This is a genomic window from Aquimarina sp. MMG016 (genome assembly GCF_018100805.1).
Lineage (GTDB): Bacteria > Bacteroidota > Bacteroidia > Flavobacteriales > Flavobacteriaceae > Aquimarina.
This window is the reverse complement of the sequence record NZ_JAGJEA010000003.1, coordinates 229147-459832: the sequence shown is the minus strand read 5'-3', so window position 1 is coordinate 459832 and position 230686 is coordinate 229147. Positions and strand designations below refer to the sequence as shown.

Annotated in this window: 180 protein-coding genes, 2 tRNA genes and 2 pseudogenes (2 of these 184 running past the window's edge); 86 read left to right on the top strand and 98 right to left on the bottom strand. The window is 33.9% G+C overall.

What is annotated here, in order from left to right:
• On the bottom strand, positions 1 to 2904 hold the 5' portion of the coding sequence (locus tag J8M14_RS08220) for a DUF4175 family protein (protein WP_211074111.1). 465 nt of this gene lie to the left of the window's left edge; the window shows 2904 of its 3369 coding nt (coding positions 1-2904); it begins with the start codon at positions 2902 to 2904; the stop codon falls past the left edge of the window.
• A gap of 101 nt (positions 2905 to 3005) precedes the next feature.
• Here J8M14_RS08220 and J8M14_RS08215 point away from each other — a divergent pair, with 101 nt between their 5' ends.
• The 5 genes from J8M14_RS08215 (at position 3006) to J8M14_RS08195 (ending at position 7760) form a co-directional block, all read left to right on the top strand.
• Positions 3006 to 4058 carry an alkane 1-monooxygenase gene (locus J8M14_RS08215; RefSeq protein ID WP_211074110.1) on the top strand — a complete coding sequence of 351 codons (1053 nt, stop codon included), beginning with the start codon at positions 3006 to 3008 and terminating at the stop codon, positions 4056 to 4058.
• 91 nt (positions 4059 to 4149) lie between these two features.
• On the top strand, positions 4150 to 5661 hold the full coding sequence (gene gltX, locus J8M14_RS08210) for a glutamate--tRNA ligase (RefSeq protein ID WP_211074109.1): 1512 nt from the start codon (positions 4150 to 4152) through the stop codon (positions 5659 to 5661).
• Between the two features lie 131 nt (positions 5662 to 5792).
• On the top strand, positions 5793 to 5960 hold the full coding sequence (locus J8M14_RS08205) for a DUF4177 domain-containing protein (RefSeq protein ID WP_211074108.1): 168 nt from the start codon (positions 5793 to 5795) through the stop codon (positions 5958 to 5960).
• A 63-nt stretch (positions 5961 to 6023) separates the two neighbouring features.
• Positions 6024 to 6974, top strand: a complete 951-nt coding sequence (locus J8M14_RS08200) for an SPFH domain-containing protein (protein WP_211074107.1) — start codon at positions 6024 to 6026, stop codon at positions 6972 to 6974.
• Positions 6975 to 7250: 276 nt separating this feature from the next.
• Complete coding sequence (locus tag J8M14_RS08195) at positions 7251 to 7760, top strand: NTF2-like N-terminal transpeptidase domain-containing protein (RefSeq protein WP_211074106.1); 510 nt, start codon at positions 7251 to 7253, stop codon at positions 7758 to 7760.
• 61 nt (positions 7761 to 7821) lie between these two features.
• Here J8M14_RS08195 and J8M14_RS08190 read toward each other — a convergent pair whose 3' ends face one another.
• The gene (locus J8M14_RS08190; RefSeq protein ID WP_211074105.1) at positions 7822 to 9864 is read right to left on the bottom strand and encodes a glutamine--tRNA ligase/YqeY domain fusion protein; all 2043 of its coding nucleotides are present in this window, start codon (positions 9862 to 9864) and stop codon (positions 7822 to 7824) included.
• 262 nt (positions 9865 to 10126) lie between these two features.
• Between J8M14_RS08190 and folB the strand changes: the two genes are divergently transcribed.
• Both folB and J8M14_RS08180 read left to right on the top strand, forming a co-directional pair.
• Positions 10127 to 10483, top strand: a complete 357-nt coding sequence (gene folB / locus J8M14_RS08185; protein ID WP_211074104.1) for a dihydroneopterin aldolase — start codon at positions 10127 to 10129, stop codon at positions 10481 to 10483.
• A gap of 47 nt (positions 10484 to 10530) precedes the next feature.
• A tRNA-Cys gene (locus tag J8M14_RS08180) sits at positions 10531 to 10601 on the top strand.
• A gap of 32 nt (positions 10602 to 10633) precedes the next feature.
• On the opposite strand, the gene J8M14_RS08175 is transcribed toward J8M14_RS08180, so the two are convergent.
• The 3 genes from J8M14_RS08175 to rnr form a co-directional block, all read right to left on the bottom strand.
• Positions 10634 to 11335 carry a LysE family transporter gene (locus J8M14_RS08175; RefSeq protein WP_211074103.1) on the bottom strand — a complete coding sequence of 234 codons (702 nt, stop codon included), beginning with the start codon at positions 11333 to 11335 and terminating at the stop codon, positions 10634 to 10636.
• Between the two features lie 40 nt (positions 11336 to 11375).
• Complete coding sequence (locus J8M14_RS08170) at positions 11376 to 12050, bottom strand: head GIN domain-containing protein (protein ID WP_211074102.1); 675 nt, start codon at positions 12048 to 12050, stop codon at positions 11376 to 11378.
• A 61-nt stretch (positions 12051 to 12111) separates the two neighbouring features.
• Complete coding sequence (gene rnr, locus J8M14_RS08165; RefSeq protein WP_211074101.1) at positions 12112 to 14310, bottom strand: ribonuclease R; 2199 nt, start codon at positions 14308 to 14310, stop codon at positions 12112 to 12114.
• Between the two features lie 474 nt (positions 14311 to 14784).
• Between rnr and J8M14_RS08160 the strand changes: the two genes are divergently transcribed.
• The 4 genes from J8M14_RS08160 (at position 14785) to J8M14_RS08145 (ending at position 17397) form a co-directional block, all read left to right on the top strand.
• Positions 14785 to 15024, top strand: coding sequence for a DUF2007 domain-containing protein (locus J8M14_RS08160; protein WP_211074100.1), 240 nt, complete (start codon positions 14785 to 14787; stop codon positions 15022 to 15024).
• Positions 15025 to 15592: 568 nt separating this feature from the next.
• Positions 15593 to 16027 (top strand): ribose 5-phosphate isomerase B, encoded by a 435-nt coding sequence (rpiB, locus tag J8M14_RS08155; protein ID WP_211074099.1) that lies wholly within the window; start codon positions 15593 to 15595, stop codon positions 16025 to 16027.
• 3 nt (positions 16028 to 16030) lie between these two features.
• Positions 16031 to 16948 (top strand): cation diffusion facilitator family transporter, encoded by a 918-nt coding sequence (locus J8M14_RS08150; protein WP_211074098.1) that lies wholly within the window; start codon positions 16031 to 16033, stop codon positions 16946 to 16948.
• A gap of 2 nt (positions 16949 to 16950) precedes the next feature.
• Complete coding sequence (locus tag J8M14_RS08145; RefSeq protein ID WP_211074097.1) at positions 16951 to 17397, top strand: GNAT family N-acetyltransferase; 447 nt, start codon at positions 16951 to 16953, stop codon at positions 17395 to 17397.
• Positions 17398 to 17443: 46 nt separating this feature from the next.
• On the opposite strand, the gene J8M14_RS08140 is transcribed toward J8M14_RS08145, so the two are convergent.
• From J8M14_RS08140 to J8M14_RS08115, 6 genes are all read right to left on the bottom strand, one after another.
• Positions 17444 to 19066, bottom strand: coding sequence for a S41 family peptidase (locus J8M14_RS08140; RefSeq protein WP_211074096.1), 1623 nt, complete (start codon positions 19064 to 19066; stop codon positions 17444 to 17446).
• A gap of 34 nt (positions 19067 to 19100) precedes the next feature.
• A complete protein-coding gene (gene rnpA, locus J8M14_RS08135; RefSeq protein WP_211074095.1) occupies positions 19101 to 19487 on the bottom strand; it encodes a ribonuclease P protein component in 387 nt (128 codons plus the stop codon).
• A gap of 105 nt (positions 19488 to 19592) precedes the next feature.
• Positions 19593 to 22340, bottom strand: a complete 2748-nt coding sequence (locus J8M14_RS08130; RefSeq protein WP_211074094.1) for a T9SS type A sorting domain-containing protein — start codon at positions 22338 to 22340, stop codon at positions 19593 to 19595.
• Positions 22341 to 22699: 359 nt separating this feature from the next.
• Positions 22700 to 24529, bottom strand: a complete 1830-nt coding sequence (locus J8M14_RS08125; RefSeq protein ID WP_211074093.1) for a M1 family metallopeptidase — start codon at positions 24527 to 24529, stop codon at positions 22700 to 22702.
• Positions 24530 to 24540: 11 nt separating this feature from the next.
• The gene (locus J8M14_RS08120; RefSeq protein WP_211074092.1) at positions 24541 to 26217 is read right to left on the bottom strand and encodes a S8 family serine peptidase; all 1677 of its coding nucleotides are present in this window, start codon (positions 26215 to 26217) and stop codon (positions 24541 to 24543) included.
• A gap of 13 nt (positions 26218 to 26230) precedes the next feature.
• Entirely contained in the window at positions 26231 to 27091 is an 861-nt protein-coding gene (locus tag J8M14_RS08115) for an MBL fold metallo-hydrolase (protein WP_211074091.1), read from the bottom strand.
• Between the two features lie 189 nt (positions 27092 to 27280).
• On the opposite strand from J8M14_RS08115, the gene J8M14_RS08110 reads away from it, so the two are divergent.
• Positions 27281 to 29116 carry a sodium:proton antiporter gene (locus J8M14_RS08110; RefSeq protein ID WP_211074277.1) on the top strand — a complete coding sequence of 612 codons (1836 nt, stop codon included), beginning with the start codon at positions 27281 to 27283 and terminating at the stop codon, positions 29114 to 29116.
• 117 nt (positions 29117 to 29233) lie between these two features.
• Positions 29234 to 29512, top strand: coding sequence for a hypothetical protein (locus tag J8M14_RS08105; protein ID WP_211074090.1), 279 nt, complete (start codon positions 29234 to 29236; stop codon positions 29510 to 29512).
• A gap of 57 nt (positions 29513 to 29569) precedes the next feature.
• Here the strand turns inward: J8M14_RS08105 and J8M14_RS08100 are convergent.
• Positions 29570 to 29986 (bottom strand): annotated as a pseudogene (locus J8M14_RS08100) (endonuclease/exonuclease/phosphatase family protein); the annotation flags it as partial.
• A 73-nt stretch (positions 29987 to 30059) separates the two neighbouring features.
• Positions 30060 to 34673, bottom strand: coding sequence for a T9SS type A sorting domain-containing protein (locus J8M14_RS08095; protein ID WP_211074088.1), 4614 nt, complete (start codon positions 34671 to 34673; stop codon positions 30060 to 30062).
• 675 nt (positions 34674 to 35348) lie between these two features.
• Here J8M14_RS08095 and J8M14_RS08090 point away from each other — a divergent pair.
• Positions 35349 to 36080 carry a DUF6261 family protein gene (locus tag J8M14_RS08090; RefSeq protein WP_211074087.1) on the top strand — a complete coding sequence of 244 codons (732 nt, stop codon included), beginning with the start codon at positions 35349 to 35351 and terminating at the stop codon, positions 36078 to 36080.
• A gap of 385 nt (positions 36081 to 36465) precedes the next feature.
• On the opposite strand, the gene J8M14_RS08085 is transcribed toward J8M14_RS08090, so the two are convergent.
• The 3 genes from J8M14_RS08085 to J8M14_RS08075 are packed head-to-tail and all read right to left on the bottom strand — an operon-like array spanning position 36466 to position 45450.
• Positions 36466 to 36708, bottom strand: a complete 243-nt coding sequence (locus J8M14_RS08085) for a hypothetical protein (RefSeq protein ID WP_211074086.1) — start codon at positions 36706 to 36708, stop codon at positions 36466 to 36468.
• A gap of 2 nt (positions 36709 to 36710) precedes the next feature.
• Positions 36711 to 42248, bottom strand: coding sequence for a DUF6443 domain-containing protein (locus tag J8M14_RS08080; protein WP_211074085.1), 5538 nt, complete (start codon positions 42246 to 42248; stop codon positions 36711 to 36713).
• A 10-nt stretch (positions 42249 to 42258) separates the two neighbouring features.
• On the bottom strand, positions 42259 to 45450 hold the full coding sequence (locus tag J8M14_RS08075; protein WP_211074084.1) for a hypothetical protein: 3192 nt from the start codon (positions 45448 to 45450) through the stop codon (positions 42259 to 42261).
• A gap of 503 nt (positions 45451 to 45953) precedes the next feature.
• Here J8M14_RS08075 and J8M14_RS08070 point away from each other — a divergent pair.
• Complete coding sequence (locus J8M14_RS08070) at positions 45954 to 46205, top strand: hypothetical protein (RefSeq protein ID WP_211074083.1); 252 nt, start codon at positions 45954 to 45956, stop codon at positions 46203 to 46205.
• A 44-nt stretch (positions 46206 to 46249) separates the two neighbouring features.
• Here J8M14_RS08070 and J8M14_RS08065 read toward each other — a convergent pair whose 3' ends face one another.
• A complete protein-coding gene (locus J8M14_RS08065) occupies positions 46250 to 47263 on the bottom strand; it encodes an endonuclease (protein WP_348772829.1) in 1014 nt (337 codons plus the stop codon).
• A gap of 49 nt (positions 47264 to 47312) precedes the next feature.
• Here J8M14_RS08065 and hflX point away from each other — a divergent pair, with 49 nt between their 5' ends.
• Positions 47313 to 48521, top strand: coding sequence for a GTPase HflX (gene hflX, locus J8M14_RS08060; RefSeq protein WP_211074082.1), 1209 nt, complete (start codon positions 47313 to 47315; stop codon positions 48519 to 48521).
• A gap of 96 nt (positions 48522 to 48617) precedes the next feature.
• Positions 48618 to 50012 carry a TlpA disulfide reductase family protein gene (locus J8M14_RS08055; protein WP_211074081.1) on the top strand — a complete coding sequence of 465 codons (1395 nt, stop codon included), beginning with the start codon at positions 48618 to 48620 and terminating at the stop codon, positions 50010 to 50012.
• 17 nt (positions 50013 to 50029) lie between these two features.
• On the opposite strand, the gene J8M14_RS08050 is transcribed toward J8M14_RS08055, so the two are convergent.
• The 10 genes from J8M14_RS08050 to J8M14_RS08005 form a co-directional block, all read right to left on the bottom strand.
• Entirely contained in the window at positions 50030 to 51049 is a 1020-nt protein-coding gene (locus J8M14_RS08050; protein WP_211074080.1) for a DUF3078 domain-containing protein, read from the bottom strand.
• 350 nt (positions 51050 to 51399) lie between these two features.
• On the bottom strand, positions 51400 to 52341 hold the full coding sequence (locus tag J8M14_RS08045) for a DUF3078 domain-containing protein (RefSeq protein WP_211074079.1): 942 nt from the start codon (positions 52339 to 52341) through the stop codon (positions 51400 to 51402).
• Positions 52342 to 52516: 175 nt separating this feature from the next.
• Entirely contained in the window at positions 52517 to 53026 is a 510-nt protein-coding gene (locus tag J8M14_RS08040) for a DUF2480 family protein (RefSeq protein WP_211074078.1), read from the bottom strand.
• Positions 53026 to 53463 carry a PaaI family thioesterase gene (locus J8M14_RS08035; RefSeq protein WP_211074077.1) on the bottom strand — a complete coding sequence of 146 codons (438 nt, stop codon included), beginning with the start codon at positions 53461 to 53463 and terminating at the stop codon, positions 53026 to 53028. Before J8M14_RS08035 ends, J8M14_RS08040 begins: the two co-directional genes overlap by 1 nt.
• 34 nt (positions 53464 to 53497) lie before the next feature.
• Complete coding sequence (locus tag J8M14_RS08030; RefSeq protein WP_211074076.1) at positions 53498 to 53824, bottom strand: SUF system Fe-S cluster assembly protein; 327 nt, start codon at positions 53822 to 53824, stop codon at positions 53498 to 53500.
• Between the two features lie 5 nt (positions 53825 to 53829).
• Positions 53830 to 54252, bottom strand: coding sequence for a SufE family protein (locus J8M14_RS08025; protein ID WP_211074075.1), 423 nt, complete (start codon positions 54250 to 54252; stop codon positions 53830 to 53832).
• Positions 54253 to 54292: 40 nt separating this feature from the next.
• Positions 54293 to 54991 (bottom strand): DUF4377 domain-containing protein, encoded by a 699-nt coding sequence (locus J8M14_RS08020; RefSeq protein ID WP_211074074.1) that lies wholly within the window; start codon positions 54989 to 54991, stop codon positions 54293 to 54295.
• Positions 54992 to 55139: 148 nt separating this feature from the next.
• Positions 55140 to 56288: an alpha/beta hydrolase gene (locus J8M14_RS08015; RefSeq protein ID WP_211074073.1), complete on the bottom strand. Its 1149-nt coding sequence runs from the start codon at positions 56286 to 56288 to the stop codon at positions 55140 to 55142.
• A 461-nt stretch (positions 56289 to 56749) separates the two neighbouring features.
• A complete protein-coding gene (locus J8M14_RS08010; protein ID WP_211074072.1) occupies positions 56750 to 57763 on the bottom strand; it encodes a zinc metalloprotease in 1014 nt (337 codons plus the stop codon).
• A 105-nt stretch (positions 57764 to 57868) separates the two neighbouring features.
• The gene (locus J8M14_RS08005) at positions 57869 to 59083 is read right to left on the bottom strand and encodes a cysteine desulfurase (protein WP_211074275.1); all 1215 of its coding nucleotides are present in this window, start codon (positions 59081 to 59083) and stop codon (positions 57869 to 57871) included.
• Between the two features lie 79 nt (positions 59084 to 59162).
• Between J8M14_RS08005 and J8M14_RS08000 the strand changes: the two genes are divergently transcribed.
• The gene (locus J8M14_RS08000; protein WP_211074071.1) at positions 59163 to 60515 is read left to right on the top strand and encodes a serine hydrolase; all 1353 of its coding nucleotides are present in this window, start codon (positions 59163 to 59165) and stop codon (positions 60513 to 60515) included.
• 57 nt (positions 60516 to 60572) lie between these two features.
• Here J8M14_RS08000 and sufD read toward each other — a convergent pair whose 3' ends face one another.
• From sufD to atpD, 7 genes are all read right to left on the bottom strand, one after another.
• Positions 60573 to 61886, bottom strand: a complete 1314-nt coding sequence (sufD, locus tag J8M14_RS07995) for a Fe-S cluster assembly protein SufD (protein WP_211074070.1) — start codon at positions 61884 to 61886, stop codon at positions 60573 to 60575.
• 2 nt (positions 61887 to 61888) lie between these two features.
• Positions 61889 to 62641, bottom strand: a complete 753-nt coding sequence (gene sufC, locus J8M14_RS07990) for a Fe-S cluster assembly ATPase SufC (RefSeq protein ID WP_211074069.1) — start codon at positions 62639 to 62641, stop codon at positions 61889 to 61891.
• Between the two features lie 53 nt (positions 62642 to 62694).
• Positions 62695 to 63108: a hypothetical protein gene (locus J8M14_RS07985; RefSeq protein WP_211074068.1), complete on the bottom strand. Its 414-nt coding sequence runs from the start codon at positions 63106 to 63108 to the stop codon at positions 62695 to 62697.
• Between the two features lie 25 nt (positions 63109 to 63133).
• The gene (gene sufB / locus J8M14_RS07980) at positions 63134 to 64579 is read right to left on the bottom strand and encodes a Fe-S cluster assembly protein SufB (protein ID WP_211074067.1); all 1446 of its coding nucleotides are present in this window, start codon (positions 64577 to 64579) and stop codon (positions 63134 to 63136) included.
• Between the two features lie 43 nt (positions 64580 to 64622).
• The gene (locus J8M14_RS07975; protein WP_211074066.1) at positions 64623 to 64952 is read right to left on the bottom strand and encodes an iron-sulfur cluster assembly accessory protein; all 330 of its coding nucleotides are present in this window, start codon (positions 64950 to 64952) and stop codon (positions 64623 to 64625) included.
• A 177-nt stretch (positions 64953 to 65129) separates the two neighbouring features.
• Positions 65130 to 65405: a F0F1 ATP synthase subunit epsilon gene (locus J8M14_RS07970; protein WP_211074065.1), complete on the bottom strand. Its 276-nt coding sequence runs from the start codon at positions 65403 to 65405 to the stop codon at positions 65130 to 65132.
• An 86-nt stretch (positions 65406 to 65491) separates the two neighbouring features.
• Positions 65492 to 67000, bottom strand: a complete 1509-nt coding sequence (gene atpD, locus J8M14_RS07965; RefSeq protein WP_211074064.1) for a F0F1 ATP synthase subunit beta — start codon at positions 66998 to 67000, stop codon at positions 65492 to 65494.
• A gap of 268 nt (positions 67001 to 67268) precedes the next feature.
• Here atpD and J8M14_RS07960 point away from each other — a divergent pair, with 268 nt between their 5' ends.
• On the top strand, positions 67269 to 68546 hold the full coding sequence (locus J8M14_RS07960) for a sterol desaturase family protein (RefSeq protein WP_211074063.1): 1278 nt from the start codon (positions 67269 to 67271) through the stop codon (positions 68544 to 68546).
• A 54-nt stretch (positions 68547 to 68600) separates the two neighbouring features.
• On the opposite strand, the gene J8M14_RS07955 is transcribed toward J8M14_RS07960, so the two are convergent.
• The 6 genes from J8M14_RS07955 to J8M14_RS07930 form a co-directional block, all read right to left on the bottom strand.
• Positions 68601 to 70124: a G-D-S-L family lipolytic protein gene (locus tag J8M14_RS07955; RefSeq protein ID WP_211074062.1), complete on the bottom strand. Its 1524-nt coding sequence runs from the start codon at positions 70122 to 70124 to the stop codon at positions 68601 to 68603.
• Between the two features lie 20 nt (positions 70125 to 70144).
• On the bottom strand, positions 70145 to 72901 hold the full coding sequence (locus J8M14_RS07950) for a TonB-dependent receptor (protein ID WP_211074061.1): 2757 nt from the start codon (positions 72899 to 72901) through the stop codon (positions 70145 to 70147).
• A 271-nt stretch (positions 72902 to 73172) separates the two neighbouring features.
• The gene (locus J8M14_RS07945) at positions 73173 to 75944 is read right to left on the bottom strand and encodes a TonB-dependent receptor (protein ID WP_211074060.1); all 2772 of its coding nucleotides are present in this window, start codon (positions 75942 to 75944) and stop codon (positions 73173 to 73175) included.
• Positions 75945 to 76147: 203 nt separating this feature from the next.
• The gene (gene glmS / locus J8M14_RS07940; RefSeq protein WP_211074059.1) at positions 76148 to 77995 is read right to left on the bottom strand and encodes a glutamine--fructose-6-phosphate transaminase (isomerizing); all 1848 of its coding nucleotides are present in this window, start codon (positions 77993 to 77995) and stop codon (positions 76148 to 76150) included.
• A 19-nt stretch (positions 77996 to 78014) separates the two neighbouring features.
• Positions 78015 to 79724 (bottom strand): DUF4270 domain-containing protein, encoded by a 1710-nt coding sequence (locus tag J8M14_RS07935; RefSeq protein ID WP_211074058.1) that lies wholly within the window; start codon positions 79722 to 79724, stop codon positions 78015 to 78017.
• 19 nt (positions 79725 to 79743) lie between these two features.
• Positions 79744 to 80553 carry a glycogen/starch synthase gene (locus J8M14_RS07930; protein ID WP_211074057.1) on the bottom strand — a complete coding sequence of 270 codons (810 nt, stop codon included), beginning with the start codon at positions 80551 to 80553 and terminating at the stop codon, positions 79744 to 79746.
• Positions 80554 to 80664: 111 nt separating this feature from the next.
• Between J8M14_RS07930 and panC the strand changes: the two genes are divergently transcribed.
• From panC to radA, 5 genes are all read left to right on the top strand, one after another.
• Positions 80665 to 81513 (top strand): pantoate--beta-alanine ligase, encoded by an 849-nt coding sequence (gene panC, locus J8M14_RS07925; protein ID WP_211074274.1) that lies wholly within the window; start codon positions 80665 to 80667, stop codon positions 81511 to 81513.
• A gap of 19 nt (positions 81514 to 81532) precedes the next feature.
• Positions 81533 to 81883: an aspartate 1-decarboxylase gene (gene panD / locus J8M14_RS07920; RefSeq protein WP_211074056.1), complete on the top strand. Its 351-nt coding sequence runs from the start codon at positions 81533 to 81535 to the stop codon at positions 81881 to 81883.
• Positions 81884 to 81888: 5 nt separating this feature from the next.
• Positions 81889 to 82854, top strand: coding sequence for a lysylphosphatidylglycerol synthase transmembrane domain-containing protein (locus J8M14_RS07915; protein ID WP_211074055.1), 966 nt, complete (start codon positions 81889 to 81891; stop codon positions 82852 to 82854).
• 48 nt (positions 82855 to 82902) lie between these two features.
• Positions 82903 to 84048 carry an alpha/beta hydrolase-fold protein gene (locus tag J8M14_RS07910; protein WP_211074054.1) on the top strand — a complete coding sequence of 382 codons (1146 nt, stop codon included), beginning with the start codon at positions 82903 to 82905 and terminating at the stop codon, positions 84046 to 84048.
• 230 nt (positions 84049 to 84278) lie between these two features.
• Positions 84279 to 85646, top strand: a complete 1368-nt coding sequence (gene radA / locus J8M14_RS07905) for a DNA repair protein RadA (protein ID WP_211074053.1) — start codon at positions 84279 to 84281, stop codon at positions 85644 to 85646.
• Between the two features lie 42 nt (positions 85647 to 85688).
• Here the strand turns inward: radA and J8M14_RS07900 are convergent, their stop codons facing one another.
• The 3 genes from J8M14_RS07900 to J8M14_RS07890 all read right to left on the bottom strand — a co-directional run bounded on the left by J8M14_RS07900 (position 85689) and on the right by J8M14_RS07890 (position 88243).
• Complete coding sequence (locus J8M14_RS07900; RefSeq protein WP_211074052.1) at positions 85689 to 86720, bottom strand: aldo/keto reductase; 1032 nt, start codon at positions 86718 to 86720, stop codon at positions 85689 to 85691.
• Positions 86721 to 86988: 268 nt separating this feature from the next.
• Positions 86989 to 87699 carry a DUF434 domain-containing protein gene (locus J8M14_RS07895; RefSeq protein WP_211074051.1) on the bottom strand — a complete coding sequence of 237 codons (711 nt, stop codon included), beginning with the start codon at positions 87697 to 87699 and terminating at the stop codon, positions 86989 to 86991.
• Positions 87700 to 87730: 31 nt separating this feature from the next.
• Complete coding sequence (locus tag J8M14_RS07890; RefSeq protein WP_211074050.1) at positions 87731 to 88243, bottom strand: hypothetical protein; 513 nt, start codon at positions 88241 to 88243, stop codon at positions 87731 to 87733.
• 282 nt (positions 88244 to 88525) lie between these two features.
• Between J8M14_RS07890 and J8M14_RS07885 the strand changes: the two genes are divergently transcribed.
• Positions 88526 to 88930, top strand: coding sequence for a hypothetical protein (locus J8M14_RS07885; protein WP_211074049.1), 405 nt, complete (start codon positions 88526 to 88528; stop codon positions 88928 to 88930).
• A 59-nt stretch (positions 88931 to 88989) separates the two neighbouring features.
• On the opposite strand, the gene J8M14_RS07880 is transcribed toward J8M14_RS07885, so the two are convergent.
• The 4 genes from J8M14_RS07880 to J8M14_RS07865 form a co-directional block, all read right to left on the bottom strand.
• Positions 88990 to 89937, bottom strand: a complete 948-nt coding sequence (locus J8M14_RS07880) for an OmpA family protein (protein ID WP_211074048.1) — start codon at positions 89935 to 89937, stop codon at positions 88990 to 88992.
• A gap of 90 nt (positions 89938 to 90027) precedes the next feature.
• Positions 90028 to 90792, bottom strand: coding sequence for an exodeoxyribonuclease III (locus tag J8M14_RS07875; protein ID WP_211074047.1), 765 nt, complete (start codon positions 90790 to 90792; stop codon positions 90028 to 90030).
• A gap of 363 nt (positions 90793 to 91155) precedes the next feature.
• A complete protein-coding gene (locus J8M14_RS07870; RefSeq protein ID WP_211074046.1) occupies positions 91156 to 94413 on the bottom strand; it encodes a tetratricopeptide repeat protein in 3258 nt (1085 codons plus the stop codon).
• 203 nt (positions 94414 to 94616) lie between these two features.
• Positions 94617 to 95279 (bottom strand): ATP-binding cassette domain-containing protein, encoded by a 663-nt coding sequence (locus tag J8M14_RS07865; RefSeq protein ID WP_211074045.1) that lies wholly within the window; start codon positions 95277 to 95279, stop codon positions 94617 to 94619.
• A gap of 603 nt (positions 95280 to 95882) precedes the next feature.
• On the opposite strand from J8M14_RS07865, the gene J8M14_RS07860 reads away from it, so the two are divergent.
• Both J8M14_RS07860 and J8M14_RS07855 read left to right on the top strand, forming a co-directional pair.
• Positions 95883 to 99302, top strand: a complete 3420-nt coding sequence (locus J8M14_RS07860; RefSeq protein WP_211074044.1) for a hypothetical protein — start codon at positions 95883 to 95885, stop codon at positions 99300 to 99302.
• Positions 99303 to 99340: 38 nt separating this feature from the next.
• Complete coding sequence (locus tag J8M14_RS07855; RefSeq protein ID WP_211074043.1) at positions 99341 to 99709, top strand: hypothetical protein; 369 nt, start codon at positions 99341 to 99343, stop codon at positions 99707 to 99709.
• 2 nt (positions 99710 to 99711) lie between these two features.
• On the opposite strand, the gene J8M14_RS07850 is transcribed toward J8M14_RS07855, so the two are convergent.
• Entirely contained in the window at positions 99712 to 102708 is a 2997-nt protein-coding gene (locus J8M14_RS07850; RefSeq protein WP_211074042.1) for a T9SS type A sorting domain-containing protein, read from the bottom strand.
• A 339-nt stretch (positions 102709 to 103047) separates the two neighbouring features.
• On the opposite strand from J8M14_RS07850, the gene J8M14_RS07845 reads away from it, so the two are divergent.
• Entirely contained in the window at positions 103048 to 106293 is a 3246-nt protein-coding gene (locus J8M14_RS07845) for a reprolysin-like metallopeptidase (RefSeq protein ID WP_211074041.1), read from the top strand.
• 231 nt (positions 106294 to 106524) lie between these two features.
• On the opposite strand, the gene J8M14_RS07840 is transcribed toward J8M14_RS07845, so the two are convergent.
• Both J8M14_RS07840 and J8M14_RS07835 read right to left on the bottom strand, forming a co-directional pair.
• A complete protein-coding gene (locus tag J8M14_RS07840; RefSeq protein ID WP_211074040.1) occupies positions 106525 to 108060 on the bottom strand; it encodes a glycine--tRNA ligase in 1536 nt (511 codons plus the stop codon).
• Between the two features lie 149 nt (positions 108061 to 108209).
• Positions 108210 to 109091, bottom strand: a complete 882-nt coding sequence (locus J8M14_RS07835) for a hypothetical protein (protein ID WP_211074039.1) — start codon at positions 109089 to 109091, stop codon at positions 108210 to 108212.
• 92 nt (positions 109092 to 109183) lie between these two features.
• On the opposite strand from J8M14_RS07835, the gene J8M14_RS07830 reads away from it, so the two are divergent.
• Positions 109184 to 109864: a ComF family protein gene (locus J8M14_RS07830; RefSeq protein ID WP_211074038.1), complete on the top strand. Its 681-nt coding sequence runs from the start codon at positions 109184 to 109186 to the stop codon at positions 109862 to 109864.
• A 71-nt stretch (positions 109865 to 109935) separates the two neighbouring features.
• Positions 109936 to 111549 carry an Ig-like domain-containing protein gene (locus tag J8M14_RS07825; protein WP_211074037.1) on the top strand — a complete coding sequence of 538 codons (1614 nt, stop codon included), beginning with the start codon at positions 109936 to 109938 and terminating at the stop codon, positions 111547 to 111549.
• Here J8M14_RS07825 and J8M14_RS07820 read toward each other — a convergent pair.
• On the bottom strand, positions 111541 to 112323 hold the full coding sequence (locus J8M14_RS07820; RefSeq protein ID WP_211074036.1) for an amidohydrolase: 783 nt from the start codon (positions 112321 to 112323) through the stop codon (positions 111541 to 111543). The genes J8M14_RS07825 and J8M14_RS07820 overlap by 9 nt on opposite strands.
• Before the next feature lie 45 nt (positions 112324 to 112368).
• Positions 112369 to 113004 (bottom strand): MarR family transcriptional regulator, encoded by a 636-nt coding sequence (locus J8M14_RS07815; protein WP_211074035.1) that lies wholly within the window; start codon positions 113002 to 113004, stop codon positions 112369 to 112371.
• A gap of 130 nt (positions 113005 to 113134) precedes the next feature.
• On the opposite strand from J8M14_RS07815, the gene J8M14_RS07810 reads away from it, so the two are divergent.
• The 9 genes from J8M14_RS07810 (at position 113135) to J8M14_RS07770 (ending at position 123893) form a co-directional block, all read left to right on the top strand.
• The gene (locus J8M14_RS07810; RefSeq protein ID WP_211074034.1) at positions 113135 to 115492 is read left to right on the top strand and encodes a TonB-dependent receptor; all 2358 of its coding nucleotides are present in this window, start codon (positions 113135 to 113137) and stop codon (positions 115490 to 115492) included.
• Positions 115493 to 115657: 165 nt separating this feature from the next.
• Positions 115658 to 119062 (top strand): isoleucine--tRNA ligase, encoded by a 3405-nt coding sequence (ileS, locus tag J8M14_RS07805; RefSeq protein WP_211074033.1) that lies wholly within the window; start codon positions 115658 to 115660, stop codon positions 119060 to 119062.
• Positions 119063 to 119066: 4 nt separating this feature from the next.
• Positions 119067 to 119450, top strand: a complete 384-nt coding sequence (locus J8M14_RS07800) for a TraR/DksA C4-type zinc finger protein (protein ID WP_211074032.1) — start codon at positions 119067 to 119069, stop codon at positions 119448 to 119450.
• A 274-nt stretch (positions 119451 to 119724) separates the two neighbouring features.
• Positions 119725 to 120258, top strand: coding sequence for an RNA polymerase sigma factor (locus J8M14_RS07795; protein WP_211074031.1), 534 nt, complete (start codon positions 119725 to 119727; stop codon positions 120256 to 120258).
• A 3-nt stretch (positions 120259 to 120261) separates the two neighbouring features.
• Positions 120262 to 121053 carry a zf-HC2 domain-containing protein gene (locus tag J8M14_RS07790; RefSeq protein ID WP_211074273.1) on the top strand — a complete coding sequence of 264 codons (792 nt, stop codon included), beginning with the start codon at positions 120262 to 120264 and terminating at the stop codon, positions 121051 to 121053.
• 24 nt (positions 121054 to 121077) lie between these two features.
• Positions 121078 to 121836, top strand: a complete 759-nt coding sequence (locus tag J8M14_RS07785; protein ID WP_211074030.1) for a DUF4097 family beta strand repeat-containing protein — start codon at positions 121078 to 121080, stop codon at positions 121834 to 121836.
• A gap of 34 nt (positions 121837 to 121870) precedes the next feature.
• On the top strand, positions 121871 to 122587 hold the full coding sequence (locus tag J8M14_RS07780; protein ID WP_211074029.1) for a DUF4097 family beta strand repeat-containing protein: 717 nt from the start codon (positions 121871 to 121873) through the stop codon (positions 122585 to 122587).
• A gap of 43 nt (positions 122588 to 122630) precedes the next feature.
• On the top strand, positions 122631 to 123239 hold the full coding sequence (locus J8M14_RS07775; protein ID WP_211074028.1) for a hypothetical protein: 609 nt from the start codon (positions 122631 to 122633) through the stop codon (positions 123237 to 123239).
• Positions 123240 to 123287: 48 nt separating this feature from the next.
• A complete protein-coding gene (locus J8M14_RS07770; RefSeq protein WP_211074027.1) occupies positions 123288 to 123893 on the top strand; it encodes a lipoprotein signal peptidase in 606 nt (201 codons plus the stop codon).
• A gap of 4 nt (positions 123894 to 123897) precedes the next feature.
• Here the strand turns inward: J8M14_RS07770 and J8M14_RS07765 are convergent, their stop codons facing one another.
• The 5 genes from J8M14_RS07765 to J8M14_RS07745 form a co-directional block, all read right to left on the bottom strand.
• The gene (locus J8M14_RS07765) at positions 123898 to 124299 is read right to left on the bottom strand and encodes a response regulator (RefSeq protein WP_211074026.1); all 402 of its coding nucleotides are present in this window, start codon (positions 124297 to 124299) and stop codon (positions 123898 to 123900) included.
• Between the two features lie 67 nt (positions 124300 to 124366).
• The gene (locus tag J8M14_RS07760; RefSeq protein WP_211074025.1) at positions 124367 to 124936 is read right to left on the bottom strand and encodes a 5-formyltetrahydrofolate cyclo-ligase; all 570 of its coding nucleotides are present in this window, start codon (positions 124934 to 124936) and stop codon (positions 124367 to 124369) included.
• A complete protein-coding gene (locus J8M14_RS07755) occupies positions 124929 to 125915 on the bottom strand; it encodes a succinylglutamate desuccinylase/aspartoacylase family protein (protein ID WP_211074024.1) in 987 nt (328 codons plus the stop codon). The genes J8M14_RS07760 and J8M14_RS07755 overlap by 8 nt, the downstream gene beginning before the upstream one ends.
• A gap of 5 nt (positions 125916 to 125920) precedes the next feature.
• The gene (gene rimK / locus J8M14_RS07750; RefSeq protein WP_211074023.1) at positions 125921 to 126793 is read right to left on the bottom strand and encodes a 30S ribosomal protein S6--L-glutamate ligase; all 873 of its coding nucleotides are present in this window, start codon (positions 126791 to 126793) and stop codon (positions 125921 to 125923) included.
• A gap of 6 nt (positions 126794 to 126799) precedes the next feature.
• A complete protein-coding gene (locus tag J8M14_RS07745) occupies positions 126800 to 127222 on the bottom strand; it encodes a RimK/LysX family protein (RefSeq protein WP_247672581.1) in 423 nt (140 codons plus the stop codon).
• A 167-nt stretch (positions 127223 to 127389) separates the two neighbouring features.
• On the opposite strand from J8M14_RS07745, the gene uvrC reads away from it, so the two are divergent.
• The 10 genes from uvrC (at position 127390) to J8M14_RS07695 (ending at position 142776) form a co-directional block, all read left to right on the top strand.
• Positions 127390 to 129189 (top strand): excinuclease ABC subunit UvrC, encoded by a 1800-nt coding sequence (gene uvrC / locus J8M14_RS07740; protein WP_211074021.1) that lies wholly within the window; start codon positions 127390 to 127392, stop codon positions 129187 to 129189.
• A complete protein-coding gene (locus J8M14_RS07735; RefSeq protein ID WP_211074020.1) occupies positions 129189 to 131480 on the top strand; it encodes a patatin-like phospholipase family protein in 2292 nt (763 codons plus the stop codon). Before uvrC ends, J8M14_RS07735 begins: the two co-directional genes overlap by 1 nt.
• Before the next feature lie 172 nt (positions 131481 to 131652).
• The gene (locus tag J8M14_RS07730) at positions 131653 to 132810 is read left to right on the top strand and encodes a homogentisate 1,2-dioxygenase (RefSeq protein ID WP_211074019.1); all 1158 of its coding nucleotides are present in this window, start codon (positions 131653 to 131655) and stop codon (positions 132808 to 132810) included.
• Positions 132811 to 132956: 146 nt separating this feature from the next.
• Positions 132957 to 134096: a 4-hydroxyphenylpyruvate dioxygenase gene (gene hppD, locus J8M14_RS07725; protein ID WP_211074018.1), complete on the top strand. Its 1140-nt coding sequence runs from the start codon at positions 132957 to 132959 to the stop codon at positions 134094 to 134096.
• 392 nt (positions 134097 to 134488) lie between these two features.
• Positions 134489 to 135265 (top strand): DUF3108 domain-containing protein, encoded by a 777-nt coding sequence (locus J8M14_RS07720; protein WP_211074017.1) that lies wholly within the window; start codon positions 134489 to 134491, stop codon positions 135263 to 135265.
• A gap of 134 nt (positions 135266 to 135399) precedes the next feature.
• Positions 135400 to 136365 (top strand): tryptophan 2,3-dioxygenase family protein, encoded by a 966-nt coding sequence (locus J8M14_RS07715; RefSeq protein ID WP_211074016.1) that lies wholly within the window; start codon positions 135400 to 135402, stop codon positions 136363 to 136365.
• 9 nt (positions 136366 to 136374) lie between these two features.
• The gene (locus tag J8M14_RS07710) at positions 136375 to 137631 is read left to right on the top strand and encodes a peptidoglycan DD-metalloendopeptidase family protein (RefSeq protein WP_247672580.1); all 1257 of its coding nucleotides are present in this window, start codon (positions 136375 to 136377) and stop codon (positions 137629 to 137631) included.
• 3 nt (positions 137632 to 137634) lie between these two features.
• Positions 137635 to 139272, top strand: coding sequence for a glucose-6-phosphate isomerase (pgi, locus tag J8M14_RS07705; protein ID WP_211074015.1), 1638 nt, complete (start codon positions 137635 to 137637; stop codon positions 139270 to 139272).
• A 323-nt stretch (positions 139273 to 139595) separates the two neighbouring features.
• Complete coding sequence (locus J8M14_RS07700) at positions 139596 to 142238, top strand: carboxypeptidase-like regulatory domain-containing protein (protein WP_211074014.1); 2643 nt, start codon at positions 139596 to 139598, stop codon at positions 142236 to 142238.
• A 97-nt stretch (positions 142239 to 142335) separates the two neighbouring features.
• Positions 142336 to 142776, top strand: a complete 441-nt coding sequence (locus J8M14_RS07695) for a hypothetical protein (RefSeq protein ID WP_211074013.1) — start codon at positions 142336 to 142338, stop codon at positions 142774 to 142776.
• Positions 142777 to 142780: 4 nt separating this feature from the next.
• On the opposite strand, the gene J8M14_RS07690 is transcribed toward J8M14_RS07695, so the two are convergent.
• Positions 142781 to 143203 carry a secondary thiamine-phosphate synthase enzyme YjbQ gene (locus J8M14_RS07690; protein WP_211074012.1) on the bottom strand — a complete coding sequence of 141 codons (423 nt, stop codon included), beginning with the start codon at positions 143201 to 143203 and terminating at the stop codon, positions 142781 to 142783.
• Between the two features lie 153 nt (positions 143204 to 143356).
• Here J8M14_RS07690 and J8M14_RS07685 point away from each other — a divergent pair, with 153 nt between their 5' ends.
• A complete protein-coding gene (locus J8M14_RS07685) occupies positions 143357 to 144184 on the top strand; it encodes an HAD family hydrolase (protein ID WP_211074011.1) in 828 nt (275 codons plus the stop codon).
• On the opposite strand, the gene J8M14_RS07680 is transcribed toward J8M14_RS07685, so the two are convergent.
• Positions 144181 to 145545 (bottom strand): carboxypeptidase-like regulatory domain-containing protein, encoded by a 1365-nt coding sequence (locus J8M14_RS07680; RefSeq protein WP_211074010.1) that lies wholly within the window; start codon positions 145543 to 145545, stop codon positions 144181 to 144183. The genes J8M14_RS07685 and J8M14_RS07680 overlap by 4 nt on opposite strands.
• A 96-nt stretch (positions 145546 to 145641) precedes the next feature.
• Entirely contained in the window at positions 145642 to 147438 is a 1797-nt protein-coding gene (lepA, locus tag J8M14_RS07675; RefSeq protein WP_211074009.1) for a translation elongation factor 4, read from the bottom strand.
• A gap of 286 nt (positions 147439 to 147724) precedes the next feature.
• Here lepA and dusB point away from each other — a divergent pair, with 286 nt between their 5' ends.
• Positions 147725 to 148717 carry a tRNA dihydrouridine synthase DusB gene (gene dusB / locus J8M14_RS07670; RefSeq protein WP_211074008.1) on the top strand — a complete coding sequence of 331 codons (993 nt, stop codon included), beginning with the start codon at positions 147725 to 147727 and terminating at the stop codon, positions 148715 to 148717.
• Between the two features lie 137 nt (positions 148718 to 148854).
• Here the strand turns inward: dusB and J8M14_RS07665 are convergent, their stop codons facing one another.
• Both J8M14_RS07665 and rbfA read right to left on the bottom strand, forming a co-directional pair.
• A complete protein-coding gene (locus J8M14_RS07665; RefSeq protein ID WP_211074007.1) occupies positions 148855 to 150057 on the bottom strand; it encodes an ABC transporter permease in 1203 nt (400 codons plus the stop codon).
• 76 nt (positions 150058 to 150133) lie between these two features.
• Positions 150134 to 150526 (bottom strand): 30S ribosome-binding factor RbfA, encoded by a 393-nt coding sequence (gene rbfA, locus J8M14_RS07660; RefSeq protein WP_211074271.1) that lies wholly within the window; start codon positions 150524 to 150526, stop codon positions 150134 to 150136.
• A 114-nt stretch (positions 150527 to 150640) separates the two neighbouring features.
• Here rbfA and mce point away from each other — a divergent pair, with 114 nt between their 5' ends.
• Together mce and J8M14_RS07650 are read left to right on the top strand one after the other, a co-directional pair.
• The gene (mce, locus tag J8M14_RS07655) at positions 150641 to 151042 is read left to right on the top strand and encodes a methylmalonyl-CoA epimerase (protein ID WP_211074270.1); all 402 of its coding nucleotides are present in this window, start codon (positions 150641 to 150643) and stop codon (positions 151040 to 151042) included.
• A 57-nt stretch (positions 151043 to 151099) separates the two neighbouring features.
• Positions 151100 to 151173, top strand: a tRNA-Ile gene (locus tag J8M14_RS07650).
• 38 nt (positions 151174 to 151211) lie between these two features.
• Here the strand turns inward: J8M14_RS07650 and J8M14_RS07645 are convergent.
• The 10 genes and pseudogenes from J8M14_RS07645 to J8M14_RS07600 form a co-directional block, all read right to left on the bottom strand.
• Positions 151212 to 152321 carry a hypothetical protein gene (locus tag J8M14_RS07645; RefSeq protein WP_211074006.1) on the bottom strand — a complete coding sequence of 370 codons (1110 nt, stop codon included), beginning with the start codon at positions 152319 to 152321 and terminating at the stop codon, positions 151212 to 151214.
• A 1263-nt stretch (positions 152322 to 153584) separates the two neighbouring features.
• Complete coding sequence (locus J8M14_RS07640) at positions 153585 to 154379, bottom strand: hypothetical protein (RefSeq protein WP_211074005.1); 795 nt, start codon at positions 154377 to 154379, stop codon at positions 153585 to 153587.
• 98 nt (positions 154380 to 154477) lie between these two features.
• Complete coding sequence (locus J8M14_RS07635; protein ID WP_211074004.1) at positions 154478 to 154960, bottom strand: hypothetical protein; 483 nt, start codon at positions 154958 to 154960, stop codon at positions 154478 to 154480.
• Complete coding sequence (locus J8M14_RS07630; protein WP_211074003.1) at positions 154944 to 155285, bottom strand: hypothetical protein; 342 nt, start codon at positions 155283 to 155285, stop codon at positions 154944 to 154946. The genes J8M14_RS07635 and J8M14_RS07630 overlap by 17 nt, the downstream gene beginning before the upstream one ends.
• 207 nt (positions 155286 to 155492) lie before the next feature.
• Positions 155493 to 155969, bottom strand: coding sequence for a hypothetical protein (locus J8M14_RS07625; RefSeq protein ID WP_211074002.1), 477 nt, complete (start codon positions 155967 to 155969; stop codon positions 155493 to 155495).
• Positions 155953 to 156534 (bottom strand): TIGR02594 family protein, encoded by a 582-nt coding sequence (locus tag J8M14_RS07620; RefSeq protein WP_348772837.1) that lies wholly within the window; start codon positions 156532 to 156534, stop codon positions 155953 to 155955. The genes J8M14_RS07625 and J8M14_RS07620 overlap by 17 nt, the downstream gene beginning before the upstream one ends.
• Positions 156535 to 156713: 179 nt before the next feature.
• Entirely contained in the window at positions 156714 to 157187 is a 474-nt protein-coding gene (locus J8M14_RS07615; RefSeq protein ID WP_211074000.1) for a hypothetical protein, read from the bottom strand.
• Entirely contained in the window at positions 157171 to 160527 is a 3357-nt protein-coding gene (locus J8M14_RS07610; protein ID WP_211073999.1) for a TIGR02594 family protein, read from the bottom strand. The genes J8M14_RS07615 and J8M14_RS07610 overlap by 17 nt, the downstream gene beginning before the upstream one ends.
• Positions 160528 to 160735: 208 nt before the next feature.
• Positions 160736 to 161032, bottom strand: a pseudogene (locus J8M14_RS23040) (PAAR domain-containing protein); the annotation flags it as partial.
• Between the two features lie 7 nt (positions 161033 to 161039).
• Entirely contained in the window at positions 161040 to 162854 is a 1815-nt protein-coding gene (locus tag J8M14_RS07600) for a phage baseplate assembly protein V (RefSeq protein WP_211073997.1), read from the bottom strand.
• A gap of 566 nt (positions 162855 to 163420) precedes the next feature.
• Here J8M14_RS07600 and J8M14_RS07595 point away from each other — a divergent pair.
• The 4 genes from J8M14_RS07595 to J8M14_RS07580 all read left to right on the top strand — a co-directional run bounded on the left by J8M14_RS07595 (position 163421) and on the right by J8M14_RS07580 (position 168610).
• Complete coding sequence (locus J8M14_RS07595; protein ID WP_211073996.1) at positions 163421 to 164278, top strand: RsiV family protein; 858 nt, start codon at positions 163421 to 163423, stop codon at positions 164276 to 164278.
• A gap of 248 nt (positions 164279 to 164526) precedes the next feature.
• Positions 164527 to 164973 (top strand): hypothetical protein, encoded by a 447-nt coding sequence (locus J8M14_RS07590; protein ID WP_211073995.1) that lies wholly within the window; start codon positions 164527 to 164529, stop codon positions 164971 to 164973.
• 432 nt (positions 164974 to 165405) lie between these two features.
• Entirely contained in the window at positions 165406 to 167304 is a 1899-nt protein-coding gene (locus J8M14_RS07585; protein WP_211073994.1) for a hypothetical protein, read from the top strand.
• A 157-nt stretch (positions 167305 to 167461) separates the two neighbouring features.
• Positions 167462 to 168610 (top strand): DUF664 domain-containing protein, encoded by a 1149-nt coding sequence (locus tag J8M14_RS07580; protein WP_211073993.1) that lies wholly within the window; start codon positions 167462 to 167464, stop codon positions 168608 to 168610.
• A 34-nt stretch (positions 168611 to 168644) separates the two neighbouring features.
• On the opposite strand, the gene J8M14_RS07575 is transcribed toward J8M14_RS07580, so the two are convergent.
• On the bottom strand, positions 168645 to 168974 hold the full coding sequence (locus J8M14_RS07575; protein ID WP_211073992.1) for a hypothetical protein: 330 nt from the start codon (positions 168972 to 168974) through the stop codon (positions 168645 to 168647).
• A gap of 513 nt (positions 168975 to 169487) precedes the next feature.
• Here J8M14_RS07575 and J8M14_RS07570 point away from each other — a divergent pair.
• Complete coding sequence (locus J8M14_RS07570; RefSeq protein ID WP_211073991.1) at positions 169488 to 169643, top strand: hypothetical protein; 156 nt, start codon at positions 169488 to 169490, stop codon at positions 169641 to 169643.
• 29 nt (positions 169644 to 169672) lie between these two features.
• Here J8M14_RS07570 and J8M14_RS07565 read toward each other — a convergent pair whose 3' ends face one another.
• Positions 169673 to 170263 (bottom strand): riboflavin synthase, encoded by a 591-nt coding sequence (locus J8M14_RS07565; protein WP_211073990.1) that lies wholly within the window; start codon positions 170261 to 170263, stop codon positions 169673 to 169675.
• A gap of 78 nt (positions 170264 to 170341) precedes the next feature.
• Here J8M14_RS07565 and pdxA point away from each other — a divergent pair, with 78 nt between their 5' ends.
• From pdxA to accC, 6 genes are all read left to right on the top strand, one after another.
• Positions 170342 to 171397, top strand: coding sequence for a 4-hydroxythreonine-4-phosphate dehydrogenase PdxA (gene pdxA / locus J8M14_RS07560; RefSeq protein WP_211073989.1), 1056 nt, complete (start codon positions 170342 to 170344; stop codon positions 171395 to 171397).
• A 340-nt stretch (positions 171398 to 171737) separates the two neighbouring features.
• Positions 171738 to 172277: a DUF177 domain-containing protein gene (locus J8M14_RS07555; protein ID WP_211073988.1), complete on the top strand. Its 540-nt coding sequence runs from the start codon at positions 171738 to 171740 to the stop codon at positions 172275 to 172277.
• Positions 172278 to 172286: 9 nt separating this feature from the next.
• Positions 172287 to 172484 carry a 50S ribosomal protein L32 gene (gene rpmF, locus J8M14_RS07550; RefSeq protein ID WP_024768393.1) on the top strand — a complete coding sequence of 66 codons (198 nt, stop codon included), beginning with the start codon at positions 172287 to 172289 and terminating at the stop codon, positions 172482 to 172484.
• A gap of 294 nt (positions 172485 to 172778) precedes the next feature.
• Complete coding sequence (locus J8M14_RS07545; protein ID WP_211073987.1) at positions 172779 to 173774, top strand: beta-ketoacyl-ACP synthase III; 996 nt, start codon at positions 172779 to 172781, stop codon at positions 173772 to 173774.
• A 30-nt stretch (positions 173775 to 173804) separates the two neighbouring features.
• The gene (gene accB, locus J8M14_RS07540; protein ID WP_211073986.1) at positions 173805 to 174302 is read left to right on the top strand and encodes an acetyl-CoA carboxylase biotin carboxyl carrier protein; all 498 of its coding nucleotides are present in this window, start codon (positions 173805 to 173807) and stop codon (positions 174300 to 174302) included.
• 91 nt (positions 174303 to 174393) lie between these two features.
• A complete protein-coding gene (accC, locus tag J8M14_RS07535; protein ID WP_211073985.1) occupies positions 174394 to 175740 on the top strand; it encodes an acetyl-CoA carboxylase biotin carboxylase subunit in 1347 nt (448 codons plus the stop codon).
• A 60-nt stretch (positions 175741 to 175800) separates the two neighbouring features.
• On the opposite strand, the gene J8M14_RS07530 is transcribed toward accC, so the two are convergent.
• Positions 175801 to 176499, bottom strand: a complete 699-nt coding sequence (locus J8M14_RS07530; RefSeq protein ID WP_211073984.1) for a response regulator transcription factor — start codon at positions 176497 to 176499, stop codon at positions 175801 to 175803.
• Positions 176496 to 177791, bottom strand: a complete 1296-nt coding sequence (locus tag J8M14_RS07525) for a HAMP domain-containing sensor histidine kinase (RefSeq protein ID WP_211073983.1) — start codon at positions 177789 to 177791, stop codon at positions 176496 to 176498. Before J8M14_RS07525 ends, J8M14_RS07530 begins: the two co-directional genes overlap by 4 nt.
• Before the next feature lie 163 nt (positions 177792 to 177954).
• Between J8M14_RS07525 and J8M14_RS07520 the strand changes: the two genes are divergently transcribed.
• The 5 genes from J8M14_RS07520 (at position 177955) to J8M14_RS07500 (ending at position 181881) form a co-directional block, all read left to right on the top strand.
• Positions 177955 to 178371, top strand: coding sequence for a hypothetical protein (locus tag J8M14_RS07520; protein WP_211073982.1), 417 nt, complete (start codon positions 177955 to 177957; stop codon positions 178369 to 178371).
• A gap of 204 nt (positions 178372 to 178575) precedes the next feature.
• The gene (locus J8M14_RS07515) at positions 178576 to 179688 is read left to right on the top strand and encodes an FAD-dependent oxidoreductase (RefSeq protein ID WP_211073981.1); all 1113 of its coding nucleotides are present in this window, start codon (positions 178576 to 178578) and stop codon (positions 179686 to 179688) included.
• Between the two features lie 14 nt (positions 179689 to 179702).
• Positions 179703 to 180383, top strand: coding sequence for a monofunctional biosynthetic peptidoglycan transglycosylase (mtgA, locus tag J8M14_RS07510; RefSeq protein WP_211073980.1), 681 nt, complete (start codon positions 179703 to 179705; stop codon positions 180381 to 180383).
• Between the two features lie 8 nt (positions 180384 to 180391).
• Entirely contained in the window at positions 180392 to 180850 is a 459-nt protein-coding gene (locus J8M14_RS07505; RefSeq protein WP_211073979.1) for a 3-oxoacyl-ACP synthase, read from the top strand.
• A gap of 98 nt (positions 180851 to 180948) precedes the next feature.
• Complete coding sequence (locus tag J8M14_RS07500; RefSeq protein ID WP_211073978.1) at positions 180949 to 181881, top strand: alpha/beta hydrolase; 933 nt, start codon at positions 180949 to 180951, stop codon at positions 181879 to 181881.
• Between the two features lie 105 nt (positions 181882 to 181986).
• Here the strand turns inward: J8M14_RS07500 and J8M14_RS07495 are convergent, their stop codons facing one another.
• Both J8M14_RS07495 and recJ read right to left on the bottom strand, forming a co-directional pair.
• On the bottom strand, positions 181987 to 182340 hold the full coding sequence (locus J8M14_RS07495) for a hypothetical protein (protein WP_211073977.1): 354 nt from the start codon (positions 182338 to 182340) through the stop codon (positions 181987 to 181989).
• Positions 182341 to 182400: 60 nt separating this feature from the next.
• A complete protein-coding gene (gene recJ, locus J8M14_RS07490; RefSeq protein WP_211073976.1) occupies positions 182401 to 184086 on the bottom strand; it encodes a single-stranded-DNA-specific exonuclease RecJ in 1686 nt (561 codons plus the stop codon).
• Between the two features lie 143 nt (positions 184087 to 184229).
• Here recJ and J8M14_RS07485 point away from each other — a divergent pair, with 143 nt between their 5' ends.
• Positions 184230 to 184820 (top strand): carboxymuconolactone decarboxylase family protein, encoded by a 591-nt coding sequence (locus J8M14_RS07485; protein WP_211073975.1) that lies wholly within the window; start codon positions 184230 to 184232, stop codon positions 184818 to 184820.
• 74 nt (positions 184821 to 184894) lie between these two features.
• Here the strand turns inward: J8M14_RS07485 and J8M14_RS07480 are convergent, their stop codons facing one another.
• From J8M14_RS07480 to J8M14_RS07420, 13 genes are all read right to left on the bottom strand, one after another.
• A complete protein-coding gene (locus J8M14_RS07480; protein WP_211073974.1) occupies positions 184895 to 185548 on the bottom strand; it encodes a response regulator transcription factor in 654 nt (217 codons plus the stop codon).
• A gap of 20 nt (positions 185549 to 185568) precedes the next feature.
• Positions 185569 to 186348 (bottom strand): sensor histidine kinase, encoded by a 780-nt coding sequence (locus J8M14_RS07475; RefSeq protein ID WP_211073973.1) that lies wholly within the window; start codon positions 186346 to 186348, stop codon positions 185569 to 185571.
• Entirely contained in the window at positions 186324 to 186596 is a 273-nt protein-coding gene (locus J8M14_RS07470; protein ID WP_211073972.1) for a hypothetical protein, read from the bottom strand. The genes J8M14_RS07475 and J8M14_RS07470 overlap by 25 nt, the downstream gene beginning before the upstream one ends.
• A gap of 24 nt (positions 186597 to 186620) precedes the next feature.
• Entirely contained in the window at positions 186621 to 187343 is a 723-nt protein-coding gene (locus tag J8M14_RS07465; RefSeq protein ID WP_211073971.1) for a hypothetical protein, read from the bottom strand.
• Between the two features lie 228 nt (positions 187344 to 187571).
• Positions 187572 to 188036, bottom strand: a complete 465-nt coding sequence (locus J8M14_RS07460) for a hypothetical protein (RefSeq protein ID WP_211073970.1) — start codon at positions 188034 to 188036, stop codon at positions 187572 to 187574.
• Positions 188037 to 188250: 214 nt separating this feature from the next.
• Positions 188251 to 189036: a hypothetical protein gene (locus J8M14_RS07455; RefSeq protein WP_211073969.1), complete on the bottom strand. Its 786-nt coding sequence runs from the start codon at positions 189034 to 189036 to the stop codon at positions 188251 to 188253.
• Between the two features lie 412 nt (positions 189037 to 189448).
• Complete coding sequence (locus tag J8M14_RS07450) at positions 189449 to 190147, bottom strand: M50 family metallopeptidase (RefSeq protein ID WP_211073968.1); 699 nt, start codon at positions 190145 to 190147, stop codon at positions 189449 to 189451.
• Between the two features lie 63 nt (positions 190148 to 190210).
• Entirely contained in the window at positions 190211 to 190555 is a 345-nt protein-coding gene (locus J8M14_RS07445) for a HopJ type III effector protein (RefSeq protein WP_211073967.1), read from the bottom strand.
• Positions 190556 to 190579: 24 nt separating this feature from the next.
• Complete coding sequence (locus J8M14_RS07440) at positions 190580 to 191152, bottom strand: uracil-DNA glycosylase family protein (RefSeq protein ID WP_211073966.1); 573 nt, start codon at positions 191150 to 191152, stop codon at positions 190580 to 190582.
• Positions 191153 to 191154: 2 nt separating this feature from the next.
• Positions 191155 to 191826, bottom strand: a complete 672-nt coding sequence (rsmI, locus tag J8M14_RS07435) for a 16S rRNA (cytidine(1402)-2'-O)-methyltransferase (RefSeq protein WP_211073965.1) — start codon at positions 191824 to 191826, stop codon at positions 191155 to 191157.
• Positions 191826 to 192170, bottom strand: a complete 345-nt coding sequence (locus J8M14_RS07430) for a DoxX family protein (RefSeq protein WP_211073964.1) — start codon at positions 192168 to 192170, stop codon at positions 191826 to 191828. Before J8M14_RS07430 ends, rsmI begins: the two co-directional genes overlap by 1 nt.
• Positions 192171 to 192194: 24 nt before the next feature.
• Positions 192195 to 192542: a DoxX family protein gene (locus J8M14_RS07425; RefSeq protein WP_211073963.1), complete on the bottom strand. Its 348-nt coding sequence runs from the start codon at positions 192540 to 192542 to the stop codon at positions 192195 to 192197.
• A gap of 16 nt (positions 192543 to 192558) precedes the next feature.
• On the bottom strand, positions 192559 to 193329 hold the full coding sequence (locus J8M14_RS07420; RefSeq protein ID WP_211073962.1) for a hypothetical protein: 771 nt from the start codon (positions 193327 to 193329) through the stop codon (positions 192559 to 192561).
• A gap of 105 nt (positions 193330 to 193434) precedes the next feature.
• Here J8M14_RS07420 and J8M14_RS07415 point away from each other — a divergent pair, with 105 nt between their 5' ends.
• From J8M14_RS07415 to J8M14_RS07385, 7 genes are all read left to right on the top strand, one after another.
• Entirely contained in the window at positions 193435 to 194082 is a 648-nt protein-coding gene (locus J8M14_RS07415) for a thymidine kinase (protein ID WP_211073961.1), read from the top strand.
• Positions 194075 to 195187 (top strand): alanine racemase, encoded by a 1113-nt coding sequence (alr, locus tag J8M14_RS07410; RefSeq protein WP_211073960.1) that lies wholly within the window; start codon positions 194075 to 194077, stop codon positions 195185 to 195187. The genes J8M14_RS07415 and alr overlap by 8 nt, the downstream gene beginning before the upstream one ends.
• A gap of 100 nt (positions 195188 to 195287) precedes the next feature.
• Positions 195288 to 195707, top strand: coding sequence for a large conductance mechanosensitive channel protein MscL (gene mscL, locus J8M14_RS07405; RefSeq protein WP_211073959.1), 420 nt, complete (start codon positions 195288 to 195290; stop codon positions 195705 to 195707).
• Positions 195708 to 195935: 228 nt separating this feature from the next.
• Complete coding sequence (locus J8M14_RS07400) at positions 195936 to 196928, top strand: aspartate-semialdehyde dehydrogenase (protein ID WP_211073958.1); 993 nt, start codon at positions 195936 to 195938, stop codon at positions 196926 to 196928.
• A gap of 149 nt (positions 196929 to 197077) precedes the next feature.
• On the top strand, positions 197078 to 197446 hold the full coding sequence (locus J8M14_RS07395; RefSeq protein ID WP_211073957.1) for a DoxX family protein: 369 nt from the start codon (positions 197078 to 197080) through the stop codon (positions 197444 to 197446).
• 201 nt (positions 197447 to 197647) lie between these two features.
• The gene (locus J8M14_RS07390; RefSeq protein WP_211073956.1) at positions 197648 to 199816 is read left to right on the top strand and encodes a prolyl oligopeptidase family serine peptidase; all 2169 of its coding nucleotides are present in this window, start codon (positions 197648 to 197650) and stop codon (positions 199814 to 199816) included.
• An 83-nt stretch (positions 199817 to 199899) separates the two neighbouring features.
• The gene (locus tag J8M14_RS07385) at positions 199900 to 200868 is read left to right on the top strand and encodes an ABC transporter ATP-binding protein (RefSeq protein WP_211073955.1); all 969 of its coding nucleotides are present in this window, start codon (positions 199900 to 199902) and stop codon (positions 200866 to 200868) included.
• On the opposite strand, the gene J8M14_RS07380 is transcribed toward J8M14_RS07385, so the two are convergent.
• From J8M14_RS07380 to J8M14_RS07355, 6 genes are all read right to left on the bottom strand, one after another.
• Positions 200865 to 201623: a UDP-2,3-diacylglucosamine diphosphatase gene (locus J8M14_RS07380; RefSeq protein WP_211073954.1), complete on the bottom strand. Its 759-nt coding sequence runs from the start codon at positions 201621 to 201623 to the stop codon at positions 200865 to 200867. The two genes, J8M14_RS07385 and J8M14_RS07380, sit on opposite strands and share 4 nt — an antisense overlap.
• Positions 201624 to 201660: 37 nt before the next feature.
• A complete protein-coding gene (locus J8M14_RS07375) occupies positions 201661 to 202113 on the bottom strand; it encodes a 6-carboxytetrahydropterin synthase (RefSeq protein WP_211073953.1) in 453 nt (150 codons plus the stop codon).
• Between the two features lie 117 nt (positions 202114 to 202230).
• Positions 202231 to 203400: a serine hydrolase domain-containing protein gene (locus J8M14_RS07370; protein WP_211073952.1), complete on the bottom strand. Its 1170-nt coding sequence runs from the start codon at positions 203398 to 203400 to the stop codon at positions 202231 to 202233.
• Between the two features lie 20 nt (positions 203401 to 203420).
• Positions 203421 to 204020: a hypothetical protein gene (locus J8M14_RS07365; RefSeq protein ID WP_211073951.1), complete on the bottom strand. Its 600-nt coding sequence runs from the start codon at positions 204018 to 204020 to the stop codon at positions 203421 to 203423.
• Positions 204021 to 204125: 105 nt separating this feature from the next.
• Positions 204126 to 204950, bottom strand: a complete 825-nt coding sequence (locus J8M14_RS07360) for a LytTR family DNA-binding domain-containing protein (protein WP_211073950.1) — start codon at positions 204948 to 204950, stop codon at positions 204126 to 204128.
• A 106-nt stretch (positions 204951 to 205056) separates the two neighbouring features.
• Complete coding sequence (locus J8M14_RS07355; protein WP_211073949.1) at positions 205057 to 205824, bottom strand: enoyl-CoA hydratase/isomerase family protein; 768 nt, start codon at positions 205822 to 205824, stop codon at positions 205057 to 205059.
• Between the two features lie 144 nt (positions 205825 to 205968).
• On the opposite strand from J8M14_RS07355, the gene J8M14_RS07350 reads away from it, so the two are divergent.
• From J8M14_RS07350 to J8M14_RS07340, 3 genes are read left to right on the top strand one after another with little or no spacing between them, the layout of a single operon-like run.
• Positions 205969 to 208965, top strand: a complete 2997-nt coding sequence (locus J8M14_RS07350; protein ID WP_211073948.1) for a histidine kinase — start codon at positions 205969 to 205971, stop codon at positions 208963 to 208965.
• A gap of 9 nt (positions 208966 to 208974) precedes the next feature.
• The gene (locus J8M14_RS07345; protein ID WP_211073947.1) at positions 208975 to 209730 is read left to right on the top strand and encodes a LytTR family DNA-binding domain-containing protein; all 756 of its coding nucleotides are present in this window, start codon (positions 208975 to 208977) and stop codon (positions 209728 to 209730) included.
• 18 nt (positions 209731 to 209748) lie between these two features.
• Entirely contained in the window at positions 209749 to 210372 is a 624-nt protein-coding gene (locus tag J8M14_RS07340; RefSeq protein WP_211073946.1) for a DUF1295 domain-containing protein, read from the top strand.
• 13 nt (positions 210373 to 210385) lie between these two features.
• On the opposite strand, the gene J8M14_RS07335 is transcribed toward J8M14_RS07340, so the two are convergent.
• Positions 210386 to 211312: a helix-turn-helix transcriptional regulator gene (locus J8M14_RS07335; RefSeq protein ID WP_211073945.1), complete on the bottom strand. Its 927-nt coding sequence runs from the start codon at positions 211310 to 211312 to the stop codon at positions 210386 to 210388.
• 283 nt (positions 211313 to 211595) lie between these two features.
• Between J8M14_RS07335 and J8M14_RS07330 the strand changes: the two genes are divergently transcribed.
• The 6 genes from J8M14_RS07330 to J8M14_RS07305 all read left to right on the top strand — a co-directional run.
• A complete protein-coding gene (locus J8M14_RS07330; protein ID WP_247672578.1) occupies positions 211596 to 212396 on the top strand; it encodes a LytTR family DNA-binding domain-containing protein in 801 nt (266 codons plus the stop codon).
• Between the two features lie 128 nt (positions 212397 to 212524).
• Positions 212525 to 213076, top strand: coding sequence for a hypothetical protein (locus J8M14_RS07325; protein WP_211073944.1), 552 nt, complete (start codon positions 212525 to 212527; stop codon positions 213074 to 213076).
• Between the two features lie 214 nt (positions 213077 to 213290).
• The gene (locus tag J8M14_RS07320; protein WP_211073943.1) at positions 213291 to 214436 is read left to right on the top strand and encodes a T9SS type A sorting domain-containing protein; all 1146 of its coding nucleotides are present in this window, start codon (positions 213291 to 213293) and stop codon (positions 214434 to 214436) included.
• A 297-nt stretch (positions 214437 to 214733) separates the two neighbouring features.
• Positions 214734 to 221015, top strand: a complete 6282-nt coding sequence (locus tag J8M14_RS07315) for a thrombospondin type 3 repeat-containing protein (RefSeq protein ID WP_211073942.1) — start codon at positions 214734 to 214736, stop codon at positions 221013 to 221015.
• 27 nt (positions 221016 to 221042) lie between these two features.
• Entirely contained in the window at positions 221043 to 225383 is a 4341-nt protein-coding gene (locus J8M14_RS07310; RefSeq protein ID WP_211073941.1) for a hypothetical protein, read from the top strand.
• A gap of 40 nt (positions 225384 to 225423) precedes the next feature.
• Positions 225424 to 230686, top strand: the 5' portion of a protein-coding gene (locus tag J8M14_RS07305; protein WP_211073940.1) for an RHS repeat-associated core domain-containing protein. Its footprint extends 4298 nt past the window's final position; only the first 5263 of its 9561 coding nucleotides appear in the window; its start codon is at positions 225424 to 225426; its stop codon lies off the right edge, out of view.

Below are 230686 nucleotides of genomic sequence, written 5' to 3'. Positions count from 1 at the left end.
ACCCTGTTTATTACTCTTTCCTTCTCCTTTCTTATTTCCTTCTTTACCTTCCTTTTCTCCTTTCTGTCCTTGACTCTCGCCTCCTTCTTTTTCGCTTTTCTTCTTACCTTTTTCGCTACCTTCCTTCATCTTCTCATTTAACTCCCCTTGCTTTTTAATAATATCGGGTAATTGAAATTCATTCTTGCCTGACTTCCCTTTTCCCGACGAAGACATGCTGTTTTGCATTTGATTTAAAACACTACTCAACAAATACGCTAAATCATTTGACCCAGTTATAGTGTACTGCTGATTAGCTGAACCCTGCACCACTTGATTCTCTGCTAATCTATCTAACGACTTATCAATATTAAATTCTATATCTGTTAGTTTCTGAGTTACCGTCTCCGTTATCTGAGGAGTTCTTAAGGCTAAAGCATAAAGACTATCATCTATATGAATAAAATTTTCCCTTAACACACTTTGCCTTTTAAGCTTGGCAGAATAGATTGGGTTATCAATATTCATTCCTTTAAAATCTTTCATCAACCCTTCTTGCTCCAAAGAGAAATCCACCAAATTATCCAGAACTTGTCTAAGCATTTCCATGTCTTCCATCTGCTGCTCCTGACCAGACGCTTGCATTTGCATTTGCATCTTATTGCTCATTTGCTTCATTTTCTTAGCAGCACTCTTTTGGTTTTTTTTCGCCTCAGATTTATTTTCTTGTTCTAGCTCTTCTGATGCTTTTTGTTGTTCTTTTTTAATATCACTTTCATCTTCCTTCTTCTGATCAAGATTCATTGGTTTTTTTAGATCTTCATTTTGCTTTCTCAACTCATTCATTTCTTTTTGAAAATCCTCAAACTCTTTGTTTAACTCATCTTGCTTTTCTTTGGTGTTTTCTTCGTCATTTTTCTCAGATAGTTCTTCCTGCTTTTCAGCCATGTCATTTAGCTTTTCGGCCAGTTTTTCATGTTTTTCTATTACATAAAACCTCTTCGTTAATTCTAAAAGTTGGTCTAAATTTTTCTTTAAGTTTTTATTTTCCTTGGCTAATTCTTCTAGTTTTTCGGTTAATTCATCTTTCCTAATTTTATCAGCTAGTTTCTCTATTTCTTCTAAAAGCTTTTCATTTTTCTTTAGCTTTTCTTCATTTCTTTCCAGCCTTTCTTTTAACGCATCCTTAAAAGGTTCTTCCTCTTCCTTATTTTCTAATTGATCCAAATTGTCTTTTAGTTTCTTAGAGAAATCCTGCATCATTTTTTCCTGTTGCTTTTGACGTTTTAAATAATCGTCCAACTTCTTCTTATCATTAAAATCCAATCTTTTTTTCTCCTTCTGTAACTTACTAAGACTGTTTAATTCTTTTTCTTGCTCCTTAAATTTATCTAAAGATTTATTCAACCCAGATATTGCCTCATTTTGCTGTTGTAACCTTTTATCCTCTCTTTCATCGTTTGTTAATTTTCTAAAATTAAAAACCTGACTCTTTGTGCTTTTATAGTTATGAATAACATCATTGTCTTTTACCTCAAAATAAAACTCATAATTTACTCCATCAACCAAGTCTAAACCAGAAGGAAAAGCAAACACAAACTCATCAAACTCAACTTTGTTTAAGGGTAAATTTTTAAACTTAATATCAGAAGGGTTTTCTGAATTATAATAAACCAACCTCAATTTTGTCAAACCATAATCATCGCTAACTCGTCCTAAAAAATAGATGGTTTGATTATCCAAACTGTCTTTCTCTGACCTTAAATTCATCTCTGGATATTGGTCTTTAATTACGTTAAGATTAAAAGAAAGGTTGTCATAATGTTTAACATTTTTATTAGAAGTAGACAGTTCATAATCCATATTGGCATACACTATCTTGTCATAAGTAAAACTTTCCGAATCCTTAGATAAGGAAACAATCGAATCTTTTATTTTAATATCCACTCTATCGGTATTCCTTGTATTAACGAGCCAGCTAACTTTTGTTCCCTCAGGAATAGTTGCATTACCAGAACTGATTAAAGTCTCATCTTTTTTTCTAGTGTAACTAGGATAATCCAACTTCATTTCAAAATTGAGTAATGCAGGAATTGGAACTACAGAAAGTTTATAAGGTGTAGAAGAAACATCATTGGAACTAATAACAAAATCCAATGACTCCTTTGGCTGAATAAATGTATATTCGAATTCTCCCGCACCCAGCATTTTTAAAAAATAAACTTCATCATTAAAGGTAATTGTAGCATTGTCAGGTATAACATCCCCTGTTGTTCTCACCTTAAGTATAAAATCCTTGTTTTCATACGCATTAAGATCTTTATTAACTATAAAAAACTGAAATGGTGCTGGCGGTTCATAAGCAACGCCATAATTAACCACTCTTGTATAACTATCTGATATCCAGCTTGTTTTATTAAAAACAAACAAAACCATCAAAATTCCCAGAGGTATGGCTACATACTTAAGGTATTTTACATTTTTAGTAAAATTTATAGCCAACTTAAAAGGAATGGGTTTTAGTTGAGTGGACTTTTGTTCGATACTGGCAAGTAGTAAATCAGAAGAAGAGCTATTGTCACTTAATTGTAATAAGTTAAGTAATTTATCATTAACCTCAGGAAAATGATTACCAATTATAGTTGATGCATCAGCGTAATCAATACCTTTTGTTAGTTTAAACAACTTAGCAATTGGAAAAACTATAAACCGAAAAAACAAACCTACTTCAACCAACACAAAAGACCAAAATAGTATTGTTCTACCGGTACTATTTAACCAAAGAAAATTCTCTATTAACAATGTCAGTAAAAAATATAATAACCCTATAGCTAAAAAAAGAATTGCCCCTTTTATTAGTTCATTAACATAAAACTTTCTTATAAACTGTTCTAGCTTACTCTTTATGAATTGAAAATTTTCCATAATAATAACCCTACATTTTCATTAACCAATAAATCTACAATTTTATTTCTTACAGATTTGTTATATTTATGATAATTCAAATCCCTATATTCTAAGTTGTTATGAAAGATCTAAAATATTTTTGTGCTTACACTATACCGATAACTGCTATTTTAGGTATTTGGTTGCAAGGAACTTATACCTATTTAACTCCTCTATATTCATTTGGAATTATACCTATTATAGAACTTTTTACAGAATCCAAAACCAACAACCTAAGCGAAGAACACAAAGAGTCCAAAAACAAAAAAAAGATTTTTAATTGGATGTTGTACCTTAATTTACCATTAGTATATGGAGTGCTTTTTTACACCTTATACACTGTCACAAACTATAGTTTAGCTACTTATGAAATTATAGGGATTATATTCTCTACAGGCCTCGTGTTTGGAACTAATGGAATCAATGTAGGTCATGAATTAGGTCATAGACAAACATTTGAGCGGTTTATGGGAAAAGCATTACTACTACCTTCTCTTTACATGCATTTCTACGTGGAACATAACTATGGTCATCATCTAAAAGTAGCTACTAAAGAAGATCCCGCTACAGCAAAATATAATCAACCTATCTATATATTCTGGTTTACATCTACAATAGGACAATACCTAAGTGCCTGGAAAATACAACGTCAACTTCTAAAACAGCATAAATCATCTTTTATTTCCATAAAAAATGATATGTTGTGGTATCACGTTATAACATTTTTATATCTCGCAATGATTACCTATTTCTTCGGCATACTAGGATTACAAGTTGCTGTTTTTAGTGGGATTATTGGTTTTCTACTTCTAGAAACTATAAATTACATAGAACATTATGGTTTAGCCAGAGCAAAAACATCTTCTGGGCGGTATGAAAGGGTAAGAGAAATTCATTCCTGGAACTCTAATCATGCCATTGGTAGAATTATGTTATATGAACTAACAAGACATAGTGATCACCATCACCGAGCATCAAAAAAATATCAAATACTAGATCATCATGATCAAAGCCCTCAATTGCCATTTGGGTATCCTACCTCCATGGTTATCTCCCTTGTTCCTCCATTATGGTTTAAAATCATGAACAAAAGAGTTCCGGACCAAATGAAAAAAATAGCAAAATCTTTATAATCATCCTATACAAATCATTTCTATAGCACATTTCTAGATTGTATCTTTGCCACGATTTATAAAACTTATCTAGAGTTTAAAAAACACAATCATGACTAAAGATATCAGGGTTCGGTTTGCTCCTAGTCCAACCGGTCCGTTACACATTGGTGGAGTTAGAACAGCTTTGTTTAATTACCTTTTTGCAAAAAAAAATAACGGTAAATTTATATTAAGAATCGAGGATACTGATCAAAACAGATATGTTTCCGGGGCTGAAGATTATATCAAAGAAACTTTAGATTGGTTTCATATTCCTTATGATGAAGGTCCTGAAAAAGATGGCGGTTTTGGACCTTATCGACAAAGTGAAAGAAAACACCTTTATAAACAATATGCAGATCAGTTAATCAAAGATGGTCATGCATATTATGCTTTTGATACTCCAGAGTCTTTAGATAACCACAGAAAAGATCACGAAGCCAAAGGAAAAACCTTTATATATAATTGGCATAACAGAGAAAAACTATCCAACTCCCTAACACTTTCTCAGAAAGAAATTAATGTAAAAATTAACTCAGGAGAACCTTATGTGATACGTTTTAAATCTCCACAAGATGAAACGCTTCATCTAAAAGATGAAATTAGAGGTGATATAAAAATCGACACTAATATTCTAGATGATAAAATTTTATTTAAAAGTGATGGTATGCCAACATATCACTTAGCTAATATTGTGGATGATCATTTAATGAAAATCACCCATGTAATTCGTGGTGAAGAATGGCTACCTTCACTTGCATTACATGTATTATTATATAAATCACTTGGATGGGAAACACCAAGCTTTGCACATTTACCATTGATTCTAAAGCCGGTTGGCAAAGGAAAATTAAGTAAACGTGATGGTGATAAAGGTGGTTTTCCAATATTTCCATTACTATGGACAGATCCTAAATCTCAAGACGTGTCTCCCGGATATCGAGAAGACGGATACCTACCAGAAGCTGTAATTAATATGCTTGCTTTTTTAGGTTGGAACCCGGGAACCGAACAGGAAATATTTTCTCTTGAGGAATTAATAAAGGAGTTTGATCTTAAAAGAGTAAATAAAGCTGGGGCTAAATTTGATCCTGAAAAAACCAAATGGTTTCAACAGCAACATTTGCAAACTACAGATAGTAAAGTTTTAGTTAAGGATTTTGAAAAAATATTAGTTAACCAAAATATATCAACAACTTTAAACATTGAAAACATTATAAATACCGTAAAAGAAAGAGCTGTTTTCACTAAAGATCTTTGGGACCTGAGTCATTTTTATTTCATAGCACCAACAGAATATAATGAAAAGGCTATCAAAAAAGCATGGAAAGAAGACACCGCTAATCTAATGCATGAATTAACCAAAATATTATTTGATATTAGCGACTTTTCCGCAGATAATGTTTCTAAAACTGTGAAAGGATGGATCACCGGAAAAGAAATTGGTTTTGGTAAAATTATGATGCCTCTACGTGTAGCTTTAGTTGGCTCCCTTCAAGGACCTGATTTATTTGAAATTGCATCGACAATTGGTAAAGAAGAAACCATACGGAGGATTGAATACGCTATTGAAATTAACTAAATACTATTCAATATTATAAATAGAAAAACCATTATTAAAGTTCAATAATGGTTTTTCTATTTTACATAATAATGTAACGTTTTCAAAAAATCATATACTCATATTGTAACCACATTTCAAAAACTACAACTATGGGAAAGCAATTTAAAGTAATACGAGTCAGTAACCATTGGTCAACAGAAAAACTCAGAAAAGATATTGAAGAAACATTAAACAAAGCTTCTAAACAAGGTTGGGAATTAGTAGATATTTCTTTTCTAGCAAACACAATGGTGGCCATGATAACTATTTCAAAATAACATCAATCATTTATAATTAATCATTAAATTCATTCTATTATTAACTTATAATCTAAAAAAACTATGGGCTTCTATCTTATTCCATTAATAATCTTCGGTTTTATAATTCTAATATCTGGCATATTTACAGTAAAACAACAAACATCAGCTGTCGTTGAACGATTTGGTAAATTCTTGAGTTTTCGTAACTCTGGTTTACATTTTAAAATTCCAGTTTTTGATCGTATAGCCGGTCGTATTAATTTAAAAATTCAACAGCTGGATGTACTGGTTGAAACTAAAACAAAAGATGATGTGTTTGTTCGCCTAAAGATCTCTGTTCAATTCCAGGTAATAAAAGAAAAAGTCTATGACGCCTTCTATAAGCTCGAAAATCCACACGACCAGATTACTTCTTACGTATTTGATGTAGTGCGTGCAGAGGTTCCTAAAATGAAACTAGATGATGTTTTCGAAAGAAAAGACGATATTGCAATTGCCGTAAAACAAGAATTAAACGAAGCTATGGTAAATTATGGATATGATATTATCAAAACCTTAGTAACTGATATAGATCCGGATTTACAAGTAAAAGAAGCTATGAACCGTATTAATGCAGCCGAACGTGAAAAGGTAGCAGCTGAATACGAAGCTGAAGCTGAAAGAATAAAAATAGTTGCCAAAGCTCGTGCCGAAGCAGAAAGTAAACGTTTACAGGGTCAAGGTATTGCAGATCAACGAAGAGAAATTGCCAGAGGTCTGGAAGAAAGTGTTGATGTATTAAACAATGTGGGTATCAATTCTCAGGAAGCTTCTGCCTTGATTGTTGTAACACAACATTATGATACACTACAATCTATTGGTGAAGAAACAAATAGTAATTTAATTCTATTACCGAATTCTCCACAGGCAGGAAGTGATATGTTAAATAATATGATTGCATCTTTTACAGCTTCCAACCAAATTGGTGAAGAAATGAAGAAACAAAATGCAAAAAAAGGTTTAGGTAGAAAAAAACCAGATACTGAAGAATAATTTTTTATATTCTACGTTAGTAACCCGATCAAAATATGGTCGGGTTTTTGTTTTGTAATACTTTACCTTATAACTTTGTAAGTTTTTACTGAAAACTGTTTTTAAGGCTTTTTAAGAAACTTTTATAAATGAATTAAATAAATTATACTAACTTAGTTTTTAAAGCTTTTAGAACCAACTACAAAAAGCAGTTTTTAATAGTAAAATCTTATACTAATTTAAAAACCATAATTATTTTCAATAACAAAAATTATTACATTTTTACAAGTACTAGTCATGAAAAATTACCTACTTATTTTACTTCTAGTTTCCGGAAGTATATTTTCTCAAAATGTTAAAGAATTAAAAAAATCTGCTTTAAGAGATGCAAAAGCAATTTCTAATGCATCCATAAAAGAAGATTATGAAACTTTAATAAAACATACACATCCTAATATCATAAAAGAATATGGTGATAGACAACTAAAGGCAGCTATTGAAGACCTTTATCGTGGTTGGAAAGCTCAAAAAATAAAAATTGTTAGCTCAAAAGTTGATGAAATTGCTGATATTAAAAAAGAAAAAAGAGAGTATAGGTGTTTAGTAAAAAACACTGTTAGAATGAACTTTAATGGAAGAAAAGTAACCTTAAAAAGTTCTCTTTTTGGCTTCTATGATAAGAAGAAAGAACTATGGTATTTTGTGGAATCAGATAAGCTTCTTAATGATGACGAAACCCAGAAGATTTTTAAAAACTTCAAAACCGAAATTCAAATCCCAGAAGATGAGCATATTCCTGAAAATTGATCTTTAAACAACAAACTTTTAAAACCTACCAAGTTTTCAACACATGGTAGGTTTTCTGTTTTTAGATGTTATACTTTTTAACTAAAGCTGATGCTTCTGCAACTAATAATTCATTAGTATCTTCTTTTCCTTTAAGAATAAAATCCTTTGCCGCAGTATCCGGTAGAAGGTTTTTCTTTTCTAAAACAATTCTCAATGCTATCATAGTGGCTACGCGAGTTCCAGCTTTTTTTACCGCTGTTCCATATAAAGGCACTAAATCTTCAATAGAAACATTTTTTGCAGCTTCTTGAATCTTCTTTTTAAGCACTTCTCTTTTATCATCAGGTACATTAGTATACTTCTTCCCTGCTCTTTTGATTTCATCTATTGGAGCAACTGTATGTTGTTGCTTTTGTTGTGGTTTCTGAGTGTTTTGTTTTACTGAAGCGGGTTTTACTTTAGCCCAAGTATCGCGTAATCCCACCGTCTTATTAAACACCAAAGCCTCTGATTTACTGTCCAGATCCACATTAAAATATCCTAATCTCTGAAACTGAAACTGTTCTAATGGTTTTACATTCTTAAGACTTGGCTCTATATAACCTGTAATTATCTTTAGGGAATCCGGATTAATAAATTCCATAAAATCTTTATCCTTATGTCCATCAGGCGCTTCATCATTAAATAAACGATCATAAATTCGTACTTCCGCAGGAATAGCATGTTTAACAGAAACCCAATGCAAAGTTCCTTTTACATTACGTTTTGACTCCTCTGTACCACTACCCGATCTACTTTTTGGGTCATAGGTACAATGAATTTCTGTTATATTACCTTCAGTATCTTTAACTACACTTTCTCCTTTGATGATATAAGCGTTTTTAAGGCGTACTTCTTTACCTAGAGTAAGTCTAAAGAACTTACTCCCCGCTTCTTCTTTAAAATCTTCTCTTTCGATGTATAATTCTTTAGAAAAAGGTACTTTTCTACTTCCAGCGGCATCATCCTCAGGGTTATTCTCTGCTTCTAACCACTCTTCTTCTCCTTCAGGATAATTAGTAATTACCAATTTCACTGGATTCAAAACAGCCATGACTCTTGGAGCTGTTTTATTTAAATCTTCACGAACACAAAATTCTAATAATGATACATCTATTACATTTTCTCGTTTAGCTACACCAACAGTTTCTACAAATTTTCTAATAGAAGCAGGTGTATATCCACGCCTTCTTAAACCAGAGATAGTTGGCATTCTAGGGTCATCCCACCCGGAGACAATATTTTCTTCTACAAGCTTGAGTAACTTACGTTTACTCATTATAGTATAACTAAGATTCAACCTTGCAAACTCCCTTTGTTTAGGTCTAATATCTTTACTATATACTTGATCCAAAAACCAATCATAAAGCTTTCTATGTGGTTTGAATTCTAGAGAACACAATGAATGCGAAATGTTTTCGATATAATCACTTTCACCATGTGTCCAATCATACATGGGATAAATACACCAATCATCTCCTGTTCTATGATGTGATTTCTTAAGAATTCTATACATCAATGGATCACGCATCAACATATTAGGATCTGACATATCAATTTTGGCTCTAACAACGTGTGATCCTTCATCAAATTCACCACTTTTCATTCTTTCGAATAAATCTAAATTCTCCTCAACTGATCTATCTCGATAAGGACTATTGGTACCAGATTCTGTAGTCGTTCCTTTCTGTTCTGCAATTTCTTCAGCAGATTGAGAATCTACATATGCTTTACCATCTTTAATCAACTGCACTGTCCAATCATACAATTGCTGAAAATAATCAGAAGAATAACACTCCTGATCCCATTGATAACCTAACCATGCAATATCTTTCTTGATAGCATCTACATACTCCTGTTCTTCTTTAGCCGGATTAGTATCATCAAAACGTAAATTTACCGGAGCATTATAAGAAAGTCCCAGTCCAAAACTAATTCCAATAGCTTTAGTATGACCAATATGTAGATAACCGTTAGGTTCTGGTGGAAAACGAAAACGTAAATCTTTTGGATTCATTCCGTTTTTAAGATCTTCTTCTATAATATGCTCAATAAAATTGAGTGGTTTTTTATCTTCTGTCATCTTTTAACAACTACTATATTTTCTACAACAATCTATAATTATTGCTTGTATTAATAAAACCCCTCTTTACAGCGGGATTAATTCAACTAATAACTTTGAACTATCTATAAAAACAGATATTCAAAGTAAAGTTTTATTAAAACACAAAACTACTAAAATTCTAACCTTGGATTACATTCTTTTTTAACTGAAATACATAAAAATGGGTTCTTTTCCTTTGTAGAGATACAAAAGAATCTTATTACCTTTGCTAAAAAGTTCTGTGGGTTTAGTTAAACTAAAGAATATCAAGGTTTATGCTTATCATGGCTGCCTGGTAGAGGAAAAGAAAATAGGATCTGATTATCGTGTAGATTTAAAGGTTAAAGCGGATCTCACCACATCTGCTGAAACAGATAAACTAGCTGATACTGTGGATTATGTTCATCTTAATTTTATTGTAAAAGAAGAAATGGCAATTCGTTCTAAATTATTAGAACATGTGGCAGAAAGAATATTAGTTCGTATATTGAAAGAAATACCTATGGTAGAAAAGGCTACTATTGATGTTTCTAAAATAAATCCTCCTATTGGAGGAAATGTTGAATTAGTAACTATCACAAGAACTAAAAAAAGATAGTTGGTTTTATAAAAAATTTTTTACATTTGCCAACCAACCAAAAATTGGGTGTCGTGGCCGAGTGGCTAGGCAGTGGTCTGCAACACCATCTACAGCGGTTCGAATCCGCTCGACACCTCAAGAAAAGAGATACTGAAAAGTGTCTCTTTTTTATTTTAAAGCTTGTCTTTTATTGTTGATTGGATTTATCTTTTCCAGTTTTTCTTTATTCTTTTCATAAGTTTCTGGAAACAAACCTTGAGCTAAGAGTAGAATACCAAAACCTAAAATAATAAGCGCTACTATCTTTTTGGTTTTAAAAATACGTTTTGGTGTAAGTTTGTTTCGTAAACGTTTAGCTGCTAGTATTTTAAAAACATCTGTAATAAAATAACTAACTAGCATCGTAGAAATAAAAATAATAACACCATTTTTTGAGGTTGTTATTGAATTACCAATAACAATAAAACCTAACCATCCTATTAAAACACCAATGTTTATAAAGTTAAGTAAAAAGCCTTTTACAAATAGTCTCCAATAGTTTTTTTGTATTTCTACTTTTTGATATTCTCTTACAATTAAACGAAAGGAGTTTGAAGTTTTTATAAAAGAAATTATACCATAAACCACTAAAAGCACGCCACCAAAAATGAGAAAATTTGGGTCATCCTTTACTTTTTCTAACAAGTTGTTAGTACTATAATAAGCAAGAAGTATAAAAACAACATCAGCTAAAATAACACCAATATCAAATATTAAAGCACTACGAAAACCTTTTGTTGCACTCGTTTCTAGTAGTACAAAAAAAACTGGTCCAATGGTAAATGCCAGGATAATACCAAATGGGATAGCCGCTAAAATATCATCTAACATGTTTATGATTACGGTTTCTTACAAAGTTAGAAAATAGAACTTAGTTTACCTCTATAATCTTGCCACCAAAAACCTTTTTTCCGTCCACTTCTTTTGGATTACCATATATCCTTATCGTTCCACCAGCTGCAGTGTTCGCTTTTACGTAGTCACTAGCATATACATTTGCTTTACCTCCTGCACTTATTTTTACCTTAGTGTTTTTGGTTTTTAAATCTTCTGAAATATATTGTCCTCCAGCTTTAACGGTAACTTCTTGTTCCTTTGCAATTCCTTCTAGATATAATCCTCCACCACTAACCGCTCTTGCAAGTAATTTATCGGTTTTAACTTCTGCATATATATCACCTCCTTCTTGTGCTCGTAAATCTAATTCGGTAGCTGTTATTATACCTTTTACATTAATTTTAGCTCCTTCATTCACGTCTAATTTTGAAACATTTGTATAATATACCGTTACATTAGTATCGTTATCATCCCAGGTATTACTCAAAGACATTTTAATTTTTAACACATTATCTTTAAGAACTACATCTACTTCTTTTCTACTAATACCAGAAATTTCTACTTTATTTTCTGATCCTTTAAGAAGTTTCACTTCTATTTTATCAAAGACTTTAAGTTCATCAAAATCCCCAACATTTTTTGTTATAACATCTTGTGCTTTCAGCATAGATACAACAAATAAAAACGAAAGAAATACTACTTTTTTCATTCCCTAAAAATTTAAATATTAATTATGATTTGTATGTAAAATTAACGTTGTGTTACTAGAATTATTCTACTTCTTCTCTACTCCCTATTAATGTAAAATCCAGATGTCTTTTTACTAAATCTGCGTTCTTTACTTTTACATAGACTTCGTCTCCTAATTGGTATGTTTTCTTAGAATTTTGGCCAATTACTGCATATTCATCCTGATCAAAAACATAATGATCATCACTCATATCTTTTAAGCGTATCATTCCTTCACACTTATTACTTATGATTTCAACATAAACTCCCCATTCTGTTACCCCTGAAATTACACCAAGAAATTGTTCTTCTTCATGGTCTTTCATGAATTTAATCTGCATATATTTAATCGAATCTCTTTCTGCACTTGCAGCTAGATTCTCCATACTGCTACTATGGTTACATTTTTCTTCAAATTCTTCTTCTGCAACAGATTTTCCTTTATCTAAATAATGTTGTAGCAAACGATGTGCCATAACATCTGGATATCTTCTGATTGGAGAAGTAAAATGTGAGTAATAATCAAAAGCTAATCCATAATGTCCAATATTATGGGTAGTATATTCTGCTTTACTCATACTACGTATCGCTAACGTATCTACTAAATTTTGTTCTTTTCTACCCTGAACATCTTTTAGTAATCCATTAAGTGATTGGGTAGTTGTTTTACGATCTCTTAGATCCAATTTATATCCAAATCGACCAATAATATTCTGTAAAGCTGCTAATTTTTCATCATTAGGTTCATCGTGTACACGATATACAAATGTTTTCTTTGGATTTTGCTTTCCGATGAATTCTGCGACCTTTTTATTAGCTAACAGCATAAACTCTTCAATAAGTTTATTAGCGTCTTTAGAAGTCTTAAAAAACACTCCTGTCGGATTACTATCTTGATCTAAAGAAAATTTTACTTCTACTTTATCAAAAGAAATAGCACCCTCTCCCATTCTTTTCCTTCGCATGATCTTTGCTAACTCGTCTAGCTTAAGAGTGGCTTCTGCAATTTTTTGATCTGCTTTATAACTTTTTCCGGTAAGGGAGATCTCTTTAGGAATATCATTTTCACCTGTTTCAATAATATGTTGTGCTTCTTCATATGCAAAACGAGCATCAGAATATGTGACTGTTCTACCAAACCACTGATTCTTTATTTCAGCTTTATTATTGAGTTCAAAAACTGCAGAAAATGTATACTTTTCTTCGTTAGGTCTTAATGAACATGCATTATTAGATAATACTTCTGGAAGCATCGGTACCACTCTATCTACCAAATACACGGATGTTGCCCGTTCATAGGCTTCATCATCTAAAATGGTTCCGGGTTTTACATAATGCGATACATCTGCAATATGAATTCCTACTTCATAATTGCCATTTTCTAATACCTGAAATGATAATGCATCATCAAAATCTTTAGCATCTTTTGGATCAATTGTAAATGTTAAGATATTTCTCATATCTCTACGATTTTTGATCTCTGATTCATGTATACTAGTATCTAATTGATTTGCATACTCTTCTACTTCGGTAGGAAATTCATAAGGTAACCCATACTGTGCAAGAATTGCGTGAATTTCGGTATTATGTTCTCCGGGTTTACCAAGAACTTTAACAACTTTACCAAAAGGAGAATCTGCTTTCTCAGGCCAATCTTCTAGTTTTACTAAAACCTTATCACCATCCTCTGCATCTTTTATTTTATTCTTTGGAATAAAAATATCAGTATACATCTTGATATCAGATATACTTACAAAAGCATAATTCTTCTGAATTTCAATAACTCCTACATATTCATTTCGTTTACGTGTAATAATCCTGGAGATTTCTCCTTCACTTTTTCCTCTTCGTTTTCTGCGATACACATAAACCTCTACTTCATCTCCGTGTAATGCTTTATTCAAATTGTTATTTGGTATAAAAATATCGTCGTCTAAATCTTCTACAATTACATAGCCGGTACCTTTAGAAGTAATTTCTAAAACACCAGTATAAGTATGGCTGCTTAATATGATTTTGAATTTTCCCCTTTCTACTTGCTCAATTTGTTTTTTTGCAGCAAGCTGTGATAGTTTTTTAACAATTTGATTACGACTGCTTGGATCATCCACTCCAAACTTAGAAGCTATCTGTTTATAATTGAAAGTTTTATTAGGTTCTTCTTTAAGTATTTTGAGTATTCCCTGGGTAATATTTTCTATTTTAGGAGACTTCTTTCTTCTTCTACTCTTTCTTTTCATTAATGTCATTTATATAATATGTGATAAAAGTACAGTTTATCTTTTAACATATATAACTTTAGGTTTAAACTTTTAATATTGATTATTAATTATTCATGTTTAATATCAAAAAATTACAGTATCTGTAAATCAGTATATTACATTTCAAAAAAATAAACAAATTAAGTTATTTATCTTAAAATTTACTTAATTTTAATACACTACATATAGTTTTTATTCGTTAGCTAGTGCATTGATATGATAAAGATTAAAAAGATACATAAGATAATTCTTCTCTTTATACTAATATTTTTATTTGGTGTATACTCTTTTACGCTTTATATAAATAATACAATTGATCAGAAAAAAGAAGCTAAAGAACAACTAGAAATTAAAGGTTCAACAACTCTAGAAAGACAAGTTACAGAATTTGATTAATTCTTATTTTTATAATTTGTATATTTAAGTAAACTACAAGTTAGGGAATTATCACATATGAAGAACTTTATTACTGTAGCTACATATACGTATCCACACGAGTATACTATTCTAAAACTTCTTTTAGAACAGGAGAATATTTCATATTTCTTCGAAAATGAAACTATGATTGGAGTCTTCCCTTTTTACTCCAACGCTTTAGGAGGTATTAACCTCAAGGTTCACAAAAAGGACAAAGAAAGAGTTCAGCAAATTATAAATAATCTAAACACTAATTCACACTTAAGAATAGTCTAAAATAATATTCTTTATCCTTTCTATAATTTAAAAACAGTTTTCAACATATATAATATATATCTTTTTTCTTTTTCTAAATTTTAAAATAAATAATGATGATTATAATGTAGTGTGGATAGCGGTATATCTTTTTTGAATTTTATTTGTTTTTTTACTTAAATCAAATTTTCAGAAACATATAAACAGGATATTAATATCGTAAATGATTGAAAATGTATTAAAAATGAAATTTAATTAACAGTTGTTAATAGCTAATAAACACATTAAAGTTTTAATATTTTTACGGGAAAACCATAGTTCATAACATTAATTTAATGTTTGAAAACTCATCCAAAAAAAACGACTTATAAATTTTGATTTGTAACAGTAAGCCATGTATTCTAATAAAATTTGATAATACAAAATAAACTTGCTGAATTTTAAGAACTAATTATTCACAATGTATGTTAACACACGGTAAGGAGTTATTAACATTGAGGTGACAACAGGTTAAATTATTGATTTTTTGAGGTTTACTTTTTTTGGATTAAAGTATCTTTGCTTGTACAACAAAAACATCATATATATAATGAAAATAGCTATTGGAAACGACCATGCAGGAACTGAATATAAGTTCGCAACTGTATCATATTTAGAATCAGAAGGAATAGAAGTTACTAATTACGGAACAAACGAAAATAATAGTGTGGATTACCCTGATTTTGTACATCCTGTAGCAAATGATGTTGATAAAGAAAAGGTAGATTTTGGTATATTAATATGTGGAAGTGGAAATGGAGTAGCAATGACTGCTAATAAATATAAAAATGTACGTGCTGGATTATGTTGGACCAAAGAAATTACTGAATTAACAAGACAGCATAATAATGCTAATATTATTTGTATTCCTGCAAGATTTACATCTCTTCATCAAGCTATTGATATGGTAAAAACATTTTTAGCAACAGAATTCGAAGGAGGAAGACATTTAAATAGAGTTAATAAAATACCAATGTGTGTGTAATATATGGTAGAAAATCACGCTCATAATCACAGTCATTCTCATAAGAAACTCACTGGGCGTAATTTATTATTTTCCATATTACTGAACATCTTAATTACAGCATCTCAGGTTATTGGAGGGCTAATATCGGGTAGTCTTTCTTTGCTTTCTGATGCTTTGCATAATTTTAGTGATGTACTTTCCCTGGTTGTAAGTTATTTTGCTAATAGATTAGCAAAAAGAAAAGCGTCTATAAAAAGAACTTTTGGTTTTAAAAGAGCAGAAATTATGGCAGCTTTTGTTAATGCTGCTACACTAATTATAGTTGCAATTCTTCTAATTATAGAAGCTGTGGAGCGTTTTCTAAATCCACAAGAAATAGAAAGTAATATTGTTATTATTCTTTCATCAATAGCTATTCTTGGTAATGGATTCAGTGTTTTATTATTAAAAAAAGACAGTAAGGTAAATATGAATATGCGTTCAGCATATTTACATCTTATTACAGATATGATGGCTTCTGTGGCAGTTTTAATTGGCGGACTATTAATGAAATTTTATCAGATTTTCTGGGTGGATAGTGTGCTTACTTTTGCAATTGCTATATATCTTATTGTGGTAGGTTATGATTTATTAAAATCATCTTTTAAAATATTGATGTTATTTACACCAGATAATATAGCTATAAAAGAAATTGTGAGAACGGTGAATAGTTTAGCCGAAGTAAAAAATATACACCATATTCACGTTTGGCAATTAAACGAGGAAGAAACACATTTAGAAGCTCACATCGATTTTAGTGATAATATTAGTGTCTCTGAATTTGGAGAAACCCTGCATAAGATAGAAGATATGTTGAATGAAAAATTCGGAATTAATCATATTACACTGCAGCCGGAATTTGGAAGAGAAGGAAATAAAAATATTATAGTGCAAGATTAAATATGGCATTGCAATTTAAAGTAAAACGCTTTAGCGAAATAGATACTATAGAGCTCTATAAAATTTTGCGCTTACGCGCAGAAGTGTTTGTAGTGGAACAAGACTGTGTATATCAAGATGTTGATAATAAAGACCAAAATGCCTTACATGTGATTGGCACAAAAAATAATGAGGTTATCGCTTATACACGAATTTTTAAAGCTGGTGATTATTTTGAAAACGCAAGCATTGGACGAGTAGTTGTATCAGAAAGTGAACGCAAGTATGGTTATGGTCATGTATTAATTAAGGAAAGTATAGACGCTATTCAAAAACACTTCAATACAGTTAAAATCAAAATTTCTGCACAAACCTACCTAAAGAAATTCTATGAAAAACATGGTTTTACTCAAGTAGGAGAGGAGTATCTGGAGGATGGAATTCCTCATATCGCAATGATTAGAAAATAAAAAAACCTGCTATATAGCAGGTTTTAATATAGAACAACTTTGTTTATTACTTCAAAATCTTTTCATACTTGTTTTTAGCTCCTAAAATTTCCTTGCTTTTAGCAACTTCAGGATTATGTTCCACATAGTAATTGTATAAACCTTCTCTATAGAAATAACGCTTTATGATTTCATCAGTAAGTAATGTTACGATTTCTGCTTTATGAGCATCAAGAGCCTTTTCTTTAGATGTTTTTATAGTCGCCAATAACGCATTATAATTATTGGCTATATCTTGATCAAGATTTTCTTTACTAGCAGTTTCAATTGCTTTTTCTAAAGCTTTTTCAGTTTCTGTCTCAAAATTAAAACCTGTCTGTTTTATAAATTTTTTGAAATCTACATAGTCACTATCAGTAAATTTAAAATCCTTAGGGTCCTTTAATTGATGAGAATAATAATATTTAGTTCCATAATTAAATATAGCATCAGATCTTAATAAAGCAGTGGTAATTTTACTGTACTTAGAGGTCTCTAGCTCAATATCTGGTTGAATTCCTCCACCATCATATACAGTACGCCCATTTTTAGTTTTAAAAGCCTTAAAATCTTCCTCATTGATTCGTACTGCATTATTGTTTTTGTCACGGTTCCAGTAATCTAAAGCCTGGATACATCTTCCGCTTGGAGTATAATATCTGGAGATTGTGATTTTTAGCTGAGTACCATAAGTAAGTTTTTTAGGTCTTTGTACTAATCCTTTCCCAAAGCTTCTGGCACCTATCACCACACCACGATCTAAATCCTGAATGCTTCCCGCTACAATTTCACTAGCAGAAGCACTTCTTCCGTTTACTAAAACAACTAATGGAATTTCTGTATCGACAGGGGATTTTTTTGTACGATACTCTTTATTATATTTTTTAACAATAGACTTAGTAGTTGTGATCAACTCTCCTTTAGGAACAAAAATATTGGTAACATTGATTGCTTCACTTAATAAACCTCCGGGGTTACTTCTTAAATCAAGAATAACCTTGTCAGCACCTTTAGCCTTAAGATCTTCTAGAGCCTCTATAGTTTCAGAAGAAGCTTTGTTGTTAAACTTTGAGAGTACAATATATCCACTATTATCGTCTAGCAAAGTATAAAACGGCACAGCTTTTACTTCAATCTCCTTACGAGTAAGTACTGTCGTTTTGGTTTCTCCTTGTCTTTTATAGGTGATATTTACTTTGGTATCACTTGCTCCTTTAAGAAGCTCTCCTGCGTCTTCTTCGAAATCAGCCACCTTAACGTCTCCTATCTGAATAATCTCGTCTCCGGCCTTAAGACCGGCTTTATCGGCCGGATAATCTTTATAAGGTTCTACGATGATGATTTTATCTTTTATTGTCTTTACTGATGCACCAATACCGGTATATTCTCCAGAATTACGAATTTTTGAGGCTTCGACATCTTGTTCATTCCAATATTTGGTATATGGATCCAGATCATCAAGCATTGCTTTGATAGCCGTATCCATAAGTTCTGCGGGATTGGTCTCATCTACATAATTCATGTTCAGTTCCTTGAACATTGTAGTAAAAATCTCAATCTGCTTAGCAATTTCAAAAAAATCTGATTTAAAACTCACTGTTGACAACAATATCACAACAGCAATAACAGGGTAGAGGATTCTCTTTTTCATTAGATTGTATTTTTTAAATAAAACATTCACTCAGTTATTGATCTGAATTAAGTTCAAGTTTTTTAAACTTTTGTAATATTCCTTTTATTTTAGACGCTATCAAATCATACTCAGGAAGCTTTTTTCCTGTGTACAAAAACATAAAAGTGAACTGATGAGTAGTGTTACTGGTTACAATATACTTATTTTTTCTATAACCTTCGCGCAATAAACGTTTTATACGGTTACGATCTACTGCTTTTTTAAAATTACGTTTACTAACCGATACCGCGGTCTTGACGCTAACATCGTCATCTAATTCAGCCTTTCTGTAAATTAAACGTATTGGAAATTGAGCAATAGATTTCCCTTCAGAGAATAATAACTCTATTTCCTTTTTACTTTTAAGTCTTTCTTTTTTACCTAAAGTTTCTTTGATCATTGGGCTAAAAGTAAGGATAAGATTTAAATGAGATTACTTTTTCAAAACAAAAATTCCAGGCCTGAAAGCTTCAAACCTGGAATTTCAAAATATATTTAAAATATATTACTTTTTAACGAAAGTAATAGCTTTAGATTTATTACTAGAGTTTAATTGTAGTACATAAATACCATTGGTTAATTCCTGAACTCCAATTTGTTTTTCAGAGTTTAGTTCACCACTTTTAATGATTTTACCGCTAATATCTATAATAGAATAATCAAGGTCTCCAGGTACAAATGTATCTTCTATATCAATGTTGATTACATCGTTAGCAGGAATAGGGTATGCAACAAATGGAGTATCATTAGTTTCAAACTCTTCTACAGAAAGTGGTGTAATTTGTGCTTCAAACATTCCATTTCCGTGTGTACCTATTAAAAGCTTATCGGCAGAGGGTTTATATGCTAATGAGCTTACCAAGGCAAAACCAATTTGATCAGGAGATTCAATCACCCAGTCTGAAGTAGTGGGGTCAGTACTAGAATACAACCCTCTTGCTGTACCCACAAAATAAGTAGCTTGATTATCTATTTCAGTAATAGCTGCTGATCGAATAGAGAAAGGAGCTAGATTTCTTTCTACAATTGTCCATGTAGGATTAGCAGCAGTAGCGTTGGTGGTTAAAAATATATTAACAATACTATAGTTAGAATAAGTAACCAAAGCAATATCAGGATTCGAAGGATGAATAGCAATACCACTTACTACATTAGGATAATTTCTACCTACACCCGGAGGGGTGATGTCAACAGCAGCAGCTATGTTTGCAGCATTTTGAGGATTATCTAGCCTTAATAAACTACCAGAATCTCCACCAATCATTAGGTAACTGGAAGCTGCATTATATGTTCCCCAGTTCGCAGCATATTGTGATATCCATTCATTAGTAGTACCACTAGATGAAGCAGTTTCGATTGATCCCATATCAGTCCAATTATCCGTAGTGGCAGCACTAGATTGTGTATTTCTGTACATGTTTGTTCTACCCGCATAATACAATGCATTATTATTGCTAGGATCTAAATAAAAATAAGTAACAAATTGACTATTAGATCCTGTAGGCGTTATATCTGTAAATTCAACAGGACAATCTCTAAAAATGTCACCATTTTGAAAGCCTAAAAAGAAAGGAACACAATCATTATCTCTGGAAACCGCCACGGCAACACCATCTCCACCTGCCACAGAAGACATAGTTGTCAGATTGGGGCTACTATTAAACCCACCCGCTGTGGTTCCATTATCTTGTGCTCCACCAATAACAATATTAGAACTTGCGTTAGGATCTGTAGCAACGTGGTAATATTGATATGTTTGGTAGTTATTGTTTAAATTATTCCATGCTACTGTGGTTGCGGTTATATTGTCAGACCTATGTATTCCACCATCAGTACCGGAAAATAAAATATTGGCATTATTAGGATCAAAAACAAGAGCGTGGATATCGGGATGGTGTGTGTCACCTCCACCTAAGTTATACAAAGAGTAACCAGTATTATCTCTGTACCCTCCAATTCTGGTAAATGTAGGATCCGTAGTAATATTAGCAATTTTATAAGCATTAGTTCCTCCGATTATCACAAAATTTTCATTATCTGGTTTTACACTTACTACAGCATCATAACCACCTTGTAATGAAATAGGATCATTTCCTGGACTATCTCCTCCAGGTTCATCCGGCATTTTAGAAGTGTAGTTGGTCCAAACATTAGAACTGTCATTAAACTGAAATAAACCGGCAGGAATTGTGCTAGCAGAAAGATAAAGAGCATATACAATGTTTTCATTAGAAGGGGCAATCCCTAAAACAACTCTTCCAGAGGAAGCCCATCCAGAAGGTGTTCCATTGCCCGCAATTCTTGACCAATTTCCACCATTCGGTAATTGCCAAACTCCTTCATTTGCACCACCACTATTACCTGCAATACTAGCATAAACGGTACCCGTAGAAGTGACGACAACATCTGTAAAAAAATTTCCATTAGCATTTAATTCTACAGTCCATGCAGCACCATCAAATTTACGAATTGCACCACGAGTTGCTGCATATAAATCACCAGTAAGTGGATGAACTACTATTTTATGGATGATATCAAAAGGAGAGTCATCAGCTTCCTGAGCTGAAGATGTTGAAGGGATTTGAGCCCAGTTTTGACCTCCATCTGTGGATTGCCAAATACCTTGTCCCAGGAATATAGAAGCTCCGCCACCATTGATACCACTTGCACTATTTCCAGCGAACTCTCCAGTTCCATAATACCAAACATTCTCAGACCCAGACCTTGGATCCTGAACTATTGTAGTAGCATTATGAATTTGGTTATTAGGAGATACTTTAGTCCAACTTGTACCACCATTAGTGGTTCTAAAAACACCACTACTTACACCACCAGCTATGATAGTATTACTTGAAGCATCAGATCGATCAATAACTAAGGATCTTGTTCTACCTCCTAAATTAGAAGGCCCCCTGGAAATGTAATTTGCAGTAGAGAATTTACCTAAGTTTTTTGAAGTAATAGTTTTCTGCATTATATTTTTAGAAACACCTATTTCCAGTATTTTCTGATCTAAAGGAATTTTTCCTGTTTTAGAATTGATCTGAAATTTTTCTTCATGTTTGATTCGCTCTTCTGCAAATCTGCGACGTTGCTCCATCGTCTTTTCCTTCTTTTTCCCTTTCTTTTTTAAAGGAATAAGCTCTTTTTTAGCCTGAACAGTATTGTCTCCTTTTTCTACAAAATAAGCAGCGGAAAAAAACAAAAACAATAGAATGACAGAAAAGGAAATAAGTAATTTTACCTTTTTCATATAGAAATATTTAATGATATAACAATTTTGTTTACAAAAATAAATAATATTTATGATCTTGTTAATAAAACTTTAAAAAAACACAATTTTTATAGGGTAGAAATGAATTTTCTGTAATTATTTTAAAAATCATAAAGATTTATTCACTCAAACCTTCTTTACAGGTTGTTTTATTAGTGAAACTCGGTTTTGAGAATCTGCCTCTGGTAGAGTGCTCAAAATTGTAAGTTGAACCTGCCTACCTTGTGAATGGCAGGCAGGCTAATCCCGCTTTTTCAGCGGGATCTTGATTCAATACCACGACCCTTGGGTCGATTCCTTTTATCGGGTTCAGGGCTTGCCCTGAGGTTTAATACCTTTTATTGATTATAAGAATTATTTTCAGCATTTACATCAGCCATTTGTTGAGTGATATCAATCTTAATAGATTTTATTTCTGCTTTTGGTTTAGGAATATCCAAAGTATATGTTGGATTTGTCCAAGGCCAATCTGAAAGCACTTTTCTTTTTAAAGAAGCGTCAGAATGTGGTTTTTCACCTCTCATAATTCTGATCGGGATATAGAACAATTCTTTAGAACCATCGGCATATTCTACATAAAGATCAATAGGCATTGGCATTAGTCCAATTCTTTCTAAAGTAACAGAGGTTTTCTTGCCGTTTTCTACAACATCTTTGACACCATAATCCACAGTATTTGTAGTTTGAGTCCAATCTGTTAAATACCAATCTAATTGAAGTCCTGAAACTTTTTCAGCTACTCTTTTAAAATCGTTAGGTGTTGGATGTTTAAATTTCCAGTCATTATAATACCTTTTGATTGTTTTTGCCAAATTTTCATCTCCAATTACATACCCAAGTTGTGACATAAACACAGCTCCTTTGGCATACGCCGAAGCTCCGTAAGCCGCATTATGAGTATAACGGTCTGCCTGGGTTGTTTGTGGTTGTTCTATACCAGAAGTTGCCAACTGAAAGTATCCTTGATACATTCCTACCATTGGGTTCTGATTATCTTGTTTCATTACATCATTCATAGCTAATGTAGAAATATAAGATGTAAACCCTTCATCCATCCATTCGTGTTTAGACTCATTGGTGGCTAAAATATGCTGAAACCAAGCATGAGCCATTTCGTGAGCTGTTACACCTACTAGACTACCAAAATTTCTTTCGCCAGTAATCAATGTACACATGGCATATTCCATTCCTCCATCACCACCTTGTATAATAGAGTATTGATCATATGGATATTTACCAATTCTAGAGCTAAAATACTTCATTAACTCTACAGACTTAGGCTGAAGGTTTTTCCAATTTTCTTTAATCTTAGCGTTATCTTTATATAAAAAATGAAGCGTTGGTCCATCAGGTATTTTAACCATATCATGAATATATTCTGGATCAGCTGCCCAAGTAAAGTCATGTACATTAGGGGCTTTAAAGTGCCAAGAAAGTTTTTTGCCTTTAGTTTTTACTTTGGTTCCAGCATCTTCATATCCGTGCCCTATTTCTTGAGGGTTCTGTAAATATCCAGAACCACCTAAAACATAATTTTTGTCAATATTGATGGTAACATCATAATTTCCCCATACCCCATGAAACTCTCGAGCGATATATGGATGTGCGTGCCAACCCTCAAAGTCATATTCTGCCATTTTTGGATACCACTGAGTCATTGATAAAGCTACACCTTCGCTATTATTTCTTCCAGAACGACGAATTTGCTTAGGTACTTGACCATTAAATTTCATAGAGAAAGTAGCCTTCTCTCCTGGAAGAATAGGTTTTTCTAGCTGAACCTCTAGCACTGTTCCAGCGGTTTCATGTTTTAATTGTGTACCGTTTTGAGTTAAAGAAGAAACTTTTAAATACCCTATCTCGTCCGGAGTAAGTTTGCTAATACGATCCATTACTCTAGCATCAGGGTCAGGAAGATTAAGTGACCTGGTATCCATCTCGCTCCCTGGTTGAAAAGCATTGAAATATAAATGATAAAATACTTGGTTCAAAGTATCTGGAGAGTTATTGGTATATACAAGCTCTTGTGTTCCTTCGTATTTGAAGTTTTGCACATTCATATCGATGTTCATAGTATAATCAACGTGTTGCTGCCAATATGAAGTGTTGTTTTGAGCAGTTATGCTGAAAACTGCAAAAAAGAAACTTAAAGAAATGATTTTAGACATAAGAATTTTTATTATTTAGACATTTTATCCGCAAGGATAAGTGCGTTATACAAGTTAACCATTTTACCGGATTTGGATAGCTCAGAAAACTTTCCGGTATCGGTAGGTTTTCCTGCTATAACTACAGTTGCTTTGGTGCTTAAACCACTATCCATTAGTATTTGTTTTACTTGTGAGGCTTTTAAACCAGGATAATAAGAACGGATCATTGCAGCAACGCCTGAAACTGCAGGAGCAGCCATAGAGGTTCCTTGAAGATATTCATAAGAGTTGTTAGGCGTTGTAGACCAAATTTTAACCCCTGGAGCAAAGGCATCTACATTACTTTTTCCATAATTAGAAAAATCTGCTATCAACTCCGAACCATATGAATAATTTAAAGCTCCAATAGTAATAAAATTATTTGCTATTTCAGAGGTATTATTTGTTTGATCATTAGGGTATACAGGTTTTTGATCTAAGTTGGTACCTTCATTACCAGCAGCATTAACAATTAAGACATCTTTTTTGGCCGCATACTTAATTGCATCCCAAACCCATTCTGGATGAGTAGAATAATATTTTCCGAAACTGGTATTGATGACTTTAGCTCCGTTATCTACTGCATAGCGAATCGCTAAGGCGATATCTTTATCATATTCATCACCATCAGGAACAGCTCGGATAGACATAATTTTTACATTCTTTGCAACACCATTCATTCCTTTTCCATTGTTTCTTTCTGCAGCAATGATACCAGCAACATGAGTTCCGTGCTTGATACCTTCTTTTTTAGGGTCAGGCCCCATCACTTTGTTGTTACCATAATTGGTGTCCTTAATATCATCTACGTTATCTCCAACAACAGTTCTTCCATCAAACTCAGGGTTGAGGTTATAATTTAGTTGATTAGTAAAATGATCAACCCCTTCTTTAAGATTTTTCATGAAATCAGGAATTTTTTCACCTTCATCCATAAATCCAAACATTTGAGAAAGAAAAGCCACATGTTGCTGCATTTCTTGAGTTTCTGCCTTAGCTTTTAGCAGCTCTTGCTGAGAATAATCTTCTTTCCCTATAACTTCGGAAACCGTTTTATGAGAAATTTTGATTTGTTGTAAAATCTGCTCATACTGAGTTTTGTTTCCGATAGCTTCCTGGTATTTTTCTTCGAACTCGGCTTTAGCCTGAATATATTTTTGATATTCTTCTTTGTCGTTTTCTGAAACAGAAGCTAAGTTTTTACCTGTGTATTTTTGTTTTAATTTCTTAATTATTCTTACAAACTCTAGGTTTTCATCTTCAGAGTCACCAAGAAAATTCCATCCATAAATGTCATCAACATAACCGTTTCCATCATCGTCTTTTCCGTTTCCTTTGATTTCTTTAGTGTTTATCCAAAGCACGCCATCAAGGTCCTCATGCTCGATATCTACACCGCTATCTATAACACCCACGATTACGGTCTGACCTTTTCGGGTTTTGATAATTTCATTATACGCTTTATCAACACTCATTCCGGGTATTGTGTCGGTGATTAAATCCAGAGAATTCCAACCTTTTAATTGAGACTCTGTTAGATCTATGTTTTTTAAAGGAATTGTATCAATATTTTCAATAGGAGTTGAAACAATAACCGGCGCTCCACCACAACCTACTATCATCACTGATGAAGCTACCACAAAAGTTTTCTTTAAAGAGGCAATCATTTTATTTTTTATTTTAATTAAATATTTCTTTACAAGTAAAGGTTTCTTTTAGCCGCACACCTTTTTCAGTATGTTGTACGGTAATAATTTCATTATGTGCATCATGTTCTAAAAATAAATACCATTCATTATCCGCGGCATTCTCTAAGAACAATTTTTTTTCAGGCAATGTCAATAACGGCCTTGTATCATACCCCATAACATAAGGCAGAGGAATATGACCAGCTGTAGGCAAGAGGTCTGCCATAAAGACTATTGTTTTTCCTTTGTAATCAATATGCGGAATCATTTGTTTTTCAGTATGACCATCTGCAAAGAGTACGCCAAATCCCAATTCTGTGTTTTTTTGAAATGCATCTCCTGATCTTTTGATATAGTTAAGATGTCCACTTTCTTGAATCGGAAGTATGTTTTCCTTAAGAAAAGAAGCTTTTTCCCGAGCGTTAGGTTCTACGGCCCATTTCCAGTGGTTTTCATTACTCCAGACCTTAGCATTCCTAAATGCCAATTCATAACCGGTTTTGTCATTGTTCCATTTAACGACACCACCACAATGATCAAAATGAAGATGAGTTATAAAAACATCTGTAATATCATCAGGATGAAATCCAGCTTTTTTTAAGGATTTATCCAAGCTATCATCTCCCCAAAGGGAGTAGTAGCCAAAAAACTTTTCGGATTGTTTGTTTCCCATTCCAGAATCAATTAGGGTCAATCGATCTCCGTCTTCAATGAGTAAACATCTGGCTGCAATATCGATCAAATTGTTAGCGTCGGCAGGATTGGTTTTGTTCCACAATACTTTTGGTACTACTCCAAACATAGCACCACCGTCTAACTTAAAATTTCCCGCTTTTATGGGGTATAATTGCATAGTCTAGTGATAAATTTTTGCAAAATAGAAAAAATGGTGGGTTCGGAGATTTAATTTTTAGACTTTTTAACAACAAGATAGAGAATATTATATATGATTTTGTGATTTTGATTCGAAAATGTGTTTTTAAAAAGGTTGTTTTCAAAAAAAGTGCGATATTTTAGCAATCAAAGAAAAGAACAAACGTATATGGTAGAATTAGCAGGGATTGTTATTTTGGGAATTTTAGCACAGTGGGTCGCTTGGAAATTTAAAATACCAGCTATTCTTCCTTTAATTCTGATAGGACTATTGGTAGGACCAATTGCCACGTTGTTTACAGAAGATGGCACAAAACTTATTGAACCCATATGGGATGGTAGTAAAGGTTTATTTCCTGGCGAAAGTCTGTTTTATTTTGTTTCTCTGGCAATAGGAATCATTCTTTTTGAAGGTGGATTGACTCTAAGACGAAGCGAAATACTAAATGTAGGGCCGGTAATTGTAAAATTAATTACTGTAGGAGCAGTGGTTACTTTTTTTGGAGCCGGATTTGCAGCGCACTTTGTTTTTGGACTCAGTTGGCCGATATCTTTTTTATTTTCTTCTTTGATAATTGTTACAGGGCCTACGGTGATTACACCTATTCTTAGAAACATACCTCTAAAAAAAGATGTATCGGCGATATTAAAATGGGAAGGTATTCTGATTGATCCTATTGGAGCCTTGGTGGCGGTTTTAGTTTTTGAATTTATAAGCGTAGGAGAAGGAAAGGCCTTTACATTTACCGCATTGTTAGAGTTTGGAAAGGTGGTGCTGTTTGGGTTTACCTTCGGGTTCACTTTTGCCCATGCATTGGCTTTTGCTATAAAAAGAAAAGTAATTCCTCATTATCTATTAAACGTATTTACACTAGCTGCAGTTTTAGCGGTATTCGTACTGTCTGATATTTTTGCACATGAATCTGGTTTACTTTCTGTAGTGATTATGGGGATGGTACTAGGAAACATCAATCTACCTAATATTGAAGAGTTATTATATTTTAAAGAATCACTCAGTGTATTACTGATATCAATATTATTTATTCTTTTGGCAGCTAATATTAATATAGAGGATCTGGAGTTGGTGTTTAATTGGAATGAGGTGGCATTATTTGCTACAGTAGTTTTCATTATAAGACCATTAGGGGTTTTCCTAAGTTCTATAAATTCGGGACTCAAGTTCAATGAAAAATTGTTTATCAGCTGGGTAGGACCAAGAGGGATTGTAGCTGCTGGTATTGCATCTCTTTTTGGGTTAAAACTTGCCAGACAAGGAGAGCCTGGTGCAGAATATATTACCCCTTTAGTATTTATGATAGTATTGGGCACTGTTTTGCTTAATGCCACTACTGCACGACTATTTGCAAAGATGGTGGGAGTTTTTTTAAATAAGTCAGAAGGCATTCTAATCATAGGCGCATCAAAAGTATCAAGGCTGATTGCCTCTTATTTAAAAGAGAATAACAGACACGTTGTGCTTTTAGATAGTAATAGAGAAAACATCAAAATAGCTAAAGGCTTAGGATTAGAGGCAATAGATGGAAACATCTATAATGACAAACTAGAAAACAACATAGAATTAAGTGATATAGGTTTTTTGATGGCATTAACCGGCAATAGCGATATCAATAAATTTGCTATTAACAAATTTAGAAATCAATTCGGAGAGCATGGTTCATATCGACTAATTACTTCTGAGGAAATGAATGATCCTGACAACAACCCTGTAGAAGGGCTGTTTTCTCATACAGATGATTATTATAGATTAATAGATCTTGCAGAAAAATATCCAGGGATTTTAGAAATAAAGATAGAGAATAAGGATCATTATGAAACGATCATAAAAATCACCAAAGAAGATACAGAAATTATTCCTTTATTTATTAAAGACCCATACAACCACATAAAAATAATCTCATCTTATAGTGAAACTATTAAAGAAATAGAAGAAGATAGTTATTTGGCATATATAGGAAAGCCAATAGATGTTGAGGTGATTGAATAAAATCGACGAAAACACAAGTTTTACCGTCAAAAAACACAATTTTAACGTTAATTTTTGTTAAAACGGCATAAATCAGCTATATTCACGGTCTCAAATTTCAAATTTAAAACCAAAATTATGAAAAAACTTATGTATGTGGCTGTATGTGCCTTAGCCCTTGGATTTACGTCTTGTGGAGCAGATGATGTTGTGGACTTAGCTTGTGATAGTGCTAGAGATGCATTAAAAGCTTCTGTGCAAGTAACAATTAATGCTTATGATGCAGAACCTAATGCTGAAACTTGTAATGCTGCGAAAACGGCAATTGAAGAGTATAAAGCTAATCCTTGTGGAGATAATTCTTTTGACGCTGTATTAACAGGTCTTGGAGCATGTGAGTTTGCACAAGAAGTATAGTTATCTTAATAATTTATTTGAAAAGGTGCTTATTTAGGCACCTTTTTTTGTTTTCAACTACTTTTCCTTTATCAAATATAGATATACCGGGAAGTGATCACTATATCCTCCTGTATACGCCCCATTAGCGAAACTACGATAAGGATACCCCTTATATCTTCCTCTTGGATTAGATAAATAGTTTTTGTTATACACTCCGGATTTATAATATTTATAACTAGAATAATCCTTGTCCAAAAATGCTTTAGAGATAATAATTTGATCAAAAAGATTCCAACTATCTCTATATGCCAGAGACCCAATACCTTTTTTAGCCATATTAGCCATTGGATTATATAAGCCTTTTAGTTTTACTGCTTCTCTTTTAGATTTGGCAGCTAGTATTTTCTTAACACTAGAGTTATCGGGATCATCATTAAGATCACCCATGGTAATGATTTTAGCGTAAGGATTTATTGCAAACAGCGAATCTATTTAGAGTTAAGATTAGTTATTGTAAATAGAAACTGCCTAAAAAGTAATCTTTAGGCAGTTTTTTAATCATTGTTTATTGTTTGATTATTTTTTGTACTGTGCCAAAACTGCCCTGAGTATCTTTTGCATTTACTACATAGAATCCTTTTGGCAAACGATTCATATCTACAGTCAATTTAGATTGACCTTCATTAAGACGTATAGTTTGGGCAAATACTGTTTGTCCCGTTACATTAGTAATAGTAATATCGATGTCGCTTTTTACGAATGTATTAAACTCAACAAATAACTGGTCCACAACCGGGTTTGGTGTTACTGCGATTTGTATTTCTTCAAGTCCAAATCCTTTAGTAAGTAATTCGCTTTCTAGTTCGGTTGGATTTTCAGCCAAAAGAATATTTTGTTTATTCGCAATACGCTCACCACTTTCTAAACAAACTATAGCATCAAGATCATATCCATCGGCAAACCAAGGGAAGATGTTCTTATCACTGATATCTACTACTTTGATATATTTAGCAGAACGTAAGTTTCCTGCAGACAAATCAAACTCACCATCCTGGCAAGTAGTCCCTAGCGAAACAAACTCTACACCATCCAGAGATGCAAATACCTCTGCCGATTCTGGGTAGTATTGACAAGGAATATTATCAAAGAACCCAGTAGACTCAAATACAGCAAATTCATTAGCATCCTTATTATCAAAAATCTCATTATTCAGTTCTATGGTAATTGAACCACCAAAGCCTAAACTTACAAAGTTAAAGAACCTTCTTTCTTTAGGGTTTCCTAGAGCTCTTGCAGGATTACTTCTGTATCTTGAAATTCTTCTTCCATCTCTTCTAGGACCTTGATCAAAAGATGTAACCGACGCACCTACACATTCGTTGTCTACAAATTCAGGCTCTAACAAGAATCTTGCCGAAACAGGGAAGTGATCTGAAGTCGTAAATGCATAATCCGAATCATATACTTCATAGTGTACCGTTACCGAATTTTTGATATACGCTTCGTCTAATTCATTAGTGATAGCGATATGGTCAATCATATTTTCCCTAAATACAAAAGAACGTAATCCTGCTTCACTTAGATCCGAAGACACAATTGTATAATTAGCTGTATCATCTACATATTCCTGGAAACTAGATGTCGTTGAAGGTATATCTGCAACAGTTTCATCAACATCATCATTATAGTCCCCTAGAAGAATCAATTTGTTATTAGCAAAATTAGCGTCTAGAGAATCTTTCAGTACTTCAACATCATATTTACGCATATCATAACGCCCTTGAGCATCGTTACCACTATTCGCTCTTGCGTGTAATGCAATAAGATCGATCCGCTCTGTAACTCCATTAATAGTTACATCAGCAGTCATTAAGAAAGGAAGTCTACCACTAGCAAAGAAACGCGAAGTTTCGTTTGGATAGTCTGTAATGGCAGAATCATCACCACCATTGTATAATGGGTGAATAGTGGTAAACATAGCACGTGTATTTACTACAGAAACTGTTTCGGTATTATAGATAAATCCAACTTTCTGGAAAGGAGGATTTCCTCCTGGATTAGAAGTAGCGTCTGAAAGAATATAATCATACCCAGGTAATTGTGCTACCAATTCAGCAAATAAAGTATCATCTGCAATTTCTTCTACAGCGAATACATCTGCATTTAATCGTTTAAGTACTGTAGCTGTGCTATCTCTTTGAATTGTGTCAGACATTGGATTTTGACCTACAGGAGAGTTGTTCTCATCTCCAAACCACTCAATGTTCCAAGCAACTACATCAAAAGTATCTTCTTTAGGGAATCCAACAGTATCTCCAGGTGGTATAAATTCTACAGAGCAAGGAATATCTGATTCTTGTCTAGGTAATAATTGAAAAAATTCTCTAAAGCGGCCTACTACACCAGTAACCTCAGGGCAAGTAATGGGCTGTACTTTACCTACAATTGATTCTACATCGTTGTCGATTCTTAATTCACCGGTTCCACTAGCGTCGGTTAAGGTGAAATTTGAATTTCCGAATAAAAGATCTCCTGGGTTAGGAAAAGAAGTGTTTGCTACACGCACTAGCTCTCCCGGGTGATTAGCAAGCTGAGCTAAAGTAATCTCTAAAGGAATAATAGGATTTTGCGGAAGTCCATTATTCACCACTTCAATTACACCACTTATTTGTACCTGGTCATTGAATGCAGCTCTAACACCAGTTAGGGTAATAGAATCTCCAACTTTTAAAGCAGCATTAGCCTGTACTTGTTCGTCAAAAACAGCAATACCACCAGTAGCATCCTGAAGGAATGCAGGACCATTAAAACTATCGGTAACTGTAAGCACGCCGGCAATTGTTACTGGAGTTCCTTCGACCACTGCTCTTGCTTCAGCAATAGAGATTGGCTCTCCGGGGACAACAATTACACCGTCGTTATCGGTTCCTGGAGTAGGAGTTTTTACAATATAAGTATCCGTGTTACGAGCACCTCCCTGTCCGTTTGGAGCTCTTTGAAGAGACTCAACATCTTTATTACCATTAGCATCTTCATTAATTTGAGGTTGACCAGCGTTTAATAAAACTAACAGTTCTGCATCGTCTGCATCATTAGTGTCATATACAACAGCATCAATAATATTTTCGGTAACTATAGCTGTTCCGTTAGGGAAACTAGTAGCATCACCAAAATAAAGAACGACTGCATCCGCACCGTTTTGGAAAGAATCTGCTGGTACCACAAGATTTACATTGGCGACATTGGTATTACCAATTACAAAATACCCTTCAGGATTGGTTGAAAAACCATCTAGATCGAAAGCATTATAAGAAGTATTGTTTTTACCATTGTAATTCACTAAAACATAACCGTCTAATGAAGTATTTCCTATTCCTCCATCATAAATTTCAACAAATTCTAAAACATCAGAACCTTGTGTGTCGGCATCTATTTCATTAATAATTAGATTTACAACTTCTGTTGCATTGGTGTTAGAAGCACCTGGGGTTGCAATAGCCTGTGTATAGGTAGATGTATTTCTCAACCCACCTGATCCGTTAGGGAAACGTTGTAATGAGTGGAAGTTCTTGTCTCCTTTCTCATCTTCATTTACCTGGGGCTCTCCCTCGTTTAATAGTACTAATAACTCTGCATCATCACTATCATTAGTATCATATATAATAGCGTCGACAAGATTATCAGTTGTTACTAATGCTCCATTTGGAAAACTTGAAGCACCTGCTTTATATAAAGCAACAGCATCTGGTCCGTTTTGCAAAAAGTTTCCTGAGAAAGTAATAGATACTCCCGGCACATCGGTATTACCTACAACAAAATACCCGTTGGCATTGGTTGTAAAACCCGTTAAATCATAGGTTGCATAACTTTGATTATTAGATCCATTAAAGAATACTAGTAAATGACCATCTAATGATGTGTTTCCTGCTCCACCGTCATATAATTCTACAAATTCTAACATATCAGAACCTTCAGTATCAGCATCTATTTCATTAATTAGGACAACTGGGTCTTCTCCACCACCATCTTCGATCACTACATTCTCTCGATTTGGAGTGTTTACTGCTTCTCCCGGTTCTGCAGCTACGACCGGGAAACTAGGTAGGCCGCTACCATCAAAATCATTTCTTGTCCAATCATCTACAGCATCAGTGTCATTTCCGTTAGGGAATCTAGAAGCTCCACCCACTGTGAATGATATTCCATCAAAAGATTGTGCCAGTGTAACAGATGCATAATTAAGGTCTCCTGCTCCTCCATCATTAACACCAACATCATCTGTAATTTCTTCCCAGGGAGTAGTGTCAAAAACACCATCGTCATTGGTATCAAGATCGTCACCTAAAGTTCCAGTGAAATTTTTAACCAAGAGTAGGGCAACGGTTCCGTTTTCGAAAATATTACTACCAAAAGTTGTAGTAAAATACCCGTTAACATCTGCGGTTCCCAGTTGAATTACCTCGTCAATAGTTCCTAATCCATTATTATCTCCTTCAATTTCAAGCAGCCAGTATTCGCTTAGGTCGGTTTCGGTTCCGGCCAATACTTCAACAAATTCATCTGTATCAGAGCCGGTATGATTAAATACAAATTCGTTGATTACAGGTATTACTACTGGTGTACCAAATACTTGATTTGTATTTACCGTACCATAAGTATTAGCGTCCATGGCTTCCCATATAAATTCTCCCGCCGATACTCCTGCTCCTGTAAGTTGTAAAGAAGCCCCAACAGGAGTGGTACTAGATTCAATCACCCCAATATCCGTACTAGTTAACCCTGATGCAGGTCCGTCTACAGCAGTGATTACACCTTCGTAACTTAAAAACTGAACAACCGCATTGTTATTGTCTACAAGCGCAAGACCATCTGCGGGACCATTTTGCAATCCATTAGATGGAAGTATCTCTACGACAGTTCCATATCCATTTTGTTGGTCTGTAATAGTTCCTGATAAGGAAATTGTATTGTAAACAGAACTATTAGGTCCACTATATAGAGCAATACTCCAACCTGTAAGGTCTGTTCCAGCAGCCCCTGCAATTTCAATAGCTTCGTCTATATCTGTACTTGCATTATCGTAATGTATTTCATTAATAAAAACAGATTGAGCTTCTCCACTTTGCGCCCACATATAGATGAACACTAGTAGAGACTTTACTAGTAATTTAAGATTCATTGTGACTAATTTTTGAGTTTAATTTGTATGATGCGAAGATATAAATTTATAAGAACTAAAAACCTGATCTAGTGTTAATAAGATAATGATAATATCCGTTTGGAGAATGGTTTTATTCAGGTGTTGATGGAACTTATGAATTAGAAGATATTCGTATCAATTTTAATTAGGTAGAATTTATGATATATAATAACAAATATACCCGAGATTTTACTTCGGGTATATTTTGTTTATACAATTTCTACTTGGTTTTGTATGGATAAAGACCCAGTCCAGCAATTCTCTAAGCATATCAAACTTAAAAAAAAGTGATGATCAGCTCTACAATGGTTGCGGAAGCTCTTATGTCTATTACAGAGCTATCCACAAGGGGTGTAAAGCCGATTGTTGCAGTGTTGATTGCCTCCGCAAGTAATGTAAAAGCAATTGTTGCCGTGAGGATCGCTCCGCAAGTAATGTAAAGTCTATTGTCATCTCTTAGATGTCTTCCGCAAGTGTTGTGGAAGGTTTCGTTACTAAAAACAGGCGTTATCAAGCAGTATTTTTAAAGAAAGTTAATAATAGTATTACAATAAAGTACAATAATAGGGGTAACGTTTTACCTATTAAAGACACTATAATTAACACTGAGGTTATTTTTTACCTCTTTATTAATGTTAATTTAAAAAATAGTAAATGAACACACCTTATTTAAACCGTTATCGTAACGGAGAGTATCTGCAATACATGACAGATTTCTCAGAACTATTAAACAAACAAGATTTAGATGCATTACAACTGACAGAAACCAAAGCAATACTAGATCCTTTGGTAAGTAAGATTGATGCAGCTTTTAAGCAAAGTCAGGGAAGCGGATTGACTCAAGAAGTAATTGCACTTGATGAGCGTAGGGATCGTGCTATTGTAGGTTTAAGAGGTATTACAGATAGTTTTAAGTATCATTTTGATAAAAGTATTTCTGATGCAGCTGATGTATTGAACAACATTATCGTTTCTCATGGTGATAATATCCAGCGACTAAGCTATCAGGAAGAGACCGCTGTTATCAATAGTATTGTCAAGGATATGGAGACAGAAGCAGAAGCTACCGCAGCTGTAACAACATTAAACCTTGATACTTGGTTAACGGAGCTAAAAGAGAGTAATGCTGATTTTTCTACCAAGTATCTTGATCGTGTGGACGAGGCTGCATTAAATCCTTCTGCAAACATTCCCGCACTACGAGTAGAGGCTACCGAAGCTTACCGCACATTGGTTACCCATATCCAGGCACATGCTACACTAAGTGGAGCAGAAGCTTATACTACGATACTTAATCAGGTAGATGTCCTGGCTGGGCAGTATAACCAAGTGGTGGATAACCGCTCTAATAACGGAACTAAAGACGATACTCCTACAGAAGAATAAGGTCTTTTAAGTAACCTGTATTTTAAAAGCGGAATAACCCAAATACATTATCCCTTGTGGTATTCCGTTTTTAAATTGTTATCGTTTGATTTTACTTGCAGAAATAGATACGTAGATATACTTTTAGAAAAACAGATAGTTCGTCTGGATAAATTTTTAATATTTATGTGTAGCGTTAAGCAATCACTAATGTGGAATATTATCGATTCTTTATTGTTTTAGCATACCTATTGCAATCTATTCTCTATAAATAAAAAACCAGCTACATTTTAATGTAACTGGCTCTTACTATTTATTTCATACTCATACCCGCCAAACCTTGGCGGCACTCGAAAGGATTCGAGCGCTAGCCTTAACCATTCGAGGACGAGTATGGGAAAAACAGTCAATCGGGTCTAAAAACCTCCAAAAATTGACCATTTCCATCATACAAAAGTATTTCTATAGTATCATCGTTTAAAACTTTACTTTTTGCAAAACTAACCGCATTTTCTTTATTTTCCTTTACTAAAAAATAATCTTGACCATCACCTAAATATGGGCTGCCATCATTATTTAAAATGACTCCTGTTTTATATTTAGCAGTAATAAGTATATACTTGCCTTTTCCTATAATTGGAATTTTCATAATTAAAATTTTACGATATTAAAATCAATATTTCTATATGCTCCTTTTAAGAGCCACTCGGATTCACTTACCATTGTTCCAGGTTTATGGAATAAATTAATTGTTTTTAGATCAGGACTTTTAAATAACATGGACTTAGGAATGTCTAATTTTAGTAGTACGCCATTTCCATTTGTTCTATATGCATAATTTAAAGCAACATCTATATCCGTTGTCCAAGAGGTGAATTTACTGTTTATTGTACCATTAAGCCCAGTATTATGTAATAGGGTATTTGAATGACCGAAAATACCCCCTCTAGATTTTACTATACCATTTAGAGCATTAGTATATGCTTTACCAGCACTACTATTAACACCCCTGTATATAGTGATAGCTTGATTGGAAGGTATTTGTACAGCTGCCTTACTCCCTACAATAGACTTATATATCGAATAAGAAGTACTACCAATTTTTGAAAGATTAAGACTAACGCTTACTCCAGGACCAGCAGCAGATGATAGAGGTAATGCTAATGTGCTCCCTATAGCTGTAGCTGTAGTATTCATTAAAAAATTACCTAACCCATTAGGATCCCAATTTTTCCATCCCGCATCGTAGTTTTCTTTAAACCCAGTGGCATCTATACTATTGAGGTCATTTCTTAGAGCAACTGGTACATAAGAGTTTCCATACCTTTGGATATATTTAGAGAATACTTGGTCATAATCCCCTTCAAAATCATACAGCTCATTATAATAATCTAAGTCGCCAACAAAATCAGACTGCATACCATAATTAACATTTCTTCTTCCGGTTAAAATTAATTCTCCTAAGTCTTCTACTTGATCACTAGGAACATCAAAATAATTATCACAACAACCCTGTCCGTCTGCGCCACTTGGATCAGAAAAGTATATTGGGTTATTGTCAAAAGCATTGTAAGGAGACATAGAGTAATGAGTCACAGGATCTATACCTGTCCATCTAGCTATAGCAGGATCATATTGTCGGAAAGGCATTTCATAAAGATTTAAATCTAAATCTGTAGTTAATTCTGTGCCGTTAAATCCATAATTGTTGGGCACCCCACTAATTAGATCATTATACCCTTTGTGTTGAAGCCCAAATGGGTAGTAATTCTTTTCTTCTTTTATTTCTGGTAATACAACAGCTTCAACTTTTCGGATAGCTATATCATCAAACCATACATTACCAACAGCTGATAGGCTTTCAATTTTTAAATTTATTTGTTCGATATGGGCTGAAACGGTTACTCTTTTTTCTATATAAACCCATTTATTTAGCGTTTTTGATGTGATATCATTAAATTGTATTAAATGATGTGTATCATTATTAACACGTTTAGTTAATTCTAATCTTATTGTAGGTTTATCGCTATACACCCATGCGGAAAATATATAATCTGTATCCGCACTATTGTTAATATCAATCCAATTATTGTTATATACATATTTATTATTGCCTGTTGGATTATAAACTCTGGCAGAATAGTTGCCAGAATGTTTAATAACAGAATCGTACTCATCTACAGACCCCCCTCCTGAGTCACCTAAACTTTCCCAGCCGCTTTGAGACTCAAAACCATCATTAAACACTAACGTAGTTGGTGTTGAAATTTTTCCATCATTATTAGTGTCCTCATATGACATTCTAATGTTTCCTAAATGATCTTTATATTGATAGGTATATGAAAAGGAACCATCATTTTCAGGTTCTACATAACCTTCAGGGTGATAAAAGAAGTTTAATTGCCCATTATTGTATACAAAATTACCCGCATACTCTACCGACTGTTGCTCACCAGTAGTTCCATTTACAATATTTTTTTTAATCTTGGCTCCATTAGCACTATATCCATATATGATATGACTATTATCATTAAACTGAATTTGTTTGGGCAGGTTTAGGTGGTTAAACGTAATCCAACCAACGCCCTTATTCAAGTCTTTGATTTGGTTACCATTAGCATCATAACTATAATCATGACCAACTTTATTAATGTCATTAAATCCCTCTGCGCCTAAAGCACCTGTTCTATTATCTGTTACTGATTGTAGTTGATTACCGTTATAATTATACGATAATAGATCAAAAGAAACTATATAGTTTTGGTTTGCGGGATTTAACCCATTTCTATTAAGGTTTTCTATGTTGCCATTTCGATCATATTTAGCAGATGAGGAATATTTATTATTAAATACCCTAGAGTCTGCAAAGTTTGCTTTTTCTAACCTATTTAGAGCGTCATATCGATAAGTGTATTCTCTTAATGTGTTTGACTCATTGTTTGTTTTCCAATGTATGTGGCTAATATTACCATTATATAATGGGTTGTTATAGTATGTAGAAGTACTAGGGCCTTGAGGGTTCTCATAATTAATACCCAAAGAAAACAGATCGTCATTGATGTTACTTGGGTCATTAATATTCTTTAGCCAACCCCTTATATTATATGTATAGTCGATGCTTTGCAATGGGTTTCCCTCTGTATTGCCTACATCTTTTTTTACTAGTTGTCCTAGTTCGTCATAGTGATTTTTGAAGATTAATTCTTGTTGTTGTCCATTAACACTTTGTTTTTGTGTTATAAGCCTTCCAACATTATCATAGTTATAATAATCCACAACACTAATAGGTAAATTAGCTCCTTTATTATGAATTGACTTGGTTTCAAGAACCAAACTATTAAAATCGTACTTGATTTCTGAAACATCAATAGATTGCAGGTACTCATTTGTAGAGTGAACATAGATAGGCCTGGTCTTTTGATCATAATAAATCACAGATGTTACCCAGTTATTTGTCCCCAGAATTCTAACTTTACTTCCTGTAGATAATCCTTTGGTATGATTATTAACTTCTTGTCCATATGTAGTTCCAGGTTTAGTAGCATTATGATCAAAAGTATAGTTGTCATAATAATTGATCGTATAGATTTTTGAAATTCCTGTAGGTACGGCATCATTGGTATAATAGATTTCTGTTCCTGCTAATTGTGTAGGATCGTTTGTTTTATTAACCCATTGTGTATATCTATTATCTGCATACCCTTGCATTGTTGTTCTGCTTATTGTGCCTGGGTGTATGTGTAATCCCGTATAAGCTATTCTTCCTAACGCATCGTATTTTGTGAACAACCACTCATTTTTAGCCCTTTGATTGGCATCCTGAGTCATGACAGGTTGATCTAATTTATTATATACAATATACTCCCAGCCTTTTCCCGGCACTTTTCTTTCTACTAATCGATTTCTATAATCATATTTATATTGATAAGCCAGTTGATCGAGCTGCTGTTCAGTAATTGTTGGCAGGTTTGTTTGATATTGAGATAAATCTACTATAAACTCTGCTTCAATATATTCTGCACGAATACTTTTAGTATCAAAAGATAAAGCATTGTTTCTAATATGTGCTATAGCTCCTACGTCTTCTTGACCACTATCATAATTACCAATTATAACTTCACCAAGATACACATCAGGAAGTGGGGGATCGAACTCCAGGTTTAAAAGTTCTCCGTCATCTAATATACTAGGGCTTTGGCCATCATATGCGTAAATTTCTACACCTAAATAAGGTTTGTTATAAAAATATGTATATACGTAAATTTCTATATCTCCATCAAGATAACCGTCTGCAAACAAGGATTCAACATTTTGATAGGAATAACTTTTACCCATCCAAGGTTGTTGCTCTAATAGTTTATAGGTATTAAGCTTAGGCGGTAATACGAATACAAGATTTCCTATTGCATCATAGACATAATAGGTGTCGTGCCACTTTCCTTTATCAAAGGTTCTTTCTAGTACAGGCCTACCGTCACTATCCTTATATTCTTCGGTTGTATTGTCATTAGAATATTGTTGATTGGGTTTCCAATTTTCATTTTTAACAATGGTTTTATATAAACTATTAACCGCATATAATCCTTTGTCTACTAATTGTGGTTTCTCATTTACCAAAGACGCATAAAAATGCCTTACATAATCTGTATTCTGATTGAATTTGTATTCTGATTTTATGGTGTGACCTGTCTCAGCAGCAGGATTGATTTTCCAAGCTTCACCTGGAGCTCCACTCTCCATTACTCTATTAAGTGGAGATGATTCTGTAATCACTTCAGAATATGGGTTGGTAGTGTTATTGTACTTGGGAGTATTATAAAAATTTAACGTATTAGCTTTACTATTAATATCAAATGCACCATTGGTAATCGCTATATATGGTAAATATGATTTAGTACTTTCACCATTACCATCATACTCATAATGTGTAATAACGTCTTTACCAGATGGTGTCACTCCAATAGCGACATTTTGTTTTATTCTTGTAGCTCCGTCGGAATATGTTATTTGCTCTATTACTTTATCTGTAGGTATATTATCGAGCTGATCTATTTTATACCCGCCTAAGTACACTCTTTCGTAGCTATAATTCTGATTATCGTTATCAAAATTATAGGCAACAGTAGGGCAACCATTATCTCTCGTTCCTGCTTCTGTAGGGCAGTCATCAAAATAGCAATCGGTAATGTATCCGGCTGGTTGGTAGCAGGATTCTAATATAGTATTAGGATCTCCAAAACCGTCATTATCCTGATCCGCATACCATGTAATTGGGACTGTATTTACTGAAGGGTTATCATCGTTGCAATCATTAGAATTACTAACATATCCAATGGGTCTTTCGCAAGAATTAATGAAATCATTAAGGTTGCCATAACCATCTTTATCGACATCTTTATACCAGTTAATAGGTGAGGTAGTTACTTCAGGATGAAACCTATTGCAATCACCATTGACAGGCACATGAACTCCTTTCATAAAATCATCACCTCCTCCTGGCGGACAACCAGTTAAATGAACCACTGGATCATCATTACCGCCATATCCATCGCCATCATAATCTATATAATATATTTCTAGCCCTGAAGGAATATTAGGGTTTGTATCATCACAATCATAACCAAAATTCCGATTTACCCATTTTACGCCATCATAAACATAATATTTGTATACATTTCGATAAGTATATGCTTTGCCATATGAGTCGTAAATTTCTATTTCTTCATCAGAACCAGATAAACCAGCTTCTGGGCCACCATGACCAAAACCACCAGCTTTAATGTTTAAGAAATATACATAGTCGTCTAATTGTCCAAATTTATCATTGTCGACATCTTTATAGTATTTATTAAAAATGAAATATTTATCTCCTACATAGGTGTTGTCTGACCAAGCAACTTTCTGTTGCCAAGAATTTCCACTATTGGTTTTTTCCCAGAATCTATAACCACCTATAGCGTAATTATCAAAATTTGGCAAGTTTTGATTTTGTAATCTTTTCAAATAATTACTAGATTCTGAAGGAGTAAGACCATACAAAGCTTCAACAATGTCAAAATAAGAAGCTCTGTCTTTTGGAGACATATCTTGTACTTTAAAAGGAATACTTCCAACAGAATATTGTTGTGAGAGAATAATTTGAGTAGAAAAAATTATGAAAACGAATATTACTATATTTTTTATCATCATTCCGTTTGCTTTAGTTGTTTGTATCGATAGTTAAGAGATTTGATCTGCTTTCTTTTAGAATATTGCCATCTTGATCTAAATGAAATAGATTTCTACCAAAAACATCATATTCTATTCGTTGTCCATCGCCACGGTCATTAAGAATGCTCGTTGTGCCGATTAAAGGTTTTAATGTATAAGTTTCTATGGTAGAATTTTTTGGACATACTCTGACCTCATCGATATAAATTTCTTGTTGTTTTTTAGTAATGATTAGCGTTCCTCCTTGATGGACAAAACTGTTATGTTTCCATTGATTATTGGTGTATGACCAATAGGTTACCTCGTAATTAGCAGGAAATTCTCCTAAAGAAACGGTATTACCTGTATAGACATATTCACCAGAGAAAGCCTTATCAGACTTAATAACATTAGATTCTAAAGGATTTTCAAAGCTCTTTTTTATAAATAGAGGAGATGTATCACTAGTTGTCAACACTGCATCAACATAAAGCCCATCATATTCACTTCCTCTTTGAAACAGCTTCTGTTTAGCAGTTCTAGAATCTTTTTGAGCTTTTAATTTTCCCTGTTCATCATATATAAATTCTGTATATTCTACCGTCAGAGATTGAAAATTACCGTCTTGATCATAAGATGAGGATATAAAGTCTTGTTCTGTAAATGGCTCTCCGGTAGCCGGATTGTTTGTTATTAGACCTATTTTATGAGGTTTTCCGTCAACTAGATATTGAATAACGGATGATGATCTTAGTTTCCATTTAGATTCAGTATGTACCCAATTATTAGTTTCAACTTTTGGGTTTTCATATAATAAAGACTCTATTTTATTAGTATTATCATACTCTGACAAGTATTTGTTGACCGTTTTTTCTTTAAGTGTGTTATTGAAATAGTGTGTTATAGATTTAACCCTATTATAGTCAACGAATATGGGGTCTGTATTTCCTTCGTTTAAATAGACAAGGTCTTTTCTATTAGTAAGTTTAAGTGAATTATTAGCATTATCATAATCCGTTGTTTCTACACTTTTTAATACATCTTTGACATTATAAATGGGAAAAAACTCCAGATTATATCTAAAAACGGCTCCATCATCACCAGTATAATGAACATTATCAAATTGATAAGCATCAATTTGATTTTTTAGTATCATCTCATAAGTATATTCTACTTCTTTTTGTTTTTTGTTAGCAGCATTGTAGTATTCAATTTTTTCTAACAATTTCCTTAACCGAAAACCAGATAGTGATGGGCGGTAGTATTGTATTATATATCCTTTTTCAAATTGGTCATTGATTATATTTTTCTTCTTTGTAGTTACTTTTTTATAAAAAGATCCTGATTTTAATTGATAAAAGTTTTGCAATTGTAAATTGGTAATAAAAGAATCAGCAATAGGTGCATCCATCATTAGTGAGTAAGGAATATTACTTACTGTATATGCAGTAAGATACTGTAGGTTATTTTGATCTATTATCGGATCTCTTTTAGTAAAATATGTTTCCCAACTCAACAGTCGAAGACCTTCATCGTAATAACCTTCGTTATACACGTTATTAGGCACTTCTCCTTGTTCTGGGTATGTTTGATCGTATACAGCTAATCCAAACCCTTCTGGATTTTCATATGTATACTCTGTGTTCCCTATCAGTTCTTGATTTTCGTTATATATATTTATTTGATCAATAAGCAGCCCTCCATAATACATAGTGCCAGATTTATTTTCTTTATATACGTATTCTGTCTTACCACCAAAAGAGTTAGTAATTGATTGCAACACTCCTTTGATCATTTCATCTTTATTAGGGATCTTTTCGGAAGCAATAGGATAAATATAAATTGGGGTAATATTTGTATAATCATTATTTTGAGCGCCATTAGGGTACCCAAAAACATCTGCTGCAAAACTTACTGCATTTTCTCTACCATTAGGTTGATAGTAATAATCAAGTTTTCTGTATACAAAAGCGTCTTTATGGTTTTTACTATATTTTAATATGGATTTGATTTTCACCTCACCCTCATATTGACTTTGGTCTTGAGTTTGGCCAGTATAGTTGAATTTATATCCAGTTATATAATTTCCTTTATGATCATGTATAATAATCTCATCTAAGAGCTTAAATTTTTGTCTTTCTAAATCATCTAACCAAAACTGTGCACTTTGGGAGTTTACAATTTCATTTAATTTGTTATAATAACTTTCTTCTTTATATATAAACTCAACAGTCTCATATGGGGTGCTGATTTTTTTTATGTCTTTTCTGGAAACATCTTGAATAGAAATTTGTGGTTCGTATTTATTAGTTATTATAGGGTCGTTAAATGTAGGAGGTGTTCTCGGATCACTGTTAGTTTGTAACCTGGTCGCTTTGGCATGTAAAACAAATTTATTTAATCCTGTTTCTGTATAATCAAATTTTATAAAATCAGCATTATGGTTTGTGGTTATTTTATGGGCGTAGTAATTGTGAATGTCAGAAGAATCTATATAGGTTGCTCTACGTCTTTCTAGGTCCCAGGATTTATTGCGCTTTATTCCCTTTCTAAATGAATAATTTATTCCTTTGTTACTACTTATAGTAATATCAAAGTCTTCTTCGGTTTCATAGATATCTTCATCATAATTTCCATAACCATAACTTCGTAGCTTGTAAAAGTCTGTTGTTATATTTGAAACATCTTTACTATGATTAAATATCGTTGGATCTGAGTTACCTCCTTGATTAAACTTATCATATGTATATTCTGCAAAAAAACCATTACTCATCTTCATTCTATAGGTGTCTGGCGTTGCATCAACAGATTCAAAAATTACTCTAGCTTGATTTCCATTATATACTCCAGGATTCAAGTCATCATATTTATTATGAAAAAACCATCCATCTGGTGATTCGTCTACTAAATGGTTCACGGTTTTTTCAATTTCACCCCCAGCATGTAATTTCCACCCAAATCCTACATTAGATGGCACTTCATTAACCAGCATTCCTTTGGTGTTATACGATAATGAAATAGGTATAGAAACACCTTCTACCTTTATAGTATACAGAGGAATAGATATGTTTTCATTAGAGCTTAATTGTAAGCCATAAGAAACTCCTCGATCAACATCAGGTTCATCACTCTGCTGTGATAAACATACATTGCCAAATACCAATGAGAAGATTAACAAAAAATTGAATGATCTTTTTTTCATAGAAAAGAAATTAATTAGGTTTATATATAGGTAGTGCTCTTAAAGAGAAAAATGTTACCCCACTTTTTAAAAAAAATAAGTTTTCCTCTAACTTTTTTAAAAAATAAGCGGCAAATCTAAGGGAAAAAAGCAATATAGATCAATAGCTACATTGGGGTGTTTTCCCCCTTTGCATCAGATATTTGTTAAAGAGAATGATAATAACGACCAACTACACAAGATTAATCTTCATTATGATGAAAATGTTAAACTTTAACATTTCGATAGTATTATAATTATTATTTTCAAAAGGAATAAAAGTAGTGCTAATATTGCTTTTTCAGTAAAACATAGAAACCAACGACTGCTTTCGGTTGAGTGCTTTGTAGGTTCTCTACAAGGAGATATGTTTCTTTGTTGTGCGTGTTTTTAGTTATTTGAATTTCAGTAACCTATAAATTTATTATAAAACAATTCCAACACTTTAACGTTTTACTACTTGTACAAACTAAAATCGTTGTATTATGAAAACAATGAATAAGTGGTTATTATTGATTTTTAGTATCATAATAATAGCCTGTGGTGAGAAAAAGCAGAAAGCTGAGGCTACAGTTAAGCAAGAAACAAAGAAAACAACTGCTGCGGTAGTCACTAAAAAGAAGGTTCCTGCCAAAAAGTTAACTAAAAAAGAATTAAGGAAACTAAAGAGAGCAAAAAGAAAACGAGAGCGTGAAGCAAAAAGAAAAAAGCGTAAGCTTGAGAAAAATATGAAATAAGATATTGAAGACCGGATTTTAAATCCGGTCTTTTCTATATATAGCTAATTTAATTTTAGTTGTACATATACCGGAAAATGATCACTATACCCGCCCATATATTTTCTACCCACATAGGTTCTAAATGGTTTTCCTTTATAACGTCCTTTATATATTTTTAAAAAATCATCATCAAAAATAGAAGCATTAGAGAAGCTGTGGTTTCCTTTTTCATATTTATGAAAGTTATGACTAAAGACAATTTGATCAAAAAGATTCCATTGACTTCTATAGCTTGTCGTGCCTCTGTACCGTGTAAGTAAACGTTCCATAGGGTTATAAAAATCATGCTGAACCAAATGCTTTTTAATGCTTTCGCTATGGGGGTCATCATTAAAATCACCCATAACTATAACCTTAGCATCAGGGTTTTTAGCAGTAACGTTGTCAATAACTTCTCTACATTTTTGTGCAGCAGCGATACGCTTGTATGCAGTAGACTCAGCACCATCTCTGCGAGAAGGCCAGTGATTCACCAAAATATGAATCTCTTCTTGGTTGAGGTTTCCTGTTACTAAAAGAATATCTCGTGTATAGTCTCTTTCACCATATTCATTATCAACTAACACTTTAATACTCTCAGAATGTGTAACCGTAAAAAACTCCTTTTGATATAACAACCCAACATCAATACCTCGTTCATCCGGAGATTCGTAATGAATAACACCATAATTCTTATGAATAAGATGTTTGGTTTTAGCAAGATCTTCTAAAACAGCCTTGTTTTCTACTTCAGCAACACCTAGAAGTATTGGTGATTTACCGGTTTTACCAAAACCTATATTAGATATTGCGGTGCCCAGCTTAAATAGTTTCTTTTCATAGCGTTTGCGATTCCATTGTTTTTCAGAATCAGGCAAAAAATCATCATCCAGAGTATGAGGATCATCTTTGGTGTCAAATAGGTTTTCTAGATTATAAAAACCTACAGTATATAAGTCAGTTTCTTTTTTTTGGAAATAATTGCTGCGAGCCATAGTATATTTTTTACGAGAAACCACCTGAGGTTGTGGATTCAAGAAGACATAATATTGTACTTTTGCACACAATATAAGAAAACATTTATTGATGTTAGAACAAAAGAATATAGCATACGAAAAAGCAGTTTTGATAGGAATTGTAACCAAAAACCAAGATCAGGAAAAACTGAATGAGTTTTTGGATGAATTAGAGTTCTTAACATATACCGCCGGAGGAGAGGTGGTAAAGCGATTTACCCAGAAAATGGATATACCTAATTCTAAGACCTTTATTGGTTCGGGTAAGATGGAAGAGGTAGAGGCTTTTGTAGAAGCTAATGATATAGGCACAGTAGTTTTTGATGATGAATTGACACCTGCACAGTTACGTAATATAGAGCGTATTCTTAAAGCAAAAATCATAGATCGTACAAATCTAATTCTAGATATTTTTGCGCAACGCGCACAAACCAGTTATGCAAGGACGCAGGTAGAACTTGCTCAATATCAATATCTATTACCACGACTAACAGGTTTATGGACTCACCTCGAGAGACAACGAGGAGGTATTGGTATGCGTGGTCCGGGTGAAACTGAGATAGAAACTGACCGTCGTATTGTACGAGATCGCATTTCTTTGTTAAAGAAAAAACTATTAACCATCGATAAACAAATGGCTACCCAGAGAGGTAATCGAGGTAAAATGGTTAGAGTCGCCCTAGTCGGATATACCAATGTAGGTAAGTCAACACTAATGAATGTTGTTGCTAAGAGTGAGGTTTTTGCAGAAAACAAATTATTTGCTACACTGGATACAACGGTAAGAAAAGTAGTAATTGGTAACCTTCCGTTTTTGTTGAGTGACACCGTAGGATTTATCAGAAAATTACCTACACAATTGGTAGAAAGTTTTAAAAGCACACTTGATGAGGTGAGGGAGGCAGATTTGTTATTGCACGTAGTAGATATTTCGCATCCTCAGTTCGAAGATCATATAGACTCTGTAAACAAAATCCTAACAGAGATTGATTGTACAGATAAGCCAACTATTATGGTTTTTAATAAAATTGATGCATATCAACACGAAACGATTGATGAAGATGATTTGGTTACCGAAAGAACAAAGGCTCATTATACCTTAGAGGAGTGGAAAAAAACCTGGATGAGTAGAATAGGAGACAATGCGCTGTTTATTTCTGCAATCAACAAGGAAAATATAGACGAGTTCAGGAAACGAGTGTATAAGGAAGTAAGAGAAATCCACGTAACTCGTTTTCCTTATAATAATTTTTTGTATCCGGAGATTGTAGAGGAGTAGCTTTTAAAACTCATAATTAAGGCCTAATCCTATTAATAATTACTTGTCTTCAGTTGTTTTTACACACTGAGTTTAAAATTTTAAACAAAGGCTTTAATGAAACATCAAACACTTTTTATAGTATTAATGATACTATCTGTTTTTTCTTGTCAAAAAAAAGAAACCTTGGCAGAAACTACATCTGAAGTCAATTCATATCGAGTTCAATTAAAAGAAAATCAAGCTGAAAATGTATTGAATCAGAAGTTTGGCATATCAATGAGAGCAGGATGGTTAGATTTTGTACCATCGTTTTTGACAGATATCCCTAAAGCAGATACTTTAAGTATTCGGTTTACAAGCTTTCTCCATCAAAGAAAACTTAATAAGTTATATAAAGATGGTTTATTAGATAGTATGGAGTACCCTAGTAATAGAATAAAAAAGGGAGTTTATGTTATTAATGGATATAGAGACAATAAACAATTTGTTATAATTGATGCTAATAATAATTTTAGTTTTAAAGATGATACGGTCTTTAATTATGACATAAACTTTAAACACAGACTTCCTAAAAATGTTAATCTTCGGGATAGCATATCTTATATCACTGTAACTTATGATGATTTTGATGGAAAGGGAATTTCTAAAAAGAAATTAAAAGTAAAGCCCTTACCTAAGAAAATATCCTATCATGAATTTTTAACAGAAGATCAATTAAAAAAAATCAACAAAAAACAATTAAACGATATTTTTGATGTCCGGTTATTTTACCAGCAGGATTGGGAAGGAGTGTTAGCATTAGAAAACAGAAAATATGTAATACATGTTTTAGAGGGGCTAATAGGACCAAGAGTATCCTTCTATGAGGGTGATCCCACAACGATTGTCTATAATTCTGATCATCGTAAATATAGAATAAAAGACACACTTAAATTAAATGGTCAATTTTATAGAATAGATAGTATCACTATGGTTAAAGATGAATTATTTATAAGAAAATTAGATATACAAGCGCCCCAATGGGGATTTCTAAAAGGAGAAAAATCAGTTGATTTCAAATTTCAGAATATTCTTGAAAAGGAAAGAAAGATGAGTGATTTATTGCAAGATAAAGAATATGTATTAGTTGATTTTTGGGGGACTTGGTGTGCTCCGTGTAAAGCACTGACTCCGGATTTACAGCAGATCCATAAAAACTATGGGGATTTTTTAAATATAGTGAGTTTAGCCTATGATAAAGAAAAAGAGCCCGTACTGGATTATATTAACAAAAATAATATGGATTGGGAACATATCTTTTTACAGGGCAATGCCAAAAATGGCAAAGAGAAGAAACCCAAACTGATTAAGAATTTTGCTATCGAAGCATATCCCACATTTATACTCATTGACAAAAACCTTAGAATTATATCCAGGGGTGTTGGCAAAAAAGGATTACAAAAAGTGTTAGAAATATGTACTGCGGTACGAGCCAATAAAGAATATCAAAAGAAAAAAGCTAATAATTAAGGTTGTATACTTTGTTCCTAAAATTCATAATTAAGCCCTAATCCAATCACTTCTCTTACCTGAAAGTTTCCCGTGGCGTTATCATCGTAGATGGTCTGAAAAACAAAACTCCCGGAAATGTATTTGTTGACTACTAAATCAATATTTAGAGTATAATCCAAATCTACGTTCCATGGATCTTCGATGTAATTGGAGTATAGGTTAAGTAGGTTTTCTATAGTAATATTTTTGGCTAATTTAAATTTTGCATAAGCCGCCAGAGACCCTCCAAACTCAAACCTGGAACTTTTACCTGTATCAACCCCAAAATAATCTCCATCAACATAATCTGGACCACTAGTAAACTCACGATCTACAAAAATCATACGTGAAGTTACAGGAGCTATATTGATATTGAGGTCATCACTCTTTTTCCAAAGTAAACCTGGACCAATTTGTATAAAAGCAGGAGAGAAGAAGTGGGTTTCTTCAGTTCTAATAGTTTCATCGGTATCAGGATCTTTACTGAAACGATACCCTTTAGCAAACTGAGATCTAAAATTTACGAATAATGAGTAATTCCAGAAGCTTTTCCCTATACGCTGCCCCAATCTGGAGTTGAACTCTATTCGGTCATTGGTTTTACGAGCAAAACTTTCGCCTTTTAAAAAAGTAAGGCCATAATCTGCCAGGATTTTGTTATCCCAGGTTAAGCTATTCTTTTTATAATTAAATTCATAATTAGCAGTGGTATTACCAGCAATATTAGAGGTTCCTCCACCTTGCCAATCATTATTAAATGCTGATTGATTGAAAAGCAACGAGAATTTACCACTAGTTTTCCAGCCGACTTGTTCTGCTTCAGGAGGTTTTGGTGGAGTAATATCTTTTAGAATTTTCTTTAAAACATTAATATTAAGATCATTTGGCGTGTTCCTAAGAAGACTATCAAGAGCGCGTCTTAAGTCTACCTGAATAGAATCTAATTGCTTTACCTCCTGCCCAGAGGATTTATAAATAAAAAAGAGTAAGAAAAAAGCTAAGAAAAATCTTCTCATTTAGTTCTTATTGCAGAGGTAGATTGCAAAGATACTAGATATAGTAGGTTTATTCAAATAGGTTCTTCTGTAAACCTAATACATTATAATAGATCATTCTTTAGTATAAAAATGAATGACTATAATGTTTGTAAAAGCAAAAGAAGTAGATCAAAGGTTTTTGTTGCGCCTCAAAAATTGACCATATAGCACATTTAGAAAAAACGGGATTGTTTTTGTCAGATGATGATTACATGGAGCGGAGTCGAAATGTGTTGAGAATCGAAAAGTAATATTTCTCGACTCCGCTCGAAATGACAAAGAGAAGGACTTTTTAGCCCCTCTCTTTATGCATAAGAAACTTTTCTATTTTAGAAACCGTAATTCACTCCAAGACCGAATACCTCTCTAATCTGAAATGCACCAATAGCATTATCATCATAAATAGCCTGAAAAGCAATATTAGCAGATAGATATTTATTGATAGTCATCACGACATTAGCAGTATAATCAATATCTACGTTCTGAGGGTCTTCCAGGTAATTAGAATACAGATTCAAAATATTTTCCATAGACACGTTTTTCATGATATCGAATTTAGCATACGCGTTTACAAAAGCACCAAACTCAAATCTAAAAGACTCATTAGCATCAACACCAAAATAAGCGTTATTAGCGTCTAGTCTGTTTTCAGGGTTATTAGGGTCTGTAAAGTCTCCATCAACAAAGACAAACCTAGCAGTTGCTGGTGCAATGTTTACTTTAAGATTGTCACTTTTTTTCCATAGTAGACCAGGCCCTGTTTGTAAATATGCAGGAGAAAAAATGTGTGTGATTTCTGTTCTGGTTTCTCTTTGACCTATCACATTACCTGTATTAGTGTCTATGATATCTTCCTGGCCAAACTCATACCCAGGGGCAAATTGTGTTCGAAAATTTAAGACAAAAGAATAATACCAATTAGATTCTTTGATTTGTTTACCAACTAAAGAATTGAACTCAAAACGGTCATTGGTTTTACGAAGAAACTCTTGATCTTTAAGTTTAGTTAAACCATAATCTGCCAGGATTTTATTATCCCAGGCTAGGCTTCCTTTTCGGTAATTAAAATCATAAGATAATGAGAAATTTCCAGCAATATTGGATGTTCCTCCTCCAAGCCACTCTGCATTAAAAGCAGATTGATTGAATAAAAAACTTATGTTTCCCGCTCTGGTCCATCCGTCTTTTGGGCCTTCGTCTTTGGTTTCTTCTTGGGCAGCTACAAAAAATGTGCAAGCTAAAAATGATAGTGTGAAAAGTGTCTTTTTCATAGGTGATTAGTTTTTCTATATTTTAAAATTTATACATAACAAATGATGTCACTATTTATGGTTAGCAACATAAAGTTATGTTAACAAATGTATTTTAACAAATGTTTTCCGCCTTAAAGAGAAGATAGTTGATTAAGGTTTTTCGACAAAAAACAGGATTAAGCGATAAAGAGATTTATTTTCGTTTAAATAACGGAACAGAAGAACAGGCTTCTCCGTACATAATGCTTTTAGCCACAGGTTGTAATTTTTGAATGAGAGCAATATAGGCTCCTTCGGGAACAGGTTTATTGGCACAACCTTTTATGATCAAAAATTTGTCCTGATAGTGGGTAACATCAAGATCGTTGATAATCTCATTATATAATATAGTTTCCAGGGTTTCCGGAGAACCAACGACAACTTTTTTGGCAAAAGGAATTAGAGAACTTGTCAATAGCAAATATGCCCATCCGGGAATGATGGCGTCTGATGAGCAGGTCAATGCGACATACTGATCCTGATATTGACTCCAATCATGATCAGAAACGTGTTGCCTAAAGTCTTTTTCACGAAGTAATAAACCTTCAAAAAGCCAATCTTTAATATCAAAAATTACTCGTTTACCTTCTGGATAATAATCCTCTAAATCAAAAGTGATTAAGTTTTGATTATTAGCAACTCTATTTACAATTTCTTCTGCCATTATTTATATCCTATTTTTTCTGACAACCCTATTTTACTTTTAGCAAAATTTCCTGTTCCAAAAGCAATCTCCTTACCATCTTCATTATATATTGTCGATTCTGCGACGAATAGGTTTCTGGATTTGAATTTTACTTTTCCTATAGAAGTGAGTATTCCTTTATCGGCTGGGCGAATAATGTTAATATTAAATGATGTTGTGAGCACAAAAACATCTTCTAGTATTGAATTTACAGCAAAAAAAGCTGCATCATCAAGCAGTTTAAAATATACCGATCCATGTATAGCGCCCAGAGCATGAAAATACTTTTCTGATATCTTAAGCCCAACTTCTGCTAATCCATTAGAAATTTTTACTGTTGTTGTTTCATATAGATTGGTGTTGATATTAGCATTTAGATACATCTTTTCTAATTTACTGTAATGCTCTTGGTTCATTTTTTGACTTTTAGAAAGATCGTATCCTTTACTACTATAACATTCCTAGCTCTAATTTAGCTTCTTCACTCATTAAATCCTGAGACCAGGGCGGATCAAAAGTAAGTTCCATTTCTACATCATTTACTGCGTCGAGAGATTTTACTTTTTCGCGTATTTCTTCCGGCAGAGATTCTGCAACCGGACAGTTAGGAGAGGTAAGTGTCATAAGAATTTTTACATCGTAATCCTCATTAACAAATACATCATAGATTAATCCTAGTTCATAAATATCTACCGGGATTTCAGGATCGTAAATCGTTTTTAGCACTCTTACGATCTTTTCTCCTAGTTCGTTTGTATCTATAGCGGTTTCACTCATTCTGTTTAATTTAATTGTGTTTGGTAGGCAATGGCATACATTTTTAACTGCTTTATCATGCTTACTAAACCATTGGCACGTGTTGGTGATAAATGCTCTTTTAACCCAATTTCATCAATAAAGGCAGTATCTGCATCAATTATATCTTTAGGGTGTTGACCGGAAAAAGCACGAATTAGAATCGCAATAATACCTTTGGTAATAATCGCATCACTATCTGCTGTGAATTCGATTTTATCGTCATTCATCTGAGCATGTACCCATACTTTACTTTGACAACCCTTAATTATATTTTCATCAATTTTATATTTTTCTTCAATTAAAGGAAGTGACTTACCTAGCTCGATCATATATTCATAACGTTGCATCCAATCATCAAACATGCTGAATTCGTCAACAATCTCTTCCTGAATTTCTTGTATAGTCATTACTTACAAATTTTAGACAAAAATACGACAAGTAATATTGCTATTCAATACTTTCTGCTAATGATAGTATAGTATTAACTAATGCTTTGATTTCTTCAGGAGGGTTACCGTGATCAAAGCTACTAGAGGTATAGGTTTGATCTCCTACAATAATTTTAAGTTGAGCATGAGCTGCACCATCAAATGTACGTTTTTCACTAGGAGCCTTTAGCTCACTAATGTTTTTGATATCTATTTTTTTTATGTGAGAAAGAATATTGTCCCAGTCTTTTTTGTTACACTTTTTTGAATCAAAATCCTGAAGATTACGATCTTTAAATTTCTTAATTGCGCTTTTATTAATTTCTGCGGTGATAAAATAACCTCGTGAAAATGCGTTGTAGACTATAGATTTAGGTTCATTTTGGGTAGAAGCTATATTCTGGGCTATAGTTTTGGTTTTTTCTTTAGAAATTATTCTTACTAAAGAATATTGTAAAGAAGAAGCGTCAGCAGGAGGATTTTCTATCTGTTTTATGGAAACCTCAAGTTGATAATTATATCCCTCTTCATAATCAAACCCATCGATAGTGTCATAAAAATATGTCCATTCATCATTCTGTTTTTCTTTAAACAATAAACATTTCTGAGGGGCAACGCCTTCGCAGTCTACTTGATGATCAGCAATGTAAATGGTTTTTGTCTCCTGGCATGCATATAATGACACAACACAACTGATCAAAAAAAGAAGATTTTTCATGGGTACAGTGTTTTAAAATGATAATCTTTTTATATGCTTTAAATGTAATGATTAATAACAGCTATTTATTGTGCTTTAACACAAAAAACAATGGGGAACCATAAGCCCCCCATCATCCTAAAAATGAAATTTATTAATCAAACTAAACTTAGTTTTTAACAACCATCTTCTTATTGATGACAGTGTTTTTAGTGTATATTTTTACTAAGTAATGGCCGGGATTTAAATTTGAAATATTGGCCTGACTTTCTTTTGATGTTGAAACGAGTTGTCCAAATTGATTATAAAACTCAACTTTTTCAATTGGTTTTTGATCTATTGTTCTAATTTCTACAATAGATGAGGCAGGATTAGGAATTAGCTGTGCATCTGATTTGGGAGTAGATAAAGAAACAAAATTACGCTCACCACAAGCATTTTGATACGTAATATCTCCTGATGTTTGTAAATCACTATTGAAGGTTTGTTTTGCAGAAAGATCTCCTTTTAGCTTATAATCAAACCAGGAATTAAGGAATCTAAATGTAATAGCTTGTTGCTCACTTCGTGTAATCTCGATACCTCCAGAAGAACTGTTTTCTCCGAAATCACAGAAAAAATTACTTTGTGCATAATAACAATGAGCTCCTCCTGTAATATTTATGAAGTATTTACAATCAGATCCTAGGTTGTTGTAGATAGGAAGGTGGTTTTCTTCAGGAGGTGTAACGCCATCACCACTTCCTGAAAATACAATGGATTCTGCCGTTACTTTAGAAGCGGGAGTCAATGTGTTAATACGCAATATGGCAGGAGCGAAGGTTACCAATGTTTCTACTTCTGTTAGTGATGCAGCAACTGTAGCTGCTCCACCACCCATAGAATGTCCGATGAGAGCACTTTTGCTATCTACAATTCCAGAAAGAGGAGAGCTTTGATTATTGTTTTCTGCTTGGATGGCCTCTACTATAAAAGCCATGTCTTTAGAAAACGCGTCGTGGTTGGCAAAAAAGGACCCCTCTGTATCTACGAATACTACAATGTATCCTCTTGGAACCAATGTGTCGTAGAAGTTTTGATACGCGCTAGAACCCATTACAAAACCGTGCCCAAGAACGACAACAGGAAATTTCTCGTCAGTTGCTTCAGATGGAATTGCATTATTTACTTGTGGATAGTAAATTTTAGTTCTTACTCTTCGATTACGTCGATCAGCATCTCTGAATGTTTTGTTAGTGTTAGCTACTCCATAGTCTTGGGCAATACCGCTACAGACCATAAAGAGGACAGACAGAATACTAAATACTGCTTTTTTCATGATATATTTATTTTTGGTTAATGTGATGTGATAAAGTTATTCTGAAAAAAAGTATTTTGCAAGAATAATCTAATTTATTTTAACATTTAATCTAATAAATTAGTCATTATTGACTTATTTATTGATTGATCACAAGATATTGATAACTAGATAGTTATTTGTGGTTTTATTGACGACTGTTGGAGTTTTAGAGGTTTCGGAAGGGTTTTTTGGTATTGAAACCACAATATTTTAATAGGGATTTTTCCCTAAAAAATAAAGTTTGATACTTTTAGGAATACGCTATGATTTTGATAAAAGAAAAATTGTCCAGAAGGTAATCTAGGAGCAAGGAATTCCTAATTTTTACTCGATAATCGAGATTTAAATGCTCCGAGGCTTGTCTCGAAATCTGAATCATTTCTCAATTCAATACCTTACGGGCTTGCCCTGAGGTAGTTTACTAAAGACCTATTTTTTATTTATAAATTTATTGAAGCTTCTACAAAACCTACCCTTGGTCCGTCTGGAGCAAAAACCGCTCTCATTCTATCTTTTTGACCTTCGGTAAACATATACATACAAGCATCTTCTGCATAATCCATATAGTTCATTGTCATATCATTAGAATTACAACGAACAGTTGGGTATTGAGGGCAACCAAAGTTAGGTCCGTCGGATAAAGGCGTATCGTCTACAAAATCATCAAAAGAACAATTTCCGTCACCCCATATATGTCTTAGATTTAACCAATGACCAACTTCATGTGTAGTGGTTCTTCCTTTATCAAAAGGAGGGGAGATAAAACCTTTTGTGCCGAAAAATTGTGGAGAAATTACGATTCCATCGGTTGCTGGATCATCCCCCGGGAACTGGGCATAACCAAGAATACCTCCACCAATATTACATACCCAGATATTTAGCTTTGTAGAAGAATCGATAACATCTGAACCACCATTAGATGAAAACTTCATTTGATCATCGGTTCCCCATTCAGTTCGTGTTGAAGATTTGCGAATGATAGAGTCTAACTCAAAACGAATTCGAGTATTTTTCGACAATCCTGCAAACTCTTCAGGTATTTGATTAATGTCGGGATTGGTTTTGCTAAAGTCCTGATTTAGTACCTTGATTTGAGAAATAATCTGATCATCGCAAATATTTTCCTGGTCTTTGTTATAAATGACGTGTACAATGGTTGGGATGGTAATAGTGTCTAAATCTGTTATTTTTCCGGTTTTTCTAAGCTCGATAAAGGCCTGACACTGTTTTTCTATAGTATCCATTCTGGATTTAAGGGTTGGAGTACGAGCCATATGTTTTTCGAGAACCTCCATAGTTCCACACCTTTTTATAGAATCAATCTTTGTTAATTTATAAAGGGTTTTAGATTTCTCAGTATCCATACATATCGGACTATCTGTATCTTTACTGGCAGGACAGCTTAGAAAAAACAGAAGTGATATAACCAAAGCAGGAATTGTTAACTTTTTCATTTTTAAGAGTATTATATAGTATAAACGAAAAAGTACTCCTCTTTGTTTTAAGAATTAGCAAAGTTTAGAATTGTTTAACATTTTGAAAATCAACACATAAGAAAACTAGCTAAGCATCATTTTAGCTTTTTTTACAGCTTCTACTAAAGCATCAATTTCTTCTTTAGTATTATAAAACGAAAACGAGGCACGGATGGTTCCGGGAATTTTATAAAAGTCCATAATAGGCTGTGCACAATGATGACCAGTACGAACTGCAATACCAAGTTTATCAACGATAGTTCCCACATCATAAGGATGAATACCTTCTAAATTAAATGATATTACAGAAGTCTTGTTTTTAGAAGTTCCATAGATTCTTAAACCTTCGATCTCCAAGAGTTTTTGGGTCCCGTATGCTAATAACTCATTTTCATATTGAGCAATGTTGTCAAAACCGATACTATTCATATAGTCTAAAGCAGCTCCAAAAGCAATTCCTCCACAGATATTAGGTGTCCCAGCTTCGAATTTGTGCGGAAGGCCAGCATAAGTCGTCTTTTCGAAAGTTACTTGTTCGATCATTTCACCGCCACCTTGATAAGGAGGAAGTTTATTCAACCATTCTTCTTTTCCGTATAACATTCCCACACCTGTTGGACCACAAAGTTTATGAGCAGAAGCGACATAAAAATCTACATCCAGAGCTTGTACATCAGGTTTTATATGAGGGCAGGATTGAGCACCATCGATTAACACTGCGGCACCTACTTTATGTGCTTTAGTAATAATTTCCTCTATTGGATTGATGGTTCCTAGAGCATTAGAGATATGATTGGTGAACACTAGTTTAGTTTTATCAGAAAGTAATTGATCATACACATCCATTAGCAACTCTCCTTCTTCGTTCATAGGAATTACTTTGAGAATGGCTCCAGTTCGTTCACAAAGCATTTGCCATGGCACAATATTAGAGTGATGCTCCAATGCCGAAACTATAATTTCATCTCCTTCTGAAAGTAGATTGGTAAAACCGGTTGCCACAATATTAATACTATGAGTGGTTCCTGAAGTGAGAATGATCTCATAAGAATGCATGGCATTAAAATGCTGTTGTACCTTATTACGAGCAATTTCATAGGCATCTGTAGCTTCCTGAGATAGCGTATGAACACCACGATGAATGTTGGCGTTATAATTACTATAATAATCCACAATTGCGTCAATCACAACTTTAGGAGTTTGTGAAGTAGCAGCATTATCAAAATACACTAAAGGTTTTCCGTTTACTTGTCTATTAAGAATTGGAAAATCCTTGCGAATTTTTTGTACATCAAGCATATCAATTTCTTTCTGCAAAAGTAGTAAGTATTTCTAACTGATATTACTTATTTTTAGAATGATTTAACCTAATTGCACAATGAAGCGGTTTAAAAAGATTCTTGGATTTACTTGTATTGGATTAGTTGCTATTATATTGATCGGAGCTTTCCTGAATTACCCTAAACTTACCATACTCACAGGATATTCTGCGAAAAACATGTGTTCTTCGGTGTTTATGGCTAATCGCAGCGCTGAATTCACGGACTCCAAAGACAATAATTTTGCTCCGGTTCATTTAGCAGATGATGTGGTCAATTCTGAAGAAAAATATGCAGTTGCTTCTGTTTTTGGTTTACAAGAACGAAAAGCGATCTATAGAGAGGGGTTAGGAAGCGTTTTGATCAATGATGATTTTGACACTAAAGTTCCTTATCTAAAACCGAATCGCACAATTATAAAAAAGAATTTACCTTTTCCATATGGAGATTTACCTCAAAAAGATACTGTTTTTGGCAATGTCGATTACACGAAAGTGAATGAGGTAGTTTCATCGATTTTTGATGCTGAAGGTGAAAATATCCAGAAAACCAGAGCAGTTCTGGTAATTCATAAAGATCAGATCATAGCAGAGAAGTATGCTGAAGGTTTAGATAAAGATTCAAAGCTATTAGGCTGGTCGATGACTAAAAGTGTTTTGGCGACCATTTATGGTGTGTTACAAAGCCAAAAAAAGATAAATATCAATGATAAAGCACCTGTTGAAGCCTGGCAAAATGATGATAGAAAAGAAATCACGATCAATAATTTATTACAAATGAATTGTGGTTTGGAGTGGGATGAGGATTATGGTTCTATTTCGGATGCTACTACAATGTTATATCTGGATACCGATATGACAAAAACACAGATTCATAAAAAGCTTATTCATAAACCCAATGAGTATTGGTATTATTCATCAGGTGTTTCTAATTTGTTGTCTGGGATTTTACGAAAACATTTTGATAGTTATCAGGAATATCTGGATTATCCCTATCGAGAATTTATTGACAAAATAGGGATGCACTCTATGCTTATGGAAACCGATATGGTAGGAAATTATGTAGGTTCTTCTTATGCCTGGGCTACTGTAAGAGATTGGGGAAAGTTTGGATTGCTGTATTTACATAAAGGTAATTGGAACGGAGAGCAGATTTTTAACCCTTCTTGGACAGATTACGTGACTACACCAAGCCCAACATCAGAAGGTGACTATGGAGGGCATTTTTGGCTCAATGTAGGAGGTTTTTATCCAGATGCACCAAAAGATATGTTTTCGGCTAATGGATTTCAGGGTCAGCGTGTATTTATTATTCCTTCTAAAGACTTAGTAATTGTACGTTTTGGACTCATTGGAGATGCTGGAGTGGATTTTAATACATTTTTAAAGGAAATGGTTAGTGCTGTAGAATAAAAAAGCCCTAAGATTAACTTAAGGCTTCCTTTATATATAATTTTTATCAGTCTGCCTCTACAAATCAAAACCAATATTAACACCAAGCTTATTGGCGATTAGTTTATTTATTCTACTTTTAAGTTGAGGTATTTTTACGCTTTCTAATACATTATTAGCAAAAGCATACATCAATAATGCTCTGGCTTCTTTTTCACCAATTCCTCTGGCTCTCATATAGAATAAAGCATTTTCATCTAGCTGACCAATTGTACAGCCGTGTGAACATTTTACGTCGTCTGCAAAAATCTCTAACTGAGGTTTAGAATTGATCGTTGCCTTATCACTTAACAATACATTGTTATTAGACTGAAAAGCGTTAGTTTTCTGAGCTTCTTTATTTACAATGATCTTACCGTTAAAAACACCTGTAGCTTTTTCATCAAAAATACCTTTATAATCCTGATGACTTTCACAATTAGGTTCAGTATGATGAACAAGTGTATTATGATCTACATGTTGCTTTCCTTCGATAATAGTTACCCCATTAAGTATAGAATCAATACCTTCTCCTTTTTGATAGAAATTAAGGTTGTTTCTCGTAATATTTCCACCAAAGGCAAACGTGTGTACTGAGGCAATACTCTGAGCTTGTTGCTCTATAAATGTATTATCGATTAAAGAAGCATTTTCATTATCATTTTGGATCTTATAATAATCCACAATCGCTCTTTTGTCAGCAAATATCTCGGTTACAGAGTTTGTTAATACCGCATTATTGGTTAAACTCTGGTGGCGTTCAATAATCTGAACATGAGAATTCTCTTCTACAACAATTAGATTACGAGGCTGTAACATCTGAGCAGATTCTTTTCCGGTAGAAAAATGTACGATTTGAATTGGTTTATCCGCCAGCTTATTTTTCGGAATATAAATATAAGCTCCTTCTCTAGAAAAAGCAGTATTCAATGAAGTCAATCCATCCTGCTTCGCTACTTTATTAAAATAATTTTCAATGATTGGCTTATACTTCTCGTGAGAAAGGGCAGAAGACATTAGGCACACATCAATTTTATCATGTGTAGTTTCTGATAAGTGAGAAGAGTATTTTCCGTCTATAAATACAATTTTATAAGTGTCCAGGTCATGAACAAAGTATTTCTTAATATCCTTGAACTCCAGTGCATTTTCTTCTTTAGGAAAAACACTATAGTCATGTTTAAGGATAGCATTTAGAGAGGTATACTTCCAGGCTTCTTCCTTTTTAGAAGGGAATCCTTTTTCTTCAAAATTCTTTATGGCTTGACTTCTAATTTCGTGAACCGGAGCATCAATATCTACGGTGTTTTCAAAAGCCAAAAAAGAGGATACTAATTTTTCCTTTAGTTCCATAATTATGCGTTTATCTCTTCTTTAATCCAGTCGTATCCTTTTTCTTCTAATTCTAAAGCCAATTCTTTACTGCCTGACTTTACAATTTTTCCATCATACAAAACATGTACATAATCAGGAACAATATATTCTAATAATCGCTGGTAATGAGTAATTACTACCACAGCATTATCTTGACCTTTTAATTTGTTTACACCATTAGCAACAATTCTCAAGGCGTCGATATCCAATCCAGAATCTGTTTCATCAAGAATAGCAAGCTTAGGCTCCATCATTGCCATCTGAAAAATCTCGTTACGCTTTTTCTCTCCACCAGAGAACCCTTCATTAAGGGAACGAGATAAAAATTTACGGTCGATCTCTAATAATTCAGATTTCTCGCGAATTTTCTTCAACATATCCTTTGCAGGCATTTCTTCAAGACCTTGTGCTTTTCTGGTCTCGTTGATAGCGGTTTTCATAAAGTTGGTTACCGTTACCCCAGGAATTTCTACAGGATACTGAAAAGACATAAAAACACCTTTATGAGCTCGCTCTTCTGGTGCTAGTTCTTCAATATCTTCTCCTTCTAAAAGAATATTGCCTTCTGTTACTTCATATTCTTCTTTTCCGGCAACGATATTGGCCAAGGTACTTTTTCCGGCACCATTAGGCCCCATAATCGCGTGTACTTCACCAGCCTTTACATTAAGATTAAGGCCTTTTAGTATTTCTTTTCCTTCAACACTAGCGTGCAAATCCTTTATTTCTAACATTTTTTATAGATCTCTTTTCTTTTTCTTAAAGAATATTATTTATAATCGCTTTACTAGTGATTATGTCCTTCGTGTCCATTTTCACTAGAGGTTTCTCCATTTTCTGAAGATTTTATTTTTGTTGGTAATTCAGAAGTTGGTTCTGTAACTCCGACAATCTCTGTTATTTCTACGACTTCATCCCATCCCTCTTTTGGGTTAGGCTTAATAATCCCTTTTACAACAACAGGAACCATATCGTATTCTTCTCTTTGTAATGGTTTAGATTTTTTGTCCAATTCGTTTGCTAGCTCATTAAGCTCTACTCCATATATAAAATCTTTACCTTTGATCACTCCGGCATCATCGATTAAGATAAATTCGCCCCTGATTAATTGTGCTCCATCTACAGAGGCTTGGGATTTTTCATTTTTACAAGAGGTAATTACGATACTTAATACTAAAATTAGTGGGAATAATTTTTTCATTAATGAGGATTTGATGGTTATACATTTACCCTACAGAACCTTCCAGAGAAATCTCCAAAAGTTTTTGGGCTTCGACAGCAAATTCCATAGGCAATTTATTTAAGACTTCTTTACTAAAACCATTTACAATCAATGCGATTGCTTTTTCGGTATCGATACCTCTTTGGTTACAGTAAAAAATCTGATCTTCACCTATCTTGCTAGTCGTTGCTTCATGTTCTATCTGAGCAGTTTTATTTTTTGCTTCTATATAAGGAAACGTATGTGCACCACATTCATTGCCCATAAGTAATGAATCACATTGTGAAAAATTACGGGCATTCTTAGCTCTACTATTTATTTGTACTAATCCTCGGTAACTATTTTGAGACTTTCCAGCCGAAATACCTTTAGAAATAATAGTACTCTTGGTGTTTTTACCAAGATGTATCATTTTGGTACCTGTATCCGCTTGTTGGAAGTTATTAGTAACAGCGATAGAATAAAATTCTCCTACCGAATTATCACCTTTTAAAACACAAGATGGGTATTTCCAGGTTACTGCTGATCCTGTTTCTACTTGTGTCCAGGAAATTTTAGCATTAGTTTCACAGATACCACGTTTGGTTACGAAGTTAAAGACTCCTCCTTTACCTTCTGCATTACCGGGATACCAATTCTGTACGGTTGAATATTTAATCTCTGCATCATCCAGTGCAATTAATTCTACAACGGCAGCGTGTAATTGATTTTCATCTCTGGATGGAGCTGTGCAACCCTCCAGATAACTTACATAACTTCCTTGATCTGCAACAACAAGAGTTCGTTCAAACTGACCTGTTCCGGCTTGATTGATTCTAAAATACGTCGATAACTCCATCGGGCAACGAACACCTTTGGGGATATAACAGAAAGAACCATCACTGAATACTGCAGAGTTTAATGCTGCATAAAAATTGTCTTTTTGCGGAACTACAGAGCCAATGTATTTTTTAACCAATTCAGGGTGTTCCTGAATTGCTTCAGAAATAGAACAGAATATAATTCCTTTTTCTGCCAGAGTTTCTTTAAATGTAGTAGCCACAGAAACAGAATCCATTACAATATCAACTGCAACGCCTGCCAATTTCTTTTGCTCATCCAGAGAGATCCCAAGTTTTTTAAAGGTTTCTAATAGCTCAGGGTCTACTTCATCTATACTATTATACTTCGGCTTTTTGTTAGGAGCAGAGTAGTAGGAAATGTCTTGAAAATTAGGTTTTTCATAGTTTACATTAGCCCACTCAGGCTCTTCCATCTGTTCCCAGACACGAAAAGCTTCTAATCTCCATGCTGTCATCCATTCAGGCTCCTCTTTTTTCTTAGAAATTGCGCGAACGATATCTTCATTAAGGCCAACAGGAAAAGTATCAGATTCTATATCTGTATAAAATCCATACTCATATTCTTTGGTCTCTAATTCTTTCTTTAAGTCGTCTTCAGTATATGCCATCTTTACAATCCTGAACTCATTTCAGGATCTTTTTTTTAAATTTTTAAAGGGAAAAACTCTCTCCACAACCACAAGTTCTACTAGCGTTGGGATTATTAAACACAAAACCGGTACCGTTTAATCCACCAGAGTATTCTAGTGTTGTACCAATTAGATAAAGGAAGCTTTTTTTATCTACGATGATTTTTACTCCATTGTCTTCGAACACCTTATCTCCTTCTTGTTGAGCTTTATCAAACTTTAAGTCATAAGATAAACCTGAGCATCCACCACTTTTTACGCCAACCCGGACATAATCAGTAGTAGCATTATACCCATCATCACTCATCAATTCGATGACCTTGTTTTTAGCTATGTCTGATACTTTAATCATATTAAAATAAAATAGATTAATTCTAAATTGAATGCAAATATACTACTTAAGTAGATTTTATACACTAAACCTAACATTTATCTAACAAATAGTGGAATAAGCTTATGTTATACAATAAAAAAACCCTAATCCGAAAATTTCAGGATTAGGGCTTAGAATTTTTTATAAACAACCGAATTAGTCTGCTAATACGATTACTTTATTGTCTTTCATTTCGATAGTTCCAGAGTTTATCGGAAGTAATGTTACACCATTCTCTTTAGTGAATTTTTCAGCTACTTCTTCTTCTAAATTCATATCACCATACACTTTTACACTTCCTTTTCCTAGTAAAGAAACAATAGGTGCGTGATTATCTAACATCTGAAACTCTCCATTCACACCTGGTACCGCAACAGAAGTTACTTCACCACTGAATAATACTGCTTCTGGAGTTACTATTTCTAAATACATATGTATAGTTGTTTGTTGTTCGTTGTTGGTTGATAGTGTTTTAGAAAGTATATCTCAAAACTACCACCTATCAACAATTAACCAAATTACGCTTCAGCTAACATTTTCTCACCAGCTTCGATAGCTTCTTCGATTGTACCTTTAAGGTTAAATGCAGCTTCTGGTAAGTGATCTAACTCACCATCCATAATCATTGTAAATGCCTTAATTGTATCTTTGATATCTACTAAACATCCTGGGATACCAGTAAATTGCTCTGCTACGTGGAATGGCTGAGATAGGAAACGTTGTACACGACGTGCACGTCCTACTGCTAATTTATCTTCTTCAGATAATTCTTCCATACCAAGGATAGCAATGATATCTTGTAATTCTTTATAACGCTGTAAAAGCTCTTTTACTCTTTGTGCACAGTTATAGTGCTCATCTCCTAAAATATCAGCAGTCAAAATTCTTGATGTAGAATCTAATGGATCTACCGCTGGATATATACCAAGCTCTGCAATCTTACGAGATAATACTGTTGTTGCATCTAAGTGAGCAAACGTAGTTGCCGGTGCTGGATCAGTTAAATCATCCGCAGGTACATAAACTGCTTGTACAGATGTAATAGATCCTTTCTTAGTAGAAGTAATACGCTCCTGCATCACACCCATCTCTGTTGCTAATGTTGGTTGGTATCCTACTGCAGATGGCATACGCCCTAGAAGTGCTGACACCTCAGAACCTGCTTGTGTAAAACGGAAAATGTTATCTACGAAGAAAAGTACATCTTTTCCTTGTCCATCTCCAGCTCCATCACGGAAATATTCTGCAATGGTAAGACCAGAAAGCGCAACACGAGCACGTGCTCCCGGTGGCTCATTCATCTGTCCGAATACGAAAGTAGCTTTAGATTCTTTCATTACTTCTTTATCAACCTTAGAAAGATCCCATCCACCTTCTTCCATAGAATGCATAAAGTCATCACCATACTTGATAATTCCTGACTCTAACATCTCACGAAGTAAATCATTTCCTTCACGAGTTCTTTCTCCTACTCCTGCGAATACAGAAAGACCACCGTGACCTTTTGCAATATTGTTGATCAACTCCTGGATCAATACTGTTTTACCTACTCCTGCACCACCAAATAATCCAATCTTACCTCCTTTTGCATAAGGCTCGATAAGGTCGATTACTTTAATACCAGTAAATAAAACTTCTGTAGAAGTTGATAAGTCTTCAAACTTAGGTGCCTGACGGTGAATAGGAAGACCATCCTTTTCTGTTTTTGGAAGATCTCCAAGACCATCAATAGCATCACCAATTACATTAAATAGACGACCATATACATCGCCACCGATTGGCATTTGGATCGGAGCTCCTGTTGCAACAACTTCCATTCCTCTGCTCAAACCATCACTGGAATCCATAGCAATAGTACGTACAGTATCTTCACCAATGTGAGACTGAACCTCTAATACTATTTTGCTACCGTCTGTTTTGTTAATTTCTAATGAATCGTAAATTTTTGGTAATTCAGTACCAGCTGCGAATTCTACATCGATAACCGGACCTACAATCTGAGATACTTTACCCGTAACTTTGGACATTATATAACTATTTAATGTTTAGTATTTAACTATGTAAAAAAGGTTAAGGTTTTATAATTAAAAATACCGTCCTTTTTCAGGCTGCAAATATAGTCTTTTAAAATGAAAAATATAACTCCTTTTCTTTTGTTTTTTTAAGGCAAAACTTTATATAGTTTTTTTGAGCAAAGATCTCCTCTTTTTCTGTGGTTTTATAATGCTTTAGGGTTGTTCTGAATTAGGTTTGTGCTAAAGAATATTTTCCTTACTTTTAAACAAAACATATCTTATGGAAACATATGCAACAGCACTAAGCTATGCTATTCCTGGATTTATTGTATTGATATTAATAGAATATTTGATTAGTAGAATCAAAGGAATTCCTGTTAATGAAGCTATGGATACAATTTCGAGTTTAAGCTCTGGAATGACGGATACATTAAGAAGCTTAACAGGGCTAGCAATAGTTATTATAAGTTACGATTGGATGGTTGATCGTATTGCATTGATAAATATTAATTCTTCTATAGCCGTTTATGTTTTAACATTTATAGGGTTGGACTTCGCAGGATATTGGTCACATCGTTTTAATCATACGATTAATTTATTTTGGAATCGGCATATCATACATCATAGTAGTGAAGAATTTAATTTAGCCTGTGCTTTGAGACAAAGCGTTTCTGCTATAATTTCAATATATTTCTTTTTATACGTTCCTTTAGCATTGCTAGGCATTCCTGCAAATGTGGTTGCACTGGTTGCGCCAATCCATTTATTTGCGCAATTCTGGTATCATACAAGGTTGATAAACAAGATGGGTTTTTTGGAACATATTATTGTTACACCATCTCACCATAGAGTACATCACGCTATCAATGATGAGTATTTAGATAAAAATTATTCACAGATATTTATTTTCTGGGATAAGTTTTTTGGCACGTTTCAAGAAGAAATGCCTGATAAACCACCAGTTTATGGAGTAAAAAAACCTGTAAATACCTGGAATCCTTTCCTGATTAATTTTATGCATGCCTGGGGAATATTAAAAGATGCCTGGAGAACAAAAAGTTGGTGGGATAAAATACGTATATGGTATATGCCGACTGGATGGAGGCCTGATGATGTAAATGAAAAGTATCCGATTCAGATTATTACAGATCCATATACTCGTAAAAAATATAAAACAGAAAGTTCATTATTATTAAAATTATGGTCTTGGCTGCAGTTAATAGCAACATTAACCTTAATGTATTATTTATTAGTGAGTTTTGGAGATTTTGAGTTTATGGAGATTATCAATTACTCAATCTTTCTGGCTATCTCTATATTCGCCTATACTTCATTAATGGACCTACATATTATTTCTATATATGCTGAGGGTATAAAGGTGGGGTTCGGCTCATATCTAATTATTATGGGAAATGGGTGGTTTGGTATTGATGACTTATTTCTGGGAGCAACGTATTTGATAGTAGGATATATGGTTATTTCCTTTGTGTTGACTTTTTATTTTTTGTTTGTTGAAAAAAATGTTAGAATCAATCAACTGCTTAGTAAAAGCTTATAAATAAAACCGTTTGGCAATAAGCCAAACGGTTTTATTTATAAGCTTACTCTTTATTTATTGAAGTAATGCAGGCGAATAATTTGTATTGTAGGTTGAAACATCTACTAAATTACCCGAAGCTTCAAAGTTTGAACCATAGGTAGCATCTATAGCTTTTAGCATCTCATTAGCAACCAATGCGTAACCTCTAGAGGTAGGATGTACACCATCTAATGAAAAAGCACCACCCGTTACTAAATCCGATGATATGATTAGTTCGTTTATTTCAACACCAGTTGAAGCAACTTGATCTAACAGTGCATTGGCATCAAATAGTGCAAATCCATTTGCTGATGCAGCTGTTTCTATAATATTATTAAAAGCAATGGTTGCCACTTCGATTTCGTTTTGTTCTTCTGGTGTTAGCACCCATTTATCGGATAAAGCTACTGCAACACCGTTAACGGATAATGGATTTTGTGGGTCCGCAAGCGTTCCTATGAAGCTTGAAGCCGGTAATACCAGTAAGTCTTCTTCAGTGGCTTGCCTGAAGTTAGGTAAACCTAAACCGGATAAATCTGTTAAATCCTCATCTACAATCACTACAGCATTAGACGATGAAGCTTCAAAACTAATTGTTCGAGCATCAGCTTCTTCTGCATCTATTAAACTATTTGCTAAAGCTAATTGTAAACCTCCATTATATTCGGCATACGCTTGATTAACAGCACTTGCCGTAGCAGCATCTAATGGTACAGGATTGTGCGGTACTGTCGTAAAATGAGGTATGGAAGTTACATTAGGAATATTGCCAAGAATACCTTGAACTCCTGGAATATTGCCTGTTAATGATCCTACAAGCGCTTGGTAAGTAGCTTCAAAGCCAACTCCGGCAGCTCCAGCTATTGGTGTTATTGGATCAGTACCATCGCCACCGGAGAGTGCATAGCCCAATACGTCATTGTTACCTATCCATAAAGAAATGAATGAGGGTTGTTGTGCAATTGCCAATTCTATTACGCTTGCGTCAGGTGTTGCCCCTGTCATTCTTATAAAATATGGATTAGCATTGGGTAATGCCGCAATATTACCATAACCAGAAGCTAATAGATGAAAACTTTTAGCTCCGGGTACACCAAGATTGTTAAATGGCCCAGTGGGAGGGTTTAAAACGATATCTGTCGTAGGCACTGCAGAAGGCACCAATGATTGTAAAGGTGCTGGTCCGGAACCATCAAAGACCAATCTTGGACCAAAACCATCAATTTGGGTTCCTCCAGCTAACAAACCGCCGATATTATCATTCATTAATGGTTGTGTAAAGGCACCACCGTTTCCTAAAGCTGCAAATTGTTGTGCCATTATTGCAGGAGTAGAATTTTCTTGAGCAATTTTATAAAGAGCACCGTCTGAAAAACCTGCTGTTAATGAGTTTCCTATAGATACAAATGTGGAAAAATCTGCGCTTCCTTGCGTAAAAATTTCAAGTTCTACGGATTCTTCTTGTCCTCTGTTTCTTAGGTCTTCTAAAGTGTCATTCTCGCAAGACATAAAGCCTACGGTAAGAAGAGACAATAGTATATATTTAATTTTTTTCATGATAATTTCTAATTTCTACATTATAAGTTATTGATTGTCCACGATATGTAATACTGGGAACCAATGAATCCTGTACCAAACGCCGTAAAATATTCGTCTTGCAATAAGTTTGCTGCACCTAGTTTAAAAGTGGATTTAAAGCTTGGAATAGTATAATTAATTTGAGCATCAACCACTTGGTAAGCGGGTACTTCACCGTCTCCAAAGGGAGCTTCCCAGAAGAAGTTATCACTCCATCTCCAAGAGGTATTAAATCCAAAATTTTTGAACAATTCAGCGTTACCAAAAGAGACTTTTACTTTATGTTCTGGTGTGTTAAACTGAGTTCTAAAATCCGGATTTTCGTTTACATCAAAATCTAATCTAGCCCAAGTGTAGTTGGCATTTAAATCAAAATCGTTGAATATTTTTGTGGATACTTGAAGAGCTGCTCCATACGATTTTATATCTGTATCAGAATTTGTGTAAGTTTGATATGCTTGGAAATCGTCGTTTGCTAAAGCTGCTAACGAAAGAGAATTATCTCCTGCAGTACCATAAAGGGGAGCTACTACAGTTTCGTTAGCTAAGAAGTCCTGATACTGATTATAGTAGGCTGAGGCATCGAAGATAAACTTTTCTACCTTACCACGGTATCCGACTTCAAAAGAGGTAACCTGTTCTGGTTCTGCTAAAGAAGAGTTCCCTATTCGTAAATCTGCAAGGTTTCCAGAATCAGCAAAGTCTTCAACAGAGCTCGCCAAATAAGAATTAGAGTAAGCGGCAGCACCTGTCTGCGTTATTTGAGAAGGTTGCCCTAACCCTTGTCCGTCATTGCTTATATTATAAGTTCGTGAAAATCTCTCTGGGTTATCAAAAGCACCACCGATTAATATAGCTCGACCAACATCTAAGCCAATATATAAATCCTGAGTAGTCGGATTTCTAAATCCTGTCTGGAAGGACAATCTAAAGTTGTGATTTTCATTGAGTGTAAAACCTGCCGAAATTCTCGGAGAGAAAAATCCGTCGAACAATTCAGACTTGTCGAATCTTATGGATCCTGTTAATTTTAATTTTAAATTATCACTTAAGTCTAATTTTTTCTGAGCTTGAGTATATACACCAAATTCTGAATACGTAATAGGACCATCAAAATCAGTATAGATAGTTCCAAATGAATTGAGGCGATACGTTCTGAAAGAGCCTCCAACCTGTATCTCTACAGCATCCCAAAGATGGCTGAAGTTATAATTTGCATCTCCGTGGTAAATTTTTGAATTATCTTGAAAACGAGAACCTGTAGATAAATCGGGATCATTTACTATTCTATCAAATGTTTCCAGAAATTCAGGGGTTCCAGGAAGCAAACGGCCAGTATCGGCAGCTGCTCTTGCCGCGTCATGTTTTTGCTGTGTTGTTAGCCCTTGCGGATTACCAGACAGTTCTATACCAGCATATGTTGCTATATAATCTCCAAACCAATCCTCATCACTCTTCCAGGCACGGTTAATGTTAATCCCGGTAAAAACCATGTCATAAGAAGCACCTGCTTTATCTTCAGTAAGATAACCTCTTACAAAAAAGTTGTCATTTCTTATTTCCAATTTATGTTGTTGCAAAAAGAAGTTTTTGATATTGTATCTGTTAGCACCTTGATAAATAGTGTTACCAGAACCAACTTTACCTACATATTGAATTTCGAAATCTGTAGCCCATGGGCGGAAATATAAACCCCAGTCTGCTTTAATACTCTCAGCATTGTAGTTGGTCAAATCCGCTTCGTTATATCCTGTTCTACTTACCTCCACATCTGGTATAATACCTAAACCAGAAGCTTCCCTAATATTAGTAGAAACTTCATCCCCGTAGACATTGATACCGTCGTAATTTGTGTTTGCTCTTGTAAAACCTCTATTAAATCTATCTTCTTCATTTGTAGCAAACCAATCCGTACCTTTTAAATAGCCAAAATTGATTTTTGCTGCAAATTTATCACTGAATTTATGACCTGCTCGTATACCAAAATCTCTATAGTCATTGTCACCTGCAGCTTCTTGAGAAGTTACACCTCCTTTGATGTAAGCACTTAGGCCTTGATGGTCAAAAGGATTTTTACTGCGCATAAATAGAATACCGTTGAAAGCATTTGCTCCATAAAGTGCTGATGCAGCTCCAGGAAGAATTTCTACACTTTGTACATCAGTTTCTACCATACCCAAAAGGTTACCTATTGGAAAGTTAAGAGCAGGTGCAGAGTTGTCCATTCCATCAACAAGTTGCATAAATCTTGTGTTGGCAAAGCTGGCAAATCCCCTTGTGTTGATAGATTTAAATGTTAAACTATTTACGTTAATATCGACACCTTTTAAATTTTCCAGACCGCCATAAAAGTCTGCAGAAGGTGTGCTTTTCAATTCTTTCAATCCAAAACGCTCTACGGTAACTGGTGATTCAAAAATACGTTCAGGTGTTCTAGAGGCAGAAACAATTACCTCATCAAGTTGTGTTCCTTCTTTTAGTGTAATAGTTAAATCTTGTGCGTCAGAAGTAACATTGATTGAAGTAGCCTCAAAGCCAACGCTACTGGCATTAATTGTAAAAGGAGGTTCTTGGTCGACGGTTAATGAAAAGAGCCCGTCAAAATCTGATACTGTTCCTACCGCTTTTCCTTGTAAAGCGATATTTACCCCAGGTATAGGCTGATTATTATCATCAACGACTTTACCCTTAATAGTTGTCTGTGCAGTAGTAATAGTGCTTAAAAAAAGCAACATCACTATGGTGATTGTTCTCATGTCCCAAATAAGTTTTTGTGTTATGACAACAATATACGTTTTTTTATGATTTGTTTAATAAAAAAGTTAAAAAGCTGGTTTTTACTTAAAAATATATATGGGTAATTGGATTATAAGTAAATTTGACTGCTAAAAGATAATAATTCCTAGCTTTTTGATTTTTACTAATGGCCTTATTTAGTATAGGGCCATGAATTATAAAACCCTGTTAAATATTTGTTTAACAGGGTTTTATATATTTTTTGTACTAATATGTACTATTTAATAGTTACTATAGGTTATTGAAAATCAAACCAACATAATACTGAGATCCGATAAATCCTGATCCTACTGCGGTAAAGTATTCTTCACCAGTGATATTGTTAGCACCAAGTTTTAATTTAGCTTTTATTACAGGAATAGTATAATTAATTTGAGCGTCAATAACGGTAAATGAAGGAATGTCTCCAGTACCGAAATCAGATTCCCATAGAAATTCACTATTCCATCTACCGCTGACATTAAAACCAAAGTTTTTAAACAATTCATTTTTACCAATAGAAGCTTTTACCTTATGTTTTGGTGTGTTAAAACTACTTATAAAGTCAGGATCTTCGGATTGATCAAAATCTTGCTCTGTGAAAACATAATTCAGACCTAAATCAAACCCACTAATGTTAGTGGTTACTCCACCAATAAAACCATATGAGCTAATATCTACATCAGAGTTTGTTGAAGCTGTGAATATCTTTCTTCTTTGAATATCTGTAGCTGCATCTATAGCTGCTGTTTGTTCAGCTGCTGTGCCATCTACACGACCAACACCTGGAACAATTACGGTTTCATTCGAAATAAAATCTTTGTATTGGTTGTAATAGACACTACCATCTAAAATTACACTTCCAAATTGTGCTCTATACCCTACTTCATAAGCAGTAATTTTTTCCGGTTTTACAATGTCAATGTCAGCCTTAACAAAAGTACCGTTTTCTACAGATTGTGCAGAATATGAATTTTCATAAGCGTCTCTACCAGTGATAATATTACCGGAAGGATCTTGGATTACATATCTATCAAGATTATCTGGTGCAGAACCTAATAGTGCATTAGCGCCAACATCTAAACCTATGTATAAATCCTGAGTAGTAGGATTTCTAAAACCTGTTTGGAACGAAGCACGAACGTTACGATTTCTGTTTGCTCCTAGAGTATAGGATACAGAAAATCTAGGAGAAAAATTACCGTCAAACAACTGAGATTTGTCATAACGTACAGATCCGGTTATTTTTAATCTTTCATCTATTAATTTCTTTTGAACCTGAGTATAAACACCATATTCTGAATATTTAATCGGTCCATCCTGATCTGTAAATACTGTACCAAAAGAATTTAACTTATATTCTCTAAAAGATCCACCAATTTGGATATCGGCAAAGTCTCCTGTAAGATGACTAAAGTTATAATTGGCATCTGCGTGTCTAAACTGAGATTTGTCTTTAATTTTGGATCCTTCTGTTATATCAGGATTGCTTATTACAGAATTAAACGCCTGTTCAAACTGTGTAGTTCCAGGGATTAAACGACCAGTTTCTGCTAATTGTCTTCCTGCTGCATGACCAGCCTCTTCTGATCCGGTAGCACCAAATGCACCAAGATAAGCTAGTGCATACTCGGTAAACCATTGATTATCACTTTTCCATACTCTATTTAAGTTAATTCCAGTAAATCTAATATCGTATGAATCTCCGGCATCTGTAGCAGTAATGTATCCTCTTACAAAGAAGTTGTTATTTTTAACTTCTAATTTATGTTGTTGAGAGGAAAAGTTTTTTAACAAGGTTCTATTCGCATCTTGTGTTACAGTAGTCCCTCTACCAATTCTACCATTATAAATAATCTCAAAATCATTTGCAAATGGACGGTAATGTAATGCTGCATCAAACTTCAGGCTCTCTGCGTCACCATTATTAAGATCTACTTCGTCATATCCTGTTCTACTAACAAGTGTTTCAGGTAACAAACTAGCTTGTGCAGGTGTCAAAAATGGTTGCCCAGTTTGAGGGTTAATACTTTGTGTTAACTGAGCACCAACTCTATCTAAAGTTTGTGCCACTTCATCTCCATATACATTTACACCATCGTACCCTACATTATTTTCTCTGGTAGCCCCAGGATTTGCTAAATCTTGTCTATCAGCAGCAATCCAATCTGTACCTTTTAAGATAGATAAGTTTGCTTTTGCAGCAAATTTATCGGAGAATGCGTGTGCAAGTCTTATTCCAACATCATAAAATTGATTAGTTTCATTTTTGTCAAAGATCTCTTGTGTCGTAACACCACCTTTCACATAGGCACTAATTCCTTGATGATCAAAAGGATTTTTACTATTCATAAATAAAATACCATTAAAAGCATTCGCACCATAAAGTGCAGAAGATGCTCCTGGAAGTAATTCTATGTTTTGAACATCAAGTTCACTCATCCCAATAAGGTTACCCAACACAAAGTTTAAGGCTGGTGCGGTATTATCCATGCCATCTGTTAACTGTACAAAACGAGTATTGGCAAATGTTGCAAAACCTCTGGTGTTTATCGATTTAAGAGTTAAACTGTTCGTGTTAATATCTACACCTTTCAAGTTTTCAAGACCACCATAAAAATCTGCAGATGCAGTATTTTTGATTTCTTTAATACCAAATCGCTCAATACTCACAGGAGATTCGAATAAACGTTCTGGAGCTCGAGAAGCAGAGATTACTAGCTCATCTAAGAAATTAATTTCTTCTAAAATCAAAGTTACCTCGGTAGTTGCAGAAGTAATAACTTCGGAAGTGTTTTCGAAACCAACACTACTAGCTTCAATAGTAAATGGATAATCTTTTTTTACTGTTAGAGTAAAGAACCCATCAAAGTCAGTAATGGTTTTTTCTTCTCCTCCTTTTAAAGCCACAGTAACACCTGGAACCGGTTGGTTGAATGCATCCACAACTTTACCCGATATGGTATTTTGTGCGAAACTAACAACACTAATTAATAGCATTGCAATTAATGTAATTGTCCTCATATTAGTAGATTAATTTTAAATTTGGAAGCGCAAAAATATCCTAAAACGAATAGTTTAACAAAAAAACTATGATTATTATGGAAAATTTTGTATAACATATAAAAATGCTATGCTTGCATAATAAAAATATAGTTTTTTTGTTAATTAACACGAATTTTTGTTAAAATTTTGCATCTTCTCGTGTTTTTAATAAAATTAAATAATTATTCTACTGTAACTGACTTAGCTAAATTTCTGGGTTGATCTACATTTTTACCTAACATTACTGCAATATGATAGGACAGTAACTGTAAAGGTATCGTCGTAAGCAATGGTGTTAAAAACTCTACTGTCTCTGGTATTTCAATAACGTGATCCGCAAGTTCTTTAACTGTAACATCGCCCTCTGTAACAATTCCGATAATTTTACCTTTTCTAGATTTGATTTCCTGGATATTACTTACTACTTTGTCGTAGTGTCCTTTTTTTGTTGCTATCACAACAACAGGCATTTGCTCATCAATTAGAGCAATAGGTCCATGTTTCATTTCAGCAGCGGGATAACCTTCTGCATGAATATATGAGATCTCTTTTAGCTTTAATGCACCTTCTAAAGCCACGGGGAAATTATAACCTCTTCCTAAATATAAGAAATTTTTGGCTTCCTTATAAGTATCAGCAATAAATTTTATGTGATCATTAGATTCTAAGGATGCTTTTACTTTTTCAGGAATACGTTCTAGCTCCTGAAGGTAGTAATGAAAGTCACTGTTAGAAATGGTACCCTTTCGTTCTGCTAACTTAAGTGCAATTAATGAAAGTACGGTAATCTGAGTAGTGAAGGCCTTGGTAGAAGCTACACCAATTTCCGGTCCAGCATGAGTATATGCACCTGCATGTGTTTCTCTTGAAATAGATGATCCAACTACATTACAAACTCCAAAAACAAAAGCTCCTCTTTCTTTAGCTAATTTTATAGCAGCCATGGTATCTGCAGTTTCTCCACTCTGGGAGATTGCAATAACTACATCGTCTTGATGAATAACCGGATTTCTATATCTGAATTCTGAAGCATATTCTACTTCTACAGGAATACGTACCAGCTCTTCAAAGATATATTCTGCGACCAGCCCTGCATGCCATGAAGTTCCACAGGCAATGATAAGAATACGTTTAGCGTTAAGAAGTTTAGCTAGATTATCATCAATCCCCGCCATTTTTATGATTCCTTCTGCAACCCTCATTCTACCTCTGTAGGTGTCACTAATTGCATTAGGTTGTTCGTATATTTCCTTAAGCATGAAATGATCATAACCGCCTTTTTCTATCTGCTCAAGGTTAATTTGTAGTTCTTGTAAATATGGATCTACTAAGCGATCGTCTTTTATACTTCTTACTTTGACCTCTTTATTTCTGCGTACAATTGCCATTTCGCCATCTTCAAGATAAATGGCATTGTTGGTATATTCAATAAACGGTGAAGCATCTGAAGCGATGAAGAATTCATCATTACCTACACCTATTGCTAATGGACTACCTAATCTGGCCACAACAATTTCATCAGGTTTTTGCTTATCAAAAACAGCTATAGCATAAGCTCCTATGGTCTGGTTTAAGGCTATTTGAACAGCTTTACCCAGTTTTACATTTTCTTTGGTTTTTACATCTTCAATCAGATTCACTAGAACCTCTGTATCAGTATCTGACTTGAACGTATATCCTCGATTTGTCAACTCTTTTCTTAAAGATTCATAATTCTCAATAATCCCATTGTGAATTATCACAAGGTTTCCGGAATTCGAGTAATGAGGGTGAGAGTTTACATCATTTGGTACTCCATGGGTAGCCCATCTGGTATGTCCTATCCCAATATTACCAACTGTTGGTATTTCTTTTTCTAATCTTTCCTCAAGGTCAGAAACTTTACCTTTGGTTTTTGATAATTTAATGTCTTTTCCATCATAGAGCGCGATTCCGGCAGAATCATAACCTCTATATTCGAGTCTTTTTAATCCTTTTAATATAATTGGATAGGCTTCTCTATGACCAATATACCCTACTATTCCACACATGGTTTAAGTTGTTTGTTAGTTAATTATCTTTTGATCTAGTATAAAAAATATCAAGTTTTAAACTTCTTGATTCTGGAACATTATTTGTGTTACCATAAATAACTGTTCCTTCGTGGGATATTATTGATGAAAATGGTATAAAATCACCATCTGCATCAGCTGGGGAGGTTGGGATACAATTTTGTCCTGCTTCTACATTTATATTTTGAGAAACAGATATTCCTAGTTTTACATTATCAGTATCTCCATCTAAAATACTGATAAGGTGTCTAGTTAGTTTTATTTGATAAAAATCACCATTATCATCTCTGTTGAGTCTTCCTAAATGAAAAATACCTGAATTTATTGGTTGATTTGTGTTTAAAGTTGGATCAAAACAATAATCAATTAATATTGTTCCAGTTTCTATATTAAAAATATAGATTCTTTCAGGTTCTGCATCTTCATTAGGTGTTTCAGTATCATTGACATATAACTTTATAGTAGCATCTTTGATCAACCATTGTTGGTTTCGTAAAAACTCTAGTTCAGTTATATCGTTTAAATCAGGAGTTTCAGTATAATTAGGGTTTCCGTCTTGATCCAATGTGATAGTTCCATCGGCATTAGTTTCAACAAATCTATTAAACAAATCTAGTACAGCATATGAGCCTTCACCACCTTTCAGGTATAAATTATTATTGTTATCTACAATATTCTCTATTGAAGAAACGGGGTTTTGAATGCTATTAACAATATTATTTGAAAAACTAAGTACTAATTCACCATCCTGTTCAACTAAATCATCAGTATCTCCATCTTCATTTAGATCTACATTGGTTTCTTGTTGATCATAAGTGTAATTTAATGTGATATTAGCATTTGCCATATTAAAATAAACCAGGTTACTCTTACCATCAGCAGGATCGACTTTGAAATATATTCCTCTAAAGAAGTTTCTAAAATTATTAGCATTGCTAAATTCTGGATCCCCTTCTTTATCTATAAATAAAGATTGAAAAAGTGTTGTAACTGCTTCAGGAAAAACAACTCGCAATCTAGGAGACAATCTTTCTCGGGTAAATTGAGTTACTCCATCATTATCGACTTCTCCGGTTTCAATAACAACTTCTTCTGAAGAGGGTTTAAAATCTTCTTTAGTATATAATAATAGATCTTCAATTTCTGAACCAAATGATGCAATATCATTAGAATAATAAACTTTACGTTGTTCAGATCCAGGGTCAAAATCTGCCAAAAAGTAATTTGATTTATAGATGGAAAGCCTTATTTCATCATTGCCATAGATGGAATCTAGTTCATAGTTTGTCTTTATTTCAACAACCGTGTCGTCATTAGAATTACTAATAACTTCTACTTCCTCTGTGCCTATTGATCTAGAGAAGTACGGCAAATTTAGAACCACACTTTTTAATTGTGCTCCGTCTGGATATGAAGGGCTAACATTACCAGGAAGCCCAACTTGAGATAGAATACTATAGGTAGTGGTGACATTTTCAAAATTAGGATCAGTGTATACTCCTAATAAATTTACAGGTAAACCGCTAGTTTGAACTCGATCAAACACTTTGTTAGTAATAACAGGAGTTGCAGAATAATGAAGGTCTTCAAAATTTATATCTCCAAGCACTTCGCTACCAACAGCATTAAAATCATCATCACATGACACAATCGTAAAAATTACAACTACTATAGCTGAAATTTTAATCAAAAAACTATTTAATTTCATAAAATTTACTTCATATTGCTTATACCAACACCTCTGTTTGATAAAAGGCTTCATAGGCATCTGCAAATTCTTCTGGATTTTTATATTCTAATACGGGTTGGTCAACGCTTTTTAGATGTTTTACAAGTTCATCAGGTATTTCTTCTGATCCTACAATTATAGCATCAGAATTATCTATTGCTACTTTCATAAGGTTACTATAAGTAGGTTTAGATAAATCACTGATCTTATCTTCAGGAATACCATCAAATTTCACTTTATTCATCATATTCTTGTCCAACGTACCTTTATAACCACTATTATAAACAGATGTTACAATTTTACTGTGATTAAACAAAGGCTCATTGGCATAATAATCTCTTAAATATAAAGGGAGAAGAGAGGCCAACCACCCATGTACATGAATAACATCAGGTGACCAGTTTAACTTTTTTACGGTTTCTATAACTCCTTTAGCAAAGAAAATAGCTCTTTCGTCATTATCAGGAAATAAATTCCCTTCCTCATCTGTCAAAGTTGCTTTTCTTTTAAAATAATCCTCATTATCAATGAAATAAACCTGCATTCTTTCTTTTGGGATCGACGCAACTTTTATAATAAGTGGCATATCCAGATCATTAATAACTAGGTTCATTCCAGATAAACGAATCACTTCGTGCAGCTGATGTCTTCGCTCGTTGATATTTCCGTATCTGGGCATGAATATTCTAATTTGTCCGCCTCTGCTATTTACCATTCTTGGTGCTTCAAAAGACATAGATGAAATCTCTGTCTCGGGTAAATAAGGTATTACTTCTGATGATACGTACAATATCCTCTTATCTTTCATATAATCGTTCCTTTTATTGTCTCCCTTAGGAATAAATTTTTGCAAAATTACGAAAATTTATGCAGTCTGCCAGTAATATCTTATTTTTGCACGCTTTTAAGTTTCAGCACAATGCAGGTATACGAGAAGAGACGAGATATTGAAAACCATGTTGCAGTCTTACAAAGAGAGAATAAGACAATAGGATTTGTTCCTACTATGGGTGCATTGCATAATGGGCACCTGGCTTTGGTTCGTAGGGCTTTGCAGGAAAATGATTATGTTGTGGTTAGTATCTTTGTTAATCCTACTCAGTTTAATAATGCTGATGATTTGGTAAAATACCCCAGAACGATAGAGGCTGATGTTACACTTTTAGAGGGCTTGTCTTCAGAAATTATAGTATTTGTGCCAACCCCAACAGAAGTTTATGGAGAAAAAATGATATCAACTAAATATGACTTTGATGGCTTAGAACATGAAATGGAAGGAAAATTTAGACCAGGCCATTTTGATGGTGTTGGTACTGTTTTGAATAAACTTTTTACAATTGTATCGCCAAACAATGCATATTTTGGGGAGAAGGATTTTCAGCAGCTTCAAATTGTGAAGAAGTTAGTTGAAATTGAAAAAATGTCAGTTAAAATTATTGGCTGCCCTATTTATAGAGAAGAAACAGGATTGGCTTTGAGTTCACGTAATAAAAGACTTACTGAGCAACAACTTGAAGAATCTCCATTAATATATAAAGTGCTAAAACAGGTCAAAAACGATTTTGGCATAAAAAGTGCTAATAAGTTAGGTGAATGGGTATCAGAACAATTTAAAGATAATAAAGAATTGAAACTTGAGTATTTTGAAATTGCTAAAGTATCCAACTTGAAATCTATTAAGCGAAAACAAAAAGATTTAAAATATCGTGCTTTTATTGCAGTTTTTGCTGGAGAAATAAGACTTATAGATAACATTGCCCTAAACTAAAAATAACTAACTTTGTAACATGCTAGTACACGTCGTAAAATCAAAAATTCATCGCGTTAAAGTAACAGGAGCCGATCTTAATTATATTGGTAGTATTACTATTGATGAGGATTTAATGGATGCTGCTAATATCATTGAAGGAGAAAAGGTACAGATCGTTAATAACAATAATGGAGAGCGATTAGAAACCTATGCAATTCCTGGTCCTAGAAATAGTGGTGAAATAACACTGAATGGCGCCGCTGCGCGCAAAGTAGCAAAAGGAGATGTGCTTATACTAATCACCTATGCTATGATGGATATAGAAGATGCTAAAAACTTTAAGCCTAAACTTCTTTTTCCTAATGAGGAAAATAATTTACTAAAGTAATAGAAGTGCATCCTAAAATTATAAAGATTCTAAAAATAATACTCCCACTCACATTGGGAGTTTTTTTAATTTGGTACTCTATATACTCTTCTACTCCTGAGGAAAGACTCAAAACCTGGCAGTATATTTCTCAAGCCGATATAAAATGGGTGATATTATCTGTGATCATGGGTATTACTTCTCATCTTTCGAGAGCTTATAGATGGAAATTTTTGTTAGAGCCTATGGGATATTCTATTAAATTATCTAATAGCTTTATGGCAATAATGGCTGGGTACCTAGTCAACATGGGTATTCCCAGGTCTGGAGAGTTTTTGAGAGGGGGTACTATTGCTACTTACGAAAGAATTCCTTTCAAAAAAGCTTTCGGAACTATTATTTCTGAGAGGGTTATTGATTCTCTTATGTTATTATCCATAATTGCTATTACATTGTTTTTTCAATCTCAGGATTTATTCTATTATTTTGAAGAAAAAATAGCTAATACCTTTATTCTGCTTGCAATAGTAATAGGGTCAGTAGTGTTAGGAATAGTGTTTCTTAAAGTAATTAGGAGATCCACAAACCCTATATTGATAAAAATTAGAGCTTTTGGCGATGGTATTCTTGAGGGAGTAAAAAGTATTTCTAAAATAAAGCAAAAATCAGCTTTCATTTTTCACACATTTCTTATCTGGTTCTTATATGTTGCTATGTTTTATGTGATCAAGTTTACTGTTCCGGAAACAGCAGACTTATCTATAGGTCCTATGCTAGCAACTTTTGTAGCAGGATCTATTGCAATGACTACTACCAATGGAGGAATTGGAGCTTTTCCGATTGCTACTGCGGCAATTTTATTTCTTTTTGATGTAGATAAACCCGCAGGAGAAGCCTTTGGTTGGATATTATGGGGTTCTCAAACCGCAATAAACATTGTTATTGGAGCGTTATCCTTTTTGTTTCTACCAATTTTAAACAGAGGGAAATAGCTAAATAATTTATATATTGTCGCATACTTAACCGTAATTTAATTACTTATGAAAAAAGGTATAACTCTTTTTATAGTTTTTGCTTTTGTCATTTCTGGCCACAGTCAAGTACTATATGAATCTTTTAGATCTATCAAATTAGATCAAAATCGGAAGCTAAAAATTCAGCTTCCGCGTAATTACAAAAAAAATACAGACAGAACCTATCCATTAATTATTGTTTTGGATGGAGATTATCTTTTTGAGCCTGTTGTTGGTAATGTTGACTATTTCTCTTATTGGGAAGATATGCCTGAATCAATTGTAGTTGGTATCAATCAAAGAAAGACAAGACTTGACGATTGTAGATATGATACTGCAGATTATTTACCTGCTCAGAAAGGGGCAGAATTTTATGAGTTTATAGCACAAGAACTACTACCACATCTAAACAAAACCTATCGTACAGCACAATTGAAGATTTTAGTAGGTCATGATTATACAGGTAATTTTATTAATTACTTTCTATTTAAGGAGAACCCTATTTTTCAGGGATATATTAATTTAAGTCCAGAATTAGCTCCACCAATGGGGGATCGTATAGTAAATGTTTTAAGTAATACTTCAAGCGTTTGGTATTACATGGCTACAGGAACTAATGATGCTGAGAAAATAAAGACCGATCTAGTAGCATTGGACGAAAAGCTTTCGGTGGTTGAGAATCCAAACATGAATTATTATTTTGACAATTTCGAAGAATCTACACATTATACTTTAGTAGGGAAGGCAATTCCCAGAGCGTTAGAGGCTTTCTTTGAAATGTATCGTCCAATTAGCAAAAAAACGTATAAAGAGGTGTTATTGCCTATGGAAACATCACGTTATGAGCATTTGGTTGATATGTATAAAACAACTGAAGAGTTATATGGTATCAAGCGAAAAATTAGAGTAAATGATTTTATAGCAATCTCTACAGCAATCGAAAAAACTGAAACTTGGGAAGATCTAGAACCACTAGGTAAACTAGCACTCAAAGAACACCCTGATGTTATGCTTGGACATTATTATTTAGGTATGTTCTACGAGCAAACCGGAGAGCCAAAAAAAGCGATGAGAGCTTACGAAAATGGCTTCCTGGTTGATGAAGTAGCTTTTTTGACAAAAGATTATATGTTGGATAAGGTGAATAAAATCAAAGAAGACTTTGGTTGGTAGTCTTTGGTAAAACTAAAATAAAAAAGATCCCAACATTGGGATCTTTTTTGTTTACAATATTTATTTGGGCATCCGGACAGGCTACCTGCCTACCTGTGATGAACAGGCAGGTCCGTTACAATTCCTCTCACACTAGAGCGTGGTGCGGGATTTTCACATAGTCTAAATAATTATCCACGCCAGATTTATATCTGGAAATAATAGTATTTTTACACTCTATTCAATAATTCATGGCGAAAACTAAAACTGTTTTTTTCTGTCAGAACTGTGGAGCTCAATATGCTAAATGGCAAGGGCAATGCACATCTTGCAAAGAGTGGAATACTATTGCAGAAGAAGTAGTTCAAAAAGCTGAAAAAAGTGATTGGAAAAGTACAGACTCAACTGCTAAAATCAGTAAAGTAGCTAAACCACTTAAGATTTCTGAAATTGATACCAGCCAAGAGGCAAGATATAATACAGATGACTCAGAACTTAACCGAGTTTTGGGAGGGGGATTAGTACCGGGGTCACTCACATTATTAGGAGGAGAGCCAGGAATCGGGAAAAGTACATTATTGCTTCAGATTAGTCTGAAATTACCATATAAAACATTGTATGTTTCCGGAGAAGAAAGCCAAAAGCAAATCAAGATGCGGGCGGAGCGTATCAAGTCGAAAACGGATAATTGTTTAATCTTAACGGAAACTAAAACACAAAATATCTTTAGACAAATTGAAGAAACCGAACCTGATATTGTTATCATTGACTCTATTCAAACACTACATAGCGATTATATCGAAAGCAGTGCAGGTAGTATTTCTCAAATCAGAGAATGTACTACTGAATTGATTAAATTTGCTAAAGAAACTGCTACTCCAGTAGTCTTGATAGGGCATATTACCAAAGATGGAAATATTGCCGGACCAAAGATTCTGGAGCATATGGTTGATACTGTATTGCAGTTCGAGGGAGATCGCAATCATGTCTATAGAATTCTTAGGGCTTTAAAAAATCGTTTTGGTTCTACATCAGAATTAGGGATTTATGAAATGCTAGGAAGTGGTCTTCGTGAGGTGGATAATCCAAGTGAGATTTTGATTTCTAAAAAGGATGAAGAGCTTAGTGGTACAGCAATAGCCTCTACTCTAGAAGGAATGCGTCCGTTAATGATTGAGATCCAGGCATTAGTGAGTACCGCGGTGTATGGAACTCCGCAACGTAGTGCTACAGGATATAACCTGAAACGGCTAAATATGATACTGGCGGTATTAGAAAAACGTGCAGGATTCAGACTAGGAGCAAAGGATGTATTTCTAAATATTACTGGAGGAATAACGGTTGATGATCCTGCAATTGATTTGGCAGTAGTAGCAGCAATTTTGTCCTCTAGTGAAGATATACCAATCCCCAAAGATTACTGTTTTGCTGCAGAAGTTGGCCTGGCTGGAGAAATTCGTCCGGTAACCCGTGCCGAACAGCGTATACAAGAAGCGGAGAAACTAGGTTTCTCCACTATTTTTGTGTCTAAATACAATAAGATTTCTCTTAAAAATACTCAAATAAAAATCCAATTAGTTGCCAAAATTGAAGATGTAGTTGAGTATCTTTTTGGGTAATCCCTCATTAAGGGTTTAATTTCTCTTGAGCTTTATGGGTGATTACGGCGCAGGGTTTGGAACTTGTGCATGAACGGCATTGATCTCATTTATAATCTGATCTGTTAGTGTGATATCAATACTTCCGATATTTTCAGAAAGCTGTTCCATAGTGGTTGCCCCAATAATATTACTGGTTACAAAAGGCTGTTGATTCACAAACGCCAGTGACATCTGAGTCAGACTGATTCCATGTTTTTTTGCAATCTCATTATACTGTCGTGTAGCTTTATAACTATTCTCATTCATATAACGATTATAATTAGGGAATAGGTCTACTCTAGAGTTTTTAGGAATCTCCTCTAAGTATTTTCCTGTCAGCATTCCGAATCCTAATGGAGAATAAGGAAGATGACCTATATTTTCTCTATGCAATACTTCAGTAAGCCCTATCTCGTCTTTTCGGTTTAATAGGTTATAAGGATTCTGAATAGTTATCATTTTTGGAGATCCTTTTTTGGCTTCTTCTGCGTATCGCATAGCTCCATAAGCTGTTTCATTAGATATTCCTATATTTCTAATTTTTCCTTGTTTTATAAAACCTTCTAAAAGATGTAATACTTCTGCAAAATTATCCTGCCAGATATCATTATTGTCATGGGTGTATCCTAATTTTCCAAAATAATTAGTTTGCCTTTCTGGCCAATGCAACTGATATAAGTCAATATAATCTGTTTGTAATCTTTGTAAACTTTTATGAATTGCGTCTTCAAATTCATCTTTAATAAAGAACCCCTTTCTTATATGTTTAGTAAATTCTGCAGGGCCTACTATTTTTGAAGCAATTACTACATCATCTCTCTTACCTCTTTTCTGTAACCAGGTTCCAATAATTTTCTCAGTACTTCCGTATGTTTCTTTTTTAGAAGGAACAGAATACAACTCTGCGGTATCAATAAAATTGATTCCTTCTTCGATTGCGTAATCTAATTGTTTGTGTCCTTCAGCTTCAGTATTTTGTTCTCCCCAGGTCATAGAACCCAAGCATATTTTACTTACTTTAATGTCTGTGTTGGGTAATGTGGTGTATTTCATATATAGTAATAAGCTAATAGTTGTTAAGAAATGCCAAAATTAGAAACTATGATATTAGTTACTGTAAAAATTATCATAAAAAGAAACGGATGCGACTACCCCAACTGTCACACCCGTTACACAACTAACCAACCAAAAATTTAATTCCTCATACAACCAACCTAAATTTTTATGATTGGTTTATCCAAAAGTAGTAGTATCAAAAGTCGTGCAAAACTCAAAATGAGTGAAGTATTGTTTTGATTGAGGGAATATGCGTTTTGAAGAATTATTCGGCTGTTACCAAAGAAATACTAGGTATTTCACCAAAAAGATAATCAGGTAAATTAAAATTTCTTTCAGCTCTGTCTAATACCCAAGCATCAGAACTTACTATAATTTGACTGGATTCAGCCAGTATTTTGTCTGGATTATGAACCAGGTCAATTTCCCAAGGAAATTTATGTTCTTCTGCTAATTCGCGAAGTAAAGTTTTTAGTCTACCGCTATTAGAAACAGGTGAATCAAAATACCAATGTACTGAGGAAACTTCTAATTCATTTAAGTATTTACCCACCATTACAATAACTTCTTCAGTTTTTTGAACTCTTTTATAAGAACCGTGTACACTAGAAATATCACGGTAGTAACCATCCAAACCTCTGAAAATATAAGCTCCGGATAAAGCACTTTCTAAAAGGATTAATAGATTAAACCCATCAATGGCAATGGTTTGATTTTTTAAGTTAAGATGAGATATGGAATGATTTTTTCTAAAAAGGATACTTTTTTCACCGGAACTCATTCCCATAAGTGCTTTTTGTTGTCTAGAGTTGAGCTTATATCGGTTGCCGACAAGTTGTACCGAAGATTTCTCTGCAAAACCTCTGCTTAGCAAATAGCACATGTCTTTTGCCGCTTCTTTAAGTTTTGCTACCATAGCAGTATCGCCGAATAGACGATCATCACTGCCTTCTTTTCCTCGGTTTCTGACGTGCATTTTTTTGCTGGGAATATAGAAACAGTTTGTACTATTCCGGATTTGCCTTTTTGGCGATACCACATTTTCTACGAACAGTTCTTTCGGCGAGGGCAGCGACATTTCTGGCGTGCCCCTCGGAGCTACCATTCTTAATGACTTCATCGTATACTGCTTTATTTTCTATAAGGCCTTGCAGGACACAAAAAAAACCTGGGGCGTCTTTACCTTTATAAGGCTTCTTTTTTTTTGGTTTTACAATCAATTCCCCGAATAAGCGATCTTTTAATATTTTGTCATTTTGAACCTCTACTACAAAAGCATACAGGATATTTTGATCTTTTGGGTATAGATCATTTACCTTATCCAGAGCATTAGCATACTCGTCATTGGTAAAGCTAAAGTATTCATAGATGTCGAAGTAGTTGTTTTGCCCTTCATCCTCCTGCTGTACCTCTTCTTCACTTTGTATTTCTTCTTCGTTCTGGTATTCTTCTTCACTTTCCTGACTTACTCCCCTGATCATGGATAATAGTATTATTACAAAAATGGGTAACCTCTTCATTTGGTTTATAGTTTTAGATTAATCGGGTGTCATAAACGTCTGGCAACCCCTTTTATTTCCTATCTTCTTTATTTTTATGCTTTTTCAATATATGCATAATTAAGGATTTTATTTTTGTTTACTAAATTCGTGGCACACTTTTTGGAAATTATCAAATAAATTGATTATTTTGAACGAGCGATTAAGGATATTTTAACAATAAAAAGAATGGTATTGCGTTACCATATTATTGAAATATCTAAGAAAGCTTAAAACCAAATTATTTAACACCCAAATATTATTATGAAAAAACTATTTCTACTATTATTCGTGCTAGGTACAGGATTGTCTGTTCAAGCACAACAAAAGAACAACAAAGAGCTAAGTGAACTTTTTCAAACTGAATTATATCCTTTAGCTAAAGACATTTCTGAATATACGGATAAGGTAACCGCTCACGGAAATGTTGTATCAATTGTTAAAAAAACAGGAGTTACTTCATTAGCAAAAAGGAAAGTTGAAGGTATAAATGTAGATGCCCATAGATTTACTCTAATTACTTCTGCAGGTAAAGAAATTTCATTAGGTGGAGATCCACTTTTAGCTAACAAAGTAGTCAATAAATTCCTCGATGTTTTAAGACGTGTTAAAGATAACATGAAAGAGGATAACAGAGAAGAAGTTGAAAACATACTAAATAGTCTTTAATGTAAGTATACAAACAGAATATAAAGAAAAGCTCCCAATTTTGGGAGCTTTTTTATTTATTATATATCATTCAACAGCTTACTAATCTCATCAAGTTTAGGTGTCAGAATTACTTCGATACGTCTGTTCTTGGCTTTGCCTGTTGAGGTTTCGTTAGAAGCAATCGGTGCAAACTCTCCTCGACCAGCAGCAGTAAGATTCTGAGCATCTATCCTACTGTTTTCTAATAAAAGATTTACTATCGCTGTCGCACGTTTAGTAGACAAATCCCAATTACCGGATAATTGAGCATTACCTGTGTAAGGTACATTATCGGTATGACCTTCTATCAATACAGCAATATCAGGGTTTTCGGCCAATACAGAACCTAATTGCTTTACAGCTTGTTTACCTTGTATACCTACAGCCCAACTTCCGGATTCAAATAATAGTTTATTTTCCATAGAAATATAAACCTTACCATCGCGCTCTACCACCGTAAGCCCTTTGCCTTCAAAATTTCTTAAAGCTTTGGATATTGCAGTTTTAAGGCCTTGCATTTTAGCGTCTTGCGCGGCAATTAACCCTTCTAGTTCATCTACTCTTTGAGAACGAGAATCCAAATCTCTTTGTAGCTTATCTAATCGATTACGTTCTGATGCTAGCGCTCTTTCTTTTTCTTCCAGCTGTTTTAGCAATTCTCTATTACGCTTACTGTTTTTTGCAATGGCAGCAGAACTATTTTTTTCTAAAGCATCATAAGAATTCTTTAGATTTTCATAATTAGCTACAGCAGCATCATAATTGCGTTGTAATTCATCCTTTTCAGCCTTTAGTTTTTCATGTTGATCCTGAAGCTGCTTTAGTGCATCTTTTGTTTTTTCAAAACTAGCCAACTCATCTTCCATTTTACGATTTTCTCGCTTCAGACGAGCATATTTGCTTTCTAACTCTTTGTGAACTTTAGCAGAAACACAAGACATCATCAGTGTTCCTGTTATAGCCAATATGGCAATTTTTTTGATCATGCTTTTTTGATTTTAATATCAATTTGACTCTATCGAAAAGTATATCAGTTCTTTAATGACCTTTCGAAGAGCTCAGTGTGACAAATGTTTTTAGACATCTAGTTCGACCATTATCGGGCAATGGTCACTATGTTTTGCCTCTGATAATATAACGCCTCTTTTTAATTTATCTTGTAATGGTTGAGCCACCATTCCGTAATCTAAACGCCATCCTTTGTTATTGTTACGGGCATTAGCACGATAACTCCACCACGAATATTGATGAGGCTCTGAATTAAAATGTCTAAAAGAATCTATAAATCCGCTATCAATAAAATTACCAATCCACTCACGTTCTACAGGTAGAAAACCGGATACATTTTTATTGCGAACAGGATCATGGATGTCAATGGCTTGATGACAAATATTATAATCCCCAAGAATAACCAGATTAGGGTATTCCTTTTTTAGGTTATTAATATATTCCTGGAAATCTGCCATATATTTTAACTTGTGTTCTACTCGTTCTATATTTGAACCACTTGGTAGATATAAGCTCATTACAGAAACACCATTAAAATCAGCTCTAAGGTTCCGACCTTCGTTGTCCATATATTCGATACCGGTACCATATTCAATATGATCAGGTTCTGTTTTGGATAAAATAGCGACTCCACTATATCCTTTTTTCTGAGCACTATACCAATAGTTATATGAATATCCAGCTTTGGTGAATATATCAAGATCTAATTGCTCTTTGGTTGCTTTAATCTCCTGAAGGCAGATTACATCTGGATCAGCTTGTTGTAACCAATCGATAAATCCTTTGTTTAATGCTGCGCGTATTCCGTTTACGTTGTATGATATTATTTTCATTTATTCTTTATTATCTATTTCGTTGTATTCATCTACACTTAGACAAATTGTTATTAACTTATTCTGTAGCAACCTGATTTTTATAGTTGTATTTTTTTAACATTAAACTTATTAGTTCTGATTCTTCCTTTTCATTTTCTTTGCTCGTCCAAAGAAAACGAAACAAAAGAAAAGGCGCTTTTTCCAAGGTATTTTTGGACTAAGCCAAAACCAGATTTATTTTACTAAAATCTTTCCAAGGCTTCAAGATTTTTTAACGTAAAACAAATCTTATACTGGTGGAAAAAGATTTTCAAAGCCCTGCTTTGGAACGTTAACAGACTTTTATAATAAACTTTATTCAAAGTCTTTGGATACTATTATTTAATTGGTCTTTACCCTCTTCTTATACCAAAACAAACTTAGTAAGATAATTGCTAAAATACTAAACCCAAGAATCCAATACAGATAATTAGAATCATTAAATTCGATAGGAGAGGCATCTCCAACTAAATAAAACCCACCCCAATAAAAAGGATCAGTTCTGTTTATTGTTGCTGTATTGAGATGTTTTAATTTAGCTTGTTGCAAAGCTTGCGCTTTGTTCATGCCTTCTTTTAGGTTTGCATAAAAGGACTTCATTAAAGTAGGAGCGATTTGATCATTGACCTCCCAACTGCTTAGCAATAAACTTTTGGTTCCAGCGTATTGAAAAGCATTACCTAAACTCATAATGCCTTCTCCGGTGGCAATTTTACCAGTACCCGTATTACATGCACTCAGTACGGTTAGCTCCGCAGGAATATCTAATGCAAAAAGCTCATGACTGTATAATAAGTTATCTTCTATGGTGTCTTTACTTTTGGTAAAATAGAGCTTAGAATTTTCAGGTCGTTCGTTATCTACATCTCCGTGCAATGCCAGATGCAAAATATTATATTGAGAAGCATTTTTCTTAAAATTAGTTTCATTAGCTTCTGATCCATAAAAATATTGCCCATCAATGATATCTGCGATGGCTTTGATCTCTTCGCGTGTTCCTGGTAGGTCATCATCGGTTCCTCTGAGTACAGCAAGATCCATAGTTTTGGTTTCTACAACATTCGTACTATCCGTAAAAGAAAAAGCAAGGCATTCTTGTAATTTTTCTACAGGTTTATGAGTTTTAAACGAGTTAAATAGCAAAGTTGCGGAATTGGCATAGGTAATGGCATAATCTTTTAAGAGATAAGAAAGCTCTTTTGGATCATTAGAGTCATCATCTTTGGTAAGCAGGAGATCAAAATTAAGATGCCAGAGAGGGCCATCAGGCACTATGATGAGTTCTTTGCCTATAATTTGATCTTTTACAGGAGCAATGAGTGTTTGATATAATTGATAAGCAACATTCTTATACGTTTTAGTATTCTTCTTTAGAACTCCTTCTCTTAGCTGTTCTATTTTCTCTTCGAGTTTTGGAGTAGATAACTCTTTAACATTCAATTCGTTTTTTGAAATGGTAAAAGCATAGGTGATACTATCGGCTACAAAGAACTCTAACAATGTCTGGTTGTCATTCAGATTCTTTTGAACTTCTTTGACAGAAATGACCTCATTATTATATTTTAATTGATGGTATTTTGGGTAGCTTTTCTCCAGAACTTCAGTTAGGGAATCTTGTCTTCTGTTAATGTCGAAGAGTTTGTTTTCGTAATTTGAAAGTTTTGTTGAATCTATTTCCTTTTTAGATATTTCTTTGTTGATTTTGGACTGATAAAAGGCTTTGTCAATTTTGAGTTCTTTTTCCAGACTAATAAAGTTTATTGGTAATCCAGAAAAAGTTTTGGCATCAGCATTGTTTAACAACCCTTTTAATGTAGTTGCTTTACTTTTTTCGGCATAATTAAATACTTGATTAAGAGTTTCTTTGCCTTTGTTATGATTTTGTAATAATAGTTGTGCTTCAATAGCTTCTTTATAGACTTCTTTTGTTTTTTTAGCAAAATTAATTTTATCATTGTATTTGGAATAGGTTCCTCTAATAAAATTAGTCAAAGTATTAATGCTTGAATAAACATTAATACTTTTTTCCAGATTTGTTTTATCCTTATCAATTTTATACTGTGTTTTCAAGGTATTAGCTTTACTTATAAGTGTATTAAGTAAAACTGTTAGATCACGAAAGTTATTTGGGTCTAATTTCTTATTTTTCATTGTATTTGTATCGCCTTTAGAGTTCGAGTTAAATGCTTTTTCGTATTGAGTCAAAGCTTTTTCGTATTGTTTTTTTTGATAGTAACAGTCTCCAATACGTCTATATGCATCTGCTATTTTTTGATTACTTTTTCCAAATGCATTTTCCAGAACTTTCAAAGCATATGTGTAGTTTTTAACCGCGTTATCATAATCTCCTTTTTCTTGATATGTAGTACCAAGATGGAAATAGGATTCTGCTGTTTTTGGAGAGTTATCTCCTAATATAGATGAATACATTTCTAGCCCTTTTTCATGATGTTTTAATGCTTCATCATAATCCATTTTATTTTGATAAACTGTCCCAATACTATGGTTTAACATTCCAATACTTACATGGTTTTCTCCGAAAGCTTTTTTACTTATCGATAGCGCTTTGTCAAAATAAGAAAGAGCTTTATCATTAATTTTTTCTTGCTCAAAAAGAACACCAATATTATAATATGGATTTATGAGTTCAGTATGGCTAGGGTTTAACTTTTCTAATTTGATATTCAGAGATTTTTTTGAGTATTCTAAAGCTTTATCATATTGTCCTTTTAAAAAATACACTCCCCCTATACCGTTGTATGCATTTGATACATAAGGATGATTTTTACCGAATTTTTCAATAAATATTATTAAGGCGTCCTGGAAGTATTCTAGAGCTTTATCATAGTCTCCTCTTTTGGTATATGTGATAGCTATATTACCAAAAAGCGGTGCGATTTTTAAAGATTTTTTTCCGGATTTTTTTATTTGGATATCAATAGCTTTGTTAAAATATTTTAAAGCTTTTTCGTATTCTCCTTTCTGGTTGTAGCTATCTCCTATGCTATTATATGTTAAAACAATTTCTGAATTACTTTTATCATCACTTTTTTTATAAATTAATTCACTTTTTTTAAAGTATTTTATTGCTAAATCATAAGCCGCCTTTCTACTATATACTTGACCAATATTAGTATAAGATTTAGCAAGGTTAAATTTATTTTTTAAAGAAACTTTATTCTTAATATTCAGTGCGTTTTCATAAAAAAACAGTGCGGTTTTATAATCTGATATTGAGTAATAATATTCGCCAATATTATCATAAGCATACGCCTCTTCTTGATTCTCTTTTTTAAGATGTTTCTCACTTATTTTTATAGCTTCTCTAGCGTTTAGTAGAGATGTTTCTAATTTTCGATTTCGCCATTGATTTTCCGATATTCTATTATAACATCCAGCCACTTTTTCCCAAGCCTCGGCTTTTTCATAAATAGGCAAAGCTTTTTTAAAATAGACAATAGAGCTATCCAGTTTTCTTTCGGTTAATAGTGAATCCGCCTTTTTATAATATTGAGAAGCCAGAATTGTATCATTTGCAGTTTGTGCAGAGGAAGTAATGGTGATTATTATGAATAGAACAAACAGATTTAAAAGTTTCATAGGGGTATGTCTTAATAAAGTTGTAGCTAAGATATTCTAAAATCATAAAAACGATTATATTCTTGAGGTATTATTAGTGAAACTCTATTTTGAAAATCCGCCTTAGGTGGAGAGTTCAAAATAGATAGTTGAACCTGCCTACCTGGTGGATGACAGGCAGGCTAATCCCGCTTTTTCAACGGGATCTTTGGTTTAAGACCCTTTTAAGATCTTAGATATCCTTTGTCTTTTAAGTCTTGTATGTTATGTATTTCGTGAGTTTTTCCTTCTTTGATTAGAATATTTCTGTCTGTTACTTCTAATACATCACGATAATAGTGATCTGTTACAATGATTCCTTTCTTATCCTTTAATGATAATAGTAGATTTTTTATTAAATCTTTATACATAGGCTGAATCATAGAAAAAGGCTCATCTAACATTAAGAACTGATGATTTAAGTGAGCTAATATTAAAACCTCTAAATATCTTAGTTCTCCCAGAGATAATTTTCCTACTTTTCGGGTTTCTATTTTATAAATCCCTTCTGAATAGAAGATTCTGTCTTGATCATCTCCATCAGGAAATAAAAGTGGAATGATATTTCTTACCGTTTTTTCTTTTGGTAAAAACGAATCCTGAGGAAGATACCCTATGCTACCATCTGTAATTACTTTTTTCGGTGATATACGAGTTTTATTAATAAGTATTTCTGCAGAATTGGCTTTTAGGGTTCCAAAAATACATTTAAGCAATGTTGATTTTCCTGTGCCATTTTTTCCAAATATTCCTAAAATTTCTCCAGTATGACATTGTATAGAGATATCGTTAAGCACGATATTTTTACCAAAGGATTTATTTAGATTTTTTATGTATAAACTATTCACGAATCTAAAAATTTAAAAATCAGTAGAAATAAAGCTATAGGAAAAACGAACATCAGATTTATTAAAAATACTATAATCAAGAGCGTAGGTTTTGAAAACCCTAAATTATGATATAAGTAATACTCATCATTCTTAAAGACCTTAAAACACTGTCTGCCGATTAAAATGCCAATGGTGCTAAACATAAAAACACCCCATCCAAAACCAACAATAAGAGACATAAAAAGACAAAAAGTAAAATTGTACATATTTATATCACACCAGTATTTCCAGATTGCTCTATAGTAATACATCAACATTTTTTTTGAGTTGGCAAGATAACCAAACGCTGTTTTTATCGTTATTAAATACACAATTTCCTGACCAATGTTGCACAAACCAAAGCTAATAGTGCCTGGTTGGAGATAGACGATTTTTATAATTTGAGGTATTTTTGATGAAATTTTGATTTTTCTTTTACGAAGTAGATGCCTTAGCATCAAACGAGTAAAAAAAACTTAAATTTCGCAAAAAGGTGCAAATTTGATATTGTTGTATTTCCGGCCAGACACTATAAAAGAAGTTTACTATAATAACAAAGGCTGAAAAGCTTTAGTTTTGTACATGATGCGTATCATTAAGGTTTTAGGTATTTTACTCTTTTTCGGTATAGGTTCTGCTTGGGGACAAGATACTTCTATTCATTTTAGAAGTAAGAAAGTTCAGGTTCAGGATACGATTCGTATTGATTCAGTAAGTATTAATTCTTTTGATTTTAAGGTGTTTACTAAAAACAATGAGTTAATTGAAAGCGCTTTATATAAAGCTAATTTCGAGAATGCAGCACTGTTACTTTCCCCAAAGGTTTTGTCAGAAAATGATTCGATCACTATTCACTATTATCGATACCCGGATTTTTTAACTAAAAAATATTTCGAGTTTGACCCTTCCTTGATTGTTGAACGAAAAGGAGATCTACAAAAACTGTATAGTTTATCTGAAGCTAGAAATAAAACTGAATTCAGGCCTTTTGATGGACTCACTACAAACGGAAGTATTTCTAGAGGAGTTACCGTAGGAAGTAATCAAAACACAGTTTTGAATTCTGAATTAGATTTACAGATTTCTGGTAAGATCAGTGATAATATTTCGCTCCGAGCTTCGATACAAGATGCAAACGTGCCAGTACAGCAGAGTGGATATTCTCAAAACTTGGATGAGTTTGATCAAGTGTTTATCGAATTATACAGTAAAAATTGGAATATTAGAGCAGGAGATGTACAATTACAAAACACGACAAGCTACTTCAATCGATTTACCAAAAATGTACAAGGGATTTCTATAAACGGAACACTTCATCACCCCGAATCCAAAACAGATCTTTTTGCTTCCGGAGCATTGGTAAGAGGTGTATTTACTCGTAGTCAATTTACAGGTCAGGAAGGTAATCAAGGTCCTTATAAATTAACAGGGCCCAATGGAGAACTTTTTATCCTTATTGTATCAGGAAGTGAACGTGTGTATGTAAATGGACTGCTTTTAGAACGTGGAGAAAACAAAGATTATATCATTGATTATAATGCTGGTGAAGTACGTTTTAACCCGACATATCCAATTACTTCTGATATGAGGATATCTATAGAATATCAAACCACAGACCGAAGCTATTCTAGAATTATCGTATATGGTGGAGGAAGTCACCAGAGTGAGAAGTTAAAAATAGGTGCTTCTGTATATTCAGAAAATGATGCTAAAAATCAACCTTTGCAGCAGAACCTAAATGATCCTCAAAGAGAAATTTTATCCAATGCAGGTGATGATCGTACACAGATGATTTCACCATCAGCAGTGCCGGATACTTTTAGTGAAAATAAAATTTTATATCGAAGAGATATTGTTGATGGACAAGAAATCTTTGTGTTTTCTAATAACCCTGAAGATGAATTGTTTAATGTGCGTTTCTCTTTGGTTGGGGATAACCAAGGTGATTATATTATTGGAGATGTGAATACGATAAGTAGAATTTTTGAATATGTTGCTCCGGTTAATGGGATTCCACAAGGTAATTTTGCCCCTGTAATTCAGTTGCAAGCGCCGACAAAAATACAAACTGCAGTAGTGCAAGGGTCGTACATTCCTAATGAGAAAACTTCGATTACATTCGAGATTGCAGGGAGTAAAAACGATCTGAATTTGTTTTCTGACCTAGACGATGATGATAATGATGGAGTAGCAGGAAGAGTGCAATTACAACAACGAATTTTTGCCAGAGACAGTAGCTGGTCGATGAATGCATTGGCCAATGGAGATTATATTCAGGATCGGTTTAAAAGTGTGGAACGTATTTATAATGTAGAATTCAACCGTGACTGGAACCTGAATAACCCCTTAGGTGATCAACAATTTCTAACCTCTGGCGTGGAGTTACTTCATCCTGAAAAAGGTTTTGCTCGTTATTCTTTTCAGCATTTAAATTTTTCTGAAAACTATAACGGGAATCGTCATAATCTAAATTCTGATCTGGCATTTAAAAGAATTAAAACTTCGATGCACGCTAGTTTATTGAATAGTAAAAATGAACAGTTAGATTCCAGATTTTTTAGGATGTATGGTCGATTAGCATATAGTTTTCCTAAAAACTGGATTGGTACCAATGTAGCAATAGAAGAAAATAAAGAGATTAATCTTAGTGATCAAACATTTACATTAAATACACAACGATTTAAATCTTATGAAGTATATGCTGGAGTAGGTGATAGTACCAAAATTTATGCAGAATTAGGATATAGATACCGACTTAATGATAGTGTAAGGAATAATAAACTAGATCAGATTAGTGTTTCGAATACCTATTATTTAAAATCAAATTTGATAAACTCTTCCAATACTCAATTGTCGTTATTTGTCAATTATAGAAGATTGGATAATGAAGATCAAAATACAGACGATGAACAATCATTGAATTCTAGATTGTTATACAATCAACGATTTTTTAGCAACAAGATCAATTGGAATACTGTTTTCGAAACTAATAGTGGAACATTGCCCCAACAAGAGTTTACCTATGTAGAGGTTGATCCGGGGTTGGGAACTTACACCTGGAATGATTATAATAGTAATGGAATTCAGGAATTGGAGGAATTCGAGATTGCTCAATTTACCGATGAAGCAACATACCTAAGAGTTTTGTTGCCTAATCAGATATTCGTAAAAACACATCAGAATCGATTAAGCCAAATTATTACTTTGAATCCTTTGTCCTGGTCAGGATCGGAGAGTAAAACCAAAAAACTACTATCACATTTCTACAATCAGACCTCTTATATTGTTGATAGAAAAAATCTGAGAGAGAACAATTCTTTTGAACTAAACCCTTTCCGCGAAAGCGATAATGAATTGGCTTTGAATCTAAGTTTTAGAAACACTCTATTCTTTAATCGTGGTAAACAACGATATACGACTTCCTACACATACCTTTCCTCCAGAAACACCAATCTTTTGGTAACGGGGCTTCAGGAGAATACCTTGAAAAATCACCAATTTACGTTTACCCATAAAATGGCAAAGACATGGCTTTTTGACTTAAAGAATGAGTTGTTGGAAACAGAGAGTATTGCTGAAAATTTTGCAAATAGAAATTACCTTTTAGAAGGAATTAAAATAGAACCTAAATTATCTTATCTGTTATCTGATCGAACGCAGTTCAGTGCTTTTTATTTATTTAATGACCAAGAAAACGAATCTGGGGTTGAAGCTTTATCACAACAAAAATTGGGAGTTTCTTTTGCCTATGCTAATAAACAACAAATGTCGATTTCAGGAGAGTTTAATTACTTTGATAATGATTTTACTGGAAATGCCTTCTCACCCGTTGGATATCAGTTGCTTAATGGTTTGCAGCCTGGCGATAATTATACCTGGTCTCTGCTGGCACAAAAGAAATTGACCAAATATCTAGATCTTAATGTGTCTTATTTAGGAAGAAAAAGTGAAGCTTCTTCTACAATTCATACGGGAAGTGTACAATTAAGAGCATATTTCTAATATTTTTTCTGATCTTTATATTTCAAAATCAAATCATTATGAACGGGCTTATAAAAATTTGTTGTTTTATTGTAGTATTTAATTTTATCGCTTGTGGGACAAAAATTAGCTCCGAAGGAAAAGAAGAACAAGCACCAAAGGAAAGTGCTCAACAAATAAGTTCTCAAAAGATGAATGAACAAGGCTTTAGCAAAGGAACTATTACTTTGGGTAAATCAGAAGGTTGCCCACATATTCTTAATGTAGAAGAGTATAAAGATAATCTGGATCCAATTAATTTAAAGGATTTTTTTAAGGATGGTATTCCAGATAAAGTATGGGTAAAGTTTGCAAGCCTGAGAATGCCAAGCAGATGTACTGAGGCCAGACCTGTTTCTATTATAGAAATTAGTAAACGTTCTGAATAGTTTTATTTAACTATAAAACTCTTAGATCTATTGTTTTCATTACCTCCGAAACGCACAAAATAGATACCAGTACTGGCATAAGACATATCTAAGTTGGGGTAGATAAATGTTCCATTCGGGTTTTTTAAAACCATTTTGGATACAATTAATTGACCGGTAATAGAAAACACATATAGGCGTAATTCATTTGGAGCATTAGAATCACTCATTACGATGTCAAATAAATCATCGTCTTTGCCAATAATAACAACATCAGTAATAGGAGAGGTGTTTTCTCCTATATCTACAGTATAGTCATGGGTGGTTCCAAAATCCATGGCTCCACAAGGGTCATTCAATGGCGCGCCATTGTTATTAGAAGTGTCTCCAGCACGAACTCTCATAGTATGTCTTCCGGGTATAGTATTAGGACCTAATACTATAGTAAAATTAAGATCAATATTAGCATTAGAGAGTATTGCATTACTAAGAATTAGTTCGGTCGCCTCAAAAACTGAATTGTCATTAAAATCGATCCATATGGACATTTTTTCTTCATCATTTCGGGCAAATCCAGTTCGTACGTCTAAAGAATAAATTCCTAGAGATTTGTCTAGATTGATAATTAAATCCGTAAAATCCTCATATCCTGTATTGCAAGAAATAATGGTGTTTGAAATATTAGATAATGTAAAAGATGTTAATCCATCACCAAATTGGGAACAATTAGAAATAGGAGAACACAATTCGTGAATTATTTCTTGAGTAATTGAATCATTTGTATTATCCTGATCGTTATCCAAATTAGTGCCTAATTGAAAAACGTATGTATTAAATTCTGAAAGGTCAACAGTTTGCGAGAATGTATATTGAGCAGATTCTCCGGAGTTAATAGTGCCAGTAAAAACTTCATTGATTTGTTGTCCTGAATCTAAAATATAATATACTGGTATATCAGATTGTTCTACCCCACCAAAGTTTTGAATTAAAATGGTAACAGATTGAGTGGCAGAAAACCCGCCTCCTGAAACAGGAGAAATCAAAGCCGAAACTCCTACATCATTGGGGAGTAAGTTTTTTACATTACTACTTGCACAATCATTTTGCGGCATAGTATCATTAGACAAATTAGTCTCTGCGTCTATTATAAAACTCGTTCCTGATGATAAGTTTGTAGTAGTGTTGAAAGAAAAAGAAGTTGTCTGTCCACCAGCTAAAGATCCTGTAAAAATCTCTTCTATTGGAGTGCTACCATTAATTGAATAACTGATAGGGATATTTGTTTGAGTTGTTGTACCAAAATTCTTTATCGTAACCGAAATCACTTCTGCATTGGTAAGTGTAGCATCTGTAGGACTATCAATACTTACGACACCTACATCATTAGTAACATCGGATGCAATTTTAAAAACACCCACAATATTTCTGGCATTATCTCCGGTGTTTTCAAAATATTCTGCAATATGCCAAAAAGTACTATCATCAATAGGGTCAACGGTGATTTGAGCATAGTCTCCATAACGTTCACCGCCGTTTCGTTGTATATCTGTTCCGATAATAATATCCTGTTCTGAGAAAGTCATGGTTCCCGATGGGTCATCAGCCAACCTACCTGTATATCTAATGGATGGAAAACTATCTTCATTGGCCAAATTGGCAACTGTACCCATAGTAGTATAAGCCATCCCAATATTACCAAATATGTCCATTGCTAAACTGGCACACCACGCACTTTTTCCATTCGGAGAAGCATGGGTTCCTTCCTGAAAAACAGTCCAAGGTTGCCCATCGCCATTTTGTCTTAATTCATACCATCTAATGGCTGAAATATTATCAGAATTAGGTCTGTCATCAATATCTATTGCAAAATTGAGCAAAACAGAATTATAATCACAAAATCTTCTATAATTAGTGGCATACATTACTGTGCCTTGTAATACATCTATATCTAAGCTGCCTTCTTCAGGTTGAGGTAAGTTGCTGAAAGAAGTACCATCAAATACCGAGTCAAAGGCTGTAATATCTCCCCCACTTACCGTTAATTCTTCTGCTTCAGTAATTGTCGATAGGCTAGGACTAGCCCAATTTATATTAATTGTCCAAAGTTTTAATGCATCTTCAGTAACTCCTTGCCAGGAATCATCCTGAAAGTAAATTATTCTTGCATCTCCTGGTGGTGGAGGCGTATTTCCCATGGCATTAAAACCAGCAGGGCTGTAAAACCCTCCAATTCTTGCTCCAGGAAGAGGAAAACCAACCATCTGTGCATTAGAGGCACCGGCTAACATTTTTTCTCTTTCAATTACAAAAACGACTTCACTTGTTTGTTGCGTTCCCTGATCTTTATTGGCAGTAACATAATATCCATCTGACCAAATGGAAAATTTGGTATAGTCCGGAAAAGAGCCGGTATTAAACCTATACGTAAACCAACCATCATTTACAGGATCAGAACCTTGACAAACCGCTACTAAAAAACCATTGGGAGAATCTGAAAATTGGGTAATCACAAAACGATCTGCAAAACTATCATAAAATACTATCGGATCTCCTAGCGTTTCTCTGGGAAAAATATTAGCTAATGACGTAGATTGAACCAATACCGTTCCATTTTTATCATGAATTGTAAAGGCAGAATTTCTAGCGCTTACATAGTGATTAGGCCCTACGGCACCGGTTGGGTCAGAAGGAGCCCTGAATGTAGAAGAGGCTTCAAAAACTAGAGAAGGGGTTTTACTTGTCCTTAGATTTTGAGCATTTTCTTGTTTATTAAGTAAAGCATCCTTGCCTTTTGGCAGCCCTTTTCCAGGTACTACTCTATTGGCATCTTTTTGTTTAGGGTTGATTTCTCCAGTACGTAGAGTTTCTGGAATTAGCTTTTTGCCAATTAGTGGACCTACAGGTTTCATTAGGGTAGATTCAGATATTAATGTGGCTCTAAGCTGTTCTTTTTTTTCTTGAGAATAGCCAACAAAAGACATTAATAGTATAAGAATAATTATAATCTTTTTCAATAGCATAGCAGATGCATTATAATTAAAAAAATCTTAGTTGACTGACTAAAATACAATTAAACTTGAAAACCCTGTCAGAAATGACTTGTTAGTTCTGAGAAATACAGCTAATTTTTATATAGACAATATGGATTGTAGTTGAATTTTTTTTTCGATTTTTACAACTTTTAATTCACCCTTAATAATTAATTTCTTACAATTATGAACTATAAGATTACTTCAAAGTTCAACTCTTTTTTTATCAGTATTTTGATAACCTTGAGTTTTTCAAGTGCATATTCACAAAATGATATATGGGTAGAATCCAAAGAGAGTAATAAGAAAATGAGTGAGTTATTCAAAAAAATGAACAATAACTATTTTAAAGTTTTTGATCTTGATTTTGAAAAAATGAATCAAAAATTACAGCAAGCTCCATTAAGGAGTGTCTCTACAAGGAAATCTAATGTTTTGATTTCTTTTCCTGATTCTCAGGGAAAAATATCTGAATATAATGTAGTAGAAACTTCGATTTTTTCATCAACCGATAACACATATCAACATCCAAACATAAAAACATATATAGGGTTCAGAACTGATAACTCAGGAACTCGGGTTAGGTTTAGTGTGACGCCTCAGGGATTAAAGGCAATGATTTCTGAACCAGGAAGAGAAACTATATTTATCCAGCCTATAACCAAAAAGTCGAAAAAAAGATATTTAATATATAGTAAATCAGCAAAAAATGATTCAACCGATAATTTCAGATGTTTAACAAAAAATTTAAAAAACAATAAAAATACTGATGCTTTAGTAACCAGCAAAGATGCGAATGATCAGATTTTAAGAACATTTAGAATTGCTATAACTACAACAAATGAATACACTGCTTTTTGGGATGATGGAGATGCTAGTAATGGAGATGCGAGAGTTGATGCTTTAGCACAAGTAGTATCTACATTAAATAGGGTAAATGAAGTTTTTGAAGTTGATATGGCAATAACATTTGTTTTGGTAGATACTGCCGATGATCCTGCTTTAGATTTAATTTATTCCGAAACAGATCCATATAATATTGAAGCTCCAACCCTTTTTGCAGACATTCACACTAATTTAGTAAATACTGTAGGGCTGCCTGATTTTGATTTAGGTCATTTGTTTGCATATGATCCGAACCAGAGTAATGGTGCGGCTCCAGGAAATATATGTGATGACACTGTTGATGGTAATGGTATTGCCAAAGGAAGTGCTTTTTCTGCACATACATTTTTGGATAATGATGGAGGTCCTTACATGTCAGATTTTTTTGATATTGACTTTGTACCTCATGAAATTGGTCATCAAATGGGTGCTAATCATACGTGGTCATTTCAATCAGAAGGTGCAGGGGTAAATATGGAGCCTGGAAGTGGAACGACAATTATGGGATACGCCGGTATAACAGGTAGAAATGACGTGCAAGATCATAGTGATCCTTATTTTCATTATGCAAGTATTGATCAAATATTAAATGCAGTGAGTGTACCAGGTAATTGTGCTGTTACTACCCCAATAAGTAATAATCCTCCAATCGCTAACGCCGGTCCTGACTACATCATTCCAAATGGAACTCCATTTATCTTAAAAGGATCTGCAACAGATACTGATAATGGGGATATCCTTACGTATACTTGGGAACAGATAGATGATGGTGTAACGACTAATACTAATTTTACCTCAACTAAAACAACAGGAGCTGTTTGGAGATCCAGACCTCCTAGTACCAGTCCTAATAGATATATGCCTATTTTAGAAAGAGTTTTAACGGGACAACTAACTGAATCCAATCCTGTGGAAACTTTGGAAAACACTTCTTGGGAAACTGTGTCTACTGTTGCGAGGGAATTAAATTTTGGATTGACTGTAAGGGATCGTTCTGTTATAGGAGGAGTTGGACAAACTCCTCAATCTGACTTTGATGAAATGAAGGTTACAGTAGATGGATCAGCAGGACCTTTTGTGGTAACTTCTCAGACAACGAATGTGTTTTGGCCAGTAGCATCTACTCAAACTGTCACTTGGGATGTAGCAGGAACAGATTCCGGAGTCATTAATACACCCACAGTTAATATTTTATTATCTGTTGATGGAGGGCAATCATTTTCATTGACACTAGCTTCGGGTGTTCTTAATGATGGGTCTCAAGAGGTAGTTGTTCCACAAATAATTAATAATACCACAGCTGCCAGAATCAAGGTTGAAGCCAATGATAACATATTCTATGCAGTAAATAGTTCAAACTTTACGATAGAAACCACAGAGTTTAATATAACAGTTTCTAATCCGACTGTAGATGTTTGTTTGCCAAATGACGAGATAGTTTACAATTTTATTTATAATAGCTTTTCAGGATTTAGTGATACTACTGTTTTTTCTGTTTTGGGGTTACCAGGGGCATTTTTAGCTACTATTAATCCAATCTCTACCAACCAGGATAACACCACGGGTACGATAACAATTTCTGGAATTTCTGATCTTACGACTGGAGTTTATAATTTTTCGTTGCAAGGAACATCTGGTTCTATAGTTAAATCAACAGATCTGTCATTTAATGTGTATCCTGAGATGCTTAGTCCAGTCACTCTTTCTAGTCCAGAAGATGCGGCGAGTAATATCTCATTAACTACAGAGTTAACTTGGGAGGCAAATGTTACAGCAAGTAATTATTTTATAGAAATTGCTACAAATCAAGATTTTACAACAGTAATAGAATCTAGCAATGTGCAAGCAACATCATATACTGCTGCATCATTAAATGATTCTACACAATATTTTTGGAGAGTAACAGCCTCTAATTCGTGTGATACTGCAGAAGCTTCTGCTGTTAATAGCTTTACTACTTTGGGATGTAATACTTATAATTCAACAGAAAATAATATTACAATTCCTGATAATGGAGGTCCTGATCCCCATATAATAACTTCTACTATTACAGTATCAGAACCTATAGAAATTGATGATGTTAATGTGACTGTTAATGTTCAACATGCTTGGGCAGAAGATATAGCGCTAAGATTAACTTCTCCTGAAGGCACTCAAGTAATTTTATTAAATAGAAGCTGCGATGGTACTGATGACATTGCAGTAACTTTTGATGATCAAGCAGATGGCACATTGGTTTGTAGTAATACACCTCCTGCAATTGCAGGTGTTGTTCAATCACAAACGCCTTTATCAATATTAAAAGATCAGAATGCCCTAGGAGATTGGATCCTTGAAATCATAGACATTTTTCCTGACCAAGATGGAGGAGAGTTTTTGAATTTCTCTATTGAGATTTGCGGGGTGAATCCTGTACTAAGTGTTGATGAATTTAGTGAAGATTTTGACCTTTCGATATGGCCAAACCCTTCTCAGGGTCAACTTAATGTATCCTTAAACTTAGAAAATAATGAAGCAGTACATTTTCATTTGTATGATCTAGGCGGTCGTTTGATTAACCAACAGTCGTTTAGTAATCCTACTAATTCTTTCAAAGAACTGCTACAATTTGATAATTTAGATCCTTCTTTGTATATATTGAGTATCGAAAATGGAAAGAAAAAAATGTATCGAAGGATCGTTTTTCAATAAAATAATTTGGACTAAAAGTAACAATGCTTTTATAATATTTTGGAGTATAGGTATAAAAAAGACCTAATTACAATTAAACCGGAAAACCCTTTTGAAGGTCTTTCTGATTTAATCTTTTGAATAATGAAACTAAAATAGGTTTGCTAAACGATAGAAAGAGATTCTCTATCAAGTATTTAGTTTTAAATACTTGATAGAGAATCTCTTTCTATATAATTAACACTTAAAAAATTATTTCAACCAGTGTTCTGCATCGGTCTTCTCTGAAATAATAGATTTTAGATCTGAGATTGAAACACGCTTTTGTTCCATTGTATCTCTATCTCTTATCGTAACGGTTTGATCATTTATAGTATCGTGATCAATAGTTATACAAAATGGAGTTCCATTAGCATCCTGTCTTCTGTATCTACGTCCGATAGCGTCTTTTTCATCATAGATCACATTAAATTTCCATTTAAGGTCATCTACAATTTTTTGTGCAATTTCCGGTAACCCATCTTTTTTGACTAACGGAAGTATAGCGGCTTTTACAGGTGCTACAACCGCAGGAAGTTTAAGAACCACTCTACTCGTTCCATCTTCTAATGCTTCATCCTGTAATGCCGTAGCAAATACCGCCAGGAACATTCTGTCTAAACCTACAGAAGTTTCTACGACATAAGGAACATAACTTTCCTTCATCTCAGGATCGAAGAATTGTAACTTTTTACCCGAAAATTCTTCGTGGGCTTTTAAATCAAAATCAGTTCTGGAATGAATTCCTTCTAATTCTTTAAATCCAAATGGAAAATTGAATTCTATATCAGCGGCAGCATTAGCATAATGAGCTAACTTATCGTGATCGTGAAAACGATAGTTTTCTTTTCCAAGCCCCAAAGATAAATGCCAGTTCAATCTAGTCTCTTTCCAGTATTCATACCACTTCATTTCTTCTCCCGGACGAACAAAAAACTGCATTTCCATCTGTTCGAATTCTCGCATTCTAAAGATGAATTGTCGCGCAACGATTTCATTTCTAAAAGCTTTTCCTGTTTGAGCAATACCAAAAGGAATTTTCATTCTTCCTGTTTTCTGTACATTCAAGAAGTTTACAAAAATACCTTGAGCAGTTTCTGGTCTTAGAAATAAATCCGAAGCAGTTTCTGCAGAAGCACCTAGCTTAGTGCCAAACATAAGATTGAATTGCTTTACATCAGTCCAATTTTTGCTTCCGGACTCTGGACAAGCAATACCTAATTCTTCGATCAAAGCTTTTACATCTCCAAGATCTTCGTTTTCCAAAGACTTACCCATTCGCTTTAGCACAGCATCTTTTTCAGAAAGATACTTTACAACTCTTGGGTTTGTAGCAACAAATTGTGCTTCGTCGAAGGAGTCGCCAAAACGTTTCTTGGCTTTAGTAATTTCTTTTTGAGCTTTCTGATTAAGCTTTTCAGCATAATCTTCGATTAATACATCAGCTCTATATCTTTTCTTAGAATCTTTATTGTCAATTAATGGGTCATTAAAAGCATCTACGTGTCCAGAAGCTTTCCAGGTAGTTGGATGCATTAATATAGCGGCATCAAGCCCAACAATATTTTGGTGCATATACACCATGCTTTTCCACCAATATTCTCTTATGTTTTTTTTAAGCTCGGCTCCATTCTGACCATAATCATATACAGCGCTTAATCCATCATAGATTTCACTAGAGCCAAAAATATACCCATACTCTTTAGCATGGGCAATTACCTTCTTGAATTTATCTTCTTGCTTTGCCATGGCGCAAAAATAATTGAATTTAAGTGAATTAAAAATGAATTTATTTATAAAATGAAAGGGTGCGGTGCGTTTCTGACAGAAACACAAAAAAACCGTCATATTTAGCATAAATATGACGGTTTTTTTGTGTTACCTTAAGAAAAAAAGGACTATTTCAATTCAAACTGCGTATTTGAGATCATTCTTGGTCCAGAGAATAAGTTAACTTCATAGCTACCTTTCATAATTTCTCCTTCAGCGGTATCAACAAGGATACAAACATCTAAAGCGTCATTTTCATAAAACACTTTGTTTTTACCACTATACGTAAGAACACCTTGGTCAAAGTTCACTGCAAGTTTGTCTCCAATAAGGTTGTTTTCAGGATTAATAACCTGCACATATAGATCTTTATCACCTTTTTCAGTTAGCTTGTTTGGAGAAAGTGTAAAACACACTCTTACTTTCTCAGCTCTGCTAGATCTTGATGTAGGAGAAATTTTACCACTGTTACGAACACGAACACCTTCAGCTTTGATGTTGGCAGCTGTCAATGCAGAACCTCTTTCTACAATTTCAGCTAATTTTTCATTCTGAGTTCTTAATGAATCTGAGAAAATAATTCTTTGATTCAATGCTACAGAAGTACTATCTAGATCTGTTGCTAATTGAGTGTTTGCAGCAGTTAAACTATCTGCAAGCTTGAATAGTTTTTCACGCTCTCTCTTAAGTTTACCTACTTCTCTTCTGTATCTGGAGATCAAAGCCAGATTAGCATCGTTGTCTTTTACACTATCTAAAAGCACTACAATACGTTCTTTAGCCTTAAGTAAATGATCATCCATTACTTCGTTTAAAGCAATAGCATTGTCATACTTAGTAATTAGCTCTCCTAATTCACTTTCTATAAGATCTTTTTCTTGTTGCAAAATAGCTTTATTCTGCTTTTCTTCATTGTAAAACTTATAAGTAAATATCCCCAGAATTAATAATAATGCTCCAAGAACTCCTATAAGAATTTTAAGGGTCAGATTATTGTTTTGAGTTGTCATAATAAATTTCTATTTTTTGATGGTTATGTTAAATAGTAGATTTTTCTTAAATCCGGTTAAATATAGTAATTAATGTTTATTTGCCTAACAATATGCTGAGAGACTTAATTTATTTATTTTATCCCATATATTGCGCTGCCTGTGATAATCCATTATATAAGAACGAAAGGTTGTTGTGTACATCTTGTCGTCACAAGCTCCCTTTGGGTAATTTCCATAAGGTAAACGCTAAAAAGATTGAAAAAGTATTTTATGGACGTATCAAAATTGAAAATGCTACATCACTTTTTATATTTCAAAAGGATGGTTTAGTCCAAAATTTAATACATAACCTAAAGTATCGAGGACAAGAAAAGATAGGAGAAGAACTTGGTAAATGGTTAGGTGAAGAAATAAGTCATAGCTCTGATTATCAAAGTATTGATGTTGTTATTCCTGTGCCTTTACACAAGAGAAGATTACGAGAAAGAGGATACAATCAAGTTGAGAAATTCGGAATAGAAATTGCTAAAAAATTAGATGCAGAATATATTGATTATGTATTGAAAAAAATTTCCTACAACAAGAAACAATCTAAACATGGAAGACTAACCAGATGGATAAATACTTCTGAAACATTTGGTATAGCGCATGAGTCTTTGTTAATAAACAAACATATTTTACTTGTTGATGATATTGTTACCACTGGTTCCACAATAGAAGCTTGTGTAGAAGTGGTAAAATCGATTCCTGGTATTAAGGTTAGTATTGCAACAATGGCAATAACCGAATAAATAGAGTTTCATTAAGTTTTTTGTTTGTTATAAATAGTTGTTTCTTTGTGTCTTAAAATTTTTACGACGATATGTCCAAAAGACTTTATACGTTATTATTAGGTGCTTTATGTACTATTTTAGTAGTCAATTGTGCAAAAAAGGGAAGCATTACTGGAGGTGATAAGGATGAAACGCCACCTGTATTTGTTAAAGCTTTGCCTCCTAATTTTTCTACTGGTTATGATAAGGATGAAATACGAATATATTTTGATGAGTATATAAAATTAAAAGATCCGCAGAAACAGATTATCATATCTCCACCGATGGATCCAAAACCTACCATTACACCATTAGGTAGTGCAAATAAATTTGTAAAAATTAAATTTCTGGACACTTTGTTAGAGAATACTACATATAGTATCAATTTTGGTGAAAGTGTAGTGGATAATAATGAAGGTAACCCCTATCCGTTTTTTAGATATGTTTTTTCTACAGGAGAAACTCTCGATTCATTAAGTATTAAAGGAACTATCACAGATGCTATCGATAAAAAGGCTGAACCATTTACCACTATAGTTTTGTATGAAGTAAATGATAGCTATAAAGACTCACTAGTATATTCTACGGTTCCAAGATATGTTACCAGTACACTTGATAGTATTGATTTTAAGTTTTATAACCTTAAAGAAGGAACATATAAATTAATAGCGCTCAAAGATGCGGCTACGAATTATACCTATGAGCCAAAGCAAGATAAAATTGGTTTCTATGAAGAAATAGTTACACTTCCTGCAGATACAGCTAAACTTTTTACGATTAATGTATTTAAAGAAGAATTAGATTTTAAGGCCTTAAGACCGAAACAAGTTTCAAAAAACGCTTTTGTTTTTGGGTATGAAGGAGCTGCAGATAGTATGAGAATTAAACTACTTAGTAAAGCGCCGGAAGATTTTAAAACAAAAGTTATTCGGGATAAAGAAAAAGATACACTTCGATATTGGTTTAAGCCTTTTTTTGAAGCTGATTCTTTGATTTTTGAAATCACTAATTCTAAAAACTATAAAGATACTCTTGTGGCCAGATTCAAGGACCAGTATAAAGATTCATTAAATATTACTTCTAATGTAAAAGGTAGTATTGGATTTGATCAAGAATTTATACTTTCTGCGAATACGCCAATTGAGCTTGTTGATGAAAAGCTGATTTCGTTAACAGATAAAGATACTGTAGATGTTCCATTTTCCGTAGAAATGGATAAGAAAAATAACGAAGCTAAAATTGTATTCGATAAAACAGAAAGTAATGCATATTCTATGCAACTGTTACCAGAAGCCGTAAAAGATTTTATTGGTAATGTAAATGATACTATTAATTATAACTTCAGAACCAAAAAATTAGCGGACTACGGTAAAATCTTTTTGACTGTTCAGAATGTAAAGCAGTATCCTTTAATCGTTCAGGCTACAAATGAAAAAGGAGAAGTGCTTTCAGAAAAAATTGCTACTGATGAAAAAACCCTTGTTTTTGATAATCTTGATCCAGGTAAATATTTTATTAGAGTCGTTTTTGATACTAATAAAAATGGAAAATGGGATACAGGTAATTTCTTAAAAGGCCTTCAGCCAGAAAAGGTATCATATTATCCTCAGGAAATAGATGTCAGAGCTAATTGGGAGTTGAAACAAACCTTTGTTTTAGAGTAGAGTAAACTGATCTCGATCTTCTAAAAACGGTAATTTCTCTCTAGTTTTTTGAATATGAGACTTATCAATAGTCGCATAAAGAATCGCTTCTTTTTCTATTGGATTTTCTTCTAAAACTGAATTTCCCAAAACATCATATACAGCAGAATGACCATTATATTCATAACCTTTACCATCTAGCCCTACTCGGTTCACACCAATGCAGTAGCACATATTTTCAATTGCCCTGGCTTTTAATAATGTATCCCAGGCATTGACACGTGGCTTTGGCCAACTAGCAACATAAATCAAGACATCATATCCAGAAGTATTTCTTGCCCAAACTGGAAATCGAAGATCGTAACAAATTTGTGGTTTGATTTTCCATCCTTTATAATTGATCAATATTTCTTCTTGTCCGGCAGTAAAAACTTCCTGTTCTTTAGCTAAAGTAAACAGTTGGTGTTTATCGTACTGATGAATTTTACCATCTGGCATCATAAAAAGGAAACGATTATAATAGTTACCACCTTCTTTAATAATGATACTTCCTGCCACAGCACAATCTTTTGATTTTGAAATATCTTTTAACCATTGTACAGTCTCGCCATTCATAGTTTCAGCAACTTTCTTAGCATTCATGGTAAACCCTGTATTGAACATTTCGGGTAAAACTATAAGGTCAATATCTGGTATGATGGAGTCGATTTTTTCTGTAAAAGCTTCTCGGTTTTGGGCAGCATTTTCCCAGATAAGATCGGGTTGAATTAAAGTTATATTTAAAATTTCCTTCATAGTTTAAAAATACTAAAATCAAATTGCTATTGAATAATTTTTCAATTACAATGAGTACTTTTCTATAATTGCATTCAGGTCTTTCTCTTCTTGTAAATAGATTGGTAGATGAAATTCGTCTAGTTTTTTTAGAATTTTTAGCAATGTTATTTGTTCATCAGTCGTTAAAGAACCGCTTACTGTTTTTGCTGCTTTGCTTGCTTCTGAATATGCTGCAATCACATTTTCTTCGCCATTTTTGGTCAATCGTAATAATTTACTCCTTTTGTCATTGGGGTTCGGAAATTGTTCGATGAGTTCATTTTTTAGTAGGCGTTTAATGACCTCCATACCAGAAGACTTTTCGTAGGCCATTTTTTTGATTAAATCTGTTTTGCCAATAGGTCCGGATCTATGAAGTATGGCAGTAAAAGCAAAATCCATATCTGTAGCAAATGGTAAATTTACCATTGCAGATTTTATATATGAATTAGAATACCTGCTCATTCGCCCTATATAAGCTGCTATTTCTGCCTCTATACTATGACCAGTGATCTCATACTCTTCATTAGAAACTGTTTCGTCCATCCTTTTCGATAGCCAATTTGAAAATGTTTTTAGGTTAACATGTATATTGACTCTATCGTTTACAAACTCTCCTGTGAGATCAATTAGTTGTTTTATTAAGCTATAAACCTCCATTCAAACTATTTTTTAACACTAAATTAAAATAAATTATTGCTATAACATACTTTTTTTGTTTAATCTTTGCAAAATAAAATTAAACAATGATATTTTAGAAAGATACAAAATCAAGAAAACCTATATAGCTATGTTATATATTAAAAACATCATTTTTACACTTTTTTTGCTGTTTGCCTCAAACCTATCAGCACAAGTATTTGGAGAAATTTCAGGAAATGTAACCGATCAAACTGGTTTACCTGTTTTAGGTGCTTCAGTTTTCCTTGAGGGGACTGAAAAAGGAGCGCAAACAGATTTTGACGGTAATTACCGTATTGAAGAAGTTGTTCCTGGTTCTTATAACTTAATTGTTAGTTATGTTGGCTTTGAAACTCAAACTAAGTTTAACATCATAGTAAAATCAAAAGGTACACCAGCCTATAATTTTGTTCTTAAAGAAGCTGCTGAAGCATTGGATGAAGTTGTGATCAGTAACGCTAACAAAATAAGCAGACCTAAAGAGACTCCGTTGTCAACACAATCGCTATCAGCTGTAGAAATTGCAACATATCCAGGGAGTAATAATGATGTAGTTCAGGTTGCACAGACGCTTCCCGGGGTTTCTCCATCTATTGGTGGGTTCCGTAATGATTTGATCATTCGTGGTGGTGCTCCAAATGAAACGGTCTATTATTTGGATGGTATGGAAGTACCAAATATCAACCATTTTAGTACGCAAGGAAGTGCTGGAGGACCTGTTGGGTTAATCAATGTATCTTTTATTGATAATGTTACTCTGTCTACTTCGGCATTTGGAGCTCAATATGATAATCCACTCTCGGGAGTATTACAATTTAGCCAACGTAATGGTAATAATAGGAATTTTAGTGGAAACTTTAGAGTAAGTGCAAGTGAAGCAGCTCTAACATTAGAAGGCCCACTTTTTAAAGGTGTTAAAGAAGAAGCTAAGACAACGTTTTTAGTATCTGCAAGACGGAGTTATCTTCAATTTTTATTTGAGGTGATTGGACTTCCTTTTAGACCAAATTACTGGGATTATCAATATAAAATAAACCATAAGATTAATGCATATAATGAGATCAGTTTTATTGGTTTAGGGTCAATAGACGACTTTTCTGTAGAAGCTCCTGATGATTTTGATATAGAACAACAAGCGCAATTAGAGCAAGCTCCTTTTATAGAACAACGTACAAATGCGATAGGGCTATCCTGGAAAAACCGTTTTAAAGATGGATCAGGATTTATGGAAACCACTGTGAGTAATAACACCTTAGATAATGAATTCACAAGATATGAGGATCCGGAAAATGAGACAGGAGTAATCTTTAGTAATAATGCTACTGAATCAGAAACTAAATTGAGATATCAATTAACCAAATTTTTTGGTGATTGGAAACTTATTACAGGATTTAATACACAATATTCTGATTACAGCAATGAAACGGTAAATCTTACAGACAACAATATTTTCAATACAAAAATTGATTTTTTTAAATATGGTTTGTTTGCTAATATGACTAAATCATTTTTTAAGGATAAGTTGGATCTATCATTTGGTTTCAGAATGGACGATGACAGCTTCACGGATCAAGATAATTTGCTTTCGACATTCTCTCCTCGATTATCTTTATCCTATGAGTTTAAAGAAAACTGGAGATTAAATGGTTCTTTGGGTCGTTATTATAAACTGCCGCCATATACCATTTTAGGCTTTAGAGATAATAACAATATTCTGGTTAATCAAAATGTAGAATATACGGTTAGTGATCATTATGTTCTTGGTCTGCAACATTATTTTAGTCCTTCATCAAGTATTTCTTTAGAAGGCTTCTATAAACGTTATGATGATTATCCGGTTTCAGTTTTAGACGGAGTCTCTTTAGCCAATAAAGGAGCCGACTTTGAAATATTAGGAAGCGAAGATGTAGCTACAGTAGGAAGAGGAAGAAGCTATGGAGCCGAACTTCAGTTTCAGCAAAAGCTTTCTAATAATTTCTATGGCATCTTTGCATACACTTGGTTTTATAGTGAATTTACTGGTTTTGACAGAGAGAATTATTTGCCATCAGTGTGGGATAGCCGCCATTTGATTTCGTTTACAGGAGGGTACAAGCTTAAAAAGAATTGGGAAATAAGTGCACGATATCGTTTTGCAGGAGAAACCCCTTTTGTACCTACTGATCTAGATGCTACACTTGCTAATTATCCCGAGGTTATTTTGGACTATGATCGTTTGGGAGAAGAAAAACTAGACACTTTCAGTCAACTAGATTTACGTATTGATAAAAAATGGAATTTTAAAAAATTATCATTAGATGTTTTTATCGAAGCTCAAAACGTACTAGGGCAAAAAACTCCAGAGCCCACGCAATATGGATTAAACAGAGATACTAATGGAAGTATTATACAGCCCAGAAGCTTAACAGCTATTGAAACTGAAACCGGACAGATTATCCCTAGTATTGGTATTGTAATTGATTTTTAAAAGACTAAAAATACCATAAATACATCTTGCTTTTATAGGAAATAGTAAAGGAGGTGTTAAAAAAACAATACATCGATAACATTTATTTCATATCGTGGTGTAATTTCGACCCTCTTTTTTCCAGAAAATCCTTATTTTCGCAGACTTAACAGAAAGAACGATCAAATGAGCACGAAGTTTCCTGAATATAAAGGACTTGACCTACCAAAAGTAGCTGACGAAATACTAGATTTTTGGCAACAAAATGACATATTTGAGAAAAGTATTAGTGAGCGTGATGGAGCAGAACCGTTTGTGTTTTTTGAAGGGCCACCTTCAGCAAACGGATTACCTGGAATTCACCACGTAATGGCTCGTGCAATTAAGGATATTTTTTGTCGATACAAAACCCAAAAAGGATATCAGGTAAAACGTAAGGCCGGCTGGGATACTCATGGACTACCTATAGAACTTGGAGTAGAAAAAGAATTAGGAATTACTAAAGAGGATATCGGTAAAAAAATTACAGTAGAGGAGTACAATGCAGCCTGCAAAAAAGCGGTTATGCGTTATACAGATGTTTGGAATGATCTTACTGAAAAGATTGGATATTGGGTAGATATGGATGATCCATATATCACCTATAAATCCAAATATATGGAGAGTGTGTGGTGGTTGCTTTCACAGATCTATAAAAAAGGATTGTTATATAAAGGATATACAATTCAGCCTTATTCTCCAAAAGCTGGTACTGGGCTTAGTTCTCATGAGTTAAACCAGCCTGGAACTTATCAAGACGTTACAGATACTACTGTAGTAGCACAGTTTAAGGCTAAAGCCGAAACGCTTCCATCATTTTTAAAAGAGATAGCAGAAGATATTTACTTTTTGGCTTGGACAACAACTCCTTGGACACTTCCATCCAACACTGCATTGACGGTTGGGCCAAAAATTGACTATGTGGTTGTCAAAACATATAATCAATATACTTTTGAGCCGATTAATGTTATTTTGGCTAAGAGTTTGGTTGGGAAGCAGTTTGCAGGGAAGTTTATTCAAGCTGAAACTGAAGATGAACTAAAAGCCTTCAAAGAAGGAGACAAAAAAGTTCCTTATTTTATTCTTAAAGAATTCAAGGGGGCAGATCTTGTCGAAATTCGTTATGAGCAATTAATAGATTATGCTCAGCCACACGATAATCCTGAGCATGCATTTAGAGTTATTACAGGAGATTTTGTAACCACAGAAGACGGTACAGGTATTGTTCATACAGCGCCAACATTTGGGGCAGATGATGCTATGGTTGCCAAACAAGCAACACCAGAAGTTCCGCCAATGTTGGTAAAAGATGATGACGACAATCTGGTTCCATTAGTAGATTTACAGGGTAAGTTCACTAAACATATGGGCGAATTCGCAGGTAAATATGTTAAGAATGAATACTATAATGATGGTGAGGCTCCTGAGAAATCAGTTGATGTAGAAATAGCTATAAAGCTAAAAATAGAGAACAAAGCCTTTAAGGTTGAAAAATATGTGCATAGTTACCCGAATTGCTGGCGTACTGATAAACCTGTACTTTACTATCCGTTAGATTCCTGGTTTATCAAGGTTACAGATTTTAAGGATCGTATGCACGAACTTAATTTAGGAATCAATTGGAAACCAAAAGCAACAGGAGAAGGAAGATTTGGTAATTGGCTTGCTAACGCTAATGACTGGAACCTGTCGCGTTCACGTTTTTGGGGTATTCCATTACCTATTTGGAGGACAGAAGATGGTAAAGAAGAATTAATTATTGGTTCTGTAGAAGAATTAAAAGCTGAAATGGCTAAAGCAGTTGAAGCTGGAGTTCTCGAAGCTGATATTTTTACTGATTTTACTGTTGGTGATATGAGTGAGGAAAACTATGATAAAGTAGATCTTCATAAAAATGTTGTGGATCAGATTACTTTGGTTTCTGCTTCAGGAAAACCTATGAAACGTGAGAGTGATTTGATCGACGTTTGGTTTGATTCTGGATCAATGCCTTATGCGCAATGGCATTATCCTTTTGAAAATAAAGAAAAAGTAGAATCAGGAGAACGCAAAGCAGACTTTATAGCAGAAGGTGTAGACCAAACTCGCGGGTGGTTCTATACATTGCATGCTATTGGAACTATGATCTTTGATGATGTAGCTTATAAAAATGTTGTGTCTAATGGATTGGTCTTAGACAAGAACGGACAGAAAATGTCTAAAAGACTTGGAAATGCGGCAGACCCATTTGAAACATTAAAAACCTATGGCGCTGATGCTACAAGGTGGTATATGATCAGTAATGCCAATCCTTGGGATAACCTGAAATTCGATTTAGAGGGAATTGCTGAGGTACGTCGTAAGTTTTTTGGAACACTGTATAATACGTATTCATTCTTTACACTTTACGCTAATATAGATAACTTCTCTTATGCAGAAGCTGATATTCCATTAGCAGAACGCCCTGAGATAGATCGTTGGATTCTGAGTGAGTTACATACATTGATCAAAAATGTTGATGAATATTATAACGATTATGAACCAACCAAAGCAACTAGAGCAATTTCTGACTTCGTACAGGAAAACCTAAGCAATTGGTTTGTAAGATTAAGTAGAAGGAGATATTGGAAAGGAGATTATCAACAAGATAAAATTTCTGCATATCAAACCTTATATACGTGTATGCTTACTGTAGCAAAATTAGGAGCTCCAGTTGCGCCATTTTTCATGGATCGTTTGTATAAAGATTTGATAGTAGGAACATCAAAAGAAGCTTTTGAAAGTGTGCATTTGGCACATTTCCCAAAATATAATGAATCTTTTGTAGATAAAGCATTAGAGCATAAAATGCAAAAAGCACAAACTGTCTCTTCATTGGTGCTTTCGCTACGCCAAAAAGAAAAGATCAAAGTGCGTCAACCACTTCAGAGAATTATGATTCCGGTACTGAATGAAGCTGAAAAAGCAGAGATCAACGATATCGCTAATTTGGTTAAAAGTGAGGTTAATGTGAAAGAAATTGAGCTTATTGATGATGCCTCAGGGATATTAGTAAAGCAAATTAAACCAAATTTTAAAGCTTTGGGCCCTCGTTTTGGAAAGGATATGAAGTTGATTGCCAATAAGATACAGGGATTTGATCAGGAAAGTATTAAAATTCTTGAACAAACAGGCAATTTTGATGTAGAAATTAATGATAAAATTATTACATTAGGAACCGATGATGTAGAAATCAGTTCTCAGGATATTGAGGGATGGTTGGTTGCAAATTCAGGTCCGCTAACAGTTGCGTTAGATGTGACGATTACTCCAGAGCTGAAAAAAGAAGGGATTGCTAGGGAACTTGTGAATCGAATCCAGAATATCCGTAAGGATAGTGGGCTTGAGGTGACTGATAAAATAGAAATTGTTTTTCAAGAAAACAAAGCTATTCAGGAGGCTGTAACCAATAATGAGACCTATATCAAGAATGAAACGTTAACCGAAACAATTGAATTTGCAAAAGATATAATAAATGGTACGGAAATTGCGTTTGACGACATTGCAACCCAATTGGTAATTAAAAAACATTAAGAATATGGCAGAAGATGTAAAAGTAAGGTACAGTGACGCTGATTTGGCGATGTTCAAGGAAATTATCCTTGAAAAAGTAGAAAAAGCAAAAAAGGACTTAGAATTACTTCAAAGTGCTTATAAAAATGATGGAAATAATGGTACAGACGATACCTCTCCAACATTTAAAGCTTTTGAAGAAGGGAGTGAGACCATGTCTAAAGAAGCAAATACACAACTTGCGATTAGGCAAGAGAAATTTGTTCGTGACCTTAAGAATGCTTTGCTACGAATTGAGAACAAAACGTATGGAATTTGCCGTGTAACAGGTAAATTAATTAATCCGGAGAGATTAAAGCTGGTTCCTCATGCTACCCTTAGTATTGAGGCTAAGAATATGCAGAGCTAACAAACTGTAAAATATTGTAAATTTAAAGTGCTTTCCAAATCGGGAAGCACTTTTTTTATTAGTGAAGTTCGATTTTGAGAATCTACCTCAGGTAGATTCTCAAAATTGTAAGTTGAACCTGCCTACCAGGTGCAGGGTAGGCAGTCTAATCCCGCTTTTTTAGCAGGATCTTTCTTAAAACTAAATAAAAATTTAAAAAATAATTCTAATGAGTCTGTAACCTTTTTTAAAAATAGAGGTATTACTGATAGAAACTAATCAAAAGAGTAACATCTTGGAAAACTTAAATGATGAAGAATTAATGATTCTGGTATCTAACGGAAATTTAGATATGATGAGCGTGTTATTCGATCGATATCATGTTAGGATCTATAATTTTTTACTAAAGATGACTCGAGATCGAGATGTTAGTCAGGATATTACTCAAGAGGTTTTCTACAAGGCAATCAAATATAGAACCTCTTATAAAAAAGGAAAGTTTTCATCCTGGATTTATACGATTGCGAGAAATATATTCTCTGATCATTATCAAAGCAAGAAAACGGCAGCTCAGCGATTGGATGAGGTCGAGTATAAAACCAAAACAGAAGACATAAGTACTATTGAAAAAGATGAAGTTGCAGAACAGTTGCATCAAGCATTAGAACAATTGAATACAAGTGATAGAGAGTTAGTTATTATGAATCGATACCAAGGAATCAAATATCAAGAAATCGCAGAGATTGTGGGTTCGACTGAAGGAGCTGTGAAAACAAGGGTGCATCGTGCAATTAATAAATTAAAAGATCATTATCTCCAAAATATATAAGCTATGAACTGTAAACAAATAGAAGGTCAACTCATTGATTATCTGGATCATAATTTAGATCAGAAGACTTATCAGATGCTGAAAACACATTTGGAAGAATGTGCAAGTTGTAGTTCTGCTTTACAGGAACTTCAAACTGTTTTTGAGGGAATAGATAGTGATCCGCAAGAACTTCCTGATGCAAGTATTCAGCAAAATTTTAAGGCAATGCTTGAGAAAGAAAAAATATTGTTGAATGATACTAAAGTAGTTTCATTAGAGAGAAAACCCAGAGGTTCTTGGAAAACAGCTTTGCAAATAGCTGCCACAATAGCTTTGGTGATTTCGGCTTATTTCTATGGAAAAATGGAAAATAATGAATCTGTTTCCAAGGAAATAGCTGTTCTAGAAGAAGAAAAAATAGAAATGAAGCAAACGATGACCATTTCGCTGATAGAAAATGAATCAGCAAGTAAACGTTTACAGGCAGTAAACTATGCAGAGGAATTTGAAAAACCAGGGAATGATATTCTTAAAGCTTTAATAGATAAAATGTATTACGACGATCATATTAATGTGCGATTAGCTGCAGCAGAGGCACTAGTAAAATTTTCTGATCAGGAAATGGTTCGTAAGGCATTAATCAAAGCTCTGGATATGGAACAAGATCCAGGCATGCAAATTGAATTAATTCAGATTTTAGTTACCATTCAGGAAAAGCGCGCAATACCTGCTATGGAAAAGTTGCTTCGTAATGAAGAAACACCCAATTATGTAAAAGATCAAGTAATTATTGGTCTGCCAAGTTTAATTTAAAATTTCAATCAAAAACGAATAATCATGAAAAATATAGTAATCGCAATATTATTACTAATAGGAGTCGGAAACCTTAATGCGCAAGAAGACTATGTGCAATCTTTGCAGGGAGTAAAGAAGGTGAAAATTAGTTCAGAATCAGGAGTAGAGATAAAGTCACACGATAAAAACGAAGTTCTCATTGTAGGTGATGAGCGCAAGATGCCGGAAAAAGCCAGAGGACTAAAAGCTGTTTACGCAGGCGGAAGTGATAATACAGGATTCGGAGTGCATGTCAAAAGAGAAGGAGAAACGCTTACATTAATAAACCTGAAAAACATGCATAGCTCTACTTTAGAAGTTTTCCTTCCTAAAAGTGTAAATATCACTATTGAGAAAAGTAACCTTGGGAGTATAGAAATTAATGGTTTCTCTTCAGAAATTGAAGCTACCACAAATGTAGGTAACATTACTTTTAAAGACGTTACTGGGCCTATTGTAGCCAAAACAGCAACAGGAGAAATTAATGTGGTTTTTAATAAAGTAAGTCAGAGCTCACCAATTTCATTGATTTCTGCAACCGGAGCTATAGATGTAAGTCTTCCATCGAATACACCTGCCAATTTGGAGTTAAAAACTGCTATGGGAGAAATTTATACAGATTTTGAAATCAAATTTCCAAGTAAAGATGACAATATGAAAATTGTTGCTGGAAAAAGAACAATCGAAACCGAATTAAATAACGGAGGAGTAGAAATTAGTCTAAGATCTTCTACAGGAAATATTTATCTAAGAAAAAAATAAAGAGGTCATCAATTAATCAAACAACAACAGAATAATGAAAAATGTAATAAAACTTATCGTATTGTGCTTAGCAGCATTCCAGGTGAATGCACAAAAAGTAATTGAAAAAGAAATCACTACATCTGCAGATAGAATTAAAGCAGAATTTAAATTTGCGGATGATATCACTATCAAAACATGGGATAAAAATGAAGTATATCTAAAAGCCGAAGTAAGCATTAATGATGGTCAGTTTGATGATTATTATACACTTAATATTGATAATTCCTCTTCAGTTTTGGATATAGAATCGGATTATGGAGACTTATTTGACAAATGGAAAAAAGAGGAGAAAGGCTCTAATCGTAAGAACAATTGGGGACCATGTAATAATTTAGATATAGACGCTAATTATACCTTATATATTCCTAAAAACTCTAAGTTTAGGATAAAAAGTATTTCGGGAGATATAGCTTCAGAAGAATATCAAGGCGAACTGGAAGTAGATATCATTAGTGGAAATATTGATATCAAGAAGTATAGTGGCGATCTTATGCTTAAAACTGTAAGTGGAGATATTGATGTCAAGGTGTCAAAATCAAAACTTAGAGCAGAGACTGTAACGGGAATGATCTACTCAGATAAAGACATGAATTTTGATCAAGGTAAAAATAGAATTGTGGGTAGTAAAGTAACTGGATCTTTTGGGGATGTTAAAAGTGAACTGGATCTCAAAACAGTTAGTGGCGATATTTTTATAAGGAAACAATAAAGCTTTCCCTATATTTGATTAAGAAAATAACTACTTTGGAGGCATGAAGTGGTTATTTTCTTTTTTTATATCGATTACTATTCATGCGCAATCTACTTTTGATAAAAGTTTTGATACCTCTGAAGTAGAAGAAGTCGAAATTGTTTTGCATAATACCTTTGAGATTGAGATCATTAATAATATTGAAGATAAAGTCATATTTAATGGAGTATCTGAAGGAGAGTACGAAAATGATATTTTAATCAAAGCAAAACAATATGGAAAGAGAATTGTTCTGGAAGATGAGATACAGCCTTTTTCAGAAAACCATAACGATAAATTAAGTGCTCATAAGGTATTTGTGGTAAAAGTGAAGTTACAAATACCTGATCATCTTAATGTAGTTATAAAATCGCGTATAGCCTCTTTAGATATCAATGGAGAGTTTAAAAACCTTTTTGCAGAACTTGATTCTGGTGATTGCCTATTAAATTCTTTTATAGGTAATGCAACAATTAATACGCTTAGCGGAAATATAAATGTTTTTACAGAAAACGCTAATATCATTACTTCTACAAAATCTGGTAAAATTAATTCTGAAAACATAACTGGAGCGTACCAAATAAATCTAAAATCGATAAGCGGAAACATAAGTGTTTATAAAACAAAATAAAACACTATTTTTGTCGTCGCTTTTTATACCTGAATATTGAGAAAGTTTATGTCTTTAAAGAAATCTATTTTAATTATAGTTTTAATACTTCTGATAGATCAGATTACCAAAATTTATATCAAAACTAATTTTGCTATACAGGACGAAGTTCAAGTATTCAGTTGGTTCAGAATTGTTTTTGTAGAAAATAGAGGAATGGCTTGGGGCTTTGAACTGCCTGGAAGTTATGGTAAACTAATCCTAACATTATTTAGATTATTAGCCATCACTGGAATTGGATATTGGTTATATGATTCTGTGCGTAAGAATAGCCCAAAAATACTTATCATTTGTATTTCTATGATTTTTGCTGGAGCCTTTGGTAATATAATTGATTCTGTTTTTTATGGAGTGTTTTTTGGAGAAAGCACCAGAACAGATATAGCTACATTTTTACCAGACGGAGGAGGTTATGAGAGTGTTTTTTATGGTAGAGTAGTTGATATGATTCAATTCACATTTTATAATGACACGTTACCCGACTGGATTCCTTTTTGGGGAGGGGAACGTTTTTCTTTTTTCGATCCGGTATTTAATATAGCGGATTCAGCAATTAGTGTTGGTGTATTCTTATTGATTATATTTAATAAAAAAGCTTTTCCGAAGACTCATTAATGTCTTAAGCAAGAATTTTTTCGAAGACATCAAGTTTTATTGGTTTGGTCAGGTAATCATCAACCACATCAATAGCTTTTGCTCGTTCTATATCTCTGGAATCTATTGAAGAACTTACTACATAAAGATCTATTTTATCGCGGATTTTATCTTTGATTTTTGAAAACTCATTCAAAAACTCCCATCCGTCCATTACGGGCATATTAAGATCCAGAAATATGACTTGAGGTACTTCAGGCTGTATTGTGTTATCTATAGTTTCTAAAAAATAGTCCAGAGCTTCTTTACCATTCTTAAAAACAATGACAGATTCTGAAAGTCTTTTTAGTTCAATAATTTTAGTCAATAAATTGATATAAATGTTGTCATCATCTATGATGCAAACACTCTCGATATTTTGGGACATTGTGGGGTATTCTCAAAATTAAAATCCGAATATAGTATTTTATGATTTTGAAAACAAGAAATGTTAACTATTTCTTAAAATTATAAATTTCTGACATTGTAACACAGTAATCCAGAGAAATATCATTGAGACTCACATCTTCAATTTTTTTTTCGGCAGAAAAGAAGGAAAGACCTATTTTTAATGCATTTTGATTACACTTTATTAAAAATTTATCATAAAATCCTTTTCCATACCCTACTCGGTTTCCGTTCTGATCATAAGCTAAAAGAGGAATAAAAACTACTTCAATTTTATGATCAGGAATTGGTATAGCCTCCACAGGTTCGGGAATCCCCCAAGCATTAGGTTTTATTACAGTAGCATCGGTTAGAAGAAAATGCTCCATAGAATGATCTTCAAAATTACTTTTAGAGACAATCACATTTTTATCTTTTCCTTGAAGAATATGAAGAATGTATTCTGTATTTACCTCCTTTTGTTGTTGAATTGGCAGAAAGATGTGGTAATATGAGTTATCCCAAATAGGAAGTCGAAGCAATTGATTAGCAATATCCATACTCATATTTTCAATATCTTCTGAACTTAATTGAGATCTAAGGGTTTTGTATTTTTTCCGAAGAGACTTTTTATCCATTAGCTGTTTCTAACTCTTTTGTAATTCTAAAAATAGCGTCACCCTTATATACTATTGGTGCTTCATTTACATTAATAATATATCCATCATTTGGAGATTTGACTACGTGTCTTTTAGTTCCATAAGGGTCTGTTATGGTTGCTAGAATCTCTCCTTTTTCTACATGTTTTCCAAAATGAATTTTAATATGTAATAAACCACTATATTTTGCACGTATCCAAAAACTTTTTTTGATAATTATACTTTCTTCCTGTTTGTCAGGTACTGAAAATGTAGGTTTTAACATCCCCATATGATGTAGGATACGCATAGTGCCATATACTCCTTCTCTGGCAATATCTCGATTACTATTTTGAGATTTACCTCCTTCAAATAATAAAATATCTACACCTTTCTTAGCACAGGTGGCGCGGTAAGATCCATCCAAATTTTTAGACAATAGTGTAAATGGTGCATTAAATATTTTTGACAATGTTACCAATCGCTCATTTTTAGGATCTACTCTAATATGAGGAGCATTAAAGCGACTTGCCCCGCCTGTATGAAAATCTAGGCAAAAATCTGCTATCGGTAGAATTTGGTTTACAAATTGATGAGCAAAACGGCTAGCAAGCGAACCGTTTTTGGTTCCGGGGAATACTCTATTAAGGTCTCTGCCATCAGGAAAAAAACGATTCATGCTTAAGAAACCAAAAACATTAAGGACAGGGATACATATAATACTTCCCTTTGCAGGTTTATTGATTTTTTTAGCAATGATCTGTCGTACTACTTCTACACCATTGATTTCATCTCCGTGTATACCGGCAGTAATCAATACTGTGGGCCCGGGCTTTTTGGATCTTTCTATAATGATTGGGATTTCTACCTTGGTTGAGGTATATAACTTGGCGATGTTAAAATTTATAGTTTTACTACAATCTAACGGAATCTCTTCTCCAAGTATATTAAGGATATCTTTCTCTATTACTTTTGCCATGTTTGTTATATACTTCTCTCAATATACTTAATTATAGTTTTTGCAATGTCTTTTCCGGTAGCCTCTTCAATGCCTTGTAATCCCGGTGAAGAATTTACTTCTAGAATTAAAGGCCCGCGATCACTTTGTAACATATCCACTCCTGCAACATCAAGTTTTAGTGCTTTGGAAGCTTTAATAGCGGCATACTCTTCGGCTTCACTTAATCGAATTAACTTAGCAGATCCTCCACGATGAAGATTAGACCTAAATTCACCTTCTTTACCTTGTCTTTTCATAGCTCCTACCACGTGTCCATCAACGACAAAAGCTCTAATATCTGCTCCTTTGGCTTCTTCTACATATTCTTGAACGATTACTCTGGCTTGTAGTCCGTTAAAAGCTTCTATTACTGATTCTGCTGCGGTTTTGGTTTCTGCCAAAACAACTCCTAATCCTTGGGTTCCTTCAAGAAGTTTAATAATCAATGGAGCACCGCCTACGTGCGAAATTACCCCATCTACATCTCTTGAGTAATTAGTGAAAACTGTTTTAGGTAACCCCAATCCTGCTTTAGATAGTATTTGTAAACTTCGGAGTTTATCTCTAGATTGTATTAAGGCTTGCGATTTTAAGGTAGTAAACACATTCATCATCTCAAATTGCCTGACTACGGCTGTACCATAAAAAGTAATTGAAGCTCCAATCCTTGGAATTACAGCATCTACGTGGTCTAATTTTCTTCCTCTATAATAGATTTCCGGTTTTTGTTTTTCAATTACGATATCGCAATTTAGTGGATCTATTACCTGTACATTATGTTTACGCTTTACTGCTGCTTGGACAAGTGCTTGCGTTGAATATAAATTCGGGCCACGCGACAAAATTTTTATATTCATTTTGCTTTATAAATTATAAGATTGGTTTTCCAACTGAGGGTCTACTAAAAATTTTCCACTTAAAAATTTTCGGCCAATCAGCACAGGAAAACGCATATCATCACGGGGAGATAGTGTAAGGGTTATTGGGTATGTTTTGTTAAATAAGGTAATTTGAGTTCGTATAGCAAAACGAGTTTCTACTTTTCCATTACTACTTTTTACAGCAGTAATATCATAGTTTTTGAATGTGAATTTTTTACCATTATATTCAGGATGAGTAGCATCAAGAAAACTACATTGTAGAGTTTGATCAACTTCTCTGATGTCTATACAATGAATAGATGATGTATAAGCGCCTGTATCGATTTTAGCATCGATATCTTTTAGTTCCAGAACTGGAAAATCCACTTTATCTGTTCTGCCAATTATTTTCTTTTCTTTTTCCAAAAAAGTATAATTGAAATTAGAACTACTAAAGTAAGAAAAAAGAGGATGCATTGTATATTATCACACTTTTTTAATAAAATTCTATAGTTCAAACAGGATTTAACAAAATTTAAACCATGAATATAGGCACTACAATTGTGGTAAACTGTTAAATTTACATTCGGAATATGCAAAAAGCCTCTTTAGACATACAGATCAAGACCCTGCCCACTGGCCCGGGAGTATATCAGTATTATGATAAAGAAGATAAATTGCTCTATATAGGTAAGGCTAAAAACCTTAAAAAAAGAGTAGCTTCTTATTTTAACAAACATCATGATAATTATAAGACTAAGGTTCTGGTAAAAAAGATTCATTCTATACGGCATATTGTTGTAGAAACAGAGACAGATGCATTACTTCTGGAGAATAATCTTATCAAAAAACACCAACCCAGATTTAATGTGATGCTTAAGGATGACAAGACATATCCTTGGATCTGTATTAAAAAAGAACGTTTTCCCAGAATTTTTCCTACTCGCAATGTTATAAAAGATGGATCTGAGTATTACGGACCGTATACCAGTTTCAAAACTGTAAATACATTATTAGATCTTATTAAAGGATTATATCAACTTAGGACTTGTAATTATGATTTATCTAGGGAAAAAATAGAAGGAGGTAAGTATAAAGTTTGTCTGGAGTATCATCTGGGTAATTGCAAAGGTCCTTGTGAGGACTATGAGAGTGAGGAAGAATATCATCAAAATATTGAAGCAATTAGACAAATCGTAAAGGGTAATTTTAAAGATTCTTTGACCCGTTTTCGTAAACAAATGACTGAACATGCAGAGCAAATGGAGTTTGAAGATGCACAAAGAATTAAAGAAAAGATTGAAGTCCTCGAAAACTATCAAGCTAAATCCACAGTGGTTAACCCGAAGATTAGTAATGTAGATGTTTTTTCGATTATTTCTGATGAATCGTATGGGTACGTAAATTTTCTTCAGCTGTCATATGGAGCTATTATTAGATCACATACTACAGAAATAAAAAAGAAATTAGAAGAATCAGATAAGGAATTATTGGAGTTGTCAATAGTGGAGTTACGTCAGCGATTTAACTCTAAATCTAAAGAGATTTTTGTTCCCTTTGATGTAGAAGTAGGTGAAGGATTAAAAGTTAGTGTTCCACAACTTGGCGATAAAAAGAAAATTGTTGATTTATCAATAAGAAATGCTAAATATTATAGACAAGAACGATTTAAGCAGATTAAAATCATTGATCCTGATAGGCATGTAAAACGTCTGATGGCTCAAATGAAAAAAGACTTGAGACTACCTGAAGAACCAATACATATTGAATGTTTTGACAACTCTAATATTCAGGGTACAAATCCGGTTGCGGCTTGTGTGGTATTTAAAAATGGAAAACCAAGTAAAAAAGAATACAGAAAATTTAATATAAAAACTGTAGAAGGCCCTAACGATTTTGCATCTATGGAAGAGGTAGTATATCGCAGATATAAAAGATTAACAGAAGAAGAGCAGCCATTACCTCAATTAGTCATAGTAGATGGGGGCAAAGGTCAGTTATCTTCAGGGCTCAAGGCATTGGATGAATTAGGACTGAGAGGAAAAATAACCATCATTGGTATTGCCAAAAGATTAGAAGAAATATACTACCCTGGAGATTCTATACCATTGTATTTGGATAAAAAGTCCGAATCGTTAAAGGTTATACAGCATTTACGGAATGAAGCACATAGATTTGGTATCACTTTTCATCGTCAAAAAAGAAGTAAATCTGCTTTGGATACTGAATTGGACAATATCCCAGGAATCGGAGAAAAAACTGTGGTGGAATTATTGAAGCATTTTAGATCGGTAAAAAGGATAAGCGAAGCTTCTGTAGAAGAGTTAACAGAAGTAGTAGGTAATTCTCGTGCAACCAAAGTGTATAATTACTATCTTACTAAAAAGGATTAATGCATAGCTTATATGACATATTAAAAGTTTACTTATTAGGGATAACAATCTTATTGTTTTCTTTGTCTACCGGAGACATTTGGTCACAGGAAAAAAATATTCCAGAAACTCATGATGACCCCGGATTAGAAGATGTTAAAGTGGGCTTAGTGCTTAGTGGTGGTGGTGCAAAAGGGCTTGCTCATATTGGTGTGCTTAAGGTTATAGAAGAAGCAGGAGTTAGGGTAGATTATATTGGCGGAACAAGTATGGGAGCAATAGTGGGGGCATTATATGCCTCTGGATATGGTGCAAAAGAGCTGGATTCTATATTTAGATCCGTGGATTTTGACTCTTTTATACAAGATGTGCTACCTAGAGATGCAAAAACATTTTATGAAAGAGAAGACTCTGAAAAATATGCAATTACACTTCCTTTTGATAGGTTTAAAATTGGTTTACCTAAAGGGTTGTCCAAAGGTCAGAATTTTTACAATCAATTCTCCAGATATACAGCTCATGTAAACCATATTACAAATTTTGATGATTTGCCAATTCCTTTTTTCTGTATGGCAACCAATATAGAAACCGGACAACAAGTGCTTTTAGATAAAGGATACTTACCAGAGGCTGTTGCTGCCAGTGGAGCACTCCCTTCTATTTTTAGCCCAGTGGAGTTAGATGGGGTTTTAATGACAGATGGTGGAGTTTCTAACAACTACCCGGTAAAAGAGATTAAAGAAAAAGGAGCCGAAATTGTTATAGGGATAGATGTACAAGATAGTTTAATGCCTAGGGATCAATTAAATTCTGTGACCAACATTTTGCTTCAGATTAGCAACTTCAGGACTATTAAAGCTATGAAAAGTAAAGTTTCTGAAACAGATGTATATATTAAACCTTCTATATTAGAATTTTCAGTGATGTCATTTGATGAAGGCGATAAGATTATTTCTAATGGTGAAAAAGCTGCTTTAGCAAATTTTGAAGTACTTAAAGAAATATCAGAACGTCAGACACCTACTACACCAAGAGGTAAAGTATCAAGAACTTCAGACACCTTGAATATCAGCAGCTTGCTTATTACTGGAAATGACAGGTATACAAGATCTTATATTAAAGGGAAGTTAAAGCTAAATAAAACTCCTAAAATTATAACTTATGATAAGTTAAATGAAGGAATTAATAACCTTTCTGCTACAGGTAATTTTGATAGAGTAAGTCATAGATTAGTAGATGGAAAAGAAGGAAAAACGCTATTGGTTAATGTGAAAGAAAGTGAGAATAAAATGCTATTGCGATTTGCTGCACATTATGATGATTTATATAAAACAGCAGCTTTAGTAAATATCACTAGAAAAAGTCTATTATTTAATAATGATGTTTTATCATTTGATATTGCCTTAGGTGACAATGTTAGATATGATTTAGACTATTATATCGATAAAGGATATTATTGGAGTGTGGGATTAAAATATAGATATACAAATTTTACCAAGGCTACTGACTTCGATTTTGTAAGACAATTTGGAGAATTACCTGATTTGGCAATAAATACTATTGATGTAGAATACACCGATTTTAACTTGCAAATATATGGTGAAACCTTGTTACAGCAAACGTTTTCTGTAGGTGTTGGTGGAGAATATAAGAGGCTTCAGATTATTTCTGAAACCTTTGGAGAAGATGTAAACCAAATTCCTAGAACAGTATTTGATGATAGCGACTATTGGAGTGCTTTTGGATATTTGAGATTAGATACTTATGATAACAAATACTTTCCAAAACGAGGTTTTTTATTTGATGGAGATATACATACATATCTTTTTTCATCCGATTTTACTGAGACTTTTAATGAGTTTTCTATCGCCAAAGCCAAACTTGGATATGCTACCTCATTATCCAAAAATATGGCTATGAACATCAGTTTCGAAGCGGGGACCAAAATAGGTAATGTGTCTTTAAACTCTTTAGATTTTCAGTTAGGCGGATTTGGTGCTCGAACCATTAATAACTTTATTCCTTTTTATGGATATGATTTTTTAGGGATAACTGGCCAAGGTTTTGCTAAAGGATTGATCACATTAGATTATGAAGTGATAAATAACCATCACGTTAATGCTTCTGCAAACTTTGCTAATGTGGGTAATAAAATATTCAGCTCTGGAGATTGGTTACAAAGTCCTGAGTTTACAGGATATGCTTTAGGATATGGTTTGGAAACTTTTATGGGACCTATTCAAGTTAAATATTCGTACTCTCCAGAGGTTAAATTGAGTGAATGGTTTTTTAGCGTAGGTTTTTGGTTTTAAGATTAAAAAGATAGAAATATTTCCGATATTTGTAATGTTATGAACGTATTCTGGCAAGATTTACCATTACTATTACATCATCTTATTAAACGTAATCCGGAATAAGGCAGATTTACTATAGAATAGCCTTAATTTTTTAGAATAGTAGTTAATATCTTAAATTTAATGAATCATGCCTTTTTATCATTCCCTAGGGAAAATACCACCAAAACGCCATACCATCTTTAAAAAACAAGATGGTACACTGTACTATGAACAACTATTCGGCACCATTGGTTTTGACGGAATGTCGACGAACATGTATCACTGTCAGAGACCTACACAGGTTAAAGAAATCAAAGGCAGTTATAGTGTAGCTCCAAAAGTTGCAATTCAAAATAATATAAAATCTTACCGATTTCACGGTTTTAAGGTAAATCCTGAAAAGGACTATCTACAAAGTAGAAAAAGTGTACTTACTAATAGTGATGCTACTATTATTTTATCAGCGCCAAAAGAATCTACTTCAGAATACTTTTATAAAAATACAGATGCAGACGAATTAATTTTTGTACATCGTGGAAGCGGAAAATTTAGAAGTCATTTAGGGAATCTGGATTTTAAATATGGGGACTATATCTTGATACCAAGAGGAACAATATATAAACTCGATTTTGATACTACAGATAATCGTTTGTTTATTGTAGAGTCTCGCAGGCCAATTTACACGCCAAAGAGATACCGTAATTGGTTTGGGCAATTACTAGAGCATTCTCCTTTTTGTGAACGTGATTTAAGAGCTCCATATGAGCTAGAAACCAATGATGAAAAAGGAGACTTTTTGATCAAAGTTAAAAAGCAGAATGAGATTTTTGATATGGTCTATGCTACCCATCCTTTTGATGTAGTTGGATACGATGGGTTTAATTTTCCATATGCTTTTTCAATACATGATTTTGAACCCATTACAGGTAGAATTCACCAACCGCCACCTGTTCATCAAACTTTTGAAACAGATGCTTTTGTGATATGTTCTTTTGTTCCCAGATTATATGATTATCATCCAGAGAGTATTCCGGCACCTTATAACCATAGTAATATTGATAGTGATGAGGTATTGTATTATGTAGATGGAGATTTTATGAGTAGAAATGACATTGATGCCGGTCATATTTCTTTACACCCAGCGGGGATTCCTCACGGACCACACCCCGGAGCAGTAGAGCGAAGTATTGGTAAAACCAAAACTGATGAACTAGCCGTTATGGTGGATACATTTAAACCTTTAATGGTTACAGAAGAAGCTATGAAAATAGCAGATGAGGATTATCACAAATCTTGGTTAGAGTAAAAAATAAAAGATGTTAAATTATCGAAAGGATATAACGGCTCACCTGAGAGCGATGTGGTAGGTTTCTAAAAGAACTTTCATCCAAATAATGGATTTATTTTATTAAAAACATTCTTTACTTACATCATTATTAAATTTATAAAAAAATGTCAACCGATATAACACCTCAAGATTTAGAAAAAGTAGTTCCACAAGCAGAAGATTTTTTACCGCTTTTAGGAACGGATTATGTAGAATTATATGTAGGAAATGCCAAACAAGCAGCCTATTATTACCAGACCGCCTGGGGATTTCAACCTATTGCTTATGCTGGGCTAGAAACTGGCCGAAAGGATAGTGTTTCTTATGTCTTACAACAAGATAAGATAAGATTAGTTCTTACTTCTCCATTACAACCAGATGGAGATATTAATAAGCATATTAATGCTCACGGTGATGGAGTAAAAGTAGTAGCGCTTTGGGTAGATGATGCCACAAAAAGCTACGAAGAAACTATCAAGCGTGGAGCAGAATCTTATATGGAACCTACTGTTGAAGAAGATAAAGACGGTAAAGTTGTGTTTTCCGGAATTCATACTTATGGTGAAACTGTTCACATTTTTGTGGAAAGAAAAAATTACAACGGAGCTTTTCTGCCAGGCTACATGGCTTGGGATAAACCATATGAAACAAAACCTACGGGACTAAAATATATAGATCATATGGTTGGTAATGTAGGTTGGAATGAAATGAATAAATGGTGCGAGTTTTATGCTAAAGTGATGGGGTTTGCTCAATTAGTATCCTTTGATGATAAAGATATTTCTACAGAATATACTGCACTGATGAGTAAAGTGATGAGTAATGGTAATGGTAGAATAAAATTTCCGATTAATGAACCGGCTGAAGGAAGAAAAAAGTCTCAAATAGAAGAATATATTGATTTTTATAATGGTGCCGGTGTACAACATATGGCTTTGTCTACAGATAATATTATAGAAACAGTTTCTTCTCTTCAAAATAGAGGAGTAGAATTTCTTACAGTTCCAGCTAGTTATTATGAAACTGTTTTGGATAGAGTTGGTGAGATTGATGAGGATTTAGAACCTCTTAAAGAATTAGGAATTCTGATCGATCGGGATGATGAAGGATATCTATTGCAGATTTTTACAAAACCAGTTTTAGATCGCCCTACAATGTTTTTTGAAATTATTCAAAGAAAAGGAGCACAGTCTTTTGGTAAAGGTAATTTCAAAGCACTTTTTGAGGCTATTGAAAGAGAACAGGAACAAAGAGGGACATTGTAAAAGAATAAAGAATATTAAGTTTTTAAGAATCTGAATTGCTAATGTTAAAAGCTTGAAGAAATTGAGGTATTGTGATTATTTTTATAACTTTTTGTTAAATTTCATAATAAAAAAACGTTTTCGGTTGATAAATATGCAAAAAAAGTTGATATTTGCAAAAGTAAGTGGAGTGGTTACCACTTATACCAAAAACAATAATTATTCTCATAATTTAAGTTTTTAGTTGGTTAATAAAAGTAAAAAGAGAGCTGTGGTGGCTCTCTTTTTGTATATATTATTTGGCCATTTATTAATGAAATACATTTTTAAGTCTTTGTATTTAATAGTACTTTTGGAATGGATATTGCTAACAAGTATTTAATTATGTTAAATAAAAGTATACCCAAATAACCATGAAATATTTTTTTCTATTTATAATACTGTTTAGTACTATACCATCTATAGCACAGGATAACCATAAAGCTTTTGATTCTGGCGAGTGGTTTAAGTTTAGGATTCACTACGGCGTTTTTACAGCAAGTTATGCTACTCTAGAAGTAAAAGAAGAAAAGCTTAATAATATTCCAGTTCACCATGTTATTGGCACGGGTAAATCTTCTGGTCTCCTAAGCTTGTTTTTTAAGGTAGAAGACTATTATGAAACTTATATAGATAAAAACGAAGTAAAACCTTATCGATTTATCCGCAATATTAATGAAGGAGGTCACACCAAAGATATTGAGATCAATTTTGATCATGAAAAGAAAAAAGCTTTGGTTTTTAATAAAAAATATAATACCAAAAAGACCTTCAATACCAAAGGTAATGTGCAGGATATGATGTCCTCATTCTATTATTTACGAAATAAAATTGACGCATCTACATTAAAAAAGGGAGATGAGTTTTTTGTCAATATGTTTTTTGATAATGAGAATTACGACTTCAAATTAAAATTTCTTGGTAAAGAAGTTATTAAAACTAAAATAGGAAAAGTACGTTGTCTAAAATTCAGGCCTTATGTTCAGGCAGAGAGAGTTTTTAAAGAAGAAGAAAGTATGACCGTGTGGGTAAGTGATGACGACAATCGCATGCCTTTAAAGATAAGGGCAGAGATATTAGTTGGCGCTATAGAAGCTGACTTAATAGCTTTTAAGGGACTTAAGCACCCTTTTAAAATCGTAGTTAATTAAGTAAAACTTCACTTTCTAAAATATAATGCATTGAAAGTATTAGTTGAACTTGTCCCGTTGTACGACGGGATCTTTTTATTAGAAGAGATATAATTATCCCGTGATAATATGCCGGGATTAATATTTTTAGTTTAATGGATGAACCAATAAAACCTGAAATTGCTGAAAAAATAAAGCAATTAGAAAAAAAATTCAAAAATTCCGGTCAAGACTTGGGTTCCTACCTAGACGGATTACTTCACGACAGGTATCTTACCTACTGGGATTATATTCATTTAGACACATTACTTAGTTTACAGATTCCGATGACGCATTTTCCTGATGAGGAAATCTTTATTATGTATCATCAGATTACTGAGCTTTATTTTAAACTAATTATACATGAGCTAAAGCAGATTATTGATGATAAGTTGCAGAATGCAGAGTTTTTTACTAATAAGTTAGATCGTGTAAATCGTTATTTCAGGGTGCTGATTAACTCTTTTGATGTTATGATCAAAGGTATGGATAGAGAGCAATTTCTAAAATATAGAATGTCTTTGCTTCCAGCCAGTGGTTTTCAATCTGTTCAATATAGATTAATAGAAATATATGCTACTCCGTTATGTAATTTGGTAAACCCAAAGGAAAGAGATCAGTTCTCAGAGGAGAATCCTTTAGAGGAAGTTTATGAACATCTGTACTGGAAATTTGGAGCAACTGATAAGAAAACAGGAGAAAAAACACTTACACTTAAGCAATTCGAGTATCGTTATACACCAAGGATGATGCGTATTGCAAATCAGGTAAAAGACAGTACGATTTATCATAAATATCTTGAACTACCAGAAAAAGAGCAAAATAATGTGCACCTTATAAAAGCATTACGTACTTTTGACGCCAATGTGAATATTAATTGGTTATTAATGCACATGGGAGCAGCCTACAGGTATCTCAATAAAGAAAAAGGAGAGGTGCTAGCAACTGGAGGAACAAATTGGAAAAGTTTTTTACCTCCTAGTTTTCAGAGAATTACTTTTTTTCCTAATCTTTGGAGCGAAGAGGAAAAAGAAAACTGGGGCCAGCAGTGGGTGACCCATCAGTTTAATACCGCAAAATAGAATAGTCAGTTGGAGAGAATTGGTTACGTTCTACTACTTTTAACAGTAGTATTGATTTCATGTAATAAAGAAAAAGAAGAGGCAAAGGTTGTTGTTCCAGAAGTAATTGAAGAGGTTAAAAAACCACCAATTATTCAGGAATTTGGATATAACCTTAATGATTTTACTGTGGTCAAAGACACAATCAAATCAGGAGATAGTTTTGGAGGAATCTTAGACAGCCATGGTATCAGCAGAGCTAAGGTTTTTGAGATTACCAGTACAATTAAAGACACGTTTAATGTGGCTAGGATTATGGCTGGAAAACCATATACATTACTTAAATCTAAAGACACTACAGAACAAGCACAAGTATTTATTTACCAAAATAACAAGATAGACTACACTATAGTTGATTTCAGAGATAGTATTATAGCTGAAAAAAGAAAAAAACCTGTAAAATTAGTTGAAAAAACGGCATCTGGAATTATCCAAAGTAGTCTGATTCAAACTTTTGATGATATAGATGTTAATGTTATGGTTGCCTATGACATGGCAGATGTTTATGCCTGGACCATTGATTTTACAAGACTTGAAGCAGGAGATCAATTTAAAGTAGTGTATACCGAAAAATTTATAGATGACACTATTCCAGCAGGAATTGATGAGATCAAAGCCTCCTATTTTGAGCATCGGGGAAAACCAATTTATGCTTTCAAATTTGTGGATGATACTTTAACAGGTAATTGGGATTACTATGATTATCAGGCTGATAATCTACGTAGAGCTTTCCTGAGAGCTCCAGTTAAATTTAGCAGAATTTCATCTAGATATAATTTAAGAAGAAGAATTAGGTATTATGGAAATAAAATTCGTCCGCATAGAGGAACTGATTTTGCTGCACCTATAGGAACACCAATATTAGCAACAGCGGATGGAATTGTAACTAAATCCGAACGAAGAGGCGGTAATGGAAAGTATGTTAAAATAAGACATAATGCAACCTATGATACACAATATCTTCATATGAGTAGACAAGCTGTTAAGGTCGGAGAATTTGTAAGACAAGGTGATGTGATAGGATATATTGGAATGACAGGAAACACCAGCGGACCACACGTATGTTATCGTTTTTGGAAAAATGGCAAGGAAGTAGATCCTTTTAAACAAGATTTACCAGCATCCAAACCTTTAAAGGATAGTTTAAGACCTCTATTTTATAAACATATAGAACCATTAAAAACTACATTAGATAGTATAAAGTTAAAACCACAAGAAATTTTATAACCAATGGCATTACCAACTATTAACCCTACCACCACAAAAGCTTGGAAAGCATTACAAAATCACTACCAAAACATAAAAGACAAGCACCTCAAGGAACTTTTTGTCAAAGATTCCAGTCGAGCTGAAAAACTCTCATTAGAATGGCAAGATTTTTATGTAGATTATTCAAAAAACAGAATTGATGAAACTACTAAAAAATTACTTGTTGATCTAGCTAAGGAAGTAAAATTGGATGAAGCGATCAAAAGCTATTTTGGGGGTGAAATTATTAATGAAACAGAAGACCGTGCAGTATTGCATACAGCACTTAGGGTTCCTGATAACAGCACAATTGAAGTTGATGGAAACAATGTAATTCCGGAAGTAAATACTGTAAAAGAAAAAATACAAAAATTTAGTGATCAAGTTGTTAATGGAGGGCTAAAAGGATATACTGGTAAAGCATTTACAGATATCGTAAATATTGGTATTGGAGGTTCTGATTTAGGACCAGCTATGATTACAGAATCATTAGAGTTTTATAAAAACCATCTGAATGTACATTTCATTTCTAATGTGGATGGCGATCATGTGCATCAAAACCTAAAAGGATTAGATCCTGAAACTACATTATTTGTTGTAGTTTCCAAAACGTTTTCAACCCAAGAAACACTTTCTAATGCAACTACAGCCAGAAGTTGGTTTATAAAACAAGCGTCTCAGGAAGCTGTAAGTAAACATTTTGTAGCAGTATCCAGCAATATACCTAATGTTACCAAATTTGGAATTGCCGAAGAAAATATCTTTCCGTTATGGGACTGGGTAGGAGGTCGCTTTTCTTTATGGAGCGCTGTTGGATTATCCATAAGTTTATCTGTAGGGTATAAGAATTTTGAAGCTTTATTAGAAGGTGCTCACGAAATGGATGAGCATTTTAGGAATACATCTTTCGAAGAAAACATTCCTGTAATTTTAGGAATGTTAAGTATTTGGTATAACAATTTCTTCGAAGCAGAAAGCGAAGCTATTATTCCATATTCTCAGTACTTACATAGATTACCAGCATATCTACAACAAGGTATTATGGAAAGTAATGGTAAAAGTGTTGACCGTAACGGAAACCCAATAGATTACCAAACCGGAACTATTATCTGGGGAGAACCAGGAACAAATTCACAGCATGCATTTTTTCAGTTAATACACCAGGGAACAAAGTTAATCCCCGCAGAATTTATTGGATTTAAACATTCTTTGTTTAATGACAAAGATCATCAGGATAAGCTGATGGCCAACTTCTTTGCTCAGACAGAAGCTCTGATGAATGGTAAAACTGAAGCCGAAGTTCTTGATGAACTTAAATCTAAAAAGTTGTCGGATCAAAAACTAAAGCAATTGACTCCTTTCAAAATTTTTGAAGGAAATAAACCTACTACAACTATTTTAATTGATAAACTAACTCCAAAATCACTAGGTGCTTTGGTATCGATGTACGAACAACGAATTTTTGTTCAGGGAGTGGTTTGGAATATTTTTAGTTATGATCAATGGGGAGTAGAATTAGGAAAGCAATTGGCTACAAAAATTCTATCAGAAATTGATAATACAAACATTGCTGATCATGATTCTTCTACCAAAGAACTTTTAAAAAGATATTTGAATTAATTTTTTCTAAAATTATCTTTGTTATTGTAGAAATCATGTAAATAGTAAGGTTTTAGAATTATACTTTTTATTTTAAACTTTTGATTTTTTTTGCCAATCGACTCTTTTTTGACCTGTTTGTTGCGGTCTCAAAAACACTTTTAGTTAACATTTTGTTAGTTAACAACTTGTTGATATCTTCAACTGACTGATAGTCAATATACTCAAGGAATATCAGTACTTTAATTGTGTGGTTTTTTGTTAAAAACTCTTAACATTAAGATAAACTTAGTTTGCATAAAGATTCGTTCTTTTGCGGCGATTAATTAATTCAATTCTTTATAATGAAAAAGATTACATTTTTATTTATGATGTTTCTTTTGGCAATGGTAGGGGAAACCTTTGCTCAGGGAACAGTTACAGGAATAGTATTCGACTCAGAATCAAACGGTCCGTTACCAGGAGCAAATATTCTGGAGGTAAGAACTTCTAATGGAACATCAACTGATTTTGATGGTAAATTCTCTATTAAAGTAACTAATCCAACAGGGATGATTAACATCTCTTATGTAGGTTTTGGTTCTAAGAATGTTGCTTATGACGTTACTAATGGAGATCAGGATTTAGGAACAATAAGCCTTTCCTTAGATAACTCTCTAGAAGAAATCGTTATTGTAGGTACTGGAGTTGTCGATTTAGCAGAGGACAGAAAAACCCCAGTTGCGGTTTCTACAATTAGAGCCAGTGAAATTCAGGAAAAAGCTGTGGGTAATGTAGAATTACCGGATGCAATTAAAAGTACTCCTTCTGTATTTGTTTCTAATCAAACTGGTTTTGGTGATGGAGCTTTATTTGTACGTGGTTTTGATGATACCAATACAGCTATTTTATTAAATGGTCAACCTATAAACTCTCAAGAGGATGGTCGTGTATTTTGGTCTAACTGGGCTGGAATTTCTGATATTGCCAATGCAATACAGGTTCAGCGTGGATTAGGATCTTCTAAGTTAGCTATTTCTTCTGTTGGAGGAACTGTAAATATCGTAATGAAAGCAGCAAATAGAACTAGAGGTGGTTATGCTAGATTTTTAGGAGGTAACGATAGTTATTCAAAAGGAACTTTAGCATATGATACAGGAATGAATGATAAAGGTTGGGCATTCTCTGTTTTAGTTGATTATTGGCAAGCACATAGAAAATGGGCTGAAGGAACTTATGGACAAGGTCAAAATTATTTCTTTGCCGCTGGATATAAACCAAATGATACACATGCATTTAACTTTTTGATTACAGGAGCACCACAATCACATGGTCAGAGATTTTCTCAAAGAAATACAGAAAGATTTGATGCTAATTCTAGATTCAACGAAAACTGGGGATACTCTGAAGACTTTAATCCAGCTGCTAATGCAGGAAATGGACAATATACTTCTAAAGTAGATTCTGAAAGAGCAAATTATTATCACAAACCAGTTGCTAACTTGAACTGGGATTGGAATATTTCAGAAAAATCTCAATTATCTTCAGTATTATATGCTTCTTGGGGGCGTGGTGGATCTGTAGGACCAAGAGGAGCTAGAGCACAAAGAACAGAAGACCCTGATGGAGATGGACCACTTATTGGACAAATTGATTTTTATAATACAGAACAAGAAAACCTTGCTATTGCTGGAGGAATCGGTGGAGGTAGAACAGGATATATCAGAAGAAACTCTGTAAATAATCACCAATGGTATGGTTTGATCTCTAACTTCAATACTGAGTTAACTGAAAAGATATCTTGGAATGTAGGAGTTGACTTTAGATTATATCGTGGAGACCACTTTAGACAAATTACTGACTTTCATGGACTTCAAGGTTGGGAAGATGACCGTCCTGATGGAGGTGTAGTAACAGAGGCTTATGACTCTAATCCTTGGGCTGCATTGTTCAATTTTGCTGATGAAGATCAAAGAATTGATTATGATTACTCAGAAAACATAAATTACCAAGGTGTATTTTCTCAGATCGAATATGCTGGAGATAAATTTAGTGCTTTCTTCCAGGGAGCTGTATCTAATCAGTCTTATGTAAGAGAAGGAAGATTTATTGATGAAGGATTAGGAAAATCTGATCAGCTTAATAAGGTTGGATATAACCTTAAAGGAGGTGTTGGATATACTATTAATGACTCAAATACTTTGTATTTAAATGCAGGTTACTATTCTAGACAACCATTTCTTGATAATGTTTTTCAAAACATTAGAAGTTCTAATGACTTAGTTCAGCCAGAGGTTGACAATGAAGATATTACTGGTGTTGAGGCCGGATATCGTTTTAGAGCAGGTAGATTCAATCTTGACTTTAATGCATATTATACAAATTGGGATAACAGAGTGATTCTTTCTACTGGACGTGTAGATTTAAACCCTGTTCCAACTCCAGATGAGGATGACGATATATTGGTTAATGTATTTGATAGAGGTGTAAACCAGATCCACGTTGGTGCTGAAGTAGAATTTAGATATAAGGCAACAGATTGGTTAGATTTCAAAGGATATGTATCTGGTGGTTCTTGGAGATTTAATGGAACAACTCAGAAAGAACAATACAATGATGATACTAATGAATTGGTGTCGTCAGAGAGTAATCTTAACCTAAGCGGAGTAAAAGTAGATGTAGCTCCACAATTTACTTCAGGTTTTGGAGTTAGAGCCAAAGTTATTGCAGGTTTATCAGTTGATGGAAATATTGACTATTATGCACAACAATACTTAGATGATCCTGAAACAAGAGGTTTACAAACTAGAAATATTGGAACAATTAAGCCTTATTCTTTAACTGATTTAGGTTTAACATATGATTTCAAATTTGATACTCAGAGCTTAGTATTTAGAGCTAATGCTTACAATGTTTTTGACGAAGTAAGAGCACAAGCTACTAATGATTTTGGATTTATTTATACTAACGGTATTACTTTTAATGCATCTATACGTTATAAATTCTAGATTATTATAAAATTAAATTACTAAAACCTCGCTCAATTTGAGCGAGGTTTTTTTATGCAATATGTTTACCTTTGGAAATATCTAAACAAATATAATTATGTACGACGCTATACAAATCGTTCACTCCTATTGGGCTTATTTAGTAGTTCTTGTTGTAACACTGGCAACAATTAATGCTCTTGCAGGATTTTTTACTAAAAGAGAATATGCGCCTAAGGACTTTAGAGTTTCGCTTTTTGCACTAATTGTTACCCATCTTCAGTTGTTAATTGGTATTATTATATTCTTTGTGTCGCCAAAAATATTATGGTTTGCTGATGGCGTTGCCGTTGGAGATATTATGAAAGATCCATTGGTGCGATTATATAATGTAGAACATCCATTTACGATGATTGTCGTTGCCGCATTGATTACAATAGGATATTCTAAACATAAAAAGAAATTGACCTCTACACCTAAGTTTAAGATGTTAGCCATTTTTTATACGATTGCATTTGCTGCAATGCTATATATGATTCCTTGGTCTAACTGGTTTTAAAACCTTAGACTCCGGAAGCAGTTAGTACTAACGTCCTAGAACCTCCATAATTTCTGTGTTCACATAGATAAATACCTTGCCAGGTTCCGAGGTTTAATCTTCCATTAGTGATAGGAACTTGAACAGAAGCTCCCATAAGAGAAGCTTTAATGTGTGCAGGCATGTCATCCGGACCTTCATAGGTATGAATATAATAGGGTGCGTTTTCTGGAACCATTTTGTTCATATGACTTTCAAAATCTTGTCTCACTGTTGGATCTGCATTTTCGTTGATAGTAAGACTTGCAGAGGTATGTTTAATAAATACCTGAAGTTGACCTATGTTGATTTCTTTAATCTCAGGAATCTCCTGTAGTATTTCATCAGTAATTAAATGAAAGCCTCTGGAGTATGGTTGTAATCGTATTTCTTTTTGAAAAAATCGCATCTATATTTTTATTTTGAGAAGTATCTGTTGGTCGATATGTTTATGTCGAAACTGACAAACAATGAACCGTATAGCTAAATTAATATAATCTTTATATAAATATTCCTGGTTTTAAAACAAACTCCAATACCTTTGCATCTTAATTTTTAATCTATGGATTTATCTCAAATAAAACTAGTTGCAACTGATATGGATGGCACACTATTGAATTCTAAAGGAGAAGTGAGCAATCATTTTTTTGAGCTTTTTGAAGAGTTGCAAGAACTTGGAGTCACTTTTGTTGCTGCCAGTGGAAGGCAATATTATAGTATTATTCATAAGTTAGATCAAATCAAAAATGATATGATTGTTATTGCAGAGAATGGTGCATTAACAATGCAAAAAGATAAGGAATTACAAACCACCGAAATTGATCGCAAAACATATTTAGATTTATTAGATATCGCCAAAAATTTACAGGGTTCTCAAGTAATACTATGTGGTAGAAAAAAAGCATATATCGAAAATTATGGGCAAGATTTTATAAACATGCTAGAAGAATTTTATGGTAGATATGAAATTGTAGAAGATTTATCTCAGATAGTGGATGATCAATATCTAAAAATAGCAATTTGTAATCAAAAAGGATCGGAAAAATATCTATATCCAGCCTTAAAGCATCTCGAAGATCAATTAAAAGTAAAAGTATCAGGAGAAGTATGGCTAGATCTATCTCATAATAATGCTAATAAAGGATATGCGCTTCAAAACCTTCAGAAAAACTTAAGAATTTCTATAGACGAAACTATGGTATTTGGAGACTATAATAATGATCTGGAGATGATGTCTCAAGCAAAGTATAGTTTTGCAATGCAGAATGCACATCCTAATGTAAAAGCTGTAGCAAATTATAGTACAAAAAGCAACGATGAAAACGGAGTAGAATATATGCTATCCAAAATGATTGAAGCTAAAAAGAAAAAACAAGGGATTGAATTTTAAAGGTGTTTAACACTTCTAATTTTGGTTTGATCAATTTGGTTTAAATTGATACTAAAAAGACCAGAAGAAGGTGTTTTAGAAACATTATTTTCCATATAGCCTCCTAGTATGTAAAGCTTGTTTTGGTAATAATGCATTTTAGATTCTTTATAATATAGATTGATTAGATACTTCTTTATGATATAGTTTTTGGTATCTAAAACAAAAAGCTTACCGTTTTCAAAAAAATACATAGTTTCTTTGTGGTTTGTAATTGCGGGACTTTTAACATCTTCAGGTAGATTGCCTATATGTTTCCAAATCCCTGATTTAAGATCAAAAATGTGTAGTCTGGTAGCTTTATTCTTATCATCTGAAATTTCGACTATATAAACCTTTTCGTCGATAAGAAGACCTCTCGAATTACTTGAGAAAGGAATGTTTCCAATCTCATACCATAGACCGGTTTTTAGATTATAACTATGAATCTTGTTTGAATAAACTTTTTGACCATTCTTCCTAATTTTCAGAGTGCCACCCATAATTATAATTCGGTCTTTGTATAAAAATGATATTGGGTTTACAGCTTCATGGGGATTGGTGTGATCAATCGAGACTTTGTTTTTTTTCAAATCTAATACTTCGATTTTTGAATCTAAATACTCGAACCTAGAATTCTCAGACAGTCTTTTACCTCCTATAATGTATATTTTTTCATCAAAAAAATGAATGTTATGATAAGCTCTTTTTCTAAGTTTAATAGGTAAAATATCCCATTCCTCTTTTTTAATATTATAAATGGTTAAGTTTTTATCATAACCTTTCGTGTTTTTTGCCACATATCTAGAAGCTCTTAGGAATTCACGTAAAGTAATCTGCATATTGGCAAAAGAAGGATTAAGCTGAAAAGTACTAATAAAGGCATCGTTTTGTACTGAAAAATCACCTCCTGAGACATAGATTGTATTTCCAACTATATCAGAACCAAAGGCATACATACTTTGATTCATATTAGATAAAGTTTCGAATCGAATATTAGGACTTAATTTTTTGTTTGAAACAATCTCTACTTCACTAAGTTTCTCAAAATTCGAAGTTAAGTATATCTTTGACCTTTTTTCTATCAGGTCTGAAAATAAAGCCTTGTGAGTTTTGAAACCTACATGAGAGAAATAGACCGTGTCATTAGCTTTATGTGGTTTGCTTAATTGAAGATTAAATTTCCCCTTAGCATTAGTAATAGTACCTTTTTTTTCTTGGCTCAGATATACGTTTACACTTTCTATTGGCTCACTATTTCTTGAATCTATAACAGTGCCTTTAAGGTTTTGAGAAAACGATATTAATGAACTAAATAAAAAAAGCACTATTAATTTGTTCATAATTAAAGGAATCTGTTTATTACAAAAACCTAAGTTTACGAACTAATTAGTAGGAAAACAAATACTTAACTGTCTATTAACGAGTGTTGAGTAAACTTAATCATTAAGCTTCAATACTGCCATAAATGCTTCTTGAGGGATTTCTACATTACCTACCTGACGCATACGCTTTTTACCTTTTTTCTGCTTTTCTAGTAATTTACGTTTACGAGAGATATCACCACCATAACATTTTGCGGTTACATCTTTACGAAGTGCTTTTACAGTCTCACGAGCTATAAACTTAGCTCCAATAGCAGCCTGAATCGGAATATCAAATTGTTGACGAGGGATTAGAACTTTTAATTTTTCACAAATCTTTTTACCGATATCATAAGCATTATCTTTATGTAATAACGCGGACAATGCATCCACGATATTTCCATTAAGCAATATATCAACTTTTACCAGTTTAGAAGATCGCATACCAATTGGAGTATAATCAAAAGAAGCGTATCCTTTAGATACTGTTTTTAAACGATCATAGAAATCGAAAACAATTTCTGCCAATGGCATATCAAAGGTTAGCTCCACACGTTCCGTAGTCAAATAAGTTTGATTTGTAATTTCACCACGTTTTTCTATACATAAAGACATTACCGGACCAACAAAATCAGATTTGGTGATTATAGAAGCTTTGATATAAGGTTCCTCTACACGATTCATAGAAGAAGGGTCAGGTAAATCAGAAGGGTTATTTACAATAATAATATCATCAGGATGTTTATGGGTAAACGCATGATAGGATACATTAGGTACCGTTGTGATCACGGTCATGTTAAACTCACGCTCCAGTCGTTCTTGTATGATTTCCATATGTAACATTCCTAAGAAACCACATCGGAAACCAAAACCTAAGGCCGCAGAACTCTCTGGGACAAATACCAGAGAAGCATCATTAAGCTGTAGTTTTTCCATCGAAGCACGAAGCTCTTCATAATCCTCAGTATCCACAGGATAAATACCAGCAAATACCATAGGTTTTACATCCTCAAAACCTTCAATTGCATTCTGAGTAGGAGTCTTAGCATCAGTAACGGTATCACCCACTTTTACTTCGCGGGCATCTTTGATACCGGTAATCAGATATCCTACATCACCGGTTTTAACGACTTGCTTAGGAACCTGATTTAGTTTTAAAGTACCAATTTCATCGGCGAAATAGCTCTTGCCTGTCGCTACAAATTTAATTTGTTGTCCTTTTTTGATTTCGCCATTTACTACCCTAAAATAGGTTTCTACTCCTCTAAAAGAATTATAAACCGAATCAAAAATTAACGCCTGTAACGGTTCATCAGGATTGCCTTTAGGGGCTGGAATTCTTTCTAGAATAGCTTCCAGAATTTCTTCGATCCCAATCCCTGTTTTTGCACTAGCAGGAATTACATCCTCAGCATCACATCCTAATAGATCTACAATGTCATCTGTTACCTCTTCAGGGTTAGCACTAGGTAAATCCACTTTGTTCAATACTGGAATAATCTCCAAGTCATTTTCTAGAGCCAAGTATAAGTTAGAAATTGTCTGTGCCTGTATGCTTTGTGCAGCATCCACAATAAGCAATGCTCCTTCACAAGCAGCAATCGAACGAGAAACCTCGTAAGAAAAATCTACATGTCCAGGAGTGTCAATAAGATTCAGGATATATTCTTCTCCTTTATACGTGTACTCCATTTGGATAGCGTGACTCTTAATCGTGATCCCGCGTTCTCGTTCCAGATCCATATTGTCCAAAAGCTGAGCCTTTGACTCTCGAGCGGTTACAGACCCCGTAAAATCTAACAATCGATCTGCCAGTGTACTTTTACCGTGGTCAATATGTGCAATAATGCAAAAATTTCTAATGTTCTTCATTCTTTCTCTTCAATTTAGCTTTAGGGCGTGACCCTTCATTACATTTCGGGTCGGGCTTTATACTACAATTCCTCTCCGCCTATGGCGGATGTGGGATTTTCGTGTCAATCCCTCACGCAACACCTCCCTAACCCTCCTCAAGGAGGGAATCACATCGTTAATGACTTGCAAATATAATTTATTTTACAAGGTTTGAATGCTTACTTCCCCATTATTTAGACCTCACAGGTCTTCAGAAACCTCTGAGGTCTAAAAGAATTTGTATTTTTGCCAAAAACTGATTGCTGTGGCTAAAATTGGAGACATAGATGTAGGAAAATTTCCGTTGTTGTTAGCGCCAATGGAAGATGTAAGTGACCCACCGTTTCGCGCATTATGCAAAGAGCAGGGAGCAGATGTGGTATATACAGAGTTCATTTCTAGTGAAGGACTGATTCGTGATGCTGCTAAAAGTGTCATGAAATTGGATATTTACGAGAAGGAACGTCCGGTTGGGATACAGATCTTTGGTGCTAATCTGGATTCGATGCTCAAATCTGTAGAGATTGTAGAAGCCTCTGGACCTGATATCATTGATATCAATTTTGGATGCCCTGTAAAAAAGGTAGTGAGTAAAGGAGCCGGAGCAGGAATTCTAAAAGATATTGACCTTATGGTTTCATTAACCAAAGCCATGGTAGAGCATACTAAACTTCCGATAACCGTAAAAACCAGATTGGGTTGGGATCATGATTCTATAAAAATTGTTGAAGTCGCAGAGCGAATCCAGGATGTAGGAGCCAAAGCTATTGCTATCCATGGACGAACTAGAGCTCAGATGTATAAAGGCAATGCCGATTGGAAGCCTATTGCAGAGGTTAAAAATAATCCTAGGATGCATATCCCCGTATTTGGTAATGGAGATGTAGATACTCCGGAGCGTGCTATGGAAATGAGAGATCAATATGGACTCGATGGGGCTATGATTGGTCGTGCTAGTATAGGATATCCTTGGTTTTTTAAGGAAGTAAAATATTACTTCGAAACGGGAGAACATTTGCCACCACCTACGATAGAAGAACGAGTGATAGCTGCTCGTAGACATTTGCAAATGGCGATTGATTGGAAAGGTGAGAAATTAGGAGTGTTCGAAACTCGTAGACATTATACCAATTACTTCAAAGGGATTCCACATTTTAAGGAATACCGAACCAAAATGGTCACCAGTGATCATCCGGATGATGTTTTTGCCGCTTTTGACGAAGTGCAAGAAAAGTTTTCAGGTTTTGAGTTTGCATAAGGGATAGCAGCGACATCCTTTTTTATTTGGAAGCCTGAGGCTCTCGAAGGCTTGTCCGAATAAAAAAGATATAGCGCACCTACCCACCGGCAGGCAAGTAGCCCGACCCGAAATGTAATGGAGGGAATGCCCAAATATTAACTTACCAACCTTTGGTTAATCCTACTAGATGCTAGTAAAGAAGCGACAAAACCTATAGTGGTGATTGTAAGGAATACAATAATAAAACTAACTCCGGTTATCCGTGTTGGATAGGGTAGTGATGGAGTGATCATCAATAACCCGAACTGTTGTTGTGATATGATAAGAATAAGCCCTAGAAGTAATCCTAATAAGGTTCCTAATACTGTCATCAATGATCCCTGAAGTAAGAATATCTTCCTAATTTTAGGTAACGTAGCTCCCAGGTTATACAAGGTTTTTACATTATGTTTTTTGTCAATAACCATCATGATAATGGCCCCAGCCACATTAAACAAAGCGATAATAGCAATAAGCGTAATAACCAGATAAGCTGCCAGATTCTCTGTATTTAGCATTTTATATAGCTTATCATTAAGCTGAATTCTGTTTTTTATCACTATTTGATGATCAAAAATAGATTGTAATTGCTGCCTTAGGGTACTTTCATCAGCCTCAGGAGTAAGAGAAAGTTCTATATGGGTTACCTTATCTTCAGGAATACCAAGTAGCAATCTTGCTAATCCGGTTGTAGCAAAAAGGTACTTCTGATCCAGTTCTTCATTTACACTATATACGCCAATATTAACCGCCGATTGTTTTGTAAAAGCCTTAGTTGGGTCGTTAGGAATACCTTTGCCGGGTTTTGGAACATATATGTTTAATAGGTTTGTATAGGTTTTTTCAACACCCATAGTTAACTCGTTACTTATACCGTTACCAGCTACTACTTGAAAGTCATTGCCAGTTAACCAATCTCCATATACCAAAATACTATCGGTGTAAATAATCTTATTATAATTAGTATCTACTCCTTTAATAAAGGCTGTTTTTTGTTTATCCCTGAATTCTAAAAAAACACGCTCTTCTATAACTTCAGAGAAATGTACAACACCCTCTAACTTTTTGAGTTTTTCTTTTTGTGCTTCTGTAACTATAAATGTCTTTCCGCTGGACGGAAATATCTTTAAGTCCGGATCAAAATAAGAAGAAAACTGAAGGCTAAAATCTTTAAGCCCTGCAAATCCGGATAGTACTACAAATAAGCACATGGCACCAATCACTACCCCTGCCGCTGCAATACCAGTAATAATATTGATAGCATTACTACTTCCGGGTGAAAATAGATATCGCTTAGCGATGTATAGTGAGAAGTTCAATTTTTTGTTAGCGGTTATATAGAGTTTTTTTTAATAAAGTATAATATATTGAGGTAATAACGAAATAAAGAAAATATTATTTCTTTTTACGTTTTTCCAAAAGATCAGGATTCTCAATAGGGTTTTCTTCTCCTTTTATGGCTTTATCAATGTTGTCAATATATTCTAGAGAATCATCAATATAGTATGATAATTCGGGCATTCTACGCAGTTGGTTTTTGGTTCGCTGTGCTACCTGATGTTTGATTTGTGACTTAACTGCATTTACTTCTGTCAACACTTTATCTCCTTCCTGATGTGGAAAAACACTCATATATACTTTAGCAATAGAAAGATCGGTAGTCACACTTACTTTTGTTACGGAAACCAAAATTCCTTGAACTCCTGCTTCTCGTAATGCATGCTGTATTACATCTGCTACATCGCGCTGTAATACGCCTGCAACCTTTTTCTGTCTGTTTGTTTCCATAGGTGCAAAAATAGGCATTTATGCCTTTTATTATTTTGTTTTGCTACAAAATCCTTTGGTCTAAGCTATTTTGTACTTTTATGACATAAAGAAAAATGATAAATAATGAACCATATTAATAAAATAGAGCATCTGGGCATTGCGGTTAAGGATATTGATGCAGCAAATGACTTATATGAAAAGTTATTAGGCGTTGCACCTTATAAACAAGAAGAAGTAGCAAGTGAATCCGTGATCACTTCATTTTTTAAAGTGGGAGAAAGTAAAATAGAGCTTTTGGCGAGTACCGATGAAGCTGGTCCTATTGGTAAATTTATTGCTAAGAAGGGAGAAGGAATTCATCATATTGCTTTTGATGTCGATGATATTGAAAAAGAATTAGAAAGATTAGAGAAAGAAGGGTTTCAGTTAATTAATAAAGTACCTAAATCAGGAGCTGATAATAAACTTGTTGCTTTCATACATCCTAAGAGTACAAATGGGGTTTTGATAGAGCTTTGCCAGGAAAAGAAATAAAAATAAAAAAAGGTTTGGCGTGTTTGGGGCAAATCCTTAAATTTGCCCTCCGTTTTAGGTCCCATAGCTCAGCTGGTTAGAGCACCTGACTCATAATCAGGGGGTCCTTGGTTCGAGCCCAAGTGGGACCACCTAAGAGCCTTAGCGAAAGCTAGGGCTTTTTTTATTACTAATTTACAATATTTGATACCTTGTTACTAAGTGTCATATGCTCTTTAATCATTCGAAAAAGACTTTTCTCATTACTGCGTTGTAACCACCAAACAAGCCCGGTTAAAATTATCCCTATGATACCTGTTACTCTGGAGAATTCTAATAGTACTAGTATTAGTGAAATACTAGTGTATATCAAGAACTCATATCTAAATTTGGTAGATAAATTAACTTGTAGAATATCCTGCTTTTGACTTAAATATATATAAGCACATATATTTTCAAAAGGTTTCCTCCTAATGTAGTAGCCAAGATTAGTATTATAGATTCTTATTGGTTCTGGGTCAATCTTAATGATGTTATTTTCCAGCTCTATGATATCATAATAATCTTTAGAGTTTAGTCTTTTTAGCAATTCGTCTTTGGTGATATCTATTTCAAAATAGTCTGTAAGTGTTATCCTGGAGCTGAAATTTTTACTTAGGCTTTTTGTTTCTTCATCGACTCCTTCAAAATTTTTAATTTCATCTAATATTGGTTGTTCTAAAAACTTAGAAAGCTTATTAGCTATTTCCAAAATTTTATCCCTATTTCGATATGTAGCGACAAGATATCGATCTTTGTTTTTCATCACTATGATGAGTTGGAAAAAAGTAAAAAGTGCTTTCACAGAACCTCCCGTATCTGTATTGGTTGGAATTTTTCTATGCTCTTGATACCCTATTATTTGTATTGCAATTATATTTTTTAATTTCTTTCCTTTCTTTGAAAATGAAGAATCACCTAATCTAAACCTTCCGGTTTTTTTATTAAAAGATCTTTTTGTTTTATAATCTGAATAAGGGATCATAAAGGCAATAGAAAGTATAAGACCCAGAAGAATAAACATGATATAGAAGAACCATGGCATATCTTCAATAAATTTTAAATCTTCAATAAAAAAATCATAGAAAACTGTACCCCAAAACCCCAATAAAAGTATACTGAATGTATAGATTAAAAAGATGATGAGTACCGTGGGTTTAAAATAAGCGACATTGTTTTTTTCTACATATTTTGTATTTCCTGCGCTTTCTTTTAGGCGAGTTTTGGCTATTTCTATATTGAGATTATTATGTTGAAGCAATGTATATTTGCCTTAATTGGTTCGTATTGTTTATAGCGCCGAAGTTAGATAAATATTTTTAGAAATATATGATCCATCCCCAAATCTAAAACCTCCGCTACCACCTTTATATTTCAATATCAAGTATTGTCAATATAAGTAATGCCAATAGTTTCGATACTGTCTTGTAGTTTTGACCAATAATTTAAGCTATACATATCTATTGGGTAGAAATCTCTTCTAAAGTATGATGTTTGTATTACAATACCGATTGTTTTGCTCCTGCCTCCTCCTCTAGATTCTTTAGAAAGATACTCTATGTATTTATGGTGATATATATCTTTTGTCCAAAAAAAATGTTTCTTATAATAAGATGATCCTTTGAAAACACAATGTAATTCATTCTGGGAATAAATAAAAACATCAAAAAAAGATACCCTAGAATAGGAATAAGATACCCTAATTCAAAATTTTTAGAACGAATTACCTGATAGATGAATATTCCTAAAAAAGCAGTAACAAGTATACTGGAGATGACAAAAAAATTCCCTAATAAAATATGCCTATAAAAAGGTTTTACTTGTTTAACAAGATGAGGTTGGTCTTTAAAATCAAAATTGATGGTAGTTTTTTTTAAATTAATCTTTTGATGTAAAAACTATTTTATTTTCCAGGCGTTACTACAATATTTATCCAGGATTTTAATTGTTTTACCATCATTAAATCTGATTATAGTTCCATTTTCTAAAAATTTAAAAAACACAAAATTTGTTTCTATAATTTCATTTAATCCAATCGATACTATATCACCATAAGAATATTTTTTAAAAAGTTTGATCTTAATATATTGTGTCTTTAGTGATATAAAGGTAAAAGTGGAAAACAAATAGTATATCCCATACAGAGTAAAGATTATAATTACAGAAGAAAAAATCTTAGATCTCCATTTGTTATAAATAAAATAATAAACCCCATTAAAAGGAAGAGAAGTAAAATAATTAATAAGAAGTAACTTAAGCCTATGTTGGATTTTATCTTTTGTACCTGCATTGTGTTTTGTTATTAAAAACCCTTTACTAATCTTACGAACTTCCTCTTGTGTAGTAAATTTAGCTCCAATATATCTAGGTTGTTGGGCAATATCTACAGGATAATAATTGTTTTCTTCTAGCTTTAATCGACAAGCAAATACAATATGGGCATGTTTATTATTATTGGTTAATTCTGATCGAGGTATGCTAAAATCTACAATGGCTTTTGGGATTTCTTTTTCTTGATTAAAAACTAAAATTTTTGATAGAATTCACTACTTCGTATCCGTTGTTTTATTTTTTCTGAAGTAACATTGAAGAATAATGAAAACTCAATTTCTGTTTGAAAAGTCAAACTGAAAACCCCTATAGATGTTATATTAGCAGATTCAATTATTTCATCTATATATTTTTTTAATTTTTTAGGGTTTTCCTGTTCTTCAATCAATTTAGATAATTGAGCATTTGCATAATCGGTAAAGTGTTGTCCGTTTGCTAGGATAGAAAGAAAATAGAGTGCAGCCATTTCATGATTTTTTAAGGCTTTGTAACATTCCGCAATATCACCTCTTAATCGTTGCCAATCTTTGGTGATATTTGTACCACCAAGGGACTGATATATAAAATGCCGTTCCGCCAAGGTATAATATGGAATTGCTTGGCCGTAGTTTTCTTCATTGAAATAAATATCGCCTACTGAATGGGCGATGAGATGCCTGATATTTTTCAATTCATTTAAATACATAGTGTTGTATTTTTCTTCAAAAGAAGCCGGTATCTCTGTTTTATGCATTATAGAGATTAAAACATCTCGGTATTCTCCTATATTATTCCTTTCTAATGGATATTGCAACTGATCCACATTTTTCAAGAATTCAGAATCATCTTTAAAAGGAACTTCTATTCTTAAGTCAGCCAAAGACTTTCTTATTTCATCAATTCTTACATTGTGATATAGTCGGTTTTCTTTTTCTAAACTATTTTGTTGAGCAATGATATTGTTTGAAGAAAAGCAATAAAACAATAAAAGGATAAAGATATTCCTCATAAAACAGGAAATTATTTATTTTAGAATGTTGACTTATTTAACATAGCTATTTTGATCTCTTTAATCAATTAAAATATAAACTGAATAGAAAATGATAATTATGCACCTGGTATTTCTACTCCAATAAACTTATACTGTCCATCAATTTTGTCTATCTCAAAAATATGATTGTACTCATGTCCACTTTGAAGTTTGAATTTTATCATATATAATTTATCTCCTTCATTTTTAATGCTATACGCATTTGTCATATCTTCCATAAAAAAAGAATATATCATTCCATTTTCTTGAATATCTAAAAGATTAGAAAATTTTATTTCAGCCGTATCTCTGTATCCTGTAAAAGGAAAATGTATTATTTCTTCTAGCTCTCTGTCATCTTTGCCTTTAGCAACTTCTTTTGCTTTTTTTAAAAATGCATCAATGGTTTCCTTTTGTACAACTTCTATCGCATTTTCGTTTAAAGCTTCTTGTTGTTTTTCTTTTGTGACTTGTTGGACCTTAGGCTTTGAATCTGTTTTACAAGAGGTAAAAACTAAAAGTAATGTAAATAATATTGTGATCTTAATGAGTTGATTCATTGCTACTCGCTTTTTTAACATTAATACCATGTTTTCTATTTATTTCATTGATTGAAACAACAGGAATGTTTTCATCATAGCTACCTATTTTATAGTCAATAGGAACTAAAAAACAATTGAACCTCTGTTCCATAATATATTTTTTCTTTTTTATTATTTTTGTAAACGTGTAATTCGCTCCCTCTCTTTTGTATCTAGAAAACTTCAATTTACTTCCCTGATTACCGCCTAAACAGATATAATCATTATTTTTATCAAAACCATACAAAAAGGTGATATGACCAGAAGCATCTGGAGTATTGGTTTCTTTATAATAATTTGTCATTACTGCAATGGCGATTTTTTATTGTTTCAAAGACCGTTGTTTACTTCTTAGACATCTTTGTTTTCAATTTTGTATTGCAAAATTTGAAAAACCACAACAAAACATCCCTGTGGCTTATCTTATATCGTTACTGTTTGCCTATTGTATAAGGACACAGGTGAGACACTTAAGCCAGTGTCGTTGGGTAGAAGTCTCTACCGAAATTCTTTAATGCGGCATTTCCAATTTGGTTAATTTAAATCCATCTTCTTCTTTTATTGCATAATAATAGATGAAAAAGTCTTCATTCCTTGATTGTTCATACAATATAGAATACAAGCCATTATTTTCTATTTTTTCAACTTTTGCTTTTGTTATTTTCTTAAAATGCGGGTTTCTAAAAAGCCTGGCAGTGCTATCGTAAAACGAAGATTCTCCGCCACTTTGATATTCAAAAGGAAGTTTGATGCTTTTTTCAATAGTTTTTGTGTTATTTTCTCTGATGGCAGTCTGTAAATCTATCAAAAAACTCTCAATAGATTGTTCCTTTTTTTGAGTTGTTTCTGTATTTTCACTAACTTCATTTTGTGTCATTTCAGCTTCGCTTGTGTCGTTGCCTAGTGCATTATTTTTAGTGTCTTGCTTACAACTTAAAAGCGTTAAGGTTAACCCTAGTAATACTGATATTTTATAACGTGCTTTCATTTTCAGTGTTTGATTTTACAGCTTTTCCAGCTAATTGATCATTTAATTTTTTTAGGTTTACTATTTGAAGTTCTTTTCCATTATTTTCCGGATAATTTTTCGGCAAAAAGAATCCTTGAAACTTTTGCTCTACTAATACTTTTCCGTAGCCCTTTACTCTTTGTTTAAATGTACTGTTGACTTTATTTTTGTCTTCAAAATATCTTGAAAACTTTATCCTTTGTCCCTGATTCCCTCCTAAACATATTAAATCACCAGCAGTATCTCTTCCATATAGAAAAGTAATATGACCTTTAGCGTTTTGATGGCCGTCACTTTTTACATAATTGGTAAATACAACTATACAACCAAACTCGGGTTCTTCGATACGTTTAAAAAGTTTCCCTTCTTTCCAAAGTACGCTTTGTGAACCTGCAGATTTTGCACCTTTATAATCGGTCTGGTCTAAACACCAACTTACAAAAGATGAACACCAGGAATTTTCTTGGTCTTCTATTTTTTTCTCGGTTTTTGGCTTATCAAATACATTACAGTAATTATGATATTTTTTAACCATCTCACCAATATGCTTTTGGTCCGGTTCTTCGTGATCATATTCTGGTAAGAACTTCGCGGCCTTGGCTTCTGCTAATACTACATCAAGCCACGGCGGGCAATGGTAGACAAACTCTTTATTACTTACTTATGTCCTGCCAATCTTTGACGGCACCAGAAACATTCTGGCGCTAGCGGGGGAGCAGGTCTTTAAAAAGGCAATTGCATACCTTTAAATTTATATTCTCCTTCAGCTTCTATTATTCGATATATATTACTAACTTCATATCCATTAGGTGCTTTTATATCAACCCAGTACATTTCTTTATCCTTTCCTGGTTCAATTTTAACAGCATATTTAAGATTGGTAAAGCTTTCATAGACTTCATTAGAATAAATAAGGCTTTCAAAATCTGGATACGATACTTCTCCTCCTCCCAATGTATATCCTTCAAATGGAAAATTAAGAATAGATTCTATTTTGTTCTTATCTTCTGTATTAATAATATCTATTGCCTCTTTTAAAAAGTCCTCAACAGTCTTTTCTTTAGCCTTAGTACTAGACTTTTGCTCTACTAATTCAGAGGAGTTTTTACCAGTATTTACTTCTGTTTTTTGATTAATTTCTCCCTTACAGTTAACAAAAATTAATCCTATAATTAAAATTTTACCTAGTACCTTCATTTTCTACTGTTATTATACCACTTGATATTTGATTGTTTAATTCCTTTAAGTTGTAAGTTTTTAAATGTTGTCCTGAACTATATGGATAATTTATTGGTAAAAAATAACCATTAAATTTTTGTTCAAGCGCCACATCTTTTTCCTTTCCAATATCCATGATTAATCTACCACTAACTCCTTCTGTTTTGTATCTTGAGAATTTAATAGTCTGCCCTTGATTCCCACCCAAGCATATTAAATTTCCTTTATTATCTGTTCCATATAAAAATGTAACATGACCATAAGAAGTTTTTTTACCATTATCTTTTCTATGATTGGTCATAACGACTATACATCCAAATACTGGTTCCTCAATACGTTTAAAAAGCTTACCTTCTTTCCAAAGAATACTTTGAGATCCTGCAGATTTTGAACCTTTATAGTTAGTTTGGTCTAAACACCAATTAACAAAAGAAGCACACCAAGAGGCATCTTCATCCTCAACTATCTTTTTAGTCTTTGGATTATCAAAAATACCACAATAATTATGATATTTTTTAACCATAGTTATCGTTGGTTTTAAATCTTCATGAACCCCTTTAGCTGCTTTTGCTTCAGCCAGTGCCACTTCAAGCCAAGGTGGCGTAGTAGGCGAGGTAATAAGCTTCATATGCTCTATAAAAGCAATGGGATGAAAGTGGTATACATCACTATTCTTAGGAAAGGTGCGTTTTGGTTTTTCTTCTTTCTTTTCTGGTTGATTGTTAGTAGATACAGGACCTAAACTCATGTTTTCGTTAGTATCATTTTCACAAATCAATGATGAAAAATCAAAGGAGGACAGTAGGCTATTACTACTATTACTCGATTGATTATTATTTGTTGTAGAGGCTATGGGTCCATCTTGTATATCTTGCCAAAAGCTCAAGTTTTTTATCTTTTCTTCTAATAACGCAATACGCTCGTCCCTTATTTCCTCTAGCTTTTGTTTTTTTTCTGTATCTTCTTCTAGATCGATGCCTTTTTTATAAATTTCTTCAACCTCGCTTTTAAAGGTATCAATATGCTGGCAGGTATCCCACTCATTGCGGTGTTTGCAGATGAGTTTGCTTAGGATATTTACCTTACGCTGATCACGCATGGCTTGTTGCAGCTCGTGCTGGGTGAGTACCTTATCACCGGGCACTTCTTTGACCGAGCCATCGGGTTGGGTTTGCTTCTCTGGCAGGTCTACTTCTGCCCAGATATCTTTAATAAATGGATGTGGTTCTTCGCCCTCATGGGCATTAAATTGGTAGAAGTACTGATCGCCGGTATCATCATATAACTTCCAACCAAAACTCTCCCAATCATAAGGATTAAGAGTGGTTAGTTTTTCTTTTTTGATCCAGCCGGTTTCGGTTTGCTTATTACCCTTGTCATCCTCATACTGCCCTTTGATCTTCCACCACTCGGCACCACTATGATCTTTGGCGGTTCCTACTTTTCTTTTTACCCGCATTGTTGCGGTTACGGTAATGTCTTTTGTGTTTTCTGTAGTAGGTGCTACTTCATATACCACATCTACATCTTTGCTTAATGCTGCCCAATATGGCTCGGTACTTATAGTTGCTGCCGGACTCGTATTGGTTGGTGGTGTAGCTATGGTAGTATCATTGTCTAACGCTTCATTAATACCCAGCCCTTTAATTTTTATAGGTTCAGGTTGTAGTTGTATACTTTCGATTGGTTGTCTTGGCGCTGGTACGGTATCTGCCTTGACCCAGAATTTTTTTCCAGCTAGTGGGTTAGAAAATTTTAGCTTTCGATATCGGGTGTATTCTAGTTTTTTCTTTTTGGCTTTAGCTAAATTGTTGTTTTCTTGTGTTTTTGTGATTTCGTTGCCATTTTCATCAGCTCGGCTTACCCAATATAACTTGTCAGACTCCTTACTTAATAAGTTTTCGAAATCCGGATTTACCTCTGCCAATTTTCCTTTTTTAATGGTGTAATAATCAGGTCCCGTAACTTTGTGGTATGTTAAATGTTCGTATTTTGTTACCCCAATGATATCTTCAAATCCTATTTCTGCAAAATCCCCTTGGCGCTGGTATACTTTTACTTTGGTATCTTTTTTAAGGTCGTTTACCGGTTTGCCCACTTGCAGTGTACTATTTTCAGGAGTTTCATATTGGGTACGGTCATCATCACCTTGCAGATTAGCGATGAGGTTTTTTACCTCTGTATCATCTGTAAATACTTCGATATGTACTGCTCCATAATGGTTTTGTTTTCCAAATCCATAATTACCGGTATAGCCTAGCACATCACCAGCATCAATATCGACATCTACATTTTGTATGATGTCGATCACAACATCATCCTTTAGAGATGGAGTGACCTTGATGGCAGAGGCAGCAATATATTCTTCCTTCTCTTTGATCTGATACCAGCTTTCTGATTTTTTTACTACCTCACCAATTTCAGTGCTTTTTTTTATGGTTCTTAAGTATTTTCCTTGCCCTTTATTATTGGCTTTGTCATAGACAACCACTCCTTTGGTTGGGGATTTTTCGTATTTAGAGATATCATCTTCTACGGATATGATTTGCAACTGGTTATTGCCTATATCTTTTGTTCGGCTTCCTGCAGTTGCGATATAGATATCTGTATAGCTTTTGTATTTTACTCTTTTGTAATCAAAACTCTTTTTGTTTTCTGTCCAGTGGGGTTCTGTAACCACAGGTCCTAATGGAGCATTATCAGAGGATTGCGAAAATGGAGAACTCCAGGTATTAAATCCACTGCCGGGTAGTATATCTTGAGGGGCAGAAGTAGCATTAGGGTCTTCAAGAGGATCTAAGGTAACCGTAGCCCCGACAGGAATTAACACTACTTTTTTTCCAAAAGTACCTGACATTTCACTTCCTGATCTGGCATTAAGACCACGTTGTATTTCATTACCTGTGGCTTTGGCATGATACTTCGCATAAAAATCAGGTACTTTTCCTAAATTTTCCATTTGCACTTTTGGCATCAGGTGCATGTATAAACTGTAGAACCTTAATTTTTGTTTTTTGGGACTTATATAATCATCATGCTGTAATAACAGAAAACCATTAGAGTATTTAGGGTCTTTACTGTCTTTTTCTCTGGGATAATAATTTTCGGGCATACGATAAGCAATTACCCGTCCATCAGCAATAGCTCGCACTTCTTTTCCGGAACCTTCGATATGTATACCTCCGTGCCAGCTATTTAACCTGCCAACAGGGTAGAAACCTAGTTGATTATTATGCCCAAAATAACTTGCAATTAATGCTTCTTTATCTTCCTCTTTGTCTTTGGTATTATTAGGTAATATTGGGTATTCAAATCTCATAGTTCCTTACTTTGTCGGATTATAAACTAAAATCAACATCGGCAAGATACCCATGTTTCTTTGCTTCTTCCCTAAGCGCTTCCTGATTTTGCTGTGCTTCTTTAAGGGATCTCCCCGATACGGATGCCAATACTTTAAGCATTGGACTGATCTTAGGAAATGGGATTTCCTGTAACGGCATCACTGCAGTAGGTGCTGCGGGTCCTGTACCGACTAGTACTGTAGGCTCTCCTACGGTGATCGATCCGCCGTGTGCGGTCATACTACCTACGGTAGCTGCTGGTTTACCACCGATGAGTACCGTGGCTTCTCCTTGTGCTATGGTATCCGGTGGTCCTACACAGGTACACATATCTCCCATTACTGCGGCAGGTTTATTACCAATTAATACGGTAGGTACTCCGGGTCCTGATACAGGTCCTCCTACGTGTGGCGGTGGTGGTGTCCCCGGATTTACCATCGGGCACACATGCATACTTCCTATAGTGGCTGCTGGTCCTGGCATATCGTACTTAATTAAGTTTTAATAAGGCTCCTGATACTTCGGTCAGGGCTTTACCGGTTACTTTGGTCTGGGTTCCGTTTACTTCTGCGCCTACTTGCCCTTCTACAATAGTATTGAGCCCTTTTACCGTAGCATCACTGGTCGCTTCTAGAGCAACGGCTCCATTACTTTTAACGCTAGTGTCTCCTGTAGATTGTATGGCTACATTGCCTTCTGCCAATGCGGATAGGTCTGACTGTGCTGCAATTTCTACATTTTCCTGGGCTCCGATATTGATATTTTCTTCGGCCGTAATATTGATATTTTTGGCAGTAATATCGATGGTTTCTGTTGCGTTGATCGTTAACGACTTCTCCTGTGTATCAAAAGTGATGATACTACCTTCATTATCATAGATGTTGATCTTTTCTTCACCTTCGGTATCATTCAATTCTATGGTATGACCGCTACGGGTACGTATGGCTTTTAGGTCGTTATTATCGGTTTTCCATTCCTCAGGCTTGGCATTGCCGTGGTATAAGGTACCCATGATAAATGGGCGTTCGGCATTACCGCCTTCAAAATTAATGATCACTTCTTCACCGATTTCCGGGATAAAATGAAATCCTTTGTCTTGTCCTGAGTGAGGTGTCATCATACGTAACCAGGGAGTTGTCTCGCCAAGTGGCTTTTGCCAAGGGAACTCTACACGCACTCTGCCTAACCCTTCTTCGTCCACATTTTCGGTTACCACAGCCAGTTGGATATCACTTTTGGGATATCGGGTCATATCGGCATTAGGATATACCTGTAGATTGGCATCAATAGCCTCAAAGGTGTTTTTATATCTTCCGCCTTCGATATTGGTATGTGTGATTTTAATAATACGGTAGGATCCGAATCCTGCTACTTTGATAATTTCTCCCAGGTTTACTCCCGGATTATCACTAATCCCTTTAGCGATTACTTGTTTAGAAGCTTTTGCTTGTGTATGATCAGCTACTTGTTGGTCAAACCTGGATTTAAGTCCGGTATCATTATATGGTGTGTGTACCAGTTGTCGCTCGTTGCTAAATAATTCCTGAGATTTACTATTCATAAACCCGTGATATCCGTCGGCAGGAATATCGATCTCACTACTCTTCTTCTCGTGGTGCTCATCTGTGAGGTAATCACGAGTAGTATGGTTATAGGCATTAGCCACAGGTTTCATAAATAACGAAAGCTCTTGCAGGTCTGTACCGTATAGTAATTCTGTTTCTTCATCTCCCGGAGCACCAAATACTAATCCTTTTCCGGTATCATAGAACCATTGGTTATAGTAAGCTGCTAATCGGCTGGCATAGCTAAATGCACTCTGGTTATGTTGTACTGAGTAATGTATGTTTTCGGTATTGGTAGGCTCAAAAGTAAATTCTAGTTTGGATCTGTCATATCCTCTAAAAGTGTTGTCCAGGATCTCAGACAGGTTTTTGTCACAGAAGGATGCATAGTGATTACCATCTTCTGCAAGGATACTGGTACTATTAGCATGGATAGTAATTAAGTCTCCTTTAGACTGATGAAAGGCTTTTACAGCTTCCAGACCGGTGATAACCCCTTTAAACTCTAGCTCTTTATACTCCCCATGTCCATCAGTAGCATTGACCTTAATGGTTATGATACGCCCCAGGTAATCTTTACTGTCACCAACCAATTCATCGGACAGTGATTCTATCACATCGGTTCTGCAAACTAGTCTAAGGGCATGATGGGCATCTATTTGCTGATCAAGTTGTAAACTTACATAAGAAGCAATCTGATTGCCATCGATGAAAATCTGGGTAGTCGTCTGTAATGCCATACAATAGGTTTATTTGAGGGTAATTTAGTTAACTTTTCCTTAAAAAGGACTGCAAACATACATTTATATTACAGGCCAAACAAGTGACAATGGGGGATTATCCCCTGAAAAACAGTATGTTTTCGATAAAAAGACAGCAATTTTCGTTAAAAAACCACTTTTCATATCAGTAATTTACGATCTCCCTCTTTGTTACACTTCGGTTTGTGCTCAAATTACTGATTACAGATGGTTTATGTCAAAAAACTATCCTTCTTTATAGTCTGTAATCTACAGTCTGTATATATAAGTGTATTAAGAAAGAAAAATGTTACCCCTGTTTTTAGAAAAACTTAAATTTTAGGACGTAGCATACCCCAATTATATTTCGCTATGACCTTATACTCCCGGGATTGAGGTATTGGTGCGCTGGTGTCTAAAAAAGAATCTTCATAAGTTGAGAATAGTTTCCTTCTTTTAAATAAATCATAAATATCATTTATGCTAAACATCATAAATATAAATAAAAATATATGATAAAAATTATAGAATTTTGCAGCACTTAATAAACTCTTAAAAGTGAACATATGAAAAATATAGCTATAGTATTAATCTCTTTATTCGTAATTTCTTGTAAGAGCGACAGGACCAACCAGGATACAGTGTTATCAGATAAGGTGCAAACGGTTAAACAATCTAAAGCTCTTGATCGTAATAAAATACGTCAAGAAGGGATTCAAGCTGCCAAAAGAGAACAGCTACTGTCAGAAAAAGATGATAAAGTAGCATTGGAGAACCTTATTGACACAAAAACATTTTATAAAAAAGAAGATAGCTATGTGCTGAACTATAAGTATCCTTATCTAAATGAGGAGATCAAATCATCATACCGAATTTTTAATGAATATATGCAAGACCGTTATATAGAGATAGAAACCTCGGTTAATGACATTCTTAAAAACAACAGTTTATCCTGTGACCCATCGGTTGTCGATGTGCATAGGTATAAGCGAATAATAGATTATAAAGTGTATAACAAAAAAGAGCATTTGATTAGTATTTTATTATATAAGGCAAACCATTATTCTGATAAGAATCATCATTCCTATATGTTTAAATGTCTCAATTTTGATTTGAACAATACTGTTTTTCTTGATTATCAATCCATTTTTAAAGAAAAATCAGAGGCAGAAATGTTGTCTATCATCAATCAAAAGTTAACTGAGAAGATAATTAAGAAGAATTCGTATAAGGATTGTTGGGTGTTGTCTGAAGATAGTTTTGACGAGCACAAAAACAATTTTGTAATTACAGAAAAGATGATCAAGTTTTACTTTGATGACTGCGTAATTTGTCCATCATATGCAGGAAGATATGCTGTAGAGGTGCCTCTTGATCAGATAGCTCATTTATTACAAGAGAATAATAAGGAGTTGGTTCTATAAGGCTTTTATGAGTTGGTTTTTTTAAATATCCCAGTGTTAATAGCAACTCTTACATCTGGCTGAAGAAAGATATGGTCGAAATAAATTGAAAAATTAATACTCTTGATATCTCTACTTTGCGCTAGCCTACAGAGAAACACGCTTTAATTTATTAGAGGTTTGCAATCCTCTTTTATCATTGAGATATTGTTCCATATTAATTTTAAGATATGATGACGAAAAAGTATATGTTATTTTTGATTTTTAAAATGATTTTAATAACCCAGTCTAATGCTTATAGTTATATAAACCTACAAACAGACCTTGTGGGGTCAGTAGAACGAGAATTCTCTACATCAGATTTTATTTTTACAGGCACACTTGTTGAAAAAAGAACTACGACAAATAAAGGATTTAGATCTCCATCTAGTATTTTAATATATACCTTCAGAGTATTAGAAAATATAAAAGGAAAAATTGAAGCTCAAGACATAAAAATAATTTCAAGAATTAATCAAAACAGTTGTGGTGATTCCTTTAGGATTGGAGAGTCTTATCTTATGTACTCAAAGGTTTCTAATGATTTTCCTAAAATTCCTAATGTAGAAATAAATTTAATTTCAGGTTCGTGTAATCGAAATCAAACTTTGCAATCTGTAAAAAAAGAAGAGATGGTACAACTTCATAAACTGTCAAAAGGTTTGAAGAAGTCATAATGCTTTAGATTTTAACCCAAAAGCTTTCCTTCTTAGGGAGATATTTCTCAGCTTATCTAAAAAATATACGTACAGGTGTGCCTGATAAAAACACCTAATGATCTGATAGTATAGCAGGCAGAGCAGCTAACCTGTGAATCACATCCTAAATGTATCACATACCATATGTAATAAAAGACTGCCCTTGATATATAGACACATAAACTGGGCTGTTTTTTTTGTAGTACATGTTGACTTCTTGATTTTTAACACACTAATGATATAAAGTAGTAGTATTAGATTATTAGATACCAAGGGAAATCAAGATATTACATTCATGCCATAATGGTTGAATCTCCTCCCCCTCTTAATTTTTCTCTTCTTATGCTTACTCCAGAGTCTTTATTACCGCTTCTGACACACAATGTTTAAAAAACCTTAAAAATTAAAATTATGAGTTTTATTCTTAGAGGCAATCTGGCAGGGGAATTATGCGCAGATTGTAAGGAGCCTTTGACAGGTTCAATTGTTCGTTTTTATCGCGTAGAAGACCTTCAGATCGCAGTGGCCAATGTAGCTGCAGATGTAAAGCAAACCTTAGCGGTATTGGATGAAAAAACAGTAGCAGCAAAAGCCAAATATTTAGTGGCTGAAGCCGAAATTGATGAGAATGGCAACTATGAAGCCGTTTTGGATAATGATGACCAGTTTTTCGAAACTCCGTTGATGATCGATGTGCTTACTAAAAATGTACCTAATCAAAAAAGTGAGGACAAAAAACCTGTGCAATTTACGATTACCACTGTACAACCACAATGGAGACAGTTTGAAAATGACTTTATCTTTACCTGGAGATATTGCTTACCCGCCAGATTCTGGTGTATGATTCGCAGTTTGTTCGATGCCTGGGTGATTTGTGGTAAAATCGTTTCTTGCGAAGATCAGGAAACACCTGTTATTGGTGTTAAAGTCACAGCATTTGATGCGGATTGGATCACTGATGATGAACTGGGATTTGACAATACAGATAGTAATGGACATTTTAGGATTGATTATACTAGTAAAGATTTCAAACAAACTTTTCTTTCTCCATTAATTAATGTGGAAACTCCTTTTCCACCTTTTAATAGCGGACCGGATGTATACTTCAAGGTAGAAACCGGCGGAGGAGTTGTAATATATGAAGAAACCAGATCTGATGGTAAAAAGAGAGAACGATCTAATATAGGACATTGCTTTTGTATAGAGGTATGTGTTCCTTTTGATGTTCCACCCCCACCAGTTGCTAGTGTATGGACTAATGTTGGTGAGGCATTTACAATTCCAGTAGGTGTTAATCTTAATGATTTTGATTCCGCTGGATATGCCGGAGGGTTGAAATATGCTATTACAGGAAGTCCAAAGATGAAAGGCCAAGTAGCAATCAGTAGCACTAATAAGCCTCTGGATGGTAATCCGATTGAGTATCGTTTTAGAGTTAGTGATAATGTGACTGGAGTGAATGGAGCACCTTTTATAGATGAATCTAATTTCACCAAAACTGTAGGTGTTGATACTGGCTTATTTGTAAGTGCCGAGGTTGGTAAAATGTATTATTTTGGGACCCCGTTTAAAGTAGTAAAAATTTTCGCAGCGCAGGCGGACTTTGACGCAGATGGTTGGTTGGATGTAAATAAATCTGTATTAAGAACTTTTACTGATGATCCCACCTTGAATCCAGCGGATTTAACAGACCCTGTAGAAAGCGACAAGTGGAATTGGATAGATATTGATAATTTATTGGCTGTTAATACCGCTGCTTTAACAGATAATTCAATGCCTTCGGTTAGCAATCCGGGAGATGTTGTGCCCGTTGCAGATCGCAAAGGGATAGAAAAGATTGCCTTGCGATTTGAAGTACGGGAAGTAATAAATAAAGCAACAAATAGTTTTAACTACTTGCCAGCAAGTGGTCAAACACTAAATGCAATGGTAGTAAATAATACTCAGGCAATAATGTCTTTTGATGTGGTGAAGTTACTCGCCAATCCGTGTGATCCAATATCAGGAGATATTGATGTTGCTTATACTGTGCATCATCCGCATCTAGAAGATGTAAGAATCAATATCAAAAGTAATAGCAATACAATTAATTCTAATCTTACCGGTACAAACTTATCATTGGTGAATAATACTAATGATAGTTTGAATCATCTTAATGATAATTCATTATCCATTACTGGGGCACCTAATAATATTAGTTTGATTACTTGTGCTTATATAGCTACCTTAAGTGTAAAGCGTAGATTACATAATGGGGAATCAAGTGTGTCCACAGTTCCTAATCAAAAGGCGTTCTACTATAATGCATAGGTAAGTAATTTGATAAAAATGATTGGATAATCCTAATCCTGTAAAAGCTCTGAGGTGAATTTCTCAGAGCTTTTTTTGCAATTAGTTTATATAGAATTATTTAAAAAAGGTTGTAATTTAGCAAGCTTAATTGGGGAATAAACAAATCAATCAAAAAATGAAATTCAACAAATTATCTTTGATAATAGGAGGTTTCCTATTGTCTATCTACACCTTAACAGCTCAGACTAAAGAAATAACCAGAGAATGGGTTTCTTTTGAGCAAGAAGTAGCAGTGAAAACAAAAAAGAAGGTACAGTTTAAGGTGCGCGCCTATCTTAAAACCGAAGGTAGTAATGACAATAGTGTAGCTGCACTTTGGGCAGGAGTAGAAAACAAGAATGACGAAAATGGTTTTGGGGCAAGTGTTCAAGACAGTATTTTGATAAAACCAAAATGGTCACCTTATGAGATTGAGGGACATTTTGATGAATATGCAGAAAAACTGACTTTTGGAGCTTATGTGGTGAGTAATGGTAACTTTTACTTTGATGATTTTGAACTCTTTTTTAAAGAAGAAGGAGGAGAATATCAAAAGGTAGATGTTAGTAATCCGGGTTTCGAGAATAAAGTAGACAAGGATAACATTCCGGGATGGCAACAAGATACTGATAAAGAAAAAAATGTTTTAAAGGTTAAAGGTTACACTTTTAAATCTACTGATAAGTCTCATAGTGGTAAGTCTGCTTTATTGATTGAAGGAAGAGAAGTGCAACAGGATTCTTCTAATTATATCACAGTAGAAGAAGGGTTTACCCCACAGATTGGAACACTGATCTCTATGCTTAACAATCTAAGTAATAGGGTCGAAAGAGTGGTAAAAGATTTAGATATAAGACAAACCGACCATCTTCTTGATGAAAAAGCAAACAGGATTGGAGCACTGGTAATGCACCTAGCTGCCGCAGAAAAGATTTACCAAAACATGACTTTTGAGAATCGTAGATTCAATGATGAGGAAAAAGAACAATGGCAAGCTGGTCTTAGTCTTGGAGAAGAGGCAAGAGAAAAATTTCAAGGAAAACCAATTTCGTATTACCTGGATATTTATAAAGAGGTTAGAAAGAAAACTATAGAAGAATTAAAAAAACGTAACGATGAGTGGCTGGAAAAATCTTGGCCTGGTGCACCAATGAACAATCACTTTGCCTGGTTTCATGTCATGGAACATCAATCTAGCCATTTAGGACAGATCCTAATGCTAAAGAAGAGAATTCCTGAAGAGGAAAATGAAATCGCAATTCCAAAAGAAGAAGTTGATAAATAACTAAATATAATATACTGGTATAATGCTATTAGAATTATACCAGTTTAATATCTTCTTTAAAAAGCATGTGGATATATTCTGCATGATTATTTACATCATGTTTATTTTCTACACAGTGAAAAAGTAAATGGATTAGCCCATAATCTCCAAGACTATCTCTATATTCGTGTCTTTCTTTGTTTTTAACCCAAAGAATAAAACAACAAAGGTGTCCGATTTCTCCTAGTTTTTGAGGATTTTTCAAGCATTCCTGAAACTCTTTTAACTCCATTCGGGCGTATTCATCATATTTCCGTTTACAAAAGTTGTAATCAAAAGTATGTTTATAGGACTTTAGCTTTCTATTTTGTATTTCGTAATTCATACCGCTCATAACATAAAATCATTTTCATCAGGTATTTATGGTGCCATTTATACAAGATTTGGGTTTAAGTAAATTTGGAATAATTCCATAACAAAAATACAAAATTAGGAATAATTCCAATTATCAAATTCATTAATATTTTGATATAAATTCATAACAAACCCTATTCCGAAATATTCTGTATATGCTAAAGTTTAATAAAATATTATGGTTTTTTAAGATCTGAAATAGAAGAATTAACACTTTGGGAAGTGAAGGGTGAGCATAAAAATTATATTTACAAGTAATTAAAAAACAATTAGATACGTAGAAGTAGGTGGAGAAAAAGCTATATATAAAGAATAAGATATGGGGATATAATAACACTATGGTTGTTAATAAAACCTAATAAGTTTATTTTTAAAAAAATAGCGCTCCTATTATATTTATAATCGAATTTATCTTGTCTGGCATGTTTTTTGGGGAAAGAACATACAGAATATACAAGGAATACAAAAATTAAAAAAAGTAGTTATGCGGTATAAAGTAATTGATGCTAAAAGCCAGTATTTTGGTAAAGTATTAGATTTCGAATCCTGCTCACACCTAAAAGACTTAGCAGGGGTACTTCTAAAGATCGAGAAAAACAAAGTTTCACTTTTTAAATTTAATGAGGTAGAACTGGTTTAGCTTTGGTTCTACTTCTTTTTAGGATTTGCTTATTTTCCTAATTCTGTAATTCTTTTCACATATTTACCAATTACATCAAACTCTAAGTTGACGGTAGTTCCTTTCTGGAATGTGTTAAAATTAGTATGTTCATAAGTGTAAGGAATAATAGCTACGCTAAATTCGTGCTTTTTAGAATTAACCACAGTAAGGCTCACCCCGTTAACGGTTACAGAACCTTTTTCTATGGTAATATTGCTTAATGCAGGATCATAACTAAAAGTAAAATACCAACTACCATCTGATTCAGAGATTGCTGTACAAACTGCCGTTTGATCTACATGGCCTTGTACAATATGGCCATCCAGTCTAGCTCCAAGTTTCATTCCTCGTTCCAGATTAACGAGATGTCCTTCTTTAAGGTCGCTTAAATTAGTTTTATCCAAGGTTTCTTTAATAGCGGTAACCGTATAGGTGTCACCCTTGATCGAAACTACAGTAAGGCAAACTCCGTTATGCGCAACACTCTGATCGATTTTTAATTCTGAAGTAAAATTCGCACGTACCGTAATATCCAGATTTTCCTTATCGTTTTGTAAAGATGTAATCATTCCTAATTCTTCAATGATACCTGTAAACATAAATGCGAATTATTTAGTTAAATTTGTGACCTTAAAGTTTGAAACCTTATTCAAAAGATCAAAAATACTGATTAAAGCATGAAGAAAGAAGAAAAAATAAGATTAGGAATTTCTATAGGTGATCTTAATGGTATAGGGAGTGAAGTGGTACTGAAAACTTTTGAGGATTCCCGAATGCTGGATTTTTGTACTCCAGTGATTTTTGCTTCAGTAAAGATTCTTTCTTTTTTGAAAAAACAATACAGCATTAATACTAGTCTTCATGGAATTGATAAGACTTCTCAAATACTTGACGGTAAAATCAATGTGCTTAATGTGTGGAAAGAAGGTGTAGATATCAAATTTGGGGAAGAAGATCTAAAAATTGGAGGCTATGCGATAAAATCATTAAAAGCAGCGACCACAGCTTTAAAAAATGATGAAATAGATGTTTTGGTAACTGCACCAATTAATAAGCGTAGTATTCAGTCTGAAGAATTTAAATTCCCCGGCCATACAGATTATTTGGATCAAGAATTAGAAGGTAATAGTTTAATGTTTATGATTACCGATGGTCTTAAGGTGGGGTTGCTTACTGACCACGTAGCAGTAAAGGATATTGCAGAAACTATTACCCCTGAGCTTATAGAGCAAAAAATAAATACGATTCATAAAGCTTTAAAACAGGATTTTGCTATTGCTAAACCCAAAATAGCTGTATTAGGGATCAATCCTCATAGTGGAGATAATGGTGTTATTGGTAAAGAAGATGAAGAGACATTAAAACCTACGATCAAAAAAATAAATGAATCTGGTAAATTGGTTTATGGACCTTATGCTGCAGATAGTTTTTTTGGTTCTGATAACTACAAGGCGTTTGATGCTATTGTAGCTTCATACCATGATCAAGGATTAATTCCCTTTAAAACATTATCCTTTGGCAAGGGAGTCAATTATACTGCTGGTCTAAATAAGGTGAGGACTTCTCCGGATCACGGTACCGCATTCGAAATTGCAGGTAAGAATAAAGCAGATAATAGTTCTTTTAAAGAAGCCGTTTTTGCAGCACTTAGAATTTTTAAGAATAGAAAAGAATATGCAGAGTTGACCAAAAACCCTCTAAAAAAACAACCTCGTAAACCACAACAGAAGTAGGTGAGTGTTGGAAAGGTGAGTTGTTGAGTATGAGGTGAGACCAAAATCTAAACATATAAAACTTAAATATTTTAGTAACAGATTCTAATTATAGTTTTTTATAATGCTTAGTTTGTTTTCAATTCTTCGGTTTTTATGTTAAATAAAAATAATAGGTGTTTAAATAGATCTCTGATCTCATCACTCGCAGCAAGCAAAGCGAAGCGCCCTCATCACTCAACTACTAAATGTACTAACTTTCTGATATAATTTTGTTTATAAAAATACTTTCATTACATTTTTTTGTTATCTTTGCACCCGCCTTAACCAAATTGGTGGGTGGTATGAAACTGATGTTGAAATGAAACAACTTAAAGAGTATACTATTCCTTTTGTTGGACTGAAGCAAGGAATACACCAGTTTGAGTATGAGATAGACGATACGTTCTTTGAGCATTTTGAGTATGATGAGTTTAATGCATCTGCTGTAAAGATTGATTTGGATTTCAATAAGAAGACAACAATGTTCGAACTTGATTTCAAAGCCTCTGGAACGGTAAATGTAAATTGTGATCTGACCAATGAACCGTTTGATTTGCCTATAGAGAATGAATTCTTTTTGGTAGTTAAATTTGGTTCAGCATATAATGATGAGAACGAAGAACTTTTGATTTTGCCTCATGGGGATTATGAAGTTAATGTTCAGCAATATATTTATGAACTTATAGTGTTGGCAATGCCACCCAAAAGAGTTCACCCCGGAGTTGAAGATGGAACTTTAGAATCAGACATACTTGAAAAACTGGAAAAATTAAGTCCAAAAGAGAATACAATAGAAAATGATAATGAGGAGACAGATCCTCGTTGGGATAAATTAAAAAACTTATTAAACGATAAATAATACCTAGCAATGGCACATCCTAAGAGAAAAATCTCGAAAACAAGAAGAGATAAAAGAAGAACACATTATAAAGCTTCTGTACCACAAATTGCTACAGATCCTACTACAGGAGAAGCGCATTTATATCATAGAGCACACTGGCATGAAGGTAAATTATACTACCGAGGTCAGATTGTTATAGATAATACAGAAGAAGAAGTAGCATAAGCATAATGTTAAAATTATGTCCAGAACTCTCACAATTGTGAGAGTTTTTTTGTTTTTAGTTGAATATGTGTCAAAATCCAATTATTTTGCGCCATATTTGCATGTAATTTAGTAATTTCGACGACTTTTTAAGCGTTTTTGTGCTATAGCTCGTGAAATGAGCATAATGCAGAATTTTAAAACATTTCGGTGAAAACTGATTAAAATCTTGTGTTAGAGTGGTTATAGTACCATTGCGAATTCCATCTGATCTTTGAAAAAAGATAAAAAAACAGATGAAACTAAAACTAAGATATGAGTAAAATCACAGCCGCAATCACAGCTGTAGGCGCATATGTGCCAGATTATGTGTTAACCAATAAGATTTTAGAAACTATGGTTGACACTAACGATGAGTGGATTACCACTCGTACAGGTATAAAAGAACGTAGAATACTAAAGGAAAAAGGAGAAGGGAGTTCCTTTTTAGGAATTAAAGCAGCAGAAGATTTGATTGCTAAAAAAAATCTTGACCCTAAGGAGATAGATATGGTGATTTTCGCTACTGCTACTCCAGATCTTCCTGTAGCTGCTACAGCGGCATACGCGGCATCAGAAATAGGTGCGGTAAATGCTTTTTCTTACGACTTACAAGCAGCCTGTTCCAGCTTTTTATATGGAATGTCTACAGCTGCTAGTTATATAGAATCCGGGCGATATAAAAAAATACTATTGATAGGGGCAGATAAGATGTCATCTATTATTGATTATACAGATCGTACTACATGTATCATCTTTGGTGATGGTGGTGGAGCAGTTCTTTTTGAGCCTGATGAAGAAGGTTTAGGTCTACAGGACGAGTACTTGCGTACTGATGGTATCGGAAGAGAATTCCTGAAGATTGAAGCAGGAGGTTCTATTTTACCTCCTTCAGAAGATACCGTAGCAAAAAGACAGCATTTTGTTCAGCAAGATGGTAAAACGGTATTTAAGTATGCAGTTTCTAATATGGCTGATGCTAGTACTAAGATCATGGAACGTAATAATTTGACGGGAGAAGATGTAAATTGGTTGATCGCACATCAGGCAAATAAGCGAATTATTGATGCTACTGCCAGAAGAATGGAATTAGATGAGAATAAAGTTCTTATGAACATTCAAAGATATGGTAACACCACCTCAGCAACGTTACCGTTATTGTTACACGATTACGAAAAACAACTCAAAAAAGGAGATAATATAGTATTCGCCTCTTTCGGAGGAGGATTTACTTGGGGCGCCATTTATCTAAAATGGGCCTATAATTCCTAAACAACTAAAACACACAATACCCACAACATTATGGATTTAAAAGAAATTCAGAATTTAATCAAGTTCGTTGCCAAATCCGGCGCTAGCGAAGTAAAATTAGAGATGGATGACGTTAAAATCACCATCAAGACCGGATCAGAAGATAGTAAAGATACTACAATCGTACAACAGATACCTGTAAGTAGTCCTGTAGCTCCTCAAGCAGTAGCACCGGTTCAACAACAGGCTGCACCTGTAGCAACAACTCCTGTAGCTTCAGAAGAAAGTGCATCTGATGATACTTCAAAATATATAACGATTAAATCTCCTATTATAGGAACACTTTATAGAAAACCATCTCCTGATAAGCCTACTTTTGTAGAAGTAGGGGACTCTATTAAAGAAGGAGATGTGTTATGTATCATCGAAGCGATGAAACTTTTCAATGAAATCGAAAGTGAGGTTTCAGGAAAAATAGTAAAAGTATTGGTAGATGATTCTTCTCCTGTAGAATTTGATCAACCACTTTTCTTAATAGACCCATCATAACCCAATTTTAAAATTCCAATAGACAAATCCTTACATCCAGTTGATCTGGAATTTGGATCTTGGAATTTGAGATTTTTAAATTTTAGAAGTTATGTTTAAAAAAATTCTAATTGCAAATAGAGGTGAGATTGCAATGCGTGTAATCAGAACCTGCAAAGAGATGGGTATCAAAACAGTAGCAGTATACTCTACTGCTGATGCCGATAGTCTACACGTTCGTTTTGCTGATGAAGCTGTATGTATAGGGCCAGCTCCTAGTAGCGAATCTTATTTAAAAATGGCAAATATCATTGCAGCTGCAGAAATCACTAATGCAGATGCCATACACCCAGGATATGGTTTCTTATCCGAAAATGCTAAATTTTCTAAAATCTGTGAAGAGCATGAGATCAAATTCATTGGTGCAAGTGCAGAGATGATTGACAGAATGGGAGATAAAGCATCGGCGAAGTCTACTATGATAGAAGCTGGTGTACCTTGTGTACCAGGAAGTGAGGGTGTAATTCCTGATTTTAAAACTTGTATAAAAGTAGCAAAAGAGACCGGTTATCCGGTAATGCTTAAAGCTAGTGCAGGTGGTGGAGGTAAAGGTATGCGTGCTGTTTGGAAAGAAGAAGACCTGCAAGATGCTTGGGAATCTGCAAGGCAAGAAAGTAAAGCTGCCTTTGGAAATGATGATATGTATATGGAGAAGCTGATCGAAGAGCCTCGTCATATCGAAATACAAGTTGTAGGAGATAGTAATGGTAGAGCTTGCCACTTAAGTGAGCGAGATTGTTCTGTACAGCGTAGACATCAGAAATTAACCGAAGAGACTCCTAGTCCATTTATGACTGATGACCTAAGAGAGCGTATGGGTGAAGCAGCAGTAAAAGCAGCTGAATATATAAAATATGAAGGAGCAGGAACAGTAGAGTTTTTGGTAGATAAACACCGTAACTTCTACTTTATGGAGATGAATACTCGTATTCAGGTAGAGCATCCGATTACAGAGCAAGTAGTAGATTATGACTTGATAAGAGAACAAATATTAGTTGCTGCCGGAGTTCCAATTTCTGGTAAAAATTATATCCCACAGCTGCACTCTATAGAATGTAGAATTAATGCAGAAGACCCGTATAAAGATTTCCGTCCTTCACCGGGTAAGATCACTAATTTACATATCCCCGGAGGACACGGAGTAAGAGTAGATACTCATGTATATAGCGGATATAGTATTCCGCCAAATTATGACTCTATGATTGCTAAGTTGATTACTACTGCACAAACTCGTGAAGAAGCGATCAATAAAATGAAAAGAGCATTAGATGAATTTATCATCGAAGGTATAAAAACGACTGTTCCTTTTCATAGACAATTAATGGATCATCCGGATTATGTGTCTGGAAATTATACTACAAAATTTATGGAAGATTTCGAAATGGAAGCTCCAGAATAATAATTTATAAAAAGCCTCGATGATTCGGGGCTTTTTTAGTACCATCATTTCCTGGATACGTTAAGAAGTTTCGGCCACGTCAAGAATAAATCCTTTTCCGTGTACATTTTTGATATGAATAGAAGGATCTTTACTTAGATACTTACGTAGTTTATAAATAAAAACATCCATACTTCTTCTGTTAAAATAATCATTCTCTCCCCAATAGGTATGCAATGTTTTTTTACGATCCAGCAATTGACCTTTTTGTAGACATAGCTCTCTTAAAATGTCTGCCTTTTTTGAAGTAAGCAGTCGTTTATCATCTTCAAAAGCTAGCAGTTGATTTTGATAATCAAAAAAATAACCTCCCAATTGAAAATGTACGGTATCACATTGTGGTTGATGATGGACCCTTTTTAAAATAGCATGGATACGTGCAATAAGTTCTTCTTCGTCAACAGGTTTTACGATATAATCATCGGCACCTATTTTGAATCCTTTTAACTTATCAATTTTTAAAGCCTTGGCAGTAAGAAAGATCAATGGCATTTCTTGTCTTCGTTTTTTGATTTCTTGTGCAACCGAGAAACCATCAAGAACAGGCATCATAATATCCAAAATACAGAGGTCAAAGGCATCTTGGTTAAATTGCTCTAATGCTTCTTTACCATCGGTAGCCAACGTAACACAAAAATCGTGCATCGTTAAATATTCCTTTAAGATATATCCTAAGTTCTTATCGTCTTCAGCTAGTAATATTTTGGGTGTTGCTTTCATACGATGGGTAAATTAACAGTAAAAATGCTTCCTCTTCCTAATTTACTCTCCAGAGTAATGTTTCCTTGATGCGCATCTACAATTTCTTTTACATAACTCAACCCGATCCCAAACCCTTTTACGTTATGTATATTTCCATGGGTCACTCTATGAAACTTATCAAAAATCATTTTTTGCTGCTCCTTTTTGATGCCGATACCATTATCTTCAAAAGAAATAGAAACGTACTCCTGCCACTTTTGCGCTGTTATCTTAATCAGTGGATGGTTATGGGTATATTTAATAGCATTATCTATGAGGTTATAAAATACATTCATCAAGTGGATCTCATCCCCATTAACAAATATTTCCTCATCCTGAGCCTGATACTGTACTTTTCCGCTATGTTGTGTTAGCAGCATTTCAAAACTGTCAACAACCTTGTCAATCGTTGTTTTTAGGTTTACTCTCTTTTTATCAATAGCAAATTTATTAGCATTTAATAATGATAATTGCAGAATTTTATCTACCTGATTTTTTAGGCGTTTCCCTTCATTATCAATTACATCAACATAACTCATCATTTTACCCTGCTCTTCTGTATTCATACTTTTTCTTAGCGCACCAGAGGCCAGACCAATACTAAAAATAGGAGTTTTAAATTCATGAGTCAGATTGTTGATGAAATCATTTTTGATATCAGACAACCGTTTTTGCCTTCTGATGGTAATAATGGTATAGAGAAATCCGGACAGTATAAATAATATGAATACGATAGATGTAAACAGTGTACCTTTTATCTGATCAAAAACGTATGCATTAAACGATGGGAAAATAGCAAGTTGATAATCATTTCCTTGAAGATCTCTTACATTACACGTAAGTTTTGAAAAGCCAAAAGTTCGCGTTTCATTTCTATTGGAACAATGAGAATTATTTATAACAAGTTCGGTTGCGTCTCCTGCTACAAGGGTATTACTATGGTTACTACCGTGTTTGTAAATTCCAAAAGTATAGTTTAGGGGAAGGTTGCATCTAGCAAATGAGGAGTCAATAAACTTAGAAATAATACTCTTAACTTTTTCTTCATCTTTATTATTAATGATTGCTTGATGAATTTCACTTGCAGCAAAGGGATCCTTGCGGAAAAGCTCTCCCGTAATCGTGGTCGCCATATCTACTTTTTGTTGAAAAACCTGGCTATTGGTTCTGATTGATTTATTTATCCAATATACCTGGATGCAGATCAAACCAACCAAAGACAACAAAGTAATAATAACTACGGCAGTTATAGTTCTCTTATTCAATGGCATACGTAAGATTTTATAGCTGCAATATACTATTCGTTGCTAAGATTTTAAATCGGTTAACTTCTCGTTAACTCTTTTAACTTTCTTATAAGTCTCATTAGCATTTTGATAGCCCATATCGATAGAAGGATGCACTTACTTTGAAACAACTTTAAAATAATATAATATGAAATCTTATCCAAAACTTGTAGTCTTATTAATAGCAGTAACCCTGGTAACGGCCACTTCCTTTGCGCAAAGCGATTATTGTCCTAAGCAAAAACCATTAGATCTAAAAGAAGCTGTTGGTGAGTGGAAAGGAAGTTTTACTTACAATGGAGATCTCAAAAAAGTAACCTTCTACATAGCAGAAGAAGATGGTAAATTGCTTTCTGAGGTTTCGATTCCCGGTATGAGTGCCAAAAAATTGACAGCATTTACCAAGATTTGTTGTGGTAGCGAAATTAAGATTGAAGTAGTTGTCGATAATAAAAAGTTTGATTTTTGTGGCAAACCTAAAGAAGGAAAAATGGCAGGAAGATTGGTGAGCAGGGATGTAAAAGATAACTCTTCTAAAGAAGTATTCACTGTAAAAAGGGTATAATAAGCAATCATATTTTCAATCATTAAATGAACAGGATGTATTAGCATATAAAATAGGTTATTCCTATATACTATGCTTACTTGAGTTAGACAAAAGGAGTATGCTGAAGGATCAGGGTGCTCCTTTTTTTTGGATTAGTTAGTGTCATGCAAAGCACTTGGTTGTTTTTGATGTATTTTTGATACAAAAATCAAAATACACTTCATGAATCTTAGCTATTGGGAATATAAAACCTGGTTATCCAACATAGATTTCACGATTGTGGGCAGTGGAATCGTTGGACTTTCTTGTGCATTGCGTTTACGTGAAAAATTTCCAAAAGCAAAAATTTTAATTCTCGAAAGAGGAATACTACCTAACGGCGCAAGTACCAAGAATGCTGGTTTTGCCTGCTTCGGAAGTTTATCGGAAATTTTGGATGATTTGAATACGCATTCTGAAGAAGAGGTATTGCAACTAGTTCAAAAACGATGCGATGGACTTCAATTACTGCGTAAACGGTTAGGGGATCAGACTATTAAATATCATGAACTTGGGGGGTATGAACTTTTCAATAAGGAAGATCAAGATCTTTATAATCAATGCTTTTCAAAAATAGAAAACATTAATCAGTTGTTAAAACCGGTTTTTAAGAATGATGTTTTTAGTAGTAAAGCAAATATCTTTAGTTTTAAGAATATTCAACCTCAATATATTTTCAATCAATTCGAAGGTCAGATCGATACTGGAATTATGATGGAAGCTCTATTACATAAAGTTCAAAGCTCCCGAATCAAGATTCTGAATAACTGTAAAGTACTTGCTGTCCAAGATCTTAACACTTCAGTCGAAATAAAAACGGATCAGTTTACGTTCTCTACTAACAAAGTGTTGATTGCTACTAATGGTTTTGCTTCACAATTAGGCATTCAAAAGGTAAAACCGGCACGAGCACAAGTGCTAATTACCCAACCAATCCAAAATTTACATATTAAAGGAACCTTTCACCTGGATAAAGGCTATTACTATTTTAGAAATATAGATAATAGAATTTTGTTCGGCGGAGGAAGAAATCTTGATTTTGAAACTGAAGAAACCACTGAATTAGCTCAAACAGAATTGATACAACAAAAGTTAGAAGAGATTTTACATGACGTAATTTTACCTAATACTAATTTCGAAATTGAACAGCGCTGGAGTGGTATTATGGGTGTTGGTGATCAAAAGAAATCCATTGTCACACAATTATCCGATAATACATTTTGCGGTGTACGCCTTGGCGGAATGGGAGTTGCCATAGGTAGTTTAGTTGGCACGGAATTAGCAGATCTTTTGTAATAAGAATTGGTTGTATGATAAAGAAATTCTTTCGTTTTATCTTTAAAAGTACTCTTGCATTCCTGATACTTAGTATGTGCTGGGTATTGATGTATAGATGGGTGGATGTACCAGCAACACCCTTAATGGGTGTTCGTAAATTACAATCAGATAGAGGACATGTTATAAAGCATACATGGATTCCACTGAAGAATATTTCAAAAAACTTACAATTAGCTGTGATTTGTAGCGAAGATCAGCGATTTATGGAACACGAGGGTTTTGATAAAAAAGCAATCGAAAAAGCTATTGCAGAACATAAGGCTGGAAAACGACTCCGAGGTGCCAGTACAATCTCTCAGCAAACCGCAAAGAATGTTTTCTTATGGCCACATCGCAGCTGGGTTCGTAAGGGATTAGAAAGCTATTTTACGCTTTTGATAGAAACCTTTTGGAGTAAAGAACGGATCCTAGAAATTTATCTTAATAGTATCGAAATGGGTAATGGGATCTATGGTGCTGAGGCAGCTTCCTGGTATTGGTTTGGAAAATCAGGATCAGACCTTAATAAAGAAGAAGCCGCAGCTATTGCTGCAATTCTTCCTAACCCAAGGAAATTCTTGGCCTCTCCTCCATCAGAATATACTCAAAAAAGAAAAGATTGGATCATCATCCAAATGCGTAATTATGGTACATTAGCGTTTGAAGAAAAGTAAATACTATTGTGAATCCAGATCAAATCAAACAAGAACTATTCATTAAATCCCAAAACTATGTTGACCAAAGACTTCAACGAATTCATAGTACCATTTCAGGGATTCAGGAATCTCTAACCTCAGAAACCAAAAGTACGGCCGGTGATAAACACGAAACGGGTCGTGCTATGCTTCAGTTAGAAAGAGAAAAAGCAGGTGTACAATTGGCAGAAGTACAAAAGTTACAAGGAATTTTATCTAAAATTGATATTTCTTCCTCTTCAAAACTTGTTCGCCTGGGAAGTTTGGTATATACATCTCAAGCAAATTATTTTATCAGTATTTCTATAGGAGAGGTTAAAGTGAATAATGAGTTATACTACGCAATAGCTGCTAATTCTCCTATCGGGAAGATGTTGCTGGGTAAGAAAAATGGAAATAGCTTTAGTTTTAATGGAAAATCCTTCGTAATAAATAAAATATCTTAAATAGATATCTAAAAAATAAGATTTCTTAAAAATTTCAAACAGAATAGCATACAAAAATGATTTTAAGTAAATTGCTCCCTCACAAATCATAGTCATAAATGAAAAAGATTTACTTAGTACTTCTAGTTGGGGTGGTACTATTTTCCTGTAAACCATATCAGGAGGTTAAGGTTCGTAAAGGTCAGATTACTTATGAGAAATTTAGAGAAGAGCAACGTTTGTTTCCTTCAGAGGATGGTATTATAAAGTATATAGATAAAGGAGAGGGGCCTGTTATTGTACTTCTTCATGGAATTCCTACATCAGGGTGGTTATATCGTAAAATGATTGATCCATTAGTAAAAGGAGGTTATAGAGTAATAGTTCCGGATATGTTGGGCTTTGGTTCTAGTGATTCTCCTGAAGGTTATAAGATATATAGTGAAGAAAATCACGCAAAGCGTCTCCTCGCACTTATGGATTATCTGGGTGTTGAATATTGGTCGCATGTAATGCATGATGTTGGTGGGATATGGACCTGGGAACTAATGCGTCAAGCCCCCGATAAGATTGAAGAACTTATTGTATTAAATACACTTATTTATGAAGAAGGATTTTATCCTCCTGTAAGAATGAGTCCCGGAGCTGCTGCCAAAGCCGCAATGTGGTCCTATCGTAATGGGGTTACTACGAATAAACTGCTTAAAAGCCTCTTTAAAGAGGGGATGAAAGAAAATACATTGAATGAATTAGATGTAGAAGGGTATAAAACTCCACTATTAGAAGGAAAAACTAATGGCATGTACTATTTCTTTACCAGAACGTGTAATTATTTTCCGGATTACTCTTTAGTGTTTGAAAATCTAGATATTCCGGTTGCAGTGATCTGGGGGATACACGACACAATGCTACAATGGCCTCCGCAGCAAACTAAAGCGGCTAATGCTTTAAAAGTAGACGAAGAGGATATTCATTTTGTGGATGAAAAACATTTTGTGCAGGAAACCAAGGCCAAAGAAATAAGTTATAAAATCTTGGATTTTCTTAATTAAGTGAAACTCTATTCTGAAAACCCACTTTTGGTGGAGTTTTCAAAATAGGAAGTTGAACTTATCCCGCTGTAGAGCGGGATCTATTTATTCATTTATTAGAACTTCTTAATTTAAACTCACATTCTTAATCCAATTCTTTAATTCGACTCTAAAGATCGTTCCATTAATCAATTCATGAATTTGCTGAAGCTCATCCAGGTTTACAGCTATATCTATTTTGTCTGATGGGGTTCTGAGTAATAATGACCTGCAGTTTTGAGGAGTAGTACATTGACCACAGCATTGAGATTCTTTAGTAATTGTACAGGAGTCTGAAAAGTCTTTTAATTCGTTCAATGTGAGAAGAAATCCAATATCTCTAAATACTAATTGGACTTTTGGCATAGAAATTTTTTCTTCTTTTTTCCAAAAGAAGGATATTCCCATTTGATTACTATAAATTTTATCGATAGCATTCATGATGAATCTGTTTTGATTCAAAAATACTATTATTTATAATCAATCTAAATAAAAATAGTGTTAATTTATATCTTTTAGCTTTAACTGTAGAGAAATATTACCATTCCATTCATTTTCATCAATGGAGTATGCTAATTTAAAACGTTGACCTTCGGTTATTAGCTCATGTTTGGATCCTAGATTAAAACCAATAGCATTGATAGCAGCATCATTTTTTTCTACTCGACATTTCAGATGTTTCTCATCCGCTCCAACACATTTTCCATATCCAGTATCTTTAAGTCCTTCTGTCATAAAAACAGGTGTCATATTTCCCGGGCCAAATGGAGCGAACTGTTTCAGTATACGATAGAACTTAGGAGTGATTTGCTCTAATTCTATAGTCGAATCAATTAAAATCTCAGGCGTTAATAAAGTTTTATCAATGGTGGAAGCCACGACTTTTTCAAATTTTTGTTTAAAAGCATCGTATTGTTCCTCCAGCAGAGTTAGCCCTGCAGCATATTTATGTCCACCGAACTGTTCTATATGATCAGAACAAGCTTCTAATGCATTGTATACATCAAAACCTTTAACAGATCTGGCAGAAGCAGCAAGTTTCTTTCCACTTTTAGTAAAAACCAAGGTAGGACGATAATAGGTTTCCGTTAAACGGGAAGCTACAATGCCAATAACACCTTTATGCCAATCTTCTTGATAAACAACTGTGGTATATCGTTCCTCTTCTTTATGATCTAATATTTGTGCTAGGGCTTCTGCTGTAATGCTTTTATCAGCGTCTTTTCTGTCACTATTATATAGCTCTATTTCTGAAGCAAATTGTAATGCAGTTTCAAAATTCTGTTCAGTCAGAAGGTTAACCGCGTGTAACCCATGTTTCATTCTACCTGCTGCATTGATTCTCGGGGCAATTATGAATACCAAGTCGGTAATAGTTAGTGTTTCTTTTTTAACCTGAGATAGCATTGCTTTAAAACCAATTCTGGGATTTGCATTAATAACGAGTAACCCGTGATAAGCTAATACTCTATTTTCTCCTGTAATCGGAACAATATCAGCACCGATTGCAGTAGCCACCAGGTCTAAATACACTAATAAATCATCTATAGTTTGACCTCTTTGAGAGGCTAATCCCTGAATTAACTTGAACCCTACTCCACACCCGCACAATTCCTTGTAGGGGTATTCACAATCTTCCTGTTTAGGGTCTAAAACGGCTGCCGCATCCGGTATTTGTTCTCCAGGTCTATGATGATCGCAAATGATAAAATCAATACCTTTTTCTTTAGCATAAGCTACTTTTTCAATAGCTTTAATTCCGCAATCTAATGCAATAATCAGGCTGATATCATTGTCATGAGCGTAGTCAATTCCTTGATAAGAAACACCATAACCTTCAGCATAACGATCAGGGATATAGGTTGCTATTTGCGGAGAAATAGTTTTTAAATACGAAGACATTAGTGCCACAGAAGTAGTACCATCCACATCATAATCACCATACACCATTATATTTTCTCCATTGGTAATCGCTTTTTCGATCCTGGAAACCGCTTTGTCCATATCCTTCATTAAGAAGGGGTCGTGAAGATCTTCTAAAGAGGGACGAAAAAACTTCTTTGCCTGATCATAGGTTTCAATGCCTCTCTGAACCAAAAGTGAAGCAATAGTATGATTTACATTTAATGCTTCGGCAAGATCATTTACCACAGCGATATCAGGTTTAGGTTTTAGCGTCCAACGCATACTATCTTTTAAGAATTAATTGATTTTGATAGCAAGATATGGAAATTTAAAATTGTTCGCACTGTTGTTGTTAATACTTCGGGATTGAGATTTTAATTTGTATTTTGGCGTTTCAATTAACTTTAAAAATATACACTCACAATATGCCATTAGTAACTCCATTATCAGCGGATCACGATCCGAAAACCAAAGAATTAGCAGAATTCTTTAACGAGACACTTGGTTTTTGTCCTAACTCAGTTTTGACAATGCAACGAAGACCGGCCATATCTAAAGCATTTATTAATCTGAATAAAGCTGTCATGGCTAATGAAGGTCGTGTAACTTCGGCTTTAAAACGTATGATCGCTTGGGTGAGTAGTAATGCTACGGGATGTAGATATTGCCAGGCGCACGCGATTCGTGCAGCGGAGCGCTATGGAGCAGAGCAAGAACAACTAGATAATATCTGGGAATATAAGACACATCCGGCTTTTAGTGATGCAGAACGTGCGGCCTTAGATTTTTCATTAGCAGCTTCTGTAATTCCAAATGCCGTAGACGCAAGTATAAAAGAAGAGCTATATAAATACTGGGATGAAGGCGAAATCGTAGAAATGCTTGGAGTTATTTCTTTATTTGGATACCTGAATCGCTGGAACGATTCTATGGGTACCACCGTAGAAGAAGGAGCTATCGAATCAGGAGAACAATATCTAGGCAAACATGGCTGGGAAAAAGGAAAGCACATATAACAAGTTTAGAGTTTTGAAGACGAATTACGAAATAAAAACCTGATAGGTTTTCTTAAACGAGTCAGGTTTTTAATTTAGATAGAAATAATCTTCTCTTGTATGGCTTTAATCATTAAACCTGCAATATTTCTTACTCCCAATTTTATCATTAAATTTTTTCTATGCCCTTCGATAGTACGAACACTTAAAAAAAGCTTTTCAGCGATTTCTGCTGTAGTCAATTCCTGAGTGATGAGATCTAAAACTTCCAGTTCTCTTGGGGTGAGATGATAATCTTTTCCAATAACCGGAGGTTTGTTAGCTTTGTGCTTCAACCCTTTTAATAAGGCTTCAGAGACAAAAGAATTGAAATAAAACCCTTTCTCATAAACAGACAGAATTGCTTCTTCCAATTCTTGTGGATTAGTGTCTTTTAACAAATATCCATTTGCACCTACTTCCATTAAATATGATATCATCCTTTCTTCTTTATGCATGGTTAGGATAATGATCTTTAGATCAGGATAGAGTTTTTGTAATTTAACAGTAGTATCTACTCCATTCATATCATCCATTTCTAGATCTAAAAGGATAACATCTGGAACTATATTATTCAGTTTTGTTAAAAGATCCTTGCCATTCACAGCTTCTAATACCAGTGAGATATTAGTCATTTTATTAAGTAATGATTTTATTCCTTCACGAAAAAGGTTATGATCATCAATAAGTCCAAGTTTTATAGTTTCCATGAGTGTGCAAATAGTATTATTTAAGGGCATATAATTTTTACTTTCATTCCCAGCTGTTTTTCCTGGAAATTTATAGTTCCTGATAAGACGGACAGTCTACTTTCTATATTCTTAAGTCCTAATCCTTTTTTATGTGAGAGGTTTTTTTGATCTAAACCTTTTCCATCATCTTCATAAATTACAATTAATGAGTCACCTTCATTTTTTAATTCGATTTTTACAGTTGAGGCTTCGGCATGTTTGAGTGTATTGGTAATTAACTCCTGGATGATTCGGTACAAGTTCAGTTCTTTGGATTTAGAAATGGTATGTACTGTATGATCATTAAAAGAAATTTTAATTTTCCCGGAATCATTTATGGTTTGTACCAGGCTTTGGATTGCTTCCATTAATCCTAATTTTTCTAAAATAACAGGTCTAAGATCCTGTGAAATAGTACGCACACTATTGATCATATCATTTAAAAACCCACCAGCTTTTTTGGTAATACTTTCTAGTTCTTCTGGTGACAGATTTGAGGTGATTTGTCCAAAATACAATTTGGTTGTAGTAAGCATTGCTCCAACATCATCATGTAATTCTTTAGCAATTCTTGTACGTTCTTCTTCCTGACTAAGGATGGATGTTTTTAATAACTCCTTTTGATAATCCGTTTCTATTTTTTGATGCTTCTTCTGTTGAGCCAGTAACCTTCGTTGATATACGATAAAGAATATAATCACTGATAATGATAGTAGAAAAATAACTACCATACCAATGATTATAATTCTTAATGTTATAGCTTCTTCGGTTTCACCCATAAAGCAATGGTATAAAATAATGTTAGTACTATGTTTACTATAGCATGAAGCCCCCAAAACAAGTAACTCGCTTCTGTAGAACCTTTAAACATAGTATTATTAATAAAAAACAATATCAAGTTACTGAAAAAATAAATCAAAAACCCTGAATTGATATAAAGCATAGGATTCATCTCCAGGGTATTGTATCGTGCTTCTTTCAGTAAGGTATAAAAATTAGATTTATAAATAATTCTTCTGTCATCCATATTATTCTAAATGATTGAACAATTTTAGGATCTTGTTGGCGGCTTTGTAGGACAAGTAGGAGGGCAAGGAGTTAAATATTCATAAATAAATGAACCTGGTTTTAATAATTTACCTTCCTCATCCAATTCTGGTAAAAATACGGTGGTAAATTTACCTTGTGGATTTACTCCCCATACCAAATTAACATTTTTTGAACCGCTCTGTAATATCTGTTCTCCTACTGCTGCTGGCATACTAAAATGTTCGATTCGCATTCCATGATATGCAATCGTTTCTTCTAGTGATTTATCTCGCCATTGATCTTGCCATCTGGATATAAAAACTGCAGCATCTTCAGGTTGCATGATATGTGATGACACAGCCTTAGAAAATGGTGTGGTATCAAAATGCTTTTCTTTTTCACTAAAAAGTTTATTGATTGTTTTTTCTAATGAAATTGGTTTTGCCAACATACCTTTAGAAGTGTTTCCATATTGATCTGCTCCAACAACTCGTATTTGCAAGACATCATTATCCACTTCCAGCACAAAACGAATCGTAGTCACCTCTGGTAATTCTAAGGCTTGTTTTATGGCTTGTTTAGAAATGCTAAACCCATTTTCGGCTTTTTTAAATGTTTCTTCAGGAGATGCTTTTTTCCAATTCTCGATTACATCTTGTTGCTGAATATCAGCTACTGGTTCTTCCTGATGACAAGAAGCCAATAATACTAGTGTAACTAGGAAAAATAAATGATTTGTTTTCATAAAATAAGGTTTTAAATTAATATATAATTCTATAGTTAAGTGTCTTAAAAACTAGAATTGTTACCTTATTATTCTAATTTTTTTCAAAAATAATTTGGTCTCAGATAAAACTATTCTATATGGTAAACCTAACAGGTTTTTAGAGTTGATAATAAGTTGATTATATGATATTAAATTAATATTTTTTTCCTGTTGTTAGGAAAAAATTATACAGTTGCACTAAAAATGCTATAGCTTCTTCGGATTCACCCATAAAGCGATGGTATAAAATAACGTTAGTACTATGTTTACTATAGCATGAAGGCCCCATAGTGTTAAACTTGCTTCTGCAGTTCCCTTGAATAAAGTGTTATTCATATAAAACAGGATTAAGTTACTGGAAAAATAGATTAAAAACCCTGAATTGATCCAAAACATGGGATTCTTTTCCAGGACACTATATTTTACTTCTTTTAGTAAAGCATAAAAGTAACTTAAAGAAAAAAAGATGACCAGGAATCCCATAAGGGTTGTTACATTAGAATTAAACGTATTTAGATTCTGAAAAAACAAGGTGTTAATTATAGCAAATACTATAAAACCAATACTTATGATAATAAAGAACAACTTTGAAAATATTTTGGATAAAACTGTTCTATATATATGTACAATTAATAAAAACTGAATAGCCGTAAAAAAATGATATAGAGGCATATTGTTAATCATTTTATACCAAAGTATCCATGATATTATTTCAACGATTACAGTAACCACAATCAAAAACAACAGTCCTTTTTGTGAAAAATTGAAGTACCTAAATCTAAAAATTGATATAAGTAACGGAGCTAACAAAAAAAGGGAAGCTGCTAAAGTTAAATTTTCAAAAAGTTCTTTACTCATTAATTAGTTTTCAGATATTATCATTCTATTAAGGAACGCAAGTTGGTGGACAAGGTCTCAAGTATTCTATAAATAGTTCATTTATTTCTGGTACTGATTCCAACATTCCCTTAATACCCATTATATCTTGCTGCTGAGCTCTTTTGGCATTTGGTGGCATTTCAAAACCAATGGTAGGTGCAAAAGAAATCATTTCTTTGTACTGAAATTTATTCATATCTACTCCAGGATATAGTTTAATGTTATTTATCTGACCTAATTTTTTTATAACATTAATCATTTCCTTACCTATATAATAAAAATGCACTCTGAATCTATCGTTTCCTTCCTTGGCAATAAAGAGATCGTCTATTAAATTATTATCAATCTGATCCCAATTTTGACCAATCATCTTTTTAAATTCCCAAGGAACGATATCTCCAGTTGTTTTTTTGTCTGGCACTGCTATCTTACTCTTAGCTTGAATTTCAATATGATCCGGAATTAATGGAAAATATTCTTCCTCATCACTTCCATTCTGCTTAACTCCTATGATAGGATAAAAAGTGTGTTTACTAATGTTTTCTTTTTCTAGTGCTAAATGAATTCTTAGTTCGCTAATGTTGTTTGCGACAGCATTAAAACGTGTAACGTCCTTTTTTTCCATTTGGAATACTTCAACACGCTTATATTGTTCTCCATATGATTTATGAAATCGTTTTTTGTGAAAATGATTGGCTAATTTTAGAACATCTTCATCTTTCCATCGTTGGATATCAGCATCAAGAATAGCTCTGCTGTCGACGTCATTTTGTTGTGTGATTGTTTCTTCCATTTGTGTGCGTATTTATGGGTTAATAATTCTTTTTTAAAGTTAATTAAAAAAACCTCTTCGTGATTAAATTTATATGAATTAACAGGGATTACCGATGCAAAACCCGTATTTACCACGGATTAATATTTCCAGTATTTAAGGGCGATTATTTCGTAAGAAATTATCTGAATTTTGGGGTGTAGATCTATCTAAAAAAAGCTATTCTCGATACAATTTTTCTCCATTTCATTCTGAAAAACCACTCGAATTGACGCTTTTTTTAAAATTTTAGCTTAAGTCGAACTGAGGCTAAAAAGGTGTATGTCGAAAAACCTATAAAAAGAGTAGGCAAATCTTAAAACTAATTATTATAGCTTTTGCAACAAAATAATTTTACAATAGAATAACACTTTGATTTGTATGATTTAAAGTGCTATTTTTTTAAATAATACCGATAACTTTTATACAATAGATAAACTGTGATCAAAAGAATCAGAATTGCCCACATCCAATAAGTTCCGGATAGATGTGCTGCAATCATTTGTGTGTCTGAGTATTGTATTCTACCATCTCGTTCAAACTGTTTGGTAAATAAATACCCCGTTTGTAGATAAGTACTCAACACACATTGTGTTCCTAAGAAGAGTAATGTAAAAGCCTCCAGGTTTCGAACTCTAAGAATAGCAATAAAGAAAAGAATTGCAGCGAATACACTAAGAATAACCAAAGCCAGTAATTCATGAATCCATAGGCACAATGACAAAACCATAATGGCTATTAGAAGCCATAACACAATTTTCGAAGTTACTTTGTTTCTGGCAGCAGCAATTAATATTGCCCCTGATATGGCTGGCCCAAGTAATCCTCCAGCAGAAGTAATTGCTCTGGCGTATGGATATTCCAGGTAACTGGTAGCAACATTAGAATAGGCAACTCCACCGCCATTATCATAAATCTCCAGATAGTAAAATTTTCCTCCAAGAAGTAATGCTGTTAATCCATGACCCATTTCATGAAACCAAGTTCCTAGTAATAACAAGGGGTACTGAACCATCCCAAAATAGGGTAGTTGCCATAGTAAAAATACGAGCAGACTAATGCCTATAATTGTAAATAGTGGTTGGTGTTTCATATAATATTACATAACTATTTGTTGATCAAAATAGTATAGCAACAGGTATATCCAATGATTTTTTTAGATTTTTTTTGTCAGGGGAATCTGGTCAAAAGAAATTTTATCCCATCCTGTTTTCATAAAATTGCGAATGTTTTGGTGATCATTGCCTTCTGGAGTGTTCAATACATCGGTATAATATTGTCCAAAACACGATAGCGTTTCTTCTTTGCATAGCTGTTGTAGATGAGCAAAATAAAATAGTTTGCAAGACCCGGAATTTTCTCCAGATTGATTAATGACATCTGCATTTTTAAAGGTACAAGGGGTGAAATTATAATGGTTGTCGATTACACTCATTGTATCGTTGAAAGTGATTTGTCTTGGTTCTTCTTTAAGTTTGGATATAAATTGTGATATGGTCATTATATGAATATGGAAAAGTTTATTTTATGTAATGTTTTCTTTTATAAGTTGCTGTAACACAGGAATAACGTCCTTGTCAAACCAAGGGTTTTTGGTAAGCCAGAATCGGTTTCTTGGAGATGGATGCGGTAAAGGAAAGTATTTAGGTAAATACTCCTGAAAAACTTTTACTGTTTCAGTAAGATTGCTTTTTGCTTCCTTTTTTAGATAGTACTTCTGGGCATATTGCCCAATTAGAATAACCAATTCCAGTTTTGGCATTTGATCAAATAGAGGTTGATGCCATAGCGGAGCACATTCTGTTCTTGGCGGCAAGTCACCACTTTTACCTTTTCCGGGATAACAAAACCCCATTGGTACGATGGCTATTTTGGTTTCATCATAAAACAGTTCGTCAGAAATAGCTAACCACTTTCTTAATTGTTTTCCGCTAGCATCATCCCAGGGGATACCTGATTGATGTACTTTGGTTCCGGGAGCCTGACCGATGATGACAATTTTAGCATCTGGATGTGCAGAAACTACAGGTCTTGGACCCAATGGTAAATGTGCTTTACAAACTTCACAGTCTCTGATATCTGAAAGTAGCGTTTTCATAATTATTTCTTTCCTCCAACAATAATTACAATCTCGCCTTTGGGAGGTTTATTTTCAAAATGTTGTAAAACTTCTTCAGCTGTTCCTCGTATCGTTTCTTCATGAAGTTTACTTAATTCTCGAGAAACTGAAACAGGTCGATCTGCACCAAAATATTCTACAAAATTTCCTAAAGTTTTGATCAATTTATGTGGAGATTCATAGAATATCATAGTTCGCGTTTCTTCGGCTAGTAGTTTTAGTCGGGTTTGTCGTCCTTTCTTTACTGGTAGAAAACCTTCGAAAACAAATTTATCGTTGGGTAACCCACTGTTCACCAGTGCAGGAACAAAAGCAGTCGCTCCGGGAAGACATTCTACATCAATTCCTTGTTCAACACAAGCCCTGGTTAATAAAAAACCAGGATCACTTATGGCTGGTGTTCCTGCATCACTAATCAAAGCAATTTTTTCTCCACTTTGTAATTTTCTAATAATGCTATCTATGGTTTTATGCTCATTGTGCATATGATGGCTTTGCATATGTGTAGTGATCTCAAAATGTTTTAGTAGTTTTCCACTGGTTCGGGTATCTTCAGCCAAGATTAAATCTACTTCTTTGAGTATTTTAATTGCTCTGAAGGTCATATCCTCCAGATTACCGATTGGAGTAGGAACAAGATATAGTTTAGACATTAAGGTCGGACTTTTTTGCCAGTGGCATAAGAAACAATAAGAATAAGAATGGCATAAACAGATAAACCAATACCATGTTCTGCATAATGATGTGCTAAGCTAGCCAACACTAGATCAAAAAAGATGCCTGCATAGGCCCATTCTTTGACCCACTTTATTTTGTTAGTAATAATTGCGATTACTCCTAATACTTTAGCAATCGCCAATGGAATTACGATGTAAGTTGGATAATTAAAAAACTCAAAAAAGCCTTTTATTTTTTCAGTATTTAAAAAATACATTTGTGCAGAATACAACATAATAGCGCATAACGCTACAGTGGTAATCCAATATACAATCTTCATATGGTGTTTTTATAAATTATAGTGCTAGGCACGAACTTTTTTTCCTAAAAAATAAGAAGCTAACAAAAGTACTAATGCCATTAAAGCTCCACCCCATTCTCCATCACCAGCTTGTTGATGAGCAAAAAAAGCCATCACAAAATTAAAGAAAAACCCTGCGTAAGCCCACTCTTTTAATGATTTCCATTTATTAAGTAATATAACAGTTATTCCTGATAGTTTTAGAATAGCCAATGGATAAATAACGTAACCAGGGTAATTAAAGGAGATAAAGGTCTTAAGAATTTCTTCATGATTAAAAATGTACATACTCGCCGAAAATAACATCATTAAGGAAAGTAATCCTGTGGCAATCCAATAAGCAATTTTCATATCATTGTGGTTTTATTTAGAACTCAAATTTATTCATAACAATATCTATAAAGCGTTGTTCATATTCTTCTTTGCCTTTCCAATTGTTATAGTCGGGTTTTACCATGTTTAGGATAAATTGCCTTGCACCACCTTTACTGTTTAAAGTATTTAACTGCGAGAGAACCCTATTATAATCGGCAGCACTACCATCAAAAAGATGTTTGATAAAGGCCAAACGATCATTTAGACCAATATTAATTCCTTTTTTTAGCTGATCATTAAGGGATTTTGGTTTTTCGTCTTGATCATTAAGGGTGTCAATAATAGGCATGCTTTGCCCCACATTTTCCATATCATTCTTTTCGAATACAGGTTCTGAAAGCGATATCGTCTCCTCGGTTGCTTTAACAGCTGGTACAAAAAGATCTTCGGTAACTTTGGCATTAATCTCTTCAATAATAATTTCTGGGATGTCTTCTTCTTTGGTATGTATATCTTTTTCTTCTAAATCAATAATAGTTTCTGCAGGTTGAACTATTTCGTCGGGTTGTTCTTCCAGACTTAAAATTGGTTTGATTACTTCTTTTTTGATTTCTATGGGTTCAGCTTCTTCATCGAGTGCAGCGGTAATTTGGCCAATTGTAGGCTGAGGACCTAAAGATTGAGATTCAGCAAAGCTTAAGATTGTTAATTTTTCATATAATTTTCTAGCCTCTTCTTGTAGCTGAGGTAGGGTGGATTTGTCTTTGAGCTGTAATATTCTGTGAGCAATACTAATAAGTTCCGCTTCCAATTTCTTCTTCATAACTTTATTATTGGTTTGTAATACTACTTTTGATTTTTAATAAATTTACCTCATCTTTAGGGCAAGGAGAAGGGATTTCTTTTAATCGATGCTGAAAAATACAAAATGTTTCTCGAAAATACAGTAAATCATAAAGAGCAATTTGGATGGATAGAAGTAATCTGCGGTTCTATGTTTTCGGGTAAAACCGAGGAATTGATCCGTAGGTTAAAAAGAGCACAATTTGCTAAACAGAAAGTTGAAATTTTTAAACCTGCTGTAGATGTGCGCTATGATGATGAAATGGTAGTTTCTCATGATGCCAACGAAATCCGTTCTACACCGGTACCAGCTGCTGCTAATATTAGAATTTTAGCTGATACCTGTGATGTGGTGGGTATCGATGAAGCTCAGTTTTTTGATGATGAAATTGTAGCTGTTTGTAATGATTTGGCAAATAAAGGACTCCGGGTTATAGTAGCCGGACTAGATATGGATTTTAAAGGAAATCCATTTGGACCGATGCCTGCATTGATGGCTACCGCAGAATATGTAACCAAAGTACATGCAGTGTGCACCCGAACCGGTAATTTGGCTCAGTTTAGTTACAGGAAATCTGCAAAGGACGACTTAGTATTATTAGGAGAAACTGACGAATATGAACCGCTAAGTCGGGCAGCTTATTATAAGGCTATGCTTAAAGAAAAAGTAAGAGATATGGACGTCAAAGATGCCGAAGAAGTATCTAAAAATGGTAAGAAATCTAATGAGTAGTGTACAAGAAACTGTTCTCGAAATCAATCTGGCTCATCTCACCCATAATTTTAAATATCTAAAAAGTAAGGTTGATCCAAAGGTCAAAATACTCTCTGTGGTAAAAGCTTCAGGTTATGGAAGTGATGCCGTTACTATTGCTAAACATTTAGAAAAAATTGGTACAGATTATTTAGCAGTAGCATACGCTTCTGAAGGGATTACTCTGCGCGAAGCTGGGATTAAAATACCAATTTTGGTATTACACCCGCAACCTATCAATTTTAGATCATTAATAAAGTATCATTTAGAACCAAGTATATACAGTATAAGAGTTTTAAGAGAGTTTATTGCTAAAGCAGAAGAACTTAATCAGCAAGATTATCCTGTTCATATAAAATTTAATACAGGTCTTAATCGTATTGGTTTTTGGGAAAATGATGTGAATTATATCATAGAAAAGTTAAAAGAAACCGATGCTGTCAAAGTAGTTGCAATGCTTTCGCATTTGGCGGCTAGTGAAGATTATGATGAAAGAGAATTTACTTTACAACAGATTAATTCTTTTAAGAAATCAGCTTCTGAGATGATAGGTCGGTTAGGGTATTCTTTGATATTACATCAATCTAACACCTCTGGAATTTTGAATTACCCTGAAGCACATTTTGATATGGTAAGAACCGGAATTGGATTGTATGGATATGGTAATGAAGCTAAGTTTGATAAACAATTAAAACCTGTAGCTTCTCTAAAGTCTGTGATTTCTCAAATTCATAAGCTCGAACCTGGTGAAACTGTAGGGTATAATCGTGCATTTAAAGCACAGGGATATATTAAAACTGCGACAATCCCTATTGGACATGCAGATGGAATTGGCAGGCAGTATGGTAATAAAAAAGGGTTTGTTATCATAAATGGTAAAAAAGCATATATCATTGGTAATGTGTGTATGGATATGATTATGGTTGATATAACAAATATTGATTGTAAAGAGGGAGATGAGGTTATTATTTTTGATAATAAAGACAATGCTGCTACTATTGCTGAACATGGGGGAACTATTTCTTATGAGCTATTAACGGCAATTTCTCCTAGGGTAAAAAGGGTAGTAATCGACGATAATTGATTTTTATCGAAAATCTTAAGATATCTATGCCGGTCATTTTGATTAAAATCTCTAAATTTTGTTAAATTAGACCTATACTAACTATCTAAATCTAATAAATATGGGATTTTTTAAAGATTTTAAATCTTTCTTGATGAAAGGTGATATTGTTAGCCTTGCTACTGCGGTAGTAATTGGCGGAGCATTTAATAAAATTGTGGGTTCAGCTGTGGCCGATGTTATTATGCCAATAGTAGGTGTTATAACCGGAGGAACAGATTTTACACAAAAATTCATTGCCTTGGATGGAAATTCATATGAAACATTAGCTGCTGCTAAGGAAGCTGGAGCTGCTGCTATTACTTATGGAAATTTAATTCAGGCCACGATTGATTTTATAATTGTCGGTTTGTTTATTTACATTCTTTTAAAAGCTTATGAAAAATCTCAGAAAAAAGAAGAAGCTGCACCTGCTCCACCAGCCGGGCCAACTCAAGAAGAGTTATTAGCAGAAATAAGAGATTTATTAAAAAAGCAGTAAATCTTAATTAGGAAGAATTTATCTATAGCTACCGCTATACTACATATTCTAATTAAACCGTCCTTGATTGGGCGGTTCTTTTTTTTACTTTAAGTTAAATATTTAACAAAAAGTGCAATTATATATAAATTCTAAATAAAGAATTGTTTTCTTATAAATATTCCTCACATTTGCTGGAGTTTAAAAAAAGACAGATTTTTGTATCATAAAAGTCATTAATTAGAAAGAATGAAAGTAGCCGTGGTAGGTGCTACCGGATTGGTAGGAACCGTAATGTTAAAAGTATTAGAAGAACGTAATTTTCCGGTAACGGAATTAATCCCTGTAGCATCAGAAAGATCTGTAGGTAAAAAATTATCATATAAAGGTGAAGAATTTACTGTAGTTGGTCTAGCAACCGCTGTAGAAATGAAACCAGATGTGGCTTTGTTTTCTGCTGGAGGAAGCACCTCTCAGGAATGGGCTCCAAAATTTGCAGAAGCCGGGATTACAGTAATTGATAACTCATCAGCCTGGAGAATGGATCCCACTAAAAAATTGGTAGTACCCGAAATTAATGCAAAAGACTTAACAGCAAATGATAAGATCATTGCTAACCCTAATTGTTCTACAATACAATTAGTAATGGCATTAGGACCATTACACAAGAAATATGGAATTAAGCGTACAGTAATCTCTACCTATCAATCCATCACAGGTACAGGTGTAAAAGCTGTACAACAATTGGAGAATGAATATGCAGGTGAAAAAGGAGAAATGGCATATCCATACCCAATTCATAGAAATGCAATTCCGCACTGTGATGTTTTCCAGGAAAATGGGTATACCAAAGAAGAGATGAAATTGGTTAACGAAACCCAAAAAATACTTGATGATCGTACCATTGCGGTGACTGCAACTGCTATTAGAATTCCGGTTGTTGGAGGACATAGTGAAAGTGTAAACCTGGAATTTGAAAACGATTTTGTGGAAAGTGATGTACGCAAGATTTTAAATGAAACATCGGGAGTAACGGTACAGGATAATCCAGATACTAATACATATCCTATGCCGATTTATGCAGAAGGTAAAAATGATGTATTTGTAGGTAGAATTCGTAGAGACCATTCTAGAGAAAATGCACTGAATATGTGGATTGTTTCTGATAACCTGCGTAAAGGAGCTGCTACCAATGCAGTGCAGATTGCAGAATATTTAACAGAGAATAAGTTAATTGGCTAAATAACCAACCAAAATTGTATGAACCCTTGTTATCCTAGTAATAGCAGGGGTTTTTCTTTTTTTATAAAAAGGATGTAGTACAGACTCTTGTAAGGTTCTTAACATATCATCCTCTAATTACTATAATTTAATCACAAAAAAATAAAATAATGAATAAGTTAATTTTAGTATTAAGAATAGTATTAGGAGTGATGTTGATCGTTTTTGGAAGTAATAAGTTTTTTGGGTTTTTACCTGATTTCGAGTTTACAAATCCTGATGCAGGAGTATTTTTTGGAGCACTAGCAGGAAGTTATGTGCTAAAAACTGTAGGAATTATTGAGGTGATTGTCGGTTTTTTACTGTTGACTGGTAAAGCTGTTCCCTTTGCATTAGTTGTGCTAGCACCAATTTCTGTAAATATTGTTTTGTTTCACGGAACGTTGGACCCAGCAAATATTGGGCCTGCGGTATTCGTCTTTGTAGTAAATACTTTTCTTATTTATAAGAATTGGGATAAGTACAAAACACTTTTCTAAAAGAGATTTTTTTCGTTTCTTACAGAAAATTCTGACTGCTCTTGTTGATTGGACCAAAGTGTTGCTAAACCCCAAAGCATTGCTGAAGGAAATACGGTTTTCTTCGTGGATTCATTTACAGAGCAGTCTTTTTTATATTTTATTTAGCATTTGTCAAAGGTTCTTTTAATAGATTTGGGAGTTAAATTAAAGAAGCTCATCATGAAAAAAACACTTTTCTCTATTTTTATACTGGCAACTATGATTGCCTGTAAAAAAGAAGTTAAAGAAGAAATTGCAAAAACGAATATTGACTTGAATTATCCTGAGACTAAGAAAGTAGATACTGTAGATACTTATTTTGATACTGAAGTAAAAGACCCTTATCGTTGGTTAGAAGATGACCGAAGTAAGGAAACTGAGGACTGGGTAAAAAGCCAGAACAAAGTTACTTTTGGTTATCTGGAGAAGATTCCATTTAGAGATCAGATGAAAAAAAGATTATCAGATCTCTGGAATTATGAAAAAGTAGGTTCTCCTTTTAAAGAAGGCGATTACACTTATTTCTATAAAAATGATGGTTTGCAAAATCAATATGTAATCTATAGATTTAAGAAAGATGGAGATGAACCTGAAGTTTTTCTGGATCCAAATACATTTAGCGAAGATGGTACAACTTCCTTAGGAGGAGTGAGTTTTTCTAAAAATGGAAAACTAGTTGCTTATGCTATTTCTGAAGGAGGAAGTGACTGGAGAAAAATAATAGTGAAGAACGCAGAAACCAAGGAGATTGTTGAAGATACTTTGATAGACGTCAAATTCTCTGGGATGTCCTGGAAAGGAAATGAAGGATTCTACTATTCTAGTTATGACAAACCTGAAGGTAGTGAGCTTTCAGCTAAAACAGATCAACACAAAGTATATTACCATAAGTTAGGAACCCCACAAAAGGCTGATGCATTAATTTTTGGAGGAACCCCAGAAGAAAAGCACAGATATATTTATGGACAAGTAACTGAAGATGATCGATATCTAATTATTTCTCCAAGAATTTCAACATCAGGGAATAAGTTATTTATTAAAGATCTTACGAACCCTAATAGTAAATTGGTTACCATTCTTGATCATACAGATAGTGATAGTTATATTATAGAAAATGTAGGTTCTAAACTATATATTGTTACTAATCTGAATGCACCAAATCAAAAAATTGTTACTGTAGATGCTGCTAACCCAACTCCAGATAACTGGGTAGACTTTATTCCTGAGACTGAACATGTATTGAGCCCGGGAACAGGTGGAGGGTATTTCTTTGCAGAATATATGGTAGATGCTGTTTCCAAAGTATTACAATATGATTATGAGGGTAAACTAATCCGTGAAGTACAATTGCCTGGAGTTGGTAGTGCAAATGGATTTGGAGCTAAGAAGGAAGAAAAAGAATTGTACTATTCGTTTACGAACTATAAAACACCTGGCAGTATTTACAAATACAATATTGCTGAAGGAACTTCAGAACTTTACCGTAAGCCTAAAATTGATTTCAACCCCGAGGATTATGAAAGTAAACAAGTATTTTATAATTCTAAAGATGGTACAAAAGTACCTATGATTATAACTCATAAAAAAGGAGTAGAATTAAATGGTAAGAATCCTACAATCTTATATGGTTACGGAGGGTTTAATGTTAGTTTGACACCTTCATTTAGTATTGCTAATGCGGTATGGATGGAACAAGGAGGTATTTATGCAGTACCTAACCTAAGAGGAGGAGGAGAGTATGGTAAGAAATGGCATGTTGCAGGTACCAAAATGCAAAAACAAAATGTATTTGATGATTTTATCGCTGCAGCGGAATACCTAATCGAAAACAAATATACCTCGAGTGATTATTTAGCAATCCGTGGAGGATCTAATGGAGGTTTACTGGTTGGTGCTACAATGACCCAAAGACCAGACTTGATGAAGGTGGCATTACCTGCAGTTGGGGTGTTAGATATGTTACGTTATCATACTTTTACTGCAGGTGCGGGATGGGCATATGATTATGGCACATCAGAAGATAGTGCAGTAATGTTTGAGTATATGAAAGGATATTCTCCAGTACATAATGTAAAAGCAGGAACACAATATCCTGCTACATTGGTAACAACAGGGGATCATGATGATCGAGTAGTGCCTGCACATTCATTTAAATTTGCAGCAGAGTTACAGGATAAACAGACTGGAGATAACCCCACACTGATTAGAATTGAGACCAATGCAGGTCATGGTGCGGGTACTCCGGTAGCCAAAACTATTGAGCAATATGCAGATATCTTCAGTTTTACACTGTATAATATGGGATACGAAGTATTGCCGGAAAAAGTAACTGATGAGGTAAAAGGATAAGAATACTTTATCTAGAAAAAATAAAGAATCCGTTTTCTGAAAAGAGACGGATTTTTTTGTTAAAGTTCAATATATTTGGGTATATGCTAAAAGTAGACAAGATATCCTTCGCTTATGATGAACTTCCGGTTCTAAAAAATGTCAGTTTTACTATTGAAAAAGGACAACATATTGCTTTAATTGGAGCAAGTGGGTGTGGTAAAAGTACATTACTGAAAATCATTTATGGATTGTTACAGGTTAATGAAGGAGAGCTATTTTGGAATGACAAAAAACTATTAGGCCCATTATACAATTTAGTTCCGGGAGAAGAAAATATGAAATATCTCTCTCAGGGATTTGAGCTTCAGCCTTATCGCAGTGTATCAGAAAATATAGGACAGTATTTATCTAATTTTGAGCCTGAACTTAAGCAAGGCCGAGTCAATGAGTTACTGGAAATCGTAGAAATGATGGATTTTGCTGACACTAAGGTCGAAAACCTTAGTGGTGGTCAGAAACAACGAGTGGCATTAGCTAAAGCATTAGCAAAAAGACCGGAACTACTTTTGTTAGATGAACCTTTTCATAATATTGATAACTTTAGAAGAAGTTCTTTGAGAAGAAATCTTTTTAGATATCTAAAACGCAATAAAATCACAAGTATTACGGCAACACACGATAAGACTGATATTCTTTCTTTTGCAGATGAAACCATAGTGATTAGAAAGGGGGAGATTTTAACTCAGGAAAATACCGTAGCATTATACCAAAATCCAACCGATTATTATATTGCCTCCCTTTTTGGAGAAGTGAATGAAATCCAACTTTCTGCTATTTCTGATATCGAAAAAGGAGAAACTATTCTTGTGTACCCAAATGAAATAATAGTAGACCATAATTCTGAACTAAAAGCACGAGTAAAAAGTTCCTATTTTAACGGAAGCCACTACCTTATTGAAGCAGTATTTAATAACACGGTTATCTTTTTTGAGCATCCGTCTGATCTCAAAGCTCCCGAGGTAGTAGGGATATATATTATTGAAGAGGTAATTAAGAAAAGAAAGAGTTAATTCTCGAACTTAGTTAATTTCATGTCTTTACCATCAAAAACTGCATATGTATAATGAATAATCCAATCGCCTAGATTAGTATACCGGGATGTTGTGTTTAATTCAATTTCCATAGGAAGGTGTCTGTGACCAAAAACAAAATGATCTCGATGCTTGCCCTCTAATTTTCTTTTACAATATTGCACCAGCCATTCATTTTCTTCACCAAGAAAAGTAACATCATCATCACCAGATATCAACTTGTTTTTTACAGAAAGATATTGCGCCAGTTTTACTCCCCAATCAGGGTGTAACCATCTAAAGAACCATTTGGCTATCGGATTAGTAAATACCTTTTTCATTCGTTTATATCCCTTGTCTCCAGGGCCTAATCCATCTCCGTGACCAATAAAAAAGGAGGTATCATTAAAAGTGAATTCCTGAGGTTCGTGATATACAGGAATATTTAATTCTTCCTCAAAATAACCATTCATCCACAGATCGTGATTACCCACAAAATAATATACAGGAATTCCTGAATCCGTAATTTCTGCCAGTTTGCCTAAGGTTCTGGTAAAGCCTTTAGGAACTACGGTTTTGTATTCAAACCAAAAATCAAAAAGGTCGCCTAATAAAAAAATTGCTGCAGCATCTTTCTTAACCTCATCTAGCCATCGTACAAATTTTTGTTCTCTGGGAAAACTCTTTTCTGAAGTTGGCGCTCCTAGGTGATTATCGCTAGCAAAGTATATTTTTTTCCCTTCAGGAAGATTCATAATTTAATTTTGAAATGTAAATATAGGAAAACCATGATTAGAGATTATCCGAAGCGAACCACTCTGCATAAGAAGTTTCTGTTTCCTTTAATTTCAAAGAATGAAGCTCAATGTTTTTAGGTAATCTGGCTTTAATCTTTTTCGCAAAATCGATAACCATATTCTCGCTAGTAGGTTGATAATCTACTAATATTACATTATGACCCCTATCACTAAGTTCCTTTGCCAATTCTACGTGAGGCGTATTTTTATTAAAAACTGTAGCGTGATCAAATACATCTTCTATATCTTCTTTGACAATTTTTTTCAGGTCACCAAAGTCAATGACCATACCTAATTTTACATGAGAAGTATCTGTAATGGGAGATCCAATTACAGTCACACTTAGTTTGTAACTATGACCATGAACATTTCTACATTTCCCGTCGTAGCCATATAATGCGTGTCCGGTTTCAAAAGAAAATTGTTTGGTGATTCTAATTTTGCTCATTGTTGAATGACTAACTTTTTTTGCAAAGTTACGGAAGATTACATTTTATTCCTTCAGGAATATCAGGAAACTACTATTATCCTTTATCCTTACTATTTTAATCCCTTTTTAGAGTTCTTATTCTAATAGTGTTTTAAAAAGTTTATCTCTGGCAGGAGCGATGCCTTTATGCAAAGGACTCTCGGTTACAGTACCTAAATTAATACCTACAAACATATATATGTTTTTGTCTGGAAAATAACGTAATTCTGAACCTGCTCCTATGCCTCCACCTGTATGACCATAAGATATATTTCCACCTATATTACTATAACCTATACCTAATCCATAAGCCAATGAGCCATCTTTTCTTTTTACCCATTGTAGCATTTCTTGCAAAGTAGATTCTTTGATCAATTTTCCTTCCATTAGTCCTTTCAAAAATAAAATAGCTTCGATAGGTGTAGTAACGATACCATCATCTCCAACCATATGAGCTACATTACTTTGTTGGATTTTTGAAGCATTCTCTATAATACCTTGGCTATGACGATCCCAATAAGCTGAAACCAATTGATCATCACCTAATTCATCCATGATAAGAGGGTAATACGTGTGTCTCAGCTCCAAGGGTTTAAAGATAAATTCTTGAATGAAAGACTTATGATCTCCGGTAATTTCATTTACTATAATAGCAAGCAATACATAATTTGTATTTCGGTAAGAATATTTACTTCCCTGGGTGAAATCCAGGGGTTTGTCATATATGTATTCGATATAGTCTTCTGGCTTAAAAATATGATCAGGTTCTTGTAATAACTTAGTAACATAATTAGGATTAAAATTATATTCTGCAAGTCCGGATGTATGATTTAAAAGCATGCGAACGCTTATTTTATCTGATTGAGGAAGACGTTTACTAATGGAAGAAGGTAAATATTCTGCAATAGAATTATCCAGATTTATTTTTCCTTGTTCAAATAGTCGTAGTACTGCCACTGCCATATAGGTTTTAGCAATACTCTGTAAATATTGTAAATAGCACGATTGCATAGGAGTTTTTTTCTCAATATTTACAACACCTGAGTTGGCCATAAACCACCCTTCATCAGAAAAAACTGCCAAGCTTACACCTGGAACACCTTCTTCTATGATTATATCCAAAGCATTCTGAATGGCGTCTTTTTTTGAATAGTTGATATTAAACTCTATTGGATCTTTACAATTTTCAGATTGTTGTTGAGCAAAAACTGAAATTGTTAAAAGATATAAAACAGAAAAAATGATATGATTACAGTGCCATTTCATAACATGTGTTTAAAAAATTATTAATCTTTAAAATGAATTCTATTACCAAGTTGAATTAAGGTCTGAGGAACAACAGGAATGCTTTTATTATAATCTGTCAGCACCAAAAATTGATAGCTCGCAAAAGGAGAAACATGTGTTTGTTCTAGTTCATTTTCGTACCCAACCGAAAGTCCTAAAGGGATAGTGAACATCCCTTTACCTTTTTTACCCACGGACACCCATTCTCCGTTTTTTTGTTTAAATGATTCTGTAGGTCTTTTTGATAAAAGATATCCTGCTCCAAGTTTGAGTTCTGTATAAACGTTTGAACCTAATGAAGGGCGCCAGGTTGCCTGCGAATACGCCAAAAGCCCATTGCCCATAGTTGCATTTCTATACCATATAAGGTGAAACTGCTGTACTCCTCTTGATTTTCTGTTATAACTAACTTCTGTTCCTATACCAATTCCAATATTAGAAAAATTGGATTTTATATTCTTAAAAGGCATTGAGAAAGAGTGAAATTGAAGCGTTATAATCAAAGGAAAATCACGATAGTTTACTCCAGAATCACCTTGAGTATATCCCGTGTGAAGTGTACTACAAAGCAAACCGATAATAACAAATTTAAATTTCATACTTAGATTTTTTAAACCTCAGATAAAATTATAATAAGTAATCGTGGCGAAGTATGCCGTTATATTAGTTTTCCGTTGAATGGTAGCAGTTTTAGGTGCCAAACGTTATTGGTTTGGCCAAAACCAACTTTTAAATAAAGGTGCTTTTGCACGGCTTACAGGAATTTCGTTTGGAAGTGATGCATTCGATAAGCTTAAAGACACCAAAAGCTTTCCGTTTTCAATCCGTTTAAATCCACTCATTAAATTTCGATGAAGGAGATATTTACGATTAAGTCTAAAATAAAGATCTGTAGGGAGTTTTTCCTCTATTTTATCCAGTGAAGTATCAAGATAATATATATTACCTTTGGTATGGCAAGCTATGACATAATCAGAATCTACATAAAAACCAATAAGTTCGTCATAAGAGAATTTTAGATTCTTTTTACCTACACGTATTAAGAAACCTTCAATTTTAGCTTGTTTTTCTAATGCAATCTCTATTTCAACTTGTTGCCATTTTTTGTAATAATAGATCATAATATAAATGGCATTAAGCACAAAGAACCAAATGCTTATAATGAAAAGGTCATGGGTATAAAAACTAGAAGGAACCATTTTTCCTCTCGCAATAAGACTTACCATTTCGGTTAATGCACTTATAATAAAAAGCCCAACCAGGGTAGTTAAAAGAAATTGAATAACAATACGCTTTAGAATCCCTTTATGATAAGGCATACTTTTATCAAGGTACAAGATAGTTTTGCGTACACCTAACCAACCTGCATATCCCTGTAGCGTATCCAAAGTGTAGGTGAGCACCAAAAAGCCGTTGAATTTTATATTGTTATAAGTTAAGTAATAATTGAATGCACTGATAAAAGGAATCAAGATTAGAAATAACGGAATATCCGGATAATAACGCGAATCTTTTCTGAACAATGACATAGTATATTCGAAATTTACCCCCAATAGTATATGGGAAGCTAATACGCTTACGGTTTGCATATAATTATCCTCAAAAAGATACTATGTTTATAATGTGTAAACAAATTTATTTCTTAAACTTAGTTAATGCTTTTTTGGTAAATTCAGAAAGCACCAATTCTCCTGAGATTGCTGCCCGTTCTATTAGTAATTCATCCCAATGGCCAGTTCCTTTCCAGTTTACTTTTTTCATCTCTTGTAAAGCCTGTGGGTTATAGTTGGACAATTTTTCTGCAAAAAGCTGAACTTCTTTATCTAGTTCCTCGATAGTTTCAAAAACTCTGGAGTATAATCCTTTTTCTTTTCCCCAATATGCAGTTTTCCATTGCGATGCATCCCAAGCCAGAGATTCAAAAGCTGCTAAACCAATTTTTCTGGATACGGCGGGCTCAATTACAAAGGGTCCAATACCAATACTCAATTCACTTAGTTTAATTGAAGCTGCTTCTGTAGCCAAACAATAATCACAAGCAGAAGCTAATCCAACTCCACCACCAACAGTTTTACCCTGGATTCTTCCTATGATAGGCTTTTTACACCTTCGCATGGCGTTGATCACATTGGCAAACCCGGAAAAAAACACTTTGCCTTCTTCTATGTTTGCGATAGAAATTAGTTCGTCAAAAGAAGCACCAGCACAGAAAGCACGATTTCCTTCGGATTTTAGAATAATTATGTTGGCATCATCATTATTTGATAATTGATCAAAGGCTTTGATCAATCGATCTAATAGTTCTGAAGGAAAAGAATTACTGGCTGGATGACCAAATTCTATAGTTGCAATTTTATTCTCAATATGGGTGTATAAACTTCCGTTGGGTCGGGTGGTTGTCATCGTTTAACTTTTTGTATAAAAATACATAATATTTAGTTCAGCGAAGAATTGATGCCCTTTAACAGTTAAAAACGTATTTTTAGAAAGTGTAATATCAGAATTGTCTTTAAAAAAAGTAGGTTTGCACACCAATAACCCTAGAAATTGAAACAGTTTTTAACCTACATATTCTTCTTTTTATTCATTACGTTAAGTAATGCACAACATCCGTTATATTATCATGTGACAGAAAAAGATGGGTTGCCAGATCATGAATTTTATGATATGATCATGGATGGCAAAGGTTTTATGTGGTTTGCTGCCAATAATGGATTGTATAGATATGATGGGCAGGAGTTTAAGAACTATACTAATCCTGAAAAAAGAGGGTTATCTGTTTTTAGTTTACTAGAAGATGACCAAGGAAGAATATGGTGTAACAACCTAGGAGGACAAATATTTTATGTAGAAAATGATTCTCTAAAAACCTTTACTGATATTAGTAAATATGTTACCGGATCAACAAAACATGATTTTCGGATTTATCAAAATCATTTTTACACAACTTCTGATGAGGGTTTGATGAAAATTAATCTTAAAACAAAAAACATTGAGGTATTAAAGACTACATCTAAAGATACAATTAGTTCAAAAACACAAGGTCTTAAACTAATTAATAATAAACTATGGTACTTGGAAGGAGAATATGAAAATAAAAAATTATTGACTCTTCATGACTCACAACTTACTAAAATAGATACACCTTTAGGTATAGTTGTAGAAATATTTGATACACCAAGTAGCATTTTTTTAAAACTTAATCATGGATATAAAACTTACTTATCATATTGGGATAATGAGTTAAAAGAAATAATTCAGATTAATGACTTACCCAGTTCTGTTATGAATTCTCGTACCGTACACGTTTTTCAAGACGATAATGGTTTCTTTTGGTTAAGTACAGAAAAAGGAGCCGTTCGTTTTATGCTTAAAGACGGAAAGATGACCAATGTTAAAAAATATTTTCCGGATAAGTTTGTAACACGGGTAGCGCAAGATAAAAAAGGAGACTATTGGTTTTCGACATATAAAAATGGAGTCTATATTGTTCCGGATTTGGATATTGTAAAATATGATATTCAAATTCAAGGATTGGAAGAAGATAATATTTTAGTTTTAACTGAGGGAGCTTCAGGAAATATTTACTTTGGGGCATCAAATCAAGCGGTTGGAGTATATAATCAGAATACCAATGATTTTTATTCCTTAAAGAGTAATCCTTCAGCATATAATTCTGTAATAGAGAAAATACGATACGAAAAGAAGTATAATTCTGTAATAACGATAGGAGCAGCAATAAATATTTGGAACAATAATAACAATAATGAGCTTGTTTCTGCTAATTGGAAGGATTATAGTTTATTACCTGATAATAAACTTTTATATTCTTCAACAAATGAGTCCGGTGTTATTAAGAATTTTTTTGAAAATGCATATTTTAAGAAGGAATTAAATTTTCGTAGTATTAAAAAGAAAGATTCTTCTTTTCGTTTGCTTAGAAAAAAACGTTCTTATACTAATCATTATAGTAAAAAGAATAAAACTGCATATGTAGGGTATGTGGATGATCTTTATATGTACAATAAGGATTTTAAAGGCAAACCTATTAGATATGAGAACAATACTATTTTTACCACAGATATTGCAGAAACTAATGATGGTATTATATGGGTTTCTTCTTTTAGATATGGACTTTTAGGTCTTAGAAATGATAAAATAGTGGAGCAGTATGACATCAATTCTGGTTTGATGTCCAATAAAATAACTGTACTTGAATCTGATGGAGATGATGTTTGGCTAGCTACTAAAAAGGGATTACAATGTGTTAAACGAAATAGAGGAAAGCATGCTATACCTGAAATAATTACCATTGACAAACATGATGGGCTTTCTACTTATGAGATTTTTGATATAGAAATTTCAGGAAACAAATTGTTTCTCGCTACCCGAAAGGGGTTAATTAGTCTGGATAAAACCAAAAATTACCAAAATAATTCAGTTCCGGATATTTATATTTCTAATATTTCTATTAACGAGAAGGATACAGTTCTATCTCCTAAATATACACTTAGTTACGATCATAACGTACAGATTAATTTTAATTCTAATTCATTTAACAATCCTGATATAACGAAAACATATAAGTACCGATTAAAAGGGTTAGATAAAAATTGGAGAACAAAAAGCACCCCAACAGTGAGATACTCTTCTATTCCATATGGGAACTATTGTTTTGAGGTAAATGCGATAAATGAAGATGGGTTAGAAAGTGAAAAACCGGCAACGATGGGTTTTGTTGTAAAACCTCCTTATTGGGATACCTGGTGGTTCTATATGCTAATTATATCTGGTTTTGTGGCGATTGTCACCTCTCTTTTTATGCTCAGGATCAAGCGAATACGACAGCAAAATAGATTGATTAAACAAAATAGAGAAGTAGAATTAGAATTGATTAGCTCTAAATTAGTAGCATTACGATCACAGATGAATCCCCATTTTTTATTCAACGCCCTTAATTCGATACAAGAATATATTCTGACCAATCAAAAAGATTTAGCTTCTGATTACTTGGGTAAGTTTGCAGACCTGATGCGTATTTATTTAGATCATAGCAGAAAAAATCAAATTACTATTGAAGAAGAAATTAGAGCGTTGACATTATATTTGGATCTGGAAAAAAATCGTTTTGAAGATTCATTAGAATACGATATCACTATAAAAGATGAAGAGATTTTTCCGCAACATTATAAAATTCCTTCATTATTGATACAGCCCTACGTGGAAAATGCAATTAAACATGGATTATTACACAAAAAAACTAATCGCAGATTGTACATTTCTTTCTCTTGTTGTATTGCGCAAGAAAATATAATCATTTGTGAGATAGAAGATAACGGGATTGGTAGAGAGCGATCTCAGGAGATTAATCGAAAACGGTTGAGAAAGCATAATTCATTTGCATCCGATGCCGGAAAAAATAGATTAGAACTACTTAATCAAGGTCAGGAAAGTCAAATAGGAGTTGAAATAATTGACCTTAAAGAAAATGATACCCCAAACGGAACTAAGGTGATCCTTAGGATACCATTTACTAAAAACTAAATTTATGATATGAAAATTACTGCTGTAATTATTGATGATGAAAAGAAAGCCAGAACATTACTTAATACCATATTACGAGAATATTGTCCACAAATCGAAGATGTTTATAATGCCGAGGATTTACCTTCTGGTGTAGAATTGATTAAAAAACACAAACCCGATATTGTGTTTTTGGATATTGAAATGCCACAGTATTCAGGCTTGCAAATATTAGAATTTGTCAATAAGGAAGACTTGGATTTCGAGATTGTATTTACTACAGCTTATAGCGAGTATGCTGTACAAGCATTTCAATTTTCTGCAATAGATTATTTGCTAAAACCAATGCGACCCAAGCAAGTGCAAGAAGCTGTTGCCAAATTTGAAAAAGAAGTTAAGAAAGGACAATTGCATGATAGGTTACAAGAACTTTCTAAAGCGCTAAATACAAAATCGTTTAATAAAATAGCACTACCGATGAGTGATGGGGTACATTTTTTATCATTAGATGATATTATTTGTTTTAAAGCAGATGGAATGTATACCAGAGTGTATTCACGCTCTGAAGGTGAAATGATGATTAGTAGACCATTGAAACATTTTGAAGGCATTATGCAAGATAAACCACTGTTTTATAGGCCTCATCGTTCTTTTTTGATTAACCTACATTATATTAAGCAATTTGTAAAAAAAGATGGCTCTTACATTATTATGGAAAATGATATGTCAGTTTCTATTTCTAAAGAAAGAAGAGAAGAATTTCTTTCCTTTGTAAATGGAATTTAGAAACTAATGATCAATCCCATGAAAAGTACCAAAGCGTTATATATCAATCTTCATAAATTATTGATTATTCCTTTGATACTGGGATTAATGTTTTTTTATCAAAATTTTTCGCTTGAAGCTACTATATATCTTTCGCTTCATGGGACGTATTCGATTTTGTGGTTTCTTAAGTACTATTGGTTCAGGGATGAAGGTTTTAAAATAGAAGTATCAGTATGGAAAGGTTTTTCCTCTATTTTTCTGGTAATGATCGGATACTATGTCGCACCATTTATAATAATTAGTCAATATGTTCATGTGTCTTCTTGGTATCTGGCAATCGTAATATCTTTATATAGTACTGGGGTGTTTTTTCACTTTGTGAGTGATATTCAGAAGTATTATACATTAAAATATAAAAAAGGACTCATTACAGAAGGGATGTTTAGCAGAACCAGAAACCCTAATTATTTCGGAGAGATCGTAATGTATACTTCTTTTGCAATGTTTTCCAAACACTGGCTTCCTTTTATAATTATAATGGTGTTTACTGTTTTTGTATTTCTGAAAATTATGAAGCAGAAAGATCAATTTTTATCTCAATTTCCGGAATTTGAATCCTATAGGAAAAGAACTTGGTTGTTATTTCCTAAGTTTTTCTGAGACAAAGACGCTATCATGAGTAAATCAATTTAGAAGGTGCAACCCCATAAGTTTTTTTAAAAAGCTTACTAAAAGATGCTAGATCAGGAAATTGTAGTCTATCTGATACTTCAGAAATAGTCATTTTACCAGAATCCAAATATTGCTTAGCTTTTTTCATCCGTAAGTGATTGAGGTATTGATGAGGTGTTTTTTTATATATAGCCTTAAAAGAACTATATAAATGATATTCTGATAGTCCAGATGTCAATGCTAATTCATCGATATTTATTTTTTTTCCTTCAAAATTATCATTGATGTATTCGAACGCAATTAGGATGCGTTTAAAAATTTCTCTTTTTGTAGATTGTTTTTTTCCTCTAATATTTTCTATTCGTGTGTTGTATTGAGATTGTTCTTTGTAAAGAATACCTAAAAGCTCAAATACAATTTCATCTGGGTTCATTAGTTGGTATGTAGATGTATTGCTTATTGCATAAAGTTGTTTTAAAAACCTTCCTGATTCACTATGATCAGCTTTGTACATAGTTTCAATAAAAAAAGAATCGTATTTAGCAGTATCAAAAGGTGTGTCTAATAATTTGGTTTCTGATGAGTTTGTGCAAAAACTGAATTTAGACATGATTTCCTCAGATAGAATAAAACTTAATATATCTATTCTTTCTTCTTGGCTGGCAACAAACTCCCAATCCGTCTTTGGATTAAGTATGGTAAATTGATTTTTTTTAAGTTTAGAAGAACCATTAGGTGTTATCAAATTCATAGGCTGAGATGAATTCGAATATACCAGACTAAAGGAGTTTTGTTCTTTTGAATATGAATACGGTAGAAAAGTATGAAACCTCATCAAGTAATTCTTATCCTTTGTCAATGGATTAAGATGTTGTCTTTTATTATTACTAAAGAGGTTGTAATATTGATCCAGATAATTTGAACTCATGGGGTAAAAGTCTAAAAATCAGGATGCGAAGATACTAAAATTTATCTAAAATGATTATGAACAAAAAAATCATAAGTTTTTGACAACACTGACCATTGTAACCTCTCATATTTTTGCGGATGTAATAATTTATAAATATAAGATGCCAATATAATTATTATTGGAATCTATCTATTTGACATACCAGTTGGCTAAGGGGAAAACGTTATCTGGATATTTCAAATGTAAAAGAATTGCTTTGTCAAAATTAAAATATTGTAACAATTAATTTTTCGGGAAGTTTTTGAAAACAATAGATAGGCTTAGTTTATTTATAGAATATAAAAGTATGGGATTTAACGCTATAGTTATAGACGATGAGAAAAAAGCAAGACAATTGCTTAGGACAACTCTAGAGGAATATTGTCCAACCGTAACAACTGTCTACGAGGCAGAGGATCTAATGTCGGGAGTTGAAATCATCAAAAGAGAAAGACCACAGATTGTATTTCTGGATATCGAGATGCCTGAACACTCAGGTTTACAATTGCTAGATTTTTTGGATAAGGATGATCTAACTTTTGAGATTATATTTACTACAGCCTATAGTGAGTATGCTATAGAAGCATTTCAGTTTTCAGCAATTGATTATTTGTTAAAACCCTTACGACCAAAGCAGGTTCAACTTGCTGTAGAAAAGGCAGAAAAATCAATCGGAAGAAATCAAATTCATAATCGTCTCAATGAGCTTTCTCATATTTTCAAAAATAATAGCTTTCATAAGATTGCATTACCCATAAGCGATGGGATTTTCTTTATGGAGTTAGACGATATTATATGTTTTCAGGCAGATGGCATGTATACTAAGGTATATACCGTTTCTAAAGGAGAAATTCTTATTAGTAAACCTTTAAAGCATTTTGACACCATGATGCAGGATCGCCCTCATTTTTATCGTCCTCATCGATCATTTATTATTAATATGGGGCATATTAAACAATACATCAAAAAAGAAGGTAGCTACCTTATTATGGATAATGGTATGACAGTCTCTATTTCTAAAGAAAGAAAAGAAGAGCTATTGCAGTTTATCGATCAGATATAAGTCAACTAACTTATCATATTAGAAATAAAAACCACATTTTCAGCAGTTGATAATTGCATTTCAGAAACTTACCCTGAAAAAAACGTAACAATAAAATGTTATTTGTATAAATTTTTAAACCCAAAATTATGAAAAAGATTACCCTATTATTTTTAGCTGTATTATCATTAAACTTTATCTCATGTGGCAACGATGATGAGGTTACTCCTATTATTGAAGAAATAAAAAATGAATTTACTGTAGATACAGAAGCTTATGCCATAGACAAAGGTAATTTTACCCAAAGAAATAAAAGATTTGATATACAATTGCTTTCTGATGCAGTCACGTTTGATGGGTTTGATCTTACAGGAAAAGGAGATGTAGTTTTTATGACACTTTTTGCAGAAGATGGAACTTTAGAAGGAGAGTATGATGTTGATTATAGTGGAGATATAGTAGTAGCGAATCAATCAAAAAGAGAGACAAGACCTATTATATATTATATAGATCGCGATTTTGATTCAGCAACAGTAGAAGGTATTGATCCGGCTTCTAAAGGAACTATAAAAATTACCAAAGTAGGAGAGGCTTATACCATTAGTGCAGATATCACATATACCTATCTTAATGATATTACTAAGGAATTAAAAGTTTCATATATAGGAGAATTAACATCATATATACCTGTAGTAGAATAATTAAGAAAAAAACGTAATAAATTAGAAGCCGGATTTGAACTTTATAGTTTAAGAATCCGGTTTTTTAATTTTATGATTATAAAATTAACTTTTCACTTCAGCAACTCATATTAGTCTTTCAGCAAGTATACGTTTCATTTTAAAAGTTTATATACTCTTTGATCAATAAATATGATGAGATTTAAACTAATAGAAATTCATCAATCTTATCAATATGAAACGTATATACTTCAGTATTTTTTTCTTCACTGTATTAGTCCAAAAAAGCAATGCACAAATACCTCCTTATGGAACTCCAGGAGAACAAACTATAGTGGAGAAGTCAATCAATAATAACCTATCCTATGGTTTTTTGGAATATTTACCAGAAAATTTTGACGATACCTCTGGTCAAAAATATCCGTTGGTAATTTTTCTTCATGGTATTGGAGAGAATGGAGACGGATCTGCAATGGCGTTACAGAATGAATTATTAGGTAGTAATAATACTCGTGCTCAAGATCCACCAAGTACTATCAATTCTCAAAATAAAGATTACGAAGCAATCATACTGTCTCCTCAGAGTGGTTCAGGATGGTGGGCGAGTAACGCAGCAGATCAAGTAAAGCAGATTTATGATTTTGCTATAGCTAATTATCCTGTTAACCTGGACCGAGTATACATTACAGGCTTAAGCGCAGGAGGAACAGGAACGCTTCGATTTGCAGAAAAATATCCGGAGTTAATAGCAGGAATTGTAACCATTGCTCCCGCAAATCCATTAGTTGATTATTCAGAACCGCTAAGTAAATTACCGGCTTGGTTATTTGTTAGGCATGAAGCATTGACTAATAATACTATAAAAACGGCAGATATATTAGCTAAGCTCACAGGGACTAATTCCTCTGTCTGGGATTATCATCCACGGCCTTATTATGTTGCCAATAGAGATATTACCATGCAATTGGTAGAAAACACGCGTTGGGATACTCAAGAAGGTGTTTTTGCTCCTAATACCCGTGTTGCTGCCACTTTTTATGGTAAACAAGGACATGCCGGATGGGCAGAAACCTATATGAATGATGAGATGTGGAGTTGGTTATTTACCCAGAATAGACAGAATAATGTATTGTCAGTTCCTAATAATCAACTTTTAGAAATTTCAATTAGTATATTTCCTAATCCTGCCAAGGAGAACCTGTCTATCAAAACTGATAAAGACAATATAAAGTTATCCTTGTATGATAATACAGGGAAACAGTTACTATCAATACAAGAGGGTAACTATATTAACCTAAGTTTTCTTCAAAAAGGAGTGTATGTTTTAAGAATTGAAGATAAAATGGGAGAAGTGTTGAATAAAAAAATAATTAAGCAATAGCTAATTATTCTTACTAATGTGATTGTTGACCAAACCGTTAAGTTTTGTCGTTTTTACTTCAGCAATTCAAACTGACATTTCAGAAAGTATAGTGATCATTTCAAAAGTTTGACCTCTTTTTTACAAACAAATAGTAAGAGATTTGAACCTATTAAATACACACATACAATAAATCAATCGAATCATGAAACAGAAAAACACTATTTCAGGTAAAACTTTTTACAAAAATCATTTTACACAACGCTTTTTGTAAAAACAACATTTCTAATAAATAAACATCTTTTAAATCATTAACATATGATTCAAAGTATTCGAACTAGTAAGTTATCGAAGGGGATAGCTTGTTATCTGGCTATTCAATTAATTGTTCAAACATTACAGCCAATACAGTTATATGCATTGACTAGTGGACCTAGTCAACCTGAGTTTAATTCCTTTACACCAATCGGAACATCCGATATGGTGAATTTAACTTCAGGTAATTTCAATTACAATATCCCTATTATGGATGTAGGAGGGTATCCTTTAAACCTTTCGTATGATTCTGGGATTACCATGGATCAGGAAGCCTCCTGGGTAGGACTGGGTTGGAATCTTAATGTAGGTCAGATTAATAGACAGGTTCGTGGAATCCCTGATGATTTTAAGGGAGATGAGATGGTGTATGAAAATGATATGAAAAAAAATATAACGATAGGTTCTGCTTTTAAATTAAGTGCTGATTTTTTTGGTAACGAAAAAGGTGAAAAATTAACTAATACTTCTTCCGATTCTCAAGATGACGATATCTCAAATCTATCCAAATTAAAATTTGGACTAGGGGTACAGTATAATAATTATGAGGGTATTACTTTTAAACCGACTTTTGGAATTGGATTTGATATAAATGACAATATAAAATTGGGTGCTGATTTCTCTTCTTCTGTGGCAGAAGGAGTGACAGTAAGCCCTAGTGTTAGTATGTCCAAGAAACACAAATTTGAAAACGAATCCTATACCGGAGAAATAACAAATAGCTCCTCAATAGGTGTTTCTTATAATTCGCGACAAGGATTGAATAATTTTAATTTAAGCCGTTCCACACAAACTCAGGCAAAAGGAAAAGAGGGGTTTAAGGATTTTTCTTCTGGGATATCTTCTGGTTTTAGTTATAGCTTTAATACTCCAACTATAACTCCACAAAAAAGAACGGGTTTGACCAATAGTAGTTTTAGCTTTAGAGCTGCATTAGGACCGACTGCTTTTGGAGGTAATTTCCAAGGACAAATAGATGGATATGGATCTTATCAGGAGATTAAAGATAAAAATAAAAGCTTACCGGTATATGGGTATGAATATACAGAGTATGGAGATGAGAACTCAATTTTAGATTTTAATAGAGAAAAAGACAGAAATTTTAATAAACACACAACAGTGTTACCTATTACCAATTATACCTATGATGTGTATACGCTACAAGGACAAGGAATCCAAGGTACGTTTAGACCTTTTAGAAGTCAGGTGGGGTATGTTTTTGATAATAGCACGACAGATAAAAGTATAGGGGCTAATGTTGGAGCTCAGTTTGGATCTGGAAATTCAGTATATACGGCTCTTGATATTACGGTTACAGATTCTAAAGGAACTACAGGAATCTGGAAAAATAAGAATCTAGCATTACCGCAATTTGAAGTAGATACAAAAACGGAACCAGGATATGAACCGGTGTATTTTAAAACTTCGGGATCACTAGATGTGGATGATAATGGAGAATTGTTTACGAAAGAGTTACTAGCAGAAGCGCCTCTTAAATTAGAGATTGATGGAAGTAAATATAGTAGATCAGCAAGACCTAACTATCAATATAAGACTTATGAGCGAAGTGGTCAAGTTGCATATAATTCTAAGAAAATTTCATCAAAAATTAAACGAACAAAAAGAGCCAAAAGAAATCAGAGCATTCAGAAAATTTCCAATATACAAGCAGCAAATGATTTTTTTATAGAAAAAAGAGATGAGTCATTCGTACTAGACCATCACACTGTCGGGATTAAAGTGCTTCAACCGGACGGAAGTACCTATAATTTTGGAAAATCTGCCTACAATAAAGAGAAGGTTGAAGCTACGTTTGATGTGTCTGGTAGTGATGATTTTGATTGTGCAGCGGGATTGGTAAGATATAATCCGATTTTTCAAAGTAATAGAGAAGGTCAAAAAAGTGACCATTTTTTTAATCGAGTTACAACTCCTGCGTATGCACATAGCTATGCATTGAGTAGTATCTTATCTGCAGATTATGAAGATAGAAGTTTAGATGGCCCTACAGAGGATGACTTAGGGACTTACACGCTATTCCATTATAAAAAAGCAGAACAAAACTATAAATGGAGAGTGCCCTATGAAAAAAATATGGCAAGCTATAACAAAGGTCTTAAATCCAATCCTTATGATCAAAAAGGGAATTATATTTATGGAGAAAAAGAGTTAACCTACATTCATAAAATTGAAACCAAAACACATGTAGCTGTTTTTCGCTTATCTGACAGAAAAGATGGGATTGGAGTAACAGATCAGCACGGAGGGCAAGGAACTTCTTATATGCAAAAAATTGACCGCATAGATTTATATTCAAAACCCGAGTATGATGTTTATAAAGATCGCCTGGAAGATGAAGATGATAATAACGATCCATCTTTAGCAGAGATATCACCAATTAAATCAGCTTACTTTGAGTATAATTATTCTTTATGCAAAGAAATCCCCAATAATTTAGGAGTTAATGAGGTAACTAATGAGTTGAGTAATGAAGGAGGTAAATTAACGTTAAAGAAAGTGTATTTCACCTATCGAGCTTCCAAAATGGGAAAACATACTCCATATGTTTTTAACTACGATAGCTTTAATCCTGATTATAACCTAAAGTCCTATGACATCTGGGGTAATTATAAACCAGTTGTTTCGGATTGGATAGAAAAAGATGAGGATGGTATCGTTCATTTTAATCCAAAAACAGGTGCCTATTGTGATATTAAGGATCCAATAACAGCTCCAGAATTCGCTTACGTACAGCAAAATGATAAAGAATTACAAGATGCTTTTTCTGCTGCCTGGACGTTGACTTCTATTGATTTACCATCAGGAGGGAAATTAGAAGTAGAAACAGAGTCTGATGAGTATCAATACGTGCAGAACCGAAAAGCGATGCAGATGTACAAGGTAGTGGGAGTAGGTAATCTTCCTAGCCCTTCTATAGATGACCTTTACAAAACAGCGTTATATGACAAAGGAGATCATACCAATTATCTGTATGTAAAGATTAGTGATGAACAACAAGAAGTAACTTCAAAACTGATACAAGATTTTAAAGACAATTATATTGGAGATCAAATAAATAAACCGATTTTCTTCAAGTTTTTACTCAATATGGTGAATACTAGAAAGAGTAACAATCAATATGATTATGTGTCTGGATATTTGCAATTGCATTCGGATATAAACTTGGTGAGCAATACAGAGGGTACTTTTGCTGCCTTACAAATTAAAAAAGTAGAAAAAGAAGGTGGTTGGGTTAATAGCGATAAAGAAGTAAACCCAATAACCAAGGCCGGTTGGTATTTTGGGCGTTCTTATTTAAACAGAGTGGTATACAGCCTGGGTGGAGATAATTATAATGATGATTTTGTTTCTATAATGGATGACCTTGGAGGAAGTTTGACACAAATAGCTACCATTTTTAAAGGTCCAAATGGAAAGCTTCAAGAACAGAAGTGCGCACAACAGTTTGTTCCAGAAAAATCTTGGATTCGTTTATTGAACCCTACCGGAAGTAAATTAGGAGGTGGAGTTCGCGTAAAGAAAATTAAGCTTCATGATGGTTGGGGCGGAATGACCAATAATATAGATAATCCAATCTATAAACAGTTCTATGGCCAAGAATATAGTTATGAACTTGAAAACGGTACTTCTAGTGGGGTAGCAACCTTTGAACCTAATGGCAGTAAGGAGAATCCTTTTATAGAACCATTTTATGATGAGGAAGGGGATACTAAAAAAGAGAAATTACTAGCGCCGCAAGCATCAAATTATGTCGAAAAACCAATTGGAGGCTCTTTCTTTCCTTCTGCTACGGTAACATATAGTAAGGTAACCGTAAAAAATCTTGATAGAAAAGAAGAAGATCGAGTTGTAAATAAACATGCCACAGGAAAAGTAGTACATACTTTCTACACTTCTAATGATTATCCAACGCTAACAGATCATACGGATATCAATAAATTAACAGATTTTAAAAACAAGTCTCTAACAATACTAACTGAAAAATCGGATAGTCAAAATCATCTTACACTATCACAGGGGTTTGTAGTAGAAACCAATAATATGAATGGCAAACCCAGAAAACAAGAAGTATTTGCCGAGAACCAAGAAGAACCTATTTCTGGTGTAGAGTACTTCTATCATTTGGATAGCCAAGGAAATTTAAAGAATACATTGCCTACAATAGCCAGCAATGGAGAAGTACGAGAGGATAAAATTATAGGAGTTGAATACGAAGTAGTAAATGATTTTAGGGAGAATATGTCAACTTCAAATTTTTATGGAGTTAATGCAAATTTAACAGCATTTTTAGCCGGGATCCTTCCAGGAATTGTGCCTGTACCTTTACCTGTGCTTTCTGAAAATGAAGATATTCTTCGAGTAGCAACTACAACTAAAGTCATTCATAGATCTGGGATATTGGTAGAAACCAAAGCCTTTGATTTGGGGTCCGAAGTAACCACTAAAAATCTGGCTTGGGATGCAGATACAGGACAGGTATTGTTAACTCAGACGATCAATGAGTATAATGATCAATACTATAACTTCAATTTTCCTGCATATTGGTACTATGATACTATGGGATTAGCTTCAAAAAATCTTGGTCTTGCAGCTAAGTTAGAGTCATTAGACCCTAATTATTTTGAAGTATCTGGAGAGAAGGCCTCAGATTTCTTAACCAAAGGAGATGAATTATTGTTAACTGGTATTAATGAAATGCTTCAAATACCTTCTGGCAAGGTATGGGTAGTGGGTATGAATGACAGTGGTACAGGTGTACAATTGATGAATGCAGAAGGAATGCTACTTGATGATACCTTTTTTAGCGATCTTGGTATATTCGATTTACGTTTTAAAATTGTTAGATCGGGTAGAAGGAATCAGCAAACGGCCTCTATGGCATCACTTACTATGATGGATAATCCAATTCGTGATGCAGATGGTAACCTTAAAAACATAGATTCAGAATCATTTAACGTATCAGAGAGCAGTACATTGGATGAAGATCTTAGAATTATCAATAGTAGTGCAGTTGTTTATAGTGATTTATGGGAGTCACAATGCGAATGTAATCTACCAAATGCATCTTTAGTTTTAGATAAAGATGAAGCAGTTGCAGAAAGCCAGGTAACTAGCTTAGGATTTAATCCATATCTCTATAATGTAAAAGGAGAATGGCGTGCAAAATCATCGTATGCCTATTTAACCTCTAGAAGGATGAGCGATAATGCATCACCAAGAATTGAAGGTTTCTATAAAGATTTTAGACCATTTTATACAATAAACAATGGAGAATGGCAAAAATCAACAACAGTAGATCAGGATTGGACTTTTGCCAGTGAAGTTTCTATCTACAATCCTTATGGAGTAGAGCTAGAAAATAAAGATGCACTAAATAGACGTTCCTCTGCACAATATGGATATGGCTTCACATTGCCGGTGGCAGTTGCATCTAATAGCAGTTATCTGGATATGGGAGCGGATAATTTTGAAGATTATAGCTCTAGTATTACCCGTAAGAATGGACACTTTAATTTTGCAAAGTCTATAGAAGACTCTGGTGCCGCGATTAATGATCAATATGCACATACAGGTAATAATAGCCTTTTAATTGGAGCAGGAAATGAAGCGTCTATTACACGAGAATTAGTAGGAGAACTAAAAGAGAAAAAAGATATTGATAACGATGGAGAAGATGATTCTACAGATAATTGTAAATATACTCCCAATGCAGATCAATATGACTATGATGGTGATGGTGTGGGAGATGTATGCGATGATGATGCCAGACCCATAATTACCAATGCTAGAATTACTATTGATGACCGTCCCGGATTTAATTATAATAACAAGTTTGAAACTAAGTATTGCCATGGTAGGTTGTCTACGTTTGTAATCCAGGGTAAACCAAATGCAGTAGTAGATTATAGAATAACGATGCTTAATTACTCTAATAGACTAGGGTGGGCAGTACTTGTCAATGAAAAAGTAGCTTTAGAAAAAGAAGATAATAGTATCGAAAAAGAAGGTCAAATTACTTTGGATGCTACAGGCTTTGCGTTTGTAAAACTAGATATTGGGATAAGAAATAAACAAAGTAATGGCCATTCTGATGAGCTGGTAAAAGCAAGGTTTGAATTACTGCATAAGCAAGAAAGAACTCCGTTAAACGAAGGTGGCTATCCGGCAATTATTATTGATGCTACGGTTGAATCCCAAAAGTGTGAAGGCTCTTCATACCAGGATGTTTACATCGATTATGCATCATACACTCCACAGAATTAATATAAAAACAGTTAGTTTTTTTAAGACATGAAAAATTCAAATAGATATATATTCAGAATAACGATTTTTTTATTCCTTATTGTTGGAATTCATAATGTGTTAGCACAGGTATCACAAGCAGAGCGTGATGCATTAATCGATTTGTATAACTCAACTAACGGTGATAATTGGACAAACACTATTGCTGGCGATAGTGTTTGGCAAATTAATGACCCTAATAGTGATGTAAGTACTTGGTATGGGGTTACGGTAAAGGAAGGTCATATTTCTATGATAAATCTTAGAAATAACAATCTAACCGGTACTTTACCATCTTCGATTGGTCAATTAAATTACATGACCAGTTGGAGCCTTATGGAGAATAATATTGGGGGAACAATACCTGAAGAACTAGGACAGCAAACATTGTTAACCTATATTAATTGGGTTAATAACAATTTTAGTGGAGCGATTCCATCATCCATAGGATTATTAACAAAATTAGAATATTTGGCTTTTGGTGTTAATAATTTAGAAGGTGTTATTCCGGAAGAGATAGGAAACTTAATTTCCCTAACTGAGTTACAATTAGGAGGCAATCAATTAAGTGGTTCTATACCTAAAACAATTGAAAATTTAGATAAACTTAAAGTTTTAAACCTTTTTAAAAATAAATTAACAGGCACTATTGATCTTGATTTTAGTAGATTAAAAACGTTAGAGTACATCAATTTTGGACAAAATCTGTTAGAAGGATCAATTCCTCTTAGTATCGGAGAATTATCGTCTCTAAAAAAATTGTATTTGGGATATAATAAATTAACCGGAGTAATTCCAGCGACTTTAGGGGATATAAATACGCTTAAAGTTATAAATTTCAAAAAGAATCAGCTGGAAGGTCAAATTCCTTCTGGTTTCGGAACTAATTTATCAAGCCTGGAAAACCTGGACTTTGATCAAAATCAATTGACAGGTAAAATACCAGCTTCTATAGGTTTAGCAACAAACTTAAAAGTAATACTTCTTAGTAATAATCAGTTAACCGGCAGTATTCCAGTAGAATTAGGAGGATTGGTTAATTTGACACACCTGATGCTACACCGTAACCAGCTTTCAGGTAGTATACCCCAAAATTTTGGACAGCTTACAGAATTACGTATTCTATATTTGAGTAATAATCTCCTTTCGGGTACTATTCCTATTGGATTAGGACAATTAGAGAACTTACAATCTTTATACTTACATATAAATCAGTTATCTGGAAACATACCTCAGGAATTCATTGGATTAACTAATGTTAGTACTATTTATCTACAAAATAACCAATTAGAAGGAAAAATTCCTAATCTTACTGGTTTACCGAAATTAAGAATATTTGGAATAGAGCAAAACAGGTTTATATTTTCAGATTTTGAAGATGAGTTTTTAGCCTATAAAAGTAAAATAGGAGATAAGTTTCGATATAATCTCCAAGCTAACGTAGATGAAGAAGAAACTAACACAGTATTGTTAGATGATCCTGTTACCCTTTCCAGTAGCCAACTAATCAGCGAAAATAATAGCTATCAGTGGTATAAAAAGATAGGTGAAACGGTAAGTCCAATAGCGGGAGCTACAGATAAGGAGTTTACAATAACTAAGGTTACAGAAGCTGATGCAGGAGTATATTACTTTTTAGCTACTAACAGTATCATAACCAATCCTGATCTTGTTTTAGAAAGAAATCCTATAACAATAGTGGTTACGGATGTGGTAGAAGACTGTACAAATCTTTTAGAAGCGATAGGTGTTGATACTTCCTTTGAGTTAGCAAGTGATGTGCTAACCAATGGAAGAAATGGAATGCTTGGAGGCACGGGATGGATAGTACAACAGGGAACTCCAGATACGTTTTTACCTCCACTCGTTAACAATACGAATGACCAGTATTTAGTCTATAATTTTAGCAATTCTCCCAATGGAGGGATTTGTGCTGGAGCATTGAGAGCTAATGATCAAACAGAATCGTTTGGAGCACAAATATCAGGGATGACACCGGGAGTAACGTATGTTATTGAGTTTTATCAAGCAAATGCTACCAATTTATTGATCCCTGAACTTTGGGAAGAAGCGTATGGTTCATGGCAAGTTCAATTGGGTAGTGAAACGAAAACATCAATTCCGATGGCACCAAATTCATCGAATGTATCATGGCAAAGATCTAAACTAGAGTTTATAGCTAGTAATAGTTCCGAACAGATAGAATTTAGTGCTCATTCGTCAGCTTCTGATATAAATAATTCATATCCTGTCTATGTACTTATTGATGGGATACGAGTGTATCAAAAGTCTACGTCAATGACTAATACATGTTTTGATATTAGTACACAAGGATTCTGTACATTGGGAACAGATGAACTTACGTTTGCTGATTTGCAAGCACCATTAGATGGTACTGTTAACTGGTATAGCGAGCAAGTAGGTGGAGTTTTATATAATGAGACCCAATCTTTATATTCCTTATCAGAACTTATTGTATGGGCAGATAATGGAGTTGATAATAGAGTAGCTGTAGAAATTGTTTTCGATTTAGGTGCTCCTAGAGGAGATACCAATCAATATTTTGATCTGCTGGATACACCAACAGTTAACAACCTGGTAGCAGAAGGAGTTAATGTAACCTGGTACGATAGCGAGAATAGTACTGCTCCTTTACTTGATAATACTATGCTGATTGATGGCAATACATACTATGCTGCACAAGGCAATAATCCCTGTCGACTTCAGGTAACTGTTCAGATAGGTGTATCCAAACCAAAAGGAGATGGATATCAGGTGTTTTGTAGCAATAATAATCCAACAATTGCAGATATATTTATGGAAACTACAAATCCGGAATATACAATCGTTTGGTATGCCAATGAAACAAGTACTACCTCTCTGGATACAGCTACTTTACTAAGTAATAACACAACATATTATGCAGTACAGACTTATGGAGCCAATGAAAATTCAGTTCGTGTTCCCGTAAGAATAAGGATTATAGATGTTACCTCACTAAATAAGCGTTATGATCGTGATATTGTAGTACCCGAAAATTCTGTAATTGGTTTATTGACTAAGTTTTATGGATATCCAGACGATACAGTTTGGTATACTTCAGAATTTGGAGATGAAATCTTTAGAGCCGGAACCAAATTAGAACAAGGAGTAACCTATTATACCAGAATTGGTCAAGGTTTGTGTGAGGCTTCGGCGATACTTGCAGTAACAGTACAAGTAGATGATATCGAAGAACCTGAAAGAATTAGCTGTATTAAGTTTATTCCAAAACCTGGAGGCAAATATGTAATTAGTGGATGGGTTCGCGAAAGTACCAAAATAGGTAAAGATCCTGTAACCTTACAATTTGATGATGTGAAAGGTCAGTTTATAAATCTGATTACACAATTAAAGAATAAAGTTTTAAATAAAACCCCAATACCATCGGTATATGTTCCTAAGAATGATTTAGATTTTGATGGGGATGTAGAAGGCTTGCTTCCGTTTGTGAAAGGAAATACAGATAGAAATTTAACCATATATGATTTCAGTTTGAAAAAGGAGAAAGTATATGGACAGGAACGTTCTGTAGGATTCTCTTTTGCTTTAAACCGAGGAGGTCCTAAGTTTACCTATATAACTCCAAGAGTAACCTTAAAGGTTAATGAACTAGGATTCAATTTTAAAAGAACATTTCACTTTCCTATTCTTTTTAAGGATTTACCCAAAAATCATATCAGTATCAAATTTAAAGATGTTGAGATTCGAAACGGAAACTTTTATATCACTTCTGATTTTAATTTATTTACTAATTCGAACTCTATTTTAGTTGATTTTTATGAAAATCATGAAAGTGAACAAGCTTCAATCTCCGGTTTTGAAGCTTCACCACAAGTGTTTACTAATTTTGAAGATACTGATCAGATTGCACTAGAATATGTAAACTCTTCAATTGATTTGTCTTATTTAGATATCAATAAAAATACAATTACACTTACAAATGATCAAGCTATTTTTATTCCTGAAGGTGCAGTAATAGATGGTTGGCAGCGAGTTTCCTCTAGTTTTACTATTCCATCTGATGCAGCGGTTATGACGATATCACTTAGAAATAATGCTGCGCAAGAAACTAATAGTATAGTCTATTTTGATGATGTTAGAATCTACCCTTTTAACGGTAATATGAAAACATTTGTGTACGATCCGGCAACGCAGTGGTTGCGGGCAGAATTGGATGAAAATAATTATGCTACATTCTATGAATATGACAAAGAAGGTGGTTTGATACGGGTTAAAAAAGAAACCGAAGAAGGAGTGTATACCATTCAGGAGACACGATCCGGGACTTCAAAGAAAAATTCATTCTAGATAGATTTTAAAAAATATTAAGTAGATCAAAGATATATTCATGAAAACAATGATCACATCAAAAATAATAAACGGTTTTACGTTATGTATAATGTTGATAGGTGCATCAATAACCGCACAACATACCAAATATCCGGGAGCGTTTCTTTCTTCGGATGAAATTGATAATGCTGTAGCATCAACTACTGGATATAGTTATATAGATCCTGAATTGACTAATATAGACCAGTTAACACTAAATCCAACGGCCACCATAGGTTTAGAGGTGGATAGCAACAAACCTCCATATGCTACTTTTTCGTATGCGGTAGACCTTCAGGTGTTTCCGGTTTCACAAGATGGTTCAGAGGGAACTCCTACAGAAATTACTTTATCGGTAACCCATAATGTTACTACAAGTGGAGAATTTGTAGATAAAACGGTACATGTACTGGAAGGTTTTTATGGAGTGAGAGTGGTGATAGTAAAGAAAACCTATACGGATCTGGATACTAACGCAACTTCTAATAGTACACCAGACAATATTTCCATGCATCTTGGTTTTGAAACAGAACGATATTATAAATTATCAGATGTTTTACCTGTCTTTATTGAAAATCCTAATAAGATTACGACGTATACAGATAATTTTGGTAATACGGTTCAGGAAAGCTTGAATCTGAACTGGGAAAATGTTAAAGGAGCAGTAACTTACGAATTAGAATGGACTTGGGTAGACCGTTATGGGGATACAAAAAATGATCTATCTGCTAATGAAATAGCACTTACAGAAAAAGAATTTAAAGGTAATAGTTCAAGAATTCAAACGAATAAGACACATTACCAAATTCCACTCATATATGATAAAGGTTTCCTGATCTATAGAGTTAGAGCAGTTGGTAAATCAATGGATCCAAAATATATATCCAAAAGATTATATGGATCTTGGTCGAGTGGTAAAGATGCAGAAACTGTTGCGGATTGGAATACTTATATAGAAACTACAGGTCACGAAAATCAGAAAAACTGGCAATTTCAAGCATCTTATGCAGAAGAAGGAAAGAAAAAAGAAGTAGTTAGTTATTTTGATGGTACCTTACGTAACAGACAAACTGTTACCAAAATCAATAGCGATAACCACGCTATTGTGGGAGAAGTTATCTATGATAATCAGGGTAGGCCTGCGGTAGAAGTACTTCCAGTTCCGGTGACCGAATCAGGAATTAAGTATCGAGATAATTTTAATCAGAATAGTGTTGGGGAGATATACACACACAATGATTTTGATTGGGATGATCCGAATAAAGAAGATGAGGTATCTGTAAGTGATATGACTTCTACTGCAGGTGCATCAAAATATTATTCGGCAAACAATGATATTACCAATGAATTTAGAGATAGAATTCCTAATGCGAAGCAATTTCCGTTTTCACAGATAGAGTATACATCTGATAATACAGGTAGAGTACATAGAAAAGGAGGAGTCGGACCACAATATCAATTAGGATCAGGTCATGAAATGAAATACAATTACGGATTGCCAACTCAGGAAGAGTTAAACCGCTTATTTGGGTATAAAGTTGGGGATTATAAGCATTACAAAAAAAATCTGGTTATAGATCCTAATGGTCAAGTAAGTATAAGTTATATCGACCCACAAGGTAGAACGATTGCCACTGCTCTTACTGGAGGAGATCCTGAAAATCTGGATGCACTGGATGAAGAACAAAGTGGTAATCATGGATCCATGACCGCTAATCTACTTGCAGGAATTATTAATGATAGCAAAGAGACTTCATTTTATCTAAACAAACAGATTTTAGTAGATGGTAATAAAGGAGATGAAGGTCCAAAAGACTATACATTTAATTATGGACTTGATGCTACTACTTATAGTGATTGTGCAGATAATACTTATGCTTTTGTATATGATCTGGAGCTTTCATTAAAAAATGATCAGGGAGAAGACATGTTTACTCCGGTTATTAAAACAATAGGTGATGATGGTATTCAGCCGATTGTAGATTTTAGTGAGTTGATAGATAACGTTAGTTTGGATATAGGAGCCTATATTTTGCATAAAGAACTAAAAGTTAATGAGCAGGTGTTGATAAGCTACACCCAGGATTTTATGAAATCTCTTACTGATCCTGAGAATCCGGCCTGTTATCTAGACCCAATTGTTTTTGCTCCACAAGCTACTCTTACAGAATGTTTTGTGTCTTGTGAGGATTGTGTAACAAGCCTTGACACCAAAGAAGCCTATATCCTTACACAACTAGGAGCTTATTTTAATAATGACTCTTTTATCGCAGATGGAACTAATGGAGACTACATAGCAGTAAGCTGGGAAGATCAAGAAGATGATACTAACGGAGCTTTACTAATAGACCAAGAAACAGTAAACGCATTGATTGTACGATATGATCGAGAGTGGGAGCTATTGGTAAAAGCATGTATGGAGCCATGTGATACCTTGATTGACGCTTGTGAAGGAAAAAGAAAAATACTGTTGGCAGATATGTCTCCGGGAGGGCAATATGGTAGTCTAGCCTCCATTTCTGGAAGTGACGAATTAAGCGACCCACTAAGTATTTTTAATGACGCAGGATTTTTAACGGCACCTAATTCTAATAGAAGAGTTGATTGGAGATCTGCCGAGTATAAAGATGAATTTGGAAATCCAGCAGAAATTGAGGTCAAAAGACAAAATGATGGTAGCTACAAACCAGAAGTTTACAACGAAAGCAACGTCAAACTGGGGTACAACGATCAGGGAGAAGCCACCTATATCTGGGTAGCCCCGGAAAACCTTGCCAATCTTGAAGATTTTCTGAATAGATGGCAAGATAGTTGGGCCGAAGCATTACTATCCTATCACCCAGAGTATGGATACCTTCAATACAGCGAAGAGGTTTGTACCACTGTCAATGATGTAGAAGTATATGATCCAAAAACTAAAGAAAAAACGTTTCAAAGTTTAGACGCCGGAGAATACGATGCTTATTTACAAACCATAGATACGTATGAAGATGCGATAGCGGCGGGAATGTTAAAAAATGCTACAGAAATCTATACCAAAGATCCATTTTCTATCCAATTAGGAGAGGGTTTTGAAAACAGTACCCTAACTAATTGGAAAAACAGTGTAATGAATAGGGCACTTATTATACAATACGAAGCTGCAAAACAAGAAGATGGGTCCGGAATCCCAATGTTAGAGTTTGCCTATCGTAATGTAGTATGCAATGGGTTGACCAAATGTGCTGTTAATTTTAATCCGACTTCAACAATCAATAATTTACCTAATAAATGGCAACAGGATGAGATATGGATAGGGTATAAAAATTACTACCTCAGCTTAAAGCAAAAATTAAGATACGTATTAATGGGAGTCCAAATGAAAAAGACTGGGAACTATAATGGATGTATAGGCCAGGATGGGGAGCAGATTTTGTCATCGGTACTACGTAATTATACAGCGATTGCAGAAGAGATATATGTATATGAAACAACCAATACCAATAATACTCCTTGTAATAGCAACGCTTCAAAAGCATATAAAGACAAACAAAAACGTTTTGTGCCTATCGATGTGAATTATGATGCTGGGATTGATGAAGTAGATAATATCGAGGATCTGGAAAATAACGGAGATTTTCAGACCTACCTACAGACCGGTCGATGTCCTTTGAGCTTTGATCTGGAGTCTATGCTTAACGGAATGGTAAACGAAACAGATGCTAATGGAAAGAAAAAATCTGTGGAAGGCACTCGTGGCTATACCGGTAGATATATTGTACCATCCTTATATGAGGCGTTTGGAGGAGTCCTCGGGGATGGAGATGCGATTGATCTATCTGGAAATGTACAAAACCAAGGAGCCTCACTGATCACACAGATAGATGTCACTCGTGGAATAGCATCCACTATATGTGCCAATGCACTAACACTACAATTACCCTCCTCAGGATGGGATACATCGTATACCTGGTATGATTATACGCCTAATGGAACCATTAACGGATGGGAGATTCTTAGTTTTAGCAATCTGTTTTATGATTCTGATAATTCTGACCCTACATCCAGTGTATATGGATTCAAAGTACTGGCAACAGTAAGGGTAGGAGCAAATACGATCGAAGTTATTTTTACAGGAACTACCTGTGCTGCAATCGGAGAATGTGGATTAAACAATGATGGTATTGGTGATGTGTTAGATGATACTAATGGTGGCTTATACTCGGATTGTAATAAAAAATACTTATTTAAAGAAGGTCTAAAATCGGTACTGAATGATATCATAGATAACAATCAAGTAGATAATACTGCTTATACTATTACAGAACTTGCTATCTATAAAGACAGCTATTTGCCGGAGTTCTTTTTTGGTGAAAATGTTACAAATGCAATCACTTGGTCTGCCAACCTCAACCGGTACACCTTACAATCAAGTGCCGGAACAGAAGTTTCCATCAACCTATCTCAAGAACTATCTAGTTTGGATATCAAAGATATTTCCGGGATTCGTATCGATAAAAGACCAGTACTTAATGGAGAATTTGTAGCAGATATTACCTTCTATTATTATACCACTACTGGTTCTTATCAAAATGTAACAGGAACTATTACCAAAGATGGTAATGAACTATTGGATTTTAGTTGTTGTAGATATATCGAAGGAGACGATGGTGGAGGTGATGAGTTTTCATGTGGTAATGATGCCTCGTTTAAACCGCAGTTTGCATTTCATATGAAGAACTTAATGAATGCCCTTTTGGCAAAAGGAGAGTTTTATTATCCTGATGTAGATCTAAGTGAGTATAATGAGTACAATACATTTTTACAAGAGTTTTTTACAAAAAGTACGAATAAAGTATGTGATGATATTTCGTCTTCAGGAGGGATTTGTTTTTCATCAAATTATGCAGAAGCCAGTAAGGTTACCTGGGATGGATCAGGGATTTTAAGTGCAATTCCGGATAGTCAAATAGTAATAAGACATCAGGATTCATATAATACGATAGAGTTTTTATTATCTGATGATGGTTTTGACGGTATAACAGAATCATTACGAGAAATAGAGTTTATTGATGAATTAACGTTTGATATATACCCCGGAGAAGATGGAAATTCTCAAATGAATATAACATACACATCTGATGGAAATCGAATCATAGAAGAATTTGGTGCAATTGGTTATCAGGTTGATGTAGGTGACGGAGATATACAATTTCAACAGTTATACTTTGGTTGTGATCTTGGAGATGGTGATGAAGATCCATTTGACGACACTTTGGATTGTGAAAACAAACCAACCTTAG

Bases quoted from the DNA above. Each gene is read 5' to 3' on its own strand.
- J8M14_RS07765 (WP_211074026.1), bottom strand. From the start codon at position 124,299: ATGTCCCAAAATATCGAGAGTGTTTGCATCATAGATGATGACAACATT.
- J8M14_RS07495 (WP_211073977.1), bottom strand. From the start codon at position 182,340: ATGAATGCTATCGATAAAATTTATAGTAATCAAATGGGAATATCCTTC.
- J8M14_RS08095 (WP_211074088.1), bottom strand. From the start codon at position 34,673: ATGAATCTTAAATTACTAGTAAAGTCTCTACTAGTGTTCATCTATATG.
- J8M14_RS07600 (WP_211073997.1), bottom strand. From the start codon at position 162,854: ATGGCATTACAGACGACTACCCAGATTTTCATCGATGGCAATCAGATT.
- J8M14_RS07360 (WP_211073950.1), bottom strand. From the start codon at position 204,950: ATGTCATTGTTCAGAAAAGATTCGCGTTATTATCCGGATATTCCGTTA.
- J8M14_RS07420 (WP_211073962.1), bottom strand. From the start codon at position 193,329: ATGAAGAAGAAATTGGAAGCGGAACTTATTAGTATTGCTCACAGAATA.
- J8M14_RS07345 (WP_211073947.1), top strand. From the start codon at position 208,975: ATGAAAATTACTGCTGTAATTATTGATGATGAAAAGAAAGCCAGAACA.
- J8M14_RS07515 (WP_211073981.1), top strand. From the start codon at position 178,576: ATGAATCTTAGCTATTGGGAATATAAAACCTGGTTATCCAACATAGAT.
- rbfA (WP_211074271.1), bottom strand. From the start codon at position 150,526: ATGGAAACAAACAGACAGAAAAAGGTTGCAGGCGTATTACAGCGCGAT.
- J8M14_RS07465 (WP_211073971.1), bottom strand. From the start codon at position 187,343: ATGAAAACAAATCATTTATTTTTCCTAGTTACACTAGTATTATTGGCT.
- J8M14_RS07585 (WP_211073994.1), top strand. From the start codon at position 165,406: ATGAGTTTTATTCTTAGAGGCAATCTGGCAGGGGAATTATGCGCAGAT.
- J8M14_RS08215 (WP_211074110.1), top strand. From the start codon at position 3,006: ATGAAAGATCTAAAATATTTTTGTGCTTACACTATACCGATAACTGCT.
- J8M14_RS07475 (WP_211073973.1), bottom strand. From the start codon at position 186,348: ATGGGTGAAACCGAAGAAGCTATAACATTAAGAATTATAATCATTGGT.
- J8M14_RS07850 (WP_211074042.1), bottom strand. From the start codon at position 102,708: ATGCTATTGAAAAAGATTATAATTATTCTTATACTATTAATGTCTTTT.
- J8M14_RS07825 (WP_211074037.1), top strand. From the start codon at position 109,936: ATGTCCAAAAGACTTTATACGTTATTATTAGGTGCTTTATGTACTATT.
- J8M14_RS07635 (WP_211074004.1), bottom strand. From the start codon at position 154,960: ATGAATCAACTCATTAAGATCACAATATTATTTACATTACTTTTAGTT.
- J8M14_RS07855 (WP_211074043.1), top strand. From the start codon at position 99,341: ATGAACGGGCTTATAAAAATTTGTTGTTTTATTGTAGTATTTAATTTT.
- J8M14_RS07310 (WP_211073941.1), top strand. From the start codon at position 221,043: ATGAAAAATTCAAATAGATATATATTCAGAATAACGATTTTTTTATTC.
- J8M14_RS08005 (WP_211074275.1), bottom strand. From the start codon at position 59,083: ATGCTTGATGTACAAAAAATTCGCAAGGATTTTCCAATTCTTAATAGA.
- J8M14_RS07580 (WP_211073993.1), top strand. From the start codon at position 167,462: ATGAAATTCAACAAATTATCTTTGATAATAGGAGGTTTCCTATTGTCT.
- J8M14_RS07695 (WP_211074013.1), top strand. From the start codon at position 142,336: ATGTACGACGCTATACAAATCGTTCACTCCTATTGGGCTTATTTAGTA.
- J8M14_RS07975 (WP_211074066.1), bottom strand. From the start codon at position 64,952: ATGATTAAAGTATCAGACATAGCTAAAAACAAGGTCATCGAATTGATG.
- sufB (WP_211074067.1), bottom strand. From the start codon at position 64,579: ATGGCATATACTGAAGACGACTTAAAGAAAGAATTAGAGACCAAAGAA.
- J8M14_RS07810 (WP_211074034.1), top strand. From the start codon at position 113,135: ATGTTATATATTAAAAACATCATTTTTACACTTTTTTTGCTGTTTGCC.
- pgi (WP_211074015.1), top strand. From the start codon at position 137,635: ATGGCATTACCAACTATTAACCCTACCACCACAAAAGCTTGGAAAGCA.
- J8M14_RS07735 (WP_211074020.1), top strand. From the start codon at position 129,189: ATGCATAGCTTATATGACATATTAAAAGTTTACTTATTAGGGATAACA.
- J8M14_RS07760 (WP_211074025.1), bottom strand. From the start codon at position 124,936: ATGGATAAAAAGTCTCTTCGGAAAAAATACAAAACCCTTAGATCTCAA.
- J8M14_RS07900 (WP_211074052.1), bottom strand. From the start codon at position 86,720: ATGAAATACACCACATTACCCAACACAGACATTAAAGTAAGTAAAATA.
- J8M14_RS07320 (WP_211073943.1), top strand. From the start codon at position 213,291: ATGAAACGTATATACTTCAGTATTTTTTTCTTCACTGTATTAGTCCAA.
- J8M14_RS07715 (WP_211074016.1), top strand. From the start codon at position 135,400: ATGGATGAACCAATAAAACCTGAAATTGCTGAAAAAATAAAGCAATTA.
- J8M14_RS07625 (WP_211074002.1), bottom strand. From the start codon at position 155,969: ATGAAAGCACGTTATAAAATATCAGTATTACTAGGGTTAACCTTAACG.
- J8M14_RS07455 (WP_211073969.1), bottom strand. From the start codon at position 189,036: ATGGAAGAAACAATCACACAACAAAATGACGTCGACAGCAGAGCTATT.
- J8M14_RS08035 (WP_211074077.1), bottom strand. From the start codon at position 53,463: ATGAACCAAGAGCATTACAGTAAATTAGAAAAGATGTATCTAAATGCT.
- J8M14_RS07730 (WP_211074019.1), top strand. From the start codon at position 131,653: ATGCCTTTTTATCATTCCCTAGGGAAAATACCACCAAAACGCCATACC.
- J8M14_RS08195 (WP_211074106.1), top strand. From the start codon at position 7,251: ATGAAAAATTACCTACTTATTTTACTTCTAGTTTCCGGAAGTATATTT.
- J8M14_RS07575 (WP_211073992.1), bottom strand. From the start codon at position 168,974: ATGAATTACGAAATACAAAATAGAAAGCTAAAGTCCTATAAACATACT.
- J8M14_RS07615 (WP_211074000.1), bottom strand. From the start codon at position 157,187: ATGAAGGTACTAGGTAAAATTTTAATTATAGGATTAATTTTTGTTAAC.
- J8M14_RS08030 (WP_211074076.1), bottom strand. From the start codon at position 53,824: ATGAGTGAAACCGCTATAGATACAAACGAACTAGGAGAAAAGATCGTA.
- J8M14_RS07470 (WP_211073972.1), bottom strand. From the start codon at position 186,596: ATGGATGACAGAAGAATTATTTATAAATCTAATTTTTATACCTTACTG.
- hflX (WP_211074082.1), top strand. From the start codon at position 47,313: ATGTTAGAACAAAAGAATATAGCATACGAAAAAGCAGTTTTGATAGGA.
- J8M14_RS08205 (WP_211074108.1), top strand. From the start codon at position 5,793: ATGGGAAAGCAATTTAAAGTAATACGAGTCAGTAACCATTGGTCAACA.
- atpD (WP_211074064.1), bottom strand. From the start codon at position 67,000: ATGTCCAAAGTTACGGGTAAAGTATCTCAGATTGTAGGTCCGGTTATC.
- J8M14_RS07460 (WP_211073970.1), bottom strand. From the start codon at position 188,036: ATGCCTCTATATCATTTTTTTACGGCTATTCAGTTTTTATTAATTGTA.
- panD (WP_211074056.1), top strand. From the start codon at position 81,533: ATGCTAGTACACGTCGTAAAATCAAAAATTCATCGCGTTAAAGTAACA.
- J8M14_RS08115 (WP_211074091.1), bottom strand. From the start codon at position 27,091: ATGCAATTATACCCCATAAAAGCGGGAAATTTTAAGTTAGACGGTGGT.
- rsmI (WP_211073965.1), bottom strand. From the start codon at position 191,826: ATGTCTAAACTATATCTTGTTCCTACTCCAATCGGTAATCTGGAGGAT.
- J8M14_RS07545 (WP_211073987.1), top strand. From the start codon at position 172,779: ATGAGTAAAATCACAGCCGCAATCACAGCTGTAGGCGCATATGTGCCA.
- J8M14_RS08055 (WP_211074081.1), top strand. From the start codon at position 48,618: ATGAAACATCAAACACTTTTTATAGTATTAATGATACTATCTGTTTTT.
- J8M14_RS07755 (WP_211074024.1), bottom strand. From the start codon at position 125,915: ATGGCAAAAGTAATAGAGAAAGATATCCTTAATATACTTGGAGAAGAG.
- J8M14_RS08140 (WP_211074096.1), bottom strand. From the start codon at position 19,066: ATGAAAAAGAGAATCCTCTACCCTGTTATTGCTGTTGTGATATTGTTG.
- rnr (WP_211074101.1), bottom strand. From the start codon at position 14,310: ATGAAAAGAAAGAGTAGAAGAAGAAAGAAGTCTCCTAAAATAGAAAAT.
- J8M14_RS08045 (WP_211074079.1), bottom strand. From the start codon at position 52,341: ATGAAAAAGACACTTTTCACACTATCATTTTTAGCTTGCACATTTTTT.
- hppD (WP_211074018.1), top strand. From the start codon at position 132,957: ATGTCAACCGATATAACACCTCAAGATTTAGAAAAAGTAGTTCCACAA.
- J8M14_RS07520 (WP_211073982.1), top strand. From the start codon at position 177,955: ATGAAATCTTATCCAAAACTTGTAGTCTTATTAATAGCAGTAACCCTG.
- panC (WP_211074274.1), top strand. From the start codon at position 80,665: ATGCAGGTATACGAGAAGAGACGAGATATTGAAAACCATGTTGCAGTC.
- J8M14_RS07370 (WP_211073952.1), bottom strand. From the start codon at position 203,400: ATGAAATGGCACTGTAATCATATCATTTTTTCTGTTTTATATCTTTTA.
- J8M14_RS07525 (WP_211073983.1), bottom strand. From the start codon at position 177,791: ATGCCATTGAATAAGAGAACTATAACTGCCGTAGTTATTATTACTTTG.
- J8M14_RS07485 (WP_211073975.1), top strand. From the start codon at position 184,230: ATGCCATTAGTAACTCCATTATCAGCGGATCACGATCCGAAAACCAAA.
- J8M14_RS07445 (WP_211073967.1), bottom strand. From the start codon at position 190,555: ATGACCATATCACAATTTATATCCAAACTTAAAGAAGAACCAAGACAA.
- J8M14_RS07440 (WP_211073966.1), bottom strand. From the start codon at position 191,152: ATGAAAACGCTACTTTCAGATATCAGAGACTGTGAAGTTTGTAAAGCA.
- J8M14_RS07775 (WP_211074028.1), top strand. From the start codon at position 122,631: ATGAAGTGGTTATTTTCTTTTTTTATATCGATTACTATTCATGCGCAA.
- J8M14_RS08090 (WP_211074087.1), top strand. From the start codon at position 35,349: ATGAACACACCTTATTTAAACCGTTATCGTAACGGAGAGTATCTGCAA.
- J8M14_RS07595 (WP_211073996.1), top strand. From the start codon at position 163,421: ATGAAAAATATAGCTATAGTATTAATCTCTTTATTCGTAATTTCTTGT.
- J8M14_RS08105 (WP_211074090.1), top strand. From the start codon at position 29,234: ATGAAAAAACTTATGTATGTGGCTGTATGTGCCTTAGCCCTTGGATTT.
- J8M14_RS07830 (WP_211074038.1), top strand. From the start codon at position 109,184: ATGCTGAGAGACTTAATTTATTTATTTTATCCCATATATTGCGCTGCC.
- J8M14_RS08130 (WP_211074094.1), bottom strand. From the start codon at position 22,340: ATGAAAAAGGTAAAATTACTTATTTCCTTTTCTGTCATTCTATTGTTT.
- J8M14_RS08000 (WP_211074071.1), top strand. From the start codon at position 59,163: ATGAAGCGGTTTAAAAAGATTCTTGGATTTACTTGTATTGGATTAGTT.
- J8M14_RS07385 (WP_211073955.1), top strand. From the start codon at position 199,900: ATGCTAAAAGTAGACAAGATATCCTTCGCTTATGATGAACTTCCGGTT.
- J8M14_RS07880 (WP_211074048.1), bottom strand. From the start codon at position 89,937: ATGATCAAAAAAATTGCCATATTGGCTATAACAGGAACACTGATGATG.
- radA (WP_211074053.1), top strand. From the start codon at position 84,279: ATGGCGAAAACTAAAACTGTTTTTTTCTGTCAGAACTGTGGAGCTCAA.
- J8M14_RS07985 (WP_211074068.1), bottom strand. From the start codon at position 63,108: ATGAAAAAATTATTCCCACTAATTTTAGTATTAAGTATCGTAATTACC.
- lepA (WP_211074009.1), bottom strand. From the start codon at position 147,438: ATGAAGAACATTAGAAATTTTTGCATTATTGCACATATTGACCACGGT.
- J8M14_RS07335 (WP_211073945.1), bottom strand. From the start codon at position 211,312: ATGAGTTCAAATTATCTGGATCAATATTACAACCTCTTTAGTAATAAT.
- J8M14_RS07430 (WP_211073964.1), bottom strand. From the start codon at position 192,170: ATGAAGATTGTATATTGGATTACCACTGTAGCGTTATGCGCTATTATG.
- J8M14_RS08015 (WP_211074073.1), bottom strand. From the start codon at position 56,288: ATGAAAAAAGCAGTATTTAGTATTCTGTCTGTCCTCTTTATGGTCTGT.
- J8M14_RS08145 (WP_211074097.1), top strand. From the start codon at position 16,951: ATGGCATTGCAATTTAAAGTAAAACGCTTTAGCGAAATAGATACTATA.
- J8M14_RS07315 (WP_211073942.1), top strand. From the start codon at position 214,734: ATGATTCAAAGTATTCGAACTAGTAAGTTATCGAAGGGGATAGCTTGT.
- J8M14_RS07785 (WP_211074030.1), top strand. From the start codon at position 121,078: ATGAAAAATATAGTAATCGCAATATTATTACTAATAGGAGTCGGAAAC.
- J8M14_RS07390 (WP_211073956.1), top strand. From the start codon at position 197,648: ATGAAAAAAACACTTTTCTCTATTTTTATACTGGCAACTATGATTGCC.
- J8M14_RS07685 (WP_211074011.1), top strand. From the start codon at position 143,357: ATGGATTTATCTCAAATAAAACTAGTTGCAACTGATATGGATGGCACA.
- J8M14_RS07895 (WP_211074051.1), bottom strand. From the start codon at position 87,699: ATGCACGTCAGAAACCGAGGAAAAGAAGGCAGTGATGATCGTCTATTC.
- J8M14_RS07960 (WP_211074063.1), top strand. From the start codon at position 67,269: ATGGAAACATATGCAACAGCACTAAGCTATGCTATTCCTGGATTTATT.
- J8M14_RS07630 (WP_211074003.1), bottom strand. From the start codon at position 155,285: ATGACAAATTATTATAAAGAAACCAATACTCCAGATGCTTCTGGTCAT.
- J8M14_RS07400 (WP_211073958.1), top strand. From the start codon at position 195,936: ATGAAAGTAGCCGTGGTAGGTGCTACCGGATTGGTAGGAACCGTAATG.
- rnpA (WP_211074095.1), bottom strand. From the start codon at position 19,487: ATGATCAAAGAAACTTTAGGTAAAAAAGAAAGACTTAAAAGTAAAAAG.
- J8M14_RS08025 (WP_211074075.1), bottom strand. From the start codon at position 54,252: ATGACTATACAAGAAATTCAGGAAGAGATTGTTGACGAATTCAGCATG.
- J8M14_RS08160 (WP_211074100.1), top strand. From the start codon at position 14,785: ATGAAGAACTTTATTACTGTAGCTACATATACGTATCCACACGAGTAT.
- J8M14_RS07570 (WP_211073991.1), top strand. From the start codon at position 169,488: ATGCGGTATAAAGTAATTGATGCTAAAAGCCAGTATTTTGGTAAAGTA.
- glmS (WP_211074059.1), bottom strand. From the start codon at position 77,995: ATGTGTGGAATAGTAGGGTATATTGGTCATAGAGAAGCCTATCCAATT.
- accB (WP_211073986.1), top strand. From the start codon at position 173,805: ATGGATTTAAAAGAAATTCAGAATTTAATCAAGTTCGTTGCCAAATCC.
- J8M14_RS08170 (WP_211074102.1), bottom strand. From the start codon at position 12,050: ATGAAAAAAGTAGTATTTCTTTCGTTTTTATTTGTTGTATCTATGCTG.
- J8M14_RS07945 (WP_211074060.1), bottom strand. From the start codon at position 75,944: ATGAGGACAATTACATTAATTGCAATGCTATTAATTAGTGTTGTTAGT.
- J8M14_RS07380 (WP_211073954.1), bottom strand. From the start codon at position 201,623: ATGAATCTTCCTGAAGGGAAAAAAATATACTTTGCTAGCGATAATCAC.
- mscL (WP_211073959.1), top strand. From the start codon at position 195,288: ATGGGATTTTTTAAAGATTTTAAATCTTTCTTGATGAAAGGTGATATT.
- J8M14_RS08050 (WP_211074080.1), bottom strand. From the start codon at position 51,049: ATGAGAAGATTTTTCTTAGCTTTTTTCTTACTCTTTTTTATTTATAAA.
- J8M14_RS07340 (WP_211073946.1), top strand. From the start codon at position 209,749: ATGAAAAGTACCAAAGCGTTATATATCAATCTTCATAAATTATTGATT.
- gltX (WP_211074109.1), top strand. From the start codon at position 4,150: ATGACTAAAGATATCAGGGTTCGGTTTGCTCCTAGTCCAACCGGTCCG.
- J8M14_RS07770 (WP_211074027.1), top strand. From the start codon at position 123,288: ATGTCTTTAAAGAAATCTATTTTAATTATAGTTTTAATACTTCTGATA.
- rimK (WP_211074023.1), bottom strand. From the start codon at position 126,793: ATGAATATAAAAATTTTGTCGCGTGGCCCGAATTTATATTCAACGCAA.
- J8M14_RS07700 (WP_211074014.1), top strand. From the start codon at position 139,596: ATGAAAAAGATTACATTTTTATTTATGATGTTTCTTTTGGCAATGGTA.
- J8M14_RS07680 (WP_211074010.1), bottom strand. From the start codon at position 145,545: ATGAACAAATTAATAGTGCTTTTTTTATTTAGTTCATTAATATCGTTT.
- J8M14_RS07845 (WP_211074041.1), top strand. From the start codon at position 103,048: ATGAACAATAACTATTTTAAAGTTTTTGATCTTGATTTTGAAAAAATG.
- J8M14_RS07480 (WP_211073974.1), bottom strand. From the start codon at position 185,548: ATGGAAACTATAAAACTTGGACTTATTGATGATCATAACCTTTTTCGT.
- J8M14_RS07800 (WP_211074032.1), top strand. From the start codon at position 119,067: ATGGCAGAAGATGTAAAAGTAAGGTACAGTGACGCTGATTTGGCGATG.
- J8M14_RS07530 (WP_211073984.1), bottom strand. From the start codon at position 176,499: ATGAAAGCAACACCCAAAATATTACTAGCTGAAGACGATAAGAACTTA.
- J8M14_RS07875 (WP_211074047.1), bottom strand. From the start codon at position 90,792: ATGAAAATAATATCATACAACGTAAACGGAATACGCGCAGCATTAAAC.
- J8M14_RS07375 (WP_211073953.1), bottom strand. From the start codon at position 202,113: ATGAGCAAAATTAGAATCACCAAACAATTTTCTTTTGAAACCGGACAC.
- J8M14_RS07820 (WP_211074036.1), bottom strand. From the start codon at position 112,323: ATGAAGGAAATTTTAAATATAACTTTAATTCAACCCGATCTTATCTGG.
- J8M14_RS08080 (WP_211074085.1), bottom strand. From the start codon at position 42,248: ATGATGATAAAAAATATAGTAATATTCGTTTTCATAATTTTTTCTACT.
- mtgA (WP_211073980.1), top strand. From the start codon at position 179,703: ATGATAAAGAAATTCTTTCGTTTTATCTTTAAAAGTACTCTTGCATTC.
- J8M14_RS07720 (WP_211074017.1), top strand. From the start codon at position 134,489: ATGAAATATTTTTTTCTATTTATAATACTGTTTAGTACTATACCATCT.
- rpmF (WP_024768393.1), top strand. From the start codon at position 172,287: ATGGCACATCCTAAGAGAAAAATCTCGAAAACAAGAAGAGATAAAAGA.
- J8M14_RS07565 (WP_211073990.1), bottom strand. From the start codon at position 170,263: ATGTTTACAGGTATCATTGAAGAATTAGGAATGATTACATCTTTACAA.
- J8M14_RS07955 (WP_211074062.1), bottom strand. From the start codon at position 70,124: ATGAAAAAAATTAAATATATACTATTGTCTCTTCTTACCGTAGGCTTT.
- J8M14_RS08150 (WP_211074098.1), top strand. From the start codon at position 16,031: ATGGTAGAAAATCACGCTCATAATCACAGTCATTCTCATAAGAAACTC.
- J8M14_RS08120 (WP_211074092.1), bottom strand. From the start codon at position 26,217: ATGATTGCCTCTTTAAAGAAAACTTTTGTGGTAGCTTCATCAGTGATG.
- J8M14_RS07860 (WP_211074044.1), top strand. From the start codon at position 95,883: ATGATGCGTATCATTAAGGTTTTAGGTATTTTACTCTTTTTCGGTATA.
- J8M14_RS08175 (WP_211074103.1), bottom strand. From the start codon at position 11,335: ATGTTAGATGATATTTTAGCGGCTATCCCATTTGGTATTATCCTGGCA.
- J8M14_RS07555 (WP_211073988.1), top strand. From the start codon at position 171,738: ATGAAACAACTTAAAGAGTATACTATTCCTTTTGTTGGACTGAAGCAA.
- J8M14_RS07365 (WP_211073951.1), bottom strand. From the start codon at position 204,020: ATGAAATTTAAATTTGTTATTATCGGTTTGCTTTGTAGTACACTTCAC.
- ileS (WP_211074033.1), top strand. From the start codon at position 115,658: ATGAGCACGAAGTTTCCTGAATATAAAGGACTTGACCTACCAAAAGTA.
- alr (WP_211073960.1), top strand. From the start codon at position 194,075: ATGAGTAGTGTACAAGAAACTGTTCTCGAAATCAATCTGGCTCATCTC.
- J8M14_RS07790 (WP_211074273.1), top strand. From the start codon at position 120,262: ATGAACTGTAAACAAATAGAAGGTCAACTCATTGATTATCTGGATCAT.
- accC (WP_211073985.1), top strand. From the start codon at position 174,394: ATGTTTAAAAAAATTCTAATTGCAAATAGAGGTGAGATTGCAATGCGT.
- J8M14_RS07325 (WP_211073944.1), top strand. From the start codon at position 212,525: ATGAAAAAGATTACCCTATTATTTTTAGCTGTATTATCATTAAACTTT.
- J8M14_RS07395 (WP_211073957.1), top strand. From the start codon at position 197,078: ATGAATAAGTTAATTTTAGTATTAAGAATAGTATTAGGAGTGATGTTG.
- J8M14_RS07355 (WP_211073949.1), bottom strand. From the start codon at position 205,824: ATGACAACCACCCGACCCAACGGAAGTTTATACACCCATATTGAGAAT.
- J8M14_RS08020 (WP_211074074.1), bottom strand. From the start codon at position 54,991: ATGAAAAATCTTCTTTTTTTGATCAGTTGTGTTGTGTCATTATATGCA.
- J8M14_RS08110 (WP_211074277.1), top strand. From the start codon at position 27,281: ATGGTAGAATTAGCAGGGATTGTTATTTTGGGAATTTTAGCACAGTGG.
- J8M14_RS07890 (WP_211074050.1), bottom strand. From the start codon at position 88,243: ATGAAGAGGTTACCCATTTTTGTAATAATACTATTATCCATGATCAGG.
- J8M14_RS07835 (WP_211074039.1), bottom strand. From the start codon at position 109,091: ATGACAACTCAAAACAATAATCTGACCCTTAAAATTCTTATAGGAGTT.
- J8M14_RS08085 (WP_211074086.1), bottom strand. From the start codon at position 36,708: ATGAAAATTCCAATTATAGGAAAAGGCAAGTATATACTTATTACTGCT.
- J8M14_RS08070 (WP_211074083.1), top strand. From the start codon at position 45,954: ATGAAAACAATGAATAAGTGGTTATTATTGATTTTTAGTATCATAATA.
- J8M14_RS07590 (WP_211073995.1), top strand. From the start codon at position 164,527: ATGATTTTAATAACCCAGTCTAATGCTTATAGTTATATAAACCTACAA.
- J8M14_RS08010 (WP_211074072.1), bottom strand. From the start codon at position 57,763: ATGAAAAAGTTAACAATTCCTGCTTTGGTTATATCACTTCTGTTTTTT.
- sufD (WP_211074070.1), bottom strand. From the start codon at position 61,886: ATGGAACTAAAGGAAAAATTAGTATCCTCTTTTTTGGCTTTTGAAAAC.
- pdxA (WP_211073989.1), top strand. From the start codon at position 170,342: ATGAAGAAAGAAGAAAAAATAAGATTAGGAATTTCTATAGGTGATCTT.
- J8M14_RS07640 (WP_211074005.1), bottom strand. From the start codon at position 154,379: ATGAGGAATATCTTTATCCTTTTATTGTTTTATTGCTTTTCTTCAAAC.
- J8M14_RS07970 (WP_211074065.1), bottom strand. From the start codon at position 65,405: ATGTATTTAGAAATAGTAACTCCAGAAGCAGTATTATTCAGTGGTGAA.
- uvrC (WP_211074021.1), top strand. From the start codon at position 127,390: ATGCAAAAAGCCTCTTTAGACATACAGATCAAGACCCTGCCCACTGGC.
- J8M14_RS07780 (WP_211074029.1), top strand. From the start codon at position 121,871: ATGAAAAATGTAATAAAACTTATCGTATTGTGCTTAGCAGCATTCCAG.
- J8M14_RS07885 (WP_211074049.1), top strand. From the start codon at position 88,526: ATGAAAAAACTATTTCTACTATTATTCGTGCTAGGTACAGGATTGTCT.
- J8M14_RS07415 (WP_211073961.1), top strand. From the start codon at position 193,435: ATGTTTCTCGAAAATACAGTAAATCATAAAGAGCAATTTGGATGGATA.
- J8M14_RS08200 (WP_211074107.1), top strand. From the start codon at position 6,024: ATGGGCTTCTATCTTATTCCATTAATAATCTTCGGTTTTATAATTCTA.
- J8M14_RS07815 (WP_211074035.1), bottom strand. From the start codon at position 113,004: ATGGAGGTTTATAGCTTAATAAAACAACTAATTGATCTCACAGGAGAG.
- sufC (WP_211074069.1), bottom strand. From the start codon at position 62,641: ATGTTAGAAATAAAGGATTTGCACGCTAGTGTTGAAGGAAAAGAAATA.
- rpiB (WP_211074099.1), top strand. From the start codon at position 15,593: ATGAAAATAGCTATTGGAAACGACCATGCAGGAACTGAATATAAGTTC.
- J8M14_RS07870 (WP_211074046.1), bottom strand. From the start codon at position 94,413: ATGAAACTTTTAAATCTGTTTGTTCTATTCATAATAATCACCATTACT.
- J8M14_RS07425 (WP_211073963.1), bottom strand. From the start codon at position 192,542: ATGAAAATTGCTTATTGGATTGCCACAGGATTACTTTCCTTAATGATG.
- J8M14_RS08125 (WP_211074093.1), bottom strand. From the start codon at position 24,529: ATGTCTAAAATCATTTCTTTAAGTTTCTTTTTTGCAGTTTTCAGCATA.
- J8M14_RS07610 (WP_211073999.1), bottom strand. From the start codon at position 160,527: ATGAGATTTGAATACCCAATATTACCTAATAATACCAAAGACAAAGAG.
- J8M14_RS07450 (WP_211073968.1), bottom strand. From the start codon at position 190,147: ATGAAACACCAACCACTATTTACAATTATAGGCATTAGTCTGCTCGTA.
- recJ (WP_211073976.1), bottom strand. From the start codon at position 184,086: ATGCGTTGGACGCTAAAACCTAAACCTGATATCGCTGTGGTAAATGAT.
- J8M14_RS07935 (WP_211074058.1), bottom strand. From the start codon at position 79,724: ATGAAATTAAATAGTTTTTTGATTAAAATTTCAGCTATAGTAGTTGTA.
- J8M14_RS07690 (WP_211074012.1), bottom strand. From the start codon at position 143,203: ATGCGATTTTTTCAAAAAGAAATACGATTACAACCATACTCCAGAGGC.
- J8M14_RS07500 (WP_211073978.1), top strand. From the start codon at position 180,949: ATGAAAAAGATTTACTTAGTACTTCTAGTTGGGGTGGTACTATTTTCC.
- J8M14_RS07840 (WP_211074040.1), bottom strand. From the start codon at position 108,060: ATGGCAAAGCAAGAAGATAAATTCAAGAAGGTAATTGCCCATGCTAAA.
- J8M14_RS07950 (WP_211074061.1), bottom strand. From the start codon at position 72,901: ATGAGAACAATCACCATAGTGATGTTGCTTTTTTTAAGCACTATTACT.
- J8M14_RS08075 (WP_211074084.1), bottom strand. From the start codon at position 45,450: ATGAAAAAAAGATCATTCAATTTTTTGTTAATCTTCTCATTGGTATTT.
- J8M14_RS07930 (WP_211074057.1), bottom strand. From the start codon at position 80,553: ATGAAAGATAAGAGGATATTGTACGTATCATCAGAAGTAATACCTTAT.
- J8M14_RS07910 (WP_211074054.1), top strand. From the start codon at position 82,903: ATGAAAAAAGGTATAACTCTTTTTATAGTTTTTGCTTTTGTCATTTCT.
- J8M14_RS08190 (WP_211074105.1), bottom strand. From the start codon at position 9,864: ATGACAGAAGATAAAAAACCACTCAATTTTATTGAGCATATTATAGAA.
- J8M14_RS08040 (WP_211074078.1), bottom strand. From the start codon at position 53,026: ATGGCAGAAGAAATTGTAAATAGAGTTGCTAATAATCAAAACTTAATC.